The sequence below is a fragment of the Desulfopila sp. IMCC35006 genome, assembly GCF_005116645.1.
GTDB lineage: Bacteria > Desulfobacterota > Desulfobulbia > Desulfobulbales > Desulfocapsaceae > Desulforhopalus_A.
Window position 1 is genome coordinate 692,059 of sequence record NZ_SWCM01000001.1, and the last position, 202,888, is coordinate 894,946.

Consider the following 202,888-nt stretch of genomic DNA (forward strand, 5'->3'; position numbering starts at 1 on the left):
TCGTTAAAATGGGCGACGACGGTGCAAAACTCCTGGAAAAATATAAGGACAAACATCTGGTCTTTTATTGTGGCGGCTCTACCTGAACCATGAGTCCAAAATCCGCCGGTCTGGCGGCTAAATGGGGTCATAAAAATCTTCTCGTCTATGTTGATGGTCTTCCTGCCTGGAAAAAAGCAGGCAAACACATGGTACCTTCGGTGGATTATGTCGCTCACGGCAATATTGTCCTGATTGATGTCCGCAGCACGGCCGAGGTAGAAAAAGGGCATATCCCCAGATCCTATTCTATCCCCTTGGCCAATCTTGAGGATGCCGAAGATGCCTTGCCGCAGGGGCGGGGAGCTCCTGTCTATATTATTTCCGACAAAGATGCGGAGATCGATGCCGCGCGCAAGATGATCGCCGAATGGGGCTATAAAAACACTATCGGTTATTATGGCGCATTTGAGGCCTGGAAGGATGCAGGAAAAACATTGCAGAAAGGGCCGGCACTGACGGCAACCGACGATACGCCAATCACCTGGCAAAGAAATCTCGGTCCCGGCGAGATCAGCATTACTGATTTCACCAAATCGCTGAATTCAGAACTCATCCGGGTGATCGATGCGCGGACACCGGCAGAATACGAATCAGGCCACTTCCCCGGAGCCATCTCCATTCCACTCGAGCAGATGAAGGCGAGGATGGCGGAAATTCCCAAAGACAAATTTATTGTCGTCCACTGTATGACCGGAGGACGGGGAGAAATTGGTTATCGAATGCTTAAGGAAGCTGGCTACGCTGTCAAATTTCTCAACGCGGAATGCCAGTGTTACAGCACCGGTGAATATGAAATCTGGTAAGTAGACGCACGAGCTGGTCACCACCACTCAGCAACGGCCCGAAGACAGGTTAACGTCTTCGGGCCGTTTTATTTTTCCGATGCATAACACAGTTGCAGTTGTGCCAGTTTTTTTGCCTATCAATTGCCAAAGACACGTTTTGAGAAGATTATCATCGGTAAAGTAGTATAGTATTGCGTGGTACATCCAGTGAGAAACTCCCCCAAGAACTATTGAACATCGACTGACAAAAGAACAATGGCCAACAACAATCAAAAAAATTCCCTGCTCTGTCCCGGCTGTCGCAAGCTCATCAGCCGTTCAGAGCCTGTCTGTCCCTTTTGCGGATTGACCAGACCGGCATCGAGATTTAAAAACAATATTTTTGTTGCCGGGATCACCAATGGCGACCAGTTGATTAAAATCATAATCGCCGCCAATATCATCATGTTTATCCTGTCGATCATCATCGACCCGCGACGGGGGAGTCTCAATATGAGCCCCTTCAGCTTCCTGTCTCCAAGTAATCAGAGCCTGCTGGTGCTTGGCTCGACCGGCACCGTACCGGTGCTGCAATTGCACCGCTGGTGGTCGCTGCTGGCAGCCAATTACCTGCACGGTGGATTGCTGCATATCGTGTTCAACATGCTGGCCTTTCGTCAACTGGCACCTCTGGTCATCCAGGAATTCGGCATCAACAGGACAATCACCCTGTACACCCTTGGTGGGGTTGGAGGTTTCGTCCTCTCCACTCTGGCCGGTGTGTATTTTACCATCGGGGCATCGGCTGCTCTCTGCAGCCTCATCGGCGCGCTGCTGTATTATGGGAAAAGCCGGGGGGGGATTTATGGGCAGAATATTTTCAGCCAGGTCGGTGGCTGGGCCATAGGTATCGGTATTTTTGGATTTCTTGTTCCGGGAATCAATAATTGGGGCCATGGCGGCGGTATGCTTGCCGGAGCGGTGCTTGGCTATCTGCTCGGCTACCAAGAGAAAAAACGGGAAATGTTCCGTGACAAGGTTTTAGCCATGGTCTGCCTGGGAGCAACGGGGCTGATTCTCCTCTGGTCCTGCCTGAACGGGGTATTATTTCTTTTCTTAAGATTTTATTGAGTAGCGGGACTCAAGAGAGTCCTACGCTGTTCGGAGAGATCCGAGACCGTGCAGATTATTTCCTTGTTTTGTTTATTAAGAAAATAATCTGCCCCCAGCATGTCAGTAAACCTGCAGCAGTCCGCTCCCTGCCGGCTTATTCGTTCCGATCAATTTTAAGAATTTTACCACCGGGTTTCAAGGCGTCGCCTTTTTTGGCGTAGATTCCCGTTACAATGCCTTCTATTTCACTCAGAACAGGGGTCTGCATCTTCATCGCCTCCATGATGGCCACCCTGTCGCCAACCAGTATCTCCTGCCCTTCAACGACCGATATCTCGACAATTTTCCCGGAGAAAGGCGACCTGACATCTCCGGCCTTGGCCAGGTCAAGAATCTCTTCCTTATTGAGCTCCTGGGCTGCTCCTGCGGGTCCTTCGGCCTTTTTCGTTTTAAAATTATATATCGACTGGTGGTGGTCAACGATGAGATAGACGCTGGCTTCACCGGTATCATTCATGGGCGACGGCCCGATCTCCACCATGTGTTCTTTGCCGTGATAATCCCTGAAGGAAAGATTTTCGCCAATCTCAAACCCGCCCCGGCGGAAGAAAATCGATGGCGGCAACACATGGGCCTGGCCGTAGTTATGTTCAAATTTAAAGAATTCTGCGGCATCATTTGGATGCTGCAGATACAGAACGAGCTGTTCATCGGTAGGTTCAGTGCCTATCTGTTCGGCCAGACTGTATCGTTCATGGGCCAGGTCCATATCGGCTATTTTCTCCACCCCTCCCTCTTCTTTAAGGACAGTGCGCCAATCGTCGCCAAGAACCTTTGCATAAATCCATTCCTCTGGTTCATAAAACGGGAAAGGCCCATATTTCCCAAGCAGAAGATTACGCAAATCCCCGGATGGATTACCGTAACGTTCGCCATCGAGAACATTGGCCACAGCTGTCGTCCAGAGGATCTGCGACCCCGGTGTCACCGACCAGTAATTGCCCAGCTCCTTTTGTACCCGGGGCAGTTCTTTATGGAGAATTTCAGGCATTCTGTCGAGAAATCCGCCTTTCGCCGCCTGCTCAAGACTCGAGCCCATGGCGCCGCCCGGCAATTTATGGATCTGCACCGTCGGCTGAAACCCTTTAATCTGCGACTCGAACTGCTCGTAATACTGCCGCTGATCACGGATGACTTCCGAGGTTTCAATGACGGCATCTTCCTCCAGTCCAACCGCCTCAAAGCCAAATTCCTTCAGGGTCTGAACCACGGTGAGCACCGGCGGCGGGCCATAGAAACCGGTAAAGGCGAAATCGGCGCCATCGACTATCGACGCGCCGTTTTTCACCGCCTCGACAATCCTGCCGACATCGTTGCCGTCAGTATTGTGACCGTGATAATGGATCGGAACGTCCGGATATTTCTGCTTTAAGGCATCCACCAGCTCGCCTATCCGCGTCGGAGTGCCCAGCCCGCCATGATTCTTTATGCACAGCGTAATATCTCGACCGGTCACATCGATCAATTCCCCGGCTTTTGCGACATAATATGCATTAGTATGTTCAGGCCCGGTCGAAAAACAGAGGCAGGGTTCATTGAGTTTTCCAGCCTTGCCCACCTCTTCAAACACCGCATGCATATTGGGCACATGGTTGAGAAAATCAAAGGTTCGCCAGACATCGACGTACTTGGCAAACTCACGGACCGTAAAACGGATGACATTTTGCGGATAGGGGCGATACCCGAACAGGTTTACTCCGCGGCAGAGCGTTTGAAACATGGTCTTCGGCATGTGTTCCCGAAGTTTCTTCAATTTCAGAAAGGGATCCACCTGCTTGCGCAGCATATCCACATGGATGGACGCACCTCCGGTAATTTCCAGCGAAAAATAACCGGCCTTGTCGCGGCTTTCGGCCGCCATCAGGTCGGTATGCAGGAGAATCCGGTTTTTAAAATCCGACTGCGACAGATCCCGTGCGGTATTGGTGATATAATAACCTTTGGTTTTTCGCAGTGTTTCAACAATTGTATGAGCAGGAGTTCCCTGGTTAATTCGTGTCATATTTGATCACCTGATGGCGTCGTGAAAATTCTTCACCTTCTTCGTTGCCGCACTATGAAGCTTTTTACTCAGCCATCTTGAAATATAGGTTTTTATTAAAACATCGATCTGTCATAAATATTTTACCGCACTCTCCCCATGCCAATCTACGCAGCATACGGATTTTCTTTGGCATAATGTATTTCGGCAATAAGTCTGGCCAGTTTGCCGACCTCACTGGTATCCTCGTCGTAATAGAAAATATGGGGATGCGTCTCTATATAGGAAGTATCAAAATCACCGTTGACGAAATCCTTCTCCCTGGCGATGTTTTCATAGAACGGGATTGTCGTTTTCGGCCCCCTGATAGCAAAATTCTGCAGGCAGCGCTTCAGTCGTCCCACCGTTTCATCCCAGGTAAAGCCATGCACCGTCAGCTTGACCAGCAAGGAATCGTAGACCTCAGGTATGATATAGCCCTGGTAGACAAAGCCATCGAGTCGAACGCCAAAACCACCGGTTGACCGATAGACCGAGACTTTTTTCCCGCCTTCCGGCATGAAGTCATTTTTCGGGTCTTCGGCATTTATCCGCACTTCGATAGCATGACCGCGAATCTGCACGTCTTCTTGTGAAAAGGACAGCGGTTTACCAAAGGCGATATTGATCTGGTTACGGACAATATCGATCCCCGTGATCATCTCGGTGACCGTATGCTCCACCTGTACCCGGGTATTGATCTCCATAAAGTAGTAATTCTGATCCTTATCGATCAGAAACTCCACGGTTCCGGCATTCAGATAATTTGCTGCCTTGGCCGCCCGAACCGCCGTTTCGCAGATTTCGTCGAGCAGTTTTTGATTTTTGATCATTGACGGGGCAATCTCAATGAGTTTCTGATTCCGCCGCTGAATGGAACAGTCCCGGGTGCCAAGATGAACGGTCTTGCCCTGGCTGTCAGCCAGGATCTGTACTTCAACATGTTTCGGGTTGATGACCACCTTCTCTAGGTACACCGAATCGTCGTTGAAGGCGGCCAGGGCTTCGGCGCGGGCGACCGGAATCTGCTCTTTCATCTGGGCGTCCGACTCGATTCGCCGAATTCCACGCCCTCCCCCGCCGGAGGTTGCTTTCAACATGATCGGATAGCCGTATTGTGCGGCAAAGGCCAGGGCTTCGCTGATCCCTTCTTTACCCTGTTTCAGATTGGTAGTTCCCGGAACCATGGGAATACCGGCCTCGGCCATTATTTTTCTGGCAATAACTTTATTGCCGAGATTGGATATGACCTCGGTTGTCGGACCGATAAAGACAAGTCCTGCGGCCGCGCAGGCCTTGGCAAAAAACGGGTTTTCCGCCAGAAAGCCGTAGCCTGGATGTATCGCACAGGCCTCGGACCGCTTCGCCGCCCGGATGATTTTTTCAATATTCAGATAATCGCATCGGGGTCCATCCCCCAGCAGAATCGCCTCGTCGGCAATGCGAATATGACGTGACATTTCATCCGGCGTCTCATAAACGGCAACCGCCTCATGCCCCAGTTCCTGAATGGCCCTGATAATACGAATAGCGATCTCACCACGATTTGCGACAAGTATTTTCATTTCGAATAGAACTCCTTCTATCGTGCAATTTCCGGCTCTGCGGAAGTTAATACAGTCAGGTCTGGCACCTGGATTCTCTTCCCTGAATGAAAAGAGTTTCACCTGCTAATATAAATCTTGCAGATTTTAAGCAGTGACTCTCGCCAATGCAATCAATAATATTTTCATACAGTTCATTCCATACGAAGTTTTTTGAAGGAACAGCATTGCAGCAATCCGCGGTAGAACAGGCGTCCTTGCAGGGAGCGCGAAGCTGCAAACCGTTTAAAGTTGACGAAACTGACTGAATTAAGTTATATATTGTGGTTTTGTCTGCGTGTTGCCTAAGAAGAGACCGCAAACAGCATAATCTGATGTATTCCTCCACTCATTCTGAAAAAGCCATAAAGTTACCACGACGAACATCGGCACTCATAAAGGAAAGACGGCCATGAAAGCACTTATCGCCCTGGAAGACGGGACCATCTTTGCAGGGCACTCATTTACCGGCCATGGTGAGGCGATCGGCGAGATTGTTTTTAACACCTCCCTGAGCGGGTATCAGGAAATCCTTACTGATCCGTCCTATACCGGGCAGATCGTCACCATGACCTATCCGCTGATCGGCAACTATGGTGTCAATCCTGAAGACATGGAATCAGCGGCCATACACCCTATGGCTTTTCTGGTAAAAGAGTACAATCCTTATCCTTCCAATTACCGCTCAACCCAGACACTTGCCGATTTTCTCCAGCAATACGGTGTACTTGGTGTTGAAGGATTTGACACCAGAGCGCTTGTCAGGCATATCCGCACCAAAGGTGCAATGAAGGGTATCGTCTCGACCCGTGACATGAACCATGAATCCCTGATTAAAAGGGCCAAGGAATGGCCGGGGCTCATCGGTCAGGATATGGTGCAGCGGGTGACCTGCCGGGAACCTTACGGCTGGGCCGACAATCGTCCGGTACCGGGGACTGATTTTTCCACCGCCCAGAGTGGCATGGACAATCCTTTCAAGGTGGTGGCCTTTGATTTCGGCATTAAATACAACCAGCTTCGCCTGTTGACCCAAAAAGGCTGCCGGGTCCAGGTTGTCCCGGCTACCACCAGCGCCGAAACGGTTCTGGCCATGAACCCGGACGGCATTTTTCTGTCCAACGGTCCCGGCGACCCCGAGGGCGTTGAAGGGGTGGTCGATACGATCAAATCCCTGCTGGGAAAGAAACCCATCTTTGGCATCTGCCTTGGCCATCAGATGCTCGGCCTCGCCTACGGCGGTTCGGCGTATAAACTGAAATTTGGTCATCGGGGCGGCAATCAGCCGGTAAAAGATCTTACCACCGGCCATGTGGAGATTACTGCCCAAAACCACGGCTTTTGTATCGATCCAACAAGTCTCCCTGAAGATGCCGTGGAAGTCACACATATCAATCTCAACGACAACAGCCTGGAAGGCATGCGCCATAGGAAATATCCGGCTTTCTCGGTGCAATATCATCCCGAATACGCCCCGGGCCCCCATGACGCCATCTATCTGTTTGACCGTTTTCTGGCCATGATGCGCAGGTAGACACATACCACCGACCAAATCTCCACATATCATCACCCGGCAAGGGTCAACATAAAATAAAAAAATAACATGCCGAAAAGAACAGATATCAAAAAAATCCTCATCATCGGCTCCGGCCCCATCATTATCAGCCAGGCCTGCGAATTCGACTACTCCGGTGCCCAGGCCGTAAAGGCCCTCAAAGAGGAGGGGTATGAGGTCGTCCTCATCAACTCCAATCCGGCAACGATCATGACCGACCCGGAACTGGCCGACAGTACCTATATCGAGCCGATTACCCCGGAATTCATCGCCAAAGTCATTGAAAAAGAGCGCCCCGATGCCATGCTGCCGACCCTGGGCGGCCAGACCGCACTCAATGCCGCCATCAAAGTGGCTGAAATGGGGATTCTTGAAAAATACAACGTTGAGCTGCTTGCGGCCAATATTGCGGTTATTAAAAAAGCCGAAGGCCGCGAAGAATTTCGCGACGCCATGCGCAAGATAAACCTCAAAGTCCCCGAATCAAGAATTGTTAAAACCCTTGAAGCGGCGATTATCGCAGGCGACGAACTCGGTTTTCCAATCATCGTCCGACCGAGCTTTACCCTGGGCGGCACCGGTGGCGGGGTTGCCTATAACCGCCAGGAACTGGTGGAACTCTGCACCTCCGGCCTGGATTTGTCCATGACCACCGAAGTCATGCTGGAGCGCAGTCTGCTGGGCTGGAAAGAGTATGAACTGGAGGTGATGCGCGATAAGAACGACAACGTCGTGATCATCTGCTCCATTGAAAATGTCGACGCCATGGGCGTGCATACCGGTGACAGCATCACCGTTGCCCCGGCCCAGACCCTGACCGATCGCGAATACCAGGAAATGCGCGATGCAGCCATCGCCATCATCCGGGAGATCGGCGTGGAAACCGGCGGATCAAATGTTCAGTTTGCCGTCAACCCAGAAGATGGCGAACTGATGGTCATCGAGATGAACCCCCGGGTGTCGAGAAGCTCGGCTCTGGCCTCCAAGGCCACCGGTTTTCCCATCGCCAAGATTGCCGCCAAGCTGGCCGTCGGCTACACCCTTGACGAGTTGACCAACGACATCACCCGCGAGACGCTTGCCGCCTTTGAACCGAGCATTGATTATTGCGTGGTCAAAATCCCCCGCTGGACCTTTGAAAAATTTCCCGAGGCCGACGATGTCCTGACCACCTCCATGAAATCGGTCGGGGAAACCATGTCCATCGGCAGGACCTTTAAAGAGGCCTTTCAAAAGGCGATGCGCTCCCTGGAAACGGGACGTTTCGGCTTCGGCGGCGACGGCAAGCAGCTGCTTGACCACCTTGACCCGGAAGACCTGGCCCGGGGACTGCGAATCCCCAGCTCAAAACGCATCTCTTTTATCTATGAAGCATTAAAGCGCAATATGAGTCTGGATGAGTTGTATGACCTGACCAAAATTGATCGCTGGTTTCTCTTCAATTTTCAACAAATTATCGACACCGAACGAGACATCTCCGCGCGTGGTTTTCAGGGCCTGGATCCGGAGTTCCTGCGATTTTGCAAGGAAAGAGGTTTTTCCGACCAGCAGCTCGCCTACTTAACCGGCACCTCCGAAGACGACATTCGCCAGCTGCGCAAAAAACTGGATATTCTGCCGGTATATAAACTGGTCGACACCTGTGCCGCCGAGTTCGAGTCATATACGCCGTATTACTACTCAACCTACGAGCAGGAAAATGAAGCCAAAAAAACCGACGGCAAGAAAATAATTATCCTCGGCGGCGGCCCCAACCGTATCGGTCAGGGTATTGAGTTTGATTACTGCTGCGTTCACGCGGCATTTGCCTTAAGAGAGATCGGCGTTGAATCGATCATGATCAACTCCAACCCGGAAACGGTATCCACCGACTATGACACCTCGGACAAGCTGTTCTTTGAGCCGCTGACCCGGGAAGATGTGCTGAACATCATTGACCAGGAACAACCGGACGGCATCATCGTCCAGTTCGGCGGCCAGACCCCGCTTAACCTGGCCGTTCCCCTGGCGGAAGCGGGCGTAAAAATTGTCGGCACCCAGCCCGATGCCATCGACCGGGCCGAAGACCGGAAAAGGTTCCAGCAGTTTCTGCAGAAACTCAACCTGCGCCAACCTGACAACGACACCGTTCATACCCTTGACGAGGCCCTCGCCGCCGCCAATCGCATCGGCTACCCGGTCGTGGTCCGGCCATCGTACGTCCTTGGCGGCAGGGACATGCGTATCGTTTACAATGACCAGGGCATCAAGGATTTCATGCTGGCAGTCGGGGGCACCTCGCTGGAGCACCCAATACTGATCGATAAATTTTTAAAAGATGCAATCGAAATAGACGTCGACGCCATCTGCGACGGGCGGCAAACCATTATCGGCGGCATTCTTGAGCACGTGGAAGAGGCCGGCATCCATTCGGGTGATTCGTGCTCCATTCTGCCCCCGCACACCCTGTCGGCGGATCTCATCGAGGAGATCAAACGAGCCAGCAGGGCCATGGCTGAAGAACTCGGGGTCATCGGCCTGATGAACGTGCAGTTCGCCGTCAAAGACAAACAGCTCTATATCCTTGAGGTCAACCCACGCGCTTCACGCACGGTCCCCTTTGTCAGCAAGGCAACGGGAGTCCCGCTGGCCAAACTCGCCACCAAGGTGATGATGGGTGCTACGCTGCAGGAACTTGGCCTGACAACTGAAGTTGAAATCAAACACTGGGCGGTCAAAGAGTCGGTCTTCCCCTTCGATCGTTTTGAAAAAGTCGATACCCTGCTCGGCCCGGAAATGAAATCCACCGGTGAGGTAATGGGCATCGACGACAACCTGGGGCTGGCCATCGCCAAGGCCCATCTGGCGGCAAGCTCGAAGGTCCCCGCATCCGGCAATGTTTTTATCAGCGTGCGCGACAACGACAAGGCAGCCGTGCTCCCCGTGGCCAGGGCGCTGGTCGAACTCGATTTCACTATCTTCGCCACCACCGCCACCGCGGCCTTCCTGCAGAAAGCGGGTGTTGCCTGCGAACTGATCAACAAGATCTCGCAGGGCAGACCACATATTCTAGACAAGATCCAGGACGGCCAGATCTCCTGGATTGTCAACACCTCGATGGGCCGGCGCACCACCGAAGATTCCTATTTGATCCGAAGAGCGGCTCTGGTCTACCATATTCCCTATACGACCACCATCAGCGGTGCAGCCGCTCTGGTCAAGGGGATACAGGAATTAAAGAACAACGAGATGGTGGTCCATCCTGTCCAATACTTTACACAATCATTATGAGTGAATAAAATATATGAAGATCCTGCTCGACATTCTCGCTTTTTGATTTACCTTAAGGGGGCACGGATCGAGAAAACACCAATGGGGCATAATTATGCGCTCATTGGGGAACTGCAGTATTTGCCTGCAAAACAAAATAGTTAAAACACATCTTAACCACTGGTCATACGTACCTTGTACTGTCTTTACAAAAAACAGAAAGGCAGTACAGGGAAACCAGGAGCCACCGGAGGGGTCGTTGAATACTTTCTATAAAAATTTGAGCATGTGGCTGGTGATTGGTCTGACCATGATCCTCCTTTTCAATCTTTTCAATAAGCCGCAGAGCAACGTGACTTCGCTGACCTACAGCGAATTCATGTCCAGTGTGGCGAATAAGGCGATCAATCGTGTCACTATCAGCGGCGATGTGCTTACAGGCACCCTGCAGGATGGCAAGCCGTTCCAGACCGTGTATCCTCCAAACGACAGCGAGCTGATTTCCATTCTCCGTCAGTCAGGGGTAGATATCAATGTCAAAGAAACCCAGAAAGATTCGTGGTTGATGACTATTTTCGTCTCCTGGTTCCCGATGCTTCTCCTCATCGGCGTCTGGGTCTTTTTTATGCGCCAGATGCAGGGCGGCGGCAAGGGCGGCGCGCTCTCCTTTGGTAAAAACAGGGCCAGATTGACGGAACAGAGTAACAATAAAGTTACTTTTGCCGATGTTGCCGGAATCGACGAGGCGAAAGAAGAACTGGAAGAGATTGTCGATTTTCTGAAAGACCCGGGTAAGTTCACCGCCCTCGGCGGCAGGATTCCAACCGGCGTGCTGCTGGCCGGTGCACCGGGAACGGGAAAGACCCTGCTGGCCAAAGCCATAGCTGGAGAAGCCGACGTGCCTTTTTTCTCTATCTCCGGCTCAGACTTTGTCGAGATGTTTGTTGGTGTCGGTGCATCCCGTGTCCGTGACATGTTTGCCCAGGGCAAAAAAAGTGCACCCTGCATTATCTTTATCGACGAGATCGATGCCGTTGGTCGACACCGTGGCGCAGGCCTCGGCGGCGGTCACGATGAGCGCGAGCAGACACTGAACCAGCTGCTCGTCGAGATGGATGGGTTTGAAACCAACGACGGAGTCATTATCGTCGCGGCAACCAACAGACCCGATGTCCTTGACCCCGCCCTGCTGCGTCCAGGACGTTTTGACCGCCAGGTGATTGTGCCGGTGCCTGATGTCGGCGGACGGCAGAAAATCCTGTCGATATATGCCAAGAAAACCAAGATGGCCGCCAATATTGATCTTGAAATCCTCGCCCGGGGAACCCCTGGTTTCACCGGAGCTGACCTGGAGAACCTGGTCAACGAAGCGGCCCTGATGGCCGCCCGGAAGGGGGCCAAGGAAATTACTCTCGACCTGCTGGAAATGGCCAAAGACAAGATCATGATGGGCTCGGAACGACGGTCGATGATTATCAATGAGAAAGAAAAGAAAGTTACGGCATATCATGAGGCAGGCCATGCACTTGTGGCCTGGCTGCTGCCTGACACAGACCCGATCCATAAGGTGACGATTATCCCCCGTGGTCGGGCCCTTGGTCTGACCATGCAGTTGCCGACCGATGATAAGTATACGCATTCGAAAAAGGATTTGAAAAACAGTCTCTGCATTCTTTACGGCGGCAGGATCGCCGAAAAAATCATCTTTGACGAGATTACCACCGGAGCCGGCAACGATATTGAACGGGCTTCCGGGCTGGCCAGGAAAATGGTCTGCGAATGGGGTATGAGCGATGATCTCGGCGCGCTTACCTACGGCAAAAAAGAAGAGCAGATTTTTCTTGGCAGGGAAATTGGCCATAACCGCGATTTCAGTGAGGAAACCGCGAGGCTGATCGATATTTCGGTACGAAGATTTATCGACGAGGCTATGGCGACCGTGACCAATCTTCTCGAAGAGCACCGGGATATCCTTACCATGATGGCGGAAGAACTCCTGGAAAAAGAAACCATTGTGCTCACCGATCTGGAGCGAATGGTCGAAGAACTCCGGCCGGGCAAATACACGGCCAAGATGAAAAAAGTCAAGAAGCCGGCAGCGAAGGTTCAACCGGCACCGGAAGAAAGTGCTGCCGAGCCGGTTGACGCCAGCGGGGAAACAGCTGCCAGCGAACAACCCGAAGACACAACTCACGCAAGTGCACCGGAAAACGAAGGTGCTTCGCCAGCTGACGAAAAAGAGAATAAAGGGTCAGACAACCAGTAATGGCTGCGGTTGCCATGCAGATAATGGGTATCCTCAATGTGACGCCCGATTCCTTTTCCGATGGTGGCAGGTACGCGGAATTTGAATCGGCCGTAACCCAGGCAGGCGAGCTTATCGCAGCCGGGGCGGATATCCTTGATGTGGGCGGGGAGTCAACCCGCCCTTTTGCCGATCCGGTGGACACAGAAGAAGAACTGCGCCGGGTCATTCCGGTTATCAAGGCGATTCGCCAGAAGTACGCTCTTCCCATCTCCATCGATACCACAAAAGCCGTTGTCGCCCGGGAGGCACTCCAGGCGGGTGCCAATATTATCAACGATATCTCAGCCCTGGCCAAAGATCCGGAAATGATTGAAGTGGTCAGGGCAAGCAGTGTCCCGGTGATCATCATGCATATGCAGGGAACGCCGTCTGATATGCAGATCGAGCCGTTCTATGAGGATGTGGTCGCCGAAATTATAGATTTTTTCCAAGAACGCATTGCCTGGATCACCGGCAAGGGCGTTGACCGCCACCGCCTCATTCTTGATCCCGGTATCGGTTTTGGTAAGACCCTGCAGCACAATCTGTCGCTCATCAAACATCTTTCCGCTTTTTCATGTTTTAATCTCCCCCTGCTCCTCGGCCATAGCCGGAAACGTTTTCTTGGAACGATTACCGGAATCCAAGCGGAAAAAGAGCGTGATCTCGCCACTGCTGTTATCGCCGCGTTATGCGCCGACCAGAATATCGCCATGGTCAGAGTACATAATGTCGCGGCCACCCGCCAGGCACTGCTGCTTGCAGAGGCTGTCCGGTCCGCAGAATAATCCATGCAGGCGGCACCTCAGGGCAGCAGATGATTTCTGAACAAACATATCCCGATACTATCGCCCGCCGACTGAATATCTCGACAGCTCAGGTTATCGGCACCCTGAATCTCTTTGCCGAAGGAGGAACCGTTCCGTTCATCGCCAGATATCGAAAGGAGGCGACCGGTTCGCTCGATGAAGTTGCCATTCTGGCGATCCAGGACCAGCACCGGGAACTGATTGAAATAGATAAACGGCGAACGGCGATAGCCGAGTCCCTGCTTAAAAACGACCTGCTCACAGACACTCTTGCCAGGCAGATACAGCACGCGCAAAGTCTGCCTGAACTTGAAGACATCTATCTCCCCTACCGCCCCAAACGAAAAACACGGGGCGTTGCCGCCCGGGAAAAAGGTCTCGCCCCCCTGGCCGAACAAATCATGGCCGGAAAGTGCCGCTCCAGTGATATCAGATCATACCTCGACCCGGACAAAGGGGTTGTTAGCGAGCAGGACGCCCTCGGCGGGGCACGGGATATTATCGCCGAGGATATTGCCGAACACCAGCCGACCCGGGCCGAACTGCGCCGCCTCTTTCAGACCCAGGCGGTTGTCGAGGCAAAAGTGGTCAAGAAAAATATCGACCAGGGGGAAAAGTTCAGGGATTATTTTGACTGGCAGGAACCGGCGGCCAAGGCTGCCGGTCATCGACTGCTGGCCATGTTCCGGGGTGAAAATGAAAAAATCATCAAGATCTCCATCCGCCCACCTGAAGAAAGCTGTCTGCGGCTCCTTAAAAAACGCCATCTACCGGCCACCCAGTGGCAAAAAGAAGTAACTGAAGCGATTGAAGACAGCTATCGGCGGCTCCTGGCACCTTCTCTGGAAAACGAACTCGGCAAAGAACTTAAAGCGCGGGCTGATGCCGAGGCAATCCAGGTTTTCGCCGATAATCTGCGACAGCTGCTTCTGGCTGCCCCCCTCGGAGGAAAACGAGTTCTTGCCCTGGATCCGGGCTACCGTACCGGTGCCAAACTCGTTGTTCTTGACGAACAGGGGAAACTCCTCGACCACACCACAATCTTCCCAACCCATGGCGGCAAAAAGCTTGCAGAAGCAGGTGAAGTCATATCCCGGCTGGTGGCCAGATACAACACGGAAGCCATCGGCATCGGCAACGGCACAGCCGGACGCGAAACAGAAGAGTTCATCCGATCCCTGGACCTCGACAGATCGATTATCATTACCCTGGTGAACGAAGACGGAGCCTCGATATATTCTGCCTCGGAAGCCGCCCGGACCGAGTTTCCCGACCAGGATATTACCGTGCGCGGGGCAATTTCCATTGGCCGAAGACTGCAGGATCCCCTGGCGGAACTGGTGAAAATCGATCCAAAATCAATCGGTGTCGGTCAGTATCAACACGATGTCAATCAGAATGCGCTGAAGAAAGCGCTTGGGGAAGTTGTGGAAAGCTGCGTCAACAGTGTCGGAGTGGAGCTGAACAGCGCCAGCGCCGAATTACTGACCTATGTCGCAGGGCTTGGTCGAACGCTTGCCGACAATATCCTGACGCACAGAAACAACAACGGCCCTTTTCAAACCAGGCAGCAACTGCTGGAGGTAGCCCGGCTCGGCCCCAAAGCCTTTGAGCAGAGTGCCGGTTTTCTGCGAGTGCGGGCAAGCAGCAATCCGCTAGACGGAAGCGGCGTCCATCCCGAACGCTACGGGCTGGTCAGAAAAATGGCCAGGGACTATGGCGTAACGGTTGAAGATTTATTGACTTCGGACACGGTACGCAAAACTGTTGATCTGAAAAGATATATTGACGATTCAACCGGTCTGCCCACCCTGACGGATATAATGGGGGAACTGGCGAAACCGGGCCGCGACCCGCGGCAGGCCTTTGAACAGTTCCATTTCTCCGATACAATCCATTGTATGGATGATCTCTGTGAGGGCATGCGTTTACCGGCCCTGATCACCAATATCACCCGCTTTGGCGCCTTTGCCGATATCGGTATAAAACAGGACGGCCTGATCCATATCAGTCAGCTTGCCGACCGGTTCATAAAAGATCCTGGGGAAGTGGTGAAAATAGGGCAGAAAGTGGAAGTACGTGTCGTCGAAATTGACACGAAAAGAAAGCGGATCGCCCTGTCCATGCGCAAAGGCTGATCGAAAAAGATGAAAACAAGCGAAGCGGCCGCTCGGATAATTCGCCGCCGCTCTCCCCTTGTGGCAGAACCGCGCTACAGTATCTCCATCTCAAGCGTATCAACCCCGTTCTCAACGAGCGAAAGCTGACTGGCCAGACCATAGGAAAGATCGATATCACGCCCTTCGACATATGGCCCTCGGTCGGTTATCGTTGCCACCGCAGTTTGCCCGGTCCGGGGATTCTTCAGTTCAACCCTGGTGCCTAACGGCAAATCCTTGTGGGCAATGGTATTGGCGTACATATCGTAAATATCGCCATTTGCCATAGCCCTTCCGTGGTAATCCTCTCCATACCAACTGGCAACCACTTCGGCGGGCGGCTGCGGACCAATCTGCCTGATCTCGAGCTTTTGGCCGACTTCGAGAAGTTCCGGATCGGTGATATTGTTATCGCGGATCAAATCCTGCGGATTAACATGAAATTGTTTGATGGCAAGCCCCCAGACGGTATCGCCCGGCTTTACAGTATATTGCGTCAGTTTGTCCGGCTGTGGTGCTGCCGTGCGCTTCGCGGATTCAGTATTTTTCGATGCGTCATCGAGAACAGCTGAAAAACTGCCTTTATCCACTGCAAGATTCGCCCCCTCCCGCACAAACCAGTTGCCATTTCGGTTTGATTTGCCAATGGCATCGGGATTTTGCGTGCGCAAGGTCTGCCAGTCCGTGCCCAGACGCTTGGTAACGAAAGCAATGGTGTCGCCTTTTTGTACGGTATATGCATTCATCGGAGCTGTATTTGTTTTGGTTTGCTACATGCCAACGGGCATCAATAATAATCTAAATGGGCTTAAATACGATCTCTCTCCTCTACATATCGGCAGGTTGAAAAATATCTTAACCGGAGAAGAGCAAAGTCGTCAGATATTTTCGGCCGGCCCGGCCACGGAGAGCACCTTTTTCTTATTTCGAAAGTGACGGAGCAGATTTTCTGCCATAAAAATTACCAGAGCGCTCCATATCAACATAAAGCCAACCATTCGTGCCGGTGGAAATTCTTCACCATAAATATAAATCCCGAGCAGGAGATTGATCGAAGGTGCCAGATATTGCATCAAACCAAGAGTGGATAATGGAATTTTCTGAGCGGCATAACCAAATAACAGCAACGGCACGGTGGTGATGAAGCCGGTGCCGACCAGAAGCAAAGTGCCGGAAAGGTCGATTCTGCCAAAAGAACCGCCGCCTTTCCAGGCAAGTCCGATAAGGACAGCCGCCGCAGGCAAAAAAAGGACCCCTGTCTCCAGGCAGAGTGCATCCAATGCACCGAGAGAATTCTTCTTATGCAACAGGCCGTAGAGGCCAAAACTGACCGCCAGGACAAGGGCAATCCAGGGGAACCTGCCGTAATAAAAGGTAAGATACAGAACACCAAGACCCGCGAGCAACAGGGCGAACCATTGAATCGGGCGCATCTTCTCCTGGAAGAAGATCATGCCAAAAAAGACGTTAATCAATGGGTTGATAAAATAGCCCAGGCTGGCCTCGACAATAAACCCGGCGTTAACCGCCCAGATATACAACAGCCAGTTGAGCGCCAGCAGCAGACCCGTGGTTGTAAAAGTGATAAGATTTTGCCTATCTTTCAACGCCTGCCGGAATATTGCCCGTCGACCGGTCAGAAAAACCAGGCCGAGAGTCAAAACCAGCGACCAGGACATCCGGTGACAGAGAATCTCATAGGCTGGTACTTGCTGCAAAAGTTTCCAATATGCCGGCAGCACCCCCCAGATTATAAAAGCACCGGCCGCAGCCATGAGTCCGGCAAAGTTTATCATTGATCCTCGCTGCAGGAAATGGGCAACATGGCGGACCCTTGCCGGAAAGCGGCATGGCTAAAAACAAAGAAGGTCATTATTGATGCACTCGTAACAAAATAAAATAAAGGAAGGTCAGGTAAAAAGGAGCCCGCTCGACAACCAATAGTAAACGATATAGCCCCCTGCCCCAATAAGAAGCAGGGCAGAGATTTTCTGCACATAGGGGACTATGCGACGAAGCGTTCCGATAACAACCCCCTCTTTGACCACGGTTATGCCGAGAGTCAGCAAGAGCATGATACTGCCCATGCCGAGAATATAACTGACAAACTGGAAGATCCCACCAATAAAATCCCCCGCAGCAATAGAACTGCCGACAACCATAAGGAAAATAGGCAGGGTGCAGCTCATGGATATAGCACCAAAAGCCATACCGAAAAGAAAAAATCCGAGAACAGACATTCGCCGCGGATCACTTATTTTCCCGGCGGCGGTAATAAAAAAATGAAAAGATAACGTATGCCCCAAAAGCATCCATATCCCGAGTAAAATCAAGCCGGCACCGACAACCACCGCAAACCAGGGCATTATTCCCATTAAAAAGGAACCACCCGCGGAGACTACAGCCCCGACGACACCAAACAACAGAGCAAAACCGGCGGTTACCATAAAGGCTATCCAAAAGGCCTTTACCACCCTCAGAAAAAAAGATTTCCGTCTAAATTCGCTGTCTTCGGCGCCCAGATAAAGGGTCAGGTACACCGGCAACATGGCAAAACCGCATGGATTCACAGCCGAAACCATACCGGCCCCAAAAGCATACCCAAAGGGGAGCAGCCCCGCTACCTGCCCCAGCCATCTGCTGATTTCTACCTGCGCGTCCATTACCTACCTATCAATATTTATAAAGTTATAAGAAAAAAAGGAACCTTACCATAACAGTTGCCGTTTTTATACACAGACGTTACATTTTATTCATTTCAGCCTCGATTTCAGCGTGCTATAGTGTGAAACATGCACTTTTTCAAAATCCAACGACAGGCGGTTCAGCTGATAGAGCGGACTCTCTTGAAAAGAACATTTACCGCGCCATCATGCGCTATTACCTTTTATTGAGCGGATAGGCGAAATCCACACCTGGACCCATACCATTTCCGACGAGTGCCAACATCACCTGAGGACAATTGATGCGCCATACAATTTTTGTCATTTTCGGCATACTGCTTCTCCCTGCATGTTTTACTGCTTACCCGGCAAACGCCGAAGATGTGGTAAAGATCGATTTGCGAAGCGCAGTGGAACAAGCCCTGAACAACAACCTCAACTTACAGCTTCGGCGAGAGGATGTGAACTCGGCAGAAGGAGCAGTCCTCAGTGCCGAGGGTGCCTTCGATATTGTTATCGATGCAGGCGCGAATGTCCAGAGCCAGGAGCTGACACCGATCATTTCCGGCGGCGCCGAAAAAGAAGATACCGGACAATGGCAGGCTGAGGCATCCAAAACATTTACCACGGGCACTTCGCTCAGCCTGAGCTGGAACAACAGCAGCCTTAATACCGATGCATACGGCATACTGCTCGATCCATCGTACAACTCCGGCCTCACCCTGGGATTACGGCAGCCACTGTTGAAAGGTTTTGGCCAGGAGGTTCAGACATCGCTGTTGCAATCCTCGCAAAAACAGCGGGAAGCAGCAAGCTACCAGGTAACCAGCGAGGCCGCCAATCTTGCCGCCGATGTGAAAATCGCCTACTGGAATCTGGTCTTCGCCCGGCAGAATATCGATGTACAGAAACTCTCTTTGAGCCTCGCCAGAAAATTGCTCAAAGAAACCGAGACAAAAATCAGTGCCGGAAGATTGGCTGAGGTAGAAATTTTCCAGCCGCAATCAGAGGTAGCCAGGCGCGAAGAGCTGCTGATCGCCGCCGAGCAGGCTATCGGCACGGCCGAAGATGCGCTGAAGATTCTCCTCAACAGCGACCAATGGCTAACCACCTTTCAACCGACCGATCAACCGACAACCGAACCGGTCAGTCTGGATCTGCGAACGATCGTCAACAACGCCATAACAAACAGACCGGATATCAAAGCAGCCGATCTGCTCATTGAAGCAGCACAATTTGCGGAAAAAAAGGCTAAGGACGATATCCGCCCCGACCTTTCTCTTGTCGGTGGAGTCGGCCTTGCCGGCACCTCCGACACCTATGGCGATTCAATCGACAACAGTGTTCGCAACCCGGACAACCTCTGGCAGGTCGGCGTGACCTTCTCCATGCCGCTTGAAAACAGAATCGCCAAAGGCAATTACCAGCAGGCCAAGGCCAGCCACTATCGGGCGAAGACCAACGCCGAAATCCTCCGGCAACAAATCCGGAAAAGTGCCAGAACCACTGTCAGGGATGTTCAGCTGGCGATTAAAGCACTCGATGCCACGCGAAAAACCAGTCTTGCCTCATCCAAAGCCCTTGAAGCGGAACAGGCAAAATTTGGTGCCGGCCGATCAACTACCCTTGATGTACTGACTGCACAAACAGCTTACGCCCAGGCGCTGAGCCAGGAGAACCAGACCAAAGTCAATTACGCCAACACCCTGGCTGAACTTGACCGCATCCAGGGGCTGATTACTTTCGCATCTTCACGATGATGGCTCCCGGAATCTTCCAAGGATACAAGGCAAAGAATACAAATCAAGGAATGTTTTTCTCCTGAAAACCTGCCACTCTTTTGCGTGCCCCCGCAGGATGGTTAATTTAATTGTTCGAGGAAACGATGAAAAACGCAATGTACTTCCTCCATGGCCTCGATTCTTCCGGAAACGGCACGAAGGGGCAATTTTTCGCCCGAAACTTCCCACAGGTTGTTCGTCCCGATTTTGCAGGCTCCCTGCCGGAGAGACTCAAGCAATTGACGGCACTCTGCACCCGGCACCACAAACTGCTCTTTATCGGCTCCAGTTTTGGCGGGTTGATGGCAACCTGCTACGCCATCCAGCATCCCCAACAGGTGGCCAGGCTGATCCTTCTGGCTCCGGCACTTAATTTTGCAGACTATCACCCCCCTGCCACACAGTTGCAGGTACCGACTCTTGTGGTCGTTGGCCAACATGATGCAGTGACTCCAGCCGCTGATGTTACCCGATTGGCCAAGGCAACATTTGCTGATCTGGAAATCAATATAGCCGATGACGATCACCTGCTGCATGCGACCTTTCATAGGCTCGACTGGCAGCACCTGCTGGCCGGATAACACCGTGCAGGCGACTCTACTCCCAAATTGCCCTGACGGCAAAACCGCATTACTGTATTGCCTATAAAGACAACACGTCTACATCCATCTTCAGGAGATCGGTATGAACAAACATTTTCTTGTCACTCTCAGCAACGATGTCGAGCATCTCTATGGAGTCCGGTTTATCTGCTCTTTTTTTAAAGAAATGTCCGAGCACCACCTGACCCTTCTCCATATATGCAGGCTCGAAGATAACAATAAAGGCCAGGCCCTGACCGAAATGTGGGCCGATCCCGCAGATAAAGCCGAGATCAATCTCACCGCCGGAGCAAAGCGATCCATTGATATGGCGAAAAGCCTGCTCAGTAAAAGCAGGATGGCCGTTGACAAGGTGATGACCAAAACGGTTGCCGAACGCTACGGCAAGGTAAAAGACATCCTGACCGAAGGATCCAGGGGGCTATATGACGCGATAATCCTTGGCCGACGTGCCTCGTATACCCTGCAGTGGGTTTTTGAAAGACCAGCGGACGAACTGGCCCAGCACATGATAAAAGACAATTGCTGTACCACCCCGCTGTGGATCTGCCCTGAGACGGAACCGGGCAGGAAAAACGTACTGTTGTGTATCGATGGATCGGAGGATGCTTTCCGGGCGGCGGATCATGTCGGCCACATCCTTTCGGCGCAGGACCACCACGCAGTAACGCTTTTTTACGTGAGCAACGCTTTAGGAGTAGACGGCAAAGAAATTTTTACCCGCGCTGAGTCTTTGCTTCTTGAGAATGGTGTCGGCAGCGAACGTATAAGTCGAAATACCACCTGGGGCTTATCGGTGCCCGGCTCAATTCTCAGTGAAGCGGCAAAAGGCAGCTACGCTGCCGTTGCTGTCGGTCTGCATGGTCTGGAACATGGCCTGATGAAAGATTTCAATATGGTGGGTGGAACGACATCCAAACTCATCAATAAACTGGAAAAAGCGGCGTTGTGGATCTGTCCGTAATGGGTGCAGATCCGGACAGACTGCTCCCGCCGGTTCAGCTTAGTTCAACAGCAGAGAATCCATGGCCAGCTCCTCACCCTGCGCCCTGTAGAACTGCTGGAGAAGATCTTTGACCGTCAGATTTTCTTTTTCTTCGCCGCGCAGATCAAGCAATATCCGGCCCTGGTGCAGCATGATAAGCCTGTTGCCGAAACTGATGGCATGTTTCATGTTATGGGTGATCATCAGGGTGGTGAGTTTCTGATTTTTGACTATTTCCTGGGTGAGGTGCAAAATCTGGTTGGCTGTTTTCGGATCCAGCGCGGCAATATGTTCGTCGAGGAGCAGGACCTCCGGCTTGATCATGGTCGCCATCAGCATGGTCAGCGCCTGGCGCTGACCGCCGGAAAGCAGGCCGACCTTGTCGAGCAGCCGATTTTCCAGGCCGAGCCCCAGCTTCGTCAGTTCTTCACGAAAATGCTGCCGGTCACGGTGTTTGACTCCTCGGCCAAGCCCCCTTCTTTTGCCCCGCAGACCAGCCAGGGCCATATTCTGTTCGAGGGTTGCCGAAGGACAGGTACCAAGCAGCGGGTCCTGAAAAACCCGCGAGATAAGCGAGGCCCTTTTATACTCCGGCCAGCCGGTGACGTCCACGCCGGCTATGGTAATCCGCCCGGAATCGGGAAAAAAACCGCCGGCGATGCAATTCAGCAAAGTTGACTTTCCGGCACCATTCGAGCCAATCACCGTGATGAAATCGCCCTCATCAATCTGCAGATTGATAGTATTGAGGGCAAAGACTTCATTGACACTGCCCTTGTGAAAATATTTCACAATGTTCTCTAATCGGATCACCGCTGAATCAATCTCTTCTTAAGGTTAGGGGTGATGAGTGCACCGATGACCAGCAAGGCGGTTATCAGATTCAAATCACTCGGATTAAAACGAAAAGCACCAAATTCAAGGCCTAAGGCCAGGGCAATGGCCAGACGATAGACGATGGAGCCAAGCAGGGCGGCGATAAAAGCCCTGGGCATGGTTTTACAGCCAAAGACCGTCTCGCCGATGATGACCGAGGCGAGCCCGGCAACGATGGTGCCGATCCCCATGCCGACATCGGCAGCGCCCTGATTCTGGGCGACCAGCGCACCACTCAGGGCAACCAGCCCATTTGACAACCCGACACCCAAAACAATGATGGTATTGGTATTGACGCCAAGACTTCTGATCATCTGCGGATTATCGCCGGTGGCAAGAATTGCCTGACCCAGCTCTGTCGACAGAAACCAGATGATAAAGGTGAGGACCAGCAGGGCGAAGGCACCAAAAATTATCAGGCCGGCATACTGGGATGGCACCCCTGCCTTCGTCACCAGGTCAAAGACGGTGTCCTGGCCTAAAAGCGCAACATTCGGTCCGGACATTATCCTGATATTGATTGAATACAGCGCGATCATCGTCAGAATCGAGGCAAGCAGGTGCAGAATCTTGAACTTGGTGTTCAAAAATGCGGTAACCATCCCGGCCAGAAATCCCCCGGCTAAGGCAAAAAGCAGGGAAAGATACGGATTGACTCCACTGGTAATCGCCACCGCCGAGATCGCCGCGCCGAGGGGCAGGCTGCCATCAACGGTAAGATCGGGAAAATCGAGGATACGAAAGGTGAGATACACCCCGATAACCATTATGCCGTAGACAAACCCCTGCTCTACGGCGCCAAGTGCGGCATACAATGTCATAATGAATTTCTGCTCGTTACTGGTAAATCTTGGTTGCCTTTTTCAAGAGGGCTTCCGGTGGGACAACCCCCATCTGCCTGGCATAGTCGGCATTGATATAAAGCTGCAGGTCCGTCTGAAACTGGACAGGAATGTTTTCCGGTTTTTCACCGTTAAGAATTCTCTCGGCAATGGCCCCGGTCTGGTAGCCGTGCTTATAATAGTCAAAACCCATTGCCGCAACGGCGCCTCTTTTTACCGAATCCACATCCGCCGCAAAAATTGGCAGTTTATTCTGGACGCCCACTTTAAGGACTGATTCCAGAGCGGAGATAATGGTATTATCGGTGGGAATAAAGATTGCGTCGACCTTCCCGACCAGGCTTTTTGCCGCCTGATAGACATCTGCAGTCTTCGAAGCGGTAGCCTCGACCGTATCAAAACCGAGCTCTCCCCGCAAAGCCTTAATCGAGGCAATGGTTGCTTTGGAGTTGGCCTCTCCGGCATTGTAGAGGAGTCCCAGCTTTTTGATATCAGGTTTAAATGTCAAAACCATCATAATATGTTCTTTGACGGGCAGCAAATCGGAAACCCCGGTGATGCCGGCATCCGGATGCTGCAGGTCCTTGACCAGGCCGGCGGCAATGGGGTCGGTCACCGCGGTAAACAGCAGGGGGCGTTTGAGTTCAGCCGGCGCCTTGCTGAGTGCCTGAACACAGGTCTGGGCGGACGGGGTGGCGATGGCCACGAGTAAATCAGCCTTCTCCCCCACCATCTGCTGGGCGATCTGGGTTGCCGTGCCCATATTGGCCTGGGCATTATGAACAGTATATTTCACGGGTATATTCTTTTCATGCAAATAGTCCTGAAAACCCTGCAGAACCGCATCAAGTGCCGGATGTTCCACAAACTGACTCACCGAGATGGTGGCCCCGTAAACCGTGATCCCCTGCAAAAAGAGACAGGCGCAGAGCAATGCGGCAGTTAAAAGTTTCTTCATGTTCCAATCCTCCAAAATAATTTGCCCGTTTATACATGGTATGATTCACCGGATCGCATAAAAATCAGTATCGACACCAATGAATAGACACATCAGCAATGATGACTGACAAAATTCTTCCGATCGAGAGACATCTAGCCGATAATCGCGTGAAGGTCAACGATGCTTTAGCGCCTTTCTTCTGACTGTCCCGTCAAAAAAGTAAAGACAGAGTCCTTTTGCCCTTGAAGAGTTGAACATGCCACGTTGGCCCTCCTCCTGCGCTTTTCAACTGGGTCCGGCACTCGTGCCGGCTGTCCTGTTATTGCTTCATTGCTTGCGTATAAAAAGATTACCCGAAGACCGGGACATCGACGGTCAGAAAGAATCTCGAAGCCGACGCAGCGCGGTAAAGATCGAGAGGGGATCCAATGCTTCGCCTATACATTTTGCCGCAACACTGTCGATGATATTTTTTTCTGCACAGCGGAGGAACGGATTGGTGTGACCCTCGATCTGCAGGGTCGAGGGGGTGGTCGGTTGTCCTTTCTCTCTTAAGGCAATTATCTGCGCCAATCTTTTACCGACCGCCTGGTTTTCCGGCTCAACAAATGCGGCAAATTTAAGGTTATGTACCGTATATTCATGACCGAAATACACTTTCGTTTCAGCAGGAAGGGATTTGATTCTCTTATTCAGGGCCTCATACATCTGTTTTGGACTTCCCTCGAACAGTCGACCGCAGCCACTGCCAAAAAGCGTGTCACCGGTAAACAAAGCATCCTCCAGCAGATAACAGAGACTGCCGGTAGTATGACCCGGGGTATGGAGAACCTGTCCAGCAATATCACCAACGTGGATGTTGCTTCCATCAGTCAGCAGAGAGTTCATACCCGGGATCCTTCGTTTATCACTCTCATGACCATAGACCGGGAGTCCAGGGAATTCGTCACGAAGATCCTCCAGGCCGCCGATATGATCGGCATGGTGATGGGTGCAGTACACAGCCTGCAGACGGACCCCAAGGCGTTCTATTGCCTGCGAGACAGGATAGTATTCGGCCGGATCAATAATGGCGGCCGCCCCTGTCTCTTCACAGATGATCAGATAGCTGTAGTTATCAAATGAACAAGGGATCGAAACGATTTGCATAGTGCGCACCTGCTTTGTCATAATGAGATAGGAATATTCATTAAGGCAACAGTATGCACTGTACAAAATAAGGGGAGGGTATTCCAGCAATAAAGAGCCCCATCAGCAGCTTGTATCATGAGGGAGGAGCATGAGAAGCCGCTGATGAGGCGGAGGGAGGGTACTAATTTTATTTTTTATTCTGTCTTTTGCTGCGGCTCATCATCATCGTTCATCGGGACAGGCCCCTGGCCCATGCCCCACCCCTGGCCACCACAGGGGCCACAGCCCATTTGCCTCATACCGCCCATGCGGCCCATGCCGCCCATGTGACCGGGGCCGACATACTGGGAGACGCCTGCCTGTTCAGCCTTTTCCTGCATGGCTGCCCGAAGATCAAACAGCTCTCCGGTCACCTTGGCAACCGCCTGCGAATCCGGCGAATTCGCTCGCATCAGGGCTTGCTTTTCCGCTCGTTTCATCGCCATTTCCTTATGCAGCGGCAGGGTATCTTTGTAAAACTGCTTAATTTTATCCTGCGTTGCCTGGTCCAGCTGCTGCAACATCTGTCCCTGCATCTGCGGACAGTTACCGTAACCTCTGTTGCCTCTGTTGCCTTTTCCCCAGTCGGCCGAAGCCCCTGTTGCCATGGCAAGTCCCATAATAAGAGCAAGTGCTACCAGTTGCTTTTTCATATCGATTCTCCTTGTGCTGTTTGCAGTTGCCGAAAATGGCGATGCAAGTTTTTCTAGTTATGTGTCCCCAAGAGGACCGCTCTCCTGGCGTCTTGGTCACCATCTTTTATTTTAAAGGAAGCAAATGCGATGCCAGAAAACACAAAACATGCAAGAAACTGTTATTACATGTTTATTTTACGTATAAGGAATAGGTTGAACACGACAGGATGTGAACACTAGGTAAAAATTACTCAACCGGCAAACAGGAATTGGGCAGAAACTCCTCATCTCTGCCCTGAACAGACGCTATCTTGTGCGATAGCGTATTATTACCAGACCGGCAAGCGCCACCAGGCAAAAGAGCGCCCCGGTGGAAAAGGTGTAAAAGGCGCCAAAATGTTCCCAAAGCGCCCCAGCCACTAAGCTCGCCGGCAACATGGCAAGCCCGCTCACCAGGTTGAAAAATCCAAACGCCGTACCGCGCAAATCGATAGGTGCGGCATCAGCCACCATCGTCACCAGCAGGCCCTGGGTCATGCCCATGTGGATACCCCACAGAGCCACACCAGCTAATATTAAACTCCAGTGACCGCTCATCGCCAGAATCAGATCAGCCGCAATCAGGATCATTAATCCGAGCGCGAGCAGTTTTTCACGGCTGATTTTGTCAGAGAGTTTGCCAAATGGATAGGCCGATAAAGCGTAGATCACATTCATCACCACCATCACCAGCGGCACCAGGGCAAGGGGAACCCCACTCTGCTGGGCCCGCAAAACAAGAAACGCTTCGCTGAACCTGGCCAGGGTAAATACCGCGCCTGTGCCGACAACCCACCAGTACGCAGCGCTCAACCGTTTGAGGTTGTCTTTTTGAATCGGGTTGCTCCGCTTCTCGAGCTGCTGTGTTCCCGGCTCCTGCATACCGAAGAAAAGCAGGAGCACCGCCAACGCCCCTGGGATAACAGCGACCTGGAATACCGCCCGAAAATTGTTCGACCAAAGCAGCATCAAGCCAACCGCTAGTAAAGGGCCGATAAAAGCACCTGCCGTATCGAGGGACTGTCGCAGACCAAAGGCTGCCCCACGCAGGTGCGGCGGCACGATATCTGCGATCAGAGCATCCCTCGGGGCGCCACGAATACCTTTGCCGACCCGATCGAGGAACCGGGCTGCCAGCACAATACCCATGGACGATGCGATGGCAAAGAGCGGTTTGGTCAGCGCCCCAAGCGCATAGCCGAACACGGCCAGACCTTTGCGCCTGCCGAGATAATCACTCAACGCACCTGAAAAAACCTTTACGATCAGAGCTGTGGCTTCCGCTAATCCTTCGATCAAGCCTACCGCCATCGCGCCGGCCCCGAGTGTTGTCACCATGAACAGGGGCAGCAGGCTATGAATCATTTCCGAAGAAACATCCATTAGCAGGCTGACTGATCCGAGCACCCACACTCCCGCCGGAATCTGTTTTAATGATTGCTTGGTGCTATTGGCAATGCCCATGTTCCAGCTCCAGTGAATACGGATGCTCTTTGCGTCAGTCACATGATACGTTGATGCAACATGTCAACACCTTCCTATTTTTCGAATCTTTTCTCCGGTGTCCCTGCTGAAATAAAAACCACATTGAGCGTTGCAGAGTGTCACCTCATCAATATCCCTTTGATCTATCGGAAAAACCTTGCAGGCCTGCGGTCTGCATTTTCCGTAGACAAGACAGTGCCCCTGTTTGGTCAACATGGGACAGGTGAACAACAGGTTGCAGCATGTGCCGCATTGGCGGCAGGCACCGAGGCGGGCGGAAAGTTGTTGTTGGACATACCGTTTTTGCCAATGCACCAGCACCAGACGCCGCAATTTTCCGACCGTGTGCAGGACAAAACGGGATTCCTGAAACATCTCGGGAATTCTTCTACTTAAACCATAGAGGAAAGTGGGTACAACAGCGATCCGATCAATCCATCTGTGCATACTGTGACTAATCAACTGCATTTCTGCTCCTATTAAGAAAAATCTCTGGTTATTTTCAATCCTGCAAATCCTGTTTTTGTCGATATCGTGCAAAATTATAAAAAGTATCCGAGCTTTCTCATTTCAGACACCATAAACGCATCAGGCTACTCCACTAAAATGAAGAAAACATAAAGAAAATCGTTGAGAAATATACGTTTTGAACAAAACAATAAAGAGTGGGCAGCACCCGCCAGAGGGAAGGTGCCGTCATGGGTTGACTCCCGAGACATCCGGCGGTGTTTGTCACCTGAGCCAGAACGGAGACAGGATAAAAGCGCGCAAACAAGTGTTCCTGTTCGTTTTCAGTTATGCCGACGCCCGCATCACTTGTCCTTCTTACAACACATACGTCTTCTTTTTCGATAGAAATATCTATTTTCTCCGAAAAATTTATTATTGTATCGCACACCTCAATTTATAATAGTTACCACTACATCTTTATCTTGCTTTTTAATCCGGACCTCATCGCCACCGAGACGTGCCTGGGGAAAACCCATCATCAGGACGTCTATTATGTTTCTCGGTTTCTTCAACGATCATAAAAACATTTCCATATTTATCATGGCTCTTTTTTCTTACCAGGGCAATCTCGCTCTCATTACGTATAACGAGCAGATGGGTCCACACTTCATCGGCGACAAGGGAGTGCAAGATGGCTCAGTACTATTTTTAACAATGTATCATGACGCAGGATAGATTCATCTGCCGCGGGAGCAGGTTACAGGGGGCATCGGATATTCAGTCGACCACCCTGCCATCCCGCTCAATATCCCGATGAAAAACCGTCAGTTCCACTGGAAATTCTGTCAGAAAAGCGGCTATCTTCTCGGTTACCGCAACCGACCGGTGCCTTCCGCCTGTGCAGCCGACGGCGATTCGGACTGTTTTTTTGCCAACAGTAGTGTTCTGCTCAATGATGCATTGCAGGAGCGGTTCAAGATGAACAAAGAAAGAGAGTCCCGCCTCGCTCCGCAGCACATATTCGGCAACTTTTTTAACCTTGCCGGTCAAGGGCTGCAGTTCGGGTACCCAATACGGATTGGGAAGAAAACGTACATCCAGGACCATATTCACATCGACGGGAAAACCGTATTTGAAGCCAAACGAATAGAGAACTATATTTAATTGCTGCGACCTGGCCATTTCCATCCTCTCTCTAATCGCTGAGTAAAAGTATGCGCGGGCTTGCTTCCCGTTGACCGGGGGTAGAAAAACTTAGCAGGTGCCATTATCGCCCGGTTGGTGTATGAACAATATCCTGCCATGGATCCGATGGCTAGCGAACTGTGGTCGCTCTTTTTGCTCTAATCACTACATAAAATGCCAGATTTTCTCAAACAATTTTTGCAATACAGCCGGCATCGGGAAGTTCTCAGGATCTGCCTGCCACTGGTTATCAGCCTGTCGGCAACAACGGTCATGGAATTCACCGACCGGGTATTTCTCGCTAATTATTCAATCGACGCCATTTCCGCGGCACTCCCGGCGGGCATTACCTCTTATCTTTTTCTGGCCTTTTTCGGTGGGGTCGGCAGCTATGCCGGGGTCTTCATCGCGCAGTATACCGGCAGAGGCAATCCGCAAAAGATAGGTACCGTTCTCTGGCAGGGAATATATTTCACCATCGTCGCGGGATGTATTCTTTGGCTGCTGGCGGTTTTTGCGACGAAACCGATTTTTTTACTGGCCGGCCATCCCGAGTCGGTGCGGCAGCTGGAAGAAATCTATTTTTCCATTTTATGTAAAGGCTCCGTACTGCACCTGGCCATGGCGACCCTGTCGACTTTTTTTACCGGAAGAGGGTTGACCAGACCGGTAATGGTCATCACCTTTCTGGGTGTCTTTATCAATATCCCGCTGGATTATGCCCTTATTTTCGGTCATTGGGGCCTGCCTCAGCTCGGTATTGAAGGTGCTGCCTACGCCACGGTAACGGCCTGGGGGGTTAATGTACTCTTCCTCGCCGCAATGATCTTTTCCCCCAAAAACAATCTTCGGTTCGGGGTTTTTGCCAGTTACCGCTTCAACCGGGATATTTTCGTCAGACTCATGCGCTTCGGCATTCCGGGGTCGCTGCAGTTCACTATGGATATTCTGGCCTTTACTCTCTTTATCCTCCTTGTTGGCAGGATTGGCAAGGCCGAGCTGGCCGCAACCAATATTGTCCTGTCGATCAACGCCCTGGCATTTATGCCGTCGATGGGGGTTTCCCAGGGGATGAGCGTTCTTGTCGGCCAGGCGCTGGGCAGAAAAAAACCGGCCCTTGCCGCATATTATGTCTGGAGCGGCTGCCAGCTGCTCATCACGTACATCCTGGCGATCGACCTGCTCTTTCTTTTTGCTCCCGACGTGGTTCTCGCTCCCTTTATGGCTTCAGAACAGGGAGCGGCATCGCAGACACTGGTTTTGAGTTATGGCAGAACGCTGCTCAAAATTGTCTCCGCCTACCTCTTTTTCGATGCGTTGTATATGGTTTTCAGCGGCGCGCTGCGCGGCGCCGGGGACACGAGGTTCATGATGCTGGCCGTCGGCATCGCCGCCCCTCTCTGTCTGGTGCTGCCGGTATATATCGGCATTGAATATTGTCATATTTCGGTCACCACGGCCTGGATCTGGGTCCTGGTTTTCGTTACGGTCCTGTTTCTTCTCGCCTCGCTACGTTATCGGCAAGGTACCTGGAAAAAAATGCTGGTTATCGAAGACGGGCCTCAGGGTTGAACGACTGCCCTGTTTTCAGAGACTTGTACGGCGATTTTCAGCCGTCTGGTGACGAAAAAGGCAAGACAGACCATGGAGAGAAGCTGAATGAGAAAAGCCTGCCACCCAAATCTCTCAAAAACCGCTCCCGGCAAGACTGAACCGAGCGTGCCGCCGGTATAATAAAAGGAAATGTAAAGTCCGTTGGCGATAGCTTTATTCTGCTGGGCAAGCTTATTGACAAAACCGGACAGCAGGGAGTGAGATGTAAAAAGTCCGGCACAAAAGACAAACATAGTGATAAACATCACTATGTAATTCTCAATCATAAAAAAAACAATCCCCACCCCGAAAACCACAATACCCATGCTGATAGCATCGGATTCATTGCCGAAATGGTTGATAATCCTTCGGGTATTCAGGGAGACCAGAATCCCCATGCTGTACCCGAGATAGAGAAGACCGATGCCCGTTTCCCTGAATGCCGGATTTATGCTCTTCAATTCAAACGGCAGGAAATTCATCAGCGCGGCAAAGACAAAAAAGAGACAGAAAATCGAGGTGTACAGCCACAAGAATTCTTTAGCCTTCAAGAGACTTACGATCTCAGCCAGCTTCGGTCGGGCATAGTGCATCTTCGCATCTCTGACCATTCTTTTCAGCAGATAACTATTAAGAAGCAGCAACAGGCCGAGAACAAAAAAGAAAAACCGCCAGCCAAATAGATCAGTGCATAAACCCGAGAGAAAACGGCCTAAGAAACCGCCGAGAATTGTCGCCGCAATATACGCCGCTATGGCATGCTGCACCTTTTCTTTTGGCGAAGAGTAGCTGATATAACTCATGAGGGACGTCAGGATAGCCGGAATCATCAGCCCCTGAACCGCCCTTATTGTCAGCAGCGTCAGGTAGTCTCCAGCCAGAGAAAAAATTATTTCCAGGATACCGAGCAGGAAAAGAGCCCACCGCACCATAACTTTTGCGGAAAAGGATTCGAGAATATAGCCATAGAAAAGCGGTGCAACCCCAAGTGGCGCCATCATCAGTGTCGTAAACAGAATGGCCTGGAAATGCGAGAGCTGAAACTCCTGTTGAAATAAGGGCTGGATCGGCTGGGCTGCGTAGAGTGAACAGAAAGTTACAACCGTGGTAAAATAGATATATTTGCTTGCAGAGTCAGTCACAAAACTGGTCCCTGGCCTGATACTCTGAAAAACAAAGCTGCAACTCTCAGACTACTGAAGAGAGAAGATTCTGCATGGCGGCCAGATCAAAGGGTTTGGCAATCCCTCCTGAGAATCCATACTTCTGAAAATTGAGCAGAACCGGATCAGTCGAGTATCCGCTGGAAACAAATACTGTTGCTTCGCTGTCAATTTTCAGAATTTTACCCACAGCCTCTTTCCCCCCCATTCCTCCCGGAATAGTCAGATCCATAATCACCGCCTGAAATCCATCACCATCATCTCGATGCTTTTTATACTCCCTTACCGCATCAGCGCCATCCGTCACCCGCAAAGCTTTATAGCCTAGATATTCGATCATCTGGCAGGCAATTTCTCCGACCATGTCTTCGTCATCCATGACCAGAATCTTCTTTTTCTTCTCTTGTGCTACCAAGTGTGATTCCTCCAACAATGCAAACATTTTCCCTGCTGAAACGGCTTCCCGTTGAGCGGGAAATCATCCGTGTGTGAGACCAGTATGCCAGATAAAAAACAGCCCCGTCAAGAATTTTACAGGCAGAAAAGCATTATCGTTTCCCGATCCAGCTGCGACTGCATCTCTCTGTAATATTGGCCCGATACTGGTTATTGCTGGTTTCTTATGGTAATAATTTATCCCAACCGGACCTCATAATTTTGACGTCGCAAAATTTTTCGCCAGTTGACCTACAGCGGTTACTCATGCGGCGCAAATCTCCAGACGTATCCCCGGGGCGATTGTTTACAGCACATTCCCCGAAGGCAGGCGGCTTTCGGCAATCCTTTCCCGCTGATCAATAAGATCGTCAATCTCCCGGCGCCAGTATTCCGGGGAGCCAAAACCGTCAATGGCTCTGGTGCTGCCGTCGCCTTCCACCTGATGGGCACACCATGCCATATAATGAATAAAACGCATCGCCCGAAGTGGTTCGATCAGCCGCAGGGACCTGCGGTCAAATGGACGAAAGGTCTCATAGCCTTCAAGGAAGAGATCAAGCTGTACAAACGATTCATCGACATCGCCGGGCAGGAGCATCCAGATATCCTGCACCGGCGGCCCCATGGCCATATCGTCAAAATCGATTAAATAAAAGGACTCCCCCGGCCGTTGGATAACATTGGAAAAATGGCAGTCCCCATGAATCCGGATTCTTTCCGCCTTGGCAAAGAGCGGTTGTATATCGGCTATAATTGCCTGGGCAGCCTCTTCAAGAGGCGGTTTCAAATCTTCGGGAATACAGCGGGACTTGAGGAGATAGGCAAGCTGCTTCCGTGTCGAATGGTGCGGTGCCATGATAATCCGGTGTTTGGCTTTGGCCGTCTCGCCCACTTTATGGACCCGGCCGAGCAGCCGACCAAGCTGCAACCATTGATCGTCATTGAATTCATCGACACTTCGCCCGCCGCATTTAGGGAAAATACTGAAGAGCAGGTGCTCACTTTCGGCAATGGTCTCGCCATTGACCAGGATCAGGGGGGCAACAACCGGTATTTCCTGGGCGACCAGATCGAGCAAAAATTTATGTTCATCGAGAATGGCGTTTTTTGACCAACGGTCCGGCCGGTAGAATTTCACCACCATTCGAACTTTTTGCACCGTTTCGATCTCAAAGACCCTGTTGATATAACTGTTCAAGGTGCGGAAGAGATTATTACAGCGGACCCCCAGTACCTTTTCAACCAGGTTCAACACTCGATCCGGCCCCAGTTGTTGAAAATCTATACCCGTTTTTTTCATCTGACTGGCCATCTTTTCCATCCTCTGTCCAATGCTGCATTATGCGATAACCGAATACTTCCGGCGGGCCAATCCAACCAAACGCTGCCTGAACCATGCTGTTCTCGCCATCTGCTCTCTACTCTAGGCATCTGTTGAGAGAACAGCCAGTCAAACGGCAGACGGCTCTTATAGTATCACTTTCCATCATTTTCAGGAAGTCACTGTTTACAATGCAGTTAAACAAAATAATTGTTCAGAACAAAAAAGGACTTGTTCTGCCTGCGGCAAACGCCCCGACTTTCCATAAGTGATGCCACTCCAAGCTGGAGAAGAAGTACTTTACGGAATATTTTCCTGAACAAACAAGAAAATATCCGGTAAGGTACTTCTTCTCAAAGCCACTACACACAGAAAACATATGCACATGAACAACTGTTCTGCACAGAGATTTACGGCGGATCCGCCGCAGATAAGAACCGGCGGTTACTGCCGAAAATGCGACCAGGAGCACTGGCTTGGTCCCGGCAATACTGTGCCTCACTGCCGCAGCCTTATGCATCACCTTGCCCGGCGGCAAACGATAAATCTTTTTTCAACTGGGCTGGAAGAGTCGGTGGCACTGGAAACGGCGCCGCTCTTTGGGCCAGCCAGGGGGAAAATGTTCGGGGTTATGGAATGCCTGGCCCCGGACGGAACAACGGTCATTGTCCATGCTTTTTCAGGACAGTATAACGGGCTCTGGCTGGTTGATGGGTGGGCGCCGCCTCTTTTTGAGGTCGACGAATTTCTCGCGATGACGGTCGATACGGAAAAGCAGATAAAACAGATCGGCAGGCAAATCGACCAGTGCCAGCCGCATTCATTCGATTGGCTGGCGCTGAGACAAGAACGTCGTCATATTTCCAGAACACTTATGGGCGATATCCAATCTTTGTATATGTTGCACAATTTTAGAGGAGAAAAAGCCACGATACACGAAGCTTTTTTCGGCACTAACGGCATCCCCACGGGTACCGGCGACTGCTGCGCACCAAAACTGCTCAATTTTGCGGCTCAACGTAAGCTGCATCCACTCGGTATCAGTGAATTTTTCTGGGGCAGAGAGAACAAATCAGGAGGACAGCGACACACCGTCTTCTCCTCCTCCTGTGCGGAAAAATGTCAGCCAATTCTGGGATTTATGCTTTGCGGCCTCGATACAAGTGGTAACAACGGCAAAAAAGGCGACAATGCATGATGAACCGGCAGACACAACCAGAGAAAACACTGGCAATCCTCTATCAGGACAGCGACATCGTCGTTATCGATAAACCAGGTGGACTGCTTGCGGTACCGGGAAGGGGCCCGGCCAAACAGGACTGTGCGGCAGCAAGACTACGCCGTCGCCTGCCGAAAATGATCGATCAGCCGGCCGTTCACAGACTGGACATGTACACTTCCGGCCTGATGGTTTTTGCAGTTACTGCTGCGGCCCATCGCTTTCTTTCGGGGCAATTCGAAAAACGGGCGGTCGTAAAAAAATATACTGCGGTTGTTGAGGGAGTCTTCGAGGCCCCAGGCGGAGAAATCCACCTCCCCTATCGCCTCGACGTGAACGACCGTCCCCGGCAGATATTTGATCCGGTACATGGCAAGTTAGGCAGTACTCGCTGGCTGAAACTTGACGCAACAGAGTCCACAACCCGGGTCGAATTCACTCCCCTTACCGGGCGAACGCACCAGCTCCGGGTCCATGCCGCCCACCCTCGTCCCCAGGGACTTGGCGCGCCGATCGTCGGCGACAGCCTCTACGGCTCCGGCAAAGAGGGAGATGCAATGCTGCTCCATGCAACTTTTCTCCAGTTTCTCCATCCTGCAACGCGGCAAGTTATCCAGTTTGACTCGCGCCCCCCCTTCTAACCCCGCCAAACGGGAAATAAGCCGGGACTCTTCAGAAGGCCCCACGGGGGTACTCTCCTCAAGAGCAAGGCCTCTGCTCAAAGGCGGCTGTCCTGAAGCCTGAGACACCAGAGATCGCCCGGCACCCAGCGGCCCTGCTCCTTTCTGAGCGAAGTCCTCCGGCTCATCGCCACCGTCCATCCCGTCTGCACGGACAGCTGATGGATATAATCGGGTGCATGGGCAAATCTTCCCGTCGGCCGCAACCGATAACCAGTGCCATCCGCCGCCTCGGTGGAGAAACAGAACAGCACATCCCGGCGGGCATGACTGCGTAATAGAGAAAAAGTTTCCGCAAGATCTCCGACATAGGCAAAAACATCGGTGGCCAGAAAAAAATCGTAGCTCTGTTTTGACGATTGAAGAAAATTGGCAATACTGCCGGCATAGAGCTTTCGGTAAATTTTTTTAGCTTCTGCCAGCTCGATCATCTTTGTCGACAGGTCTATCCCGTCCAGTTCATTGATCATATCCGCAAAGGCCTGGCCACCAAGACCGGTCCCGCAGCCGAGATCCAACCCATGGTCATATCTCTTTTTCCAATCAGAACGTTCGTCGAGCAATCGCCGGATTGTCGAGGGAACGCAGTATTCCAGTTCCTCCACCAGACTTTTTTCATAGTGCAGGGAATAATTGTCAAAAACATCCCGTACATAGGAATCCGGCGAACTGGTTGCGTCAGCACAGGTAATGGCCGCAAGCATGTGTTGTGCTGCATGATGGTCCGGCTTGTATTCGAGTACCTTTTTATAATAGAAAACAGCATGTTCAACTGAACCGGTCAGGTGATACACATAGGCCAGATTGCTGTTGGCCGCCAGATGTTCCGGTGACAACGCCAACACCTTACGATACGCTTCAATAGCTTTTTCATGCTGTCTTCTGTCCTTGTAGCAGCCGGCGAGATTGTAGAGAGTATCGATATTGTCCGGTTGAGACTTTGCCACCTTTTTGTAGGATGCAATGGCTCCTTCCAGATCTCCGGTTTTCTTCTGCGCCAGAGCCAGATTAAATATGATATCCATATGTTGAGGGGCGAGGGTGGCGGCCCTGAGAAACGAATCTCGGCTCTGTACATATTCCCCTGACTCATAATAGACCAGTCCGAGATGCGAATGAAGCACCGGGGCGTCAGGAAAATGTTCAAGCAGCCGCAGATAGCCGGATTTGGCCGAATCGAGCAGACCTTCCTGCTGGTCCACCCCCGCTTTCATAAAGATTTCATTTAATTCTTCGTCCGACAGCTTTGGTGTTTTCTGCATAGTGTTATTTTTTTCTCCTCGCCCGACTCCCCCTGAAAAGAAAGGAGCAGAGCGAAAGTATCAGACAGATGCCGACCTCCCTCTCGCATTAACCATCCGTTCAAATTGTTCCTGCGCCTCAATGCATCGTGTTGCCACTGGTCGTGCTTCAAGTCTCTTTAAACCAATTTCATCACCTGTTATCTCACAATACCCGTACTCGCCATCCTTTATTCTGGCCAGAGCAAGGTCGATCTCTTCAATCAGCTTATTTTGCCTTTCTCTGGTACTGAAATCAACGAAAATTTCCGTCTGTTGTGCGCTTTGGTCAAGGATATCGGCAGTTCGCAGCCTGTCTCCTTTCAATTCTTCAAAAAATAATTCGGCTTGTTCCACCAACTGCCTGCGCCAGCTCAGCAGTTTCTGGGTAAAATATTGTCTGTGATTAAAGCACATATACTCTTCGTCTTCCAATGGCCGGTAGGTCTTAAAGATAATGTCCTGCATCGCTGATCTCCTTCACAAATTTTTGGGGGACGATTCATCCTCTGCGTTGAAAGTGTTTATCAATACCCGCTCTGGCAAAGCTACGGCTACAGGCCCATTGTATCCTTCGATTGTTATGGTCGTATTAGAATTCCTCTATGATTTTTTTAAGCAGGACGCACTCTTGGTGGGCGAGCGGACAGCCAAGGATTTTCGGTTTGCAAACGTCGATTTTCTGGGAAGCAGTAGTTGTAGTACTGCAGATTTGCTGAATATTGAATATAACGGGATTTAAGGTATATAAGCTCACAACAAACCGGCCTTACACCTTGCGATCATGGCGTCTTTTTTCGAGCAAGGTCAGACTCTGTACAGAGCCGGTCTCCCCGGTATGTTCGACACCCTTCCTTGTCCAGCCCGTGAAAGTTGGGTTCCCTCGATTACCTTAACCTGTCCCGGTATATCGGTTGCGCCCATCATCCACCCGCGACCAAAGCAAAACAAAAAACGTGATAAAGAATGGAGTTACCGCTCTTTCCCTACCACAAAGAGCTGCAGAAATTTCTTAGGGATTTCGGTTTCAAAGCGGCACAGCTCCCCGGTTTTCGGGTGGGTGAAGGCGAGGACCTGGGCATGCAGCCCCATCCGGCGCAGAGGACTCTGGGTTGACCCATATTTACTGTCGCCGATGACCGGGTGTCCGATGTCCTGCATATGTACCCGGATCTGATGTTTTCTGCCGGTTTCGAGGTTAATCTGTAAAAGAGAGAAATTCTTGTTTGTTTTTAATTTTTTATAATGGGTGATGGCCTTCTGTCCATGCTGCGGATTTTGCGACGAATAGACAATAAAGGCCTTGCTCTCATGCAGCCAGGAGATAATGGTTCCCTCCTCTTGCTGCACTTCACCTTCAACAACGCCGACATAGGTCCGCTGATCGATGGTTGTGGTCCAGTTCTCCTGGATCTGTCGTTTGATCGTTTCGTTTTTAGCAAACATTAGCAACCCCGATGTCTCCCGATCGAGCCTATGGATGATAAAAATTTTATTTTCCGGATTCTCCATCTTCACGTAACTGCTGAGTTGCGCATAGGCGGTTTTACGTTTTTCCTTGTCGGTGGCGACTGTCAAAAGGCCCGATGGTTTATTGATGACGATCAACTCCTGATCTTCATACACAATGTTGAGCCCGTGGGGCTGTTGCGGCTGGGTCTTTTTCTCCCAGGATATTTCCACCCGCTGACCTGGACGCAACGCATGATCGAACTGACGAACAGCTTTACCATCAATTGCAACCTGTCCATCTCGCAGAACGGCCTTGAGGACATTGCGGCTTTTATTCGGCACAAAACTGAGCAGACCGGCAAGCAGGGTATCGCTTTTTTCGACGATAAAGGTGTCAATCTTCATTTTTTTCTTGCCGGGTGCGGGGCGATTTTTGGTATTCTTCATGTTTCTCTCACTAAATATTGAATCAACGGGAACAGTTCTTGAGTGACTCAGAAATAAGATTTTTGTGTTGTTACAGGAATCTAATTCTCTAAAGGAACGTATCCCGCAAAGTTTCTGGGCGGCCTACGTCTTGCCACCCTACCTTTTTTCCTTTCTCAAGTCGCGAACATTTCATCCGTAAGATGGAAAGAAGGATGGGACGAGTATTTTGTGAGGTTCTGCTTGTTATTGCCAGCCAATTCAGCATCACGCAATATTTATTGGGAGAATTTTTTCCATTGAGGGTATTATGCGCGATACGCAAGCCGGAATGGCGGGCACATCAAGCCCGACCTGCGTAAATAACCAGTCCATAACCCCAGGCCCCCAAAGGCCAGCGTATGAATAAAATAATATTTTTACTCCATGAACTTCTTACCTGGCAGGCAATCCTCGACATTGCCTTAATCACTGCGGGATTGTTTTTTCTCTACCGCACCCTGGTCCGGCTGGGAACCTGGAAGATTCTGGTCGGCATCCTTGCGGCCTTTCTGGTAATCGCCCTGGCAAATATTCTCAACCTGGAAGGCATAAAATGGATCTTCCAGAACGTCAGCAATGTTGCGGTCATCGCCCTGATTGTCATTTTCCAGCCGGAATTAAGAAAGGTATTTGAAAAAGTAGTCTCCCTGCAGAAAAAAAAGACCGTATCCATCGATGACGGGGTAACCGACATGGTCGCCCTGAGCCTGTGGCAGCTCGCCAAACAGAAACGGGGGGCGATTATTGTCTATCCTGGCAAGGAACCGGTCCTCGAGCAGCTCTCCGGAGGTCACCGTCTTTCAGCAGAACCAAGTCTGGCGCTGATAATGTCCATTTTCGACCCGAATTCCCCGGGCCATGACGGGGCAATGATCATCGAAGATAACAAGCTGACCAGTTTCGGGGTGCGGCTGCCCATTTCCCAGACGTCTCGGTTAACCGAAGATTACGGGACACGCCATCATGCAGCCATGGGACTGGCGGAACAGACAGATGCCCTGGTTCTGGTGGTCTCTGAGGAACGGGGGGTGGTCTCTGCCTTTAAAGACAGGGCAATGAAACCTCTTGGCTCCGTTGCAGAAATAACCAACGTTATCAGGAACCACAACAACGAGAAGGGCTTTCTCGATATGGAACTGCAAAGCCTGCTGCACCGGCATACTTTGATTCCTGTCGGGGTGAGCCTGGCTATTGCGGTTGTATTCTGGTCAACGCTGATAACAGTCAACAGACAGGTGGTGGAAAAGGTATTCCCGCTGTCGGTTGAATATATCCCCCCTGCTGCAAACCTCATCCTGGTGAACGATAAAACAGAACAACTGCGGGTGGACCTCGCCGGTCCCAAGTCAGAGCTGGACAGCTTTGTCTTGTCTCAGCCGACGGCGACGGTAAATCTCTCCAAGATGGTCAAGGGGAAACAGACGATACTGATAACAGGCGATAATCTGCGGCTTCCCCCCAACCTCACTTTTCTGGGCAGCGAACCGGCGAAGATTGAAGTGACTCTCGCCGACATCGTCAAGAAGACTATCCCGATAGTCCCGCAGCTTGTCGGTAAACTGCCAGCCAACCTCAAGCTGAAAAAAGTCCAGGTCATTCCCGACCAGGTCTCGGTGCTGCTGCCGGCCCCAAAACGTGGAGATAAACAGCTGTCGGTTGCAACCACTCCGGTTTACCTCAATTCCATTCAGGGGGACATTCGCATTTTCTGCAAAATCATCGCCGATCCGACCATTCAGCCCGAGGTCAAACCCTGGCAGGACGTCGAGGTTATAATCGAGGTAGAGAACAGCAATTGAGCTGATCGAAGCTGGCACGACACGAAACGTCTGGCGGGAAGAAAAAATATCCTTGCATCGGTTTACCGGGTCATGGTAGTTTCCAGCCATTTTTTTTGGCGATTATGATACATTTAACCAATATTCACATGCAGCACGGAGCGCAGGTCCTTTTCCAGAACGCCAGCCTGCAGATCCTCCCCGGTACAAAATCAGGTCTGGTCGGCGCCAATGGTGCGGGCAAGACCACCGTCTTTCGTCTGATAACCGGTGAGGAGGAAGCTGACAAGGGCGATATTTCCTGTGCCAAGAAAACCGTCATTGGTTATTTTTCACAAGATGTCGGTGAGATGGCCGGCCGGTCGGTTATTGCTGAGGTGATGTCGGCCGCAGGCGACATTGTCGAGCTCGGCACCAAGATTTCGGCAATGGAAGCTGAAATGGCCGAGCCGATGGACGACGATGCCATGGCTGATCTGCTGGAGCGTTACGGGGAATGTGTCGAGATATTCGAGGTGCGTGGCGGCTACGATCTCGAACCTCGGGCCCAGGCCATTTTAACCGGGCTGGGCATCGCCCCACAGGATTTCAACAGTCCGGTGGAACTCTTCAGCGGCGGCTGGAAGATGCGCATCGCCCTGGCGAAAATTCTGACCATCAACCCGGATGTCCTGCTGCTCGATGAACCAACCAACCATCTGGACATCGAATCAATCCTCTGGCTGGAAGAATGGCTGCGCACCGAGTTTAAAGGCGCTCTATTGATGACCTGTCATGACCGGGAGTTCATGAACCGGATAGTCACCCGGATTATTGAGGTAGCCAACGGCACCACCACTACCTACAGCGGCAATTTTGATTTCTACCTGCAGGAGCGTGAAATAAGACGACAGCAGCTTGAAGCCAGCTATCGCCGGCAGCAGGAGATGCTCGTTAAAGAAGAAGAATTCATCGCCCGTTTTGCCGCCCGCGCCTCCCATGCCTCGCAGGTCCAGTCACGCATCAAAAAGATTGAAAAGATCGACCGCATTGTCCTGCCCGCCGAACAGAAAACCATTAAATTCAATTTTCCGATACCACCGCGAAGCGGCGACGATGTCCTCCACCTCAGCAACCTGGGGAAAACCTGGATCGGCCATGATGGCAGAAAAATCCCGGTGTTCAGCGGCCTGTCCGGTACCATCCGGCGCATGGAGAAAATCGCCGTCGTCGGCGTAAACGGCGCCGGAAAATCGACGCTTTTGAAAACGATCACCGGCCACGCCGAACCGACCACAGGCGAAATAAACCTTGGCGTTGGCGTTACAACCGGCTATTTCAGCCAGCATGCCATGGATCTGCTCAAACCCGAGCAGACGGTCTTTGAAGCGGTGCAGGAACATTTCCCGCTGGAAAACATCGGCACAATTCGCAACCTCTGCGCCGCTTTTCTCTTTCAGGGCGATGAGGTGGATAAACGAATCGCCAATCTCTCCGGCGGTGAAAAAAGTCGGGTAATCCTGGCCACCCTGCTTGGCCGCCCCCTTAATTTTCTGGTCATGGACGAACCGACCAACCATCTGGACATCCAGTCCCGGGAAGTTCTGCTCAGCGCCCTGCAACAATTTGAAGGAACCGTTATCCTGGTCAGTCATGACCGCCATTTCCTCAATTCCCTGGTCAATCGGGTTTTTGAGATCGATCATGGGGCGATGCGGATTTACGAAGGAGATTATGCCTATTATCGACGTGAAACCATAAAGCACCAGACGGAGAAATTACCCCCCGGGAAATAGGAAAGAAGCCGAGACTCTTTTGAGTCCCCGCCTCTAAGGTACTGAATAATTGCTTATGATGCGAAAAAGGTTGCCTCTGTTATTTACTTGTACTCCTGGAGGATATACTGTATAGCCTGTGGGTACGTCCTAACGTCAATCCGATCACGCATAGTGTTTCTCGCCAGTCATCGTGCAGTTTCTTGCATTTTTGTTGCCGGTAAAAATCATTGCCGATCATAGTCCAAGGGAGCAACAGATTGAAACTCTTTATAGGCAATTTGCCTTATGATGTTACCGAAGCGGAAGTTCTTCAAATATTCAGAGACTTTGGCGAAGTAGTTAATACAAATCTGGTCATCGACCATTTCTCGGGACGACCTAAGGGATTTGCCTTTGTGGAAATGTCGACCAGATCAGAAGGCCATCGTGCCATGGAAACGTTGAACAAGCAAGAATACAAAAATCGTCAGCTCGTCTGCAACGAGGCACAGCCTCAAAAAAAAGGAAAGAAGCGCCGGTAGCCAGTCAAATCGCTCTAGCAAATCGAACGTGGTCATTCCGCAGCAAAAAAATTTGCTCATCCAACAAAGAAGTTGAGCAACAAATTCAACCTGCAGCGCAGGTTGGATGCCTGAGTCAGCACACTGCTACTCAGACAATCGAAAAAAGGGGCCAAACGGACCCCATTACACAGGAGTAGCACCAATGGCAGAAGGAACAGTAAAGTGGTTTAATGATGCAAAGGGCTTTGGCTTTATCGAACAGGATGGAGGCCAGGATGTATTTGTCCATCATTCCGCTATCAAGGCAGACGGATTCAAATCTCTCTCCGAGGGCGAGCGCGTCAGCTTTGAAGTTGTAGACGGACAGAAAGGTCCGGCTGCACAGAATGTTATAAAGATCTGAAAATAACAGGATCAGCGATAGCATATGGACAATTATCGCTGATCCTTCCTTTCGTTCCAGGTATCCTGCAGTCCCCTCTTCATTGACAGATCCGATTTACGTATCTCTCTTTTTTTCGTTTTTGTTCTTTGCACTCTTACAATCGTTCAAAGGTGAATTTTTGTCCGCCGATGGACAACTCATACATGAGACCACCTTTGGCATGCACAAAGGTAGCCATCCCTTTGACATACCTGGTTTCTGCCTGCACCCCGGTCCTGGGGCCGGCAGTCGCTCCGGCATTGAGTCCGCTGGTTCCAACCTGAGCCTCGCCGCCGGCGGTTATGACAATAGCCTGCGCCGTTGCATCAAATTCGAAGTTGCCGCTGGTAAATTCATCATAGGCCCGCTTGTCCTGAAAGAAGACAATCTGACTGAAAACTTTGCCGCCCGCCTGAAAGCCTATTGATCCTTTCACTACCGTTGATTTCCCGGTCACTCTACCGCCTTTATAGACCTGCCCTGTGCCATAGGCACCGCCTACCACAAAACCGGCTTTGCCGATATATGGAAAAACTGCATAGCCATAGGCATTCCGGTAAAATTTTGCAACAACAGGAGAGTCGCGAAAGACCTTGATGGTGGCCGAATAATCATCAACCCCGGCAGCACTTGTCAGATTGGTCAAACCAAGAAAAAACGCAAAAATGAATAAAACAGATAATCTCTTCATGTCCCACCCTCCCTTGAAAGTTACCTATTGACTGAATAATCGAACTCCGCCCGAAGAACAAAGCCACAAAACACCAGCCGGGTTCATCTCACAGAGACTCTCTATTTCAGACACCCTCCAAAGCCTGGCATGCAACATCAGCCAGCCGTCAATCAATCAGCAGCCATAACGTCAATCAGTCGATTATGGCCTAACTCATTACAGGCAGTTATACATGAATAAGTAATACTGTAAGTGGCTGTCTTTAGTCTGTCAAGAGAAGTCCCTAACCAGAAAAAGCACCCATGTAAAATACAAGTATATCAATTATCGACCGACGGCCAGCTACTTCAGACGCTGGCCGTCACTGATTCTTTTGCAGGAGGTGAAACAGCTGTAAAGCGATCTATTTTGCTCCGACATTTCCAACAGACCTCCCCCTGCGTAACCTTCCGCATCTCCGGCAAAATATTGCGCACAAAGGTCTTTCTCTAAAAAAATTGCAATATCAACCCTGAAAGGTTAGCTTGATGCCAATAGTGTCATAGCCCCTGAATGGTACGATAAATACCAGTCGTATCAGGCATAACCAATTTTTCTGATGGTGGAGTTTTTCCATGCATATTGAAGTAGACAGCCACACTCATACGGTAGCCAGCGGCCATGCCTATAGCACACTGGCGGAAAATGTCCAGGCTGCGGCGGCACGGGGCATCAAACTTCTGGCCATAACCGATCATGGCCCGGCAATGCCGGGAGCACCACATTTCTGGTTTTTCAAAAATATGCGGGTCATCCCCCGGATAATGCACGGAGTCGGGATCCTGCGGGGCATCGAGGCCAATATTGTTAATTTCAAAGGCGAGTTAGATATCGATCATGACACCCGGCGGCACCTGGATATCGTTCTCGCCAGCCTGCATGAACCGATAATCACCCCGGCAACGAAAACGCTGCACACCGATGGAGTAATCCAAGCGATGGCTTCCGGGCACATCGACGTCTTTGCCCATGGCGGCAACCCGGCCTTCCCCATTGACATCGAGGAGGTGGCCAAGGCCGCCGCGAGGTATAAGGTGCTGGTGGAGATCAACAATTCATCATTCACCACATCCCGCCCGGGCAGCGAGAAAAATTGTGCGGCTCTTGCTGAAGCGGTCGGTCGACACAATGGCTTACTCACCTTTGGCAGTGACGCCCATATCGCCGATAAGGTGGGCGTTTTTGCAGAGTGCCTGGCATTTATTAAAAACCTTGGCTTCCCCGAAAAGCAGGTTATCAACGGCAGCGGCCGCTCTTTTTTGCATTTTCTGCAGACCAAAAACAAACCGGCAGACCTCTCGGAACTGGAGTCACTCTTTCCCGGCTGAGATATCGATCCGCACTCATTGATCTAAAAAATCTATCCGCAGACTGAGATACAGCGTCACCACAAGAAAGAGCGCCGAACAGAGAAAAAGTATTTTATAGGCGTCCTGGTGCATAAAAGAGAGGGTATCGAGCAACTTGCCAAAAACAAGCGGAAACCCTGAGCCTATAGGGATGGTCAGAATCGGGGCCAGGGCAAAGTACGGGGTTGAATCGGTCTTCCCGGAAAATTTTTTAACCATCGGCGGATAGACCATATTACGCACCGCCCGGACAACGCCCAACATATAGCTGATCAGGAAAAAAGCCCATATTCCAGGCAAAAATGCCAGCAGGACCAGCAACAGAAAAGTTATACACTTGGCCAGAATGAACTTCTGCTTTAAGCGAAGCAGATTCAGGGCGCCCAGAAAGATGTTCACCGTTATGGATCCGCTGTAGATGCAGCCGACAAAAACTCCGGCAGCAACAGACGGGCGAACCCCATAATATGTGGTTGCATAGTTGGCATAAAAAGAAAGAGTGGTGAGAATCACATAAAAGTCGAGATCCGCCGCCAGAAACTTCAGGAAACGTCGATTATTGAGGATCTCCACAAACGACTGCCGGGTATGGCGCAAAAACGACAGATTGTCCCGTTCGGGATCATGTGGATCGGCAATCTCTTTGGTCAGGAAAAAACACAACGACCCGACAGAAAAAAGCAACCCGGTTACGATGAACACGTAGGCCGAAGAATTGAGCGAAAAAGAATATTTTTCAACCACCTTGAGGATAAAAAAGCTGGAAACAACCTTGCCGATGTTTTGTGCCAGCATCATATAGCCAAGGCCGGGTACGGTTTTTCCCACCGAGAAAATCCGTACCAGAAAATTCAGCCAGATCGGGATAGTAAGCCCCATGCAGAGCGAAAAAATGGTGTAGCAGAAAAAGAACAGTGGCAATACATCTTCGGACCGGCTGACCACGAGCAAGGCCACGCCGAAAAGGACAATCGACAATCCGGAAATAAGATGCAGCAGAGCCACCAGGGGCTTTTTGAAGCGATGATTTCTGGACAGGTAACTGGAAAAAAGGGGAAACGTCGAGATTCCAAAAATAAACAGCGCCGGCACGATGCCTATGACAAAACCTGATGCACCGAGATTTTTCAGAAACAATTGCAGAAATGTCGACTCAAGAACGATGGGAAACCCCAGTCCCCAGAAAAATTCAACGACCCCCACCCCAAAGACATTTCTTTTGAAATATTTGTCTTTTTGTTTATCCATGGAACTCGATATACCAATATACTGCGGGTAAATAACAGATGTAGCTCGTCAAACAGCAAGGGATACATTTTCCATCAGGATGAAGATCCGGTAAAGAAGTCTGCCAGACTGGGGGCGACAATATCTTTCATAAACCGATGCCAGGGATACCCTGGCGGATACGCAACGAGAAATTCTTCTCTTGCGGCATTGCCTGGGCGTTTGGGTTAATATAACTCTTTTGTTTCAACTCGACAAAAGGAAGGTTCCTGACAATAAACCCGCGCTGGTAAACCAGTTCGTCGAGATAACCGTTGACGATAAGCCGCCAGTCAAATTTGGCATCGGGATTATAGGGCACGGTGTGCCGACGAAGGCTGGTGGTACAGTTCGACGTAAGAGCATTATACCATTCAGGCTTGTTATAGAGACTGTTTACTGCACCGAGATAATCGAGAAACACTTTCCTGACAATCGTCGGAGAGACCTCAAGGCGATAGAGATAGACATCTTCCTTGCGAAAATTGGTGCGCAGCCGGACAACATCCCGTTCATCGGCCACAACATACATCTGCTCATATTGGCGGAAGAAACCTTTGACTGTCGAATACGCCTCCCCCTTCTCCTTGCGGGTTTCAATCGAGAAACAGATATAACTCCCGTCATCAAAACCAAAACTCAACATGGTGTGGGCGATACTGGGCACGCCCCAATATACCAGGAAGAGGTCAACCGTCTGCAAATCGGCCAGGGACACGGTTTTATCGTAGTAGCGACAGGTAAAATCAGTTTCGCTGCGGTAGTCGCAGAAACGAACATTGCGGACGGTGACCATGTCGCCATTGATCTGTGCCGAGGCAAGTACCGCCGCATCGGGCTGCCAGTCCCGCATGTTCGAAGGAGCAAGCATAAAAAACCAGCCGGCAACGAGGAAAAAGAGCACCAGGCAGCCGATGATTCCGTACCGGCGCGGTCGAATAACAATCGGCAGAAGCAAAGATACCAGCCCGTAGACGACAATGATCGGTATCCGCAGCGTATTCACCGGTAAGGTGAAAGTAAGAGCGAGAGTTGCCCAGAGAATCATCAAACCAAGAAGCAGAGCCAGTGAGATCCAGCCGATTACTTTAATTTTTGACCGTCTGCCCTTCGAGTTAAATTGTGATCTGTTCATAGAGATATCGCCATGGCTAAGATCCGGCGCTTTGTTAAATTATGGTTCGTTACAGAGTAATTATGATTTTTCTTCCTCGGTATTCACAACCGGGACTCCCCGCATGCGGGCAGCAGCAGCCTCGTCCACCGAACGAAGATGCAGGTCTGTCTGCGGGAAGGGTATTTCTATCTTCTGTAAGGCGAATTCATTTTCGATATCCTGATTCAGATCGCTTAAAACCTGCAGTTTATCGAGATACTCAGATATCCAGACCCGGAGTTCAAAATCAAGGGAACTGGCGCCAAAGGCCAGAAAAAAAGCGCTCGGCTTGGGGGTGCTGAGCACCACCGGATTGGCGTTGGCACAGGCAATAAGAATTTGCAGAACCTTTGCAACGTCTGTTCCGTAGGCCACGCCGACGGGTATTTTAACCCTTACTCTTCGATCACCAAGGGTCCAGTTAGTGACCTGCCCGGTCACCAGATCGGAATTAGGCACGACTATTTCCGCGTTGTCAAAGGTCTGGATAATGGTGGCCCGCAGTCCAAGATTCTTCACTTCGCCGATATCGCTGCCAATCTGAATAGTATCACCGACCTTGATCGGTCTTTCAAACAATAAAATGAGTCCGCTGGCAAAATTATTAACAATAGCCTGCAGACCAAAGCCAATTCCAACGCCCAGTGCACCGCCGAGCAGGGCAAGCTGGTTAAGTTGAAAGCCCAGCACCCTGAGCATGATGATGAAACCCGTCGTTAAAATGGCATAGTGGGCCAGACGGGTAATGGAGAGTTGTACCCCTTTTGCCGCACCGTATCTCGGCAGGACTCTATTTAACAGGAGCGTCTGGATAGCCTTCGAGATGAGAAGAGCTGCATAAATAACAAAGATAACGGTGACCAGAAACCTGGGCGAAAATTTCAGATCCAAAAAAGTAAATCCCACGTTAAAAATGCCGTTCATCGCCTCATTGAGCGTGGTAAAGAAACCCCAGACAACGCCCTGGACCGCGACGAGAAGAATAATGTTCAACCATACAGCTATCGGCTGCAGGCTTCGCATTATAACTTCCTGACTTTCACTCAACAGGGAAAAAGGCTGGACAGTAAGGACCAGGTCGAGAAAACCCAATAAAAGCAGGTACAGCATCCAGACAATCAGGCAGGCACTGATAGCTGACAGCATCGCCGAAAAGAGCATCACCGCAAACTGGTCGTACCCGGAAATCCCCAGGACCAGAATTGCCGCCGGAAAGAGGCCGACGAGTCTCTTGAACCGAGATCTCATGTCAGTTTTGCCTCGGATACTTCGAAGCTGGTAAAAATAATAGACAAGAGCCAAAACCGACACATAGAAGACAAAGAGCAGCATCAACATCTGGGGGAGATTAAGGACAACCATAAAAATGATAACGGCCATAAACATGACCAGGCGGATGAGCAACAGCCGGCGACTCTTGTTTTCTATGAGAAGAGTGGCCAGGCGGGTTGCGGCCAGCAGGGTCAAAATATTCAGCAATGCCTCCCACTGTGGCGGCAGGTCAAAATTGACCGGCATAATGTTCAGAAAGGCATTGAGACTTGAGGCAAGAAAAACAGTTGTAGCAAGAGGATAGGTAGCAAAGGGATACCAGCGCGACGATGATGAAACGAGAGCTCTGGTTTTATATACACCAACGCAGACCAGGCAGAAGGCGATAAGGATGAGCAGAAGAAGATTCCTGTTTTTATGTAAACTCTTCAGCTGGTTGACCACAAACTGGCTGGTGTTCGCATAGCTTTGCTTGAAGAGCTTGGCATTGATCCTGGTATAAAATTCGATGGAAAGTATCGAAGGCGAGGTCTGCTGGATGGACATCGACCTCAACTTGGCATCCATAGCCTTCAGGTCGTTATTCGTCGAGTAGAGCAGAACCTGGAGGTCGCCTATTTTTTTGCCGACCGCCAAAACCAGTTTAAGCTGATCGCCAATTACCTGCAGGGCTTGATCAACGGTTTCGACCAGTGTTTTTTGCTGCTCTTTGGCCAGTGCCAGTGACAAAATTTCTTTTTTGTCATATCCCGTTATCTGGTCTTTCTTGGCCTGCCATTCTTTTCTTTTTGCCGAAAGATCGGAAATCGCCGAAGTGATCGGCTCACTGAGCTTTTTCAGCCGATTGGCAATCCGGATTCCATTCGCCTGCGCGTCCGTCACCTGAGCTAGTTGCAGATCGTCGTCTTTCTCGGCTTTGGCGAGATTGGCTACCGCCACCCTCAATCCTTCCGCTTCCTTCGTCAGCGTGCCGAGTTCGTCGTCCACGTTCTGGATAGTATTTTCTTTGGTCAGTCCGTTTTGCAGATCGATCAACTCTTTGGGCAGAATGCTCGCCCAGGAATAGATCTGAATGAGGGAGGTTTTCTGTTCTTGGACTGGAGGCGCCTTGTCGCCTCCAGTCTTTGGCTTCTCCTCGGCCAACGGGGACGAGGGCAATAAACAGATACCGACAATGCCTATTACCAAAAAAAAGAAACAGCGAAATTTGTTGTGCAGCTGCATATATTATGATCCTGATTTTAAAAAGGTGGGCTCGTGAAAATGAAGATGGATGAGCAAGAGTTTTCTATCCTATCTTACTTGCCGGCTAGTTGACAACATATTCCGCTGGTTCCATGGTCGCCGATTTTTCTTTTATGTCCCGTAAAGGAGCTAAACAACTTGATCCAAATTATCTGCTTAGGAAAAATTAAATTATGAATTTCGGGTGCTTTCAAGAGGTTTTCTTGCCCCGTCTTTTCATTCTGGTATAATGCGGTCCATGAAGACAACCTGGCAATACAAACATATCATCGACCTGGAATATTTCTGTCACCAGGACGTGGACGTTGACAACGATACTCTCCACCAGCGCGACCGAAAAATCTTCCTGGAAAACAAGGATCAGTTCGGCAGTGAACAGAGTCCCGCCAATCGCCGCTGGATCTGGGCCTGGCTGACGAAAAGGATGCAGCAGGACTTTCCTACCCCGGAACAGAAAAGTCCCGGGACAATATTTCGCGACGGCTATTTTATGGCCAAAAGCCTCGCGGTTATTATCGGCATAGTGGTTGGCCTGACCGGTGGGTTTTCATTTTTTACCTACACCGGCACGACCCCGGTCAATGTTTTCCACTTCCTGCTCCTTTTTGTCGTTTCTCAGCTGGCCCTGGTCAGCCTGCTTCTCACTGCCCTGCTGATTCGATCGCTGCTGCCCGGATTGCAAGCACCATCATTCTATGCTCTGCTGCTGCGAAGAATGATCAGCAGGAGTATGGCTTTTTTCCACAAACAATGGCTGCGCACGGCTGCAGCGGATAAAAGGGTTAGTGTCAACCACGCTCTGGGCATCTTCAAGGCTCGCAGCACGATTTATGGTTCACTTTTTTATTGGCCTGTTTTTGTCCTCTGTCAACTTTTTGCCATTGGTTTCAATATCGGCCTGCTCGCGGCAACTCTCATCAAAATATCCACCAGCGACATCGCCTTTGGCTGGCAATCGACCATGCAGTTCAGCGCGGAGGCTATTCATCGCTTTGTCATGCTTGCAGCCATGCCGTGGTCCTGGTTTGTTTCCCAGGCGAACAGCTTCCCCACTCTGGCCGAGATAGAAGGCAGCCGTATCATCCTCAAAGAGGGAATTTACCATCTGACCACCAGCGACCTTATCGCCTGGTGGCCTTTTCTGGTCTTCTGCCTGCTTTTTTATGGCCTTTTGGTCCGGTTGATTCTCTTTTTGGTTGGGAAAATAATGGAGCGGCGCTCTCTGCACAACCTCAAACTCGACACCCCGGCCTGCCTGGCTCTCATCAGGCGCATGCAGACACCGCTGGTCACGACCCAGGCCGCACCGGAGCCAAAGAAAATAGAGCCGACAGGCAATCCGGGGTTTATGCACCAGGCTCCTGAGGGCACAGCTCCACATTTGTTGAAGCAGGTCGTGCTCATTCCGGACGATATTTACCCCCTCTGTCCGACCGAGAAAATGGAACCACTGTTACAACAAAAAGGGTTTACCATCAAAGAAAGACACCGCTTCATGGTCAGCTATGACACGGACCAGCAGCTCAAACACCGCCTGGCGGAAAGAACGTGGCAGCCGGGAGAAGGAATCTTTATCCTGATGGAAGGCTGGATGGTGCCTCTCGTCGATTTTCTCTCCTACCTGAAAGAACTGCGGACGATCCTCCCTGACAACACCATTATCCATCTGGGATTGGTGGGCCGCCCTGATGCAACTGTATTCACCCCGGCAGCGCCGACAGACCTGACTCTCTGGCGACAGAAAATTGAGGCTCTCGGCGACCCCTATCTGAGCATTTTTTCGCTTATTTCCTGACAGGAATATCTGATGACACCGGAATTCGCCATACTCGGTCACCCAAATGAAGGCAAATCGTCCGTACTCTCCACCCTCGCTGAAGATGATTCAGTACGGGTCAGCGCAACGCCTGGCGAGACCACCGAATGCCGCACCTTTCCGGTAGTGATCGATGGTCGGGAGGTGCTCCGTTTCACCGATACCCCGGGCTTTCAGAATCCGGCCAGGGTGCTGAGTGAGCTGAAAAAACGGACGACAACCGACGAAAATCCCCTCAAGACATTCAGGGCTTATGCCGCAACCATCCCGGAACTGCACGATGACTGCGAACTGCTGGGCCCGGTGGAAAGAGGCGCCGGAATCATCTATGTGGTCGACGGTTCACGACCGGTTCGAAATGTCGATCGGGCAGAAATGGAAATCTTACGGTTGACGGGCAAACCCCGGATGGCCATCATCAACTGCAAGGAAGATGACCAGCACCATCTCGATGCCTGGAAAACCGAGTTTCGCAAGAACTTTAATTCCAACCGGGTGTTCAATGCCCATCGGGCTACCTATGCCGAACGAATTCTTCTTCTTGAAACCCTGAAATCAATTGACCAGGACTGGCATCAGGCGCTGTCTGATGTTGTTGCCGCCTTTAAAAAGGATTGGGCAGCGCGGAACGACACTACGGCGGATGCTGTCACCACCCTGTTGGCCGACAGCCTGTCGCTGCAACTCACCGAGCTTATCAGTTCCGAGGAAGAGGCGGAAAAATCCCGGAAAAAGCTTTTTCGCACGTACAGCGAATCCATCAGCCGGATGGAAAAAAAAGCCCACCAGCGCATTCGCAGCCTGTTCAAACACAATATTTTCAACTATGACCTGCCGCCGCATTCGATTCTCAACAAAGACCTGTTCGATGAAGAGACCTGGCAGCTTCTGGGCCTTACCCGGCAGCAGGTCATCATCGCCGGAGGGCTTGGCGGCGCTGCCATCGGTGCCGGCCTGGAGATGGCAACTTTTGGCCACAGCCTTGGCCTGTTTACCGCCGTGGGCACCCTTGCCGGGGCACTTGGTGCTTTCTTTGGTGGTGAGAATCTCTCCGACAAGGTCAAGATTTTAGGCTTGCCGCTCGGCGGCAAACAGATCCAGATAGGTCCAGCCAAATCCATCGACCTCCTCTTTATCCTGCTCAACCGTTCTCTGCTCTATTACCAACACACCATCAACTGGGCCCATGGCCGCAGGGACTACACAAAGGACAGCCTATCGGCTCAACCGCAGCCGGACATCGATCCCCCCCGTGGATTTACGCAAAACTGGTCGGCCGGAAATATTAAAATCTGCCATGATTTTTTCAAGGCCATCCGTGATGACAAGGGCGATGCCGGACGAAAGGCTGTCGAAAAATTCAGACAGCTCCTGTTGACGACCATGCAGGAGATATCCGAGAGTGAATAACTGCTGCACGACAAGTTTTTTCGAGCTGCTCTAGCCAGGACTCTGTTCCTGCATTAATGTGTCAACATTACAAACACAGATGTCAGGAAAGAAGACGCTAAGGAGGAGCAAATGGCCCAGGTTATAAAAGGTGTTTTCCCTCAAAGCACGAAGAATGTGACTGCAGATAACAAGAATGACAAGCAGGTTCCAAGCTATGTCCTGCATATTTCCATAACCTTTTCGGACCCGCTCATCTGGCGTAGAGTGCAGGTCCCTGGGGCGTTTACCCTGGCGCAACTGCACGACACCATCCAGCTGAGCATGGGCTGGAGCGACTCCCACGTCCATCAGTTCCTGGTCGGTAAAATCAGCTACGAGCCAACCATGAAAACAAGGGTTCCCCGGGAAGCAAAGCGATTCGACGAATATAAGTATAAACTGCACACCCTGGAGGAGGGTATGCGATTCATGTTTTCCTACATCTATGGCGCCGGTGAGGGCTGGGAGCATGAAATCCACCTCGAGGAAGTCGTGCCTCCGACCAGACAGCTCAAACACCCGGTCCTCCTCGCCGGTGAAATGGCCTGTCCCCCGGAGACGATTGGCGATATCCACCAATACCTGCAACTCATAACCGACCTGGAATCACCCGACGGCAGAAAAACAGACAGCCTGTTTGAGCTTACCGGTCGCCCGGATTTTGATCCGAATTATTTCGACCTGGCAGCCGCCAAAAAAAGGGTCAGTCTGGGACGATAGTCCGCTGCCCGTATCCTGACAACCCCTGAAAAGACATCAGCGTGTGCCGGATTTTCCTGTTGCGAGCAGCGAGACAGGCACGACCGCCTCGCGGCAATCCCGCTCCTTGCCGGCTACAACGGGGATCTTCTGACCAACCTGACCGCCCCGACCATCAAGCTTTTCGACTTTTTAGCCTTATCGAGCTTTCCCAGATCGAAGGCCAGAGATAGATAGGTGTACATGGTTGCCGACTGCTCCATACACTGGTATGATCAGAAGCTGGCAATTTCTATTTTTCAAGGAGGGATATGGGTGCAAAAACCCTTGACGAATGCAAAAATATTAGGTCTTTGTTATAGGTAGGTTATTAATGTACAGCGCTTGTTGGCTTGATTTTTCGGGTTCTTACCCGGTTTGAGACATGGCGATGTACAACATTCCTTCCCCGCACGGATTATTCACAATGCGGGGAAAACATTCAAACCCACGGAGAAAAAACTATGAACAAGAGGACAACTTCGCTGTTAACCGCAATCACCTTCGGCTGTGCCTTATGTGTTGGGGCTGTAGCAGGTTCAGCATTAGCGGCCAACCAGAAATTCATTACCATCGGCACCGGGGGAGTAACCGGGGTGTATTATCCGGCCGGTGGCGCTATTGCCCGCCTCGTCAATAAAGGAAAAAAAGAGCATGGCCTCAGGGCAACTGTCGAAAGTACCGGCGGTTCGGTCTATAATGTCAACGCTGTAACCACTGGTGAGCTTGACTTCGGTGTCGCCCAGTCGGATGTCCAGTACGAAGCCGTCAAAGGTCTGAATAAGTTTGCCGCCACAGGTCCAGACACTAACCTGCGCGCCGTATTTTCACTGCACCAGGAACCTTTCACTGTAGTCGCAAGAGCTGACTCAGGGATCAAAAAATTCGAAGATCTCAAGGGAAAACGAGTAAACATCGGTGACCCCGGTTCCGGACAGCGCAGCACCATGGCAGGGGTTATGGACAAATACGGCTGGACAACAAAGGATTTCAAGCTCGCGTCCGAATTGAAAGCTGCGGAACAATCGGCCGCCCTGTGCGACAATAAAGTTGACGCCATTGTCTATATGGTTGGTCATCCCAATGGCTCCATCCAGGAGGCCTGTACCGCCTGTGATTCCGTTCTGGTGAATGTCACCGGCCCGAAAATCGAAGAATTGATCAGCGCCAATCCATACTTTAGCGACGCCGTTATCCCTGGCGGAATGTACCGGGGCAATCCCAACGACACCAAAACCTTTGGTGTCAGTGCCACCATCGTCAGCTCCACCAAGGTCCCGGCCGACGTGGTCTATCACCTGGTCAAGGCGGTTTTCGAGAACTTTGAAGAATTTAAACAGCTTCACCCTGCTTTTGCCAACCTGGACAAAAAACAGATGATCAAATATGGCCTTTCCGCTCCTCTTCATGAAGGGGCAATTAAATACTACAAGGAAGCCGGTTTGATGTAGATTTAACTGGACGAAAAAGGGCGGGCAGGATGGTTTATTCCCGACCATCTTTTCCCGCCCGATTGGCAAGCAATGCCTCTATCCCCGTATATGAAACTATGACCATCAAGTGAGTATTGCAAAAAGTCCCGCTCCTCCCAGAAGGGCCGACCGGTTATTTGCCTCACCCTGGTACCAATAGATTAGATATGCAGCAGCCCAGAGAGGAGTCGAATTCATTATGACCGAAAAAGAAAAAAATCCAGCCGTGGAACGGTTAGAAAAGATGGTGGCCGACACCGATACCGGAGGCAGGACGCCTCAAGACAAATTTTCCAAGGCGGTCCTTTTCGGGGTCCCGCTGCTCTGGTCTCTTTTCCAGCTCTGGTATTCATCTCCTCTCCCTTTTGCCCTCAATTTTTTTGTCATCAATGACACAGAGGCCCGCTCGATCCATCTGGCTTTTGCGATGTTTCTGGCCTACGCCGCTTTTCCGACTTTGAAAACGTCACCGACAAAATACATTCCTCTGCAGGACTGGATACTGGCCCTTGCGGCCTCTTTTGCCGCGGGCTATATCTATTTTAATTATACCGCGCTCTCGGCCCGGCCAGGTGCCCCGACAACCCTTGATCTGGCGGTATCCGTAATCGGTATTATCCTCCTGCTCGAGGCGACTCGCCGTGCCCTTGGCCCCCCTCTGATGATCATAGGAACCCTTTTTATCATTTACACCTTTGCCGGTCAGCATATGCCCGACATTATAGCCCACAAGGGAGCAAGTCTTACGAAGGGGATGTCACATTACTGGTTATCGACCGAGGGTGTTTTTGGTGTTGCCCTGGGGGTCTCGACCAGCATGGTCTTCATGTTCGTTCTTTTTGGCTCCCTGCTTGAAAAAGCGGGAGCTGGCAACTATTTCATCCGCGTCGCCTTTGCCGGTCTCGGTCACATGCGTGGCGGACCTGCCAAAGCGGCGGTTGTGTCTTCGGCCATGACCGGGATGATATCCGGCTCGTCAATCGCCAACGTTGTTACTACCGGAACCTTTACCATACCCCTGATGAAAAAAGTGGGTTTCTCCGCGGAAAAGGCCGGCGGTATTGAGTGCGCTTCTTCAGTGAATGGTCAGATAACCCCACCGGTAATGGGGGCAGCGGCCTTTTTGATGGTTGAATATGTGGGCATATCCTATCTCGAAGTCATTAAAAATGCCTTTCTGCCGGCAATAATCGCCTATATCGCCCTGGTCTATATTGTTCATCTTGAGGCATGCAAAATGGGCCTCAAAGGACTCGAAAAAAGACACAAAAAGACGATAGCCCAGACCCTTTACGGCATCGTCTCCGTTCTCCTCGGCACAATCGCCACCGGTGCGGCCACCTATTACGGTCTGGGCTGGATAAAGACCGTAGCGGGCGATGGAGCGATTTATATCATCGCGGTACTCGCCCTGCTTGCCTATATAGCCCTTATTTATCTCGCCTGTCGGGTTCCTGAACTGGAACACTCAACGGACATGACCGTTTTACCTGACCTTGGCGAAACCACCCAGGCGGGTCTGTATTTTCTCCTGCCGGTTGTGGTGCTCATGTGGTGCCTGATAGTTGAACAATTCTCCCCTTCCCTTTCGGTTTTCTGGGCGACTGTTTTATTGCTGTTCATCGTCATTACCCAAAGACCACTGAAAGGTTTTTTCCGAAAGATACAGAGCGAGGAATTCAGCTTTCGCCGCGGTCTCGACGACGTCATTACCGGAATGGTCACCGGTGGCCGGAACATGATCGGGATCGGGGTGGCGACAGCCGCTGCCGGCATCATCGTCGGTACTGTTACCCTTACCGGCATAGCCTTGGTCATGACCGACTTTGTTGAATTGATTTCCCTCGGCAACATGAACTTAACCCTGATATTTACCGCGATATTCTGCATAATTCTCGGTATGGGCCTGCCAACCACCGCCAATTACATCGTCGTGTCGACCCTTATGGCACCGGTCATCGTCAGCCTGGGCGCGCAGAACGGACTGCTCATCCCGCTGGTTGCCGTTCATCTGTTCGTTTTTTATTTTGGTGTTCTCGCCGACGACACTCCGCCCGTAGGGCTGGCTGCCTTCGCGGCCGCGGGTATTTCGGGAGGGGATCCAATTCGCACAGGTATCCAGGGTTTTATGTACGATATCCGCACCGCCATCCTGCCCTTTGTATTTATTTACAACAATGAACTCCTGATGATCGGGATAGGCTCCGCTTTTCATTTTATTGTGGTAGTCTGCGGTGCCGTCATTGCCATGCTGGCCTTTGCCTCAGCAACGCAAAACTATATGCTGACCAGAAATAAGCTCTGGGAAAGCGGGTTGTTGCTCGTTGCAGCTTTTATTCTGTTTCGACCCGGGTTTTTCTGGGATCAAATCTATCCCGAACTGGAGACTCGACCACCAGCGGAACTGGCCCATTTTGTCGATCATATGCCGGCAGGCGACCAATTGCGTCTTACCCTGAAAGGCGAAAAGATGAGCGGCAAGGAATTCACCATGGTTGTGTCCTTAAAAGTCGGGGATCAGGTGGGCGGGGATCAACGACTCCAGGCAATGGGATTTAGTACCCGCACCGAAGATGGCAAAATCTTCGTGGATAACGTGGTGTTCGGCAGTGCCGCAAAAAAAGCCCGCATCGATTTTGACCAGGAAATCATCAATTTCCAGGTCTTAACCGACCGACCGCCGAAACAGCTGATGTTTATCCCGGCGATCGCCCTGCTCGTCCTCATCTGGCTGAACCAGAAACGACGGGTAAAAAAAGCAACGGAACAGGCGGCCATCCAGTCATAAGATCCCGCGAGGTAGGGTCCAGCGGCCCCGGTGTTAAATTTCTTCTATCATTACGTCATACGAGCATGGCGTAATGATAGAAAACAGAAAACCTTCCCTGGGCATCTTTTTCTTATCCCCCGCTGATCCAGGTTTTTTTCTTCTCTCATCAAAGCTGCAGCAACACATCCGGGGCGGCCTCTCTTTCCGTATGCAATTTTGTGTCGCAGAAGATCAACCAAACGATTTCGGCGCACGCCCTACTCTAGGCCGTACAATTTGATCTTGCGCCAGAGGGTCGTTCGGGGGATCTCCAGAATCTGGGCGGTAAGGCCTTTATTATACCCCGTTCTCTGCAGAACTTTCATGATGTATCGCTGTTCCATCTCGGCCAGAGACGGAAAACCGTCGCCGGCAATCGTGTCAAATTCCAGATTCTGTAAATCCTTCGGCAAATCCTGCGGTCCGATTTCCTCGCTCTCGGTCAGGGCGAGCGCCCGTTCGATAATGTTTTCAAGTTCCCGCACATTGCCGGGAAAGCTGTAATGAAGCAGAATGTTAAGTGCCTGCTCCTGAATCCCGGTTACCTGTTTATGAAACGCCAGGCTGTATTTTTTTATGAAGTGGCGGGTCAGCAGCGGGATATCTTCCCGCCGCGCCGAGAGCGAAGGCACTGTAATAGAGACGACATTGAGGCGAAAGAAGAGATCCTCGCGAAAGGTACCTGCCGCCACCTCATGTTTGAGATCTTTGTTTGTTGCCGCAATAATGCGGATATCCAGATCGATTGGCGTGGTCCCGCCAACCCGGAAAATCTGGCGCTCCTGAATCACATGAAGCAGCTTCACCTGCATATTGAGAGGCATTTCACCGATCTCATCGAGAAAAACCGTACCGCCGCCTGCCGATTCGAGCAAACCTATTTTGGTCGTTGTGGCGCCGGTAAAGGCTCCTCTTTCATGACCGAAAAGCTCACTGTTGATTAATTCATCGGTGAAGCCGCCACAGTTAAAGGTGACAAAAGGATGGTCCTTTTTCGGGCTCAGCTGATGTACGGCTTTGGCAACCAGGGCTTTTCCGGTACCGCTGGCCCCCTGAATAAGCACATTGCAGTCGACCGGTGCTACCTTGCGAACCATGGTGAACAGTTCCTGAATAAGAGGACTGTTACCGATAATTGCGGTCAGACCGGAATCCCCCTTGAGCGCCTCTCGCAGGCGCAGGTTTTCCAGGCGCATGGAAATCTTATCCCTCGCACTCTGGGCCAGCAGCCGGATCTCCGCCAGGTTAACCGGTTTTGCAATATAGTGGTAGGCGCCATTGCGCATGGCCTCAACGGCTGTTTCAACACTCTTATGTCCGGTAATGATAATCACCTCGGTCTCCGGACGAAGACCTTTCACGCGGGCCAATATCTCGAGGCCGTCGAGATCCGGCAGGCGCATATCCAAAAAAACGATGTCGAACGGCTGCTGTACCATTCTTTCCAGAAACGAACGTCCCATAATAAAGGCCTCGACTTCATAATCCTCGCGGGACAAGGCCTGGCTGAGACGCCGACAGACAATTTCCTCGTCATCGACAACCGCTAATCGTAATTTCATCCAACACTCCAACCGGCGAAATCATTGACAACATATGGCAACAGAACGCTGATCTTCGTCCCTTGCCCAGGTTCGCTGAACACTTCAATCCGACCGCCGTGGCGCTTGACTATGGCAAAGCTAACCGACAGGCCAAGTCCCGTTCCTTTGCCAACTTGCTTGGTGGTAAAAAACGGCTCGAAAATCTTTTCCTGAACCTTTTCCGGAATGCCAGCCCCGCTATCCTCAACGGTAAATTTGATAAATCCCGCGGTGTCGGCCATTTCCACATGCATGCCTATTTTCCCTCCAGAGGGTGTCGCATGTAGCGCATTGAGCAGCAGATTTGTAAAAACCTGCTGGAGATTTCCCAGATTACCGCGTATCTCCGGGAGGTTTTCAGCAACCGAGGTATCCAGTTGGAGGTTAGCAATTTTAAACTGATTTTTAATCAAACTCACCGTGCTCGTCAGAATGAGCGAAGGGTCAAGCTGGGAGAAGGCCGGATTTTCGGTACGGGAAAAATCAAGGAGATTTTTCACTATGTCTGCCGCACGGTCTGCCTGACTTTGAATATCCTGCAGCATTTCTGAACAGTTTTCATCAATATCTTCCCCATATTCCTCGATCAGGCTCTCCGCCGTTAAGGCAATATTATTGATGGGATTGTTGAGTTCGTGGGCAATGCCGGCAGTAAAAGTACCTATAGCGGCGATTTTTCGAGTCTGGATTAAATCTTCCTGATTGGTTTCAAGCTCCTGGGCCATTTGGTTGAAGGCATCTATTAGACCGGCAATCTCTTCCAGACGAACGCCGCTATAATGGATCGGGCTGAAATCCCCGCGTCCGAGGGATCGAGTTGTCTCCATAACCACATCGAGAGGTTTTATCAGGCCCTCTGATATAAGCTGAAAGACGAGCACCATCAGGCCGACCAGAATGGCCAGAACAAAGAAAGGAATCGTCAGGCTGCGTAAAAAGGTGGTGTGAATACGTTTGCGTTTGATCACTCGGAAGTGATCCGCGGCATCGGTGAGTGTTTTCCCCAGGGTACGGATCGTTTCCGGCGGGATACTGCTCTCTCCGGCACTGATACGATCGACAAACTGGCGGTAATTAAGCAAGGAATTTTTAAAATTGACATAGGCCGCCTTTCCGTCAAGCAGTGGCAGGTCATCGGCGAGATCCGCCAGCAAGGTGTCGATGCGATTGAGGTACTCCCTGCTTTCCGACAAATTCTGTTTGTCGGCATAAATCAGGTAATTTTTTTCAAACCTTCGTACTTCAAGAATATTATTCAACAAATCATCGTATCGCTCACTGAGCTCCATACGCGTTTTGAGGGTTGACAGGTTCCAGTAGTTCAGGGCGGTAAGGGCACTGATCAAGACAAGAGTCAGACCAAAAACAACCAGGATTTTGCCTTTAATTGAGCCCAGACGCAAACGCTGCACGCACGATTGGGACCATTGGTGCAGAAAAGATACGGGACGGGTGCTGTTCATTGAAGGACTCCGGTTGAATATTAAAAACCGAATTGCATTTCATATTTTGATTACCACTACAGTTCAGCTCAGAGGGTCAAGAGGACACCTCATACCCCCAATATAGCTGAGGTTTAGTGGTAATTACATTTCATATTGAAACAATATTAGCCAACTATAACCAATAACGTTTCAATATGAAATACAAAAAGAACCCGCCTCCCGCCATCTTCATTGTATCTATTTAATATCTCTCAATATTTATTCCATATCATTTTCTCTCCCCTGGCACTCACTTTGCTATTAGAAAAGCATGAAGGAGCTCAATGGAAAAGATACTCGTAGCAATCAACAGCAGACACGGCGCATGGGAGGCACTCTCGCATGCATGTTCTCTGGCTAAGCGAATCGACGCCACGCTCAACGTTCTCCTGGTGGTCCCCCTCAACAGGGGGCGAATTTCCTGTCACGCTCAAGAGGTGGAAGAGGCAATCAGGAAAAAACTTGAGCTGCTCATCGAGGCTGCCAAAGCAGAAGGAGTTCAGATTAATTATTTCATTACGGAGGGAGAGTATGCACAAGAGGTAATCAGCTTTGTCAATAATAACAAAATTTCACTACTGATACATGAAGCAGACGACAAGAAAGCTCGCTCAGCCGACAAGGAACTGGTCTTTGTCCGCTCTCTTCGCCATAAAATTTCATGCACGGTGGAAATAGTTTTCACGAAGAAAAATACCGCAAAAAACGAGAGGATTACATGAGTTTCACAATGAGTCTTTATCTTCCCATAGCCGGCAACAGTATCAATTGTGTGGCGATCCTGGGTCTGGGTGGGGTTGTCGGTCTCTTATCCGGCATCTTCGGTGTAGGAGGAGGGTTTCTAATGACACCTCTGCTTATTATGATGGGCATTCCGCCAACGGTGGCTGCGGCATCGGATTCCAATCAAATAGTCGGGGCATCGACATCCGGCACGCTCGCCCATTTTCGTCTTGGCAATGTCGACATAAAAATGGGCCTGCTGCTGCTGGTAGGCGGTATTGCCGGGGGAACCGTCGGGGTCCAGATCATCAGAATATTGCGCCAGCTCGGCAACGCTGATTTTCTGATCAGCGTCACCTACGTCCTTATGCTTGGTTTTGTCGGCGGATATATGTTTCTTGAGAGCCTGCAGGCAATGCGCAAGTCAAAAACGACCGTGATTGCCGAAGCAACTCCCAAAAGTGAATCCACCTACGCAAAAATGATGCGGGTCCTGCCTTTCCATATGGATTTCCAACGCTCGGGCATTCGCATGTCACTCCTCATGCCGCTGGTACTCGGCACCCTGGTCGGCGTGCTGGCTGCCATCATGGGAGTCGGCGGCGGTTTTGTCATGGTTCCGGTAATGGTCTATCTGTTGCGCATGCCAATGCATGTCGTGGTCGGGACAAGTCTCTTTCAAATTCTCTTCACCTGTGTCAATGTCACCATCATGCAGGCCTCCCAGAACCATACAGTCGATTTCGTTCTCGCCCTGTTGCTGCTGATCGGTTCTGCCCTTGGCGCCCAGGTGGGCGCCAAGATCGGCAAAAAACTTGGTGGCGAGCAATTAAAAATCGCTCTGGCATCTCTGGTCCTCGTCGTGATGTTTAAAATGCTCTACGACCTCCTCGCCAGACCGGATGTACTGCTCAGTTATATTGGAGGACACTGATATGATTCGCATGCACTCCCCCTCATGTACATGGCTTTTTCTGATCATTCTCGCACTTATCCCATCCATGGTATATGCTTCTGCACCGATGACCATGACGGCGTCTCCCACGAATATATTGATGGGTGCGCGGTACGACGGCGTTACCTTGAAAGCATCCGGTACGATCCCCGCCGGCAGTGATGTCATTTTACGCTTCACCGGTGCCCCTGAGGAACTGCATCTCAGGCAAAAGGGCAAGGTTTTCGGACTGCTGTGGATGAATACCGGCAAGGTACGATTGAACAATGTGCCCAAAATCTGCCTGGTTGAGAGCTCACGCCCCATTGATCAGCTTGGTGCGGCGGGAACAGCTTTGCAACTGGCCAGCCTCAAATCCACCATTAAAGTTGAAGAGGGCGCCAACTCTGGCAATGTCGACTTGATACATGAACTTCTTCTGTTAAAAGAAAACGATGGACTCTATGCCGAGACAATGGGTGATATCCACCTTGGTCCCGATACGGGAGCAACCCGCAACTTTGCCGCCGAGATAGCGATCCCTTCAGCTGTCGCCCCAGGTCATTATAACATTGAGGCTGTCGCCGTTAAAGATGGTGCCGTCGTAGGACAACAGACATTAGATGTAGAAGCCAGATTGACCGGTTTTCCGGCATGGCTGAGCAAACTGGCGTTTAAAAATGGGTTGCTGTACGGCATACTGGCTACCGTCATCGCGGTTGTCAGCGGCCTGGCAATCGGCCTTGTATTTCAGAGCAAAGGAGCACATTAAATTTGTGAATCCTGCATGTATAACGTCATAAAAAAACTGCTCACTTTCCCACGACGCCGTAAAGAGGTTTTGCCTTTTACGGTGCTGTTCAAGAAATTTCAGGACATTCTGGAAAACAATAACCTGATCCTGGAGCTCATGGCCGATATGGGAGACAAGCTGGGTGGTGAGTATGTTTTTGACCGACGATATATTGAAGAAGCTGCCGAGAAGGTAGGAGACCATGTTTTCAAGCTCATTTCCGGTCTCAGCATCCTTACGCAACGCAAAAATGTCGAACTGTTTGTAGCCTTTGAGCGTATCCGCCAGGCAATCCAGGGTGAGCTGTCCGGCAGGCATTTTCTCCCATCCGGCAATCTGGTCCTGCCCTTGGGCGAGCTGAGCTCGGAAATGAGCGAGCAGGTCGGTGACAAAATGGCCAAACTCGGCGACATCCATAATCGTCTGGCGCTGACGACACCGGATGGTTTTGTGATAACCACCCAGGCCTTTTTTGAGTTTATGAAGCAAAAAGGGTTGCTGGAAAAAGCGGAACAGGCGGCACTGCACTGGGATGCAGGCGACGATGCCGCTTTTGAGCAGGTTGCCGATGCGATGCAGAAAAGCATCCTGAGCACTCCGGTGCCGCGCCACCTATCGGCACAGATATTTGCCCAGTTCGATGCTCTTGCCGAACGTATGCAGCGGTCGCAACTGGCCTTATCTATTCGCAGCAGTGGATGGGGCGAGGGAGAAGACACCAGTTTTGCCGGGCAGTATGCATCACTGCTGAACGCCTCACCCGATCAACTGATTGACGGCTACCGCCAGGTCGTCGCCAGTGCCTATTCCTTCAAGGCCTGGAGCTATCGCCTGAACAAAGGCTACCAGGAACACGAAACGGCAATGGCGGTTGGTTGTCAGGTGATGGTCGAGAGCGCGGTTAGCGGCGTTCTGCATACCTATGCCCCGGACACAGCGGAAGGGGCCATGGTGGCCAATGCCCTGTGGGGGCTCTGCGCTCCGGTTGTCGAAGGCAATCGAAGAACGGATACGATCATCATCGATCGCACCCCGCCTTATGTCATTCGCTCTTCAAACGTCGTCGAAAAGCCACAGCGACTTGTCGCCGCGCCGGGCGGGGGCGTTGCCTGGGAAGACAATCCGGTCGAATTGCACGCCGTGCCCAGCCTGAGTAAAGAACAACTCCAGGAGCTCAGCCAGACCGCGATGCGCATCGAGCGTTATTATAAGAGACCACAGGAAATCGAGTGGACTTTCGACAGCAGCGGACAACTGCAGATCCTGCAGACGCGTGCCCTGCGCTTTCGAAAAACGCATGCTGCGCCGAAGCCGCAGGTGCTTGAGGCGGTCCGGGACGCGGAGATCATCTTCTCCGACAAAGGTTTTGTGGTGCAGCGCGGCGTCGGTATCGGCAAGATATTTATGGTGGAAAGCGATGCTGATCTGAAGGTTTTCCCCTATGGCGCGATCATGCTGGTGCGGTATACCTCACCCCGCTATTCTTCCATCATGCACAAGGCGCGGGGCATCATCACCGATGTCGGTTCGCCCACGGGCCACATGGCATCACTGGCGCGGGAATACCGGGTGCCGACCATCGTCGATACGGAAGTGGCGACATCACTGCTGCAGACCGGTGATGAAGTCACCCTTGACGCGACCCAGAACATTGTCTATCGCGGCAATATCAGTGCCCTTGATCGTTTTGAACTGACCGAGGACGAGGTTTTCGAAGATTTTTATGAATACCGCCTGCTCCGTCGTCTACTGAAACATATCAGCCCATTGAACCTCCTTGATGCCCAGAATGAGAATTTTACCCCGGCGGCTTGTCGCACGTTCCATGATATCACCCGTTACATCCATGAAAAGGCGGTTGAAGAGCTCATTCACCTGAGTGAAAAAAAGGGCGCGCAACATCTCTCTGCGCCGAAAAAGCTCATTGCCGATATTCCTCTAGGCTTAATGGTCATCGACGCAGGCGGTGGTACCAGCTGCCCGCCGGATGCCCGCGTTGTCACGCCGGACCAGATTGTCTCCCTGCCTTTGCGCGATTTTTTATCCGGCCTGAATGAGTCAGGCATGTGGTGTACCAAACCCGTTGACGTCGATCTGGGCAGTTTTATGGCAAGCCTCACCCGGACTTTTCCTTCCTCCATGGCCAGTCCGAAAGAAATAGGCCGGAACCTGGCGGTGGTCCTGGAAAATTATATGAATATTAATATGCGGCTGGGCTATCATTTTACTATAATAGACGCCTATATCTCGGATACAATCAACGACAATTCGATCTATTTCAGGTTTCTCGGCGGCGTGACCGAATTTATTCGCCGCTCACGGCGGGCAAAATTTATTGCCCAGGTTTTAACCCATTTCGACTTCAGAGTCGAGGTACATGGTGATCTGGTGATCGGCAGGGTAAAAAAACTATCCCGATCGCGGATGACCGAACGTATACGCATCCTGGGCGGACTTGTCGGCTACACCCGGCAGCTTGACACGCAAATGCACTCGGATAAAGATGTTGCCATGCATGTGCAACAATTCTTAGACGTCGTGCACCATGTAATTGGAGGAGTATAATGAAATCGGAAAACAATCAGGGAGAACCCCGACTACGGATCCTCATTTTAGATGATGAACCGATAGTCTGTCGACGATTGAAGCCGGCATTCGAGAAAAGAGGCTACGAAGTAGAAACCTTCAACGACAGCGCTTCCGCCCTTGCCCGGCTGCGGGAGGCGGCATTCGATATTGTCATTACCGATCTGAAGATGGAAGGTGCCGACGGCATAGAGATCCTGACCCAGGCCAAGAAAGCATCTGCCGATACCCGGGTCATTATTATTACCGGCTTCGCCACCCTGGAAACGGCAAGAGAGTCCTACAGCAAAGGTGCCTTTGATTTTGTTGCCAAGCCGTTCAAGCTGCGGGATATTCTGGAGTGTGTTAAAAAGATCGAAGACCAGCGGCAAGCCACGCAATAGCAGGCGTCATTTTCTCATCTTTTTTTTAATAATTACATTCTGGAGGCGCAAAAATGTGGTGGCACAGACTTCTTGGACGAGCACCTACCCGCCATTCGGATATTGCCGAGATCAATATCTGGCGCCTCCAGTCTCTTTTTAATAATTTTCGCAGGATTCTCTCGTTAAATAATGCCATCCTGGCCAATATGGCCCGGATGGAACAAGCCCTCGGCGGCGAGTATATCTACGATAAAGCCTTTCTGGAAAACACTGTCCGAACCATCGCCTCCCATGTCCACCACGTAACCTACAATCTCAATGCGCTCACCGGGAACGCCTATATCCCTCTGTACGATCGTTACCAGGAAATCCGCACCATTCTCGACGATATCATCTCCGGCAATACCCGCGCCCTGGCCTGTCCGCCGGTACTCCCGCTGAGCGACATCGGCTGGGAGCTGGAACCCCTGGTAGGTATCGATCTTGTCTGCCTGGCTGAACTGCGCCATCACCCCGGAATTCATGGTCCGGATGGTTTTGTCATCACCTCTGAGGGAACCAGGGCGTTGACCGGCCAGCTTGCCGCCGACGCCTCCGGCACAGTCCACATCTCGGCCAGCATGGTACGGGTCGGACTGACCGACCACCTTGACATTCTGCTGCAGGAATGTGCCACCAGAAGACTGGCTATCGTTGTCACCCAGGTCGATGACGATGAAGAGCTGGCCCGCGAGCTAGGCAGATTTACGGTCATGCCGACTGCGGACCGTTCGGTGCTGACAATTATCGAAGAGACACTGAATCCGGCAGAGCCTGCCTCTGCCGGGGAGACAAGGGCCCTGCGGCCTGAAAACGACAAGGCCAACAGCGCAACACCCCGACACGAGCGAGAAGATTCTGTTCTCCAGCTGTATGTCCGCAGCGTGGAACGTATTGTCCAGACTATTTTTACCCGCTTGAAAGCAACCGGAGGCCCGGCAATAATTCAATATGCAGTATTCGTCAGATGCTGCCCGGATGCGGCCGGCAGAGGGACGGTCCAGAGCCGAACGGCCTTCGCCGACTCTTTTGATGTGCTGTCGATTACGGCTACTCCTGCTGATGAGGAAAATAACACCGATACCTACCTGCTCCATCGAACATATCCTTTTGAGCTTGTCCAATCGGTGATCGCACCGCATCCTGCCAAACGACGATTTGCCGACGGCCGCCTCGCCACCAGCAATGCCGTCATTGACAGCGGTTTCGGGCGGGGATCTGCACTGCTGGCCAACAAGGACTTGAAAGCACTGGCCGAAACAGCCATGGCCCTCGAACGGATGCTGGGAATTCCAATTGCCCTGCACTGGGAATGTCTTGCGACTGAGACGTACAGAATCACGCGCCTGTTTCCCCTGCAGCTGATACGAAAAGAGATATCAGACGACGAGCTGGCCAGAGAACAGGAAGGTGCGCAAATTATCTGCGAAGGCGGGCAACTGGTGCAGGCGGGGGTTGCTGCTGGAAGTATTGTCCATGTCCCCGAAGATATGGATCCGGCCGATTTCCCGGCCGGGGCGGTGGCTGTCGCCCGGGTTGCTTCCCCGCAGCTGACCCCGATCCTGCAGCGGGCGGCAGCCATTTTGACGGAATACGGCAGCGCTGCCGGCCATCTGGCCACCGTTGCCAGGGAATTGCGGCTTCCAGCCGTCTTCGCCGTGCCCAATGTCTTACGCCTGCTGCCGCCGGGAACAGAGGTGACGGTGGATGCCGGGGAGACCACGGTGTATCAGGGTATTCTCCATACCCTGCTGCTCCATGGCAGTGCGGGAATGGAACTCTCGCCCACCGATCCGGAATACCGGGTGCTGCGTCGCCTCCTGCGTTTCATCATGCCCCTGCATCTGGTGGACCCGGATGCTGCCGATTTTTCCCCCGGTGGCTGCCGCAGTTTTCATGATATCATTCATTTCTGTCATGAGCGCGCAGTTGATGAGCTGGCCCATTTCCAGGAACGGCGGCCGGGACTGGGGGCCATCCGCACCAGGCGAATGCATCTCGATGTGCCGATGGATATCCGGGTTCTCGATACCGGCGGCGGCATGATCAAGGACGCTGCAAATCAACCGGTCTATAGCGATATCTGTTCCGAACCTTTTGGCATTTTTTTAGGCGGACTGCTCCAGCCGCAGGCATGGACCACAAATCTCCCCTCCCTCGGTTTTCGCGATATCATCTCCGGCATGCCAAGGACCATGAACATGCTGGCCGCCCCGGCCGACACTCTCGGGGAAAACCTGGCTATTATAAGTAGTGACTACATGAACCTCAGCCTTCGGCTGGGCTACCATTTCAGCGTCATCGATGCCAACCTGGGCAGTGACGAGCAGCGCAATTATGTCTACTTCCGTTTTGCCGGCGGGCTTGCCGACCCGGAACGTCGGGCCCGCCGGGCAACCTTTATTAAAGATGTCCTTGAAGCGATGGACTTTAAGGTGACGGTGAACGGTGATCTGGTCATCGGCCGACTGAAATTAGTGGAAGCAGGCCTGCTGCGTTCGGCACTGTTCATCCTGGGTGCGTTAACGGCATTCTCCAAACAACGGGATACAAGTCTTGCCACTGATGCCGACACCAGAGCTCTTTTCAACGCTTTTGCCACCTCTTTTCTCGGCCATTTCGATCGCGATATTTCAAGCTCCTTCACGCAGCGTGCGCCAAAAACTGCACCCCACGAGAATACTGACGAAGCCGACTCAGTGCCGGTAAGAAAATAATATGACCATACTCCAGTCCTTGATGCAATATTTCACAGAGCGTAAGCGCCAGCGCGAAAAAAATGCCCTTGAAGACCTGAAAGCACGATATCACACCTTCCGGATTTACCTGGAAAACAACGGCCACGCACTTGAGCTGATTGTCAGTATAGATGGGCAGCTTATTCGGGGCGAAGAAAGACATATCCGGAGCTCAATCGAGGAACTGCTGGTGGTCACCGGCGAACTGGTTGACGGATTGAACCTCTTGTCGGCAGATAGCCATACCGGACTCTATGCCATACACGGCCGGATGGCAGCCGACGTTACAAAAATGGTGGAATGCCTGGCTGACTCTCCCGCGGGACAGACATATTGTGTACACCTTGACGATTTGGACCCGGATGCCTTTCCGCAGGCAGGCGCAAAAGCCGCTAACCTTGCCCGCCTGCGGAACATGGCTCTGCCTGTTCCCAACGGCTTTGTCTGCACGACCGAGGCCTGCAAGCGATTTCTCAATGTCGGCAAGCTGGCCGGCTCCATTCGTCAGCTGCTTCATGACGTCGAGCATAACGATAAAGATATATCTCTTGCCGCAGCAGAAATAAGAGAGATGATCCTGCACGCGCCTCTGCCCGAAGAACTTAACCGGGCCATGGAAGAAAGCTATCAGAGGCTCACCCGGACACAAAATCTGGCCGGCGGACAAACCGGCCCGCCGGCGGTGTCTGTGCGCAGCAGCGGCGTATCGGAAGACGGAACCGATCACTCGTTCGCCGGCCAGTTTACCTCCCTGCTCAATGTCATCGGCTGCGAGGCTCTCGTTGCCGCATATCGGGAGGTTATCGCCAGCGGTTTCAGTGCCCGGGCTATCTCTTACCGGCTGAATGTCGGTCTCTCTCCGGTGGATTTTGATCTGGCTGTTCTGTGCCAGGTGATGGTCCACCCGCACTGTGCCGGGGTTATGCTGACCCTTGACCCGTCACAGCCGGAGAGCGGCAGAATGCTGATCAGTGCGGTGCCGGGACTGGGAACCATGGCCGTTGACGGCTCAGCTCCGGTCGATCTGTATCATCCGAAGCGTACCTGGCAGACCGGAGACGCTGCTTCGTCGCCAAAGACTACACTGACAAATAGTGCAGGTCGCGTTGCCATGGACAAAGAGCTCGCCGCGCAACTCATGGACGGGGCCCAGATAGCCAATAAAACTGTGCGGGAAGTGGCTACGGCCGGCGGAGGAATCCGGCGGGAAGAGGTCCCGGCTGAGGAGGCGTCCCTGCCTCTGCTGCCCGCTGAAACTCTGGCCGAGCTAGTGCTTTTCGGGGAGACCATCGAGAGCCTGACCGGAGTGCCGCAAGATGTTGAATGGGCCTATTGCAAGGACAGCGGGAATACCGGCAAAAATGGCGAAGTGATGATCCTGCAGGCCCGCCCGCTGCATCTGTCGGCAAGCAAGGGACGACGGCTTCGCCTGCCTGCGGTGACGGCACCTCTGGTTTCCGGGACGTGCGCTTCCTCCGGGAAGACGGTTGGCCGGGTACGGCGTGTCCATTCGGCGGCAGAGCTGCTGCATTTTGGATTTGCGCGCGCCGGAGCAAGTCAGGCGGGACCATCCGTTCTGGTGCTCCCGCAGAGCATCGTCGAAGCAGCCCGTTTTGTCGGCAATTGTGTCGGCGTCATTATCGAGGTCGGCAATCCAACCGACCATCTGTCCTGTATTGCCAGAGAATACGGCATTCCAATGCTCACCGGTGCAGACAGCGCCCTGTCAATCCTGCAGGAGGCGCAGTGGATCATGCTCGATGCGGACCAGGGGGTAGTGGTCGAGGCACCGGAATCAGTGCAGACTGCCGCCGCCATGGCGCACAGACAGCGGCAACAGCAGGAAAAACAGACGCCGCCTGACAGAACACAGCATAAACCGGCAGAGCAGAATACCATATCACCGCAGCGACAGAAATTACGGGAGATGGTGGTACCGCTCAACCTGACCGACGCCTACGGACCGACATTTTCGCTGCAGGAATGCAAGTCGATACACGATATCGTCAGATATACCCACGAAATGGCCGTACTGGCAATGTTCAATGTCGGTGATCTGATCATGGAAGAGGCGGGCGGGCTGTTGCGTCCGCTGGAGATCGGCGTGCCCTTTGATTTCCTGGTCATCGATGTCGGCGGCGGCATTCGCCAGGATACCAGCAAATCCCTACGCAGGCGACTGGCTGTACATAAGCCGCTCGGCAAAGACGATATCCTGTCCATTCCACTGCAAGCCTTCTGTGAAGGACTCCTGACTCCCGGTCTCAGCTGGCATTCCGGGCCCGACCTTGACGCCCTCTCCGATATCTTCTCCAGAACTCTGCTCGATGCCCGGACAGCACGGCCGGCGGGCTCCTACAATTACGCCCTGGCCGCCCGCGACTACCTGAACCTCAATGCCAGGGTCGAATTCCACTTTGCCATGCTCGATGCAATCTGCGGCAGAGATTCCCACGCCAACTATATCCGCTTTCGCTTTAAAGGGGGTGGAGCGGGATTCCAGCGCGGACGCCGGCGGGCGATATTTCTTCGCCATGTCCTGGAAAAAAATGCCTTTTACACAACGGTGGCCGATGACCTGATCACCGCCTCACTGGTCGGTGCGTCAAAAGAGGTTGTCTATGAACGGCTGATCATGCTGGGCAGACTGATGGGCTTCAGCAGATTTCTCGATGGCGTAATGACCGACAGCAGCACCCCCCTGAAGCTGGCCGAGGCATTTCTCGCCGGACGCTATGATTCAAGAAATGTTCTGGAAGCTGAGGATGACAGCTAGAGAATCAAGCGTGATAAAAACGCAGCTCGGGGAGTGCCACGGCGGTCAGGACATTGCCGTACACCGCTCCGGTATCGATACAGATGCGATCGTGGAGGACCAGCGGAGTTTCAAAGGGCGAGTGTCCAAAGACGACAATATATCCCGCAAAGTTTTCGGCCATGGCACTGTGCCCCCGGCTCAATCGGCGACTGGACAGAAGGCCTGCCTCAGTCTGCTGTTCGGCGGGCGAGAAACTCTCTGCGGCTCTGCCCAGGCTGATCATCTCCTCGTTGATATCGGCATGGGTAAAAAGATAGTTGCCGGAAATATAAGAAAACTGCAGATTCTCTAAAAAATTCCGATGTTCAGGCGGGAAAAACGCCAGATCCCGCAACTGACGAACAGTTGCACCGTAACTTGCAACCGTTGACTCCACCCCCATCGTGCGCAGGATACGCAGGGTTTCCACATCCCCCGTCGCTGCATACTCCAGCAGCATCTGTTCATGGTTGCCTTTCAGAAAAACCGGGTGGGCGTAGCTTGCCTGCACCTGAAGCAGAGTATCCAGAACCTTGCGGGAATCCGGCCCCCGGTTGATATAATCGCCGACAAAAACGAGCGTATCGACCTCTTTGTCAAGAGGAAGGCGATCCAACAGACGGACAAGTTTACTGTGGCAGCCGTGGATATCCCCTACGGCAAATATTTTGGGTGGAGGCAACGACATTGTTCTCTCACTCCGTAATGCTGAGATGACTGGTGCGGTATTTTTTTCTTGCAGAAAACAATCTGTAAGACACTAATCCTAGTCTGGACCTTACGGCATAGCAATAGTATATTTGTATCGCCGTTTTGTACACGCCATTTCCTTCTTTTCTCCCCGCCCCATGCGTGGGCCAGATTACAGGCGGACCAATGCCCGATGGAACAAATCCTATGATTAGATCTGCCAAGAGCCATGAATCAGCAGTACTTACTGAAATTTCTTTCGCTGCCAAAAAACACTGGAACTATCCCAGGAAATATTTTGAAATATGGGAAAATGAGCTGACGATCACTGCTGATTACATCCTGAGCAACGACGTGTTTGTCTTTGAAAAAAAGAGTACTATCCTTGGATATTATTCAATTGTTGAACTTACAAATGATATTAAGCTATCAGCGATCACCATCGAGAAAGGATTCTGGCTGGAACATATGTTTATTGAACCGGAGCACATTGGCCACGGCATAGGCACAATGCTGTTCGATCACCTGCAACAGAGGTGCATCGCCAGGGGCATCGGCGAGGTGAAAATTTTAGCAGATCCAAACGCCAGAGGGTTTTATGAAAAAATGGGCTGCACATATCAGGCGGAATATCCGTCAACAATCAAAGACAGGACAACGCCTCTCCTGCATTTACAGGTGAATACCGCATGCAGAACTTTTCAGAAGAGCAAAGGAACAGCTATGAAGAACAGAACAACCCAAGCGATCGTCGATTTCGTTGCCGAATATCAAAAGAAAAAGGACATAACGACCAGGTGGGGCGTTCCGCTTGTCGGGTTCGCAGAAGCGACTGATCCACTTTTTGCCCAGCTAAAAACAGCGGTAAGTCCTACCCACGCGGTTCCACAAGATCTGTTGCAGCATGCCGGGACTGTCGTTTCTTTTTTCCTGCCTTTTCCGAAGTCTGTCACTGCCACGAATATCAAAGAGCGCCTGAGTTCTCCTGAATGGGCGGTCGGTTATATCGAAACCAATGAACTGATTAAACAGCTCAGTCTTCATCTGACAGAGGTATTTGCCGGTGCAGGTGAAGAAGTCGTCACCATTCCCGCGACGCACAACTGGATTGAAGACAAATTGATCAGCAACTGGTCTCACCGCCATGTGGCCTTTATCGCTGGACTCGGGCGATTTGGACTCAATAATATGCTGATTACCGACAGAGGATGCTGCGGCAGACTCGGAAGCTTGATCACCTCCGCGGTGATGGAACCGGATGCGCGACCAGAAGGAGAAAACTGCCTCTACAAATATGACGGCAGTTGCAAAAAATGCGTCCGCAAATGCGTCAACGAAGCGCTTTTCGTAGATTCCTTTGATCGGTTCAGGTGTTACGACCAATTACTTAAAAACGTCGAGGAACACAAATCCGTCGGGTATGCGGATGTATGCGGCAAGTGCCTTACCGTCGTGCCTTGTTCCCACATAAACCCAGTAAAAATGAAGCTCAGAGCACAAAAATGAACTGCTCAACGGCTTTCATTTTAATATCTGATTGCCCCTAATGTTCAGCTACTGAACCAGGGTGAGTTGGATGGGCAATCAGATATCAATATTCAAGAGATAAGGAAAGAAAAATGGCAAGTGAGATAAAACCTGTTGTTTCTTATGATAGCTCCTTTGCAATGCTCGATATCCGAGTTGGGAGAGTCATTGAGGTTGAACTGGAAACCAGAACGAATAAGCAGACATACCGAATGGTTGTGGATTTCGGCAGATATGGAAAGCGGATAAGTTACGGTCGTTTTACCTGCCACCCCGTCGAGGAAGTAAAGGACAGGCTGGTACTCGGTGTTTTAAATTTTGATCCAAGACCAATGGGGCCTGTCACCTCAGAGGTGTTGATTCTGGGTGTGCAATACCCGAAGGCGGAAAGCGGTGAGGCCACATTTGTTTCACCTGCAGTGAATGCTAAAATTGGCAGTAAGTTGTTCTAATGGGAACAACCTGCCCCATTTTTCCATGCGATAAGACCGCTGTCTCATAAGAACACCGCAGCTGAATGAACAACCGCCGGGTCAACTTTATAATCGACTCTTTTTTCAGCGGTTCTTTCAATGGATCAAGCAGAACCCGAAGGGAAAGACCTTCCTCGGCACCTCAGGAACCCACAACCTCCTGCACCTTTCGCAACCTCTGCTGTGGCGTGGACCATGGGACGGCGATGCTCTGAAAAACAGACCTCTCCGCGTAGGGGATGGTGCTGGGTGTTGTGCAATCAATCCCCGGGGTCGCCTCCCATTTCAAGTTTGAGGGCGGAGAGTGACACATTCACATCTGCAATGAAAAAAAGCAGGCTGACAATCAATGAGCCCATGCAGCAGATGAATAGACCAATGATCAGGGATGCGGCCTCCAGATTTGCCAGTTCAATTAAAAACAAGGAAATGACCAGGAAAGCAGCAAGAAGTATGCTTAGCGAGGCAAAGGCAATCGCCATCCGGAGCAATCTCGCCCTCCGCATCAAAATCATAAGTTGATCTTTAACGCTATGGGTGTTGCTGCTTGTAATGGTGTGTTTTAATTCGGCCAAACTTCTGGATCGATCGATGACACGGCCAAAGCGATTGGTGATTGACAACAGTACCAGACCAGCGCCTGATATCACGATAACCGGGCCAATCGCTAACTGAAGAGTTGTAATTATTTGGTCTAATTGCATGGTACATCCACTTTCAGGACAAAATATTAAAAAACGACATGCTGGCTCTCACTGATTGCAAGGTCCGGCAGGTCAGCGGGAATGTCAACTGTCAGTCGGTCGGCGATGCCGAGGCCTTGCTTACGTATCTCGCAGCTTATGTCTTCCGGGTAGCCTTTTCCGATAAACGCATTGTGACGTCGATGGACGGCAGATGACATCTTCCTACCGCAAATCCGGCAGCAATCGCAACAGAAAAAACCTTTCTGCCGTCATAACAGCCGCAACCGCTCTCCTTGTTCCGTCGCATTCCCGGCGAAACCAGCCGAAAGCCGACACACGCTCTCTTCGAACCGATCGGCCAAAATGAGTCGGATAAAATGACTTAAGTCAATTATCTTACGAAACAAATGGTGTTAACTATTGATGAAACGACGGCATCTCAGCAAACCAGTGGCGATAGGAAAAAACCTCGCTGCGAGGGTCGCCGTACATTTCCGAACGGAGCAGGTCTTTGCCAATTTCGAGACTGTGCTGAAACGTAGGCCATGAAGTGCACATAACAACACAATTTCTCACCAGAAATTGATATGATCGCCAGCGAAAAGCCAAAAATGTTGGGCCCTGCCACACGGGGAAGGCTACAGAAGCCGATTTCCGGAAAATTGGCAGGAAGATAAGCTGTTGTCGTCGATTGCTCAAGGAGGAATTCACATGACACAGACCCCTCAGAAAAGCACTTTATCTCACTGGTGGCGGCATGCGACGATCATCGTCATGATTTTCGGATTCGCCACCCTCAGTATGCTGACCGTACTCACCTATTCCAACGCGCCCCCCATTCCCCAGAAGGTGGTAGCTGAAAACGGCGAAGTCCTGTTTACCAAACAGAACATTGAAGCCGGCCAGGATGTATTTTTAAAATACGCCCTCATGGAGCACGGCAGTCTATGGGGACACGGCGCCTATCTGGGGCCGGATTACACCGCCGACTATCTGCACCGGGAAGCTTTGATAGTACAAGATGTTATAGCGAAAAATAAATTCGGCAATTCTTATAACAATATCACTGCGGAACAAAAGGCGTTCGTAGCACAGGAACTGCAAACGGAACTCAAGACAAACCGCTACGATGCTGCCAGCGGCCAGCTGACGTTCTTTCCCGGGGAGATAACCGCCTATCAGGAGCTCCTTGCTTACTGGAAGGATTTCTTCACCAAGCCGAACAGTGCGCCGGGGCTTCCGGCTGACTATATAAAAAATCCGGAAGAATTAAGAGATTTAACCGCCTACTTTGCCTGGGCGACCTGGGCGACCGTAACCAACCGCCCCAATAAGAACTACACCTACACCAATAACTGGCCGTACGAGCCGCTCGTCGGCAATCATCCTTCCAGCGAGGCCTATATCTGGAGTGCCCTCAGCCTTGTCACGCTGCTGGGCGGGCTCGGCCTGGTGTTGCTCTTCTTTGGCAAGTTTCATTTTCTGGGCTGGGAGGGTGAAAAGGACGATTTCAAACTGCTGCCGTCACCGCCTCGGTCGTGGACCCTCACCCCCAGTCAATGGGGGACGGGCAAGTACTTTCTTATCGTGGCTCTTTTATTTTTGCTGCAGACCCTGGTCGGCGGCGGTCTTGCCCATTACCGGGTGGAACCGTACGGCTTCTACGGTCTGCATTTTATCCTCAATTTGTTCCCCTATAATCTGCTGCGCACCTTTCATCTGCAACTGGTAATATTCTGGATCGCCACTGCGTGGGTTGCAGGCGGGCTGTTCCTCGCCCCATGGGTTGGCGGCCAGGAGCCCAAAGGGCAGAGACTCGGGGTCAATGTGCTCTTTGTCGGCCTCCTCGTAGTGGTACTCGGCAGCCTGGGGGGCGAGTTCCTGGGGATCAATGACAAACTGGGCCCGCTGTGGTTCTGGCTGGGCAGCCAAGGGTCCGAGTATCTTGATCTGGGGCGTTTCTGGCAACTTCTCCTTGCCGCGGCTCTGATCTTCTGGCTCTTTCTCATGTTCAGAGCTCTTCGCCCGGCCATTGCCAAGGAGGGCAAATCCGACCTTTCTGCGCTTTTTCTCTATGCCGCAGCGGCCATCCCTCTGTTCTACGTTCCCGCCCTTTTCTATGGGCCGCACAGTAACTTTGCCGTCATCGATAACTGGCGCTTCTGGATCATCCATCTCTGGGTCGAAGGGTTCTTTGAGCTTTTCGCCACGGTACTCGTCGCCATCATGTTCCGCTATATGGGTATCGTCAGTGCCCGCTCCGCGACCCGACTTGTCTACCTGGACGCCATTCTCTTTCTCATTGGCGGAATTGTCGGCACCGGGCACCATTGGTATTTCACCGGTCAGGGAGTATTAAACATGGGCCTTGCCTCGTGTTTCTCAGCTCTTGAAGTCGTGCCTCTCACCCTGCTCACGCTGGATGCGTCAGGATTCATAAAGCTTCGCAAACGAAATAAACTGGCCGACGGCACGGACATGGCCTCCAAACAGAAATGGGCCATTTACTTCTTCATCGCCGTAGGTGTCTGGAACTTCGTCGGGGCCGGCATTTTCGGCTTCCTGATCAATACCCCCATCGTATCTTATTTTGAGATGGGAACAACACTTACGGCAAATCATGGTCATGCGGCCATGTTCGGAGTATTCGGCATGCTGGCCCTCGGGGTGCTGGTCTTCTGCATGCGATCAATGCAAAGCGATGCAGCCTGGGCCAAAACCGAGAAATTCGTCAAGCTTGGCTATTGGGGACTGAACATCGGTCTTGCCTTGATGGTGGTGCTTGATCTTTTCCCTGCCGGTGTTCTCCAGCTCTGGGACGTCCTCACCAACGGCTACTGGCATGCCAGGAGTTTCTCTTTCATCATGACCGGCACGTTCCATACCGTCGAATGGATTCGAATTGTGGGCGATCTCGTTTTTCTTCTCGGCGGGGTCTTCCCCATAGTACTGGCCGGGGTATTATCATTTCTAAAGCGTGACCTCAGACCCGCCAGGGCGTAGTTTCTCGCGGGAGAGAACCGTCTGTCCCGCTCAACGAGACGGACGGTTCTTACCACATGGTTTAACGGACGGAAGCGCAAGTCACCCCTCCGGTCCATACCTCGATGGGCCAAACTAAATATTCCCAAATACTGCCGGTCGGTCTTGCTAAACTCTTGCTAAGATACATAGTTGCCAGATTACAACCTGGTTCTTTTGCTACCTTGGAAGGAAATCACCCCCTAATGGCCCGGAGCCTCTCATCAGAGAGACGTCACTCTGGCCATGCGCTTTTCTGGTAGAAAATGACTGGGCTCATCTTTTTCTTCACGTCCGCCGACAAAATTAATATCAAACGGAGGGAGCTCATGCGTAAGCTTTTTTCATCTCTTGAACTGCGATCCATTACTTTTCGCAATCGAATATTCGTCTCGCCCATGTGCCAATATTCCAGTCAGGATGGACTGGCTAATTCCTGGCACCTTGTCCACCTTGGCAGTCGCGCCGTCGGTGGCGCCGGTCTGGTCATGGTTGAAGCGACCGCGGTCAGCCCTGAGGGCCGGATCAGCCCGTACGACAGCGGCATATGGAGTGAAGCCCATGTTGAAGCCTTAGCCCCGATTGCCCGTTTCATAACCGAGCAGGGGGCGGTGCCGGGAATTCAGCTCGCTCATGCCGGCCGGAAAGCATCCTGCCAGGTTCCATGGCTGGGTGGCGCTCCCCTGGACGCGGAAAATGGGGGTTGGCAAACGCTCGCGCCAAGCGCCCTGCCCTTCGACACAGACCACTCGCTTCCGTCCGCCTTGACAACAGAGCAGATGGACAAGATTGAGGCAGATTTTCGTGCGGCGACGCGCAGGGCGTATGCTGCCGGTTTCAAGGTGGTGGAACTGCACATGGCACACGGTTACCTCCTCCATGAATTTCTGTCTCCACTGGTAAATCAGCGCAAGGACGAGTATGGCGGCAGTCTGGAGAACAGGCTTCGGTTCCCCCTGAGAGTGACCCAGACCGTAAGGGAGGAATGGCCGGAGGAATTTCCGATATTTGTTCGGATTACCTCAACAGACTGGGTTCCCGGGGGTTGGGATATGGAACAGTCAATAATTCTGGCCACAAGACTCAAAGAATGCGGGGTCGATCTTATCGATTGTTCATCGGGATTTGCCGTACCCGGAGAGCCCATCCCTTTTGGTGCGGGTTACCAGGTCCCTTTTGCGGCCAGGATACGTGCCGAGACCGAAATTGCCACCGGAGCAGTGGGATTTATTACAGACCCGGCTCAGGCCGAGCAAATAGTGGCCAATGGCCAGGCCGATGTCGTATTCCTCGCGCGGCAAATGCTTCGCGATCCTTACTGGCCGCTTCATGCAGCGCATGCGTTAAACGTTGATATATCCTGGCCTAATCAGTACTTACGAGCAAAATAATCGCCACTGGCCACAAATGAAAGTTTTTTGAAAAACGGTCCATTGACAAAAGCGAGAAGTGCCGTACTATAAAGATAGTAATTGATTACTATCTTTATAGGAGACAACATGCACAGCGCTGTAAAGTATCTTCCGGCCGAGGAACGCCGGGCGATGATTGTCGAGGCCGTTCTTGCATTAGCTGCGGAACAGAACCCGAATGGCATCACCACAGCTGCAATGGCCAAGCGGATGGGACTGACCCAGGGTGCCCTGTTTCGCCACTTTCCCAACAAGGCGGCAATCCTGCAGGCGGTCATGGACTGGGTAACCGAACGTCTGCTGGCAAAGCTGGATGAAGCTATACAGGAAGCGGCATCCCCACTCGCCGCGCTACGCGCCATGTTTATGACGCACATGGATTTTGTGGCCAAGCATCCTGGCGTTCCCCGGCTGCTGTTTGGCGAATTGCAATCAGCTGACCTGACCCCCTCCAAGGAAGTGGTGCAGACTTTCATCAGAGGCTACCGCGAACGACTGCATCGGCTGATCGAAAAAGGCAAAGCAGACAAAGACTTTGCCCCCAACCTCGACACGGAGGCGGCCGCCATTTTGTTCATCGGCACGATTCAGGGATTGGTTATGCAATCGCTTCTGGCCGGAGATGTTGACCGTATCCTGCATGATGCGCCGCGGGTGTTTGCTCTCTACCATCGCGGCATACGGAGGGCACAATGAAAAAATTACCACTCCAAAAGAGAACCCTCGTTATGCTGGCAGTACTTTTGCCCCTGCTTGCCCTCTTTATCTACGTGGCCCTGCGTTCCGGACCACTGGCCCCCGTGCCTGTCACAGTTGCCAGGGTGGAGAATCGATCCATCTCCCCTGCGCTCTTTGGAATCGGTACCGTCGAGGCCAGATACACCTATAAGATTGGCCCCACCTTTGCGGGCCGGCTGCAAAGCCTGAATATACAGGTGGGAGACCGGGTCAGGGCCGGGCAGGTGCTTGGCGGGATGGACCCGATAGACCTTGACAAGCGAATCCTCGCCCAGACCGCCGCTTTGCAGCGGGCCGAAGCGCAGGTAAGCGAAGCGCAGGCAAGTAAGGTCTATGCCCAAACCCAGGCGCGGCGCTATCAGAACTTACTGACGGCGCGGGTCACAAGTGAAGAGATCCTCGTTACGAAAAGGCATGAACAACAGATAGCCGAGGCGAACCTGCGTGCCGCCGGTAAGGATTTCGCCCGCATCCGCGCCGACGGGGAAGCATTGCAAGAACAACGCAAAAGCCTCCTTCTGGTCGCCCCGGCCGATGGCCTGGTCACCGCACGCAATGCCGATCCCGGCACGACGATTGTTGCCGGCCAGGCGGTGGTCGAGCTGATTGATGCAAAAAGCCTGTGGGTCAACGTGCGTTTTGACCAGCTTCATGCCCATGGACTCACCGCCGATTTGCCGGCCAAAATCGTCCTGCGTTCCCAGCAAGTCAATACCCAGGCGGGTAAGGTCTTGCGGGTGGAGCCGGTGGCCGATGCAGTGACCGAGGAAACGCTTGCCAAGGTGGTATTCGACCACCTCCCTGAACCGCTGCCTGCCGTCGGCGAACTCGCCGAGGTAACCCTCGCCCTGCCGCCACTGTCGGCAGGACCGGTCATTCCTAACGCTTCGATACTCCGAATCCATGGCCAGTTAGGTGTCTGGCAGATCATCGATGGCAGTATCCGCTTTACCCCGGTGACCCTGGGTGCCCGCGATTTAGATGGCCATGTGCAGATACGTGACGGTCTCAAGGTCGACGACCAGATAGTGGTCTACAGTGCCAGAATCCTGAATCCACGGAGCCGTATTCAGGTGGTCGATCATCTGCAGGGAGTAAAGCTATGATCAGTCTGGCTGGCCGCGACATTATGCACTCTCTGGGCAAGTTTATCTTTACCGGAATGGGGCTTGGGCTGTTGATCGGGGTGACCTTGTCCATGGCCGGAATATACCGTGGCCTGGTGGATGACGGCAAGGCATTGCTCGATAACAGTGGCGCCGACCTCTGGGTGGTGCAGCAGGACACCCTCGGACCTTATGCCGAATCCTCAAATATTTACGATAATGCCTGGCGAGGTATCCGCAGCATGCCGGGGGTCGCGAGAGCGGCCAGTGTCACCTATTTCACCATGCAGGTGCACAAGGAAGATCAGGACGTCAGGGCAATGGTCACCGGCATCGCAACAGGCGACCCCGGCACCCCCGGCTGGCCGCCCTATCTCGTCGCCGGCCGGCAGATCACCCGCGATCATTATGAGGCCGTGGCCGACATCGCCACCGGATTCAAGCTCAACGACCGCATCCGAATTCGCCGCAACCTGTACACCGTGGTCGGCTTGACCCGGCGCATGGTCTCTTCCGGCGGCGATCCGATGGTGTTTATTCCGCTCAAGGACGCCCAGCAGGAGCAGTTTCTAAAAGACAACGACGCCATCCGGCAGCAACGCCGCCGCACCGCGGAAAACCCCGCTTTCAACCAACCGCAGATGCCGGGACTGCTCGATGCGATCATCGCTTCGCAAAGCACCAACCAATATGTCAATGCCGTTCTGGTGCAGGTTGAAGCAGGTCAGGATGCGGATAAAGTGGCCGACACTATCCGTCGCTGGAAGCGCTTGACCGTGTTTACCCGCGCACAGATGGAGAAGATTCTGATCGGCAAGCTGATCGCCACCTCGGCAAAACAGATCGGAATGTTCCTGGTGATCCTGTCGATTGTCAGTGCAGCAATTGTTGCTTTTATCATCTACACCCTGACGCTGGGAAAAATCCGGGAGATCGCGGTTCTGAAGCTGATCGGAACCAAAAATCGCACCATAGTCGGTTTGATTATGCAGCAGTCCATTGCTCTCGGGGTAATCGGTTTTGTAGTGGGCAAGATCACGGCGACCCTGGTCATGGCGCCAATTTTCCCCAAATATGTGCTGCTTGAGCCGCTGGACTCGGTTATCGGGTTCGGCGTGGTGGTAATGATCTGCATGATATCGAGCATTATCGCCATCCGCGCCGCCATGAAGGTCGATCCGGCCGAAGCCATTGGAGGCTGACATGACAGGCAAAGGTATTCGTATCGAAGGATTAAAGAAACGCTATGGCAGTGGAGATACCGCCGTCGATGCCCTGACGAACGTGAATATGCAGGTATCCCCGGGTGAGGTGGTCGGCCTGATCGGCCCTTCCGGGTCCGGCAAGACGACCTTGCTCAAATGCCTCGGAGCGGTGATCGAGCCGACCGCCGGGCGGATGATTCTTGGCGATGAGATAATTTATGAGGACGGCTGGAAGGTAAACGATCTCCGGGCACTCCGTCGCGACAGAATCGGCTTTATATTTCAGGCGCCCTACCTCATCCCCTTTCTCGACGTGACCGACAACGTCGCCCTGCTGCCGATGCTCGCCGGCAAGCCCAACGCCGAGGCGCGCAGTCGCGCAATCGAGCTGTTCAAGGCACTCGACGTGGAGCATCGCGCGCGCGCGATGCCCTCCCAGCTCTCCGGCGGAGAGCAGCAGCGGGTGGCTATTGCCAGGGGCCTGGTCAATCATCCGCCGGTGATCCTCGCCGATGAGCCGACAGCCCCTCTCGACAGCGAACGCGCTCTGGCAGTAATTCGGATACTGAACAACATGGCCCGCAAGTTCGAAACCGCGATTATCGTTGTCACACACGATGAAAAGATTATCCCGACCTTCAAGCGAATCTATAACATCCGCGATGGAGTGACGTACGAGGAAGCCGGCGAAGGACGGGCCTTTACCTGAAAATATATCGACTACACTGAAGAAACGCCGATGAAATTCCACCACACGCAGACCCTCATTGTCTCAGTTGCTCTTTCCGCCCTGCTGGCTGGGTGCACTGTTGGCCCCGATTTCAAGCGTCCTGCCGCACCCGATGTGCCGAGCTACACGGCTACTCCCCATCCCGCCGACACTGCCGATTCTCCGACAGACTTTGGCAAATCACAGCATTTTGTAACAGAACGCAGAATCAACCCCCAATGGTGGCACGAACTTGGCTCGCCCAAGCTTGATGCCCTGATCGACCAGGCGCTGCAGGCCAGTCCGACCCTGGCTGCGGCCCGGGCCAATCTGCGTCAGGCGCAGGAAGTGTATGGTGCACGGGCCGGAGCAACCCAGTATCCCCGGATCGATGGCAATATCGGCAGCGGGCGTCAGCGATTCAGTCCGAGCTCCTCAGGCCTGAATGGAGACGCCAGAGAATTCAGCCTGTACAACGCCAGCGTCGGCGTGCATTACACGTTCGATATAGCAGGCGGTACCCAGCGCGCCCTTGAGGCCCTCGCCGCCAGGATCGACTATCAACGCTATCAGCTGGAAGGGGCGCGGCTCACCGTGGCGGCAAATATCGTCACCACCGCCGTCACCCGGGCAAGGCTGGCAGCCCAGATTGAGGCCACTGAGGCTATCCTCAATTCCCAGGAAAAACAGCTGGATCTGACCCGGGAGCGGGTTCGCCTGGGCCAGGCCAACCCAGACGACGTGCTGGCCCTGCAGACCCAGGTGGAACAGACGCGGGCCGGCATTCCACTGCTGCGCAGTCAGCTCCAGAAAAATGAGCATCTGCTGGCCGTCCTCGCCGGTCGGCCACCAGGAGCGGCAGGGTTGCCCGTCATCTCCCTGCAGGAGTTCACGCTTCCCGTTAATCTGCCGCTTATCGTACCCTCGGAGCTGGTGCGGACGCGCCCGGACATCCAGGCAGCCGAAGCCATGCTGCACTCGGCCAATGCAGAATACGGCGTGGCCATCGCCAGGCTCTATCCACAACTCAACCTCAGCGCAGACCTCGGCACCCAGGCCTTGACGACCGGCGCTCTATTCGGGAGTGATTCCGCCGTCTGGAGCCTGGTCGGCCAACTGACTCAACCCTTGTTCAATCCGGGATTACCGGCAGAAAAACGCGCGGCCCTGGCCGCATTCGATGCGGCGGCGGCAAATTACCGATATGTGGTACTTGAATCTCTGCGGAATGTGGCGGATGTCCTGCGGGCGCTGGACAACGACGCCCAGAGGCTGTTCTCTCTGTCTGCCGCCACTGCGGCAGCAGAGGGTTCTCTGGCTGCCATGCAGCATCGGTATGGACTGGGCGCAGCCAGTTATGTGCAACTCGTCATAGCCGAGCAGCAGTTGCAGCAAACGAGAACCGGCCTGATCGAAGCCCAGGCGCAGCGCATGGTTGACAGCGCAGCTTTTTATCAGGCCATGGGGGGCGGAAGATTATCTAACGATAACAAGGTTACCGGGTTATATCAGGACGTCGCACCTTAGAGTGCCCACCTGAAAGCATCAGAAAAAGCTATCACGAAGGTGATGAAAAGGAAAACGACAAAAAAGTCCATGCCAGATTATGGAAAACGGCACCAGAGATTTTGCCAGCAGGGAGTTTTGTACCACCTGCACCACGATCCGGACAGGCGTATCGTTATTTAGCGTCTACCGGAAGACACGAGGGGTCCTCCATTGCATGGATTAACGGAAAGTGGCAGGCCACGAACCTGCCCGGCATGGTTTGCCGAAGCGCGGGCGATTCTTTTCGGCAGATATTTTGAGCATATTCGCAACGAGTCTCAAAGACGCATCCCTCCGGGAGGTTAAAAGGACTTGGCACATCACCCTCAATCCTGGGTGCCTTGGGTTCTGCCAGAGGATCTGCCACGAATACACTTTCCTTCAATACCTTGGTGTATGGATGCATTGGCTTCTGCCGGGAGAGATCGGCGGGTGTGATTTCGACAATTCTGCCCAGGTACATGACAATGATCCGCTGGCAGAAATAATCCACCAGCGCAAGATCATGGGAAATAAAAAGGTAGGTAATGCCAAACTGATCACCCAACTGCTGGAGCAGGAGAATAATCTGCGCCTGGACCGACACGTCCAGTGCTGCAGTTGGTTCGTCAAGTATGATAAATTCGGGGAGCATGGCCAGGGCCCGTGCGATGACGGCTCGCTGCTTCTGTCCTCCCGATAACTGGTGGGGGTAAGAACGGCAATGCTCCGGTTTAAGGCCAACCATGCCAAGAAGTTCCAGGATCCGTTCATTTATCTTCGGCCTGGAGAGCTTCTCTTTTTGAATCGTAAACACCTCCTCCAGGCTTCGGTATATGGAAATACGGGGGTCCAGGGAGGAATGGGGATCCTGAAACACCATCTGCATTTTCCGTCTCAGTTCACGGAGCTCGGTTTTACTGATACGGTTAACATCCTGACCATCATAGAGAACGTGCCCGGAGGTGGGTCTGATCAGATTCAGAATCAGCCTGGCAAGTGTGGATTTTCCGCATCCGGACTCGCCAACAACCCCCAAAGATTCTCCTTTATAAATATCAAACGAGATATCGTTGACTGCTTTGACCGCACCGATCCGCCGTTGCATCAACCCGCCGGTTACTGGAAAGAATTTGGACAGATGCCGGACCTCAACTAACGAATTCATAGCTCTTCTCTCCAGTTGGGGCCGAACTGGTGGCATTGAACCTCTATGCCGTTTCCTGCCTGCAAGGTTTGTGGGGCTTCTGTCATACAAATCGGTTTCATGTCAGGACAGCGGAGATGGTACCGGCATCCGCCTGGAAAAGTACTTACGCTGGGAACATTGCCTTGAATAGCCTTAAGCGATCTCTCCGGCATGCCGAATTTCGGGATGCACTTGAGCAAGGCCCGGGTATACGGATGCATAGGGTTGGCAAATACCTCTTGCACCCGCCCTTTTTCCACCACATGTCCCGCATACATGACAACAACTGTATCACAAAGGTTTGAAATCACACCCAGATCGTGGGTAATCATGATCAGGCCAATATTTCTCTGCGCCACCGTTTTTCTGAACAGCTCAACGATCTGCGCCTGAACAGTAACATCCAGGGCTGTCGTGGGTTCGTCAGCAATCAACAGATGAGGGTCGGCACATAAACCCATAGCGATGACAATTCGCTGCTTCAGCCCCCCTGAGAGCTGATGCGGGTATTGAAAAAACACCTTTTCCGAGTTGGGAATTCCTAATGAGGTCATTACATTAACAGCTCTTTTTACCGCATCATCCCTGGCAATAACAACATGCTGTCTCAACCCCTCCACGATCTGATCCCCCACTTTATACACCGGATCGAGCGAGGTCATGGGGTTCTGAGATATCAGAGAAATATGATTTCCCCTTATCTTTTGATACTGATCTTCAGATATGGCAAGCAGGTCCTGATCCCTAAAACAGATCCGGCCAGAGGAAACCCTGCCGTTAAGAAAAGGCAGCAGCCCCATGATCGCCTGGGCCGTTACGGATTTCCCAGACCCCGTCTCGCCCACCAGCCCAAGAATCTCACCGGCATCTATCTTAAAACTGATCCCACTGAGCGGTTCTACAATCCCATCCCGAGTTTTGAATTCCACGGATACATTATCAACCACCAGGAGGCTCATTTGAGGGTATCCTCCCGGATATCCATGATATCCACCAGCACGTCCCCGAACAGATTGAATCCAAAAACAGTGATCATCATGGCGAGGCCCGGGAAGATAATAACCCACGGTGAGATAAACAGATACGCGGTGCCGTTGCTCATCATGGCACCCCAGCTGGGAAGGGGCGGCTGCGCTCCCATTCCCAGAAATCCAAGGGTTGCCTCCAGCACGATAGCCTGGCCGATCCCGATAGTCGCAGCGACAATCACCGGTGCGATGGCATTGGGGAAAAGGTGTTTGAACAAAATCGTAAAATCGGTGGCACCTAACGAACGGGTTGCCTCCACATAAATCTCATTTTTGAGCATCAGGATCTGCCCCCTGATCAACCGGGCATATTGGGCCCAGTAGGTCAGGGCAATGGCGATGATGACACACTCAACCCCGGCGCCCACCACTGCAACAAGAAGAAGGGCCACGAGAATCTCCGGCAGAGACCAGGTCAAGTCTGTAACAGTAGAAAGGACTCTATCCAGCCATCCCTCGTAGTATCCGGCAAGAGCACCCAGCAGGGAACCGATCAAGACGGACAACCCGACAGAAACAACGCCGACATACACTGAAATCCTTGAGCCTAAAATAATGCGGCTGAACACATCCCTGCCGAACTCATCCGTACCCATTATATGATCCATTGAAGGCGGGATGTTCATGAGGCTCAGGTCCTGGGCCTTATAGGAATAGGGCGCGATGTAATCCGCAAACAGCGCAGTAATGATAAGTCCGGCAATAATAATGAGGCCCAATACCCCGGCCCTGTTATTTTTTAATTTTTTCAAACGCCTGATCCACCGATTGGCGGGAGGTATTATCTGGTTCTGGTTCGTCGTGTTTTCCATGATTCATTGCAAAAATTGACCACTCGTTTCAATGGGTTTGATCCCTTACCCTGGGATCTGCAAAAGCATACAGCATGTCGGCCAGGAAGGTCCCCAGTATGATCCCCATGGCCAGAAGAAGCATAGCGCCCTGAATGACCGGATAATCCCTCCTGAACAGGGCGGAGATTAACAATTGTCCGAGCCCTGGTCGGGAAAAAACGATTTCCACGGTTACTGCCCCGCCCAACACCCAGCCAATACGCAAGCCGAGGATTGTGATGACCGGTATCAATGCGTTCCTTAACACATGTTTCAACAGGATGGCTTTTTTCCCAAGCCCCTTGGCATGGAGCATGACAATAAAATCCTTGCTGGCTACCTCCAGCATGGCCACCCTTGTAACCCTTGCGATGAGACCCGCACCGCCCAGGGCGACGGTGACTGCGGGAAGAATCAGCGAGGACAGCGTGCCTGAACCTGAAACCGGAAGCCAGTTCAGCCACACCGCAAAAATCAGGATAAAAATCAGCCCCAGCCAAAAGGCGGGGATAGTGACCCCAAATAATGCGATCATCATGGCCAGGTGATCAAAGATGGTGTTTTTGGCTGCCGCGGAAATAATACCCATGGACACCCCTTGCACAAAGGAAAGGGCAATGGCCGTGAGTCCCAGGGAAAGGCTGTAGGGCAGATGATGCAAAAGCAATTCCGTCACCGGCCGCTTCTCTATAATAGAGCTCCCCAGATCACCATGAAGCATGTTGTTCAGCCATTTGAGATATTGTACAGGGAGCGGTTTATCCAGGTTATATTTCTTCACCATTTCCTGTTCATAGGCCTTGGTCATCCCCGGCCCCATGAGATTGTCCAGGGGATTTCCCGGAACGATGTGAATCAGGGAGAAAATGATAACCGACAACACGAAGAATATCGGGATCATTAACAGTAAACGGCGTAAAAAAAATTGCCACATGGGTCTTCCGCTCCGGATCAATTGTGATTTTCTATCCTCTCTGCTCTCTTTGCCAAGGTGTTGCGAGAGTTCAGAGAGGAGCAGAAAAAATCAAACTATTTCAAATCCCAGTCCAGTATCTCAATTTTCATGAACTTCCTGGCTCGACTGTTTTTTGGCAAAACCACCCGACTGCCAACAGCAAAAACCTTGGCCGGGAGATAGAACGGAGCCCAGACATACTTATTGAGGACATACGTATGGTACTCCTTGAAATTCGCTTCCCGTTCTTCCTGTGACCGGGACCGGGTCATCGCTTTTTGCATCAGGTAATCTGACTCATTGTCATGCCACATGGCCGCGTTGGGGTAGCCCATCCGTTTTGAGTTCAGAAACCACTCCAGAATATCGGCATTCTCCCAGTTATAAGAACGGATTGCCAGCTGATGCTCGCCTTTTTTATAATAGGCCCGGATGGAGCTCGGATCCATCAACGTTATTTTCGCCTCAACGCCGACTTTTGCCAGCTGGGCCTGGATCACCTCAGCAGCACGCCGGTATGAGGATTCGTTTTTAGCCACCATTTTCAAGGTCAGCTTGTTGCCATCTTTGTCCTGCCGTATTCCATCCTTCCCCATCGTCCATCCGGCTTTGTCAAGTGCGGCCTTGGCCCCTTCAAGATCAAAATGGATTTCATCTTTCGGGTCTATCTTGCTTTCCGCAAGAGAATCGATCAAATAGGTAAAGGCAGGTTTTCCGGCATTGGCAAACACGTTTTTCGTGATACTTTCCTGATCCACAGCCAGGGCAATTCCCTTTCTGACCAGCTCATTATCTAACGGCGGGGACTGGGTGTTCATGACCATATGATACAGTTCATCGCCAGGCATTCTGATGATCCGAAGGGATTTGTCCTCTTCAATCTTGCTGATGAACATGGTAGGTACGGCATAAACGACATCGATCTTGCCCGTCTTGAGTTCCAGAAACCTTGTCGATTCTTCCTTGGTATCCTTGTAGACAATTTTATCAATACGAGCAGGCCCTTTATTGTCGACGATGGAGGGCCCCCAGGTATAGTCAGCATTTTTCACCAGTACCAGTTCATTTCCCGGAGACCAGGATTCAAACTTATATGGCCCGGATCCCACGACATGTTTAATACCGAACTCCTCACCATATTTTTTATAGGCGACCATGCTGGGAATACACATGAAATCCTGCGCCATATTAAAAAACATATTGGGTTCAGGATTTTTCAGGTGCAGAGTGATCGTATACGGTCCGGTGATTTCGACATTATCAATGGCGCCTACCATATAAGCAGACGGCCCGGTCTTCATCTCTTCCAGAAACCATTTGGCCACCTCTGAATTAAAAGGAGAGCCGTCATGAAATTTGACCCCCTGTTTTAAAACCATTTTCCAGGTAAGGCCATCGTCACTGATGGTCCAGGATTCAGCCAGAGCCGGATAAAATTTCCCATCAGCACCCCATTCCATGAATTTATCATAGATCAGGGTCATGGCATCGTGATTCAGTTCAACCTTGATAGGGTTAAACGTTGTAACCCCCAGCTCATTGGGGTTGCCTGCAATGTTCAAGACTTTTTCCGCCCTGGCCTGTACTGATGTCATAGCAACCAGAATTGCCAGCATCAGCAAAAAACTGCCCAAACGCTTTTTCATCTTCTCCTCCTTGATATTCCTTGCCAGATTATTAAAAACTGTGCCCTCCTGAATCCTACCCGGTCAGGCATCCCTCAAAAGCTTTTTACCAGGAAGATTTCCGGTGTGGTTGCCATTGAAGATAACCGCCTTTCCATTGACAAACACATAGGGAATCCCCTCGGCATATCGGTGTGAATCCTCAAAGGTGGCGACATCCCTAACCGTCTCCGGGTCAAACAGGACAAGATCCGCCGCCAGACCCTCCCTTATCAGGCCTCGGTCTGTTAAGCCGAGTTTTTCTGCAGGCATGCCGGTCATTTTATGCACAGCCTGCTCCAGGGAGATGATTTTTTTCTCACGGACATAGTTTCCCAGCACCCTGGCAAATGTTCCGTAATATCTCGGGTGGACCGGAGACCCACTCGCCGGGCCGCTGGGGGTTACGGAGCGTCCGTCAGAACCAATCATTCCATAAGGATCCTGCATGATCGTCACCACATCCTGTTCAGACATGGCGAACACGATCATTGCCAGGGCACCATTCTCTTCACAGAAAACCTGACAAACAGCCTCAAGAGGATCAAGCCCCCTGGCTTTGGCCATCGCCGCAACAGTAAGACCGTTCAGAGGCAGATTCCCCTGTCGGGTATATCCCATGATCTGGATACGATCCCACCCCAGATCCTCCATGGGGTTGTCCCAGTCAACCGGAGGCGTCACCATATCAGCCATTACTTTTTCCCGGGTCCGACTATTGTTGAGAATCTCGATCATCTTCGAGGACCCGCCCTCTTTGGCCCAGACCGGAAAAATTTCCAACAGGCCGGTGTGGTATGCGGTATAGGGATATTGATCGAAATTGACCAGGAGCCCATCTCGTCTGGCCTGATGAATTTTTTCAAGCAGCAGCGTCCCCTTTCCCCACATGGCCGGGGTTTCACATTTCAGGTGGGAGATCTGCAGAGAAACCCCGGATTCCCGGGCAACCGCCAGCGCCTCATCGACGGCTTCGAAAAGGAATTTTCCCTCACTTCGCATATGGGTTGCATAAATACCGTTAAAATCTTTAACAACCCTGGCCAGTTCCGCCAGTTCACCGGTTTGCGCAAAGGCACCCGGATGGTAGATTAGTCCGGATGACAAACCAAAAGCCCCTTTTTCAAGCTCTATCGTCAACAGGCGCTTCATCTCTTCCATCTGGTCATGATTCGGCGCGCTGTTGTCGTATCCCATAACATTGGCGCGCAGAGTTGAATGTCCGACCAGGGGCACCAGATTCACTGCCGTGCCTTTGGCGGCCAGTCGGGCATAAAAACCATCCAGGGTTTTCCAGTTCCAGTCTTCCGGCGATAAACGTCGCTTATACAGCACACCCAGATCCGACATATATTCCATGAATGGTTCGCTGCCAGAGTCGAGGATCGGGCCGGGAGAACCTCCGCAGTTACCGGTGACTTCAGTTGTTATGCCCTGCCTGACCCGGCTCCCGGCAGTAGGTTCCAGAAGGAGGGAAAAATCGGAATGGGTGTGCATGTCAATGAAACCTGGACTGACGACCAGTCCGCTACCATCAATGGTTTCCAGGTACGGCAGATCAATTGCCGCAGCCACATGGGTGATTACTCCAGCCGAAACAGCTATATCGGCGGCAAAAGACGGTGCCCCGCTTCCATCGATCACCCGGGCGTTTTTAATGAGCAGGTCAGTCATCGCATGCCTCTTTTTGTTTGATCATTGCCCTTGATGTGGTATCAGGCAAACGGCCATGATCCAGGATAAATTTCTGCAGTACAGGCATAATTTTATCAATGGGCTCCTCAATGGGACAGATAACAGGAATACCAATTCTTTTCTCGAGAGTCCGACGGTAGGACAAAAGCTCCTCCCTGCTGCCGCCTGTGCCGTTAAGGGTCACGGCAATCACCGATGTCCCGTACATTTCAATGAGTTTTATTTCACTATCGATGTCCGGCAGATAACAACCCAATGCATCCGTTGCATCGTAAAATTCCCTGAACGGCGTGTGCTGAAGAACGACGCCCTTGATATTTCCCGAAACAATGATTTCCGCCCCACAGGGTCCCTGGGGATTTCTCATCCCGGACTGCCCTTCCACAACGATCAGATCCGGGCGGGCTTCCTGCTCGCACCTGATGATGGCAGCCTCCAGCTCTCCACTCACAAAATCATTCACCGTGGTGTCCAGGATAAATCCATAACGATTGCCCTGGAGCCAGCCGGTCTGACCGGTATAAATCATTTCGGCATGTATCTCCGCTTTGCGGCAGGCCTCGACAATCATGCGGGCCGTGGTTCGTTTGCCAAGAGCGCAATCGGTCCCAAGTACGGCCAGACGCGGGATTTTCATCGAAAATATTTTCCCTGACCAGAACTGAAGCTGGTTAAAGGGTTTGGGCCGGCGAATATCAATAATGGTGACGTTGTTGTGTCGGGCCGCCTCTTTAAAAACCGGAATATCATCCAGCAGCATATGCATCCCATTGACGATCGAAACCCCCCGATTGATGATACGCAACACCAGGGCCTGCCATTGTTCATCCAGCCTCCCTCCGCACAGGGCAACGCCAATGATGGCGTAATCGGGTTTTTGGCCCGCGGCGGCGATATACGCATCAATGTCTGCATACACCGGAATAGTGCGCCGAATCCCGTCCAGAACTTCCCCAGCATCCTGTCCGGCATTATTGTGATCTATGATACCTTTAATATCAAACCGTTCGGTTCCGCGGATCAGACCGTGGGCTGTCTTCGCGTCAACATGGGCCAGACTGCCATTGGTCAGAACCACAGCCGATCCAAGGATCAATGATCTGCTATTTTCCTGGCCCGGCTCAATTTTTGAATTTGTATCGTTAACAGTCATCAATTTCTTTTTACTCCTAATCCAGGTTCGTCTATCGTTCTGAGCCATCCATTTTCCAGGATGAATCCGCCGTTTACAATGTCACGTGCCAGGTCCAGGCTGCCATCAAGGTCCAGGTATTTCGTGGCCCTTGAGGCCAGAGCAGCATGGAGCGCCCCTGCGATGCTGACGATGCTTTCATCCATACATCCCCACATCAGGTCAATACCGGCATGGGCTGCCATGGCGGCAATCTCCAGTCCGGGAGCGATTCCACCACATTTCATCAGCTTAATGTTAAAAATACCAAAAGGCCGCGGCTGATTGAGAAGATCGATTGCCGTGCCAGGGTGCAGCAGGCTTTCATCCGCCGCCGAAAGCCTGCGGACAGCATCCGGCAGAGATCTCATCCCCTCGTGATCCATGGCCTTGAACGGCTGTTCTATGAATTCCACCAGACCCGAGGTCTTTTCAAAAAACTTCTGGTATTCTTCAATGCTGTACCCCTGGTTGGCATCGACTCGCATTTTAATGTCTGACGAGAAGGTTTCATGGAGTCGGAGGATCCGTTCAATATCCTGTTCCACATCGAGTCCGGTTTTAATTTTCAGAATGGAAAATCCTCTTGCCAGGTATTCACGGGCTTCTGCCAGGGTTTCCTGAACAGGCATAATGCCAATGGTAATTGAGGTCGGCAGGGTTTCATGGGCTCGACCAAGAAGCTCAACCAGGGGCAAACCCATACTCTTGGCAACAAGGTCATGCAGTGCTATATCTACAGCCGCCATGGCTGCCGGTGTTTTTGCCAGAGCTTTAGACAACTCCCGGTGCATTGATCGACAATATCTGACATCTCTGCCCCAAAGAAGCGGCTCCAGCTTGCCGACCAGGGCTTTCTCACCTGCCAAAATAGTTTCGCCGGTGACATCTTCATCGGGTGAGCCTGCTCCAATCCCCGTGATGCCAGTATCAGTTTCAAGCAACACAAAAAGATTTACAACGGAACTTATGGTTTCATAGGCAATGGTATAGGGACGGGTAAGTTCTAAATCTTCTTTCCATACCGTAATATTTTTAATTTTCATGCTTTCCCCATCTCCGACAGCCAGCCTTTGATATTGGGCGGAAGGAGTGTCGATTTTCTTCGCGCATTGGTCACCATGAAGGATTCAGAATGACTGATACCTTCAATCTTACTCATTTCCTCTTCGAAAAATTTGAACATCCACTCAATCCCTTCGGTTACGATAACCTCGACAAAGATATCGTAGCGGCCCGTCACAGCAACGGCCCAGTGAACATTATCAAATTCCATAAGCTGATCAATCACCTGTCCCATTTTGCCATTTTCGTGCACATTGATGGCAATAATGGCAACCATCATATTCTTTACCTTAAAAGTATCGACCAACCCCGCCACTTTCAGAATCCCTCTCTTGATGAGAGAATTGAGCCTGGAGTGAATAGTTGGGGCCGACACGTTAAGCTTTGTGGCTATGTCTTTTGCAGGCATACGGCCGTCAGCTGAGAGCAATTTGATTAATTGCCTGTCGATGTTATCAATCTCTTTAGGGTCCATGCGATTTCCAGTAAATTTTATTATATTAAGTATTAATACTAAAAAAATAATTTAAATTAATTTTTATGTCAATATGATTTAACAAAGTAAACCAACAACAATAAAATACCTCAGGCCAGAGGACACGGAAGACGATACCGGAACACTTCAGCGCAATAATGAAAACCAGGCCACCCCCTTAGTGGAAAACAAAGGCCCCGATGAACCGGATCCAATGGGCCAGTTATTGGCTCGGTCGTAAAAAAAATTGCCATAGCTGTCCTGAATGGATAGGTTTGCTACATCAAATGAGTTGATCCCTTACCGAAAAAGTGAAAATTATCAGGAGAGCGATAGAATGACCCCGGAAATACTTCTGGTCCTCGGAATTCTTCTTGCCGTAATCGGTGTACTCGTCACTGAGGTCATGCCCCTTGAGGTCCTGGCGATGCTGGTTCTCGGGATACTGGCCGTCACCGGGCTGGTGAGTCCGACTGAAGCCCTGGCAGGATTCAGCAATCCGGCGGTGGTAACCATTTGGGCCGTATTTATTCTGAGCGGCGGACTGACCCGCACCGGTATTGCCAATATTCTCGGACGAAACCTGCTGAAGGTCGCGGGAACCGGCGATACACGAATGATCCTGCTTATCATGGTAATTGCCGGCGGTCTGTCTGCCTTTATGAATAACGTGGCCGTGGCGGCGCTGATGCTGCCGGTGGTTATGGATATCGCCAGAAAGACCGATAAATCACCGTCGATTTTGTTGATGCCCCTGGCCTTTGGCTCCCTGCTCGGCGGACTCACCACCATGATCGGCACCCCGCCCAATATCCTGGTCAGCGAAGCACTGCGTACCAATGGTCTTACGCCATTCGGCCTTTTTGATTTTACGCCGGTGGGGCTGATCGTGATGGTCGTCGGCATGCTGTTTATGACTTTTGTCGGCATTCGATTCCTGCCGCAACGCTCCCCGTTTGCCTCTGGCCAGAAAGACGAAAAACAGATCATAAGCCAATACCGTATCCAGGAACGGCTGTTCAGAATACGCATTCCGAAAAAATCCGCCCTGGTTGGCCACACCCTCGCCTCAAGCCATCTCGGCTCCAGGCTCGGCCTCAATGTCATTGGTATCAATCGAGGCCGACAGACCTCGCTTGCCCCGGATGGTTCAGAAAAAATTCAGCCGGATGACGAACTCATTGTCGAAGGCCGCCTTGATCGAATTCAGGAGATGAACAACTGGGGACAGTTGTTGTCGGAAAACATCGGGCCGGACAAGCACGCCCTGCTGGGCTGTGGTATGCAGGTAGCCGAGGTACAGCTTTCCGGGAACAGTCCGTGGCTTGGCAAGACGCTTTCCGAATTGGGCTTTCGCAACCGGTATGGTTTAAATGTGCTGAAGATTTTACGCATTGATCGGGAAATCAGCTTAAATATCAAATCCCTGCAGCTGAACGCCGGGGATGTGCTGGTCGTGCACGGACCAGTTGCCAATATTGATAAGCTGGCGGCAGAAGACACCATTTTGCCGCCGGTTGTGCTCGATGCCGCGGAAGTGACGGAGAAGTACGAAAGGGAAAAAAAGGTTCGTCTGTTCAGCATCCCCAATACCTCTCGATTGCTCGGCATGACCGTTTCTGAGAGCTGCCTTGGGGATGCTCTAGATGTGCAGATTCTGGCAATCATTCGCGAAGATAACAGCGCCGTGGTCCCGGCTTCAGAGGTGAAGTTTGAGCCGGGTGACAGGCTGGTGGTATCCGGCATGTCCGATCTGGTGGGAGTCATGCTCATGCAGGGGCTTGAAGCGGTTTTCGATAAAGATCAGGCGGGAGTCGAAGATGTGTCAATCCTGCAAAGCGATACGGTGGGCCTGGTGGAGGTAATTCTCTCGCCGCATTCCGTTCTCGTTGGTCAGACGCTGCAGGAGATCAGTTTTCGTGAAAAATTCGGGCTTACCGTACTCGCGGTCTGGCGAAAGGGTGCGGTGATACGCACCGGGCTGCGTGATCTGCAGCTCCAGCTGGGCGATGCCCTGCTGTTGTTCGGCGACTGGAAAAAGCTGGCTATCCTGGGCCGAGAACCCGATTTTGTGGTACTTACCGAGAAAATGCAGGAAGCTGCCCGGGAGGAAAAAGCAAAAACCGCGCTTGCCATAATGGCAGCTGTGCTGCTGCCGGTTATTTTCGATTGGGTGCCAATATATATTGCCGTCGTCATCGGGGCCGCCGTTATGGTTTTGACGAAATGCCTGACAATGGAAGAAGCCTATCGCTATATAGAGTGGAAGGCTGTCTTTCTGATTGCAGGCATGTTGCCGCTTGGCGTGGCACTGGATAAAACCGGTGCGGCGTCGATGGTTGCCGAAAGTGTTATCGCCGTTCTGGGCCCATTCGGCCCCTACGGGGTTCTGTTCGGGCTGCTCAGCATTACTTTCATGGCCACCAGTATTATCCCGACCGCAGCCCTGGTGGTCCTGATGGTGCCTATCGCCCTCAAGACCTCCGCCGGGCTTGGTATATCGCCATACCCGTTGATGATGGGAATTGCCATGGCTGCTTCTTCAAGTTTTACCTCGCCCATCTCCCATCCGGCGAATGTGCTGGTCATGGGCCCGGGCGGCTATAAGTTCATGGACTATGTTAAAGTCGGGCTGCCCCTTACCTTAGTGATACTGGCCGTGCTGATGGTCATTATTCCGATCTTCTGGCCACTGGCGATGTAAGTCTTCTTTGATCATTAGTCCTGTCGATTGGTTATATGCGAAAAAAATGTTTATATAATTACAGAATATACTATTAATACTATTCACCTATCACAGAGAGACAGCATCGCAGGCTGTTCTAAAATGGGAAAAAGGGGGTTAAACGACCATATGCTGAACATGTTACCGGAAAACGAGGCTCTCGCGCCAGCCGTGGAAACCATCAAAAGCATCATCAGTCTCTTAGCCACGTGCGTTGGCCTTGTCGTTATCGTCATAGGTCTCAAATATGCGACGGATATACTGCAAATCATTTTCACCATACTGCAATCCCCATCGTATCTGACCGATCCCATTCGTCAGATGGCCGACGTCATCGGTGGCAGTGCCTTCGATCAGCGATGGGAAAGCAGATCCGTCTTTGTGGCGAACATGTTATCCCTGACTGTTTATTTCTGCGGAATTCTCTTGTGTGCCTGGCTGACCCTGGCAATAATGAATACCGGCGCGAAGATCGTATCCTTGACCGCAGGGGATCGAGACGCCGTAAAAAAGCTCCTCCAGACTGCATTCGGCAAAAGACTGCAGCCAAAAGCTGCGGCAGTAAAAAACGAGAACAAGACCCGCGACATCTCGCGCCCCCAATCCTGACACCCCACTACAAGGGGCGGTACTCTCTGTAGTCCCCCCCTGTGGAAAACAAGTGCCTTGTCCAGGACACAACTTTTTTCCCCCGTCTTTTCATCAAAAGGATTAATACATGAAAAGTCTCAGCGAATCAGAATCAAAACAGCTTCTTGCCGGTTATGACGTGCCGGTTGTAAAAGAAATAATTGCCGGCAACATAGAAGATGCAGTTCAAGCTGCAGGCGAGTTGAATTTTCCGGTTGTCTTGAAGGGACACGGCGCAAAACTTACCCATAAAAGCGATCGAGGATTAGTCCGCCTCGGATTATCTACTGCGGAGCAGGTCCGGGACGCGGCACAAGAGATCCAGGCATCAGCGGGTAAAGATCTGGAAGGGTATTTAATCCAGCCCATGCTAACCGGCAAACGTGAGTTTGTCGCAGGGGTACTGCGAGATCCTGTGTTCGGCCCAATTGTGATGTTCGGACTTGGGGGAGTGTTTACCGAGGCGTTGGATGATGTGGTCTTCAGAGCTGCGCCCATCGACGAAATTGAAGCCGAAACCATGCTTGACGAGATCAAATCCGCTCAACTTTTAGGCGAATTTCGCGGGGAGAAGATGGCCGACAGGAAAGCCCTGATTGCTTGTCTGCTCGGGCTTTCGAGACTTGCAATGGAGCGGCCGGACGTTGCCGAGGTTGACATTAATCCGCTGCTGGTTGGCCGGGACGGTCGGGTATGTGCTGTTGATGCACTGGTCGTGCTGGCAGAGCGGACGCCGGAGAGACATCGTCCCGTTATATCTCCTGCGCTGATTGGTGATATCTTTCATCCCGGGTCAATTGCCTTTATCGGTGCCTCAAGCGTATTTGGCAAATGGGGGCAGTCATTACCGGCCAATCTTTTGGCTCATGGATACAAGGGAGATGTCTATCTGATTAATTCCAAGGGCGGAACGCAGTGGGGACGACCTGTATATAAAAGCATATCGGAGGTTCCAGGCCCGGTTGATCTGGCGGTTGTCACTATCCCTGCGGCATTGGTGCGCGGTTTGATAAAAGATTTGCAACAAAAGGGCGTAAAGTCTGTTCTGCTGATATCTTCCGGCTTTTCCGAGACGGGAGAAGATGGCAAAATTCTGGAGAATCAACTGCTTCAGGACGCACGTGATGCGGGGATTGTCTTTCTTGGCCCCAATACAATGGGCATCCAGAATCCTCACGCGAACATCATCTTAACCGGGGTCCATGTTGGGCCGAAGCCGGGCAGTACTGCACTGATATCGCAATCCGGCAATATGGGGGTGCAGCTGCTGAGTTTTGCCGATTCTCAGGGACTGGGAATCAGAGCGTTCGGCGGAAGTGGCAATGAGGCGATGGTTGCCATAGAGGATTTTATGGAAGCCTTTGAGGTGGATGAACTGACCAGGACGGTCCTTCTCTATCTTGAGAGTGTCAAAGACGGGAAAAGATTTTTTGAATCGGCACGCCGGGTCGGCCGGAAAAAACCGGTAATCGTCCTGAAGGGCGGGAGAACCGAAGCTGGAGATCGTGCAGCGGCAAGCCACACCGGGGCAATGGCCGCAGACTTCAGATTATTCGAAGCGCTTTGTCAGCAAAATGGCGTGGTGACTGTTCATCAACCGGCGGATATGCTGGATGCCTCAATGGTGTTTTCTTCCTTGCCAATGCCCCAGGGTCGCAGGGTTGCCATCATGACCCTTGGCGGAGGATGGGGCGTCGTCACGAGTGATTTGTGCAGCGAGCAGAACCTGCTGGTAGAGCCGCTCAGTGAGGAAATAGTTGCGGTGCTCGATGGCATGCTCCCACCTTACTGGAGCCGCACAAACCCGGTTGATCTGGTTGGTGAAAATGACCTGGAACTGCCGATGAAAGCCATTGAAATATTAGCCGCCTGGGACGGTTGCGACGCTATTATACATCTGGGTATTTCGGGACGGGAATATCTGCTGGAGACCCTGCTGGAATCCGTCTGTACAGTCGACAAAGAGACTGATCCGAAAGCAGCTCAGCATATCCTGCAGGGTCTGCAGCAATGGGAGCATCAGTATATCAAGCATACGGTTGCCTTGATGGAGAAATACAGCAAACCAATTCTTGGGGTAACGCTGACTGCCGATCCTAAAAAACGGGCGATTTATGAGGTTGAAAACAGAAAATACAGTGGGGTTTTCTTCACCAGTCCCGAACGTGCCGTGAAAGCATTGGGGCATATGTGTGAATATCGTGATTTCCTGGCAAGGGAGTCCGCACGGGAGCGGAATAAAGCCGGGCATACCACCCGCTCCTGAGGGTATATTTTTTTGATTTTAACCTGTGCTGCATAAACCTGAATCGTTTATTTGATTTTTTTTTATCGCTAAATACAAAATGGATGATGTTTTGTAGAAAATTAAAAATATACGACACCTGCAAAACCCAGATCGATAAAGCAATGAACCCAATTGCTTTATCGATCGAACCAAGGAGATGTAATTCTGAGCAAAAGCCTCAGGGATCAACGTATCGCTCATATCGACCCTTGAAGGTCTTTCAGAATATACCAACTCACTGATATTTATAGAGACTGTGGAGAATATCCACCTCCTCTTTTGGCTTATATCCAGTTTTCATGCTGTGCAATGATCCGGCGACGGCAAATACCGACATATACACATGGGCCAGATAGAAGGCAAGTATTGCCATACCAAGACCATTATGGATAATGGCATACAGACGCACCGTATCCAGTGCGGTCGTGCCCATCCCCCAGATGATATAACCGGTATAGGCCATCACAACACCCCCAACGGTGGCCAACCAGAAGTACATTTTCTGCCCGGCATTGAATTTGCCGGCGGGCACCGGTTTTTTCTTTTTACTCAGATAGCCCCCAAGCATACATATCCAGGCAATGTCATGGAGCCGAGGCAGCATGTCCTTGAACCACATGGTAAGCATCACCAATGCCGGAAGAACAAAAACCAACGCCGCCCCAATATGCACGTATCTGGCTGTTCGAATCAACGCCCCGCCACCGAGATATGCTCCTAACACCATACTCAACCCGGTGATAGCCAGCAGAGAAAAACTGACTGCTGCAAAAAAATGGACAATTCTTGTAAACAGAGGAAAGAACAATATCTGCTCACCTTCATGATCGAAATGCATAGCCCCGATAACCAGATAGTGCAGCAAAAACACTCCAGGAATTGCGGTAATTATGACCAGAAAGATTTTCCAGAACCATTGGCCCTGCAGGGTGGTGAACAGCTCGCCGTATCCCTGCCAGTTGCCGGTGATTGTGCCGATAAGTGTTTGATAATAATCGGCCGATGACCCCGTCGAGAGACCTGCGAGAACCTGGCCCTCCCGGGCGGAAACAATAACAACGACTCCTGCCACAAGAAGACCTGTGAGCAGAAACACACATCGAAAAAATTTCTGCATAGTGAGCTCCAGATAAAGGATACCCCAACCTCTCTCTGCTGTTCATACAAGGCTGGGGTGTTCAGGTATGCATAAGGCATTTTTTATTTGTTATTTTTTATATGCCCTGTCCCAACCCCAGGCATTGGCGCCGGAACCGCGCTGGAAGACACGTTCACGATAAACATCCGCAACCACATCTGCATCACCAGCCAGCAGTGCCTTTGTTGCGCACATTCCGGCGCAGAGGGGCACCTTACCCTCGGCAATACGGTTCTGGCCATAAAGTCTTTTCTCTTCATCGCTGAACGTTTCCTCCGGACCGCCGGCGCAAAAGGTGCATTTGTCCATGGCTCCTCTGGCTCCAAACACGTTCCCTGCCGGGAACTGTGGAGCGCCGAAGGGACAGGCCATAAAACAATAACCGCAACCAATACAGGTTTTCTTATTCACCAAGACTATCCCATCGGCGCGTTGATAGATTGCATCAACGGGACAGACGGCGATACAGGGTGCATCAGCGCAGTGCATACAGGAGATTGAAATGGATTTTTCCCCGGGCTCCCCCTCCTTTAACGTAACAACCCGGCGGCGGTTAACACCAACAGGAATATGATTCCCTTCCTTACAGGCTACAACGCAACCACCGCAATCAATACAGCGCTCAACGTCACATAAGAATTTCATTCTTGCCATTATTTATTCCTCCTCATCCGGCGTAAATCAAGCACGAGTGACCTTACACAGACCATCTTTAGTAGCCTGCATCTGAGTGACTATGTCATATCCATAATTGGTGACAGTATTGGCCGGATCACCAACCGTAAAAGGTGCATGTCCATCAGGATAATCTTTAACATAGGACTCACCCATCAGAGTGCCGGCAAAATGGAATGGCATAAAGATCGTTTTTTCATCTACACGCTTTGAGAACTTGGCCTTGACTTTAATTTTTGCGCCTTCAGGGGACTCAATTATCACCATGTCACCTTTGCGAATTCCAAGATTATTGGCCAGACGTGGATTAATCTCAACGTACATTTCCGGTTGCAGTTCGGCGAGATATTTGTTGCTTCTCGTCTCGGCACCACCACCCATATGTTCAACAACACGCCCCGTGGTTATAACAATAGGATAATTTTTTACCAGATCGGGATTCTGTTCACTTTCATACTTAGTAAAGACCCTGAAGTGATTGGCCAAATCTTTATAGGTCGGGTATTTTGCAATCAGATCCGGACGCGGTGAATGCAGGGGTTCACGATGGATTGGAACCTTATCCGGAAAATTCCAGACGACGCAACGGGCACGAGCATTACCAAACGGTGCCATTCCCCGGGCAATGGCATCTTTTAAGGTCTTCTGGGAAAGGTCGGTCTTCCAGTTGGTACCGGGAACAACGTCCTTGAACTCAGGATATCCCCCTTCAACTTCACTACCGGGATTATAAACACCTGCTGCGGCCAGTTGATTTTCAGTGCGACCGCTGCTTTCATATGTCCTTTCTTCACCAAATCGATTACGGAAGGGCAGACCACCTTCAGCAACCGGTTTGGATATATCATAGAGTATCGGCGTCCCCGGGTGCTCTGTGGTCCAGCAGGGCCAGGGCATGCCATAATAATCGCCATCACATGGGCCGCCTTTTGCCTGCAGATCATCAACGTCGAAGGTGTGCCAGTTCTCCATATGTTTTTTTATACGCTCAGGCGTCTGGCCATTATAACCGATAGTCAAAGAACCTGAACCTAGTTCACGCGTTATATCCTCTGGAGTCTGTTTGATATTTTTATAAAACTTATCGGCAAAACCAAGTTTTTTTACCAGCAATTCCATGATCTGGTAATCGTCTTTACTGTCGTAGATTGGATCGACCACTTTATTGCGCCACTGAATCTGGCGTGATGTGGACGTCACTGAACCCGACGTTTCATACTGGCTTGTGCCCGGGAGGATATATACGTTGTCGGTTTTCGTAACCGCAGCAGCAATAGTCGGGAATGGGTCTACGATTACCAGCAATTCAAGCTTATTTAATGCCCTGACCACCCTGTTGTACTGGGAATTCGAATTAGACCCGCAACCCCATTGAATCATAGCCTTAATTGGCGTAGGAGATTCAATTTTCTCTTCATTCAGCACACCTTCATACCACCTGGCCAGAGTGAAACCTTTCTCGTTCATCCATTTTTTTTCCGGAAAACGCCCAACCATCCAGTCGTAGTCAACATCCCATACTTTACACCAGTGTTTCCATGCACCATCAGTAAGACCGTAATAGGCTGGTAGATTATCTGACAGAACACACATGTCGGTTGCTCCCTGGACATTGTCATGACCACGGAAAATATTGGTGCCGCCACCCGATTTGCCCATATTACCAAGAACGAGTTGCAGGATACAGAAAGCCCGGGTAACAGAGGAGCCGATTGAATGCTGGGTCCCCCCCATGCACCAGGTCAGACTGGTAGGTCTGTTGGTCGCGAGTATTTCTGCAATCCTGGTAACCTCTGACGCTGGAATACCGGTAATATCCTCCACAACTTCCGGCGTGTAATGCAGGGCGACCGCAGCCATCTCCGGATATCCGGAAACTCTGGTTCTAATGAACTCTTTGTCCTCCCAGCCGTTGGTAATTACCGCGTTGACAAGTCCCATGATAAACGCTGTATCTGTACCAGGTCGAATACGAACATAGTCGGTTCCTTTGGCGGCGAGCTTAGTAAACCGTGGGTCAACGACGATAAGCGGCGCATTGTTTACTTCTTTTGCATGGAGGATATGCTGCATGGCAATGGGATGCGCCTCAGGAGCATTCGATCCGATAAAAATCATGCTTTTGGTATGCCTGATATCGTTCAGGCTGTTGGTCATTGCCCCGTACCCCCAGGTATTGGCAACACCAGCTACTGTTGTGGAGTGACAGATACGGGCCTGGTGGTCAACGTTGTTTGACCCCCAGAAGGCCGCAAATTTTCTCTGCAGATAGGCCATCTCATTTGAGACCTTGGCGCTGCCATTAAAATGCAGAGCATCCGGGCCATCCTTTGCACGCAGATCAAGCAACTTTGCACTAATCTGGTCCAGAGCCTGATCCCAGGAAATGGCCGTCCATTTCCCGTTTACTCGTTTCAGGGGTTGTTTCAGCCGTTTTTCACTGGTTACCATATCAATTGCCCCGGCACCTTTACAGCAATGAGACCCTCGTGAAACGGGATGATCAGCAGCTATTTCCTGACGAACCCATACACCGTTTTGCACCTCAGCTTCAATACCGCAGCCTACCGCGCAGTATGTACAGATTGTTCTAATTTTTTCGGAACCGGCGTATGGTTCGCTCTTGCCGGAGGACGCATTGGCCTTACTGGTCATCCTGGTGGTCATGGCCACCCCGGTCAGAGCAGCAGTCGCCGCCGACAATTTAAGAAAAGATCGCCTGGCGACCTTGGGATTGAGAGTCACTCTGCGACCAGTGGATACCGCACTGCTCCCAGAGGATTTCTTTATTTTGCTCCTAGCCATTGATTTTTCTCCTTTTCGAGTAGAAAACTTCTTCGTGGCTGACAGTCTCTAACCCATCAATCTTCCGGCAAACCTCACTGGCGGCTCATGATCGCAGGGTTTTGTAGTATTTCTTAAAATTTTCACTTTCATAGTAAAGTGTTTCATCTACGTTATTGGGCGTCGATACAGGCTTTGCTTTCACAGGTTTGACAATGGCCGCAATCCCAACCACAGCTGCTGTACCAGCCAGGATGTGCTTGAGGAATGAACGCCGTTTATCCTCTTCTTTTTTCATCATAAACCCTCCTGTTCTTTCCATTATCCTTCAGGGACGCTCCTTTACTCCGGAGATGGTGGAGCGCAAACTAAAACTACATTGAAACAACCAACTTCTTTTCCAGCTCGAGATAGCTGCCAAGAACCCGGCAGCATAAATAATAAAAATCGGCATGCTCATTATCTTGCAGAGTCACAGTAAATTTCTCAATGAAGGGTTCAAGAAACTCTTCAACCAGTCTCCCCTGAAGTTGCCTCATTCTCTCCCCATTACTGCCCTTTTCCTCTTCGATAAGAGAGGCAAAGATATCAAGCATAACAACCAGAGAATCTTCCGGGTCCGTTACCCCTACGTCTTTTTGTACTCCCGCCTCATGCATCAAACCGCGAATATCGACAAGAGCCTGATCGTAATTGCGGCCATTCAAATAATACGATGCAGTTATTTCCACCAGGCCGTCATCAAAGGGATTGACAAAAAGTTTATTATATTCTTCCTGTAGTTCTTTGAGCGTTTTATTATTTAAGGCTCGTGAAATTTCTTTAACAGCATTATCGAAACGGGGGCTGACCTGCTCCATAGCGAGTGCAGAAAAAATACTGCGCCAGCGACTCATCATTTCCGCATCAGGCTCCGCCGCGAAAAAAGATTTGATAAGATCGAGAAAGCGAAAACGTACCCGAAAGAGATCCCGTTCGTTCAACTCATTCATAATTATACCGACTCAAAGAGTTTCACGACCCGGCAAGTGTCGCAATATTCAAAATGACTTGTATCAACTGTTTCTTTTTGGGATAAAATGGCCATGACCCGATCAAAGCTCTTTTTGGTGCCAAATACCTTACCACATCTTTTACAGGCCATTGGTTCAGCTTTGGCCAGTTCAGTTGGCGTAAAAAAGTCACCACTCAGGGTAAATTCATGGGAGATAGTCAATGCGTTCTCCGGACATATAGCTACACAAAGCCCACATCCAACACACATGGCACTCAGGTGATTCAAGGTGAGCTGCTGCTGGTCAGCTCGCATGGCCTCGATGCGGCAGTCGTGTAAACATGCCAGACATTGCGTGCACCGTTCAGTATTGCAACGCACAGTGGCAAAAGGTATGAATCCTTCTGGCCGCATGGTTACCTCGCGACCGCTGTTTTTAACCAGCACCTCAAGGGCCATTGCAAGTGAGTGCCTGCGGTTGACAAAACTATAATTTTTCTGAACACTGCCAAAGCTTTCGGCAAGTGATACTGCCATGACGGAATCGAAATCATGCAGGCTGACACGCACCACCGCATCCTCTATATCGTAGAGTCGGCTCAGCATTTCGTTGGCGAGGTCAATCTGCTTTTCATATGCGGATATGCCGTGTTCATAACCATCGTCTTCCAGAACTACGATCCGTCTCGCGCCCTGACTCAAGAGAAACATGAAGTGAAAAAGGGAAAGGCTTTGCACCGTGTCGTATTGCAGGAACAACACTTTTTCGCGTCTCTTGCCATGCTGTCGCCACCATAGACGGTGCATATTTTTTTCGTCGCCGATTATTACAGTTCCGTCTTTGGGAATAATCACCTTGCGAAAATAGTCGACAAAAGAGGCATCATCAAAGCGTTCGTTCTGCAGTGCACCCGTCGGACAGGCGGCAACACAGGCTCCACACTCTGCACATTTGCATGAATCTACGGTTACTCCTCTCGAGTCCTGTACTATTGCCGCATGAGGACAGTTGGACAAACAAAGGTCACAGCCACGCCCAAGATTTGCGTTAAACTGACAGAGTGCATTGTTGCAGGTAACAACCTCATCAACCTGGCAAGGAAAAAGGGTAGCAAAATAATCGGGCAGGATTTCTTCATAAAAAACGTTTTCAAACCCTGCCGGCAGCTCCACCCCTAATTCCCCAAGTATGATGAGTGCAGGCACTTCAGCAACTTTGTTCAAGACACTATGGACATCAATTGCCTTTGTTGTGCAGACCTTTTCACACTCTTTGCAGAAGGTGCAGATATCGTAATTGACAAACAGCCTCTCAGAGATGCACTGTTCCGGGCAGGCTGGACCGCAGTCGCCGCAGTAGGTGCATAGCTCGAAGTTAATGGGTGAGCGAACTTGAAATTCAAGATGGCATTTGGGTCCATGATTGTAAATATTCAGCTCTGTCGCCGTCGATATTTCGGGGTGATAGCCTTTTACCAGCAAGGGCTCAATGTCTAATACACCGCCGTAGGTCTCGAGAAAATTATTCAATTTTTCCGCGCTATCGCCGATAACACAGACGCGGTTATCAGCCTCCACAGTATAACTGCGATAATGCACCTTATTTTTGCGGAACAGTTCTGCCCGGGCTATTGCTGATAACTTCCCGGCGCTTAACGTAGTCAGGGCATGATTGAGCTGAAGCGTTGCTGACAAAGGGAATTTACTATCCGGAGTGTTTGCAGAAAAGCCCCCGGCAAGGAGAATGTTTTTGCCCGCCAGATCAGAAGAAAAATATTTCCCCTGACCGGGATGGAGCTTGACCTCGGTAATTTCGAACTCGGATCCACTCGAACCATCCTGGACAAGCAAACACGTAGAAAAGAGTTTACGCATGGAATTCTCAACCTTTGCCTCGTGTAACGCAGGATTTATCCCGCCAAGACACTTACTCCCCTCAAGGGGGTACTCAACTGAGCACCCGACAGGCGAGTATTAAAAAGAATCCCGGCTTATTTCCCGATTGCCGGGGTTAGGTTCAGAAAACTACAACACAGAAATTGCTGCAAGGTGATGGTGATAAGTCATTACTATCTAAGGTATTCCTAAAATAAAACGACCATCGGGGCGAACTTTGCCCAACGCAGAGATTTCAGGCTACCCTTTCATCCTAGATTTTACAACTTTTTTATTCCCCATAAGGGTACCCTTCGAGATCAATCTTTGCGGGGGGACAGGCAGCAAAAACAGAGCAATTTTCTCATGTTTCCGGCAACAGCACCCCACAGCAGGCAATCCAAGCGTCTGCAAATCATTACATAATGAAAGGTGAGCTCCGCTTATTGTTCTCTGGAAAACCTGACGAGAGTCAGGTTAAGGCTTGTTAAACAGAATTTTTTCTTTGCCAGCCGTTTCTTTGGTCGTCGCGCTTATATTATGTCCATACCGATAGACTGTATAATTTGCAGGGACTCCACAAGGAGGTATTGAAGACCGAAGAGCACAACCATGAACTTTGATTTTTTATATTCTCCACGGTCTTTTTCAGTTGCCCACTCTGCAGTGAGATAGAGGATTTCTTTATCATTCACGTCCTCACAAACCTCAGCTCTCAAGCACCCTTCAGATTTGAGAGTTAGCGCAGTGAGGCTATTGATGGTTTGCAATACCTCTTTTTTATTTTTCGAATGGGGATGTATTTTAATAATAGTTGTGATCATCACTCCACCTAAATGTACCTTTGCAATAAAAAATTATACCTCCCTGACGACATTTTCCTCGATGTAGAAGATTTCCCAAAACATGTCGGACATTGTCTGGAAAACTCTCTACCTTTGCATAAGACGTGCTGTGCTCCTGTTTTTTCTACTTATTCGAATTCTCGTTCATCACCTGACCTTATTTGACTAATCTGCCTGGGGTAAAACCTTGCACCTCTGAAAGCCGGCCTCTCCACCAGATTCCTGAGCTGTCAGAGATGGGTTTGCCCTGCCTGTCGGAAAAAACCGCATTTTTAAGGTGAATGTAGGAAGGAGTCTCGGTCTTTTCTGAAGGTGAGACACAACTACATTGATCACCAATCTTCTTAAATGTTTCTCTTACCTCTTCAGAATTTTTTCCGGAATCGAAGGGACTGGCAAAATGTGCACTGAGTTCATCAAAGTATTGTCTCACGCCTACCAGCGTTCCCGAGATCAAAGTTCCCCCAACCGTGAGTGTTACCTCCAGGTCAAATCGATTTTTGTTAGCCAGGTTCACCAGGAATTGAAGGAACCAGTCTTTCAAGGGTGCGCCGTCTGTTGTGGATACGTTTTGTCCATTTACCATGTGAGCCTCCCATGCGTTATATTTCGAACTGCAGTACCTGTCTATAGGTGGTTGATCTCCATCTCTTATAAGGTAAGTATGACGAATCTCAATTCCAGACATGCCCCCTCATTTGCAGTACATTACAGCAAGATTGTAACGTTGTTACAGCGATGGCCAATATAGAGCAAGTCTAACGCATCATCAAATTCAACGGTTCGATATATTCTGGATCTTCCTCGTCAATGACCCGGATGATTGCTTTATGCTTCCGTTTTTTCAATTCACCGAATATGGGCCGTTGTTTTTTAAAGGTACCGGCATAGGCCATTGCCTGTTCCAGCAGTTCTTGCCGGTTTTCGCTGGCACTGACAATAACATTCCTCAGTTCAAGTTCTGTTGCAGTCAGGCGCCTTCCGGATAACAACATGTCATTAAAAAGACTTTCAGGAACTGCTTTCTTGACAAACGCAAGCATTCCAGGCAGAAAAGGTATATTGACATCCACTTCCGGAAAGCAAAAGAAGCCTTTATCTTTTCTCATGAATCTGAAGTCACAGGCGCAGGACAAAATAGCACCATTGCCGAAAGCGTGACCATTGATGGCTGCAATTACCGGTAAAGGCATCAGCAGAAGGCGCTTAAAAACAGTGTTCATCCCATACATAAAGGTCTTGATGGAAGCAAAATCCTGTTCGGTAAGTTTTTGTTGCAACCATTCCACATCAATTCCCTGGGAAAAATTCTTTTCGTCGGAAGAGGTCAGCACAATGGAAAAAACAGTATTATCCTCGAGAATCTGATCCAGGCACTGGTTCATCTGCTCGGCAAATGCCAGATTCTGGCGATTGGCCTCGTTGCACATTGTAATTACCGCGATATCATTTTGTTTTTCCCATTGAATGATTTTCATATATAACCCCTTGTTCTATTTTTATTTTCAGGTTGAAGATTCAGCTCAAAAAGATCGCATATCTTTACCCGTTGGATACGCTTTACGATGAAAACCTCTTGAAACTTCCACGGGTCATAAACGGTTTTGGCTCTTTTTCCTTGTTCAACGCATTATACATGGCGATGCGTTGATTTTTTCCGGCAAAAAGGCGAAGCTGCGTCAGCCTTTCCCATAAAAGAGCCATTCGTGTGTCCTTCTTCCATGTTTTCTTGAACAGAAATTTTGTCGCCGCAATTGCGTCAGGACTTTTTTCGCAGATGACCCGGGCCAATGCTTCTGCGTCGACAAAGGGGGTCGCACTCACCTTACTGATTAAGCCATATTCAGCACCTTCCTGACCGGAAAAAAAACGGCCGGTCATGGTTAACTCCTGGGCAATATCCACCCTGGTGAGCCGTGATAGTGTTACCATGCCGCTCATATCCGGGATAAGCCCCCATTTCATTTCAAGGATAGAGAGCTGTGCGCTCGGCTCGGCAATTCGATAGTCACAGGCCAGAATGATCTGCATGCCTCCGCCAAAACAATTGCCGTGTACAACGGCAATGACGGGGACGGGCAGTTCCCGCCAGACGTGAGCCGCCCGCTGGAATGTGTTTGCCTTTGACCAGGGAAATTTACTAAAAAATTTCGGGACCATAAATGGGTGCTTTGCCACATACCCAAAATCCAGACCTGCACAAAATGAAGGCCCATTGCCCTGGAGAATGACACACCGGATCGACTTGTCTTGTTTGATACATCGAGCTGTCCGGATAAGAGAGATCATCATGTCCTCATCCAAGCCGTTGTGTTTGTCTGGTCGATTCAATGACACATAGGCGATAGTATCGCGTACTTCAAGCTGCACATTTTCTGTCGTTTTCATGGGCGCAGAATACATATGATGGATGATTTTCTAACGTTTACGTTTACGTACGCATGGTACCATAATCATCACCGGGCAACTATGTTTTTTTTGGGGGGAGTGCATATGCAATGCCAGCAGGAGGTCCTGAATGAGAAGAATTCAACAAGCAAGAGACGATAAGACCCTTGGCAGAAGAGAATTCGGGAGTATAGCAGAAATAGCCCGGATGCACTTCCGATCTGTGCGATCAGGAAGTACCTTGAGCTCAGGGGGGGTTGTTGTGACCGTGAGAATACTTTACAGGAAAAGCTATCCGAAGAGAGACAACTACGTGTATAGTAGGGCGTTGAAAATCTTTAAATGTGTGGCTTTAAATATCAATCATCTGTTTTGTCACAAGGATGGCATGCCATGGAAAAGACTCATCATCCATCTCATATTACCCTTCTCGATGGAGGAATGGGGCGAGAGCTCTTGCGAATGGGAGCCCCGTTTCGACAGCCCGAATGGTCAGCTCTTTCCCTTATCGAGGCTCCTGATCTCGTCAGAAAAGCTCACGAATCTTTCGCTGCAGCGGGGAGTGACATCCTGACCACAAACAATTACGCCGTCGTTCCTTTTCATATAGGTGAAGAACGTTTTGCTGCTGAAGGAGCCAGGTTGACGGCCCTTGCAGGTCAACTTGCGCATCAGGCAGCATCGGTTTTCGGATGTCAAGTCGCAGGTTCACTACCGCCACTCTTCGGTTCATACAGGCCTGATCTGTTTATCCCCGAGCGGGCGCCGGCCTTGCTGAAAATAATCATTGATGCGCTGAGCCCTCATGTCGATCTCTGGCTGGCCGAAACCACGAGTTCTCTCGAGGAAGCTCAAGCGGTTGCCGACGCTCTTTCAGGCGACGATCGTCCATTATGGATTGCATTCACCCTTCTGGATGGCGAGGAATCACAAAAGAAGACCCCACGGCTTCGCTCGCATCAGACAGTTATCAGCGCGGTACATTCTGTTATCGAGTTCGGTGCGTCGGCCATTCTTTTTAATTGCAGTCAACCGGAAGTCATGGCAGCGGCAGTTGACACAGCAGTTCACGAGTTCAAGCGTCTTAAGGTCAATCTGCCGGTCGGAGTGTACGCTAATGCCTTTCCGCCCATGCAGAAAGATGCCCTGGCCAATGCCACCACGGAGGAGATTCGGCAAGATCTCGATCCAGCAGGATATCTGGATTTCGTTGATACCTGGTGTCGACTTGGTGCGACAATCATTGGCGGATGCTGCGGCATTGGACCTGAGCATATCGCAATTCTGCATGAGAGGCTGCAGGGATAATGAATTGCAATAGCTCCTTCTCTTCCAACTGTTGCCCACCCTTTCAGCGTTATTGTCAGTCGATTTGCCACGGTTGACTGTCAAGATGCCGGTTCGTGAACATCACCGTATTGCACCTCTGCCTCCCTGGTGCATATTTCAGGTCTTGTATTTGCAAGATGATGAGCCCTGTGATAGACCTAAGAGTAGATGCATCAACTCCGCTATTTTATATGCGGAAACTTTCTGTTATCACCACATGACAATATCGTGCCCCCGAGGATTCTTCCGCCCTGACATGGTATTTTCCTCAGGGTCAGCTTAAAAGTCAAAATGAAATCTAAACGACATGATTTGCGATTTCTCGCAGGCCATCACCCTGTGAGCTACAAGACTGCCGATGATGCCGGGGAAGCACTATTAGTTGACATCTCAGCTGGAGGTTGTGCTTTCAAACAGCTCAGCCTGCCGTTGGCGATGCACGAAAAGATTCTTGTTTCCATAGCGTTGCCCAGTGAAAGTTATGTTTTTCAGGCCCGGGGCATGGTGATGAGAGTCGAAGACGATGGGCGTACAGCCATAAAATTTACACTTGTTGAGCCAGAGGATCAAACGAAGATAAGAATGCATTTTGCGAGACTGAGGGCAAAGACCTCATAATATGCAGCGATGAACTCATTACCTGCACAATTGATCCTGTCTTCTTCAAATAAATCACTCAAAGGAAAGATCGGCATGCAGGCCCAAGGATCATGGAACAGTTTATAGCCCGACAACCGATACTGAATCTCAACAAGAGGCTTTACGGTTATGAGTTACTCTACCGCGGAGCACCGGGCAGAATGCTTGGTCAGGTGAGTGGCGAACAAGCAACTGCGGGTCTATTGACAAGCGCGTTTCTCACCGGCAACATAGACGTTATCTCAAATAATCGATTGTGCTTTGTTAACTTCACCACGGATTTGCTGGAAAAAAACCTGCCTTTGAGCTTTCCCAAGACGAAGATCGTCGTGGAAATTCTCGAAGATGTCAAACCTACTCCAAATATAATTTCTATCTGTCGTAATCTGAAAGAAAACGGCTATACCCTCGCTCTTGACGACTTTGTCTATCGCCGAGAACTCGAGCCGCTACTCGAATTGGTAAAGATAGTTAAAATCGACATTCGACTTACCCCGCTCAACACTCTTGTTCGCACCCTCAATCTTCTCAAGCATCACCAGGTAAAACTGCTCGCCGAAAAAGTCGAAACAGAGGAAGAGTTTGCACTCGCCAACCGCATGGGCTTTTCATATTTCCAGGGGTATTTTTTCTGTAAACCCCAAGGTATCAAAATTAAGGAGATATCATCGGTTAAGCTCAATTTACTCAGACTGCTGGCGGAGGTGACCAAAAAGGAAATCGAGCTGGAGCGGTTGCGCGAGATCATCTCTGCAGATGTTGCCATCACTTTCAAACTATTGCGGTTTTTAAATTCAGCCTATTATTACCTTCTCCAAAAAGTGCGGTCGGTGCAACACGGGGTTGCCTTACTTGGCGAAAGGGAACTGCGCCGTTTTTGTCTTCTGGTCATTATTTCGGAACTGGCCACAGAAAAACCCGACGAACTGGTTCGAGTGGTCCTCGTGCGGGCCAAATTTTGCGAACTGCTGGGAAATGCGGCGAATCTTCCAGAAAGCGATTGCGCGAATCTCTACATGACAGGCCTCTTCTCCCTGCTCGATGCAATGCTGGATTTACAGATGTCGGAGATACTGGAGAAACTGCCGATCAACGCTGCAGTGAAGGATACCTTGATGGGAAAAGAAAATATCTACATGACCTTTTTACGACTGTCCCAGGCTTTTGAAAAAAATGTGCCCCCTGGCCGCGAAAGCTCCTCTAACACATGTCTGCTCACAGAAGAACAGATCCAATCCTGCTACCTCGAAGCTGTCAAATATGCCAATTACCTGTCTTGAAGGAGGTCGTTAATATTGCACATCAAATGTCCGATTCCTTCATCAATTCCTAATTTGAAGATTTCTCCGGGAAATCTGGCTGAGTGGTTGTTCCCGGTAGCTATCAGGTAAAAAAGTTTTCAGCACTTTGCTTCTGCAAAGATCTCATGCCCTCTTTCATTGCCGCGGTAACCTGGCACAATGCGGTGCTGTCGCCATCGATTGTCTTTAGCAGGGCCAGATTGAATGCAGTTTCGGTCCTGTCTGCGTGCTGACAGAACTGCAGATAGCCCGACTTGTCTCGGTATCCAGAGTGCACCAGCTTATGGTAACTGTCGCCTTCAGCGTTCAGGAGCAACTGGAAATGTCCGGTAAGCACGGTCAACCATTCTTTGCACAAGGCGCGAGTTGTCTCCTGCATATCGTCAAACTGGTTAACCAGCACATCCACATTTACAGGTAAACAGCTTTCTGCCGCTGCGCAGGCCGCTTCGAGCGCCCTGCGCCGGGGAATGAGATAGTTTTCGGCAAAATCCTGCAGACCTTTCTCATACTCCTTTACTTTCCAGAAGTAGAACACAAAGAGAATCGGAATAAAGATCATCCACACTCGAGGCAGCGGTTTTTCGATAACATGCAATGCCAATTGCCGTGACGCGGCTTTCTCATACTCAAGAATGAGTTTCTTTTTCTCGCAAAGCCGGGATTTCTTCCCAGAAGAAATCGATGCAAATGTCTTTTTATCGCTCATCAAGAACCGTCTGCAGGTAGTTTTCTGCCTCTTTGACCTGTTCGACATCGGTGTAATAGTAACGAGTTGGGTCAATTCCGTTAACATCGAGATACTGCGACATCCTGTTGAGAACATCCACCGATTCAGTCATTAACGGCAAAAAAACATACACAAAGACCAGGCAAGCACTGAGGGATGCCGCGAATTTCGTGCACTTTTGTAACATGCTGGCTTCTTTTTTCATCACTTTCTCTCATTACCGGGCGGGACAAGGGGGGTCCCGCCCGGAATCAATGAATTAATATGCTTGTGTGCCTTACCTTCCTGTTTACCTGATTAGATCTTCGCGGTAATTTCCGGGAAGACCAGGTAAAACATGATATATGCCATGGTCAGTGTCAGCACCAGATTAAGACTCTGGCCGCAAACATAAAGAATGAGTGGCTTACCGCCTTTGAAATACTTCGCCAATTCCCTGAAATTGGTGGACAGGCCTATTGCCGCAAAAGATAGTGAGAAGAACCAGTCACGCAGCAGCCTCGTGCCGCCCCGGACTACACCCTGATCAAGCATTGCATCGGCCATCCCCACGCTCAGGTTGCTGTCAATCAATGAAAACAGGATGGAAGCGACAAGAAACCCGAGAACGAATTTAGGGAAACGATGCCATATCTCTCCCGTCCCGACAGTTCTGCCGGCCTGACGTTCAACTCTCGTACACCAGTACAGGGCAACACAGAACGCGGTAACGCCGATCATGACGTTCTGGATCATCTTGATCGTCGCGGCCACATACATCGCTTTGTCACCAAGAAATGCGCCGGCTGCGGCAACCGCCCCGGTAGAATCGATGGTTCCGCCCATCCAGGCACCGCCAAGAATCTCCGGCATACCCACCGCTTTAATAAACGCGGGCATGGCAATCATCATGATGGCAGTAAAGACCAGCGACAAACCGATGGACAGGGTCAATTCCTCTTTTTTAGCACGGCAGGCTGCCGCTGTGGCAATGGCTGCCGAAGTACCGCACACCGACATATCGGCTGAAATGACGATATTCAATGTTTTTGAAGGCATCTTGATAATTTTCTGGCCGAAAATGAAGGTACAGATCAGCACTATCGGCGTTACCACCCAGGCGACGAAGATGCCCGGAATACCAATGGCCATAATCTTGCCGAAAAGTACTTCCGCACCGAGCAGCACCAGACCGGTTTTGATAAAAAATTCAACCTGGCAGGCCGGCAGTACCCATCTGGGTGTGCCGATGCTGTTGGCAATTATCATTCCAAGAAGAATCCCCCAGGCCTCAGCACCAAAACCGTATTGTTTGGAAATAGCCTGACCGCCGAGCATATAGGCAAGGACCGCGACCAGAAACACAATGACGAAGCCTCTGGCAAATTCCGTAAAGCTCTTTTTCATGAGCGTGATTCCTATACCGAAAATCACGATAAAAAAGGCACACAGTCCAATCAGGCTCGGTATAAGGTTATATGCTTTTTCCGAGGTTTTCTTTTTTGCCGAGGCGACTTTCTTTTCGACAGCCCGCCAGTCAGCTATTTTCGCGGTAGCTTCATCATTGAGAGCTTGATCCTTGAATGCCGCTGCCCCAGCCGCTTCTTCAGCCTTCTGCGCCATAACCAGAGCTGCTGCTGCTTTCGCCTTGGCCTCTTCGTAGGCAGGCATCGCCTTGGCATTCAACGCCTTGGCCTGGGCGTCACTTTTGACGAGTGCATCAAGTGGGTTGTCTTTCCAGGAACCGGGGTGTTTCGTCCAGTGACTGGCAAATTTACCGAATGCGGAACTTGATCCCTTGAGTTTCTGTACGTCGTCATCAGCCTTATACCAGGCGATGGTCTTGAAAGGACTCTTGGCAACTTCACCCGCCTGTACCTGGCTTGCCGCCTCAATTTTCTTGGCAAACTCCTCCCTGGGGCCAAAGCCGAAATAGGCAATGAGGCTTACGGCAATGATGAAAAACCCGAGCCAGATGGCAAGGTAATCCTCCTTCGTCCAGAGATCAGACCAGCTGCTGCCGCCATGATCAATCACTATGTTCGTGTCTGTTTGAGCCATTATTGGTGTCTCCTTGTATTTGATTCTTAGTCCGGTCTGTCGACCACTTCGCTTCGCCTGGGCAATTACAAAAATTATGCCACCCGCATACGGAAAATAATGCTCAACTAATACAATACATTAGTGACTAACAAGACAGAACACCAGCCAACTCCAGTTACCACCTGGCAACTTGAGTTAGCAAAGCAACTTAAAGCGGTTTACACCTTCTTTTTTCTTTACAATCCGATCTGGTCTGCTACAGATAGCACATCGCCAGCCGTATTATGACGACAAAAACCTCTCAGCCTTTACCACCCCGACATATGCATATTCCAAAACCATATTCCCTGCAAAGCAAGTTTATCCTCAGGTTGATTGCCATTCTCATGCTGATCAGTGTCGTCAATTTGACCGGACTCTACTATTTTATGCAGAGTACGGTAGATGAAGAAGTCAGCACCCGGGCAACCATTGTCCTGAATCAGGTCGATGCGGTGCAGAAATACGTGCAGACCAGGCTGCGCCCGAAAATGATTGAGGTGTCGCCCGACAGTTTTATTCTTGAAGCCATGTCATCCTCGTTTATCTCCCGCAGCATCATGGAAACTGCCGATACTGCCGACGCCGACTACGTGTATAGACGGGTGGCAATAAATGCCCGCAATCCGGTCTTTGAAGCAAACGAAGTTGAGCGCGACCTCATCACCTATTTCCGGGAAAACCGGGACAAGGTGATCTGGCAGGGTCTCAAAACCATCAATGAGCAGAGTGTATTTGTCATGGCACGGCCGGTTACGTTTGTACAGAGCTGTATGCTCTGTCACGGAAAAACCGCTGATGCCCCGGTGGAAATGACCAGACAATACGGTGCTACAGGCTTCAACCACCCACAGGACAGTATTGGCGGAGTTGATCTGGTCGGCATTCCCACCGATCGGTACGCGGTAAAAACCATGGCTGAATTCACCCTTTATGTCATGGTATACCTGATTATTTCCGTTCTTGTTCTCTCCATGATCTATTTGAGCTTTCAACGGGTGGTTCTTGTTAATTTACGCACGCTTACCAGCCAGTTTAAAAAGAACTTCCATGATCAGAAAGGCGTCGAATTGCTGCGCAAGGTTGAACACGGCGACGAGATTGAAGAGATGATCGAAAACATGGAAGGGCTCAGTCAGCATCTCTTTGAAACGGATCAGCGCCTCAAAGAGTATGCGGGCAATCTTGAGAAAGAGGTCGATCGACGCACCGAGCAACTGTCCCGCGAGAATGACACCCACAAAAAAGATCTGCACATGCTGGTCAGCGTTCTGGAGTCATTGAAAATCAGCCAGAACCGATCGGAACTCTGGCGTAATGCCCTCCCCCTGCTGGCCGAAAGATTTCTTCTGGTCCGGGTAGCATATATCTGCACCTTTTCCGGCAACCAGGCTTTCACCTGGCCCGACAATGCGCAGCCGCCTGCTCTACCGGAGGATTATGTCCAGATACTGCTGCAGCCGCGGCTTCGGTTCATCGGCAATACGGTTTTCGTCCCCGTCGGCAGTAGTGACGACAACATCGATGGCCTGCTGTATCTCGAGCGCTCCGCAGATGTCTGTTTTACTGAAGACGAGGCGGAAATGCTTACCGCTGTTGGCCGCCAGCTTGGCATTGCCGCTGAAAATCTGGCTGCTCTCGACTCCATCCTCAGCCAGACAAAAGACCTGCAAACCATCTTTGAGGGCGTGCCCGATCCTTTGCTGCTCCTGGATATTGGCGGTTCGGTCATCATGGCCAACAATGCTGCCAATCGACTTATGGATGATCTCTCACAGGAGGACTGTGACAGTGACGACCTCAACTGTCTCCTCAAAGCTGATATCAGAGGCGGTCAGGCGCCGGGAAACTCCGGGCAACTCGCCACACTGGAATCTCGTGAAGTCAAACTGGAGAACGGCCGGAGTTTTATCATCAACACCATTCGTCTCACCCAGCAGGAAAACCTGGCCGCCCGATATGTGGTCGCCGTTCAGGAAGACACCGACAAGAGGAAGATGCTGAGCCAGTTTGTCCAGGCCGAGAAAATGGGTACTGTCGGTAAACTGGCTGCCGGACTGGCACATGAACTCAATAACCCACTCGGAGTGATCCTCTGTTACGCCGAGCTGTTGAAAAAATCCCTGAACAGTGGCCAGCATCAAACCGATGTTGACGTCATCATCAAACACACCCAGCAGGCCCAGGCTGTTCTCCTTGACCTGCTGAATTTTGCCCGCCCCAAGGTTTCAACCGATCGGGAAACAGTCATCGGAGACGTGGCGGAAAGCGTTATTGGCATTTTCAGGGTGCAGGCTGCAAAAAAAGGTGCCAGCCTCTCCTGTAAGCGCGCTGATGCCGGCAGGGCTGTCCGCGTCGAACCCCAGGTTGTCGAACACATTCTCCTGAACCTTCTGCTCAACGCACTCGATGCTTTACCAGATGAAGGTGGATGTATTGCTGTGAACATCGCCGGCGACGCGAAAGAAAAATACCTGTGCCTGACGGTAATGGATAATGGCAGTGGCATCGAACCCTCGATTCTGCCATCCATCTTCGACCCGTTCTTTACCACTAAAGACGTAAACAAGGGTTCCGGGCTTGGACTCGCGGTAATTTACGGCTATATGTTTGAGCTTGGGGGTTCCATTGAGGCTCGAAACCTGCCGGAAGGCGGGTCGGCTTTCGATCTCTATTTTCCCACAGCCCACAAGCCCTGATGGAGGAACGAATGAACGAACGTGTTACCGTACTGCTGGTCGATGATCAACTCGATTTTGTCAACGGACTGTCCCGATTGCTGCTCGCCGAGTTTAAGGATCTTGAGGTACTGACGGCCGAGAGCGGAAAAAGCGGGATTGCTCTGCAGGAAAAAACGGAGGTGCATCTGCTTATCACCGATTTGCAGATGCCGGAGATGAACGGCCTGCAGCTTATGGCAGAGGTAAACCGCCTCCATCCCGCAACCAAGGTTATCATCCTTACCGGTTACGGGACAATTGAAAAAGCTGTCGAAGCCGTGCGGCAGGGGGCCTTTGATTTTCTCACCAAACCGGTCGCCTCAGAGCAGCTCTACCGCACGGTGGGCAAGGCCATCGATTTTATCCGGCTGGAATGGGAAAACCAGCGTCTCCGCGAGATGCTCGCCGGAGGTGGCCAGGACAACCTGCTGGGAGAAAGCAGCGTCATGCGGCAGGTGCGGCAATCAATAGAGGCGGTGGCCGGTACTGATTATCCAGTCCTCATTCAGGGCGAATCCGGCACGGGCAAAGAGCTGGCCTCCCGTATGGTGCATCGTCTCAGCACCCGTGCACAGAGAGCCTATATAGCTATCAACTGCCCGGCAATCCCGGACAGCCTGCTGGAAAGTGAGCTTTTCGGTCATTGCCGTGGAGCCTTCACCGGGGCCGACAGAGACAAGGAAGGACTGTTCTCTGCCGCCAACCATGGCACTCTCCATCTTGATGAAATCGGGGATATCTCCCCGACCATGCAGACCAAAATTCTGCGTTTCCTGCAGGAAGGCGAGGTCCGGCCTGTAGGGTCCACCCGTACACTGAAAACCAATGTGCGGATAATCGCCTCCACCAACCAGCCGCTTGCCAAAAAGGTCGAAGAGAACAGTTTTCGGTCCGACCTCTATTACCGGTTGAACGTCATTGCCATCACCATGCCACCACTTCGAGATCGGGTTGAAGATATTGCGCTGCTAGCCCGATATTTTTTCGAAAAGACCCTCGGTGAAATGAATATTCAGGGGATGACCATAGAACCTGAGGTGCTTTCCTACCTCTCCACCAGGGACTGGCCGGGCAACGTCCGGGAACTGCACAATTACGTCAGGCGCCTGGTCGTGTTCAGCGGGCGTGAAAACATCGACATGATCGCCGTTCAGCGTATCGATTCTCCTGATCAACCGTACTCGATCCTCGAAGATGAACTGGGCCCGTATAAGACGATGAAAGCATTGGTAGCCGACCGGTTTTCCCGCGTCTATATCGAGCAACTCCTCACTGCGACATCGGGCAATGTTTCGGAAGCTTCAAGGATCAGCGGACTGTCCCGCGTAGCCATCGGCAAACTCAGCCAGCGGCTGGGGATCGATCTCGGCAGGTTTCGCTAAATCGCCTGCTGTAGCTTTTTGGGCTACGTCGTCAGGAGCGGGAATCCAGAGTTCTCTTCCATTTTTTCCCGGCAAGACAGTTTGCCTGGGAACGAACCGGGTTCACCTCATGGCAAGAGGGATCCGGTTTTCACATGGGACCTTGGTCTGGCACAAACCGCAGCTGCTCACCCTGATCCCTAATTGCTCTTTTTCCACATGCACAGCAGTCACACTGCGGATATATTGTTTGCACTTCACCTTATCGTGCCCTCTTTGGGAAATGGCACCGGCAGGACATCGACGCATACAGACAAGGCACTTGCCGGTTGCATGGAACAGGCACCACTCGTTATGTTTTGCATAGAGTCTCGGGGTGGCCGTAAACCTCCTGCGCACAACGACCGAACCAACCCGAACGGCTTTTCCGACTGGAGTAATCAAGCCGTCGGATATCCCGAATGTACCAAGTCCACAGGCATGGGCGGCATGACGTTCCGACCATGACGACGCGAATCCGTATCGGCCGGAGAGAGCTCTTGACCATTGAGGAAGCAAAACCGGCGCACAGGCCCGATATCCTTCTGCTTCGAGCAGATCTACCAGGTAACGGCGTAAATTTTCGTTTACCATCTCACCGTAGTGCCGTGCTTTGCTCCATTCAATGCTCGGCAGATCAAGGGACTTCCTTTGCGCCAGACGGGTATGCTCCGTCTGCGGCAGAACCCAGGCAATAACACTCAGCTCATCTGCCCTGGTTTGCTCTTCTGGAAATGCTGACAAAAATGCTTCCTCTGGCGTCCAGTAAAAATCAGGACCAATGTCATGCTTCAGGAATGTAAAGAGTGCGTCCTCTCCATGGGCAACCCCCACCAGAGGTTTGCCAAAAGCCGGTAATGGTGCGCCGGGTTCCAGAGCATTATTGGCTCTATTGTCCATCCAGGATTCAATCTGCTGGGTTATCTGTATCACGGTAATTTCTTGCTCTTTACTGTTTCTTATTGGTAAAGACTTTCGGCCTTCATTCTCTCGAGATTGCGGTGCATTTCGCCAAGCGAAAACTCGGCCTCGGAAATATCATAACGCAACGACTCACGATCCCTTTCAGCGGCTCGTATGTCATGCAATAAATCCCTGCGGCGTCCCGGCTGTACCTGATCACTGACTAACTCTGATTCCATAGAGGATATCTGTTTTCCGATGGCTCCATACTCTCGATGTAAACGTGCGAGGAACATCTCATAGTCTTGAATCTTTTGCAGGTAATCGTAAACGGCCCTGCCCTCACTCATTGCGAACTCGAAATCAGACGCTAATGCTTCTGGACAAACACCATTGTAGACGGCACCACGGGTTCCCTGATAATACCCATTGCTTGGCGTGCACCACTGCGCCAGCCCCTGGAGACGGCCCTGCATATAGGCGTCAACGTCAGGCGCGACATTATATTCGGCACAGGATGTACGATATTCGCCGATACGAGAGGCCTGATACCCTTTCGCACCATCCTCAAACCCTACGCTCTGCCATTGGGCGTTGAGGCATTCCTTTTTACTCATAGCGGCACAGCCGGAAACAAGCAGACCAAAAAGCACGGCCGCAAGCAGTCTGTTTACCACCTTACTTAAATCGATTTTCAAGCCATTCATTGCATATTTACTCCTCCATTCAGATCTCATTTTTTAAATCTCAGTTCCTTTTCGATGAAGTAGAGGCAATATTACATCGAGTTTCTCTGCGCTTCCTTGAGCCAGTCGACAAATCTTCCTCTGGTTTTCTTAAACAAAATCCGCTCGAAGATTTCCCGGTTGTAGAGGTAGAGACAGTGCCTGATCAAGGTGAAAGGGCTGAAGGCTTTGTCGGGGTTCTCCGTGAGAAAATGTTCGTGATACTCTTTGACGATGCTGAGATTATCGTTCAAACATTGATGGAAATCCGATTTTTCAAAGCCACTGTGCAGTTTCAGGATATCGTTGACAAAGTTATCGACCTTGGAGTCATCGAACTCAAAATCTCTGAAGAAATGACCTGCTATCCGCAAGAAATTAAAGGCATTTAATTTCTTGCTGTTGGTAGATCCCCCGCCAGAAATTGCTGCTTCAGGGGTATCGTCGGGCTGCTCGACAATTGGCGCCACCGTTTCCTGTTGCATCAGTTCTCTTGTGGCATTGCGGATTTCCTTGAATTCCCGGTCCGCAAGCTCGAAGAGAGCGGAGAGAATATTGATTCTGCGCTTCAGATCAATAGGGATCGATTTCTTATACTTTATCTTGTGATCCAGCACACTCCAGGCATCCTGAATCAGGGAGCGGATCTGTACCTCGAAAAAATTATCCGCATAGGGTCGGTACTTCGGCAAAGACGCCATCTCATCATTTAAGGCCAGATCCATATGCAGACCTTTGTAACCGAACAATTCTTCTGTCCTCTCCACGGAAGAAATCTTGTCGGTAATGTCGAGAATTCGGAAATGTTGCTGCAGCATTTCCGACAACTGGGCGATCTGGTCTTCATAGAGGCAGACGATGCGGATGCCGATCAGGTCTGAGATGAAAAATCGGATTTCATATGGTTGTTCATCAACCTCGAGCCGGTTCTGATATTTGCGGGTAAACTTTTTGATGCACTCCTCTTTATCCTTGACTCGACCTTCTATCTTCGTCACCTCATCAATGCCCAAGCGTTTGATTAACGAGGTGATAAGGCGGACATAGATGTTCTTGGCGGCAAACAGATGCTTCCGGTTTTTCTCATAAAAATCTCTGAAAGCCTGTTTTTCCTGTTCAAAATCAAAAGAGGCCATTTGGGGCTCTCCATATCATTGATATTTATGGTCGATTGTGTCGCCTTTTCCGTTGTGGTGCGGTCAAATGCCTCTTCATTGGGACACTTAACCAGAGACGTCAAACGGTGACAATATTATTGTCGCATTCTTTATGCAATACTGCAGAGGTCAACCCGTGCGTTTCAATCCTTGTCACCGCCGGACCTTGGTCTTAAAGTTAAGAGAACTTGAAGCTTCAACCAACGGGGAAGAAGCATAAAAGAAAAATAAAGGATGCAATGATGACCGAAAAAAAACAAGCAACTCGAGCAAAGACCCTGGATCCTTTCTGGAAATGTCTGGAATGCGGGACGACCATTCAAGCCGCCACCCCGCCAGAAATCTGTCCAAGCTGCAACCAGCGCTGTGCCTTTAAAGATGTCAGCTGTTATACTCCTGACTGCGGTGGGCCCGGTCATATTGACCCGCAGCTCTGATTGGCGCGGATCCATGGTTTCCCTGCGGCGCGCCGTCCTGCATAGGTTTTTATTGCAAGAGCGGTCACCAGGACGGCTTTTTGTCGGGGCATTTGGCGGACCCTTTTACAGCGTATGAGAAGCGAGTCAAGAGTTGACTTGCAAGAAGACACGTGGCACGCACTGCGGGTAAAAGAAGAGACAGCACATGGCGAAGATACTGATCACTATCGGCATTACCCTCACCCTCCTCGGCCTTTGCTGGCCACTGCTGCAAAAATTGCATCTGGGCCGGCTGCCGGGTGATCTGGTCTTCAAGACCGGGAATTTTAAATTTTACTTTCCCCTTACCACCTGCATTGTTATTTCGCTGGTGCTGTCTATCCTGTTCTGGATTTTCCGGAAATGACTCATCTCCGCGAGACGTGAACACAGCCGCGACCACTCAGCCTCACTCAGGCTTTTTCAAGCTGCGATAATAGCTGTCGCTGGTATATATTGCCGCCAGTGGATTATGGCCGAGGAGCCGGTCTTTCACGGCCAGGACCGTAACCGGCGCCTGGGCATGGCGAATGAACAGCGAGTCATGGCCAACGCACAGGCCCAGCAGGACATTCAGTTCCGCCCCGCTGTCATTGGCGACCAGAGCCTGCATCACCGGGTTGCACATGGTCTCGACCTCCGCCCCCGGGTCGACATAATCTTCCTGCGTCAATCCCAGCCCGCTTTTAGGCATGCGTCCTACCTTGCAGACCACGGAGACGGTTTCAAAACCATGATTCTCGAACATTTCGTGAACGATGGCGGCCTCCCGTCGCAGACCGACGCAAAAGATCAGCGCCAACCGTTTATAATCCATTCGCCCGGCAAACTCGATTATTTCCTGAATGCGGGTTTTTATTGGATGCACATGTTCGTAGCCAAGCTCTCGGTCACCGTAAGCCCTGGATTCCTGGATCGAACAGTTTCGCGAAAATTCAAGAAGCGCCGGTTCGCTGATCAGAGCCTGAGCCTCCTTCGCCAGATCCCTGCGCAAGGAAGGGCAATTTTCCGGCCCCTTGCCGCCGCGACCACGACAGTATCTCTCGGACCAATCGTAAGGACACAGAGCACAACCGGGCATTTCTTTTGTCTGCATAACCTCTCCTTTTCAGCACTTCGAAAAAATTGTCTGTCTCTTTTTACCCCCTAGTAGGTGCAGATGACAAGCGTTTTCATTTTTTTTGGGGATTGCCACGAAGCATCAGCTATATGAGGATATGAGGTGGCAGAAATGCATGAAAAAGAATATAGTTTCCCTACTTCCGGCAAGCGAGCAGAGCAGCAGATGCCTGACTACCATCTCACATCCCTCTGCATCGTCAACAGAATGCCCAGCTCAATACGCTGACACGGATCGTCTGAGATGCACCCTCCCTTCTTTATAACATTTACCTGACAAGAGACCCTATGAAAAGCATGAGAAGAAAAGACCGGGAGATCAGCAAGCAGGAAGCAGTTGCGTTGCTCGATTCCGCCGAATACGGAGTATTGTCCACAGTCGGCAAAGACCACCAACCGTATGGTGTGCCGTTAAACTATGTGTATAAAAACAATTGTATCTATTTCCATTGTGCTCTCAGCGGACAGAAACTTGACAACCTCGAAGACAATCCAAAGGTGTCTTTTTGCGTTGTCGGCACAACCAGAATTTTGCCGGATCAATTTGCCACCGAATATGAAAGTACCGTGGCATCCGGCATCGCGTCAGAAGTTAAAGACGAGCAGCGGTATACCGCTCTGCGATGGCTTGTGGAGAAATACAGCCCGGCGTTTATCGAAGAAGGCAATCACTATATTGAACAAAAAGAGCAGGCGGCAAAAGTCTTCATGATCAAAATTACGCATATCAGCGGGAAGGCTCGAAGATAGAGGAAGAGATGCGGACTTCATTTCTGCTTGAATTATTCAAGCGACTGTTTTACAAACCTGTTTAAATAATACATTTAATAGATACGGCAAACCTCACAAAGAACCGCTGCGCACCATCATTGTCGACATTATGCAGATCGCCCCTGGAGCAGAAAGACCTAAATCCCGTGCTGTGCGCTTTATCGGCCAGTGTATCTGCTCCACCCCGGCACAGCGGTCATCCGCAAGGTCTTCGCCGCCCCCCGGCAACAGAAGACAATCCTGACCAACTGGCTGACGCTGTCTGGCTCTTTTTCCCGGAGAAATTGCCAGGATTAAAGAGGCATTTCTTTCACTAACGAAGGCAGAAATATGAAAAAAAGATTGCGCATTATTCTTCCCCTTGCGGCACTCGTCATTGGCGGTATTTTTGCATTCAATCTCCTCACCCAGCAAAAAGACAGTTCAACATTGCGGTTTTCCGGCAATATCGAGGTTACCGAAACCCAGATGAGCTTCAGGATTCCGGGGCGCATGCAAGAACGGCTGGTGGAAGAAGGCGATACGGTGAAAGAACGTCAGCCGTTGGCCAGGCTGGACAAAAGTGATCAGACCATTGCCCTGGCCCAGGCTGAAGCCAATCTGGCGTACTCCCGATCAGTGCTCGCGGAGCTTGAAGCGGGCAGCCGCCCGGAAGATATTGCCCGGTCCGAAGCCGCAGTCATGCAGGCCCGGCAAACTCTGACGGAATTGCAGAACGGCAGCCGCAGCCAGGACATCGAGAGTGCCAGGGCGGACCTCGACAGCGCCAAGGCAGCCGAACAATCAGCTATCGTCCAGTTAAAACAGGCCAGAATTGATCAAAACCGGTATATCAGTCTCTACAAAGAAAAGGGTGTCAGCAAAAATACCCTTGAAACCTATCAGATAAACTTTGAGACTGCCGAAAACCGGGCCAAGGAGGCCGCCGCGCAGACAAAAGCGGCAAAGCTGCGACTCGAGCTCCTCAGGATCGGCCCACGCATCGAACAGCTGCATAAGGCAGAGGCTGCTCTGCAGCAGGCGGAAGCAGAATATGCCCTGATCAAGGCCGGCCCGCGGCAGGAAACTATCGAGCAGGCACGGGCCAAAGTCAAGGTCGCCCTGGAGACGGTCAGCCAGGCCAAACAACAGCTGATCTATACCGAGTTGGCTGCTCCCATGAATGGTGTGGTGCTCAGCACTTCGGCCGAGGCGGGGGAATATCTCAATACCGCCTCGCCGGTGCTCACCCTCGGCCAGATGGATAAACCGTGGCTGCGTGCCTATATCCACGAAAGCGATCTTGGCCGAATAAAGCTTGGCCAGCAGGTCGAGGTGACAACCGATGCCTTCCCGGGCAAGACCTATTCCGGGCGGGTGAGCTACATCAGCAGCCAGGCCGAATTTACCCCAAAGACGGTGCAGACCTTTGAAGAACGGGTCAAACTCATGTACCGGATCAAGGTTCTGCTCGAGAATCCCGAACATGAACTGAAACCCGGTATGCCCGCCGACGGACATATAGACTTCGGCAGCCGGTAAAATGAGTATTCCCGCCGACGAGACTCCCACACGCCGACAGACGGCGACAGAAAACGCATCCCCTGCTATTGTTGCAGACGGACTTACCAAGAAATTTGGTGCGCTCACTGCTGTCGATCAGTTGCGTCTCACGGTCTTTCCCGGCGAAATCTTCGGCTTGGTCGGCCCGGACGGGGCGGGCAAATCGACCAGCCTCCGCATGCTCGCCACCATCATGGATGCTGATTCGGGAACCGCCCGGATTGCCGGTTTTGATACCTTGCACGAGGCGGCAGAAGTCAAAGACCAGCTGGCCTATATGAGCCAGAGATTCGGCCTGTATCAGGATCTCACCGTCGGTGAAAATATCGATTTTTATGCCGATCTGTACGGCATGAGCCGTAAAGGCAGACAAAAGCGCATCGAAGAGCTGCTCGATTTCAGCCATATGCGCCCCTTTATCCGGCGCCGGGCAGGTGCTCTCTCCGGCGGCATGAAACAAAAACTCCAGCTGGTTTGCGCCCTTATCCACACCCCGAAGGTCCTCCTGCTCGACGAGCCAACCAATGGCGTCGACCCGGTGAGTCGTCGGGATTTCTGGCGAATCCTCAATCAACTGCGCGAGCAGGAGGTGGCGGTGCTGATCACCACCGCCTATCTCGATGAGGCGGAACGCTGCGACCGGGTCGGCCTGATCGACCAGGGCAGACTCATGGCCGTCGGTACTCCAGGTGAAATAAAACAACTGATGGATGGCCGGATACTGGCGATCAGATCCCGGCAGGCGAGAAAAATAATCGGTCTGCTCCGCGCAAAACCCTTCACCAAAAGCGTCAATCTCTTTGGCGATACGGTCCACCTGGTCTGCCGGGACAGTAAAGATACTCACGACCAGGTCGTCGATCTGCTGCAACGGGAAAAAATCGACTTTGCCCAGGTTCGCGAGACCCAGCCGTCTCTTGAAGATGTTTTTGTCAGCCTGCTCGGCAAGATCGATCAGCCACCCCCGGAAACTGAGAAGAGCGCACAGATCGCAATGGACGGAGCGACAGACATCGCCTCCCTCGCCGTGCAGGTGGAACACCTGACCCGACGATTCGGCACCTTCACCGCCGTTGATGATATCGGCTTTCAGGTAAAAAAGGGGGAAATCTTTGGTTTTCTCGGGCCGAACGGCGCCGGCAAAAGCACCACCATCCGCATGCTCTGCGGGCTGCTCAGCCCCAGTTCCGGCAGCGGGACGGTGGCCGGCTTTGATATCCTGAGCCAAACCGAACAGATAAAGCTGCATATCGGTTATATGAGTCAGAAGTTTTCCCTCTATGAAGATCTCACCGTCACGGAAAACATCGGTTTTTACGGCGGCATCTACGGCCTGAGCGGTACGCGACTGGAGCAGCGCCTCGACTGGGCGGTGGAGATGGCCGGCCTGCACGACCATCGAACCAGCCTTACCGCCATTCTCAGCGGCGGCTGGAAACAGCGTCTCGCCCTCGCCTGCGCCATCCTGCATGAACCGCCGATCATCTTTCTTGACGAACCGACCAGCGGCGTCGATCCTCTCAGCCGCCGACAGTTCTGGGACCTCATTTACTCCATGGCCGATCAGGGCATCACCGTCTTCGTCACGACCCATTACATGGAAGAAGCCGAATACTGCGACCGCATCGCCCTGATCTACGATGGGAAAATGATCGCATCCGGATCGCCGATGGAGCTGAAGACCATGTTCATGCAGGATAAAATTATCGATTTGCGCTGTGTCGATCCCCAGAGCCTGATTGCTCCACTGAAGACTTTGCCGGAGGTTCGTGATGCGGCGCTTTTCGGTTCCGGCCTGCATATCGTTGCCGCAGATGACCAGACTGCCACCGCAGCAATCAGGCAACTTCTTACCGACCGTGGCCTTGATCAAGACACCTTTGTCATGGAAACTATCCTGCCGAGCATGGAGGATGTTTTTATCTCACTTATCGAAGAGGTGGACCGCAAAAAAGACCGCGAGAAAGACAGTGAGGTTGATAAACAATGAACTTCAGACGTCTCACCGCGGTGGCCCGCAAAGAATCCCTGCACCTGGTGCGCGACTGGCGGAGCCTGACTTTAGCCCTGGCCATTCCGCTGATCCTCATCCTGCTCTACGGCTACGCCCTCACCCTGGATCTGCGGCTGGTGCCGACAGTGGTCTGGGATCAGTCGCGTACTCCCGAGAGCCGCGAGCTGCTCAGTCTCTTTCAGAGTTCGCCCTATTTTGCCATCAAAGGTTTTCATGACGATTACCCCGGCCTGCAAAAAGAACTCGACCGGGGCAGCGCCATGGTCGCCCTGGTTATCCCCGGGGATTTTGCCGGCAAGGTGCAGGCGGCCAAGCCGGTAAAAATTCAGATCATCGGTGACGGTAGCGATGCCAACACCTCCCGGCTGGCCATGGGGTATGCGGCAAACATCGGGACCATCTATGCCCTGGAGGTTGCCTCAGAACAGAAGCAGAACCAAGGACGGGGGGAGCTGAAGCAGCCAATGGAATTAATCCAGCGATCCTGGTACAACCCCGACCTGCGCAGCCAGAACGTGCTCATCCCCGGGATCATTGCCCTGGTCATGATCGTTGTCGCGGCGTTGCTGACCAGTACCACTATAGCAAAAGAATGGGAGACAGGGACCATGGAACAGCTGATCAGCACCCCGCTTCGCGGCCCCGAGCTGATCTTTGGTAAAGTCATCCCTTATTTCTGTATCGGCATGGCGGATGTGGCCATGGCAGTGCTGATCGGTAAATGGATCTTCAATGTGCCGATCGTCGGCAACGCCGCGCTGCTCTTTATCCTTTCCGCCTTTTTTCTGACCGGAGCCCTCTTTTTCGGGATGACACTGAGTATTAAACTTAAATCCCAGGTCCTGGCCAATCAGCTGGCTATCATTGCCGGTTTTCTGCCGACACTCATCCTCAGCGGTTTCGTCTTCGCCATCGAAAACATGCCGGTCCCCCTGCAGTTCCTCACCTATATTGTCCCTGCCCGGTATTTCATTGCGATCCTGCGCGGCATCTACCTCAAAGGCATCGGTCTGGAAATACTCTGGCTCGATGCCTTGTTTTTAGTACTCTACGCGCTTTTGATGATCGTTATTGCCAACCGTAATTTTTCCTTCAAACTGGAGTAAGAGATGCTGCAACGCCTTTACCGCATGCTCATCAAGGAATTTTTACAGATGCTGCGCGATCCACGGATGCGGGTGGTTATTTTCGGCATGCCGGTTATCCAGCTGACCATCATGGCCTTTGCCCTCACCACCGATGTGACCGATATCCGCCTGGCTGTGCTGGACATGGATAAAACTCCGGCCTCAAGAGAGCTGATCAGCGCCTTTACCGCCGGCAATTATTTCCGTATTACCGACAATCTCATGTCCGAAAGGGAGATCACCCCCCTGCTCGACCGCAGTGATGTCCGGGCGGTACTGCAGATCCCGTTTGGCTTCAGCAAAGATATCCTCACCGAGCAGACGGCGGGGGTGCAGCTCATCACCGACGGCACCGACAGCAACAGCACCTCCATCGCCCTCGGCTATGCGGGGTTTATTGTCAGTGACTATAACGATAAACGACTGGCAGAACGGCTGGGCAGAAAGGGCACCACCATCTCACCGGTGCAGATAACCACCGAAAGCCGCGCCTGGTACAATACCAACCAGGAGAGCAAGTTTTATTACGTCCCGGCATTGATTGCCACCATGCTCTATATCTTCAGCCTGCTGCTGACCAGTATCGGCATCGTTCGGGAAAAAGAAATCGGCACTATCGAGCAGGTGATGGTCACCCCCATCCGCGGTATCGAATTTATCCTTGGCAAAACAATTCCTTATATGATCACCGGCTATATCACCATGTCAATAATGCTCATCGTCGCCTTTTTCCTCTTTGGCGTCCATGTGCGGGGCAGCCTGCTGCTGCTCTATGGTCTGACCGGAATCTACCTGGCCGGCAACATGGGAATCGCCCTTCTCATCAGCGGCAGTGCCGCGACCCAGCAGCAGGCGCTGCTCACCAGTTTTCTGATCCTCATGCCCTCGGTCATGCTGAGCGGCTTTATGTTCCCAATCAGCAATATGCCCGATCCGGTCCGCTACGCCACCGTCATCAACCCAATGCGCTGGTATCTTGATATCCTGCGGGGCATCGTCATGAAAGATGTCGGGATTTCCGCCCTCTGGCCGGCAATTGTTGCCCAGACTGTTCTGTCTGTCACTTTTCTGACCCTTGCCATAAGCAGGTTTAAAAAGACCTTATCCTAACAGCCATTGTAAAATCGAGCCATCGCCTCTTCCCTCTTCCCCCTCTTTCTATCGTAATGCGAAAATATACCGGATTGATCATCTTGGGTACACTCCTCTTGTACCTTATGAGCGTTGCACTCCCGCCAGTGTTGCCCGTGCCGACCATTCTGGCATGGCTGGTCTGCCTGCTTTCCTGGCAGACCCTTGGCAGAAGTGCCACCCGCCAGACTTTAGTGCTCTTGTCAATCGGTGCTGCGGCCCTGCTCTTTGCCGCTGTCCACGGTGTTTTTCTTGGCTGGAGACAGATACTTGCCGTCAACCTGCCCCTGCTCGCCATGTTTGTTGCCGTGGCTTTTCTCACCCTTACAAATCGAGGCGTCGAGGACCCTGACCTGCCGCATGGCAGCAAAGCTGTGGTCACAACGGCGATCGGCACCCATCTGCTTGGCGCCGTGATTAACCTGTCGGTGCTCTTTGTGTTTGGGGATCGGCTGCAGAAAAGCGGCACCTTGACCAAAGAACAGATGATTATTCTGGCCCGTTCGTTTTGTGCGGCAGCCTGGTGGTCCCCTTTTTTTATTGCCACCGGGGTGGCGCTCACCTACGCGCCGGGCATGCTCTGGCAGGAAACCCTGATTCCGGGAGCCGTCATGAGTGGTATCGCCATTGCCTACTCTCTTTTGGAAGTGTGTTGTGTGCGAAAAAAAGAATTCTCCGGCTATCCAATCAAGATTGAAAGCCTGACGATTCCTCTCTTTCTCGCGGCCGTCGTCATCCTCACCCATCATCTTCGGCGCGACATCAGCGTACTGCATCTGATCTGCGTGGTCTCTCCGCTGGGTGCTGTTCTTTTCATGAGAGGCAGGCCCAGGATGGCAACACTGCATGATTTTATAGTCAACAGGATCTCGTCGGTCAGCAGCCAGTTCACCCTGTTTCTGGCGGCAGGAGTTTTTTCTACCGGCATAAAATCAATTATCCATGTATATCCCGCCTTATTCAGTCTTGCAGGCGCAAGCTTTACTCCGGTAGTATTTGCCCTGGTCCTGGGCACGATGATCCTTATAGGAATCATGGGTGTTCATCCGATCGTCAGCATTGCCATCGTCAGCCCGCTGCTGCTGCCGCTTCATCCCGATCAGTCACAACTGGGATTTCTGTTTCTCTCCAGCTGGGCTATCTCAACCGGCAGCAGCCCCCTGTCGGGTGTTGGGCTGGCCCTGGTAAGCAGGTACCATGCCTCGCCCCGAACAATAATACAGAGCAATTGGCATTATGCACTTGCGATGTGGGCAGTTGCCTCAACGATGAATATTGTGTTCTATTGATAGGGGGATAGCGGTATGATCAGAACCATCGATACGGAAAAAAAACCGATTACTCTCTGGCTCGACACCATCGACCACGATACGCTGGAGCAGGCCAGAAATCTGGCCAATCACCCTTTTGTGTATCACCATGTGGCAATAATGCCGGACGCCCACGTCGGTTACGGCATGCCCATCGGCGGGGTAGCGGCAACTGAAGATGTGGTTATCCCCAATGCGGTGGGCGTCGATATCGGCTGCGGCGTGTGTGCGGTACAGACCTCATTGCCTCATCTGGCGCAACCCCAGCTGAAAAAAATCATGCAGGCGGTTCGGCAGACAATACCTCTTGGCTTCAAGCATCATACGACCGCGCAACCCCACGAGAAAATGCCCCACCTGACAGGCACTCTTACGGAAAAAGAGCTGCCGGTGATCTGCCGGGAGTATGACAACGGGCGGCTGCAGCTCGGCACGCTCGGTGGTGGCAACCACTTTATCGAACTGCAGCGAGGAGATGACGACTGCATCTGGCTGATGATCCACTCCGGCAGCAGAAATATCGGCTACCAGGTGGCGGGCCATTATAACCGGCTGGCGATAGCCTACAATCAGGCCCATGGGGCAAAAATTCCACCCAAATGGCAGCTCGACTATCTCCCGGTGCAATCTGATGCCGGACAGAGGTATCTGCGGGAAATGCATTACTGCGTCCAATTCGCAGCAGCTAACCGCCAGGCGATGATGCATAAAGTCAGCGAGATCCTGCTCGACTTCGAACCATCGGTTACCTTTTCTCCGGCCCTTGATGTCGCCCATAACTATGCCGCGCTGGAGGACCATTTCGGCAAAAAAGTGTATGTGCACCGGAAAGGGGCGACCAGGGCGGCAGCAGGACAGGCGGGAATCATTCCCGGTTCTCAGGGGAGCACCAGTTATATTGTGCGTGGATTGGGCAACCGGGAAAGTTTCTGTTCCTGCTCACACGGAGCGGGCAGAAAACTCGGCAGAAAACAGGCCCAGCGACAGCTTAACCTGCAAGAGGAGATTCGTCACCTCGAACAGCAGGGCATCATCCACTCCATCCGTCATACAAAAGATCTCGATGAGGCGGCAGGGGCCTATAAAGATATAACCAGGGTGATGGACAACCAGCGCGATCTCGTGCAGATCATAACAACACTCAAACCGCTGGCTGTGGTGAAGGGATAACGCTCAATTCGGCAATCGTTCAGGGGGCCAGCCGCTCAATGGTCCACTCGTTTGATGCACCGTTCCTGGTATAGAGGAAGCGGTCGTGCAGGCGGTTTTGCCTTCCCTGCCAGAACTCGATTTCAACCGGAGCGACGCGGTAACCGCCCCAGAATGACGGCAGCGGGACCTTGCCTTCACCGATTTTTCTTTTCATCTCATCAAATTTCTGCAGCAGCATCTGCCGCGATGAAAGGATGTGGCTCTGGCTCGAGACCCAGGCCGCCATCTGGCTTTCCTTGGGCCGGGTCATAAAATATCTGGCGGATTCAGCGGTCGACACCTTGGCGGCGGTGCCATTGATCATCACCTGACGCTCCAGATCAAGCCAGACAAAGAGCAGACTGACCCTGGCATTTTCTTTTATCTCCCGGGCTTTTCTGCTCTCAAAGTTCGTGAAAAAAACAAAGCCCTTCTCGTCATAGTATTTCAACAGAACTGTTCTCTGATGCGGCTGACCGCCACTGCCCACGGTGGCCAGAATCATCGCCGTTGGATCGGCGATTTCAATATTCTGGGCCTGCTCAAACCACTCGGTAAACTGCAACACCGGGTCACTGTTCAGGTTGGAACGAGACAAGCCTCCCCTTAAGTATTCCCGACGAAACTGACTAAGATCCACAATTGCCCTCTCTCATAAAAAAACGCGGGTGCCGCCCATCATCCGCAGCAGCACCAGCGCATAGTTATTACCTGATAATTAAATTGGTTAAACTGACAAAGCCCACACATGCCAAGGGCGCGCAACATTATAAATGTTGATTTTTTACGACACCATTACACTTCCTTGATTCCTTCCAGTTTCCAATCCTCAGTTCCAACCGGCCGTGCCCATGTCCATTCTTCGTTAAATTTGACGGGCGTTGTCATGCTCCCCTCAACCAGCTCACCGCTTTTATCGTCCACGGTATAGTCAAGCAGGTTGGCGGCAAAAAGCACCGTCACGAAATCTTCCCGGCCGTCGCTGCCCGCCTGAACTATCTCCAGATTACGAACAGCTATGGATTCCAGCTTATTGATATGCCCTTTCCTGCGCATTTCCGCAAAGTGATCGGCATATTCGCCGGCCAGCTGCTCGCCGAGCAGATGTCTATAGGAATCAAGATCCCGGCGCATCCACCCGGCCTGCACCTTAAAGAACACGTCAGAGGCTACTTCGGTGAAATGTTTTGGGTCAAAATTCCTGTCATGTTCTTTAATCTGGTCAATGCCGTCGGCCGTGAGATTGCCGCCAATATCCGGGGTAACTGGCGGAGGCTGGGCACTGTTGCCGAACGCACCGCTGAACATATTCGAAGGACTCTGCGGTCCGGGATTCTGCTGATAGGACTGATAGCCATTCTGCGGTGGTTTGGTCGAAAACCTTTTAAACAGAAAATAGGCAATCCCGCCCAGAACCAGCAGCGGCAATATGCCCATCCCCGAGCCACCGGCGCCGAACATGGAACCGAAGAGCATTCCGCCAAGCGCTCCACCAAGCAGCCCACCCGCCAGACCACGACCAAAACTGCCGCCTCTCTGGGTCGGGGCAACGGGCCCCATACTTCTGCTCGGCGTCCTGGGAGTCATTTTAAAGGACCTGCCTCCACCAAAAGATCTGGCATCAGCATAATCCGCGGTCAATCCAGCTTCCAATAAAGTAAAGGCCACAAAGAGCATCAGTATCGGTGCCAGTTTTTTCCAAAAGATCATCATAGTTCACATCCAGTTGATTTTTTTTAACCGATCATCTACAAACCGGGCTACATTATAGTACAACTTTGGCAAGATGCCAGAAAAAGCGAAGAATTATTCTGATTCCCCCCATACTCAGCTTGTCGAAATGGAAGGGTGTGGGCTGTTCGTTTTACGGGTCTCTGCAGCCATGGACGGCTGCAGCGAAGCCCCCAGGGATGGGTTTACGGCGTCCCGGTAAACGAAGAGCCCACACCCTGGTTCAGTAGTTGAACATTAGGGGCAATCAGAATAATTATTAACAATGATGAATTCGTAAAGACTCTTAATGAACCTCGGAGATGGTTAGGTAAAAAGCTTGACATCAAAGGAATCTGCATGCTGATCGTTCACCCACCACTGACCAAGCCCTGCGAGCCACCGGCAGCGCTTGCCTACCTCTCGGCATCGCTTGGTGCTCATGGTCACGCATGCACGATCTGCGACATGAATATCGAAGCGTTGCATTTCCTCTTAAAGACAGCGAAGCCGGCTGAAGATACCTGGTCCAAAAGGGCGTATAAACATGTGCAGCAGAATATTTCGGCATTGCAGACGCAAGAGACCTACCACACTGGTGACAGATATCGACGGGCGGTAGCGGATATCAACCGCATCCTGGAAATGGCCGGAAACGAATCTGGCCTGCAGCTGTCGCTGGCCAATTATCAGGACGACGCCAGATCCCCTGTAAAAAGCGGTGATCTGCGGCTGGCGGCCAAAGAATACACGGCGAATATCTTTTATCCTTACTTCAGCAGAAGACTCGATGAACTTCTTGCAACCGGCAATTCCGGATACATTGGTTTTTCCCTGAACTATCTCAGCCAGGCCCTGTGCACCTTCGCAATGATTGGGTATCTGAGAGCGATCCATCCGAAAGTGAAAATCGTCGTCGGCGGCGGCCTGATCACCACCTGGCTAAGCCAGAAGGAGTGGCACAATCCTTTTGTTGGGCTCATTGACCACCTTATCGGCGGTCGTGGAGAGGGCCCGCTGCTGAACCTGCTGGGAAACGAACAAAAATTGACCCATATACGACCCGACTTTACCACCTTGAAAGACCACGGCTACCTCTCTCCGGGCTTCATCCTTCCCTATGCCAGCTCCTTTGGCTGTTTCTGGAAAAAATGCAGCTTCTGCCCGGAGACAAGCGAAGACAACCCCTATCAGCACGTTGCTCCGAGCGATACCATAGCTGACCTGCACGCTTTGAGTGCAGCAACCTCTCCGGCGCTTATTCATCTGCTCGACAATGCAATCAGTCCGTCAACCCTCCGGGCCCTGGCTGACAATCCCCTGGCGGCACCCTGGTATGGTTTTGCCCGTATCGACACGCTCCTGGCCGACCGGCAGTTTTGCCGCCGGTTACATGATTCCGGCTGCTGTATGTTGAAACTCGGTCTCGAATCAGGAGATCAACAGGTATTAAACAGCATGCACAAGGGAATCGATCTGAAACTTGCCGCACAAGTACTTGCGAACCTGCACGAGGCCGGGATTGCTACCTATGTCTATCTGCTGTTCGGTACACCGGCTGAGAGTCGGCTGGAAGCTGAACGGACGCAGTGTTTTGTCGAAGAACATCACCAGGCCATCGATTTTCTCAACCTGGCAATATTTAATCTTCCTGCCTGCAGCCAGGAGATTTCGAGTCTTGAAATAAACGATTTCTATGAGGGTGATCTGTCAATGTACCGTAATTTCAACCATCCGAGAGGATGGAACCGGGGAGAGGTTCGGCGGTTCCTGGAGAGTTCCTTCAAGCGATCTCCACAAATTGCTGCGATCCTCAGGCACGATCCCCCGTTGTTCACGTCAAACCATGCACCATTTATGAAATCGTAAGAGATTGTCCCGATAAAAGCTATGCAAGGCGGGAGCTTTTGCACTGCCCTTTGCAGGTAATTGAGGGTACTCTCTTCAGTACCCTCCTGCAAAACCATGCACTACGCCCGGGTGACCGGCCGTGTATCTCGCCTGCTCTTCTTTGTCGCCTCAACAGGCTTTCTTTTTTGATCTTTTTTCCTGTCAGGATCTTTACCGTACAAATCGGCACAACTGAAGAAAACATACCAGTCGTCCCTGGTCACTTTTTTGGCAGACACCTGCGCACTACTCTGCTCACGTCTGTTTTTTGCCCACCATTTGACGATATACTCCGACGATCCCCGGATCAGATGGATAGCACACATACCTATTACGATTTGTGCAAATAGTATTGATGTTTCCATGATTCACCTCTATTCTGTAAGAATTCTCTGAACCTCCTACTCCGGTTCACGCCATTACTCTCCTCAGCTGTCAGTCTCCTTTTTTAACGACTTGAACTGGACAGGGAGCCACCATAGCAACCCGCTCAACGACACTGCCTAAGAGAATATCACTCACCCCAAAATAGCCTTTTGAGCCGAGAATTATATGATGGATATCCTTTATTTTTGCATATCCTGTCAGACATTTTGCAGGGGAAGCCTCCTGCAAATCGGTAATAACCTGCAATCCCAGCTTTTCGCCCTGCCTGACGATTGCTTCCAGGGCTTTAAAACCTTTTTTTCTGGCATCCTTCAACACTCCGTACCGAAGACTCTGGTCCGTGGGAACATCAATGGCGGTAACTGCGTGCACTTCACTGCCGTAACTCCCTGCCAATTCTAGGGCTCGCAGGCCGGCGGCACTGCTGGCCGGCGTTCCATTAACACCGACAAGTATTTTGCCAAACCGGATTTCACCCATTTCTGGTACCAGCAGCACGTCGCAGGGACTGCCGGCTATGACTTTTGCAGTCATTCCGCCGAGCAGCACCTGTTCGACCTTGGAGCGCTGGGCATTGCCCAGGACAATCAAATCCACCCCTTCTTCCTCGGCTACCCGGACAATCTGTTCGGCCGGCTCCCCCACCGCGTGGACCGTCTGGATTTTCAGCCCCAGGGAGGCTGCATAGGAAGCAGCCTCCTCAAGACTCTTGCGAAAGGGTTCACTGAGCTGCCTGTTGGCATCGTCTATCTTCAGACGATTCATGTTCCCTTCATATTTGGGAGTAACACTGATCGCAATCAACTTTGCCCGCATCGACGATGCCAGGGCCAGTCCCTGTTTAAATGCTGAGCCGCTCACCCTTGAGATATCGACCGCAACCAGTATCGACTCCATCATGGTACTCACACTCATGCCTGTGCTTGCGCTGCTCTTTCAAGGGCGCTTTCCGCACTTCTCGCCTTAAACATGTTAACCAGAATAATCATGGCTCCAGTCAGCAGGGCAAAGCACATGATGTAGAAACTCATCTGGGTCATAAGAGCGACACTGGCATCGGAAAAAGAAGTAAGATTCAGTTTATTCATATACTTCGGCATTGCCAGAAAGCGACTGACGGCAACGATCAACATGATGGTCGCCATGACGTATTTGATCATGTAGTCTTTCACATAGGTCGTACCGATTGCACCAAGCTGCACACCAAAGAGCGAACCACCAAGGATCAGCAGGGTTAACCGAATATCGACCATGCCGTAAAAGGCCCAGATAAGCGTACCGCCCAAGCCCATGACGAAGGCCACGACCAGTTCAGTAGCTGACGCGACGATACTGGTTGCGCCGATGATATACATAAGTCCCGGAACGCCGATGAAGCCACCAACGGCGATGGTTGCTGCGAGCATACCGGTTGCAAGGGCAACGGGGATGATAAACCAGACGCTGATACGCAGATTGGCTCTTTTAAAGGTCATCATGGGCCATAATTCTATCTTCTGCAACCGGGCAGCGATAGGAGGCTGTACCCAGCCGTCACCACCTGATTTCCGCAGTTTAAGAGCATCACGCAGGACAAAAGAGCCGACAATGACCAGGACTGTGACGAAAGAAACACTGACATAAAGGTTGGATCCTGCTTCCCCCCAGGTTTCGAGTATGTGTTTTTGCACCATGATCCCGACCTGGACCCCGATTTCGGCGAAAACACCCATGATCAGACCAAGTTTGATATCTACCTGACCGTAACGGTATCTCTTGATCGAGCCGACCAGGGCTTTGGGAAACTTATGACACATGTTACTGGCCACAGCAACGGTTCCGGGAACACCGAGACTCATCATCCCCGGGGTAAGCACAAAAGCCCCGCCCGAACCGATAAAACCACTCACCAGGCCGCCGATAAAACCGACGATGACTAAAAAGACGATGTAGGCAAAGTTCAAATCAATAAATTGGATAGTGTCAGCTACTGGTCCGTGCATTGTTGACTCCTTTTGTTATGTTCGTAATTTCTGCTGGCAGAGCGGCAGGAAGATTGCCGCTTTGCCAGTCGATAAGTTCCTATATCCAAAGAGGTTATGCGCTGGCCTGCACCCGTGGTCTGGTGTCCCGACGCTTATCGACGGTTTTCGATTTTTCAGCCTGTTTCTGCACAGTCGCTTTCGAACCTTCAATACCAAGGGCCGACCAGAAATTGCTGGTAAAGGAGCCATGGGCATAGGAAAAAACAAAAACCGTCGCTACCGGCAACAAAGCGTATATTCCGCCCCTGGTGAAATACGTCATGACAAATTCGGAGTTAGTGAACACTGCTGCATAAAGAGCCGCCGTCATGGTGCCAAAAATAAGGGTTTTGAGAAGATGACTTTTCCTGCTTGTTGCTTTCATGTTTTTTTCTCCATAAGAAATTTTTTTTGCTTGACGGTTGTCGATCATCTTTCCGGTTCTCGTATCGGTACAAACAATATTGAAAACCGGGACCGGTGAGCCGAAGGCCGCCTCTTCAATTTTTATTCCCTGGTCGATAAGAACAAATTCGACCCTTTTCACCATTCTGCATAATCTGCTGATTACCTTGCTTATTTTTCCTGACTCCCGGACATACTCAAATTCGACTCCACGGGCGGCGGCTTTAGCTTTAAACGCATCACCATTCTGCTGTATTGCCGATGCAGCGAGCCTGGGATGCATGCCATCATTGTCCAAAAGAGGCAGAGTATTCACATAGCTGGCCAGCACTTTACAATTCATCCGATCGGCGACATTTATCGCATAGTCCATTACCGGATCCGCCAATCGACTATTTTTGGTGACCAGCAGAATGCACGATTTTTTGGCCAGGCTGCACTGTTGCGCGGAGGCATCAGTTTCCACCCGCTGGAGTACCGTTAATGGCCTTATGTTTCGATGCATTGTGTCTTTCATTTCTCACCTTCAGTCATCTCTTCGCTATTTGATGTTCCTTCTATCAAGAACCAGACCATCCTGGTAAAAAATTTTATGTGCTTGATATTAAACAATTTATAAACAGATCTTTGTGAAGAACCTTCCATTTTGTTGCTGAATGCAACAAACGCCTGAAAAACGAGTTGCACATTGCAACAGACGTTGCGGATTGCAACCTATGCCGTCAATCCGGCTTCCGGATGAGCATTTCCCTCACAACTTAAGAGTGCATTTGCCATGGAATATGGTACAAAGAAATGAACAGACGCAGACACCGGTTCATCAGAACAGACGAGGACACTGACCATGTTTTTCAAGAAGAAACCCAGCACCGATGCTCCCCTCCCCGAACAGCAGGACAAGGAGGAGACCCCTCTCAGCAAACTGCGCAACCAGATTACCGAGGCGAATCTTCCGCAATACGCCCTTGATGCCGCCAATAAAGAACTGGACAAACTGGCGAACACCGATGCTGCCGTCGCGGAATATTCCGTCGGTCTCAATTACATCGAACTGATCAGCTCCCTGCCCTGGAATATTTCCACCAAAGGGACGCTGGATATGAGCCGGGTCCAATCCATCCTCGACGGTCGACACTGCGGACTGGGCCAGGTGAAACAGCGCATTCTTGAATTTCTGGCCGCAAAAACACTGCGCGGCAGTGCCAGACAGAACATCCTCATCGTCGACGACGAGGATATTGCCAGAACCAACATGGCCCACGTCCTGACCAAAGACGGCTTTGCATGCAAAACCGCCGAAAACGGCCTTGCCGCCCTGAAGGTGCTGGCAGAAGAGGACATTGATCTCATCATCAGCGATCTGAAAATGGATCATATGGATGGCCTGGAACTGCTCCATGAGGTCAATAGCAGCTATCCCGAAATTCCCGTCATCATGGTGACCGGCTTTGCCACCATCAATTCGGCGGTACAGGCGATGAAAAGCGGGGCCGCACACTATCTCGGCAAACCGGTAAACCTTGATGAACTGCGCAAAACCGTGCGGGAGGTCCTGGATCAGAAGCTGACCAGTGAAATGGGCAAGGGGCCAATTCTCTGCTTCACCGGCCCGCCGGGTACCGGCAAGACCTCAGTAGGCCGGGCGATCGCCGAAGCACTGCAACTGCATTTCATCAGAGTTTCCCTGGCCGGGTTACGGGATGAGGCGGAACTCCGCGGCCATCGGCGCACCTACGTAGGGGCCATGCCCGGCCGGATCATCACCGAATTAAAAAGGGCGGCGGTGAACAACCCTGTCTTCATGCTGGACGAAATCGATAAAATCGGCCAGGACTTTCGCGGTGACCCTGCATCGGTCATGCTCGAGGTCCTCGATCCTGAACAGAACATTAAATTCATGGATCATTATCTCGATATCCCCTTTAATCTGTCGCGCATCATGTTTATCGCCACGGCCAATGATGTATCCAAATTGCCCGGCCCCCTGCTTGACCGAATGGAGCTGATTGAATTTACCGGTTATACCGAAAAGGAAAAATGCAAGATTGCCCGGGATTTCATCATTCCCAGACAACTCAAAGCGGCCGGGTTGAATACCCTCGACATAGACTTTTCCTCTGAGGCTTTATCGAGAATTATTGGCGATTACACCCGGGAATCAGGTCTGCGCAATCTGGAAAGAGAAATTGCCAATGTCTGCCGCAAGCTGGCCCTGCTCTACCTCGACTCGAAAAAGACCGTGCTCGATACCAAAATTGAAGCAAGCACCATCACCACCCTTCTCGGGCCCCGCAGGTTCATCCAGAATTACGCGGAAAACGAACCGAAGGTAGGTATAACCACCGGTCTGGTCTGGTCGGCAATCGGCGGCGAGATCATCAGCGTCGAGACAGCATCCATGGAAGGATCCGGCAATTTACTGCTTACCGGCTCTCTTGGGGAGGTATTGCAGGAATCGGCGCAGGCGGCGCTCAGCCTGATCAGAAGCAGATCGGCGGAGTTCGGCATCAAGGAATATTTCTTTAAGAACATGGATATTCATATCCATTTTCCGGCCGGCGGTATCGCCAAAGACGGTCCATCCGCCGGAATAACCATCTTTGCCGCGCTCCTCTCGCTGCTCACGAAACGACCGGCGCGAAGAGATATCGCCATGACCGGAGAAATGACGTTGAGCGGACGTATTCTGCCTATTGGCGGCATCAGGGAAAAACTGCTGGCGGCGCAGCGGGCAGGCGTCAAAACTGTTCTTTTACCGCTGGCCAACAAGGAGGAGGTGGAGATACTGCCACCCGATGTACTGGAGAACCTGCAAGTGGTACTGGTGAAAAATGCCGACGAGGTGATCCCCCTCGTGCTGCTGCCCGCAGAATAAGGGCAAGGGGAGGACTTTTGGTTTAGCCCTCAGGATCGTCGAGGCCATATCGTTTGATCTTTCGCCACAGGGAGACCCGGTCGATATCTAAGATCTTGGCCGCCTGGGATTTGTTGCCTTCCGTCTCGTCAAGGACTTCCAGAATATAATTTTTTTCATGTTCCTCAAGCGACGGCCAGAACTGCGGAGCGACCCGGGAAGGACTCACGGAACTGCTTTGCAGATCTTCAATGAGATGGCAGGAGTCAACCACCTCGCCATCGCATTGCAGCAGCAGACGTTGGGCAATGTTTTCCAGTTCCCGGACATTCCCCGGGTACTCATATTGCTTCAGGGTGTGCGCCACCTCAGGTGAAAGCTTGGGAATTCTTGTGGAAGGCGACGAATGTTTCGCGAGGAAATGGTTGACCAGAATAGGAATATCCTCTTTTCGTTCGGCCAGAGAGGGAACCTTTATGGTCAGGACATCGAGGCGGTAAAAGAGATCCAGCCTGAACGCTCCGCTCTCGGCCTCCTTTTTCAAGTCTTTATTGGTGGCGGCGAGTATGCGGATATCGACCGGAATCTCTTCCGTGCCGCCGACCCGCATCAGGGTACGTTCCTGCAGGACCCGGAGTAGTTTTACCTGCATTGACAACGACAACTCGCCCACCTCGTCAAAGAAGACCGTGCCGCCTTCGGCCAGCTCCAGCAGCCCTTTTTTTATCTGCGCCGCCCCGGTGAACGCACCTTTTTCATGGCCGAAAAGTTCGCTGGTGATCAGTTCTTCGGTAAACGCGCCACAGTTGAAGGCGACGAATCGGTGACTCGATCGTGGACTGAGTTCGTGGATCGTCCGGGCCACCAATTCCTTGCCGGTACCCGTTTCGCCCATAATCAACACATTGCATTCCAACGGGGCGACCTGCATGATACTCTCGCGCAACAGCTGAATTTTCAGGCTCTTGCCGAGAATCCTGGTTGCACCGGTATTGGATGAGACCTTTTTTCTGAGCTCGATAACTTCCTTACTCAACGCCCGTTTTTCCAGGGCTTTCTGGACCAGGGCCAGCATCTCATCTTTTTTGACCGGTTTGGCGAGATAATGGTAGGCACCTCTCTGGATAGCCTCCACCGCTGTGTCAACGCTGGCATAGCCGGTAATGACGATAACTTCAGTCTGTGGCCATAATTCTTTACAGGCCGCGATAACCGCCATACCGTCCTGTCCTTTCATGCGTAGATCGGTCAGGACAAGATCGACCTCCCGGCTTTCAAGAAAAGCGATAGCCTCCTCACCATTTTCTGCCGTAAAGACTTCATACCCGCCTTTTCGCAGCATATACTCTACATTGTCGCGAGCAATCGCTTCATCGTCGACAACCAGAATTTTCTCACTGCTCACGACGCTTCTCCAAGATCAGTCAGCTGGCCTGCCTGCAGCGGCAGATGAATAAAAAAAGACGCACCAATTCCAGCAACGCTTTCCACCGTTATCTCGCCATGGTGCTTCTGAATAATGCCATAGGCAATAGACAGGCCCAGACCAGTCCCCTGCCCCTCTTCTTTCGTGGTATAAAATGGATCGAAAAGTCGATCCTTGATTTCATCGGCAATCCCGGAACCGGAATCGGTGATTTCGATTACCGCTTCATCCTTTTTTTCATCGATTGAAGCCGAAATAGCGATCCTGCCTTCACCGACAATCGCCTGGGAGGCATTGATAATCATGATAATCAACACTTCCTGTATTTTCTGAATATCCATCGGCACAAACAGATTCTCCGGAATATCGACCGAAATACTGATTGCCGAAGTGACGTGGCTTTTCACCAGCTTCACCGAGCGACTCACCACGTTTTCCAGGTTTGCCGGATGGAGCTCGAATTCCTTCACCCGGGAAAATTCCAGCAGACCCTGCACGACATCTCTCGCCCGATACGTTTCGTGCTCAATATTTTTCAGCATTTTTTTGATAAGAGCAGGGTCACCACCATCGAAATCATCCACGGCTATCTGGCAGGAGGTGGAAATATTATTCAGCGGATTATTCAACTGGTGGGCGACACCCGCGGTCAGAGTCCCTATTGATGAAAGTTTTTGCGACTGCACCAGCTGGTCCTGACGGCGTTCCAACTCCCCCACCATGGTATTGAATGCCTCCATAACCTGCTGCATTTCATCTCGCGTATCGAGGACTTCAATTTTACTGAAACGACCAAGAGCAATATCTTCCGTTGCCTCTTTAATGATGCGCAGCGGCTTGAAAATACGAAACGACATGATGAGAGGAATAAAGATACCCACGGCAATCGCCACCATAGACCAGACAATAAGCCGTGAGACTAATTCATCCAGAATTATGCGGATCTGGTTATGCTCAAACCTGACCAGCTCCTTGCTGAGTTCTGTCATCTCCTGCCCCTCGAAGCGAAGTTTATTCGCCAACTCGCCATGCACTGCATCTTTGCTGTTCGTCCATTTTTCGGCCAGGGTTTCCATGCCTTCCTGGTAGGTAATGGTCAGGTCTTTCAGCTTGATGAGCATGGGATGCACTTTAAATCTGGCCACCCGTTTGGAGATAATCTCAATCGTCTGCAGTGCCAGAGCAAGCTGTCTGCCATTTTCCTGTAAAGCCTCCTGCGTTCCATAGAGGAAGAAGTTTTTCTCATATCGGCGAACTTCAAGGGTAATACTGTTGAGGGTGTAGGCAAGTTCAAGGGCTTCCAGTTTTTCTTTGGCAGTATTCAGATCCTCCTGAGAAACAATGAACATCGCCAGAATGCCGAAGATATAACATCCAAGAATAAAAAGGATTTTATAACTCAGACTAAGAGATGGTATTTTAACCTTGCTCATTTTCTACACCACACACTTCCCCCTGGCGCCGCTATGCCGAAGACCAATGCGCCGGGCACTTTTGTTAGCCAGCTCTCCCCCAGTTCCTGAACCTGACCGATAAGCAGTACAGCATATATTTATTGAAAGTCGTACGAATGTCACCATATACCAAGACGATAGCGAACACAACCAAATCGTTGTCAGGAGACAACAGTCAAACTCATATGTGATTACCACTAAAGTTCAGCTTGGAAGGTCCAGAGGGATATGAGGTGCCCTTTGCACGGGTGTTCCGCAGCCTGGATGGCTGCGGTCAAGCCCCCAGGGATCGGTTTATGGCGTCCCGTGCAAAGGGCACCTCATATCCCCATATAGCTGAGGTTTAGTGGTAATCACAAACTCATATGGGCTCGGCAGCATATTCCCAAAGCCCCTCTGCAGGCGCTTCATGCTCTGCCGCACAGGGATAAAAACAGTGCAGCAATACTGTTGCACCGCAACCTCAGCGCCGCACAACATAAGTCTTAGTAATTAATAATTTAATTATATCGACTTACATACAAATGCATTATAATTGTTGCACGTTCCGACAAAACGCAAGGCTGATCGTGCATTTGCATAGGGCCAATCTGTTCTTTCATTGCAGATCATGCCTCTCATTTTCTCGAAGATTATTTTGCCGGAACCATATTTCCCGCGGGGTGAACAGAGAACTGTTTTTTGATGCGTCAGCTCCAGGTAGAAGGCAGACAAAATCGGCAATCGATTTTTTTTCTGGCATGGAGGTTGCTATTGTAAGTGGGCACCGTACACGTAGATGAGCAAACGTTTTTTCACTGTTGAACAGGTCTCAGACCTTTATATCAAGGAGGGCGACAAAGAGGAATTTTAGCAGCAGGATACCGACTTTACTTTCCAGTATTATTTATTTTTTCTAATTCATGAGGTTGTTATGACAAAGAATCATCGGATTTTTTTGTTTGCAGCGTTGATGGTCATGGCCATTGGAATGTGGCTGGAACCGGCCTGGGCCGGAAAACTGCAGGACGCTATTGCCTCGGTTCCGGCGGGAACCGGCAAAGGGCAGATTGATCCCAGTCAGCCTGCCGGCTTTCTTGGTATTCCCGGTGGTCCGCAGGTAAATCTGATTGTCGCCTTTTTCTGGGCCGTCTGGGTTGGCTGGATTTTTTCTACAGTGGGAGCCTTCGGCGGTGTCATGGCCGGCGTCGGTCACATGAGCATCTTCGGTCTTGGCGGCTATGCTAAATCTTTCAAGGAAACAGCGCCTTCCCTGAACAAAGCCATCACCGATTCAATTCGCGGCTCCAACCAGTACCTTGTTGGATTGTCGGCCCTTATTTCGTCATTTAACTATTACCGCATGGGGCGTCTCGTTGTACCACTGGCCGTCTCCCTCGGACTTGGCTCCATTCTTGGTGCCTGGGGTTCGGTAACCCTCACCGCCGGCAAAATTTCTTTCTCCCAATACCAGGGATATTTTGGCCTTTTTGTTCTGGCTCTCGGCGTTTATCTTTTTTATGAAACCTCCTCCAAAGGACAGGCTAGTAAAAAGAAGGCCAAATCGGCGGCACAGGCATTCGAGGCAACGGTAAAAAAACAGAAAAGCGGTGAGAAAGTCGACATCGCCGCACTGGGTGTTAAAGTAACCAAATTCTCTTTGACCGAATGTCTTTTTACTTTTTACGGCGTTGAATTCCGGTTTAATCCATTAATCCCCCTTATCGGTGGTATCGTTATTTCCGCAGTCGCCGCGTTTCTCGGCGTGGGTGGCGGCTTTCTCCTGGTCCCCTTCCTGACCAGCGTTGCCGAACTGCCAATGTACCTGGCAGCCGGAACTTCAGCTCTGGCTGTACTGATCAGTATGATCACCAGTATCATTACCCTTATATCCAAAGGCGTTCAGTTCGACTGGGTATTGATTGGCCTGGAACTCGTCGGTATCGCGGTCGGCTCGGTCATTGGGCCAAGAACCTCGAAATATTTCTCCGACCTCTGGCTCAAACGGTTATTTATTGTGCTGGCGCTGTACGTTGGTGTTGATTATGTTCTGAGAGGTTTCTTCAACTACAGGATGTTCGGTTAATATTTAATCGGCCCTGCGCCCTTAAGTCCCTTACAGATTATTCTCTTGCTTTTGAGCAGAAAAGAACCTGTAAGGGACATAAACCGGCTTTCGGGGTAACAGGCTCCGGGCCCAAACTCCTGGAGCCTGCTTTATGGTACACAGCTTATTTTTCCCCTTTTTTGACTCCTGGCTCATCGCTCCCTTCCGCTGGCTGCCTTCGCCTACCGCGGGGTATATTTTTGGTGTGGTGGTGCTTGCCCTGTACTGTATTATTCTCGGCGATCTCTCGGCGACACTGGTTACCTATTTCAACACCAAATATATAAAAAAGATTCAGGGTGAAATGGACCACCATCACAATCTCTCGGAAAAAGCCCTCATGATGGGTGATAAAGAGAGTTACAAGGCGGTCAACAGCCAGGCTCTCGATGCCTTCGGCCACTCTTTCTCCCTCGGCGCAGCGATTTTTTGTGTCTCTATCTGGCCGATGCCTTTCGCCCTCGCCTGGCTGAACCTGCGCTTTGCCGACGCCCCCCTGGAGCTCCCTGTCAGTCTTCCATTTCTCGGCAACACCATCGAATATTTCCCCTCTTTTCTATTGCTCTATATTGCAACCAGGATGATCTATTCCACCATTATGAGAAAATTCACCTGGTATTCCGGGACGAAGGCAAGACTTGCCGGGCAGGTAGCCTGAGGCCTGGCCGCATGAGGCACTGATGCGTACTTCTTCAGCAGAGAGAAAAAAATCGGCAGGCTTCTGGCGCTTCTGGCGATATCGGTTCATGGAGATATTCTCACCCGGCCGTCTGGTGCAGGATAAATACACGGCCTTTCGCGAGGTTTTACGATTGGACAGCCAGGCCCTTGATCTGCTGGCTGATCTGGAATCGCATGTCTTTGGCCACAACCCCGCCGATCATTACCGGATAAGCCATCTTTGCCACCGGATTAGCGACTCGGTCGGTGCCATGGCGGGCCAGCTTCATGCCATGAACCCTCCTGCGTACTGGAAATTACTTGACAAGCACGCTGAACTGGGTGCAGCAATCAAAGCGCTGCTGGCTCCGGCCGAACCGGCATTGGGTCCGCCATATATCCTTCGGCTGGAGGAAGCAGCCGACCATCCGGAGCTTGCCGGGGGCAAGGCTGCCAATCTATCTACCGCCGCCCGGGTAGGCGTTCCTGTTCCCCCCGGCTTTGTCATCACCGCTCACGCTTTTCATCGCTTCATTGACGACAACAACTTAGAAAAGGAACTTGCCGTTCGGCTCCAATGCGTCCAGGCCGATGACCACAAAACGATCATCCGTATCACCGGTGAGATGCAGGAGCTTATTCTGCATGCCGAGGTTCCGTCGGATATCGCCTGTCTGATCGAACAGTTCACCGATTCCCTCCAGCCAGTCCAGTTACTCGCCGTACGTTCCAGTGCCCTGGCGGAAGACGGCAAGGTATCGTTTGCCGGACAGTATGCCAGTGAACTCGACGTTCCGCCATATGACATTATTGCCGCATACAAAAGGGTCCTCGCCGGGAAATATTGTCCGCGCGCCGTCAGTTACCGTATTCGCCACGGATTAAGTGATGCGGACACGGCGATGGCTGCCTTGGTCTTGCCCATGATCCAGCCACGAACCTCCGGAGTGATATATACCCTTGACCCGGCGACTCCTGCTGCGGTTGAATCCATCGGTGTCTACGCCGTGGCAGGCCTGGCGGAGGGTCTCGTCGATGGCTCACGGACGCCGCAAAAATATCATTTGCCGCGGGAACAGACTGTTACGTCAAGGCACAACTTTGCATTGCCGGACAATTCGCTGGTCAACGAGTCGGAATTACAGCAATTAAGAAGTTGGGGGCTGCAACTGGAGGCCCATTTCGGTTGTCCGCAGGACGTTGAATGGGCCCTCGATGAAAACGGTTTAACCATCCTTCAGAGCCGGCGCCTCCATCAGAAAAAGGATCCTCCTCCGGCAATTGTGCAGGCCGTTGATCTCACGCGCCTTTTGTACAGCAATCTGCATTGCGCCTCAGCCGGAATTGCCTGTGGCCACGTGTTTCACGCGCCGACCGGCCGTACATTTGCGCAAATCCCGGTGGGTTCGGTGGTCTTTACCACAACACTTCGCCCGGCCCTGTCCCAGTTTCTTGATCGAATGGTCGGGGTCATCGCTGCCAGCGGGAGCCGCGCCAGCCATTTCGCTTCGGTGGCCAGAGAACGTGGTGTTCCGGTTCTGGTCGGCAGTGAAATACATTTGACAGAAGGACAGGTGGTGACCGTCGATGCCGCATCAGGGCGGATATTCAGCGGTTGCGTCAATGCCGTACTGCAAAAAGGAAAGCTCAACCCCAACAAGGATTTTCCGGTAGAAAAATACGCGCAACTCGCCGCCCGAACCACACATCTCAACCTGACCGACCCCGACGGAAATAACTTCACGCCGGCCCAGTGCCGGTCTCTGCATGACATCGTTCGCTTCTGTCATGAGAAAAGTGTCCGGGAAATGTTTCGTCTGGTCGACCGGAAAGGAAGAGGTCTGGGCAAGGCGCGAAAACTGGTCACCGATCTGCCACTGGTCATGTACGTTCTCGACCTCGATAAAAATGCACCGGCTCGACCTGGCTCTACGATCACCCTGGACGAGCTTTCCAGCCTGCCCATGCGCGCCTTCTGGCAGGGAATGTCGGATCCCCGGATTCATTGGGACAGCAGCCAGCACCATGTCGACTGGGATAACTTTGACCAGGTCAGTGGCGGGATTTTCTCTCTCGACACACAACTGCTGGCCAGCTACGCTATTGTTTCGCAGGAATACCTGCATCTCAATATTCGTTTTGGCTACCATTTCTCCATCGTTGATGCAATCTGCGGCGAACAGGCCGGCACCAACTACCTCAATTTCCGCTTCAAAGGCGGCGGCGCCGCAGAAAAGCAGAAACTGTTCCGCCTCCAGTTCATCGATCAGGTCCTCACCACCTTCGGCTTCGAAACCTCCAGCAGGGGCGATATGCTCGATGCATCTTTTGCCCGCGCTCCCCTTGCTGCAACCGAGCATGCCCTCACCCGGCTCGGCATGCTGCTTGCCGCCACCAGATTGATGGACGTGCGCTTAACCAGCGATCAACAGGCAAAAGACGAGGCTGAAAATTTCATCCATCTTGCCGAGGCAACGCAGTAACCACCCGAAAATTGCCATTTCTCCTGCAATACAAAGTCAATTCCCGGTCACTTGAAAAAATCTGGAAAAAGCAGCAAAATAAAGATAGGATACTTACAGGAACCTTTTTTAAAAAAATAAAGCAGGTGCAGGATCAGCCAATGGCGGAGGGGGAAAGGAGGCTAAGGTCACTGATATTCCAACTAAATAATAAATAAAATTATTGGGAGCTGCTCTCCAAAAGACACGACGGCAACGCAAAATGCAAGCCCCCGATAAACGGGAAATAATCCGGTATTCTTTTCAATACCCGCGTATGGGGTATACCTACCCTGAGCGAAGGTTATATTCCAGCAAGAAATAACTATACGATCATCAACGCCTTTTCCGTTGATGCTGAAGAAAAATTCAATGAGGATTACTATGAACAAAATGTGCCCCACACTTCCCTTTTATCGGCTCGGACCAGCTGTGGTTCTGTGCTCTTTTCTTATCGCCGGATGTGCAAGCTCCCCCACTGAAGTCAGATATGACGACAGGATGAAAACCTATTCAGCCAACCAGTACGAGAAAGTAACAGCACATTATATCCTCCGCCCCGGCGATCGGCCTGACTTCAAACCGCGCGCGCAACAAACGACAGCTGTCTACCAACCACAGAATGAACAACCAGCCGACATACAGCCGGGCGACTTACACCTCGTCTTGGATGCATCGGACATCCTGTTTGAATTTGACAAGTGGGTTCTTCGAGCAGAGGTTGTGCCCGAATTAGACCAGTGGGCTGACTATCTCAAGCAGAATCCGCAGATAAAAGCCGAAATTGATGGTTATGCCGACAGTACCGGCCCAGCCACCTATAATCAGACCCTGTCTGAAAGGCGTGCTCAGGCAGTAACAAATTACCTGGTCCAAAAAGGGATTGATCCGAAAAGATTTGTGGCCAGGGGGTTTGGTGAAACGAAACCGGTGGCGCCCAATACCACTCCCGAAGGACGACAGAAGAACAGACGAGTCGAGCTGAAATTCTAGGCAGGTGATATATCTCCTCCCGGCCGCGAACGGACATTGTGGCCGGGAGGAGAAGTTGTTCATGAATAATTGACGAATTTTGATCTTCTTTTGGGGGGCCTGCTCAAATAAAAGGCCAGTACCCCGCAAAGTACAATACCGACAAGCACTCCTAAAAAGAACATGCCCCAGCCACCGCCTGACGGCGCTGCTGCCTCCGCTGGGGGAGTCTTCGCCGCAACGGGCGTTGCGTCAGGCTCAGGCGCGGGTGCACTGACTGTTTTTTCTGGAGTCGGTTCAGGTTTGCTGACAGCTGCTTCGGGTTTACTGACAGCTGCGGCAAGCTCAGGCTTCGGCGGTACCAGCGCAAAGCCCTTGGCCAGTAACTCTGCGGCCTTGGCATCACGGACTTTGCGATCCTTGCTGCCCATAACAATGGCTATGATGCGCACGCCTCCCCTTTTGGCAGTAGCCACTATGGAAAATCCGGCAGCCTGAAAATATCCGGTTTTAAATCCATCGCAGCCATTTATCTTGCCCAGCAGATGATTGTGATTGCGCAACATAAACTTACCATCCCGAATTGGCCGCTCTTTCGTTCCGGTATACTCGAATATATCGGTTCTTTTGGCCAGCTCACGGCCCAGGATCCCAAGATCGCGAGCCGTGGTCTGGTCTGTTTTTTGTCCCTTGCCGGGGGGCAGGCCATGCACCGAATAGAAATGCGTATCCTTCATACCCAGTTCTGCAGCTTTTTTATTCATCAGGGCCACAAACCCTTCTGTCGATCCGGCGACGTGAATCGCCAGGGCAACGGCAGCGTCATTAGCCGACTGCACAGCCAGGGCATAGAGAAGGTCCTGAATGGAAAATTGCTCTTTCGGATCAAGATAGATCTGAGATCCCCCAATCTTTGACGCCTCCGGAGTTACCTGAACCATCTCATCCAGCTTTATTCTGCCCTGTTCCACCTGTTCGAGAATGACCAGCAGATCCATAATCTTCAAAACGGAGGCAGGATAGACGACCTTCCCGGCCTGGTCTTCAAACAGGACTTTGCCCGAATCGGCGTCGACAACCAGAGCCGATATATATGGATCCTGGGCAATACTGTTCACTTTAGCTCCAGCAGCCAATGCCATCTGGGCACACAAAATACCGAAAAATAAAAAGAGAGCGATACGTTTCATAATCTTCCTTTGGAAACCTCAGACCGCGATGATACGGCTTTGCAATGTAATAGGAGAATACTACGGATGTGGGTCGGTGAGATATGGTATTTTTATCATACTCTATTATCAGCTCGCGAACTGTAGCAAACTCTTCTACACCTGTAAAATGAAATTTGATCACCTCTCCAACTCTGCCTATCGGAATGCAAGGGGCTGAGCTGTTCGCGTCTCGGGTCTTTGCGGCTGGCTGGCTGTTTATCATTGTGGAGCCCGGGCAGTCAAAGGATATCTGACCGCCCATGCTACTCTGCCCCAAGAGCCTGAAAAAAGCCCGGCAAGGTTCTCCGGTTCAGTCAAACGACTGATCTTTTTCAATGCCACTTGTGGGCTGCTTCTGTCAGTCGATCAGGAAGCGACACACTCGACCAGCTCGATTTCAAAAGTAAGGTCTTCGCCGGCAAGAGGAGGATTGGCATCCAGCGTGATATGGGTCTCGGTAATTTCTACCACCACTACCCGCAGGATTTCGCCATTGACACCACCCATTTCCAATCGCATCCCCAACTCCGGATTAAGGTCAGGCGGAACCTGCTCGATGGGTGCCTGAATAACCAGCTCATCTTTTCGTTCCCCATAGGCTTTCTCCACAGGAATATGAACGGTTTTCGACTCACCGACCTTCATTCCGACGACCCCTTCCTCGAATCCCTGGATGACCTGGCCGCTGCCAATGGAAAATGCCAGCGGCTCACCTCCTTCGGAGCTGTCAAAAACAGTCCCGTCCGCCAGTTTTCCGGTATAATGCACTTTGACATTGTCGCCTTTTTTTGTTGCAGTCATCTTACTCCCTCAAGCCATATGGCTTTAAATCTCTTTATCATTGAAGACGGCGTCGTACAAACTATCCAAAAGACACTTCCGCTCGGCCCAGATAAAAAAATTATTAAGCCAGCAAAATTGTGCTTTTTGTACGAGTCCACCATTTACCATATTCACCTTAACCGACGCCTGGGGAAAAGAGATGATTCCCCTCCCACAGGCAAACAATCTGTTGATCCTCCGGCAAGTTAGAATATCCGACAACACGCCGGAACCTTCCTACTTTTAAACATCATCGGTCATTTTTCAACTGTAAAACAGGCGGAATCCAGGTCGGAACAACTTTCTCTTTTGCTAAAAAGCACTTTTTACAACCCCGCCATCAACCCGCAAAGCCGTGCCGGTTGTCGCTGAAGAAAGAGGACTCGCCACATAGGCAACAAGAGATGCAATCTCATCAGGTGTGGTAAAACGCTTGAGGAGAGAAGTCGGACGAACTTTGACAAAAAATTCTTTTTCAAATTCTGCAAAAGTCTTGCCTTCTTTTCTGGCGAGGTCTTCGACAAAATCATTCACCCCCCGAGATGTAGTCGGCCCCGGGAGAACAGCGTTGACAGTTATCTGCGTTCCGGAAACGTACTCAGCCAATCCCCGTGAAACTGCGAGCAGGGCAGTCTTCGTCATGCCGTAATGAATCATCTCGGCAGGAATTTGTATACCGCTTTCGCTTGAGATAAAGACAATTCTTCCCCAATTGCGCTTTTTCATACCCGGCAGGTAAAACCGAGATAAGCGTACCGCGCTCAGCACATTCACCTCAAAAAATCTTCGCCAGTCGTCGTCGGTTATTTCTTCAAATGCTGCAGCCTCGTAAATCCCCAGATTATTGATCAATATCTCAACATCCGGATGCTTCTGCACCAATTCTGCGGCCGCCTCCGCTGTGGATAAATCTCCGGCAAACCCGATAAGTTCTCCCGATGTCGATACGCCAATCTCGGCCACTGCCCTTGCCACCGACTCCTCCCGGCGGCCGTTAATTATAGTTCTCGCCCCTTCAGCCGATAACGCTTTTGCGATGGCAAAACCTATTCCCGCAGTACTGCCGGTGACCAGCGCAAGTTTGTTCTTTAGTTGCAGATCCATAGTATTTCCTCCAGTTCCACGTACCCTCTAAAAGACGTTAGAATGAGGCAAAACACGACCTCACAGGAACTACGGTATTCACTGTGTTGGCGAGAGGCTATGATGCGAAGAAAATAGATATTGTGAATTCAGAGTATCAATCCACATGCAACACCACGGAAAAACAATTAAACAGCGCCCAGATATTTTCCCCTTCATTCAGTCCGAGATGCCGGGTGGCGGCAGTGGAAACCATGGCACATAATTCAATCCCATCAGCAATTCGCACCACACACTCGGTGTTGATCTCGCCTCTGGTCACTCTCGAGATAACCCCTTTAAACCGATTTTCGGCGCTGCACTCAGGCTCTGTGTCACAGTTTTGCAACATAACCCACGGTGCCTTAACTTCGGCGGTAACCACCATGCCGGGTTGTAAACCCAGCCTTTCGACGCTGTCGTTGGTAATCACCGCCGTAACGGAAAAGCCATCGATTGTGATCAGGTCTATCCGTGACTGGATGTCGCCTCGCTTAATATTTCGAATCTTCCCCAAAAAAGAATTCCGGGCACTGGTCTTGCGCATTGACTCCTTTTCCAGGAAAAGCTTTGCGACCTGTTGCATTTCGTCTTCGGAAAAGGAGACATAGGACGTTGTCAAATTAGGCGTCGAATGTCCCAGCATCATCTGAACCGCCGGCAGCGGCATATTGCTCTGCATCAGCTCAACGGCCCGCGCTTTCCGGATTATTTCCGGCCCCCCTAAGCGCTTGGCAAACTCACAGGCCTGGGTCCGTTCGTAAAATTTACGACGCACAAAACCAGGATCGACGTCAAGGACCTTCCCCGGTGCTCCATGAAAAGAAGGTTCTGCTAAAATATCGCGTAACTCAGAGGAAAGGGCCTGTGAAATTTGCACCTCTCTCTGGTTCAGGCCAGCCCCTGCAGCACTGCCACGAAAGAGCACGACATGCCGCTCCGGATCAATATCGACAAACGGATTGAGTGCCAGGACCTCGTTGAGTTTGGCACCTGTGTATCGGATCAAAAGAAAAATGATCAAAATGCGCTGGCGGGAAAAGCGCACATCTGCCCGGGGGGAGCCTTCCACCCAATCACGAAAGGATTGTTCCAGGCGATTGAGCGCTGCGGTGTCCAGGCACTGGTCCGAGTCCGGAGTTGCGATGATGCGCCCGTGGTTTTTGCTTTTTGCCAATGATATCCGTGTACCTTGCTGTATTTTCTTGGTTTTTGTCGTTTTTTTCATTGCGATAACATCACTTGCGGAATTTGTGCAGTTAGCAATTGCTTGTTCAACTGTTGTAGCATATCCCCCCGGTAAAGCGTACCAAAACATCTTGACACATATTCAAATACCGTGGTACACAGACACGAACATATTTATATTCGTGTCTGTGTACCACGGTATAATTTTAATTGGCAGGTGATCATATGTTCTTTCAAACCGCAGGAATCGAAGTCTCCCCCTGGATTCCACCACTGGTCGCTTTCCTGATTTCATTTTTCACCTCGATGGGTGGCATTTCCGGCGCCTTTCTACTTCTGCCTTTTCAGATGTCTTTTCTGGGGTACACCTCCCCTTCGGTAAGCGCCACCAATCAACTTTTTAACATCGTCGCCATTCCCAGCGGTGTCTATCGTTACTGGAGGGAAGGGCGTATGGTGTGGCCCCTGGCCTGGACCGTGGTAGCGGGGACCCTGCCTGGGGTTTTTATCGGCGCTATCGTAAGGGTCAGATATCTGCCGAATCCAAATTATTTTAAGGTATTTGCGGCAACGGTGCTGTTCTACGTCGCTTTGAAAATGATAAGGGAGCTGACGAAGAAAAAATCGGCCAACGCAGATGCCGCGAACAGCGAAATTCGCTTCCAGGAAATGGTGCGCCGGCAGCACGCAAAGACAACCGGCTCAGAGCTTAAAAACAGCATCTCCCCGAATGTCAGAGTTACCCATTTTAACTTTCGACGTCTTGGGTACACATTCTATGATGAAAGTTTTGATGTTTCATTCCGGGGCCTCCTCACTCTCAGTTTCATCGTCGGTATTGTGGGCGGAATCTACGGTATCGGCGGCGGGGCAATCATCGTTCCCTTTCTGGTCACGTTTTTCAGGCTGCCGGTATACACGGTGACCGGGGCGGCCCTGTTGGGCACTTTCGTAACATCGATCGCCGGTGTTGTCTTCTACCAGTCTCTTGCACCGTTATATCCAAACATATCAATCGCTCCAGATTGGCTTCTAGGTATCTTATTGGGCATCGGCGGGATGGCGGGGATGTACCTTGGAGCACGGTGTCAGAAACACGTACCGGCCAGAACCATTAAGTGGATGTTAGCTGCTATAATCATCTTTACGGCCGCGCAATACATCCTTGAATCCTTCAAGAACTTCATACACTAGCCATTGTACATTCATCATCAGTTTACTAACGATACATGTGCAGCGGAAAATTTTCCAGGAGCATGGATGTTTTTCGCTCTTTTTCTCTTATCGACATTTCTGTAGTGTCAAGCCGGAGCAGAGTGCTTATACCCTATTGCAAAAGATGGCTCACAACCAATGTTTATAAAACAATCTGATTACCCCTCAAGCTCAGCTTGTCGAAATGGAAGGGTGTGGGCTGTTTGTTTTACGGGTCTCTGCAGCCAGGGATGGCTGCAGCGAAGCCCCCAGGGATGGGTTTACGGCGTCCCGGGAAACGAACAGCCCACACCCTGGTTCAGTAGCTGAACTTGAGGGGTAATTATATAAAACAATGCCCAAGGCCACCAGGCAGAGATGAACAAGACCAGAACAATTCCCATTTCCGGTCAGAAAACGACGAACAAAGAGAAGAAAGTGGCGTTAATCCGGGTCGGAATCAATGTGGACAGAACCAATCTTTCCCAAGGCGGCAGAAGACCACATATTCCAGTTGTCTGCAATGCGCTGAACGCGTCAACACTCTTTACCAACGGCCAGACCGTACCCACTGACGGGACTGCCGGCCACATATCCTAGAACAGAGTATCTACCTGATGAAAATTGGAAAAACCATAGTTATTGGCGGCGGCGCGGCAGGATTGATGGCCGCCGGCAGGGCAGCCGGGCAAGGCGCAGAGGTGTTCCTGCTGGAAAAGATGGGCCAGACCGGACGAAAAATCGGCATCAGCGGCAAGGGTCGATGCAACCTGACCAACGACGCGGCTCTTGAAGATTTCCTGGTCCGTTTCGGCAAGAATGGACGGTTTCTCCGCCAATGTTTTCAGCAATTCTTTTCATCGGACCTCATCTCTTTTTTTGCAGAGAAAAACCTGCCCATGGTCACCGAACGCGGCGGCCGGATATTTCCCGAAAGTGGTCGCGCCCTGGATGTAGTAAGAGTTTTAAACAACTGGTTGCAGACTGAGCGGGTCACGGTGAAAAAATCGGCAGCGGTGTCGGCAATCCAGGTCAAAGACGGCCGGGTAACCGGGGTCGTCTGCAATGGCGTGACAATGGCCTGCGCAAACGTCATTTTAGCCACCGGCGGCAAGTCCTATCCCCGTACCGGTTCGACCGGAGACGGATACACTCTGGCCGAAAGCCTCGGCCATACCATAGTTCCTCTGCGGCCGGCACTCGTTCCGCTGGTCAGCCGTGATCCCAGAGTTCACCGCATGGCCGGACTTGAGCTGCGCAACGTACAGGTTCGTGTCTACCTGGACGGGAAACGTAAGGGACAGGAATTCGGCGAGCTCGCTTTCACCGGATTCGGACTTACCGGGCCCGTTATTTTAACCCTCAGCAGCGCAATCGTCGACGCACTCAATCGCGGCGGGAAAGTCACCTTGTCGCTTGACCTCAAGCCAGCCCTGGATGAAAAAAAACTCGACAACCGGTTGATCCGCGATCTCATCAGCCGTGCCGGCGAACCGATTGACAGCATCCTCCGCGGCCTTTTGCCGCAACAGATGGTGCCGATCTGCCTCGAATCCTGTGACCTGCCACCTACCGTCGACACCAGAAATTTTCCGGCAAAAATGCGCAAACGCCTGGTCCAGTGGTTGAAAGATTTTCGTGTTGAGATCAGTGGATACCGCGACTACGATGAGGCAATCGTTACCGCCGGAGGAGTGAGCCTGAAAGAGATCGACCCCACTACCATGGAATCCAGACTCGTCAAAGGGCTGTACATAGTCGGGGAACTCCTCGATCTGCAGGCCGACACCGGCGGCTATAACCTGCAGGCCGCCTTTTCCACCGGCTGGGTCGCCGGCTCCTCCATCTCCTAGACAACCAAAAAAGAAATTTTGTGCGGTGCTCCCTCACTAATCCAGCCCAACAGCTTTGCGGGATTTTTTTTAATACTCGCTTGTCGGGTACTCTTTTCAGTACTCGCTTGACGGGTACTCTTTTTAGTCCCCGTGCTGTGCGGGGACTTTGTTCAGTACTCGCTTGACGGGTATAAGTTCCTTCACGAAATAATTCTCCTGTGAAAAGCACAGGAGGCCTCATAGTATCTCACTAATCCCGCCCAAAAGATTCGCGGGACTCTTTTCAGTACTCGCTTGACGGGTACTCTTTTTAGTACTCGCTTGACGGGTACTCTTTTTAGTCCCCGTGCTGTGCGGGGACTTTGTTCAGTACTCGCTTGACGGGTATAAGTTCCTTCACGAAATAATTCTCCTGTAAAAAGCACAGGAGGCCTCTTTAACATCTCACTAATCCCGCCCAAAAGATTCGCGGGACTATTTTCAGTACTCGCTTGACGGGTATAAGTTCCTTCACGAAATAATTCTCCTGTAAAAAGCACAGGAGGCCTCTTTAACATCTCACTAATCCCGCCCAAAAGCTTTGCGGGATAAGTTCCTTCACGAAATAATTCTCCTGTAAAAAGCACAGGAGAATTATTTCTAAGTCACTAAGTCACTAAAACAGCGTCGTACGAAACTCCTCGAAAACTTTTTCGATGGGGATGGCAAAACCGATTCCTTCTGTGTCCCGAAGCACCATGGTGTTGACGCCGCGCACAAAGCCCTGTTCATCAATAAGCGGACCACCGCTGTTGCCGGGGTTTATGGCTGCATCGGTCTGCAAATAGACCTGGCCATCGGCTTTCTGTTGCCGATAGCCGGAAAAAACTCCTGCCGTCACGGTAAATCGCAGGCCAACCGGGCTGCCGATGGTGTACACTTTATCGCCCTGGTGCATCTCCCTGTTCTCTGGAGGTCGCTCTATGTAGGTAAACTCCCCGGAGAAAAGCGACATCAGGGCCAGGTCACTGGCTTCGCTGACCAGCAGATAATTGGCGACATGCTCGCTGCCGTCGGCGAGGACGATTTTGATATCTTCGGGCTGAACTTTTCGGTCAAGCTGATTCAGCTTGTCTATTTCCTGTTGATAACGAGGCAGAAATTTGTTCAATTCCTCCTCACGACTGGCGATGATTATGGCCAGCTGACTGCGCGCTGGACCTTGGTCCATTCGCTGCAGGGTCTGTTTCATCTCCTCGATTTTCTGCTGTTCAAGCTCGATCAAACGCCTGGTTGTTTCCACTTTTTGTTTAAAATCTGCCAGCTTTTTTTCATCGAACCGGACGACATGTCGATTGGTGACAATATAATTTTTATTTACAAAAAAACCTGAGCCGGTTCCCCAGGGAGTTTCGATGGAGACCGTCGAATTTCGCGCCCGTTCGATGGCATTCTGCCCAGGCATAGCGGTTTGCGATGTTGTATGTGGTGCAGGTGCTGCCACCGGCTTCACTTTTTGCTGCACCGGCACGGCCTCTTCTGCAGCAATCGGTCCCGGTTCGGCAGCTTTTTGGCTCTGTACCGCATGCTGGCGAAATCCGGCAAAGTAATAGGAGCCGGCGGCAACTGCAATAACCAGAAGAACGACCTGAAACACAGAAAGACCGGATGCTGCTTTTTCTGTCTTCGCAACATTGTCCACCTTTAATTCTTCTTTTTTCCTGCGCTCCTGTGCCTCGCGATATTTTGCGAAAATCAAGCCGCAAGCGGCACATTCGGGGCCATTTTCCTGTTCATGCTCACACTTCGGACAGTGCATTTATTTACCTGATGCTGATTTTTACAAGAGATATATAGACATAAGCAAATACTCTATTTATCATAGCAGCATAAATACTATCCTTCAATGAACCTTCTCCTTTTCATGCCCGCCGACATGGTACTTGCAATCACCGATAATGTTTCGATTCCGCTCCATGAGATTACCCTGACCCCAATCCGGGCCCAGGGTGCAGGCGGTCAGAATGTCAACAAGGTAGCCAGTGCAATCCATCTGCGCTTTGACATCCACAGCTCCTCACTGCCTCCATTTTACAAGGAACGCCTCCTGGCGCTGAGGGACAGCCGTCTGACCGACGAGGGGATTATTGTCATTAAAGCACAACAGCACCGGACCCAGGAAAAAAACCGGGATGCCGCTCTGCAGCGACTTGTCCTTCTTATCCGTAAAGCCGTGCACACCCAAAAGAAAAGGCAGCCAACCCGTCCCTCCGGATCCGCCCGGAAAAAACGCGTGGACAGCAAGACGAAACGTGGCCAGGTCAAGAGCCTGCGAAAAAAAGTAACGGAATCCTGATACTTCCCATGAAAAGACTACAACAGGTGGCGCTGGTCAGTACCCTGCTGAGCTTGCTTGCAGGTGCAGGCTGGCTTGCCGTCCATTATCATAAGCCCATCCGGCAGAAAACAATTGCTACCGATCTGTTTGGCACCCTCTCTGTCGCGTACCCTCTTCTGGGGGTGGATCAGCAGGTGCTCGCTTTTGTCGATACCAGGAAAATCCCCCCTCAAGAACTGGCCGAAAGGATCGCCGGCCTTGGCGCTCTCGCAGTCATTGTCGATGCAGAACGCACGATACAGAGTGCATTGACCGGCACGAATCACTGTCTTGCCCCCAAGCAGATAGCCGCATCGATACACGCCCTGGCGACCAAAATCCCCTTGGTTGACGAGAAGCCTCTCGTCATCAGCGGCATCGACGATGGCGCCCTGATTCCTTTTCTTAATGCACAAGCCCCCATCGATCGGAATAGAACCAATCTTTCCGTTGGTTTTACGGCAGTACTTCCGCCAAATCTTTCTTTATGTCCTCCATTTCTTATCCGGAAACAGGGACAGCAGCACATTCTTGCACCCTCACCCGGCCTGACCGGCAACAGCTGGCGTTCGGTCTGGAACGACCAGCCGGAAGTTGAGACAGCAGACTTTGTCCAGGGTATTCCCAAAACCAAAACCTGGATAGCACTGTACGACACGCCGGTCGAAACCGTCCTCATCAGCGAATTGCAGAAATTATTTTTCCATACCGACGGTCCGCCCGGTGCCATGCCGATTGTCGAGATCCCGGCAGCGAATGACAATGAAACGGTTACGCTGTTTTATTCCGGTGACGGAGGCTGGCGAGACCTTGATCGCGTGGTGGGCGAAGCTATGGCCAAACAAGGATGGCCAGTGGTCGGCATCGATTGCCTGCGTGGCTTCTGGAGCAGCAAAACGCCTGAGCAATCGACGGTAGATCTCGCCGGCGCCATGGCGTACTACCGGCAAAACTGGGGTGCAAAATACTTCGTGCTGGCGGGATATTCCTTTGGCGCGGATATTCTGCCGCCAATCTACAATCGTCTCAGTCCAGCGGACCAGGAAAGTGTCCGCCTGCTGGTACTCCTGACCCCTTCGAGTCAAATTGATTTCGCCATTCATATCTCCGAATGGTTAGGCAAGAAAAGCAAAGCCTTTCCCATGGCCCCGGAAATGATGCGCCTGCCGCCAGATAAAATCCTCTGTATTTACGGCCAGGAAGAAAAAAGCGAAACAGCCTGTTCCTACCTTGCCCATACCAGAGCCAGCATCCTGGAATTACCGGGCGGTCACCATTTCGATAAAGACTATGAAAAACTGACCCGATTGATTTTAGAACACTACCCCCAGCAAGATGCCCAGGGGGGGAAACCTTCTGCGCATCGACAATAATTTCCAGCCCTCCACCGTATTGACCGTCGGAATCGCATAATCACTCTTACAGGATCCCTGCATGAAAGTTGTTGATAAATACCGGCAATCGACTTCGAGAATCGGCATGGAAGGAGCACTGATGGCTCTGTCTCCCCTGCCCTTTCTTTTATTACTGGTCGGGGGCGGCGATGCCAAACCGTATCTCTGGCAGGTGACCATCGCATGGATCTCGGCCCCTGCGGCAATCCTGAGCGGCCTCATACTGTTTACCAGGCCGTTTACTGGGAAGATTTGTGGTGCGATTGCCCTCGTCGGTACGTTTACCATAACCTTGCCATGGCTGATGGTAAACCCTTTTGCGGCATTGACCGGCGCTGTCACGCTCATCGGCGCATCCTTTGTACTCATTGATCTACCGATCGACAACGGCAGCGGCCAGCACAAACAGGACATCCTGAACAGATACCTCGAAAAGGCTCGATGGGCCGCGGTGGCGGTACCATGTATGGCTCTTCTTTGTATGCTCACCCACGCCGATAATGCCGTCTTAGCCGTTTACTGCATTACCGGTTCATTTTTCATCGCCCAGGGGCTGGCCATTCACTGGGCGATGATGAAAAAATCGTTGTGGCATCTCATCGTGCCCACCGCAGGATCCGGCGCTCTGGGCTGGGCTTTTTTCTCTTCCTTTACCGACAGGATCCCGGCTTTTGTACTGCTGTTCAGTTTACTCGGTCTGCTTGCCCTGCCACGATCCATATTCCTGACGGAAAGACGGGAACATCTGTGGGAAATCCTGATGAACCACCCGGCCCGGATTCTCCTGTCCACCTTTTCTGCCCTTGGTGTTCTTGGCACAGCGCTTCTGTCTTTGCCGATTGCCACGACAAAAGAAGCCATCCACCTCGTCGATGCGGCATTCACCTCGGTAAGCGCCGTTTGTGTTACAGGTCTTATTGTCCTGGATACGCCGAACGATTTCACCCTGTATGGACAGATTTTCATCCTGCTGCTTATCCAGCTCGGCGGCCTCGGTATAATGAGCATTACCACCGTCGCCCTGCATGCGATGGGCCGCCGCCTCAGTCTCAAGCAGGAACGGTTATTGACCTCGATCACGGATACCGACCATAACGACCTGGTGCACTCACTCAGGACAATTCTCAAATTTACCTTTATTGCCGAAGCGACCGGCGCATCGTTACTGACCATGCTGTTTATTTTTTCTGGTGCGCCCCCGGGCGAGGCTTGCTGGCGTGGCTTGTTTACTTCAATATCGGCTTTTTGCAACGCCGGATTTGCCCTGCAAAGCGACAACCTGCTCTCGTACCAGACCAATCCATTAATTCTCCATGTGGTTGCGACCCTCATTATCTTTGGCGGCCTGGCACCGGCGACAAGTCTGGTCATACCCAGATGGCTCAGTGGAAAACACCTGCCAATCCCGGCGAGAATAGCCTTGATAACCACCTGTGTTCTGCTGGTGTCAGGTACTTTTTTTATACTGGCCTTTGAATGGAACGGTGTCCTGGCAGGTCTGTCGATTGCCGACAAAGTGCACAACGCATGGTTTCAATCGGTCACTCTGCGCACCGCCGGATTTAATTCCGTGGATATTGCCCAGGTGACCAATCCAACATTTCTGGTCATGCTCGGTCTTATGTTTATCGGCGGCAGTCCGGGCGGAACCGCCGGTGGGGTGAAAACCACAACTGTCGGCATTCTGGCCATGACATTCTGGGCAAAAATAACCAATCGCGATGAAATTCTTATCCACAACAGGAGCGTTCGATCCGCAACGGTGTATCAGGCAATTACCATAGTCACATCCGGCATGATTGTATGGTTCACGGTGGTATTGATGCTGGAAATGACCCAACAGATTTCAGTACGGAATATAATTTTTGAGACAACGTCAGCACTTGGCACAGTCGGCTTATCGACCGGTGCAACGCCTTTACTGGATGAGATCGGCAAAATACTGATTATGATTGCCATGTTTGTCGGAAGAATCGGCCCAATGACTTTGTTCATGCTGCTGAGCAACGATCAGGTCATCGCGAAGTCGCGATCCCCGCATGCCAAAATACCCTTAACGTAACAAAGGAGTTACTGTAATGTTTCAGCAAATACTGATTATCGGCCTGGGTCACTTCGGCATGTCTCTTGCCCGGACCCTGTCTGAAAAAGGCGCAGAGGTACTTGCCGTGGACGTGAATAAAAACCTGGTTGAGGAGGCCGCCGCCTTTGTCACCGAGGCAATCGTCATTGATGCGACCGATGAAGCGGAACTGGCCCGGCTGGAACCGGGCAAAAGAGATTCCGCCGTCTGTGCTATCGGCGACGACTCAAAAGAAGCGTCAATCATCTGCACCGCTTTGCTCCGGCAGATGGGGACACCGGTTGTCATCGCCCGGGCCAACGACGCGATGCATCAGCGTATCCTGCATTTAGTCGGCGCCCATCAGGTAGTCAATCCGGAACAGGAATTCGGCAAACGGTTTGCCAACCGCATTTTGTACCGGCATCTCATTGCCGACACCAACCTCGGAGAGGATCTGCACCTCACAGAAATTTTCATCCAACCATCGATGATTGGTAAAAACCTTATCGATCTGGCCCTGCCCAAGCGCTATGGCGTGATCGTGGTCGGAATCCGAAGGGGCACCCCGCCGAAAATCCTGCCGCCCTCGCCAAGTGAGCCGCTCCAGGCCAACGACAACCTGATAATCGTCTCAAGTGAGGCAGCTATTCCTAAATTAATTAAGGGGGTTTAGGTATGAAGCTTGCACAATCCGTGCGCCTGGCTGCCTGGTTTCTTATCGGCTTGAATCTGGTCATGGCCTTTGGATCGATTTGGATTTTTGTGCGTATGACTCCGGCTATCGAATTCATTATTGACCGGAACGTAACATCAATTCAGACTTGCGAGGAAATGCTTGCGGCACTGGCAATGGTCAGGGAGAACCGAGCCGACCGCAAAACAGTGGCAGATTCTCCAGAGGATACCTTCAGGGAAGCCCTGCAGAGGGCGCAGCAGAATATTACCGAAGCGGACGAACCGATTATCATCAAAGCAATAAATCAGAGGTACCGTAAAGCATTTGCCGGCGACGCCGCGGCCCTTACCGGAACGGTCGATGCAATCCTCAGCCTGGGAGCCGCAAACAGAGCGGCGATGGTAGCGGCGGACAAAAAAGCCAGACAGTTCGGTAATGCCGGCGCCTGGGGGATTGTTTTCATGGCCACGGTGGTATTTCTGATTGGTATGCTTTTTGTTCGCAGCCTGAAAAAAAACCTCCTGCATCCGTTAGAGGAGATCCACTCGGTAACGGCAACCTTTCGGCAGGGCGACACCATGCGGCGATGCACCGGAACCGGCTTACCTAAAGAGATCCATCAGATATACCGGGAATTAAATGACCTCCTCGACAAGGGCACTCAACAGAATTTTCCCGGACAGCAGCAGGAGCATCCCCCTCACTGATTAAAGACATCAGAATCGCCCCCGGCCCCCTGGTGGTATTTGCAGCGCCATCAATTATTGTATTGCATTTTTGTCGCTGCCCTGTTAAAAAGCGGGGTTCATTCGCGTGAGTGTCAGACCAGAACATAGATTTTTTTGGGGATGTTTCGCAAAACTGGACAGACACGAACATATCGACCGTCGAAAACCGCACCATGGTTTTCCTGGTGAGGTCGATTTTTCTTTCCTGGGCAGGCTTTGCACAACAAGTTTTCTTTTGGAATCAACCCAATTTCATCTAATAGGTATTACTATGTCTTCTGAGTATGAATCAACGCCGTTTTCCTTTACCGATTTTGACCTTTCCGCACCCCTCCTTCAGGCCGTCAATGACGCCGGCTACGAAACCCCGACGCCCATCCAGCAAGAGATGATCCCGCATGTCCTTGCGGGCAGAGATGTGGTCGGCCAGGCCCAGACCGGCACCGGTAAAACCGCCGCTTTCGCCCTGCCGCTGCTGTCTCGGCTGCAACCGGGAAAGAGCAAAAATCCGCAGATCTTAGTACTTGCCCCGACCAGAGAGCTTGCTCTTCAGGTTGCTGAATCTTTCACAGAGTACGGAAAACACCTGAAAAATTTCAACGTCCTGGCCATTTTCGGCGGCCAGGATTACAACATCCAGCTGCGTCAGCTGCAGAAGGGCGTGCAGGTTGTCGTGGGCACTCCTGGCAGAGTCATGGATCACCTTCGCCGGGGAACCCTCAAACCGGAGAGCATTCACAGCCTGGTACTCGATGAAGCCGACGAGATGCTCAGGATGGGTTTTCTCGATGATGTGGAATGGATCCTCGAGCAGCTTCCGGGCAGAAAACAAACTGCGCTTTTCTCGGCGACCATGCCACCCAATATCCGCAAGATAGCCCAGAAATACCTCAGCGACCCGGTCGAAATCACCATCAAAACCAAAGCGGTTACCGCCCAGACCATTAACCAGCGATGCCTGGTCACAACCGGCGGGTTTACCAAAAAAATAGACGCCCTGTCGCGAATCATAGAAGCCGAAAGCGTTGACGGCATCCTGGTTTTCGTACGCACTAAAATACAGACGGTCGAGATAGCCGAACACCTGGTCGCGCTCGGTTTCTCTGCAGCGCCACTGAACGGCGACATTCAGCAAAGCCAGAGACTCCGCACCGTCGAACAGCTCAAGGCGAAAAAGATCGATATCCTGGTGGCAACAGATGTCGCAGCCCGCGGCCTCGACGTGGAGCGAATCAGCCACGTTATCAATTTCGACATTCCTTTTGATACCGAATCGTACATTCACCGAATCGGCAGAACCGGCAGAGCCGGCCGCAGCGGCGAGGCGATCCTGTTTGTCAACCCGCGCGAGCAATCGATGCTCCGGTCGATTGAGCGAGCGACACGGCAAAAAATTCAGCCGATGAACCTGCCTTCAGTCGCCGATATCAACAAAAAAAGGATCGAGCAGTTTAAAGAGAAAATCACCACTGCCCTGCAAAAAGATATTTCGTTTTACGAAAACCTCATCGCTGAATACCTGGAGCAGACTCAGGTAGAGCCGCTTCAGCTGGCAGCAGCTCTGGCTCAGCTCAGCCAGGGCGGCACCCCCCTGCTCAAGGATGAGCCGAAGTTCAGGGACGAGCCGGCCCCGGCCAGTCGACGCAGCCAACCGGTCAAGACCGCAAGAACCGCCCGCCCCGCTGAGCAACGGCCCAAACCCAGAAAAAGTATGGCGATGCAGCTCCCGCCGGAAGAAGGCATGGAACGGTTTCGCATCCAGCTCGGCAACAACGAGGGGGTGAAACCGGGGAATATTGTCGGGGCCATTGCCAACGAAGCGGATATTAACAGTAAATTTATCGGCCGCATATCCATCTTTGACAACTACAGCACCGTCGACCTGCCGTTCGGCATGCCGGAAGATGTCCTGCGCGTACTCCAGCGGGCCCGCATCGGCAGCAAGGCGATGAAACTGCAAAAGATAGCAGACACGACCTCGCAGCCGTCAATTCAGCAAAAAACGAAACGACGCAGCGCCGACACAAGAAAACAAGACCAGATCAAGACGCCTGGCATCAGCGCCAACCTTTAACGGAAAAAAGTATGCTACAGCATACCTTCTGCCACATTCCCGGCATTGGCATGAAAACCGAGCGACAGCTCTGGGCGGCGGGAATTACCAGCTGGAACCACTGGCAGCCAGAGCCGCCTGTCCGGCTGTCCGCTGCCACCAGGCTTGAAGCGACCAGGGTCCTGCAGGATTCCCTGGTCGCCCTCGATAAAGACCCGGCGTTCTTCGTCTCCCAGCTCGGCAGCACTGAACCATGGCGGATTTTCCCGCACTACCGCGATCGAACCGTCTATCTCGACATCGAGACTACCGGGCTGGACGACTACGCAACGGTTACAACCATTGCGCTCTATGACGGCCGGGAGGTATTCACCTATATCAACGGCAGAAATCTGGATGATTTTGTCCGCGACATTCAGCAATACCAGGTCATTGTCAGCTATAACGGCAAAAGCTTCGACATTCCATTTCTTGAGAGATTTTTTGGCATCCGCTTAGATCATGCGCAGATCGATCTGCGCTATGTGCTGGCCCGCCTCGGCTTTAAAGGAGGGCTGAAGGGATGTGAGAAGCAGCTGGGACTGCACCGCGGCAGCCTTGATGGTGTTGACGGTTATTTTGCCGTACTTCTCTGGAACCGCTACATCCAGGAAAATGACGAAAAGGCCCTTGAGACCCTGCTCGCCTATAACATTGAAGATACGGTCAACCTGGAAAGGCTGATGATTGAGGCCTATAACCGGAACGTACTCGCCACCCCTTTTGGTGAACAACTGATCATCCCCTTTCCCGCCCCGGCGCCCAACCCTTATTTCGCCGATCACGACTGCATCGACAGGATCAAGCGCACCTGGTATTGACGGCGTTGCAATAGCCTACAGATCGATTTCCATCCCTTCCCTGGCGAAGAAAACCTCAGTCTGCCCGTACTTGCCCGGTTCACAGTAAATTTCAGCCAGTTCGTCCAGGGCGGTATCGCTCCGGTCCGGATCATGGTGGAACATGGCAAGTTTTTTGACTCCGGCCCTGTTGGCGGCACCGATAGCATATTCCATCGTGGTATGCCCCCAGTTTATTCTCGTGCTGTACTCCGCATCGGTATACTGCGCATCGCAGATGAGCAGATCGGCCCCGGCAAAGAACTGTTCGATCGCCAGATTCTGTTCAATAGCCACTTCATTGCCTTCAAACGCCATTGCCTCATCGTAGGCAGGGTCTTCCGGGTCAGTTACAAAGAGATTGCGGAACGGTTCCGAATCATAACAGGTACAGACCACTCGGCCATCATATTCAAAGCGGTAGCCCAGAGCGGTGATCGGATGGTTGAGCAATTTGGTTGCCAGGTGCAACCCGTTGCCCAGGTCTATATTCGGATCCTCTTTTAACCGCACATATTCGACATCTGAAGCAAGTTCACCTAAATTAACCGGGAAATAACGATATTTCATCTGCCCGCCGACAACCTCCTCAAGCGGATCTTCCTCAAAGGACACCGGCCCATGCACTTTCAATTTTGTACCCGGAATATAAATAGGCGTGAAAAACGGGTAGCCCATAATATGGTCCCAGTGGGTATGCGATAGAAAGATATCGGCTTTAATCGGCCCCTTGGGCAGATCATTGGCCATGATAGAATTGCCCAGCGAGCGAATCCCGGAGCCTGCGTCAACGATGACAAGCCGGTTGTCCGATCCTACCCGCAGCTCAATGCAGGCCGTGTTGCCGCCGTATTTCTGTGTTATGGAACCGGGGCTGGGGATAGATCCCCGAACTCCCCAAAAACGAACTTTCATCGACGCTCCCGCCTATATTTTTAAAAAGATCTCGGCCTTTTTTATTTCTTCGACCACCCGGTCGCCAATACCGCAGAATTCCTGCCAGGAAAGATCGACGGCTGTCAACAGCCGGCCGACCTCCTCTTCTGCAGGAAAAGGGTCTCCGGCATATCCATGGTCGACAATATTACTGTACATATTACCAAGAGCAACCAGGGCCATTTGCTGCCCCAGATCGCCGGTCAGAGTTGCGATCTGGTGGTGACTGCCGATGCAGCCGGTAATAACCTGGTTGAGCTTCCATTTATCGGCAATCATCAGGCCAACTTCCTGATGATCAATGCCCATCACCTCCATCTCAACCTGATACAGGGGCAACTGCTCCTCCCTGGCAATCTGCAACACTTCGATGTATTCATCCCCAAAAGGGACCTTGCCAAGATCATGCAGCAGGCCGGCAAGAAACAGCTCTTCTCTTTCCATCACCGCCATTCCCTTGACCTCACCAAGCATCTTGGCACTCACTCCGGCACCAATCGAATGGGCCCAGAACTTGGTTGTCGGCAGGGCTTTTGATTTTTTCGCCCCGGCAACACTGCGGATAATGGCAGTACTCAGCGCCATATTCTTGACGGTGTTCATCCCGAGCATAGTGATCGCTCTGGTAAGGGAGGTGACTTTATTGATTAATGAATAATAGGCGGAATTAATGAGTTTCAGCACCTGCCCGGTCAGTACCGGATCAAGCGAAATCACCTTATTAAGTTCATTTGGTGACGCATCGGTACGGCTACAAATCTCCATCACCTTGCCAACAGTTGTCGACAGGCTGGGCATCTTATTGATAAACCTCTCAATATCCCGCCGCTGCTGTTTTTTATCAATAGTCATATTTCCAATTTAAGATCAATTATTTGGCCAGTGTGGGGTAAGAAATCCTGCTGAATTATTCTATCGAAAGAATTGGTCAAGGTCAAGACAGGCAGAAAATTAATGACGGCAAAACGCAACGGCATCCTTATATGCCAGACTCTTGCCGCCAAAAATATCCAGGGCACTGCCGATGGTAATATCCAGTCGGTTGTGTCCAGTTTCTTTCAACAGCTGCAGATCTTTCAAATCTCTGATTCCTCCGGCATAGGTGGTCGGAATAGGCGTCCACCCGGCAAGTTTTTCAACCAGCTCATTTTCTATTCCGGCACATTTCCCTTCGACATCTGCCGCGTGGATAAGAAATTCATCACAAAAGCCGGAGAGCTCATCAAGGACTCTCTCGGAGATGATCACTTCGGTAAATTTTTGCCATCGGTCGGTGACGATGAAATAGTCATCGTTTTTTTTCCGGCAACTCAAATCAAGAACAAGCCGTTGTCGTCCAACAGCCCTGGCCAGCTGCTTGAGTCTGGCCATGTCGATTTGACCATTGCTGAAGACGAATGAAGTAACAATGACATGGGAAGCGCCCTTATCCAGCCACTTGCCGGCATTGCCGGTGTTGATACCACCCCCGAGCTGCATACCGCCCGGCCAGGCGGCAAGGGCCTCTTCGGCGGCGAGGTCGTTGCCCGGCCCCAGCATGATGATATGGCCACCGGTTAAATTATCCTGCCGATAAAGCTCGGCGAACCAGGCTGGCGGCCTGGTGGCAACGAAATTTGTTTGCACTGCCTCCGGGGCGTCATCTTTCAGGGTCGAACCAACGATCTGCTTCACCACCCCACCATGGAGATCAATACATGGTCTGAATTTCATATCGCTCACCTCGATAAAAAAAAAGCGGGATGCCTATGCAGCACCCCGCTTCTCTATTACACAATCCTTCAAATAGTCTGCCGTAATCGGCAAAAACTCATGCTAACATTGTTTAATGAGCGATGTTGAAGGATCAAGCATCAGAATGGTACCGGGATCCACCGAACAGTTTTTACACTTGACGATGTTCAAATTAATATTATCCCCCTCAGGATTGATGAGCAGCACAGTATCAAAGAGACTGTCTACCTCGTGGCAGGGGGCAGGAACACCATCGGCACTCACCCGCTTGTCGCCGCGGTGACTGACCGCTGAGAACCAGATCATTTTCAAACCACACTGGACCATGAAATCACGCAGCTCTTCGAGTGATTTCTGGTCGTTATTTTCAAAATCGTAGCCATCGACAATCAGGCATTCCGGTTTATAGATATTCTGTTTAACCAGGTCGTCCAGTCTCTCTTCAAGCTTTGCCTTAGAGAACGAGCTTTCCTTAAAAGTCATAATCATTCGATTCTTCATGACTTCGGGGATAGACTCTATTTTCTCACCGTCGGTCAGCAGGGAAAGGATATCGTCATACCAGGCACGGGTTTTATCAACACCCTCACCAATCGCTACGTGGAGCACCTTGTTGCCAAGCAGCATACAATCGAGAGCCAGTTGCACCAAAATAGCAGTTTTGCCGAGTCCAGCCCTGGCCATGACCAGGCCCATCATTGACTGACCAGCACCACCCGCCTTACCCTCAAGCCCAAGGGCTCGAAGTGGATTATTAACTATCGAATCATTTTCCATGGCAGTTCACCTTTATTATTCCTTATCAACTGGCATTGTTCACGCCGTCATCAATATAATTTTTAAATCAGTATATAGTAGTAATCTGAAGCTCGGCGTTTATCAACCGTTCTTCCGCTCGTCCTGATACTTTTTAATCAACTCTTCACTGACACCCTTTGGCACCGGTTTAAAGGTGGCAAACTCCATGGTGAATTCTGCTTTTCCCTGGGTCAGTGAGCGTAACGTGGTCGAGTAGCCGAACATCTCGGAAAGCGGAACTTCCGCCTCGACAACCGAGTAGTTGCCTTCCTCGGTAGTGCCGATAATCATTCCCCGTCGCTGATTGATCGAGCCCATTACCGAACCCTGAAACTCGGAAGGCCCTTCGACCGCTACCTTCATGATCGGTTCCATAATAACCGGTTTCGCCTTCAGGTAGCCTTCTTTGAAGGCACCAATTGACGCGAGCTGGAAGGCAATATCCGACGAGTCGACCGCATGGAAGGCACCATCGTTTATGACACAGCGAACCCCGGTAATGGGGGCGCCACAGAGCGAGCCTTTTTCGAGAGACTTCTGGAATCCTTTGTCACAGGAGCTGATATATTCACGGGGAATAACACCACCGACAATCTTGTCGACAAATTCGTATTCACCTTCTTCCATCGGCTCGAGATAACCAGCCACCCGACCATACTGGCCGGAGCCGCCGGTCTGTTTCTTATGGGTGTAATTGAAATCGGCACGCTGACCAATGGTTTCACGATAGGCGACCTGGGGCGCACCGACAGTGACAACAGCACCGTACTCACGCTTCATCCGTTCAATGTATACCTCCAGATGCAACTCACCCATTCCGGAGATAATGGTTTCACCGGTTTCATGATCAACAAAGGTTTTAAAGGTCGGATCTTCTTTCGTGAAACGGTTCAGCGCCTTGGACATATTGATCTGCGCCTTGTTATCAGTCGGAATGACGGCAAGTGAAATAACCGGCTCCGGAATATGCATGGAGGTCATGGAGCAGGAGATGTCTTCGGAGGTGAAGGTATCGCCCGAGGCGCAATCAACCCCGAACAAGGCGACGATATCACCGGACCCGCATGCATCGATCTCCTCCATTTCATTGGAATGCATCCGGCAGAGACGTCCCACTTTAACTTTTTTGCCGGTTCTTCGGTTGAAAATAGTATCACCTTTTGCCAGCTTGCCCTGATAGGAACGAACATAGGTCAACTGACCATACCGTCCATCCTCGAGTTTGAACGCCAGCATAACCAGCGGATCGTCAGGATTGTTGCTGACCGGAAACTCTTTCTCGGCGTTATTGAGATCAAGTGCCATATTGACGACATCGGTGGGACAGGGAAGAAAATCCCTGACGGCATCGAGCAACGACTGCACGCCCTTGTTCTTATAAGCCGAACCAACCAGCACCGGAGTAAACTCCAGGGAAAGGGTACCCTTACGCACCGCGTCATAGACCAATTGGGGATCAACCGCACCTTCTTCGAGCAGGGCCTCCATCAGGTCTTCAGAGAACATGGAGACTTCTTCGAGCAAGGCATCATGCCTCTTCTGGGCTTCGTCGAGCATCGCCGCGGGGATCTCTTCGATACGGATATTTTCACCGCTGGCCCCGTCAAAATAGACCGCTTTCATGGTGATGAGATCAACGACACCGTTAAGCTCACTTTCCAGACCAATCGGCATCTGCAGCAAATGCGCATTCAATTCCAGCTTGTCGCGAAGCTGTCTGGTTACTTTCTCGGGATTGGCGCCGGTACGATCGCATTTATTGATAAATGCAATACGCGGGACATTGTAACGGGTCATCTGCCTGTTGACCGTAATCGACTGGGACTGGACTCCACCCACCGAACAAAGCACCAGCACTGCACCGTCCAGAACCCTGAGCGCCCGTTCTACCTCTACAGTAAAATCAACGTGGCCCGGAGTATCGATAATGTTGATGTCAATATCTTTCCAGGAGCAGTAGGTTGCGGCGGATTGAATGGTAATACCACGCTCTTTTTCAAGCTCCATGGAATCCATTTTTGCTCCGACGCCGTCTTTCCCCCGCACCTCATGGATTGCATGAATCCTCTTGGTATAATAAAGGATGCGTTCGGTCAAGGTGGTCTTTCCCGAATCGATATGGGCGCTGATACCTATATTTCTTACTTTCGATAAATCCTTACTCATGGCTGCTGTCCTCTGCAACGTTGCAACCGGCTTCCATCCGGCCTCGCTTATAAAAAGCTTTGGGAAAATAAAAAAGTAAGGAGTTACAGCAGGCTGTAACTCCTTACGCAACTGACTCGACTGACACTGCTTGCTGGCAGCAGACCGTATAATATGGCCTCACTGCTCATTGTGCAACAAATAACCACTCTTTTTACCTCAAGCATCTTATAAATGCTACATAAAAAATTAAAGCTATCATCTTTATATTCCGTTATTCTTTATGCAAACTCCATCAGCGGCCCAAGAAGGCCATGAAAAGCAAAAAAATCATTGACAGACAAAAGAGTCTTTTGTAAATAGGAATCATTATTTAATGATAATACGTCCTGCTGTGTTTTGCATTGCACAGCGCAACAGCACCCTAACCATTTTACGGAGGTCTAGATGAGTAAAACTATTGAAAACTTAAAGGCTGCATTTGCAGGAGAATCTCAAGCTCGTAATAAATATACTTTTTTTGCCAAAGTGGCCCGCAAGGAAGGATATCATTATGTAGCCAAGATTTTTGAGGAAACGGCATTTAACGAAATGCGCCATGCCAATGACCACTTTAAGCTCCTCAATGGAATAGGCGACACGGTTGCCAACCTGACAGAGGCAATTGAAGGTGAAGATTACGAAACTGTGAACATGTATCCGACCTTTGCCAAAGAAGCAGAGGAAGAAGGAAACATGGAAGCAGCCATGCTCTTTATGCAGATTGGTAAAATTGAAGCTGAGCACCGTGAAAGATACAAACGACTGCTTGACATGGTCAAAAGCGGCACTGTGTACACCCGCAAGGAACCAATCAAATGGAGATGCTCCCTCTGCGGTTACACCTACACCGGGACAGAGCCACCACCAAAATGCCCAAGCTGTAAGCACCCGAAAGAATATTACGAACCAGCCGATATGGATCTGTAATAACTTTTGCCGGCGTTTCCTGCTCTGCTCAAAAAACCGAGCAGGAAACGTTGACTTCAATGCGTTTCATCATGGTGAGCCGATGACGGCACAAAAAACAATCCCGGCATTGTTATTTGGTCTTTTTTGCTGCCTTCTCACCAGCTGCGCGTCCCCCCCGACCAGCCGGCTCCCACAAGCGATTCTTTTCCAGGCTCACCAATCTGCCTCTGCCAGCACGCCTGGTCCTCCGGCATTTCTTATCAAAGACCCCGGGCAACCGTATAATGCGATAGGCATGCCAGATGTTCGCGAGGGTGCAGACCAGAAAACCGAGGTATATGTCGACCCGGATAAACCTGCTCTTTTTTTTGAGACACAGGAATTCACAACCCCGAAAGGGACGTACAAAAATCAGATTTACCGGATTCATTTCGAGCAGGTCCCCTTCGCCCTCGACAAGTTGCACCTCACCGCCGGAAAAAACACCGGCCTCCTGATTATTTACACTGTGGACAACAAGGGGCAACTGCTTCTGGTCACAACGGCCCACACCTGCGGCTGCTTCCTGGCCTTTTTTCCGACAAGAGCATTGCCCGCTGCATCGTTTCCAGCGGACTGGCCGGCCAAATCCCAATGGGTTTACGGTTACTCCCTGCCAAGCCTGCTGCCGTCACCCCTGGCCAACAACTCGGATACAATTGTCTTCACCCTGGAAAGTGAAACCCACCGGATCAGCGATGTTGCGATCAGAGACCTGGCCGTCCTGCAAAAAAACTATTCTGCAACTGAGATGGCGATCTTTTCTATGCACTCTCTCTACCAGCTGCCCTTTAAAGGCAGAACAGAGTCTTTTTTTGAAATGGAGGGTGCACGTCAGGGCTATGTCAGAGACAACACCAAGATACTGGAAAGGCTTTTCATCAGCTGGTGGGCCTTTGATCTCCATGTCGGGGAGGACAAGGCCTACGGGTCGGCTGACACGAGCCAAACCGTCCTCTACACCAGCCTGAAATTTTGGGACAGAGAGGCTTCGGACCTCAAAAATTTCCCCCGTTTTCTCTCTTATTGGGGCTGGAAACTCTAACGAGCTGCGCTACGAGGACAGCAGCTTTGGGTCCGTTGGGCTTTTTCTGCTGCCGCGCCAAAAAGCAGCAAACGCCTTCAATCTCCGGCATATATTTCTTTCACCCGGCCGACTTCCCCGCTTTCCAGCCGGACCTTGATCCCATGGGGATGGGTCGGTGATTTAGTCAGGATGTCTTTTACCCTGCCGGTTGTCAACGCTCCGGTTCTCTGATCCTTTTTCAAAACAATGGCCACCCGGCAGCCCGGGGTTATATCACTACGCTTTTTCCCATCCATACGTTTTCCATTTATTTTGCAATCTGCAGCAAGATTCGGCATGAACCACACTGCACATCGATAATCAGCGTTTTTTCCGCGGCCCGATACTGCGTCCACGCCTCTGTGGCAGACCTTCCTCTGTTGTCACCGGTCTGGCCCTGCCCCTCTCTTCTGTTCTTTTGCCCCTGCTCGGTTTCGTGCCGGCAAATGTTCCCTCCCCGACATTTTTCAAACCTTCCTTGTCCGCCTGCTTTTTTATTTGCGCTGGCTGCGGTGGTTTTTTAGGCTTTTTCGGTTTTTTCGGGCGGACATTCATCTGTCGCGTCAGCGGCACGCCATGCACTGGAATAAAACCATCCTCCAGCTCACGTACCAGAGGCAGACGGATCAGATTTTCGATAGCCTCAAGAAGCTTTACCTCATCGGCACTGACCAGAGCAATCGCCTCTCCCGGCAAACCTGCGCGCCCGGTACGTCCGATGCGATGAATATAATCCTCGGCAACTTTAGGCAGATCGAAATTGACCACCTGCGGCAGTTCATTAATATCGATCCCCCGGGCAACGATATCGGTTGCGACCAGGATCCGCACCTCATGCGCTTTGAAAGCAGCAAGGGCGCGAGCGCGCTCATTCTGGCTCTTATCGCCATGGAGCGCGACCGCGGAAAAATCCTCGCGCATAAGCCGCTGCACCAAGCGGTCGGCACCTTCTTTTGTCCTGGTAAAGACCAGCACCTGGGTCCAGTTGTATTTACGGATAAGGTGACAAAGCAGAGCCGGCTTTCTGGTTTTGTCCACTTCTATCAGCCACTGCCTGACGGTTTTTGCTGCCACATTTTTAGGGGTAATATCTATCTTGACGGGATTATGCAGCAGACGCTCAGCGAGCAGGGAAATATCAGAGGAAAAAGTGGCGGAAAAAAGAAGGTTCTGGCGTCGTGGCGGCAGCAGCGCCAGAATTTTACGAATATCGGCCAAAAATCCCAGCTCGAGCAGCCGATCCGCCTCATCAAGGACCAGCGTCTCCAGCTGGGAAAACTGCACGGCATTGCGGTCGAACAAATCGAGCAGGCGTCCCGGTGTCGCCACGAGCACATCAATCCCACCGCGCAGTTTCATCATCTGCGGATTTATCTTCACCCCGCCGTACACAACCCCCGATTTGAGCGCGAGATATTTTCCATATGCTGCAACACTGTCGGCAACCTGCACCGCCAGCTCGCGGGTCGGCGCCAGCACCAGGATTCGGATATGGTTCGGCTTCACCCGCGGCCCGCTGCCAAGCCGCTGCAGGAGCGGCAGGGTAAATCCGGCGGTCTTGCCGGTGCCGGTTGCCGCTGCGGCCATCACATCCCTGCCGGCAAGCACCGCCGGGATGACCTCCTGCTGAATGGGAGAAGGGACCGTATACTCTTTATCAGCGACGGCGCGTAAAAGAGGTTTGGAGAGTCCGAAGCTGGAAAATGGCATAGGTGGTATCGCTTTTAATAAATGTATTTATCTCAGGGAGCTAAACGAGCCGAAAGTGAATTTCTACGATGGCCAGGTAAAAACCTTGCACCTCGCAGATGGGGATTTCTATACCCTTTGGGCAGTTTTTACGACCCCAGCAATTCTGCCGCCTCAACCATCAGCCAGCTGACATCATCGCCCGCTCCACGATACGTGTCATCCTTGCGGTATCGGCCGATATGTTCAAGGATTTCACCCGCCAAGACCTTGCCAAGCTGCACACCTTCCTGGTCAAACGAATTGATATTCCAGACAAAACCCTGCATGGCGATTTTCGTCTCGTAGATCGCCAGTAATGCCCCCATCGTATAAGGGGTCAGACGATCGGCAAGGAGGATACTATTGGGTCTATTGCCGGCAAAACGTTTATTGGGGTTTGCATTATCCCGGCCGGTAGCCATCGCCAGAGACTGGGCCAGCAGATTGGCCAGCAGTTTATCCTGCGAGGTCGTCTCCTTTATGACGATATCCTGTGCATATTGACTGGAGCGAAACCCGATGAACTCAACCGGAACGATGGTCGTTCCCTGATGCAGGAGCTGATAAAAGGCGTGCTGACCATTGGTGCCGGGCTCACCCCAGACGATGGGGCCGCTCTGCACGGTCAAGGCATTGCCCTGGCGATCAATCGATTTGCCGTTGCTTTCCATATCGCATTGCTGCAGATGGGCGGCAAAACGGATCAGCGCCTGACTGTAGGGAAGAACAGCGATTGTCTCGTGGCCCAGGAAAGTATGGTTCCAGATGCCGATCATCGCCATGAGCAGCGGGATGTTGCGGCGAATATCCGTTTCTTCGGCAGCCCGGTCGATATCATTTGCCCCGCGCAGAATTTCAACAAGGGCGTCATACCCCAGGGCAAAACCCAGCATCACCGCACCCACCATGGAGGTCGCACTATAACGGCCGCCGATATAATCAAACATATAAAACGAACGCAGGTAGCTGGAGGGATTGTCCATGGGACTGCCCTTACCGGTCACGGCGATAAAATGCTTGCCGGGATCCAGACCGGCAGCCTGGAAAGCCGCCCGTACCAGCTGTTCATTCGTCAGGGTTTCGAGGGTGGTGCCACTCTTGGAAACAACGTTCACCAGGGTGCGACTCAAATCAAGATTACGGAGAACAGCAGCCGCATCATCCGGATCAACATTAGAGATGAATCGCACCGACCTCTCCAGTGTTGCATAGGCTGCCAGCGCCAGATACAGCGCCCGAGGCCCAAGATCGGAACCGCCGATACCGATCATCACCATAGTGGTAAATTTCTGTCCGGCCGCGTTGACGATACGCCCGCTTGCCAGCTCATCGAGAAAACTGCGCAGCTTATCAAGCTCGGCTATTGCCTGCCCGGTTGCCTCGGGGTGGGCCGGCGTTGTAAAGATGTCCCGGGCGGCGGTATGTAAAACCATCCGCTCTTCGCTCTCATACCCGTCTATCCGGTTGATGACCTTGCCCCGTTTCATCTCCTGGAACTGCTGTATAACCTGACTTTCATCAGCCAGCTCCTGCAGAGCGTCCAGAACAGCAGTATCGAGGCGCTGGGTCCCGTAAAGCAGTTTAAATTCTCCCGTCCGGCATGTTAAAGCGAGCAGTCGATCTCGGGTCAGCGCCCCCGGCCGACTCAGAGGAAAGGGGCTTTCAGCAAGTTTCCGGAGTGTTGCAAAGGCAGGATGAGATACTATCCCCTCATAAGGCATCATTTTTCCTCCTTGGTTTTATTGTATATTGATGTAATCTTGGTTCCTGGCCAAACATATGGTGCGGAATGAGATTGTCATTGCCAATAAAAGTAGTGCCTTCTTACCGAAAAGCCAGAAAGTGACAAAAAATTGTTCGAGCGCAGCACATTGAGATTCATTATAAGAAAAACGTGCTTTGCCTGTGGTATGTATTAACCTGGCTGTCTGGATCTGTGGCCGGTTCCCCTTTTCATCCCCAATAGGAGAAAATCCATGAATGCTAAAATCATCAGCAGACGAAACTTTCGTATCGACAAGAAAGATAAACTTATCCCCTTGCTGAAGAAGTTGCGCAAGTCAGCCGAGGGTCAGAAAGGGTTTGTCTCGCGCTCAACCTATTCGAGCCTCAACGACCCCGGGGAGTATCTTGTTATCAGTGAGTGGGAAACAGTCGACCATTGGGCCAAGTGGATGAACAAAAAATCGACTAAAAACATACAACAGACAATCGATTCGCTTATTGGGGAGAAGACCTTCTTTGATGTCTATAAGCAGGAAGATTTTTAAGGAGAGTATTTAGAGCCAGACTGTCTATCGGTAAACGTTCCGTCCTTTCAGGGGACAGGATATTTACCGATAGAAGAAAATCGATCCTTACGCCTTATGCGGCTTTGCGAAAGCCGGGTTTATCGTTGATCGGCGTTTCGGGCGGACGATTTGCCTGAAAATCGAAATGGATAACTTCACCGCGCTGCATCTCTTCAGCCGAAAATGCTGCCAGTTTTTTGCCGACACCCAGCATCATGATAATGCCCACCGTCACAGCGGCACTGATCGCGGCAGCGCCCCACTCCAGAAAACCCGGCAGAACATCACCCATGAACGCCTTGGCACAAAAGCCGATTCCCAGGACAACAAAGCCCAGAATAGCCGGCGTCAGGATATTGGCAACTATCGATTCTCCGGCCCAGTAAGGCCTGACAGGATTTCGCGCCCCAAGCAGAGTGCCCACAAACAGCAGAGCAGCAAGACACAAACACACCACACCATATAACAAAAACATAGCACACCTCCATTTATCAACGCGGACATCACCGCGGTCGGCCGAAGGGGTCGGCTCGCCCCAGCAATGGGGGTGGTTAAGGCTTGCGCCGCGCCATACTTCCCATGGCACATTGTGTGATGAATATCTTATGCATGGAAAAAAATACCTGCAAGAGGAATTATTAGTGACTTAGAAATAATTCTCCTGTTCTTTTCACAGGAGAATTATTTCGTGAAGGAACTTATCCCGCAAAGCCGTTAGGCGGGATTAGTGAATTACACTCAAGCATCCTGTTTTTTTCAAAATGATCCTGATTCCCCCTAATGTTCAGCTCCTGAACCGGAGGGGGTGAGCTGTTCGTTTCCCGGGACGCCGTAAACCCATCCCTGGGGGCTTCGCTGCAGCCGTCCATGGCTGCAGAGACCCGAAAAACGAACAGCTCACCCCTTCCATTGCGACAGGCTGAGTTTGAGGAGTAATCAAAAAAAGATTCAGGTGAAAATATTTATGCTCAAATCAACCCCTTCTCCGCCTGCGCCTGAATAGCCGTAATTGCGACGGTGTTCACGATGTCAGTGACAACACAGCCGCGACTTAGATCGTTTACCGGCTTATTCAGGCCCTGCATAATCGGACCGATGGCCACCGCACCGGCCGAACGCTGCACCGCTTTATAGGTATTGTTGCCGGTATTGAGATCAGGAAAAATAAAGACGGTCGCCTTACCGGCTACTTTACTGTGCGGCATCTTTGTTTCGGCAACGATGGGGTCGACAGCCGCATCATACTGGATCGGACCTTCGAGCAACAGGTCAGGCGCCAGCCGGTGGGCGATTTCCGTGGCCTTTTTCACTTTCTCAACCTCTTCGCCGATACCCGATGTTCCGGAAGAGTAGGACAGCATGGCGACATAAGGCCGTATCCCGAACAGCACTGCCGTTTTTGAGGATTCAATAGCTATTTCCGCAAGTTGTTCTGCGGTTGGCCGGGGATTGACGGCACAGTCACCATAGGCCAGCACCCGGTCTTCAAGACACATGAAAAATACCGACGACATGATGGTGCTGCCGGGTTTCGTTTTAACAAACTCAAGGGATGGCCGCACCGTGTTCAGAGTGGAATGCACCGCGCCGGACACCATGCCGTCCGCGTGCCCTTTATAAACCATCATGGTGCCAAAGTAGTTGACGGCTGACATCACATCCCGGGCATTATCAGGCGTAATCCCTTTATGTTTTCTCAGGGCAAAATAGGTTGCCGCGTAGTCATCAAGAAGATCCGAGGCTACCGGATCAATGATTTTAACCCCGCTCAGGGCCAGCCCGAGAGTTAAAATCTTGCTTTTGATCGCCGGCACTTTCCCGAGCAGGATGATATCCACCACATCCCGGTGCACAAGTATTTCCGCGGCCCGCAAGATCCGCTCATCTTCCCCCTCGGGCAGTACTATGGTCTGCTTAAAGGCCCGGGCACGATTGACCAGGCCGAATTCGAACATCTTCGGGGTGGTAAACAGCAGGCTGTACCCGACAATTTTCTTTCTTAACTCGGAGGTCCGCACATGGGACTCAAACAGTCCCAGGCCGGAGGCGATCTTGAGCGTCGATTCGGGGGTAATACGGTTATGAATAGCGGTAATCTTCATCGCCGTGGTAAAGGTGTCATCCTTCACTTTGAGAATAGGCACCAGATCGTCCATCCCCAGCAGAAGATTGCGCAGGATTTCATCGGTTTCCATATAGCCGGTAAGGACCATACCGCCTATATTGGGCATGTTTGACGACCGGTATGCGGCAAGCATACCAAGAATAACATCAACCCGGTCAATCGGCGTAATGACGAGATTATCGTTCTCAATTCTTGGTAATAGATTTTTCAGATTCATCGCGGCGATAACAAACCGGGACACCGGCCTGTTCAACTGCTCTCTGCCATAGATTACTGTTGCATCCAACGCCCTGGCGATCTCGGCCATGGTCGGTCGGTCGAGTGTCTCCTCAAAGGGGATCGAATAGATCAGCTCTATCTCACTCGGCAACTTTTCCCGAAGAGCCTGCAGCATGTCCCTCTGCAGGTTGGCTGGGGTTCTGTTAACAATGAGCGACAATATTTTCGAGCCTTTTTCCTCAAAAGATTCGATGGCAAACCGACACGACCGGACAACTCCTTCGATCGATCCCTGGTGTGCATTGGCAATCATCAGCACCGGGCAGCCGAGATTGTTGGCTATTTCAACATTGAGCTCAAACTCAAAGGCCGCAGAATCGCTCTCAAAATCCGTGCCCAGGCAGAGAACGAAATCATATTCGTTTTCCAGATCTTTATAGCGGTCGAGAATCCCTTCAAGGAGTTTGTCATATCGCTTATCGGCGACGAGTGTTCGCGCTTCGTCGAAGGTATAGGCATACATCCGGCGATAGGCGATATCGAGCTTGTAATAAGATGATATCAAATGGATAATCTCATCTTTTCCGTCGGTATTATATCTGGTGTTGACTATCGGCCGGAAAACAGCGACCCGCCCCAGGTTTCGCACGAGAAACTCCATGACTCCCAGAGCCACCAGCGAGATGCCGCTTTTGGGCTCCAGCGCAGTGATATAGAGGTTTTTCGACATTTCCACTCCACTAAAAACAACAATTATGTATTTGATTACACTACTAAACCTCGGCTCAACAGGGATATGAGGTGATGTTTACACCTTCCGGGTTGAACTTTAGTGATAAGCAAAATTATTCAAGGGTCGATCTACCGGCGATGGTGAAGCAAAAACCTGCTGTTCGACGAAGATGATTTTTTTATGACCCCATCCTGTTTTGTTTGCTATCTTTATGCTAATCTATGCAGATATCAATCAAAAATGAGGTAACATGGATTTATTTATTGCCAGACAGCCAATTCTTACGGTGCACCGAAGACTCTACGGCTATGAATTGCTGTATCGAGGAACAAAAACATCATCGCTCAGTAATACCAGCGGCAACAAGGCGACGACAAGCGTACTTTCCAGTGCCTTCCTGACCGAAGGCATCGAAAGAATAAGCGGTTTACGGCCCTGCTTCATCAATTTCACCCGCGACCTGCTTCTGCAGAATCTTCCCGCTTCGTTTCCCAAAAAGTTGATTGTCGTGGAAATTCTCGAAGATGTGCAGCCGACACCCGACATTATCGATATCTGCAAAAAACTGCACAATGACGGGTACACCATTGCCCTGGATGATTTTGTGTATAATTCGAGCCTGGATCCCCTCCTCGCCATCGCCGACATAATTAAATTTGATTTTCTGCTAACACCCATCGACACCCTCCAGAAAACCCTCTATAAGCTCTCCAGATATAAGCTCAAATATCTTGCCGAGAAGGTTGAAAGTTATGACGAGTTCATCAAGGCGAGCAAACTGGGTTTTTCTTATTTCCAGGGCTACTTCTTTTGTAAACCGGAAAAAATACGGATCAGAGAAATCGATTCGTCCAAGATAAACCTGGTAAATCTGCTGGCCGAAGTGAACAAAAAGACCACAACCCTCGGTAAAATTGAAAAAATCGTCCTGAGAGATGTGGCCCTTGCCTATAAACTGCTGCGCTATATTAATTCTTCCTACTTCTATCGCCCCAACAGGATCGATTCAGTGGCCCACGCCATAACGTATCTGGGGGAGAACGAATTGCGACGCTTTATCATCCTGGTGTTAATTTCCGAGCTTGCCTCCGACAAACCAGGCGAGCTGGTACGCCTGGCCGTTGTCAGAGCAAAAATGGGTGAACTGCTCGCTGCGGAAACTTCCTTGAAAAACAAGGCGGACGAGATTTTCCTGCTTGGCCTTTTTTCTCTGCTGGAAGCCCTGCTCGACACCACGATAGACTATATTTGCGAGCAATTATCACTGAGCGACAATATCAAGGATGCCCTGGTAAGCAAGACCGGCCCGTTCGCCCCTTTTCTTGACTTGATTCTCAGCTACGAAAAAAGGGACAAAGCCAGCTGCCTTGCCGCAGCGCAGGCAACAGGCGTGCCCGCCGGGAAGCTTGCAGAGATGTATCTGGAGGCAATCACTTTTACCGAATCGGTATTGGATTGAGAGTATTCCCTTGCAGGTGAACGCGTAAAGACATCAAGTTTGAGATGGTTAAGTAAACAAATGCATATTCGAGGCGTTGGTTGCCCGGATCTTTTTCAGATAGTTATAGATGGTGAAATTGGAAACTCCCAGCCGCAAGGCCACCTGGCCAACCATTCCTTTAATCTGAAAGGCCCCTTTCCTTTCCAGGATCCTTACGAGGCGGATTTTTTCCTCGGTGTTCATTGACGCCGGTCGCCTGCCTATCTCCGAGACCGACTGTTCAAAGAAAGAGTCCGCCGTATGGTCTATGGAAAATGACATCTTTTCCGGCCCACCGGTCTTCTTCCCGGCCGCGCCTCTCTGCATAGCGGTCTGATTGACAAAGGCCTGCAGCATCTGGATGGCATTATGGTGATCGGTGGTATTAAAGTTGACACAAAAGGCATAGACGACCTCGCCGTTGCGGTTTCTGATATAGCTGGTTGAAGATTTCAGTTCACTGCCGTCATCCATGAGCGTCATAAAGCAGTGGCGGTCTTCGACAGCATTGCCGTCAGACAGGAGATATTTCTTCACCACATCGGTCACCGGCGCACCGATCTTCCGCCTGGTGACTTTGCCGGTAATATGCACCAGCTGCATCTTTTCGGTGGTCACATCATGAATCACCACCTCGCAGTTGTCCCCGAACATATTGGTCATCAGATCGGCCAACTGCTTGAGCGTGATGAATATCTGTTCTTTCTCAGCTTGCATGCATCAGACACAATTTATGGCTTGAGACTTTTTTCAACAGCTTTGAGTATATTCTGATAGCCGGTACAGCGACACAGGTTGCCGGCATGCCCTTTGCGAATCTGGTCGGCACTGACCTCCTGCCCCTGGTGCTTTTCAACAAAAGAGGTGGAAGCCATGATAAAGCCCGGGGTGCAGAAGCCGCACTGCACGGCGCCCTCTTCGACATAGGCCTGCTGCACGGGAGAGAGTCTGCCGTCCCGGGCTTCACCTTCAACCGTCCTGATCGCCTTACCATCTACCCAGACAGCCAGATAGATACAGGAATCGACCAGCACCTCATCGACCAGCACCGAACAGGCCCCGCACTCACCTACTCCGCAGCCTTCTTTCGTCCCTGTCAAGCCCAGATCCTGCCGCAAGAGCTCCAGCAGCGATTTCCGCACATCGATAAAGAGTGATCTGGGGACACCATTTACGGTGCATTGAATCCTGGTAAAGCCATTATCATTTTGCCCTGTCATGTTAAATTGTCTCCCCTTCTTTCTGTCCGGCCGGATGCAATGCCCGCTGCAACGCCTTATGGGTGGCTCTTTTGGCAAGCTCCTGGATGATATTGAGCCGAAAATCTTTTGCTGCACGCCATGAGGTGCGCGGATTCACATCGCCAATGACCACCTCGGCAATGCAATCGAACAGCTCGGCGGAAAGTTCCCGGCCGAGCACCGCCTGCTCCGTTTTCGGACAGCGGATCGGCGTCGGCCCGGCAACCCCGAAAGCTATCCGATAATCGCTCACCTTAGAGGCAGCCGTCTTGAGGCTCACTGCGCAGCCGATGGTGGCAATATCCATGGCATCGCGCATGGCATATTTATAGTAATAGCCAAAGGATCCGGCGTAGTTTTCCGGTGTAATCTTGAACGCGACGAGTACATCGCCCCGGCGCAGATCCACTTTTCCCGGCCCGAGATAAAATTCGGCAACAGGGACCTCGCGCAGGCCATCCGGACCGTGTATCTGCAGCAGGGCGTTGAGGCCAAAAAGCCCCGGAGCGGAATCGGCGCTGGTGACCCCGTTGCAGATATTGCCGCCGATGGTCGCCATATTCCTGATTTGCGGCCCACCGACGCTTTGTGCCGCATCGCAGAGCATCGGTATCGAGCGTTGCAGCAGTTTCGATTCGATAATATCGGTAAAAGTTGTGCCGGAGCCGATAAGGATATTCTCTTCCGCATCTTTACGGATAGAGCGCAATTCGGCAAGACCGTGGATATCGATCAGCTCGGCAAAGCCTGATTTCCCATGGCGCAGCTTAATCAGGATATCCGTGCCGCCGGCCAGCAACCTGCTGTCTGGATTGGCCGCAAGCAAGGCGATCGCTTCCTCGACGGAGCCCGCTTTATGGTAGGTCTGTAAATCAAACATGTTGTTCCCCCCGGGACTTCAACAAGCCGTTTTTGGTAAAATGGGTAAATAAAACATGGGGGCTGAGCGGCAACGAGTTGATATGTACGCCCGTTGCATCGAGCAGCGCATTGCGAATGGCCGGGGGCGGCGTGATCACCGGGGGCTCGCCAAGAGCCTTGTTGCCATAACCGGAGGTGGGCTCAAAGGTCTCGACAAAATCATGGTGCAACGACGGTATATCCATAAAGGTCGGGAACTTATAGTCGAGAAGATTATTATTGTAGACATATCCGGTCTCCCGGTCGATCAACACCTCTTCAAAGAGTGCGGCCCCGATGCCCATAAAAGTCCCGCCATGGACCTGGCCGGCGGCCTGCACCGGATTGAGAATGACCCCGGAATCATGGACATTGATAATCCTGTTGATCTTGATCTTGCACAGCGGAATATCAACATCGATATCAACAAAGGTGCAGCCGAACACCGGTGCATTACTCGTCGTTTTATACGATACCTCAGCGCTCAGCTGCCCGCCCCGCTCCTTATGGTAATAGCTGTCAATGGCCAGATCCTTCAGCGCCATCACCCGCGCACTCTTCTTGCTGTCGATGACAACCCCGCCAACAATATCGAGATCGGCAGCATCGCTGCCACACATGAGTGCCGCATGGCGACAGATTTTAGCCTTCAGCTCAGATGCGGCCCGAAACACCGCATTGGAAACGACATAGGCCTGCCGCGACGCATAGGCACCGGTGTCAAAGGGGGTGACGTCGGTATCCTGGGCCTGGACCACCCGCACATGGTCGTAGGCGATACCCAGCGTTTCCGCGACCATTTGCGCCACCACGGTATCCGAGCCCTGGCCGATCTCGGTTGCGCCGACCATCACATGGACCATGCCGTCCTGGTTCAGCACGATCCGGGCCCCGGCAATCTCCACACAGACCGGATAGGTTCCGGAGGCATAGGCCAGACAGGCCACGCCAAGCCCCTTGCGCACCGGTCCGGTTTTATGGTGGGCATATTCCCGCTTTTTGCGGTCCCAATCGATAAACTCCCGACCCTTTTCAAGACACTCGGCAAGGCCGCAGCTGGCTATTTTTTCTTTACTTAAAGGGTTAATATCCCCCTGACGGGCAATATTTTTCAGCCTGAAGGCAACCGAATCCATGCCGATTTTTCTGGCCGCATCCTCTGTCGCGCACTCGAGCGCATACAAAATCTGCGGCGAACCATATGCCCGCATGGCACCGGCGGTGGGGATATTGGCGTACAGTGTCCTGGCATGAAAGCGCGCTGGAGTCCGCGGGTACAAGGCACTCTGCTTGGCCCCGCCCGCCGCGGCAATAGCGTGACCATGGGAGGCATACGCGCCGGTCAGGGAGATGACATCCATATCCCTTGCGACCATGGTGCCATCCTGCATCACCCCCGTTTTCACCTTGAGAAAGAAGGGATGCCGGTTTCTCGTGCACAGCATGCACTCTTCCCGCGACAGGTTTATCTGCACCGGCCGGCCGCTCATCTGCAGGGTGAGAAAGGCGACCATCGGTTCAACAACGACATCCTGTTTATTGCCGAAGCCGCCGCCGATAAAAGGCTTGATGACCCGGATCTTGCTCAGCGGAAAAGACAGCGCCTCGCTGACGATCCTCCGGACGATGTGGGGAATCTGGGTGGAAGAGACGATGACGATGCGGTCCATGTCGTCCATATAGGCATGGGCGATATGGTTTTCCAGATGGACGTGCTGGACCATGGCGGTGGTAAAATCGCCTTCCACTATATGGTCCGCTTCGGCAAAGCCCTGCTCGACCTCACCGCAACGATAGCGGTGTTCGCCGATGATATTGGGTGATCCCTGGTGGATCTGCCTGGCGCCTTCGGCCATAATCTCTTCCGGTCGGATAAGCGGCGGATACGGTTCGCAGACAACTTTTATCTTCTGCAGCGCCTGCCTGGCGGTCAGCTCATCCTGGGCAACAACAACAGCGATCTCGTCGCCCAGACAGCGGATATTGCCGGTCAGCAGGAGCCGGTCTTCAATATCCTTATGGTGGGGATCCAGCGAGAAGGGATGGCCGGCGGTGGCAAAGACGTTTTGCGGCACATCTTTATAGGTAAAGACCGCCTCCACTCCCGGATGCTGCACTGCTGCAGTTGTATCGATATCGGTCACCCGGCCATGGCTGATGGTCGACCGGAAATATTTGGCCACCAGCATCCCCGGCCGGTGCATATCTTCCGTATATTCGGCCCGGCCCGTGACCTTGGCCACCGCATCGGTGCGGATGACCGATTTGCCTATTACCTTGTTTGCATCATTATGTTGTGCCATGTTTATCCATCATTGCCCGCGAGAGCATATTTGCTTGAGTAGCAATTGTTTCTTCATCGACCCCCACCAACCGGCCTTTATCGACCACAACCTTGCCCGCCACGATGGTATAGTCGGTGGCATGATTAAACCCCGAAAAAACCAGCGCGGCAACAGGGTCAGACAGCGCCCCGGCGTATTCCATTTTGCCGACGTCAAAAATGGCCAGATCGGCTCCATAGCCTGGCTTGAGTTCCCCGACCTTGGCAAAATTCAACAGTTTCGCGCCATTCTTCGTGCCCATGGTCAGCGCATCGGTGGCGTTAAGGCAGGACGCGCCGTATTGTACCCGCTGCAGAAGCAGCGCGTTGCGCACCTCCCCGAGCATATCGGAGGAATCGTTCGAGGCAGCACCATCCACCCCGAGACCGACATTGATGCCCATCTTGCGCATCTCCGTCACCCGGCAGATGCCGGAGCCAAGACGCATATTTGACGTGGCACAATGGGCGATATGGGTCCCGGTCTGCAACAGCTGCTGCAGCTCCGAATCGTTAAAATGGATGCCGTGGGCATAGGAAACATCTGTGCCTAAAAAATCGCAATCGGCCAGCAGTGCCAGGGGCCGCTTGCCGTACAGCTGCAGACAATAGTCATTTTCATCGATTGTTTCCGCCAGATGGGTATGCAGCCCCACCTTGTGTTTTCTGGCCAGCTGCACGGTCTGCCGCATAAGCTCTTTCGACACGGAAAACGGGCTGCAGGGGGCAAGGATAATCTTGCGCATCGATAATTCCGAGTCATCATGAAACCGGCTGATGACCCGTTCGGAGTCGATCAGAATCTCGTCATCCGTCTGGACCACCGAGTCGGGCGGCAGACCGCCGTCCTTTTTACTGAGCGACATGGAACCCCGGCAGGGCGAAAAGCGCATGCCCAGGGTTTCCGCGGCCTTGAACTGGGTGGCCATTATATCGCAGGAGATGGCCCTGGGATAGAGATAGTGGTGATCGGTGGACAGCGTGCAGCCGGTCTTCAGCAGCTCGCCCATGGCCAGCAGCGAGGAATAGTATATCGCCTCTTCATCGATATACTTCCATATTTCGTAGAGATAGACCAGCCAGTCAAACAGCTTGGCATTCTGGACCGCCGGAATGTTCCTGGTCAGGGTCTGGTAAAAGTGGTGATGGGTATTGACGAGGCCGGGCAGCACCACATGGCTTGAGCAATCGATGACCCGGCCGTCAAAACAACGGACTTCTTCGGCCGGCAACCTTTCGCCAATCCGCTCAATACGCCCGTTCTTTATGACAATATCTACCTTGCCAATGGCCGGCAAACCATCTCCCGGCCAGACAGAGAAGCAGTTCCTCAGCAATAATGTTTCATTCTGCATAGCTTTGCTTGCCTCCCGAAACTGTATTGCGCGTGTTACAGTTTATCGAGTAATCCGGTCTTTTGGTTAAAGTCTTCAATCAAGGCGTCTATCTCATCGGTTTTATCCACGATGGAGCTCCAGTACGACTCATTGTACCACTGTTCCTGGATTTCTGCGTAGGTCTTGCCCTGCTGCTCGACCCAGGTGTAATATTTCAGGTTATGGATCCGCTTTTTACCGTAGTAGGTCAGCTCTTCCATGCTGTCCATGGTCAACCCCATAAGATCCCGCTGGTAGACGACTTCTGCATCGGTTGCCGTAAAGCTGCCGCACTCGGCGGTCAGTTCGGTGAGCCTGCTTTTATAGAGGTCCATCGAGTCGGTGAGCACGGTGACGACGATATCTTTTTCGGTCAGCTCGTTGTACCGGGCAAACTTGATGGCCGAGGCGATATTCGACGCCCCGGAGATGCCAAGCAGATCGAGCTTGTCGACAATATCTGCAGCCACGCCCTTGTGTTTTAACAGCTCCCGCCCCGCCGGCTCATTAAAGAGACGGATAAGATTGATCGGCACATTGTCATCCATGGCAATGACAAAATCGGTGTTTTTGGCGTTGTGAATCCAGGGGATATGCTTGTCGCCTATCCCTTCAATCCGGTGTGCGCCAAAGCCGTTATTGAGCAGGGTCGGACACTGCAGGGCCTCGCAGGCAACAATCTTGCACTCCGGATACTGTTTCTTGAGATAATCCCCCGAGGCAATGGTGCCGCCGGATCCGGTGGCCGAGATCAGACCGCGGACTCTGTCGCCGGCCCTTTTAATCTTCTCGATAACGCTCTGCATCGCCGGCCCGGTGATTTCATGATGCCAGAGATAGTTGCCCATCTCGTCAAACTGGTTGAAAATAACCAGATCCTGTCCGGATTTTCGCAGCTCCCAGCATTTATCGAAAATCTCTTTGACGTTACTCTCAGAGCCCGGCGTCTTGATAATCTCCCCGGCAACACTCTGCAGCCATTCAAACCGTTCCCGGCTCATCTCCTCGGGCAGGATAGCAATGGATTCGCAGCCAAGAAGCGCCGAGTCATAAGCGCCGCCCCGGCAATAATTGCCGGTCGACGGCCAGACCGCCTTCTGGGTGGACGGATCAAACTGGCCGGTGACGAGACGCGGCACCAGACAGCCGAAGGCAGCGCCCACCTTATGGGCTCCGGTTGGAAAATACTTGCCGACCACCGCGACGATCCGGGCTTTGACCCCGGTCAGACTCTCCGGCAGCTCGAGATAATTGACATCGCCATACCCGCCCCCGACGTCTTTGGGTTCATTATGCCAGGTGATGCGAAACAGGTTGAGCGGATCAAGATCCCACAGGCCGACATTTTTCAACCTGGCAACGATCTTTTCCGGGATCAGCGACGGGTCCCGCTGCTGTTTTAAGGTCGGTATAATAATATTTCTCTCCCGGGCAAGTTCCACGCTTCTTTTCAGCGGTTCCGGAAAGATGGTCAGATCGATCATATAGTATCTCCTGCTTAGAGATTGAGTTGAGAGGCAATTTTCTTGAAATTTTCCAGAGTCGGTTCGACCTTAAAGGACTGCAGGCCGACACGACCGACGGCATCCATGGCGCTGTTGATATCTTTCAGGCCGCTGCCGGTGTTGATCATAACCACCGTTTCGCTCGGGTGCAGCAATCCTTCGCTGGCCGCTTTTTGCAATCCTGCCCAGGTCGCAGCCCCGGCCGGCTCGGCAAAAATCCCGGTTTTTCGGGCAAGATCGGGAATGGCGCGGATAATATCGTCGTCACTGACGGAGAGATAGGCGCCATTGGTATCTTTCACGGCATGCAGGGCCTTTATCCGGTCGCGGGGCAGTCCGGCACTGATGCTGTCAGCCACCGTCTGCGCGGCAATGGGCGGCTTGGTCACGATGTCCCCGCCCTCTCTCCAGGCCTGGGCCATGTAACTGCTGCCTTCTGCCTGCACGCCATAAAGCCGGGGCATCTTGTCAATCCAGCCCAGGGCCAGAAGATCCTTGAGTCCTTTATGGATACCGCCGATGATGCAACCGTCGCCGACACTGACAAAGATCGCATCGGGAGCCTGCCAGCAGAGCTGCTCGCATATCTCAAAGGCACAGGTCTTCTTCCCTTCGGTCATATAGGGATTGTACCCGGTATTCCTGTTATACCAGCCATATTCGTCTGCCGCCAGCAGGCAGAGCTCAAAAGCGTCATCGTAGGTACCGTCAACCAGGATAACGATGGAACCAAACATAAGCAGCTGGGCAAGTTTAGCCCGGGGCGCACTGGCCGGCACAAAAATTACATTTTTCTGGCCCACCGAGGCGCAGATCCCACTGAGCGCAGCGGCGGCATTGCCGGTGCTTGCGGTGGTGATCACCCCGGCCTTTTGTTCCTGCGCTTTGACCACGGCAATGGTGCTGGCCCGGTCCTTAAAAGATGCGGTAGGCAGCCGGCCGTCGTCTTTAATGAACAGACGATGCACGCCCAGCTCTTTACCAAGTATGTCAAATTGCAGCAGAGGGCTGTTGCCGACGACCATGGTCGGGGCCAAAGCGTCATGTTCCACCGGCAGCAGTGGCCGGTAGCGAAAAATAGACGGATCTGGGGAAGCCGCCAGCGCTGCCTTTGAAAAATCTTTTTTTATGGCGTCGTAATCATACTGAATATCGAGAATCCCTTCGGTTCCGTGGTCGGGACAGATATAGTCAAACTGATCTTTTAGATATGTTTTCCCGCAGATCATGCATGTTGCGTGACTGACGTAGTTCATAGGATCTCCTGACGGATAGACACAGACCGGAATAATCTAAGGATTCGATTCTGAGGACAACACAATATACACCATGCGGCATTATAAAGAATTCACAAAGGCCGTCAATATTTTACTGGCTCGTCTATTCAAATTTTTTAGATAGTTTTCAAATAATTTTGATTTTTCATGCCGGTATCAGGCAGACCATGAGAAATGGTTGAGGCGAATGTTCTCGTGAAACATTGTCGCCTGGCAAATAATGATGTAACGAATTGACATTGACACCCTGTGATACCTTGAGCGTTCTACCTATTTGGTTGCGATGCTTTCCTTCCCCGCCTCCAAGTCCTTGGCAAACGCAGACAATCGCCACCCCAGGCAACCTCCTGAACTTACGTGAATAATCAATTGTATTAACAACTCGCTGGTGGTAATAGTATAACTGCTAGTTATCATACAGGATTTTATTACTACATAGTAGCAGCGCGACCCTAATGTCACTGCCGGGTCACCTATCATTTGAGGATGGCAGTGGTTCAGATTTGTTGGAAATATGTTGACTTTGGCGGCAACGAACAAGGGGCCTTTTAATGGGTGCCCCTTTTTTGCTCTCTTTTTTTTAGGTCTTGAATTTGCTAGCAAATTAAGCAGAGATTTATAACATGAATGTTATCCTGTTAACTGGATATCCAGTGATCTTGTCGTGATATAGTGCAGAAAACGGGATAACCTGTTGATTTTACGTTTTCAATAATTTCTATATTCTGGAGCTATAAGGAAACCAAAGAATAACTTGTTATGATATGAAAAAACTATGAGTACAATTTGTTACCTTTGTGGAAAAGATATTCCTGATGACGAGAAAATTAGTAGTGATCATGTCGTCCCAAAACTATTAATTGACCGGGAACAGCCGAGAGCAAAAGGGTATGATTATGGTGGCTTTCTACCTACTCACGACATTTGCAATAACTCTTTTGGTCCAGAGTCATACTGTAGAGTAGCATTAAAAATTATCTCAAAATTATATGATCCTGAGTGTATTTCAAAACTTCAACATAAACAGCACTCTAATCTACTGTTAATGACACTCAATTCTGAATGTTTTGATGAGTTTTCAGAAAAAGAGTTACTATTTTTTAAAATACGGGATGTTAGAAACAACTCGTATTCTGAAATCAATGATCCTGAATTCATACAACAAACCGAGCCAGTAAACATAGAAGCAAAAGTCCTATTCACTTCATTAGCAGTCATTACAAAAAGTGCAGCTGCTTTGTTAATAAAAAGGTATTTAAAAAAAGTACCTACAACATGGAAAGTATTGTCAATTCCCTATCATGGCATCACCGAGGAGCTAAATTTTGACACTATTCTTGGGCAGGCCAAACCTTTTGATATTGATGTTAAGGTTTACATAAAGGACATGAAATCAGATCTCTATTTAGTTGTTTACATTGCATATGGCGTCATGTTCTATCTGTTTATCCAAATAGACGGTGGACGGAGAAAATTGAAAGATATTGCGAAAAAGTTCAATGATGCTGATCCTTACTTCTTTAAAGGAAAATTTATCAATGATCTACTTTCTTATAGATGGAGAAAAATTAACCAATAAAATTAAATATCATAACCAAAAGTTCCAGCCCGATACCCGGGCACCCCGGCGTTATGTAACAAAACATGATGATTTTAAATTGAAAAATGAACGATAACGATCAGCTATCAAAACAAATTGAGATTATAGTTAAAGCATTTCGATTAAGTATTGAAAATGCAAGCAATATATTAATCTCATTCATAGAAAGACTTGATGAAATCATTATTCCAATAGCTAAAAACATCAATCAGTTAAAATTAAATTTAGAACCATTTATATTACAAATAGGAAAAACATTACAGGGTTGGGCTGAAGCTGCACACAAGTGGCAAATAGATAAAAAGAAAAATGTTGAGGAAATGGCTGAAAATGGTTGGTATCCAAATTGGCTAACATTTTTCTACCCTAATTGTGATGATACTCTTCCATTAGATGATTTTATGATAAATCATCTAAATGCCGATTGGGAACAAATAACTGAGAGAATGTTGGAACTCTGCCCAAATCGAAAACACATACTTGAAAATGCATTCAACTTGCATTTATCAGGAAATTATATAGCAGCTATTCCTCTTTTTTTGAGCCAAGCCGACGGAATTTGCTGCGAATCATTATTGAAAAGTTTCTTGTTCACTGAAAATAAAGTGTCAGAAAACATTGACAAACTAATTGATGAAGAAAAGATTCAAGCAGATATGTTTACAGAACTTTTTTTATCACCTTTTAAGCTGAGGAATCACCATAATGCTGGAGTATCAAAATCAAGTGCACTGGCTAAAAAATTGGCTCCAAGCAGAAATGGCATATTACATGGGCACAGAAAACATTTAGATTATGGTACCGAAATGAATTCACTCAAATGTTTTTCATTGTTAAGTTTTGTAGTTTTTTCAACAAAAGAAATAATAGAAACATAACCACCGCCTGCACTCGGACCCCGCAAACAACGCGGGTCCGGTGAGGCGGGCCGTTATGTCTGTAAGTAGAGTGCCGCCTATGAAATGTTGGATATGTGGTGGAGAGGGAAAAACCGGTGAGCATCTCGTGAAAGCATCCGATCTAAGATCGCACTTTGGGCGAGTCTCTCAAAAGGAACCAGTCTACTTTCATACTGAAGAGAGGAGAAACATTCCTGTCGGTAGCTGCAACTCCCCAAGGTTTAAATCAAAAGCATTGATCTGTAATAACTGCAATAGCAGCCTTACTCAACCATACGATAAAGCTTGGGAGAAACTATCGGAATATTTGCGTAGTAATTGGCCTGTGCTGAAAAAGAATCGCAAACTTAATCTCTCAAAGGTATTCCCAGGTACAACGAGACAATCGATTTTGGACGTGCATCTTTTTTTCGTGAAGCTGTTTGGGTGCAAAATAGTGAATGACGGTGTCCCCATTGATATTTCCCAGTTTGCCGTTTCCCTTCAAAAGCGTGTTGCTCACGGCAATATTTATATAGCCATTGGAAATTCACTTGGTACGGTAAAGCACAAGTATGCCGCCGTCAGCCCTATCACTGCGGTAAATGAAGGCAATTCGTCTTTGTTCGCCACTTGGCTTTATATTGTTGACGTTATTGCTGTGAATGTCGTCTATTCCGTTGTTCCTGGCAATGAAAAAGCGTTACAAGGCACGTGGCATCCGAATAGATGTACTAAGTTTTTGAAATTAAGAAGTATCAAGACATAACCAGTCATTACACCGGACCACAAGTGGCGCGGTTGAATTTATCAGCAAGTTTCGTGTTTACGGTGCCATATCAATATTCACGTTTCCTTGTGGTCCGTGAATTCAATCGTTAGCTGCCAATCTAGATGAGGTTCTATGTTCTCAGAATTGGATAAAATATCAGAGGTTAACGAAAGCTCCCTCAAATGAAAGAAAAGGGGTCGGGTCTTTGCTTGACTCACCTCATGTAATATGTTTCTCAAATTAATTTCTCCAAAGTACAGATATCTCCTGTCGATCAAAACCTGCCTTCTTTGCCTGCGATCCACAAGGGGATAGTACAGACCAAGATTCTCCGGAAACATCAACCATCATAAGATTTATATGAATGATTCGGAAACAATAAATTAACTCATTGACCAGAAGTTAGGTCCTGAATATTCCACAAGGCTTGCTTTTGGGTCAAGTGATTAGTTTATCATTTTTGTACGAAACTACTTCATGTTTATCTTGCAGCACTTTCCACACTAACAATTCATATTTGATGGATAGTTTCTGATATCTATGCCACATGAAAGACAGTACGACTAGAAAAAAAATTGTGATGATTAAATGTAGAAGAAATGGCAAACTGGCTGGAGGGAAGAATAATACAGGGGAAAAAGCTACAAAAGCACCACGTGCCACCCTATCTCGACTACTCCTTGCTTCTATCTCTTCGGCAAGTTTGGGCTCATAGCAGGTAGCATAAACATGAATGTACTGTGAGCCTGGATAAACCTCATCCCCCCACACTTTTTTTTTGATTCCATCTTTTCCATATTTACCAAGTTTACTAAGCTTTGCTATTCGATAGCCAAGAAAATCACAAACCATTCCAACTACGTACATTGCAGGCAGAGTGAATGCGAGTAAACTTGGTATGGCCGAGATTGAAGCAACTTGGATAGATGGCATTGAATTATATGAGAGTACAGGGACTATCCAAATTAAGGCCACAGCGCCAATTACAAGATATTCAACTAATAAGCCAGCAAGTTGTTTCATTTGTAAACCTCCTTACTTTTCTCATTTATTTATTATCGATAAACTCTCGCTGTTGACTATTTTTTCCTTAGAAAATCAGGCAGGATTCCATTACAAAGACACGAGAACACGACGAATTGTATTCAATAATCTGTATATTAAATGAGATTCACCTAGAACCGTAATATTAAATTATATCCAAAAAATTGCAATCTTCGGCCAAAAGATTATTCCAAAATTGCTTCGGATGAGGGTAGAATCATTTGATCCGGAAGATGCTGCCGACTCAAATCTCAAAAGTCAACATAGCTATATTAAATATTGACAGCGATCAGTAGGCCATATTTCTCCCATAAAATTGGAAAAATTGATTCAAATTATCCCGAAAATCGGAATAGTTAGATAAGATTCTCGAATTGAAACAATTATGATTTGTCGAGCTAATCATGTTTTAGGGTGCTTGAGAACAAGCACCGGGTTCAGCATGGAGATAATATCTTTGCAAGATTATTCTGCAGATCAGATATACTAAAGGGTTTAGGCAGAAAAACGTCCGGTTGACTCCCCTGCTCCTTACTAAAGACTAATTCACTTTCAGAATAGCCACTGCTCAACAATATTGGAATAGTAGGATTGCTCTTCCTGATTACTTTCATGGCTTCAATTCCATCCATTTCAGGCATTGCAACGTCCATAACAATTGCACAATAATCGATTTCGGGCTCACTGAATTTGGCCACGGCTTCTCTGCCGTTGACAGCCGTATCCACATTGAATCCCAGTATGGTAAGAATTTTCCTGCCGACATCAAGGACACTACTTTCATCATCAACAAGTAAAATATTACCTGACAACTTTGTTGACGGAACCTTTGAATCACCTGAAACTAAACTTGGTTGTTCTGATGAGGAGTCAAGGGACGGCAACAGTATTTTTACCTTTGTCCCGCTCTCTGGATTGCTATCAAAAGTTAGCGCCCCTTGGTGTGTCTGCATAACGCCTGCTGACAAGGCAAGCCCCAGCCCCCTGCCGACAAACTTGGTGGTATAGAAAGGATCAAAAACCTTAGGCAGATCTTCAGCACTTACCCCTTGCCCTGAATCTTTTATCTGGCAGAAAGAATACATTCCATTTTTGAGATCGGTATCCTGAAAATATAAGGGGAATTGATCTTTGGCGAAGTAGTCGCTACCAAAGGTGATTTCGATGGTTCCTGAATCCCCTTTGAGCGATTCCAATGCGTTAGTTACTATGTTCTCGATCACCACTTTCAATTGTTGCCGATCTATACGACAATAAAACGGGCAAACGGAATGTTTAAATTCCAGATTAATTGTGGAGAGAAAGAGGTGCTTTAGGGCAGTGACTGCTTCTCTTACCACTTCCACCAGAGACACTTCGCGGGGAGTCAGAGGTTGCTGGCCAACATAACTGAGCATACTGGATCCTATCTGCGACGCTCCTTTTGCAGCCAGAAAAGCGCGCGAGGCCATCACATGCTCTTTTGAAGAGTCAGGCAAATACAGAGTCAAGAGCTGCAGGTTACCCTGTACAGCAACCATAGCATTGTTAAATCGATGAGCAATAGCGCCAGCCATGTTTTTCAGACTGGCCAGCTTTTTGAGTTCTTCTGTTTGCCGGCTCAATTCCAATCGGCGCTGTTCCTGTTGATGTTGTTCCGTAATGTCTCTAATTATCAACATTTTTGAAGTGGTTCCATCGTTGTTAGCGATAGGGGTAGCCACAATATCAAACCTGCGGTCATTTGCCATAGTAGGCTGGTAACGAATCTTCTTTGCTTCTTCGACAACCTCTTTTAGCCTGCAATGTTGGCAGGGACTGTCCTGTCCCATAATTATGCTATGGCAGGTACTGCCGTGATAATCACCAAACCAGCCAATCATCGTATTATTCATGATTCTTAGATGATAGTCAGAATCGATGACACACAAGCCCAAACCTATATCATCAATTGCGGTGATATAACGTTGCAACTTGCTCTGGGATTGTAGTAATGCCCTTTCCGTCTTCTTACGTTCAGTGATCTCAAAACGCATCTTTTCGTTTGCTTTTACAATAG

The 202,888-nt window shown here is 51.2% G+C and carries 166 protein-coding genes (1 of these 166 cut by a window edge); 81 read left to right on the top strand and 85 right to left on the bottom strand.

What is annotated here, in order from left to right; genetic code table 11:
• From FCL47_RS03095 to FCL47_RS03105, 3 genes are all read left to right on the top strand, one after another.
• On the top strand, positions 1-86 hold the end of the coding sequence (locus FCL47_RS03095) for a rhodanese-like domain-containing protein (RefSeq protein WP_136811976.1). Its footprint begins 511 nt before the window's first position; 86 of the gene's 597 nt are visible here — the last part of the coding sequence; the start codon falls outside the window, past its left edge; its stop codon occupies positions 84-86.
• A 3-nt stretch (positions 87-89) separates the two neighbouring features.
• Positions 90-845: a rhodanese-like domain-containing protein gene (locus FCL47_RS03100; protein ID WP_136811977.1), complete on the top strand. Its 756-nt coding sequence runs from the start codon at positions 90-92 to the stop codon at positions 843-845.
• A gap of 237 nt (positions 846-1,082) precedes the next feature.
• Complete coding sequence (locus tag FCL47_RS03105) at positions 1,083-1,937, top strand: rhomboid family intramembrane serine protease (RefSeq protein WP_136811978.1); 855 nt, start codon at positions 1,083-1,085, stop codon at positions 1,935-1,937.
• Between the two features lie 136 nt (positions 1,938-2,073).
• Here the strand turns inward: FCL47_RS03105 and FCL47_RS03110 are convergent, their stop codons facing one another.
• Together FCL47_RS03110 and FCL47_RS03115 are read right to left on the bottom strand one after the other, a co-directional pair.
• Positions 2,074-3,981, bottom strand: coding sequence for a biotin/lipoyl-containing protein (locus FCL47_RS03110; protein ID WP_136811979.1), 1,908 nt, complete (start codon positions 3,979-3,981; stop codon positions 2,074-2,076).
• A gap of 146 nt (positions 3,982-4,127) precedes the next feature.
• Complete coding sequence (locus tag FCL47_RS03115; protein ID WP_136811980.1) at positions 4,128-5,564, bottom strand: acetyl/propionyl/methylcrotonyl-CoA carboxylase subunit alpha; 1,437 nt, start codon at positions 5,562-5,564, stop codon at positions 4,128-4,130.
• A 430-nt stretch (positions 5,565-5,994) separates the two neighbouring features.
• Here FCL47_RS03115 and carA point away from each other — a divergent pair, with 430 nt between their 5' ends.
• From carA to FCL47_RS03140, 5 genes are all read left to right on the top strand, one after another.
• Positions 5,995-7,116: a glutamine-hydrolyzing carbamoyl-phosphate synthase small subunit gene (gene carA / locus FCL47_RS03120; protein WP_136811981.1), complete on the top strand. Its 1,122-nt coding sequence runs from the start codon at positions 5,995-5,997 to the stop codon at positions 7,114-7,116.
• A gap of 69 nt (positions 7,117-7,185) precedes the next feature.
• Complete coding sequence (gene carB, locus FCL47_RS03125) at positions 7,186-10,407, top strand: carbamoyl-phosphate synthase large subunit (RefSeq protein ID WP_136811982.1); 3,222 nt, start codon at positions 7,186-7,188, stop codon at positions 10,405-10,407.
• Positions 10,408-10,645: 238 nt separating this feature from the next.
• Positions 10,646-12,652 (top strand): ATP-dependent zinc metalloprotease FtsH, encoded by a 2,007-nt coding sequence (ftsH, locus tag FCL47_RS03130; RefSeq protein ID WP_136811983.1) that lies wholly within the window; start codon positions 10,646-10,648, stop codon positions 12,650-12,652.
• Positions 12,652-13,461 (top strand): dihydropteroate synthase, encoded by an 810-nt coding sequence (gene folP / locus FCL47_RS03135; protein WP_205747197.1) that lies wholly within the window; start codon positions 12,652-12,654, stop codon positions 13,459-13,461. Before ftsH ends, folP begins: the two co-directional genes overlap by 1 nt.
• A gap of 29 nt (positions 13,462-13,490) precedes the next feature.
• Positions 13,491-15,620, top strand: coding sequence for a Tex family protein (locus tag FCL47_RS03140; protein ID WP_136811984.1), 2,130 nt, complete (start codon positions 13,491-13,493; stop codon positions 15,618-15,620).
• A gap of 74 nt (positions 15,621-15,694) precedes the next feature.
• Here the strand turns inward: FCL47_RS03140 and FCL47_RS03145 are convergent, their stop codons facing one another.
• From FCL47_RS03145 to FCL47_RS03155, 3 genes are all read right to left on the bottom strand, one after another.
• Positions 15,695-16,387: a septal ring lytic transglycosylase RlpA family protein gene (locus FCL47_RS03145; protein WP_136811985.1), complete on the bottom strand. Its 693-nt coding sequence runs from the start codon at positions 16,385-16,387 to the stop codon at positions 15,695-15,697.
• A gap of 132 nt (positions 16,388-16,519) precedes the next feature.
• Entirely contained in the window at positions 16,520-17,437 is a 918-nt protein-coding gene (gene rarD, locus FCL47_RS03150; protein ID WP_205747198.1) for an EamA family transporter RarD, read from the bottom strand.
• 114 nt (positions 17,438-17,551) lie between these two features.
• Positions 17,552-18,304, bottom strand: a complete 753-nt coding sequence (locus FCL47_RS03155) for a cytochrome c biogenesis CcdA family protein (RefSeq protein WP_136811986.1) — start codon at positions 18,302-18,304, stop codon at positions 17,552-17,554.
• Between the two features lie 302 nt (positions 18,305-18,606).
• Between FCL47_RS03155 and FCL47_RS03160 the strand changes: the two genes are divergently transcribed.
• The 3 genes from FCL47_RS03160 to FCL47_RS03170 all read left to right on the top strand — a co-directional run bounded on the left by FCL47_RS03160 (position 18,607) and on the right by FCL47_RS03170 (position 21,651).
• Positions 18,607-20,064: a TolC family protein gene (locus FCL47_RS03160; RefSeq protein ID WP_136811987.1), complete on the top strand. Its 1,458-nt coding sequence runs from the start codon at positions 18,607-18,609 to the stop codon at positions 20,062-20,064.
• A 125-nt stretch (positions 20,065-20,189) separates the two neighbouring features.
• A complete protein-coding gene (locus FCL47_RS03165) occupies positions 20,190-20,666 on the top strand; it encodes an alpha/beta fold hydrolase (protein WP_240744112.1) in 477 nt (158 codons plus the stop codon).
• Positions 20,667-20,769: 103 nt separating this feature from the next.
• Positions 20,770-21,651, top strand: coding sequence for a universal stress protein (locus FCL47_RS03170; protein ID WP_136811988.1), 882 nt, complete (start codon positions 20,770-20,772; stop codon positions 21,649-21,651).
• A 39-nt stretch (positions 21,652-21,690) separates the two neighbouring features.
• Here the strand turns inward: FCL47_RS03170 and FCL47_RS03175 are convergent, their stop codons facing one another.
• From FCL47_RS03175 to FCL47_RS03210, 8 genes are all read right to left on the bottom strand, one after another.
• Positions 21,691-22,485, bottom strand: coding sequence for an ABC transporter ATP-binding protein (locus tag FCL47_RS03175; RefSeq protein WP_136811989.1), 795 nt, complete (start codon positions 22,483-22,485; stop codon positions 21,691-21,693).
• Positions 22,482-23,369 (bottom strand): ABC transporter permease, encoded by an 888-nt coding sequence (locus tag FCL47_RS03180; protein ID WP_136811990.1) that lies wholly within the window; start codon positions 23,367-23,369, stop codon positions 22,482-22,484. Before FCL47_RS03180 ends, FCL47_RS03175 begins: the two co-directional genes overlap by 4 nt.
• Positions 23,370-23,385: 16 nt before the next feature.
• Complete coding sequence (locus tag FCL47_RS03185; RefSeq protein ID WP_136811991.1) at positions 23,386-24,348, bottom strand: ABC transporter substrate-binding protein; 963 nt, start codon at positions 24,346-24,348, stop codon at positions 23,386-23,388.
• A gap of 357 nt (positions 24,349-24,705) precedes the next feature.
• Entirely contained in the window at positions 24,706-25,479 is a 774-nt protein-coding gene (gene gloB / locus FCL47_RS03190; RefSeq protein ID WP_167496340.1) for a hydroxyacylglutathione hydrolase, read from the bottom strand.
• Between the two features lie 176 nt (positions 25,480-25,655).
• The gene (locus FCL47_RS03195; protein WP_136811993.1) at positions 25,656-26,153 is read right to left on the bottom strand and encodes a periplasmic heavy metal sensor; all 498 of its coding nucleotides are present in this window, start codon (positions 26,151-26,153) and stop codon (positions 25,656-25,658) included.
• A gap of 288 nt (positions 26,154-26,441) precedes the next feature.
• A complete protein-coding gene (locus FCL47_RS03200; protein WP_136811994.1) occupies positions 26,442-27,638 on the bottom strand; it encodes an MFS transporter in 1,197 nt (398 codons plus the stop codon).
• Positions 27,639-27,701: 63 nt separating this feature from the next.
• Positions 27,702-28,127: a hypothetical protein gene (locus FCL47_RS03205; protein WP_136811995.1), complete on the bottom strand. Its 426-nt coding sequence runs from the start codon at positions 28,125-28,127 to the stop codon at positions 27,702-27,704.
• Between the two features lie 759 nt (positions 28,128-28,886).
• On the bottom strand, positions 28,887-29,309 hold the full coding sequence (locus tag FCL47_RS03210) for an RNase adapter RapZ (RefSeq protein WP_255580639.1): 423 nt from the start codon (positions 29,307-29,309) through the stop codon (positions 28,887-28,889).
• A gap of 159 nt (positions 29,310-29,468) precedes the next feature.
• Here FCL47_RS03210 and FCL47_RS03215 point away from each other — a divergent pair, with 159 nt between their 5' ends.
• Positions 29,469-30,866, top strand: a complete 1,398-nt coding sequence (locus FCL47_RS03215; protein ID WP_136811997.1) for an MATE family efflux transporter — start codon at positions 29,469-29,471, stop codon at positions 30,864-30,866.
• Here FCL47_RS03215 and FCL47_RS03220 read toward each other — a convergent pair.
• From FCL47_RS03220 to FCL47_RS03230, 3 genes are all read right to left on the bottom strand, one after another.
• Positions 30,857-32,029, bottom strand: a complete 1,173-nt coding sequence (locus FCL47_RS03220; RefSeq protein ID WP_240744114.1) for an MFS transporter — start codon at positions 32,027-32,029, stop codon at positions 30,857-30,859. The genes FCL47_RS03215 and FCL47_RS03220 overlap by 10 nt on opposite strands.
• Before the next feature lie 46 nt (positions 32,030-32,075).
• Positions 32,076-32,492, bottom strand: coding sequence for a response regulator (locus tag FCL47_RS03225; RefSeq protein ID WP_136811998.1), 417 nt, complete (start codon positions 32,490-32,492; stop codon positions 32,076-32,078).
• A 300-nt stretch (positions 32,493-32,792) separates the two neighbouring features.
• A complete protein-coding gene (locus FCL47_RS03230) occupies positions 32,793-33,800 on the bottom strand; it encodes a serine/threonine protein kinase (RefSeq protein WP_136811999.1) in 1,008 nt (335 codons plus the stop codon).
• Positions 33,801-34,194: 394 nt separating this feature from the next.
• Here FCL47_RS03230 and FCL47_RS03235 point away from each other — a divergent pair, with 394 nt between their 5' ends.
• A complete protein-coding gene (locus tag FCL47_RS03235; RefSeq protein ID WP_136812000.1) occupies positions 34,195-35,007 on the top strand; it encodes a hypothetical protein in 813 nt (270 codons plus the stop codon).
• A complete protein-coding gene (locus tag FCL47_RS03240; RefSeq protein WP_240744115.1) occupies positions 35,004-35,669 on the top strand; it encodes an RluA family pseudouridine synthase in 666 nt (221 codons plus the stop codon). The genes FCL47_RS03235 and FCL47_RS03240 overlap by 4 nt, the downstream gene beginning before the upstream one ends.
• Positions 35,670-35,746: 77 nt before the next feature.
• On the opposite strand, the gene FCL47_RS03245 is transcribed toward FCL47_RS03240, so the two are convergent.
• From FCL47_RS03245 to FCL47_RS03255, 3 genes are all read right to left on the bottom strand, one after another.
• The gene (locus tag FCL47_RS03245; RefSeq protein ID WP_136812001.1) at positions 35,747-36,970 is read right to left on the bottom strand and encodes a tetratricopeptide repeat protein; all 1,224 of its coding nucleotides are present in this window, start codon (positions 36,968-36,970) and stop codon (positions 35,747-35,749) included.
• 60 nt (positions 36,971-37,030) lie between these two features.
• Entirely contained in the window at positions 37,031-37,456 is a 426-nt protein-coding gene (locus FCL47_RS03250; protein ID WP_136812002.1) for a TraR/DksA C4-type zinc finger protein, read from the bottom strand.
• A 504-nt stretch (positions 37,457-37,960) separates the two neighbouring features.
• On the bottom strand, positions 37,961-38,887 hold the full coding sequence (locus FCL47_RS03255; protein WP_136812003.1) for an RluA family pseudouridine synthase: 927 nt from the start codon (positions 38,885-38,887) through the stop codon (positions 37,961-37,963).
• 380 nt (positions 38,888-39,267) lie between these two features.
• On the opposite strand from FCL47_RS03255, the gene FCL47_RS03260 reads away from it, so the two are divergent.
• The 4 genes from FCL47_RS03260 to FCL47_RS03275 all read left to right on the top strand — a co-directional run bounded on the left by FCL47_RS03260 (position 39,268) and on the right by FCL47_RS03275 (position 43,349).
• On the top strand, positions 39,268-40,707 hold the full coding sequence (locus tag FCL47_RS03260; protein WP_136812004.1) for a diadenylate cyclase: 1,440 nt from the start codon (positions 39,268-39,270) through the stop codon (positions 40,705-40,707).
• A 104-nt stretch (positions 40,708-40,811) separates the two neighbouring features.
• Positions 40,812-42,461, top strand: coding sequence for an ABC-F family ATP-binding cassette domain-containing protein (locus FCL47_RS03265; RefSeq protein ID WP_136812005.1), 1,650 nt, complete (start codon positions 40,812-40,814; stop codon positions 42,459-42,461).
• Between the two features lie 239 nt (positions 42,462-42,700).
• On the top strand, positions 42,701-42,964 hold the full coding sequence (locus FCL47_RS03270) for an RNA-binding protein (RefSeq protein WP_136812006.1): 264 nt from the start codon (positions 42,701-42,703) through the stop codon (positions 42,962-42,964).
• Between the two features lie 184 nt (positions 42,965-43,148).
• Entirely contained in the window at positions 43,149-43,349 is a 201-nt protein-coding gene (locus FCL47_RS03275; RefSeq protein ID WP_136812007.1) for a cold-shock protein, read from the top strand.
• A 136-nt stretch (positions 43,350-43,485) separates the two neighbouring features.
• Here FCL47_RS03275 and FCL47_RS03280 read toward each other — a convergent pair whose 3' ends face one another.
• Positions 43,486-44,061, bottom strand: a complete 576-nt coding sequence (locus FCL47_RS03280) for a lipid-binding SYLF domain-containing protein (RefSeq protein WP_136812008.1) — start codon at positions 44,059-44,061, stop codon at positions 43,486-43,488.
• A gap of 596 nt (positions 44,062-44,657) precedes the next feature.
• On the opposite strand from FCL47_RS03280, the gene FCL47_RS03285 reads away from it, so the two are divergent.
• On the top strand, positions 44,658-45,410 hold the full coding sequence (locus tag FCL47_RS03285) for a phosphatase (RefSeq protein ID WP_136812009.1): 753 nt from the start codon (positions 44,658-44,660) through the stop codon (positions 45,408-45,410).
• Between the two features lie 15 nt (positions 45,411-45,425).
• Here FCL47_RS03285 and FCL47_RS03290 read toward each other — a convergent pair whose 3' ends face one another.
• The 3 genes from FCL47_RS03290 to FCL47_RS03300 all read right to left on the bottom strand — a co-directional run bounded on the left by FCL47_RS03290 (position 45,426) and on the right by FCL47_RS03300 (position 50,349).
• Positions 45,426-46,679: an MFS transporter gene (locus FCL47_RS03290; protein ID WP_136812010.1), complete on the bottom strand. Its 1,254-nt coding sequence runs from the start codon at positions 46,677-46,679 to the stop codon at positions 45,426-45,428.
• A gap of 127 nt (positions 46,680-46,806) precedes the next feature.
• Positions 46,807-47,832 carry a DUF4105 domain-containing protein gene (locus FCL47_RS03295; protein ID WP_136812011.1) on the bottom strand — a complete coding sequence of 342 codons (1,026 nt, stop codon included), beginning with the start codon at positions 47,830-47,832 and terminating at the stop codon, positions 46,807-46,809.
• Between the two features lie 60 nt (positions 47,833-47,892).
• The gene (locus tag FCL47_RS03300) at positions 47,893-50,349 is read right to left on the bottom strand and encodes a mechanosensitive ion channel domain-containing protein (RefSeq protein WP_136812012.1); all 2,457 of its coding nucleotides are present in this window, start codon (positions 50,347-50,349) and stop codon (positions 47,893-47,895) included.
• A gap of 259 nt (positions 50,350-50,608) precedes the next feature.
• Between FCL47_RS03300 and FCL47_RS03305 the strand changes: the two genes are divergently transcribed.
• The 5 genes from FCL47_RS03305 to FCL47_RS03325 all read left to right on the top strand — a co-directional run bounded on the left by FCL47_RS03305 (position 50,609) and on the right by FCL47_RS03325 (position 58,615).
• Positions 50,609-52,165 (top strand): DUF2868 domain-containing protein, encoded by a 1,557-nt coding sequence (locus tag FCL47_RS03305; protein ID WP_167496341.1) that lies wholly within the window; start codon positions 50,609-50,611, stop codon positions 52,163-52,165.
• Between the two features lie 12 nt (positions 52,166-52,177).
• A complete protein-coding gene (locus FCL47_RS03310) occupies positions 52,178-53,596 on the top strand; it encodes a GTPase/DUF3482 domain-containing protein (RefSeq protein WP_136812014.1) in 1,419 nt (472 codons plus the stop codon).
• Between the two features lie 111 nt (positions 53,597-53,707).
• Positions 53,708-54,337 (top strand): plasmid pRiA4b ORF-3 family protein, encoded by a 630-nt coding sequence (locus tag FCL47_RS03315; protein ID WP_136812015.1) that lies wholly within the window; start codon positions 53,708-53,710, stop codon positions 54,335-54,337.
• Between the two features lie 482 nt (positions 54,338-54,819).
• A complete protein-coding gene (locus tag FCL47_RS03320) occupies positions 54,820-55,806 on the top strand; it encodes a TAXI family TRAP transporter solute-binding subunit (protein WP_136812016.1) in 987 nt (328 codons plus the stop codon).
• 220 nt (positions 55,807-56,026) lie between these two features.
• Positions 56,027-58,615 (top strand): TRAP transporter permease, encoded by a 2,589-nt coding sequence (locus FCL47_RS03325; RefSeq protein WP_136812017.1) that lies wholly within the window; start codon positions 56,027-56,029, stop codon positions 58,613-58,615.
• Between the two features lie 239 nt (positions 58,616-58,854).
• On the opposite strand, the gene FCL47_RS03330 is transcribed toward FCL47_RS03325, so the two are convergent.
• Positions 58,855-60,198 carry a sigma-54 dependent transcriptional regulator gene (locus FCL47_RS03330; RefSeq protein ID WP_136812018.1) on the bottom strand — a complete coding sequence of 448 codons (1,344 nt, stop codon included), beginning with the start codon at positions 60,196-60,198 and terminating at the stop codon, positions 58,855-58,857.
• Entirely contained in the window at positions 60,195-61,682 is a 1,488-nt protein-coding gene (locus FCL47_RS03335) for a sensor histidine kinase (RefSeq protein WP_136812019.1), read from the bottom strand. Before FCL47_RS03335 ends, FCL47_RS03330 begins: the two co-directional genes overlap by 4 nt.
• A gap of 305 nt (positions 61,683-61,987) precedes the next feature.
• On the opposite strand from FCL47_RS03335, the gene FCL47_RS03340 reads away from it, so the two are divergent.
• From FCL47_RS03340 to FCL47_RS03370, 7 genes are read left to right on the top strand one after another with little or no spacing between them, the layout of a single operon-like run.
• Entirely contained in the window at positions 61,988-62,425 is a 438-nt protein-coding gene (locus FCL47_RS03340) for a universal stress protein (RefSeq protein WP_136812020.1), read from the top strand.
• Positions 62,422-63,360: a sulfite exporter TauE/SafE family protein gene (locus FCL47_RS03345; RefSeq protein WP_136812021.1), complete on the top strand. Its 939-nt coding sequence runs from the start codon at positions 62,422-62,424 to the stop codon at positions 63,358-63,360. Before FCL47_RS03340 ends, FCL47_RS03345 begins: the two co-directional genes overlap by 4 nt.
• 1 nt (position 63,361) lies before the next feature.
• Entirely contained in the window at positions 63,362-64,132 is a 771-nt protein-coding gene (locus FCL47_RS03350) for a TIGR02186 family protein (RefSeq protein ID WP_167496342.1), read from the top strand.
• 15 nt (positions 64,133-64,147) lie between these two features.
• Positions 64,148-66,718: a PEP/pyruvate-binding domain-containing protein gene (locus FCL47_RS03355; protein WP_136812023.1), complete on the top strand. Its 2,571-nt coding sequence runs from the start codon at positions 64,148-64,150 to the stop codon at positions 66,716-66,718.
• Positions 66,718-67,122, top strand: coding sequence for a response regulator (locus FCL47_RS03360; protein ID WP_136812024.1), 405 nt, complete (start codon positions 66,718-66,720; stop codon positions 67,120-67,122). Before FCL47_RS03355 ends, FCL47_RS03360 begins: the two co-directional genes overlap by 1 nt.
• Positions 67,123-67,175: 53 nt before the next feature.
• Positions 67,176-69,860: a PEP-utilizing enzyme gene (locus tag FCL47_RS03365; RefSeq protein WP_136812025.1), complete on the top strand. Its 2,685-nt coding sequence runs from the start codon at positions 67,176-67,178 to the stop codon at positions 69,858-69,860.
• Position 69,861: 1 nt separating this feature from the next.
• Complete coding sequence (locus FCL47_RS03370) at positions 69,862-72,657, top strand: PEP/pyruvate-binding domain-containing protein (protein ID WP_136812026.1); 2,796 nt, start codon at positions 69,862-69,864, stop codon at positions 72,655-72,657.
• Between the two features lie 4 nt (positions 72,658-72,661).
• Here the strand turns inward: FCL47_RS03370 and FCL47_RS03375 are convergent, their stop codons facing one another.
• Complete coding sequence (locus tag FCL47_RS03375) at positions 72,662-73,366, bottom strand: metallophosphoesterase family protein (RefSeq protein WP_136812027.1); 705 nt, start codon at positions 73,364-73,366, stop codon at positions 72,662-72,664.
• A gap of 209 nt (positions 73,367-73,575) precedes the next feature.
• On the opposite strand from FCL47_RS03375, the gene FCL47_RS24745 reads away from it, so the two are divergent.
• Together FCL47_RS24745 and FCL47_RS03390 are read left to right on the top strand one after the other, a co-directional pair.
• Positions 73,576-74,874 carry a GNAT family N-acetyltransferase gene (locus tag FCL47_RS24745; protein ID WP_205747199.1) on the top strand — a complete coding sequence of 433 codons (1,299 nt, stop codon included), beginning with the start codon at positions 73,576-73,578 and terminating at the stop codon, positions 74,872-74,874.
• A 113-nt stretch (positions 74,875-74,987) separates the two neighbouring features.
• Positions 74,988-75,347, top strand: coding sequence for a tRNA-binding protein (locus FCL47_RS03390; RefSeq protein WP_136812028.1), 360 nt, complete (start codon positions 74,988-74,990; stop codon positions 75,345-75,347).
• A 281-nt stretch (positions 75,348-75,628) separates the two neighbouring features.
• Here FCL47_RS03390 and FCL47_RS03395 read toward each other — a convergent pair whose 3' ends face one another.
• Positions 75,629-76,072, bottom strand: a complete 444-nt coding sequence (locus FCL47_RS03395; protein WP_136812029.1) for a DUF2721 domain-containing protein — start codon at positions 76,070-76,072, stop codon at positions 75,629-75,631.
• Between the two features lie 38 nt (positions 76,073-76,110).
• On the opposite strand from FCL47_RS03395, the gene FCL47_RS03400 reads away from it, so the two are divergent.
• The 8 genes from FCL47_RS03400 (at position 76,111) to FCL47_RS03435 (ending at position 85,772) form a co-directional block, all read left to right on the top strand.
• On the top strand, positions 76,111-76,269 hold the full coding sequence (locus tag FCL47_RS03400; RefSeq protein WP_136812030.1) for a transposase: 159 nt from the start codon (positions 76,111-76,113) through the stop codon (positions 76,267-76,269).
• Positions 76,270-76,765: 496 nt separating this feature from the next.
• On the top strand, positions 76,766-79,057 hold the full coding sequence (locus FCL47_RS03405; protein ID WP_136812031.1) for a nitric-oxide reductase large subunit: 2,292 nt from the start codon (positions 76,766-76,768) through the stop codon (positions 79,055-79,057).
• A gap of 347 nt (positions 79,058-79,404) precedes the next feature.
• A complete protein-coding gene (locus FCL47_RS03410) occupies positions 79,405-80,466 on the top strand; it encodes an NADH:flavin oxidoreductase/NADH oxidase (RefSeq protein WP_136812032.1) in 1,062 nt (353 codons plus the stop codon).
• A 108-nt stretch (positions 80,467-80,574) separates the two neighbouring features.
• The gene (locus FCL47_RS03415; RefSeq protein WP_136812033.1) at positions 80,575-81,183 is read left to right on the top strand and encodes a TetR/AcrR family transcriptional regulator; all 609 of its coding nucleotides are present in this window, start codon (positions 80,575-80,577) and stop codon (positions 81,181-81,183) included.
• Positions 81,180-82,331, top strand: coding sequence for an efflux RND transporter periplasmic adaptor subunit (locus tag FCL47_RS03420; protein ID WP_136812034.1), 1,152 nt, complete (start codon positions 81,180-81,182; stop codon positions 82,329-82,331). Before FCL47_RS03415 ends, FCL47_RS03420 begins: the two co-directional genes overlap by 4 nt.
• Positions 82,328-83,533, top strand: coding sequence for an ABC transporter permease (locus FCL47_RS03425; RefSeq protein WP_136812035.1), 1,206 nt, complete (start codon positions 82,328-82,330; stop codon positions 83,531-83,533). The genes FCL47_RS03420 and FCL47_RS03425 overlap by 4 nt, the downstream gene beginning before the upstream one ends.
• Position 83,534: 1 nt before the next feature.
• Complete coding sequence (locus tag FCL47_RS03430) at positions 83,535-84,245, top strand: ABC transporter ATP-binding protein (RefSeq protein WP_136812036.1); 711 nt, start codon at positions 83,535-83,537, stop codon at positions 84,243-84,245.
• Positions 84,246-84,275: 30 nt separating this feature from the next.
• Positions 84,276-85,772, top strand: a complete 1,497-nt coding sequence (locus FCL47_RS03435) for an efflux transporter outer membrane subunit (protein ID WP_136812037.1) — start codon at positions 84,276-84,278, stop codon at positions 85,770-85,772.
• A gap of 154 nt (positions 85,773-85,926) precedes the next feature.
• Here FCL47_RS03435 and FCL47_RS03440 read toward each other — a convergent pair whose 3' ends face one another.
• The 9 genes from FCL47_RS03440 to FCL47_RS03480 all read right to left on the bottom strand — a co-directional run bounded on the left by FCL47_RS03440 (position 85,927) and on the right by FCL47_RS03480 (position 95,847).
• On the bottom strand, positions 85,927-86,940 hold the full coding sequence (locus tag FCL47_RS03440; RefSeq protein ID WP_136812038.1) for an ABC transporter ATP-binding protein: 1,014 nt from the start codon (positions 86,938-86,940) through the stop codon (positions 85,927-85,929).
• The gene (locus tag FCL47_RS03445; protein ID WP_136812039.1) at positions 86,937-87,920 is read right to left on the bottom strand and encodes an ABC transporter ATP-binding protein; all 984 of its coding nucleotides are present in this window, start codon (positions 87,918-87,920) and stop codon (positions 86,937-86,939) included. The genes FCL47_RS03440 and FCL47_RS03445 overlap by 4 nt, the downstream gene beginning before the upstream one ends.
• Complete coding sequence (locus FCL47_RS03450; protein ID WP_136812040.1) at positions 87,917-88,801, bottom strand: ABC transporter permease; 885 nt, start codon at positions 88,799-88,801, stop codon at positions 87,917-87,919. Before FCL47_RS03450 ends, FCL47_RS03445 begins: the two co-directional genes overlap by 4 nt.
• 28 nt (positions 88,802-88,829) lie before the next feature.
• Entirely contained in the window at positions 88,830-89,756 is a 927-nt protein-coding gene (locus FCL47_RS03455) for an ABC transporter permease (RefSeq protein WP_136812041.1), read from the bottom strand.
• Between the two features lie 95 nt (positions 89,757-89,851).
• Positions 89,852-91,423 carry an ABC transporter substrate-binding protein gene (locus FCL47_RS03460; RefSeq protein WP_136812042.1) on the bottom strand — a complete coding sequence of 524 codons (1,572 nt, stop codon included), beginning with the start codon at positions 91,421-91,423 and terminating at the stop codon, positions 89,852-89,854.
• Between the two features lie 63 nt (positions 91,424-91,486).
• Positions 91,487-93,115, bottom strand: coding sequence for an amidohydrolase family protein (locus FCL47_RS03465; RefSeq protein WP_136812043.1), 1,629 nt, complete (start codon positions 93,113-93,115; stop codon positions 91,487-91,489).
• Positions 93,108-94,289 (bottom strand): DUF1611 domain-containing protein, encoded by a 1,182-nt coding sequence (locus tag FCL47_RS03470; protein WP_136812044.1) that lies wholly within the window; start codon positions 94,287-94,289, stop codon positions 93,108-93,110. Before FCL47_RS03470 ends, FCL47_RS03465 begins: the two co-directional genes overlap by 8 nt.
• On the bottom strand, positions 94,289-95,353 hold the full coding sequence (locus FCL47_RS03475; protein ID WP_136812045.1) for a mandelate racemase/muconate lactonizing enzyme family protein: 1,065 nt from the start codon (positions 95,351-95,353) through the stop codon (positions 94,289-94,291). Before FCL47_RS03475 ends, FCL47_RS03470 begins: the two co-directional genes overlap by 1 nt.
• On the bottom strand, positions 95,350-95,847 hold the full coding sequence (locus FCL47_RS03480) for an Lrp/AsnC family transcriptional regulator (RefSeq protein ID WP_136812046.1): 498 nt from the start codon (positions 95,845-95,847) through the stop codon (positions 95,350-95,352). Before FCL47_RS03480 ends, FCL47_RS03475 begins: the two co-directional genes overlap by 4 nt.
• A 337-nt stretch (positions 95,848-96,184) precedes the next feature.
• Here FCL47_RS03480 and FCL47_RS03485 point away from each other — a divergent pair, with 337 nt between their 5' ends.
• From FCL47_RS03485 to FCL47_RS03495, 3 genes are all read left to right on the top strand, one after another.
• Entirely contained in the window at positions 96,185-98,551 is a 2,367-nt protein-coding gene (locus FCL47_RS03485) for an SLC13 family permease (RefSeq protein WP_167496343.1), read from the top strand.
• Positions 98,552-98,701: 150 nt separating this feature from the next.
• Positions 98,702-99,181: a hypothetical protein gene (locus FCL47_RS03490; RefSeq protein WP_240744116.1), complete on the top strand. Its 480-nt coding sequence runs from the start codon at positions 98,702-98,704 to the stop codon at positions 99,179-99,181.
• A gap of 109 nt (positions 99,182-99,290) precedes the next feature.
• Complete coding sequence (locus FCL47_RS03495; RefSeq protein ID WP_136812048.1) at positions 99,291-101,468, top strand: acetate--CoA ligase family protein; 2,178 nt, start codon at positions 99,291-99,293, stop codon at positions 101,466-101,468.
• A gap of 256 nt (positions 101,469-101,724) precedes the next feature.
• Here FCL47_RS03495 and FCL47_RS03500 read toward each other — a convergent pair whose 3' ends face one another.
• The 10 genes from FCL47_RS03500 to FCL47_RS03545 all read right to left on the bottom strand — a co-directional run bounded on the left by FCL47_RS03500 (position 101,725) and on the right by FCL47_RS03545 (position 112,188).
• Positions 101,725-102,606, bottom strand: a complete 882-nt coding sequence (locus tag FCL47_RS03500) for a formate dehydrogenase subunit gamma (RefSeq protein ID WP_136812049.1) — start codon at positions 102,604-102,606, stop codon at positions 101,725-101,727.
• A 90-nt stretch (positions 102,607-102,696) separates the two neighbouring features.
• Positions 102,697-103,281, bottom strand: a complete 585-nt coding sequence (gene fdh3B / locus FCL47_RS03505) for a formate dehydrogenase FDH3 subunit beta (protein WP_136812050.1) — start codon at positions 103,279-103,281, stop codon at positions 102,697-102,699.
• A gap of 27 nt (positions 103,282-103,308) precedes the next feature.
• A complete protein-coding gene (locus FCL47_RS03510) occupies positions 103,309-106,107 on the bottom strand; it encodes a molybdopterin-dependent oxidoreductase (RefSeq protein WP_136812051.1) in 2,799 nt (932 codons plus the stop codon).
• Positions 106,108-106,192: 85 nt separating this feature from the next.
• Positions 106,193-106,387 carry a twin-arginine translocation signal domain-containing protein gene (locus FCL47_RS03515; protein ID WP_167496344.1) on the bottom strand — a complete coding sequence of 65 codons (195 nt, stop codon included), beginning with the start codon at positions 106,385-106,387 and terminating at the stop codon, positions 106,193-106,195.
• Between the two features lie 73 nt (positions 106,388-106,460).
• Positions 106,461-107,078: a molecular chaperone gene (locus FCL47_RS03520; protein WP_136812053.1), complete on the bottom strand. Its 618-nt coding sequence runs from the start codon at positions 107,076-107,078 to the stop codon at positions 106,461-106,463.
• Between the two features lie 2 nt (positions 107,079-107,080).
• Positions 107,081-108,955 carry a 4Fe-4S binding protein gene (locus FCL47_RS03525; RefSeq protein ID WP_136812054.1) on the bottom strand — a complete coding sequence of 625 codons (1,875 nt, stop codon included), beginning with the start codon at positions 108,953-108,955 and terminating at the stop codon, positions 107,081-107,083.
• A gap of 533 nt (positions 108,956-109,488) precedes the next feature.
• Complete coding sequence (locus tag FCL47_RS03530; protein WP_136812055.1) at positions 109,489-109,779, bottom strand: putative quinol monooxygenase; 291 nt, start codon at positions 109,777-109,779, stop codon at positions 109,489-109,491.
• A gap of 178 nt (positions 109,780-109,957) precedes the next feature.
• On the bottom strand, positions 109,958-110,488 hold the full coding sequence (gvpU, locus tag FCL47_RS03535; protein ID WP_136812056.1) for a gas vesicle accessory protein GvpU: 531 nt from the start codon (positions 110,486-110,488) through the stop codon (positions 109,958-109,960).
• Positions 110,489-110,558: 70 nt separating this feature from the next.
• Positions 110,559-111,278: an enoyl-CoA hydratase/isomerase family protein gene (locus FCL47_RS03540; RefSeq protein WP_136812057.1), complete on the bottom strand. Its 720-nt coding sequence runs from the start codon at positions 111,276-111,278 to the stop codon at positions 110,559-110,561.
• An 82-nt stretch (positions 111,279-111,360) separates the two neighbouring features.
• Positions 111,361-112,188: a crotonase/enoyl-CoA hydratase family protein gene (locus tag FCL47_RS03545; RefSeq protein ID WP_205747200.1), complete on the bottom strand. Its 828-nt coding sequence runs from the start codon at positions 112,186-112,188 to the stop codon at positions 111,361-111,363.
• 393 nt (positions 112,189-112,581) lie between these two features.
• Here FCL47_RS03545 and FCL47_RS03550 point away from each other — a divergent pair, with 393 nt between their 5' ends.
• From FCL47_RS03550 to FCL47_RS03560, 3 genes are all read left to right on the top strand, one after another.
• Positions 112,582-113,496 (top strand): homocysteine S-methyltransferase family protein, encoded by a 915-nt coding sequence (locus FCL47_RS03550; RefSeq protein ID WP_136812059.1) that lies wholly within the window; start codon positions 112,582-112,584, stop codon positions 113,494-113,496.
• 312 nt (positions 113,497-113,808) lie between these two features.
• Positions 113,809-114,135, top strand: coding sequence for a PilZ domain-containing protein (locus FCL47_RS03555; protein ID WP_136812060.1), 327 nt, complete (start codon positions 113,809-113,811; stop codon positions 114,133-114,135).
• A 92-nt stretch (positions 114,136-114,227) separates the two neighbouring features.
• Entirely contained in the window at positions 114,228-115,436 is a 1,209-nt protein-coding gene (locus FCL47_RS03560; protein WP_136812061.1) for an EAL and HDOD domain-containing protein, read from the top strand.
• Between the two features lie 103 nt (positions 115,437-115,539).
• Here the strand turns inward: FCL47_RS03560 and FCL47_RS03565 are convergent, their stop codons facing one another.
• From FCL47_RS03565 to FCL47_RS03575, 3 genes are all read right to left on the bottom strand, one after another.
• The gene (locus FCL47_RS03565) at positions 115,540-116,166 is read right to left on the bottom strand and encodes an NF038143 family protein (protein ID WP_136812062.1); all 627 of its coding nucleotides are present in this window, start codon (positions 116,164-116,166) and stop codon (positions 115,540-115,542) included.
• A complete protein-coding gene (locus FCL47_RS03570; protein WP_205747201.1) occupies positions 116,156-116,392 on the bottom strand; it encodes a hypothetical protein in 237 nt (78 codons plus the stop codon). Before FCL47_RS03570 ends, FCL47_RS03565 begins: the two co-directional genes overlap by 11 nt.
• Positions 116,393-116,484: 92 nt before the next feature.
• On the bottom strand, positions 116,485-118,227 hold the full coding sequence (locus FCL47_RS03575) for a YeiH family protein (protein WP_136812063.1): 1,743 nt from the start codon (positions 118,225-118,227) through the stop codon (positions 116,485-116,487).
• A 266-nt stretch (positions 118,228-118,493) separates the two neighbouring features.
• On the opposite strand from FCL47_RS03575, the gene FCL47_RS03580 reads away from it, so the two are divergent.
• Positions 118,494-120,947 carry a DUF3365 domain-containing protein gene (locus FCL47_RS03580; RefSeq protein WP_136812064.1) on the top strand — a complete coding sequence of 818 codons (2,454 nt, stop codon included), beginning with the start codon at positions 118,494-118,496 and terminating at the stop codon, positions 120,945-120,947.
• A gap of 11 nt (positions 120,948-120,958) precedes the next feature.
• Positions 120,959-122,350, top strand: coding sequence for a sigma-54 dependent transcriptional regulator (locus tag FCL47_RS03585; RefSeq protein ID WP_136812065.1), 1,392 nt, complete (start codon positions 120,959-120,961; stop codon positions 122,348-122,350).
• 102 nt (positions 122,351-122,452) lie between these two features.
• Here the strand turns inward: FCL47_RS03585 and FCL47_RS03590 are convergent, their stop codons facing one another.
• The 3 genes from FCL47_RS03590 to FCL47_RS03600 form a co-directional block, all read right to left on the bottom strand.
• Positions 122,453-123,301: a 4Fe-4S ferredoxin gene (locus tag FCL47_RS03590; RefSeq protein ID WP_136812066.1), complete on the bottom strand. Its 849-nt coding sequence runs from the start codon at positions 123,299-123,301 to the stop codon at positions 122,453-122,455.
• 26 nt (positions 123,302-123,327) lie between these two features.
• Positions 123,328-123,978, bottom strand: coding sequence for a DUF2799 domain-containing protein (locus FCL47_RS03595; protein WP_167496345.1), 651 nt, complete (start codon positions 123,976-123,978; stop codon positions 123,328-123,330).
• A 71-nt stretch (positions 123,979-124,049) separates the two neighbouring features.
• A complete protein-coding gene (locus FCL47_RS03600; RefSeq protein ID WP_136812068.1) occupies positions 124,050-125,132 on the bottom strand; it encodes a GTP pyrophosphokinase family protein in 1,083 nt (360 codons plus the stop codon).
• Between the two features lie 260 nt (positions 125,133-125,392).
• On the opposite strand from FCL47_RS03600, the gene FCL47_RS03605 reads away from it, so the two are divergent.
• Positions 125,393-125,590, top strand: coding sequence for a rubredoxin-like domain-containing protein (locus FCL47_RS03605; protein WP_240744117.1), 198 nt, complete (start codon positions 125,393-125,395; stop codon positions 125,588-125,590).
• Positions 125,591-125,777: 187 nt separating this feature from the next.
• A complete protein-coding gene (locus tag FCL47_RS03610) occupies positions 125,778-125,978 on the top strand; it encodes a DUF2905 domain-containing protein (RefSeq protein WP_136812069.1) in 201 nt (66 codons plus the stop codon).
• Positions 125,979-126,020: 42 nt separating this feature from the next.
• Here the strand turns inward: FCL47_RS03610 and FCL47_RS03615 are convergent, their stop codons facing one another.
• Positions 126,021-126,707: a DUF1847 domain-containing protein gene (locus FCL47_RS03615; RefSeq protein WP_136812070.1), complete on the bottom strand. Its 687-nt coding sequence runs from the start codon at positions 126,705-126,707 to the stop codon at positions 126,021-126,023.
• Between the two features lie 311 nt (positions 126,708-127,018).
• On the opposite strand from FCL47_RS03615, the gene FCL47_RS03620 reads away from it, so the two are divergent.
• The 7 genes from FCL47_RS03620 to FCL47_RS03650 all read left to right on the top strand — a co-directional run bounded on the left by FCL47_RS03620 (position 127,019) and on the right by FCL47_RS03650 (position 135,795).
• Entirely contained in the window at positions 127,019-127,480 is a 462-nt protein-coding gene (locus FCL47_RS03620) for a pyridoxamine 5'-phosphate oxidase family protein (protein WP_136812071.1), read from the top strand.
• A gap of 351 nt (positions 127,481-127,831) precedes the next feature.
• Positions 127,832-129,022: an efflux RND transporter periplasmic adaptor subunit gene (locus FCL47_RS03625; protein ID WP_136812072.1), complete on the top strand. Its 1,191-nt coding sequence runs from the start codon at positions 127,832-127,834 to the stop codon at positions 129,020-129,022.
• 1 nt (position 129,023) lies between these two features.
• Complete coding sequence (locus tag FCL47_RS03630; RefSeq protein ID WP_136812073.1) at positions 129,024-131,033, top strand: ATP-binding cassette domain-containing protein; 2,010 nt, start codon at positions 129,024-129,026, stop codon at positions 131,031-131,033.
• The gene (locus FCL47_RS03635; protein WP_136812074.1) at positions 131,030-132,163 is read left to right on the top strand and encodes an ABC transporter permease; all 1,134 of its coding nucleotides are present in this window, start codon (positions 131,030-131,032) and stop codon (positions 132,161-132,163) included. Before FCL47_RS03630 ends, FCL47_RS03635 begins: the two co-directional genes overlap by 4 nt.
• A 3-nt stretch (positions 132,164-132,166) precedes the next feature.
• Positions 132,167-133,294 carry an ABC transporter permease gene (locus tag FCL47_RS03640; protein WP_136812075.1) on the top strand — a complete coding sequence of 376 codons (1,128 nt, stop codon included), beginning with the start codon at positions 132,167-132,169 and terminating at the stop codon, positions 133,292-133,294.
• A 107-nt stretch (positions 133,295-133,401) separates the two neighbouring features.
• Positions 133,402-134,604, top strand: coding sequence for a hypothetical protein (locus FCL47_RS03645; protein ID WP_240744118.1), 1,203 nt, complete (start codon positions 133,402-133,404; stop codon positions 134,602-134,604).
• A gap of 15 nt (positions 134,605-134,619) precedes the next feature.
• Complete coding sequence (locus FCL47_RS03650; protein WP_136812077.1) at positions 134,620-135,795, top strand: RtcB family protein; 1,176 nt, start codon at positions 134,620-134,622, stop codon at positions 135,793-135,795.
• 19 nt (positions 135,796-135,814) lie between these two features.
• On the opposite strand, the gene pdxH is transcribed toward FCL47_RS03650, so the two are convergent.
• Positions 135,815-136,456, bottom strand: coding sequence for a pyridoxamine 5'-phosphate oxidase (pdxH, locus tag FCL47_RS03655; RefSeq protein WP_136812078.1), 642 nt, complete (start codon positions 136,454-136,456; stop codon positions 135,815-135,817).
• Between the two features lie 155 nt (positions 136,457-136,611).
• Positions 136,612-137,529 (bottom strand): Tim44 domain-containing protein, encoded by a 918-nt coding sequence (locus tag FCL47_RS03660; protein WP_136812079.1) that lies wholly within the window; start codon positions 137,527-137,529, stop codon positions 136,612-136,614.
• Between the two features lie 357 nt (positions 137,530-137,886).
• Here FCL47_RS03660 and FCL47_RS03665 point away from each other — a divergent pair, with 357 nt between their 5' ends.
• On the top strand, positions 137,887-139,395 hold the full coding sequence (locus FCL47_RS03665) for a radical SAM protein (protein ID WP_136812080.1): 1,509 nt from the start codon (positions 137,887-137,889) through the stop codon (positions 139,393-139,395).
• A 101-nt stretch (positions 139,396-139,496) separates the two neighbouring features.
• On the opposite strand, the gene FCL47_RS03670 is transcribed toward FCL47_RS03665, so the two are convergent.
• From FCL47_RS03670 to FCL47_RS03685, 4 genes are all read right to left on the bottom strand, one after another.
• Positions 139,497-139,781, bottom strand: coding sequence for a hypothetical protein (locus tag FCL47_RS03670; RefSeq protein WP_136812081.1), 285 nt, complete (start codon positions 139,779-139,781; stop codon positions 139,497-139,499).
• Between the two features lie 70 nt (positions 139,782-139,851).
• A complete protein-coding gene (locus FCL47_RS03675) occupies positions 139,852-140,703 on the bottom strand; it encodes a universal stress protein (RefSeq protein WP_205747203.1) in 852 nt (283 codons plus the stop codon).
• A gap of 11 nt (positions 140,704-140,714) precedes the next feature.
• Positions 140,715-141,785, bottom strand: a complete 1,071-nt coding sequence (locus FCL47_RS03680; protein ID WP_136812083.1) for a sulfite exporter TauE/SafE family protein — start codon at positions 141,783-141,785, stop codon at positions 140,715-140,717.
• Positions 141,786-141,879: 94 nt separating this feature from the next.
• A complete protein-coding gene (locus FCL47_RS03685) occupies positions 141,880-142,728 on the bottom strand; it encodes a universal stress protein (RefSeq protein ID WP_136812084.1) in 849 nt (282 codons plus the stop codon).
• Between the two features lie 327 nt (positions 142,729-143,055).
• On the opposite strand from FCL47_RS03685, the gene lon reads away from it, so the two are divergent.
• Positions 143,056-145,086, top strand: coding sequence for an endopeptidase La (gene lon, locus FCL47_RS03690; protein ID WP_136812085.1), 2,031 nt, complete (start codon positions 143,056-143,058; stop codon positions 145,084-145,086).
• A gap of 22 nt (positions 145,087-145,108) precedes the next feature.
• On the opposite strand, the gene FCL47_RS03695 is transcribed toward lon, so the two are convergent.
• Together FCL47_RS03695 and FCL47_RS03700 are read right to left on the bottom strand one after the other, a co-directional pair.
• The gene (locus tag FCL47_RS03695) at positions 145,109-146,470 is read right to left on the bottom strand and encodes a sigma-54 dependent transcriptional regulator (RefSeq protein ID WP_136812086.1); all 1,362 of its coding nucleotides are present in this window, start codon (positions 146,468-146,470) and stop codon (positions 145,109-145,111) included.
• A complete protein-coding gene (locus tag FCL47_RS03700) occupies positions 146,467-147,924 on the bottom strand; it encodes a HAMP domain-containing sensor histidine kinase (protein ID WP_136812087.1) in 1,458 nt (485 codons plus the stop codon). The genes FCL47_RS03695 and FCL47_RS03700 overlap by 4 nt, the downstream gene beginning before the upstream one ends.
• Positions 147,925-148,858: 934 nt before the next feature.
• Here FCL47_RS03700 and FCL47_RS03705 point away from each other — a divergent pair.
• The 4 genes from FCL47_RS03705 to FCL47_RS03720 all read left to right on the top strand — a co-directional run bounded on the left by FCL47_RS03705 (position 148,859) and on the right by FCL47_RS03720 (position 154,185).
• Positions 148,859-150,010: a sulfite exporter TauE/SafE family protein gene (locus FCL47_RS03705; RefSeq protein WP_136812088.1), complete on the top strand. Its 1,152-nt coding sequence runs from the start codon at positions 148,859-148,861 to the stop codon at positions 150,008-150,010.
• Positions 150,011-150,143: 133 nt separating this feature from the next.
• Entirely contained in the window at positions 150,144-150,689 is a 546-nt protein-coding gene (locus FCL47_RS03710) for a hypothetical protein (RefSeq protein ID WP_136812089.1), read from the top strand.
• Positions 150,690-150,711: 22 nt separating this feature from the next.
• The gene (locus FCL47_RS03715; protein WP_205747204.1) at positions 150,712-153,174 is read left to right on the top strand and encodes a PEP/pyruvate-binding domain-containing protein; all 2,463 of its coding nucleotides are present in this window, start codon (positions 150,712-150,714) and stop codon (positions 153,172-153,174) included.
• A gap of 519 nt (positions 153,175-153,693) precedes the next feature.
• On the top strand, positions 153,694-154,185 hold the full coding sequence (locus tag FCL47_RS03720) for an OmpA family protein (protein WP_167496346.1): 492 nt from the start codon (positions 153,694-153,696) through the stop codon (positions 154,183-154,185).
• Between the two features lie 59 nt (positions 154,186-154,244).
• Here the strand turns inward: FCL47_RS03720 and FCL47_RS03725 are convergent, their stop codons facing one another.
• The 4 genes from FCL47_RS03725 to FCL47_RS03740 form a co-directional block, all read right to left on the bottom strand.
• Complete coding sequence (locus FCL47_RS03725; RefSeq protein WP_136812091.1) at positions 154,245-155,354, bottom strand: D-alanyl-D-alanine carboxypeptidase family protein; 1,110 nt, start codon at positions 155,352-155,354, stop codon at positions 154,245-154,247.
• Between the two features lie 387 nt (positions 155,355-155,741).
• Complete coding sequence (locus tag FCL47_RS03730) at positions 155,742-156,176, bottom strand: peptidylprolyl isomerase (protein ID WP_136812092.1); 435 nt, start codon at positions 156,174-156,176, stop codon at positions 155,742-155,744.
• Positions 156,177-156,509: 333 nt separating this feature from the next.
• Positions 156,510-157,301: an SDR family NAD(P)-dependent oxidoreductase gene (locus tag FCL47_RS03735; RefSeq protein WP_136812093.1), complete on the bottom strand. Its 792-nt coding sequence runs from the start codon at positions 157,299-157,301 to the stop codon at positions 156,510-156,512.
• 136 nt (positions 157,302-157,437) lie between these two features.
• Positions 157,438-158,547, bottom strand: a complete 1,110-nt coding sequence (locus FCL47_RS03740; RefSeq protein ID WP_136812094.1) for a TOBE domain-containing protein — start codon at positions 158,545-158,547, stop codon at positions 157,438-157,440.
• Positions 158,548-158,732: 185 nt separating this feature from the next.
• On the opposite strand from FCL47_RS03740, the gene FCL47_RS03745 reads away from it, so the two are divergent.
• The 3 genes from FCL47_RS03745 (at position 158,733) to FCL47_RS03755 (ending at position 161,554) form a co-directional block, all read left to right on the top strand.
• Entirely contained in the window at positions 158,733-159,701 is a 969-nt protein-coding gene (locus tag FCL47_RS03745; RefSeq protein ID WP_136812095.1) for a sulfite exporter TauE/SafE family protein, read from the top strand.
• Positions 159,702-160,079: 378 nt separating this feature from the next.
• Positions 160,080-160,301: a hypothetical protein gene (locus FCL47_RS03750; protein WP_136812096.1), complete on the top strand. Its 222-nt coding sequence runs from the start codon at positions 160,080-160,082 to the stop codon at positions 160,299-160,301.
• Between the two features lie 17 nt (positions 160,302-160,318).
• Positions 160,319-161,554 (top strand): NAD(P)/FAD-dependent oxidoreductase, encoded by a 1,236-nt coding sequence (locus tag FCL47_RS03755; RefSeq protein ID WP_136812097.1) that lies wholly within the window; start codon positions 160,319-160,321, stop codon positions 161,552-161,554.
• A gap of 637 nt (positions 161,555-162,191) precedes the next feature.
• Here the strand turns inward: FCL47_RS03755 and FCL47_RS03760 are convergent.
• Entirely contained in the window at positions 162,192-163,334 is a 1,143-nt protein-coding gene (locus tag FCL47_RS03760) for a S1C family serine protease (RefSeq protein ID WP_136812098.1), read from the bottom strand.
• Positions 163,335-163,421: 87 nt separating this feature from the next.
• Between FCL47_RS03760 and arfB the strand changes: the two genes are divergently transcribed.
• From arfB to FCL47_RS03795, 7 genes are all read left to right on the top strand, one after another.
• Complete coding sequence (gene arfB / locus FCL47_RS03765; protein ID WP_240744120.1) at positions 163,422-163,871, top strand: alternative ribosome rescue aminoacyl-tRNA hydrolase ArfB; 450 nt, start codon at positions 163,422-163,424, stop codon at positions 163,869-163,871.
• 8 nt (positions 163,872-163,879) lie between these two features.
• On the top strand, positions 163,880-165,265 hold the full coding sequence (locus tag FCL47_RS03770) for a virulence factor family protein (RefSeq protein WP_136812099.1): 1,386 nt from the start codon (positions 163,880-163,882) through the stop codon (positions 165,263-165,265).
• A 61-nt stretch (positions 165,266-165,326) separates the two neighbouring features.
• Positions 165,327-167,348 carry a TrkH family potassium uptake protein gene (locus FCL47_RS03775; RefSeq protein ID WP_167496347.1) on the top strand — a complete coding sequence of 674 codons (2,022 nt, stop codon included), beginning with the start codon at positions 165,327-165,329 and terminating at the stop codon, positions 167,346-167,348.
• 16 nt (positions 167,349-167,364) lie between these two features.
• On the top strand, positions 167,365-168,024 hold the full coding sequence (locus FCL47_RS03780) for a TrkA family potassium uptake protein (protein ID WP_136812100.1): 660 nt from the start codon (positions 167,365-167,367) through the stop codon (positions 168,022-168,024).
• A 2-nt stretch (positions 168,025-168,026) separates the two neighbouring features.
• Entirely contained in the window at positions 168,027-168,734 is a 708-nt protein-coding gene (locus FCL47_RS03785) for a hypothetical protein (protein ID WP_136812101.1), read from the top strand.
• Between the two features lie 292 nt (positions 168,735-169,026).
• Positions 169,027-170,829: a DEAD/DEAH box helicase gene (locus FCL47_RS03790; RefSeq protein ID WP_136812102.1), complete on the top strand. Its 1,803-nt coding sequence runs from the start codon at positions 169,027-169,029 to the stop codon at positions 170,827-170,829.
• An 11-nt stretch (positions 170,830-170,840) separates the two neighbouring features.
• Positions 170,841-171,668, top strand: coding sequence for a ribonuclease H-like domain-containing protein (locus tag FCL47_RS03795; protein ID WP_136812103.1), 828 nt, complete (start codon positions 170,841-170,843; stop codon positions 171,666-171,668).
• Positions 171,669-171,683: 15 nt separating this feature from the next.
• On the opposite strand, the gene FCL47_RS03800 is transcribed toward FCL47_RS03795, so the two are convergent.
• The 5 genes from FCL47_RS03800 to fusA form a co-directional block, all read right to left on the bottom strand.
• Positions 171,684-172,601, bottom strand: a complete 918-nt coding sequence (locus FCL47_RS03800) for an MBL fold metallo-hydrolase (protein WP_136812104.1) — start codon at positions 172,599-172,601, stop codon at positions 171,684-171,686.
• A 12-nt stretch (positions 172,602-172,613) separates the two neighbouring features.
• Positions 172,614-173,474, bottom strand: coding sequence for an HDOD domain-containing protein (locus tag FCL47_RS03805; protein WP_136812105.1), 861 nt, complete (start codon positions 173,472-173,474; stop codon positions 172,614-172,616).
• A 99-nt stretch (positions 173,475-173,573) separates the two neighbouring features.
• A complete protein-coding gene (hisA, locus tag FCL47_RS03810; protein WP_136812106.1) occupies positions 173,574-174,335 on the bottom strand; it encodes a phosphoribosylformimino-5-aminoimidazole carboxamide ribotide isomerase in 762 nt (253 codons plus the stop codon).
• 102 nt (positions 174,336-174,437) lie between these two features.
• Positions 174,438-175,133 (bottom strand): hypothetical protein, encoded by a 696-nt coding sequence (locus FCL47_RS03815; protein ID WP_136812107.1) that lies wholly within the window; start codon positions 175,131-175,133, stop codon positions 174,438-174,440.
• 102 nt (positions 175,134-175,235) lie between these two features.
• The gene (fusA, locus tag FCL47_RS03820; RefSeq protein ID WP_136812108.1) at positions 175,236-177,320 is read right to left on the bottom strand and encodes an elongation factor G; all 2,085 of its coding nucleotides are present in this window, start codon (positions 177,318-177,320) and stop codon (positions 175,236-175,238) included.
• 426 nt (positions 177,321-177,746) lie between these two features.
• Here fusA and FCL47_RS03825 point away from each other — a divergent pair, with 426 nt between their 5' ends.
• Positions 177,747-178,268 (top strand): rubrerythrin family protein, encoded by a 522-nt coding sequence (locus tag FCL47_RS03825; protein WP_136812109.1) that lies wholly within the window; start codon positions 177,747-177,749, stop codon positions 178,266-178,268.
• An 82-nt stretch (positions 178,269-178,350) separates the two neighbouring features.
• Positions 178,351-179,334, top strand: a complete 984-nt coding sequence (locus FCL47_RS03830; RefSeq protein WP_136812110.1) for a hypothetical protein — start codon at positions 178,351-178,353, stop codon at positions 179,332-179,334.
• 77 nt (positions 179,335-179,411) lie between these two features.
• Here FCL47_RS03830 and FCL47_RS03835 read toward each other — a convergent pair whose 3' ends face one another.
• The 3 genes from FCL47_RS03835 to FCL47_RS03845 all read right to left on the bottom strand — a co-directional run bounded on the left by FCL47_RS03835 (position 179,412) and on the right by FCL47_RS03845 (position 182,807).
• Complete coding sequence (locus FCL47_RS03835; RefSeq protein ID WP_136812111.1) at positions 179,412-179,612, bottom strand: YwbE family protein; 201 nt, start codon at positions 179,610-179,612, stop codon at positions 179,412-179,414.
• Positions 179,613-179,676: 64 nt separating this feature from the next.
• Positions 179,677-181,065, bottom strand: a complete 1,389-nt coding sequence (locus tag FCL47_RS03840) for a DEAD/DEAH box helicase (RefSeq protein WP_136812112.1) — start codon at positions 181,063-181,065, stop codon at positions 179,677-179,679.
• Positions 181,066-181,193: 128 nt separating this feature from the next.
• Complete coding sequence (locus FCL47_RS03845) at positions 181,194-182,807, bottom strand: glucose-6-phosphate isomerase (RefSeq protein WP_136812178.1); 1,614 nt, start codon at positions 182,805-182,807, stop codon at positions 181,194-181,196.
• A 255-nt stretch (positions 182,808-183,062) separates the two neighbouring features.
• On the opposite strand from FCL47_RS03845, the gene FCL47_RS03850 reads away from it, so the two are divergent.
• Positions 183,063-183,356 carry an antibiotic biosynthesis monooxygenase gene (locus FCL47_RS03850; RefSeq protein WP_136812113.1) on the top strand — a complete coding sequence of 98 codons (294 nt, stop codon included), beginning with the start codon at positions 183,063-183,065 and terminating at the stop codon, positions 183,354-183,356.
• A gap of 94 nt (positions 183,357-183,450) precedes the next feature.
• Here the strand turns inward: FCL47_RS03850 and FCL47_RS03855 are convergent, their stop codons facing one another.
• Both FCL47_RS03855 and pta read right to left on the bottom strand, forming a co-directional pair.
• Positions 183,451-183,852, bottom strand: coding sequence for a hypothetical protein (locus FCL47_RS03855; RefSeq protein WP_136812114.1), 402 nt, complete (start codon positions 183,850-183,852; stop codon positions 183,451-183,453).
• 493 nt (positions 183,853-184,345) lie between these two features.
• A complete protein-coding gene (gene pta, locus FCL47_RS03860; RefSeq protein WP_136812115.1) occupies positions 184,346-186,451 on the bottom strand; it encodes a phosphate acetyltransferase in 2,106 nt (701 codons plus the stop codon).
• Positions 186,452-186,704: 253 nt separating this feature from the next.
• On the opposite strand from pta, the gene FCL47_RS03865 reads away from it, so the two are divergent.
• Complete coding sequence (locus tag FCL47_RS03865) at positions 186,705-187,913, top strand: EAL and HDOD domain-containing protein (protein ID WP_136812116.1); 1,209 nt, start codon at positions 186,705-186,707, stop codon at positions 187,911-187,913.
• 48 nt (positions 187,914-187,961) lie between these two features.
• Here FCL47_RS03865 and FCL47_RS03870 read toward each other — a convergent pair whose 3' ends face one another.
• From FCL47_RS03870 to FCL47_RS03900, 7 genes are read right to left on the bottom strand one after another with little or no spacing between them, the layout of a single operon-like run.
• On the bottom strand, positions 187,962-188,651 hold the full coding sequence (locus tag FCL47_RS03870) for a transcriptional regulator (RefSeq protein ID WP_136812117.1): 690 nt from the start codon (positions 188,649-188,651) through the stop codon (positions 187,962-187,964).
• Between the two features lie 14 nt (positions 188,652-188,665).
• Entirely contained in the window at positions 188,666-189,154 is a 489-nt protein-coding gene (gene xdhC, locus FCL47_RS03875) for a xanthine dehydrogenase subunit XdhC (protein ID WP_136812118.1), read from the bottom strand.
• A gap of 1 nt (position 189,155) precedes the next feature.
• Entirely contained in the window at positions 189,156-190,055 is a 900-nt protein-coding gene (xdhB, locus tag FCL47_RS03880) for a xanthine dehydrogenase subunit XdhB (RefSeq protein ID WP_136812119.1), read from the bottom strand.
• The gene (xdhA, locus tag FCL47_RS03885; RefSeq protein WP_136812120.1) at positions 190,048-192,378 is read right to left on the bottom strand and encodes a xanthine dehydrogenase subunit XdhA; all 2,331 of its coding nucleotides are present in this window, start codon (positions 192,376-192,378) and stop codon (positions 190,048-190,050) included. The genes xdhB and xdhA overlap by 8 nt, the downstream gene beginning before the upstream one ends.
• Positions 192,365-193,753 carry an 8-oxoguanine deaminase gene (locus FCL47_RS03890; protein ID WP_136812121.1) on the bottom strand — a complete coding sequence of 463 codons (1,389 nt, stop codon included), beginning with the start codon at positions 193,751-193,753 and terminating at the stop codon, positions 192,365-192,367. The genes xdhA and FCL47_RS03890 overlap by 14 nt, the downstream gene beginning before the upstream one ends.
• 35 nt (positions 193,754-193,788) lie before the next feature.
• Positions 193,789-195,258: a pyridoxal-phosphate dependent enzyme gene (locus FCL47_RS03895; protein WP_136812122.1), complete on the bottom strand. Its 1,470-nt coding sequence runs from the start codon at positions 195,256-195,258 to the stop codon at positions 193,789-193,791.
• Between the two features lie 14 nt (positions 195,259-195,272).
• Positions 195,273-196,535 carry a threonine synthase gene (locus FCL47_RS03900; protein WP_136812123.1) on the bottom strand — a complete coding sequence of 421 codons (1,263 nt, stop codon included), beginning with the start codon at positions 196,533-196,535 and terminating at the stop codon, positions 195,273-195,275.
• A 796-nt stretch (positions 196,536-197,331) separates the two neighbouring features.
• On the opposite strand from FCL47_RS03900, the gene FCL47_RS03905 reads away from it, so the two are divergent.
• The 3 genes from FCL47_RS03905 (at position 197,332) to FCL47_RS03915 (ending at position 199,803) form a co-directional block, all read left to right on the top strand.
• On the top strand, positions 197,332-198,135 hold the full coding sequence (locus FCL47_RS03905; RefSeq protein ID WP_136812124.1) for an HNH endonuclease: 804 nt from the start codon (positions 197,332-197,334) through the stop codon (positions 198,133-198,135).
• An 86-nt stretch (positions 198,136-198,221) separates the two neighbouring features.
• Positions 198,222-199,034, top strand: a complete 813-nt coding sequence (locus FCL47_RS03910) for a hypothetical protein (protein WP_136812125.1) — start codon at positions 198,222-198,224, stop codon at positions 199,032-199,034.
• Positions 199,035-199,089: 55 nt separating this feature from the next.
• Positions 199,090-199,803, top strand: a complete 714-nt coding sequence (locus tag FCL47_RS03915; protein WP_136812126.1) for a hypothetical protein — start codon at positions 199,090-199,092, stop codon at positions 199,801-199,803.
• Between the two features lie 441 nt (positions 199,804-200,244).
• Here FCL47_RS03915 and FCL47_RS03920 read toward each other — a convergent pair whose 3' ends face one another.
• Positions 200,245-200,829: a hypothetical protein gene (locus FCL47_RS03920; RefSeq protein WP_136812127.1), complete on the bottom strand. Its 585-nt coding sequence runs from the start codon at positions 200,827-200,829 to the stop codon at positions 200,245-200,247.
• A gap of 458 nt (positions 200,830-201,287) precedes the next feature.
• A partial coding sequence (locus FCL47_RS03925; RefSeq protein ID WP_205747205.1) for a response regulator occupies positions 201,288-202,888 on the bottom strand: 1,601 nt, incomplete at its 5' end.

Excerpts from the sequence above, each read along its gene's own strand:
- FCL47_RS03100 (WP_136811977.1), top strand. The coding sequence starts at position 90 with ATGAGTCCAAAATCCGCCGGTCTGGCGGCTAAATGGGGTCATAAAAAT.
- FCL47_RS03105 (WP_136811978.1), top strand. The coding sequence starts at position 1,083 with ATGGCCAACAACAATCAAAAAAATTCCCTGCTCTGTCCCGGCTGTCGC.
- FCL47_RS03110 (WP_136811979.1), bottom strand. The coding sequence starts at position 3,981 with ATGACACGAATTAACCAGGGAACTCCTGCTCATACAATTGTTGAAACA.
- FCL47_RS03115 (WP_136811980.1), bottom strand. The coding sequence starts at position 5,564 with ATGAAAATACTTGTCGCAAATCGTGGTGAGATCGCTATTCGTATTATC.
- carA (WP_136811981.1), top strand. The coding sequence starts at position 5,995 with ATGAAAGCACTTATCGCCCTGGAAGACGGGACCATCTTTGCAGGGCAC.
- carB (WP_136811982.1), top strand. The coding sequence starts at position 7,186 with ATGCCGAAAAGAACAGATATCAAAAAAATCCTCATCATCGGCTCCGGC.
- folP (WP_205747197.1), top strand. The coding sequence starts at position 12,652 with ATGGCTGCGGTTGCCATGCAGATAATGGGTATCCTCAATGTGACGCCC.
- FCL47_RS03140 (WP_136811984.1), top strand. The coding sequence starts at position 13,491 with ATGATTTCTGAACAAACATATCCCGATACTATCGCCCGCCGACTGAAT.
- FCL47_RS03145 (WP_136811985.1), bottom strand. The coding sequence starts at position 16,387 with ATGAATGCATATACCGTACAAAAAGGCGACACCATTGCTTTCGTTACC.
- rarD (WP_205747198.1), bottom strand. The coding sequence starts at position 17,437 with ATGATAAACTTTGCCGGACTCATGGCTGCGGCCGGTGCTTTTATAATC.
- FCL47_RS03155 (WP_136811986.1), bottom strand. The coding sequence starts at position 18,304 with ATGGACGCGCAGGTAGAAATCAGCAGATGGCTGGGGCAGGTAGCGGGG.
- FCL47_RS03160 (WP_136811987.1), top strand. The coding sequence starts at position 18,607 with ATGCGCCATACAATTTTTGTCATTTTCGGCATACTGCTTCTCCCTGCA.
- FCL47_RS03165 (WP_240744112.1), top strand. The coding sequence starts at position 20,190 with ATGAAAAACGCAATGTACTTCCTCCATGGCCTCGATTCTTCCGGAAAC.
- FCL47_RS03170 (WP_136811988.1), top strand. The coding sequence starts at position 20,770 with ATGAACAAACATTTTCTTGTCACTCTCAGCAACGATGTCGAGCATCTC.
- FCL47_RS03180 (WP_136811990.1), bottom strand. The coding sequence starts at position 23,369 with ATGACATTGTATGCCGCACTTGGCGCCGTAGAGCAGGGGTTTGTCTAC.
- FCL47_RS03185 (WP_136811991.1), bottom strand. The coding sequence starts at position 24,348 with ATGAAGAAACTTTTAACTGCCGCATTGCTCTGCGCCTGTCTCTTTTTG.
- gloB (WP_167496340.1), bottom strand. The coding sequence starts at position 25,479 with ATGCAAATCGTTTCGATCCCTTGTTCATTTGATAACTACAGCTATCTG.
- FCL47_RS03195 (WP_136811993.1), bottom strand. The coding sequence starts at position 26,153 with ATGAAAAAGCAACTGGTAGCACTTGCTCTTATTATGGGACTTGCCATG.
- FCL47_RS03200 (WP_136811994.1), bottom strand. The coding sequence starts at position 27,638 with ATGGGCATTGCCAATAGCACCAAGCAATCATTAAAACAGATTCCGGCG.
- FCL47_RS03205 (WP_136811995.1), bottom strand. The coding sequence starts at position 28,127 with ATGCAGTTGATTAGTCACAGTATGCACAGATGGATTGATCGGATCGCT.
- FCL47_RS03215 (WP_136811997.1), top strand. The coding sequence starts at position 29,469 with ATGCCAGATTTTCTCAAACAATTTTTGCAATACAGCCGGCATCGGGAA.
- FCL47_RS03225 (WP_136811998.1), bottom strand. The coding sequence starts at position 32,492 with ATGTTTGCATTGTTGGAGGAATCACACTTGGTAGCACAAGAGAAGAAA.
- FCL47_RS03230 (WP_136811999.1), bottom strand. The coding sequence starts at position 33,800 with ATGGCCAGTCAGATGAAAAAAACGGGTATAGATTTTCAACAACTGGGG.
- FCL47_RS03235 (WP_136812000.1), top strand. The coding sequence starts at position 34,195 with ATGAACAACTGTTCTGCACAGAGATTTACGGCGGATCCGCCGCAGATA.
- FCL47_RS03240 (WP_240744115.1), top strand. The coding sequence starts at position 35,004 with ATGATGAACCGGCAGACACAACCAGAGAAAACACTGGCAATCCTCTAT.
- FCL47_RS03245 (WP_136812001.1), bottom strand. The coding sequence starts at position 36,970 with ATGCAGAAAACACCAAAGCTGTCGGACGAAGAATTAAATGAAATCTTT.
- FCL47_RS03250 (WP_136812002.1), bottom strand. The coding sequence starts at position 37,456 with ATGCAGGACATTATCTTTAAGACCTACCGGCCATTGGAAGACGAAGAG.
- FCL47_RS03255 (WP_136812003.1), bottom strand. The coding sequence starts at position 38,887 with ATGAAGAATACCAAAAATCGCCCCGCACCCGGCAAGAAAAAAATGAAG.
- FCL47_RS03260 (WP_136812004.1), top strand. The coding sequence starts at position 39,268 with ATGAATAAAATAATATTTTTACTCCATGAACTTCTTACCTGGCAGGCA.
- FCL47_RS03265 (WP_136812005.1), top strand. The coding sequence starts at position 40,812 with ATGATACATTTAACCAATATTCACATGCAGCACGGAGCGCAGGTCCTT.
- FCL47_RS03275 (WP_136812007.1), top strand. The coding sequence starts at position 43,149 with ATGGCAGAAGGAACAGTAAAGTGGTTTAATGATGCAAAGGGCTTTGGC.
- FCL47_RS03280 (WP_136812008.1), bottom strand. The coding sequence starts at position 44,061 with ATGAAGAGATTATCTGTTTTATTCATTTTTGCGTTTTTTCTTGGTTTG.
- FCL47_RS03285 (WP_136812009.1), top strand. The coding sequence starts at position 44,658 with ATGCATATTGAAGTAGACAGCCACACTCATACGGTAGCCAGCGGCCAT.
- FCL47_RS03290 (WP_136812010.1), bottom strand. The coding sequence starts at position 46,679 with ATGGATAAACAAAAAGACAAATATTTCAAAAGAAATGTCTTTGGGGTG.
- FCL47_RS03295 (WP_136812011.1), bottom strand. The coding sequence starts at position 47,832 with ATGAACAGATCACAATTTAACTCGAAGGGCAGACGGTCAAAAATTAAA.
- FCL47_RS03300 (WP_136812012.1), bottom strand. The coding sequence starts at position 50,349 with ATGCAGCTGCACAACAAATTTCGCTGTTTCTTTTTTTTGGTAATAGGC.
- FCL47_RS03305 (WP_167496341.1), top strand. The coding sequence starts at position 50,609 with ATGAAGACAACCTGGCAATACAAACATATCATCGACCTGGAATATTTC.
- FCL47_RS03310 (WP_136812014.1), top strand. The coding sequence starts at position 52,178 with ATGACACCGGAATTCGCCATACTCGGTCACCCAAATGAAGGCAAATCG.
- FCL47_RS03315 (WP_136812015.1), top strand. The coding sequence starts at position 53,708 with ATGGCCCAGGTTATAAAAGGTGTTTTCCCTCAAAGCACGAAGAATGTG.
- FCL47_RS03320 (WP_136812016.1), top strand. The coding sequence starts at position 54,820 with ATGAACAAGAGGACAACTTCGCTGTTAACCGCAATCACCTTCGGCTGT.
- FCL47_RS03325 (WP_136812017.1), top strand. The coding sequence starts at position 56,027 with ATGACCGAAAAAGAAAAAAATCCAGCCGTGGAACGGTTAGAAAAGATG.
- FCL47_RS03330 (WP_136812018.1), bottom strand. The coding sequence starts at position 60,198 with ATGAAATTACGATTAGCGGTTGTCGATGACGAGGAAATTGTCTGTCGG.
- FCL47_RS03335 (WP_136812019.1), bottom strand. The coding sequence starts at position 61,682 with ATGAACAGCACCCGTCCCGTATCTTTTCTGCACCAATGGTCCCAATCG.
- FCL47_RS03340 (WP_136812020.1), top strand. The coding sequence starts at position 61,988 with ATGGAAAAGATACTCGTAGCAATCAACAGCAGACACGGCGCATGGGAG.
- FCL47_RS03345 (WP_136812021.1), top strand. The coding sequence starts at position 62,422 with ATGAGTTTCACAATGAGTCTTTATCTTCCCATAGCCGGCAACAGTATC.
- FCL47_RS03350 (WP_167496342.1), top strand. The coding sequence starts at position 63,362 with ATGATTCGCATGCACTCCCCCTCATGTACATGGCTTTTTCTGATCATT.
- FCL47_RS03355 (WP_136812023.1), top strand. The coding sequence starts at position 64,148 with ATGTATAACGTCATAAAAAAACTGCTCACTTTCCCACGACGCCGTAAA.
- FCL47_RS03360 (WP_136812024.1), top strand. The coding sequence starts at position 66,718 with ATGAAATCGGAAAACAATCAGGGAGAACCCCGACTACGGATCCTCATT.
- FCL47_RS03365 (WP_136812025.1), top strand. The coding sequence starts at position 67,176 with ATGTGGTGGCACAGACTTCTTGGACGAGCACCTACCCGCCATTCGGAT.
- FCL47_RS03370 (WP_136812026.1), top strand. The coding sequence starts at position 69,862 with ATGACCATACTCCAGTCCTTGATGCAATATTTCACAGAGCGTAAGCGC.
- FCL47_RS03375 (WP_136812027.1), bottom strand. The coding sequence starts at position 73,366 with ATGTCGTTGCCTCCACCCAAAATATTTGCCGTAGGGGATATCCACGGC.
- FCL47_RS24745 (WP_205747199.1), top strand. The coding sequence starts at position 73,576 with ATGATTAGATCTGCCAAGAGCCATGAATCAGCAGTACTTACTGAAATT.
- FCL47_RS03390 (WP_136812028.1), top strand. The coding sequence starts at position 74,988 with ATGGCAAGTGAGATAAAACCTGTTGTTTCTTATGATAGCTCCTTTGCA.
- FCL47_RS03395 (WP_136812029.1), bottom strand. The coding sequence starts at position 76,072 with ATGCAATTAGACCAAATAATTACAACTCTTCAGTTAGCGATTGGCCCG.
- FCL47_RS03400 (WP_136812030.1), top strand. The coding sequence starts at position 76,111 with ATGCTGGCTCTCACTGATTGCAAGGTCCGGCAGGTCAGCGGGAATGTC.
- FCL47_RS03405 (WP_136812031.1), top strand. The coding sequence starts at position 76,766 with ATGACACAGACCCCTCAGAAAAGCACTTTATCTCACTGGTGGCGGCAT.
- FCL47_RS03410 (WP_136812032.1), top strand. The coding sequence starts at position 79,405 with ATGCGTAAGCTTTTTTCATCTCTTGAACTGCGATCCATTACTTTTCGC.
- FCL47_RS03415 (WP_136812033.1), top strand. The coding sequence starts at position 80,575 with ATGCACAGCGCTGTAAAGTATCTTCCGGCCGAGGAACGCCGGGCGATG.
- FCL47_RS03420 (WP_136812034.1), top strand. The coding sequence starts at position 81,180 with ATGAAAAAATTACCACTCCAAAAGAGAACCCTCGTTATGCTGGCAGTA.
- FCL47_RS03425 (WP_136812035.1), top strand. The coding sequence starts at position 82,328 with ATGATCAGTCTGGCTGGCCGCGACATTATGCACTCTCTGGGCAAGTTT.
- FCL47_RS03430 (WP_136812036.1), top strand. The coding sequence starts at position 83,535 with ATGACAGGCAAAGGTATTCGTATCGAAGGATTAAAGAAACGCTATGGC.
- FCL47_RS03435 (WP_136812037.1), top strand. The coding sequence starts at position 84,276 with ATGAAATTCCACCACACGCAGACCCTCATTGTCTCAGTTGCTCTTTCC.
- FCL47_RS03440 (WP_136812038.1), bottom strand. The coding sequence starts at position 86,940 with ATGAATTCGTTAGTTGAGGTCCGGCATCTGTCCAAATTCTTTCCAGTA.
- FCL47_RS03445 (WP_136812039.1), bottom strand. The coding sequence starts at position 87,920 with ATGAGCCTCCTGGTGGTTGATAATGTATCCGTGGAATTCAAAACTCGG.
- FCL47_RS03450 (WP_136812040.1), bottom strand. The coding sequence starts at position 88,801 with ATGGAAAACACGACGAACCAGAACCAGATAATACCTCCCGCCAATCGG.
- FCL47_RS03455 (WP_136812041.1), bottom strand. The coding sequence starts at position 89,756 with ATGTGGCAATTTTTTTTACGCCGTTTACTGTTAATGATCCCGATATTC.
- FCL47_RS03460 (WP_136812042.1), bottom strand. The coding sequence starts at position 91,423 with ATGAAAAAGCGTTTGGGCAGTTTTTTGCTGATGCTGGCAATTCTGGTT.
- FCL47_RS03465 (WP_136812043.1), bottom strand. The coding sequence starts at position 93,115 with ATGACTGACCTGCTCATTAAAAACGCCCGGGTGATCGATGGAAGCGGG.
- FCL47_RS03470 (WP_136812044.1), bottom strand. The coding sequence starts at position 94,289 with ATGACTGTTAACGATACAAATTCAAAAATTGAGCCGGGCCAGGAAAAT.
- FCL47_RS03475 (WP_136812045.1), bottom strand. The coding sequence starts at position 95,353 with ATGAAAATTAAAAATATTACGGTATGGAAAGAAGATTTAGAACTTACC.
- FCL47_RS03480 (WP_136812046.1), bottom strand. The coding sequence starts at position 95,847 with ATGGACCCTAAAGAGATTGATAACATCGACAGGCAATTAATCAAATTG.
- FCL47_RS03485 (WP_167496343.1), top strand. The coding sequence starts at position 96,185 with ATGACCCCGGAAATACTTCTGGTCCTCGGAATTCTTCTTGCCGTAATC.
- FCL47_RS03490 (WP_240744116.1), top strand. The coding sequence starts at position 98,702 with ATGCTGAACATGTTACCGGAAAACGAGGCTCTCGCGCCAGCCGTGGAA.
- FCL47_RS03495 (WP_136812048.1), top strand. The coding sequence starts at position 99,291 with ATGAAAAGTCTCAGCGAATCAGAATCAAAACAGCTTCTTGCCGGTTAT.
- FCL47_RS03500 (WP_136812049.1), bottom strand. The coding sequence starts at position 102,606 with ATGCAGAAATTTTTTCGATGTGTGTTTCTGCTCACAGGTCTTCTTGTG.
- fdh3B (WP_136812050.1), bottom strand. The coding sequence starts at position 103,281 with ATGGCAAGAATGAAATTCTTATGTGACGTTGAGCGCTGTATTGATTGC.
- FCL47_RS03510 (WP_136812051.1), bottom strand. The coding sequence starts at position 106,107 with ATGGCTAGGAGCAAAATAAAGAAATCCTCTGGGAGCAGTGCGGTATCC.
- FCL47_RS03515 (WP_167496344.1), bottom strand. The coding sequence starts at position 106,387 with ATGATGAAAAAAGAAGAGGATAAACGGCGTTCATTCCTCAAGCACATC.
- FCL47_RS03520 (WP_136812053.1), bottom strand. The coding sequence starts at position 107,078 with ATGAATGAGTTGAACGAACGGGATCTCTTTCGGGTACGTTTTCGCTTT.
- FCL47_RS03525 (WP_136812054.1), bottom strand. The coding sequence starts at position 108,955 with ATGCGTAAACTCTTTTCTACGTGTTTGCTTGTCCAGGATGGTTCGAGT.
- FCL47_RS03530 (WP_136812055.1), bottom strand. The coding sequence starts at position 109,779 with ATGATCACAACTATTATTAAAATACATCCCCATTCGAAAAATAAAAAA.
- gvpU (WP_136812056.1), bottom strand. The coding sequence starts at position 110,488 with ATGTCTGGAATTGAGATTCGTCATACTTACCTTATAAGAGATGGAGAT.
- FCL47_RS03540 (WP_136812057.1), bottom strand. The coding sequence starts at position 111,278 with ATGAAAATCATTCAATGGGAAAAACAAAATGATATCGCGGTAATTACA.
- FCL47_RS03545 (WP_205747200.1), bottom strand. The coding sequence starts at position 112,188 with ATGAAAACGACAGAAAATGTGCAGCTTGAAGTACGCGATACTATCGCC.
- FCL47_RS03550 (WP_136812059.1), top strand. The coding sequence starts at position 112,582 with ATGGAAAAGACTCATCATCCATCTCATATTACCCTTCTCGATGGAGGA.
- FCL47_RS03555 (WP_136812060.1), top strand. The coding sequence starts at position 113,809 with ATGAAATCTAAACGACATGATTTGCGATTTCTCGCAGGCCATCACCCT.
- FCL47_RS03560 (WP_136812061.1), top strand. The coding sequence starts at position 114,228 with ATGGAACAGTTTATAGCCCGACAACCGATACTGAATCTCAACAAGAGG.
- FCL47_RS03565 (WP_136812062.1), bottom strand. The coding sequence starts at position 116,166 with ATGAGCGATAAAAAGACATTTGCATCGATTTCTTCTGGGAAGAAATCC.
- FCL47_RS03570 (WP_205747201.1), bottom strand. The coding sequence starts at position 116,392 with ATGAAAAAAGAAGCCAGCATGTTACAAAAGTGCACGAAATTCGCGGCA.
- FCL47_RS03575 (WP_136812063.1), bottom strand. The coding sequence starts at position 118,227 with ATGGCTCAAACAGACACGAACATAGTGATTGATCATGGCGGCAGCAGC.
- FCL47_RS03580 (WP_136812064.1), top strand. The coding sequence starts at position 118,494 with ATGACGACAAAAACCTCTCAGCCTTTACCACCCCGACATATGCATATT.
- FCL47_RS03585 (WP_136812065.1), top strand. The coding sequence starts at position 120,959 with ATGAACGAACGTGTTACCGTACTGCTGGTCGATGATCAACTCGATTTT.
- FCL47_RS03595 (WP_167496345.1), bottom strand. The coding sequence starts at position 123,978 with ATGAATGGCTTGAAAATCGATTTAAGTAAGGTGGTAAACAGACTGCTT.
- FCL47_RS03600 (WP_136812068.1), bottom strand. The coding sequence starts at position 125,132 with ATGGCCTCTTTTGATTTTGAACAGGAAAAACAGGCTTTCAGAGATTTT.
- FCL47_RS03605 (WP_240744117.1), top strand. The coding sequence starts at position 125,393 with ATGATGACCGAAAAAAAACAAGCAACTCGAGCAAAGACCCTGGATCCT.
- FCL47_RS03610 (WP_136812069.1), top strand. The coding sequence starts at position 125,778 with ATGGCGAAGATACTGATCACTATCGGCATTACCCTCACCCTCCTCGGC.
- FCL47_RS03615 (WP_136812070.1), bottom strand. The coding sequence starts at position 126,707 with ATGCAGACAAAAGAAATGCCCGGTTGTGCTCTGTGTCCTTACGATTGG.
- FCL47_RS03620 (WP_136812071.1), top strand. The coding sequence starts at position 127,019 with ATGAAAAGCATGAGAAGAAAAGACCGGGAGATCAGCAAGCAGGAAGCA.
- FCL47_RS03625 (WP_136812072.1), top strand. The coding sequence starts at position 127,832 with ATGAAAAAAAGATTGCGCATTATTCTTCCCCTTGCGGCACTCGTCATT.
- FCL47_RS03630 (WP_136812073.1), top strand. The coding sequence starts at position 129,024 with ATGAGTATTCCCGCCGACGAGACTCCCACACGCCGACAGACGGCGACA.
- FCL47_RS03635 (WP_136812074.1), top strand. The coding sequence starts at position 131,030 with ATGAACTTCAGACGTCTCACCGCGGTGGCCCGCAAAGAATCCCTGCAC.
- FCL47_RS03640 (WP_136812075.1), top strand. The coding sequence starts at position 132,167 with ATGCTGCAACGCCTTTACCGCATGCTCATCAAGGAATTTTTACAGATG.
- FCL47_RS03645 (WP_240744118.1), top strand. The coding sequence starts at position 133,402 with ATGAGCGTTGCACTCCCGCCAGTGTTGCCCGTGCCGACCATTCTGGCA.
- FCL47_RS03650 (WP_136812077.1), top strand. The coding sequence starts at position 134,620 with ATGATCAGAACCATCGATACGGAAAAAAAACCGATTACTCTCTGGCTC.
- FCL47_RS03660 (WP_136812079.1), bottom strand. The coding sequence starts at position 137,529 with ATGATGATCTTTTGGAAAAAACTGGCACCGATACTGATGCTCTTTGTG.
- FCL47_RS03665 (WP_136812080.1), top strand. The coding sequence starts at position 137,887 with ATGCTGATCGTTCACCCACCACTGACCAAGCCCTGCGAGCCACCGGCA.
- FCL47_RS03670 (WP_136812081.1), bottom strand. The coding sequence starts at position 139,781 with ATGGAAACATCAATACTATTTGCACAAATCGTAATAGGTATGTGTGCT.
- FCL47_RS03675 (WP_205747203.1), bottom strand. The coding sequence starts at position 140,703 with ATGATGGAGTCGATACTGGTTGCGGTCGATATCTCAAGGGTGAGCGGC.
- FCL47_RS03680 (WP_136812083.1), bottom strand. The coding sequence starts at position 141,785 with ATGCACGGACCAGTAGCTGACACTATCCAATTTATTGATTTGAACTTT.
- FCL47_RS03685 (WP_136812084.1), bottom strand. The coding sequence starts at position 142,728 with ATGAAAGACACAATGCATCGAAACATAAGGCCATTAACGGTACTCCAG.
- lon (WP_136812085.1), top strand. The coding sequence starts at position 143,056 with ATGTTTTTCAAGAAGAAACCCAGCACCGATGCTCCCCTCCCCGAACAG.
- FCL47_RS03700 (WP_136812087.1), bottom strand. The coding sequence starts at position 147,924 with ATGAGCAAGGTTAAAATACCATCTCTTAGTCTGAGTTATAAAATCCTT.
- FCL47_RS03705 (WP_136812088.1), top strand. The coding sequence starts at position 148,859 with ATGACAAAGAATCATCGGATTTTTTTGTTTGCAGCGTTGATGGTCATG.
- FCL47_RS03710 (WP_136812089.1), top strand. The coding sequence starts at position 150,144 with ATGGTACACAGCTTATTTTTCCCCTTTTTTGACTCCTGGCTCATCGCT.
- FCL47_RS03715 (WP_205747204.1), top strand. The coding sequence starts at position 150,712 with ATGCGTACTTCTTCAGCAGAGAGAAAAAAATCGGCAGGCTTCTGGCGC.
- FCL47_RS03720 (WP_167496346.1), top strand. The coding sequence starts at position 153,694 with ATGAAAACCTATTCAGCCAACCAGTACGAGAAAGTAACAGCACATTAT.
- FCL47_RS03725 (WP_136812091.1), bottom strand. The coding sequence starts at position 155,354 with ATGAAACGTATCGCTCTCTTTTTATTTTTCGGTATTTTGTGTGCCCAG.
- FCL47_RS03730 (WP_136812092.1), bottom strand. The coding sequence starts at position 156,176 with ATGACTGCAACAAAAAAAGGCGACAATGTCAAAGTGCATTATACCGGA.
- FCL47_RS03735 (WP_136812093.1), bottom strand. The coding sequence starts at position 157,301 with ATGGATCTGCAACTAAAGAACAAACTTGCGCTGGTCACCGGCAGTACT.
- FCL47_RS03740 (WP_136812094.1), bottom strand. The coding sequence starts at position 158,547 with ATGAAAAAAACGACAAAAACCAAGAAAATACAGCAAGGTACACGGATA.
- FCL47_RS03745 (WP_136812095.1), top strand. The coding sequence starts at position 158,733 with ATGTTCTTTCAAACCGCAGGAATCGAAGTCTCCCCCTGGATTCCACCA.
- FCL47_RS03750 (WP_136812096.1), top strand. The coding sequence starts at position 160,080 with ATGAACAAGACCAGAACAATTCCCATTTCCGGTCAGAAAACGACGAAC.
- FCL47_RS03755 (WP_136812097.1), top strand. The coding sequence starts at position 160,319 with ATGAAAATTGGAAAAACCATAGTTATTGGCGGCGGCGCGGCAGGATTG.
- FCL47_RS03760 (WP_136812098.1), bottom strand. The coding sequence starts at position 163,334 with ATGCACTGTCCGAAGTGTGAGCATGAACAGGAAAATGGCCCCGAATGT.
- arfB (WP_240744120.1), top strand. The coding sequence starts at position 163,422 with ATGAACCTTCTCCTTTTCATGCCCGCCGACATGGTACTTGCAATCACC.
- FCL47_RS03770 (WP_136812099.1), top strand. The coding sequence starts at position 163,880 with ATGAAAAGACTACAACAGGTGGCGCTGGTCAGTACCCTGCTGAGCTTG.
- FCL47_RS03775 (WP_167496347.1), top strand. The coding sequence starts at position 165,327 with ATGAAAGTTGTTGATAAATACCGGCAATCGACTTCGAGAATCGGCATG.
- FCL47_RS03780 (WP_136812100.1), top strand. The coding sequence starts at position 167,365 with ATGTTTCAGCAAATACTGATTATCGGCCTGGGTCACTTCGGCATGTCT.
- FCL47_RS03785 (WP_136812101.1), top strand. The coding sequence starts at position 168,027 with ATGAAGCTTGCACAATCCGTGCGCCTGGCTGCCTGGTTTCTTATCGGC.
- FCL47_RS03790 (WP_136812102.1), top strand. The coding sequence starts at position 169,027 with ATGTCTTCTGAGTATGAATCAACGCCGTTTTCCTTTACCGATTTTGAC.
- FCL47_RS03795 (WP_136812103.1), top strand. The coding sequence starts at position 170,841 with ATGCTACAGCATACCTTCTGCCACATTCCCGGCATTGGCATGAAAACC.
- FCL47_RS03800 (WP_136812104.1), bottom strand. The coding sequence starts at position 172,601 with ATGAAAGTTCGTTTTTGGGGAGTTCGGGGATCTATCCCCAGCCCCGGT.
- FCL47_RS03805 (WP_136812105.1), bottom strand. The coding sequence starts at position 173,474 with ATGACTATTGATAAAAAACAGCAGCGGCGGGATATTGAGAGGTTTATC.
- hisA (WP_136812106.1), bottom strand. The coding sequence starts at position 174,335 with ATGAAATTCAGACCATGTATTGATCTCCATGGTGGGGTGGTGAAGCAG.
- FCL47_RS03815 (WP_136812107.1), bottom strand. The coding sequence starts at position 175,133 with ATGGAAAATGATTCGATAGTTAATAATCCACTTCGAGCCCTTGGGCTT.
- fusA (WP_136812108.1), bottom strand. The coding sequence starts at position 177,320 with ATGAGTAAGGATTTATCGAAAGTAAGAAATATAGGTATCAGCGCCCAT.
- FCL47_RS03825 (WP_136812109.1), top strand. The coding sequence starts at position 177,747 with ATGAGTAAAACTATTGAAAACTTAAAGGCTGCATTTGCAGGAGAATCT.
- FCL47_RS03830 (WP_136812110.1), top strand. The coding sequence starts at position 178,351 with ATGACGGCACAAAAAACAATCCCGGCATTGTTATTTGGTCTTTTTTGC.
- FCL47_RS03835 (WP_136812111.1), bottom strand. The coding sequence starts at position 179,612 with ATGGATGGGAAAAAGCGTAGTGATATAACCCCGGGCTGCCGGGTGGCC.
- FCL47_RS03840 (WP_136812112.1), bottom strand. The coding sequence starts at position 181,065 with ATGCCATTTTCCAGCTTCGGACTCTCCAAACCTCTTTTACGCGCCGTC.
- FCL47_RS03845 (WP_136812178.1), bottom strand. The coding sequence starts at position 182,807 with ATGCCTTATGAGGGGATAGTATCTCATCCTGCCTTTGCAACACTCCGG.
- FCL47_RS03850 (WP_136812113.1), top strand. The coding sequence starts at position 183,063 with ATGAATGCTAAAATCATCAGCAGACGAAACTTTCGTATCGACAAGAAA.
- FCL47_RS03855 (WP_136812114.1), bottom strand. The coding sequence starts at position 183,852 with ATGTTTTTGTTATATGGTGTGGTGTGTTTGTGTCTTGCTGCTCTGCTG.
- pta (WP_136812115.1), bottom strand. The coding sequence starts at position 186,451 with ATGTCGAAAAACCTCTATATCACTGCGCTGGAGCCCAAAAGCGGCATC.
- FCL47_RS03865 (WP_136812116.1), top strand. The coding sequence starts at position 186,705 with ATGGATTTATTTATTGCCAGACAGCCAATTCTTACGGTGCACCGAAGA.
- FCL47_RS03870 (WP_136812117.1), bottom strand. The coding sequence starts at position 188,651 with ATGCAAGCTGAGAAAGAACAGATATTCATCACGCTCAAGCAGTTGGCC.
- xdhC (WP_136812118.1), bottom strand. The coding sequence starts at position 189,154 with ATGACAGGGCAAAATGATAATGGCTTTACCAGGATTCAATGCACCGTA.
- xdhB (WP_136812119.1), bottom strand. The coding sequence starts at position 190,055 with ATGTTTGATTTACAGACCTACCATAAAGCGGGCTCCGTCGAGGAAGCG.
- xdhA (WP_136812120.1), bottom strand. The coding sequence starts at position 192,378 with ATGGCACAACATAATGATGCAAACAAGGTAATAGGCAAATCGGTCATC.
- FCL47_RS03890 (WP_136812121.1), bottom strand. The coding sequence starts at position 193,753 with ATGCAGAATGAAACATTATTGCTGAGGAACTGCTTCTCTGTCTGGCCG.
- FCL47_RS03895 (WP_136812122.1), bottom strand. The coding sequence starts at position 195,258 with ATGATCGATCTGACCATCTTTCCGGAACCGCTGAAAAGAAGCGTGGAA.
- FCL47_RS03900 (WP_136812123.1), bottom strand. The coding sequence starts at position 196,535 with ATGAACTACGTCAGTCACGCAACATGCATGATCTGCGGGAAAACATAT.
- FCL47_RS03905 (WP_136812124.1), top strand. The coding sequence starts at position 197,332 with ATGAGTACAATTTGTTACCTTTGTGGAAAAGATATTCCTGATGACGAG.
- FCL47_RS03910 (WP_136812125.1), top strand. The coding sequence starts at position 198,222 with ATGAACGATAACGATCAGCTATCAAAACAAATTGAGATTATAGTTAAA.
- FCL47_RS03915 (WP_136812126.1), top strand. The coding sequence starts at position 199,090 with ATGTCTGTAAGTAGAGTGCCGCCTATGAAATGTTGGATATGTGGTGGA.
- FCL47_RS03920 (WP_136812127.1), bottom strand. The coding sequence starts at position 200,829 with ATGAAACAACTTGCTGGCTTATTAGTTGAATATCTTGTAATTGGCGCT.